The sequence below is a fragment of the Massilia sp. LMS1-1-1.1 genome (assembly GCF_040815535.1).
Classification (GTDB): Bacteria; Pseudomonadota; Gammaproteobacteria; order Burkholderiales; family Burkholderiaceae_D; genus Janthinobacterium; species Janthinobacterium aestuarii.
This window is the reverse complement of the sequence record NZ_JBFPNG010000023.1, coordinates 567,859-792,704: the sequence shown is the minus strand read 5'-3', so window position 1 is coordinate 792,704 and position 224,846 is coordinate 567,859. Positions and strand designations below refer to the sequence as shown.

Sequence of the window (224,846 nt, the reverse complement as noted above, 5' to 3'; positions counted from 1 at the left end):
CAGGCAAAAAAAACCGCCCGGCTAAAGCGGACGGTTTTTGATACGGCGCAAGGTGCTTAGAAATTCAGCGCCGATTCCACGCCGGCGCTGTGCGCCTGTTCATCCGCGTGGTACGAGCTGCGCACCATGGCGCCCACGGCGGCGTGGGTGAAGCCCATCTTGTACGCTTCCTCTTCGAACATCTTGAAGACGTCCGGGTGCACGTAGCGGCGCACGGGCAAGTGGCTGTTCGATGGCGCCAGGTACTGGCCGATGGTCAGCATGTCGATGTCGTGCTCGCGCATGTCGCGCATGACTTGCAGGATTTCCTCGTCCGTCTCGCCCAGGCCGACCATGATGCCGGACTTGGTTTTCACGTCCGGATACATGGCCTTGAAATCTTTCAGCAGCTTCAGCGAGTGCATGTAGTCGGAGCCGGGACGCGCTTCCTTGTACAGGCGCGGCGCCGTTTCCAGGTTGTGGTTCATGACGTCAGGCAAGCCATCCTTGAACAACAGCAACGCTTTTTCCAGGCGGCCGCGGAAGTCGGGTACCAGCACTTCGATGCGGGTATTCGGCGACAGGGCGCGCGTTTGCTGGATGCACTCGACGAAATGGCCGGCGCCGCCGTCGCGCAAGTCATCGCGGTCGACGGAGGTGATGACAACGTAGTTCAGGCGCAGCTTGGCGATGGTTTTCGACAAGTTGGCCGGCTCTTCCTTATCCAGCGGATCAGGACGGCCGTGGCCGACGTCGCAGAACGGGCAGCGGCGCGTGCACTTGTCGCCCATGATCATGAAGGTGGCCGTGCCCTTACCGAAGCACTCGCCGATGTTCGGGCAGCTGGCTTCTTCACACACCGTGACGAGTTTGTTTTCGCGCAGGATGTCCTTGATTTCATAGAAACGGGTCGAGGCCGACGCGGCCTTGACGCGGATCCAGTCCGGCTTTTTCAGGCGCTCGACTTGCTCGATCGGAATGATCTTGATCGGGATGCGCGACGTCTTGCTGGCGCCTTTTTGCTTTTCGCTCGGGTTGTAGGCGGGAGCGGCGGGGGCGGTGCTGGAAATGGTCTCAGAAGTCATGGCTGCAAGCCCTTAACGGGCATGTTGGTTTGTTTGCTCAGGCATCCGCTGCCTGAGGCGCGCCTGCGGCGCTGTTTGCTTCGCTTACATCGAGTAATACGGTCAATTCATGGGCCAGGGCCCGCTGCACTTCGGCCAGCGGCGCCACCACGCCCATGCTGCGCATGTCCACCGTCTTCAGACCGGAATAGCCGCAAGGGTTAATCCAGGAAAACGGTGCCAGGTCCATCGCCACGTTGAGCGATACGCCATGGTAGGTGCAGCCGTTGCCGCGCACTTTCAAGCCCAGCGCGGCGATCTTCGCACCCTTGTCTGGTCCGCCGGCAATATAGATGCCAGGCGCGCCATCGATGCGCTCGCCAGCAAGATTATACGCCGCCAGCACGTTGATGATGGCTTGCTCGATTTTATGCACGAACTGGCGCGCATACAGCTTGCCGCCCGGCTTGTTGCGGCGCAAGTCCATCAGCAGGTAAATCACCACCTGACCGGGACCGTGGAACGTCACTTCGCCGCCCCGGTCCGTCTGCACCACGGGAATCGCATCTGCGCCAGCCAGCAGATGGCCGCGGTCGGCCGCCAGGCCCAAGGTAAACACGGGCGGATGCTCGACGATCCACAGTTCGTCGCGCGTGTCCGTCGTGCGCGCATCGGTAAAGGTGCGCATGGCGGCAAAGGTGGGCTCGTAATCGACGCGGCCCAGCTCGCGGATCAGCGCCGTTTCGGTGCGGGTGGTGGTCATGACAGATTCTGTAATCAGCTGCCGGCGCCCTGCGGACGCTGCGGCGAAGCCGTGATTATAAGCCAGGCGGCCATTTCATTCCGGGGCGAACTCTGGCAACAGCAGCAATCTGCCCAATTTTTGTGCAGCGTGGCGTACCTGGGCCAGGCTCAAGGCCGTATAACCGAGCAGCACGGCCGGCGCCAGCCTGGCGCCATGGCAAAAATCGCCGAGCGGCTGCAGCGCCAGCCCTTCCTGCGCGGCGCGCGCGCAAAACACCCGTTCATCGCTGTCTGGCGGCAGCCACAGCACGCAATGGAAACCCGCCTGCTGTCCCGTGATGGTGTAGCGACCGGGGGCGATCTGCTCGAGGCAGGCCAGCAACAGGTCGCGCCGCTCCTTGTAGGCCAGCCGCGCCTGGCGCAAATGGCGCACGAAGGCGCCTTCCTCCATCCAGGCGGCCAGCGCCAGCTGTTCCGTCACACCCACGGAGCGGCCCGTCAACTGCACGATGCGCAGCAACTGCGGGCGCAGAGCGGGCGGCAGCACCATAAAGCCCACGCGCAGGCCGGCAAACAGGGTTTTATTAAAACTGCCACAGTAAATCACGCGCTGGTACTGGTCCAGCGCCTTCAGGGCCGCCAGCGGCGCGCTGTGGTAATTGAATTCGCTGTCGTAATCGTCTTCCACCACCCAGGCGCCATTGTCGTTCGCCCATTCCAGCAAGGCCAGGCGGCGCGTGACGGACATGGTCACGCCCAGCGGCGACTGGTGCGCCGGCGTCACGTAGGCGAGGCAGGCGTCCGCGTGCGCGGCCAGGGCGGCGCAATCGATGCCCTCGGCGTCGACGGCAATGCCCACGGGCACGGCGCCCGCGAGGGCGAACAGGGCGCGCGCGGCCGGATAGCCGGGATCTTCCAGGCAGACTTTATCGCCGTCGCGCACGATGCCGCGCGCCAGCAAGTCGATCGCGTGGCGGATGCCGGTCGTGACGACGATATCTTGCGGGTCGCAGCGGATGCCGCGGTATTTGGCGAGGAAGTCGGCGATCTGCTGGCGCAGCTGGGGCAGGCCGGCCGGCTCGGCGCTGCACAGCTGCTCCGGCGTGACGGCGGCCAGCGCCCGCGTGGCGCACTTGGACCAGGCGGCCATGGGAAACAGGCTGGCGTCGGCGCGCCGCGCAACAAACGGCAAGCCGTCGCGCACGCCCGTGTCCGAAGCGGGAGCCGGCGCCACAGCCAGCGTGGCCGGAGCGGCATCGCCAAATCCTGCCATCAAAAAACGTTCCGGCACCACGGCGCACACGCGCGTGCCGGAGCCGGGCACGCGGGTCACATACGCTTCCGCGTGCAGGCGGTCGAACACGGTTTCGATGGTGCCGCGTGACAACTCCCACCGTTCGGCCAGGGTACGGCTGGACGGCAAACGGCTGCCCGCCGGCAGCATCTTCGTCAGGATGGCCGAGCGCAGCGCTTCATACGCGCCATCCTGCTTGTTGACGCCTTCCTTGTCGAGCCAGCTGGTCGGGCGAGGCAAGTCCAGGGCGTGCGGTGATTTTCCTCGCGGCATGATAATCGTCCAAGTGGTCCAATGAGTTTTCTGATGAGTGGCACTTCGCATTACACCACAACCATCCTACTCTCACCGTTCCGGTGCGCCAGCGGGGCGCACGCTTGTATGGATCGAGTACAACAATGCAGAAACAAATCGCTGTATGGGCCTGGGGCGGCATCGTGCTGCTGCTGGTCTGCCTGTCGCGCATCAGCATCGACATCTATTTACCTTCGCTGCCAGCCATGGCCGATGCCCTGCATGCCAGCGATGCGCAGTTGCAATTGACCTTAAGCCTGTTCATGGCCGGCTCGGCCGCTTCGATGCTCGCTTGCGGGCCACTGGCCGACCGCTACGGACGCCGTCCCGTGCTGTTGGCCGGCACGGTCATTTATGTGCTCGCCAGCATCGTCTGCACCGTGACCAGCGACGTGCACGTGCTGATCGCCGCGCGCGTGCTGCAGGCGTTCGGCGGCTGCAGCGGCACCATCATCGGCCGGGTCATGGTGCGCGACCGCTTCGATCCCGCCACGCAGGCGCGCATGCTGGGGAGAATCTCGATGGTGATGGGCTTGTCGCCTATCCTCGCGCCGCTGGCCGGCAGCGTGCTCGACGCGGCATTCGGCTGGCGCGCCGTGTTTGGCGTGCTGTGCCTGCTGGGGGCGCTGTCGCTGGGGCTGATCGCCGCGTATGTGCCGGAAACCAGGCCAGCCAGCGTCGTACCACAAGGAAATACCCTGGCGCTGTACCGCCGCCTGCTGGGCGATGCGTATTTCCTGCGCTATGCGCTGGCCATCGGCTGCGTGTATTGCACGTATTTCCCGTTCATCGCGGAATCGTCCGTGCTGTTGCAAAGGGGCATGCATCTGTCGCCGCACGCATATGCGCTGATGTTCGCGCTGACGGTCAGCGGCTATATCGCGGGCTCGAGCCTGTTTCGCGCGCTGGGACCGCGCCTGGGCGCCGATTACATGCTGGGCGTGGCGGTGCTGATCAATGTGGCGGGCGCAGCCAGCCTGTTGCTGGCGGGTACGTTGGCGCCACAGCACGTGGCCTCGCTGGTGGCGCCCATGCTGCTGGTGATGGTGTCGGTGGGCATGGCGATTCCCGCCTGCCAGCTGGCCGTGCTGCAGCCGTATGGCGACCAGGCGGGCAGCGCCTCGGGCCTGTTCTTCTTCGTGCAGATGCTCATCACGGCCGCTTGCGGCGCCGTCATCGCCGCCATCACGGACGGCAGCGAAAAGCCGCTGCTGTGGGTGACGGCGGCCGCCAGCGCGGCCTTTGCCCTCGTGTGGCGGCTGACTAAGCCAGTTGCGGCAACGGCACCTGCGCCAGCCACTGCTGCACGCTAGCGCGCTGCCACTGGGCCAGCACATAGTCGCGCAGGGCAGGGGGTACGGGCTCGCCGCTCTTGATCAAACGCAACAGCATCAGGGCCAGATCCGTGTCGGCGATGCTCCAGGCGCCAGCCAGGTAGTCACCGTGCACGAGTTCGCCCGCGATCTGCAGCAGCTTGGCGGCCGCGGCCTGCGCCGCCGGCGACAGCGACGCATGGTCCGCGCGGGACGGGTGGAACACGACGGTGGAATCGCGCTCGTTGCGCAGCGCCAGCAGATCGCTGCGCAGCCACGCCTGCACTTGCCGCGCCCGCGCCCGCTGGCGTACGTCGCGCGGCAGCACGGATGGATAGTCGGGCGCGGCAAAGACGTCGTCGAGGTAATCAGCAATGGCGTTCGATTCCGTCACGATAAAGCCATCATGGTCGATAGCAGGCACGCGCTGCGTCAGGCTCAGGGTGCTGAACGGCGGCTGGCGCGCCGCGCCCGCGTCCAGGTCGACGTCCTGCACGGTGAAGGAAACCCGCTTTTCGCTCAGGGCGACAAAGGCGGACAGGGCGTACGGGCTGATGCGGTTGCGGTCGACATACAAAATGAGGGACATAGTGGGTTTCCTGTGGATAAGTGAACAGGATTCATCATAAAGCGCCGTGTAAAGCTAACAAAACGAGTTATATTCGTTGTTGTTGTTACTTTTATTCACATCAAACGCCATGTCCAGATTGCCTAATTTTTCAGCATTGCGCGCCTTCGAGGCGGCTGCCCGCCACGGCAATTTTTCGCGCGCGGCCGAGGAACTGCACCTGACGCACGGCGCCATCAGCCACCAGGTGCGCAAGCTGGAAGAGGAACTGGGCGTGCTGCTGTTCCTGCGCAACGGCCGCCATGTGACGGTCACGCCGCACGGACGGCAATTTGCGCTGGTGCTGGGCAAGGCTTTTACGGAGATCGCCACGGCGGCGCAAGCGCTGCGGCCCGCGCCCGCCAATACGCGGCTGACGATCACGGCGATTCCCTCGTTTGCGGCGCGCTGGCTGGCGCCGCGCCTCGGGCATTTCATCGAACGTCATCCCGGCATCGAAGTGCTGCTGCAAACGAGCGGCGCCTTGCAGGACCTGGAAGGCGAGGGCATCGACGTGGGCATCCGCTTCGGCCGCGGCCATTATCCGGGCTTGCTGGTGCAGCCGCTGATGGGTGACGTGTATTACCCCGTCTGCAGTCCCCATTACCGGGGTGGTAACTTGCCCGCAACGCCGGGCGAACTGGCGCACGCAACCTTGCTGCGCTCGCTCGAACCGTGGCGGCCATGGCTGCAAGCGGCCGGCTTGCCATTGGCCGAGCCCGTAGGCGGCGTACTGTACGAGGATTTGTCGATGCTGATACGCTCGGCCATCGATGGCGACGGCGTGGCGCTGGTGCGCCATGTGGTGGCGCTGCAGGAGGTGGCGGCGGGGCGGCTGGTGCGCCTGTTCGACATGGCCGTGCCCTGCGCCGACGCGTATTACCTGGTCAGCCCGCCCGCTGCGGCGCAGCGCGAGCCCGTGCGCGCCTTCCGTGCCTGGCTGGGCGAAGAAATCGCCGCCTTCCAGGCACGCGAAGCGCCCACCTTGCTTACATGACGATCTTGACCATCGGGTGGCCCGACAGCGCCGTGTACAGGGCGTCGAGCTGCTCGCGGCTGATGGCGCGCACGGTGACGGTCAGGCCCGTGTAATTGCCCTTGCCCGATGGGCGCTCTTCCATGCGGCCTGCGTGGAAGGTCGGATCGTGGCTGATGACCAGTTCCAGCATGGTCGGCGCGAAGTCGACATGCGTCGGGCCCATGATCTTGATGGGAAAGTCGCTCGGGTATTCGATCAGCGATTCGCTGGGAGGAATCGTCACTTCGGTCGGTGGGGTCGTTTGCATGGGAAATCCAATCAGTGCCGGTCAGAACAGGCAGCGCTTATCGCGCGGCGGCTGCATAAAAGCGTATTGTAGCCAACTTTGAGGGCGGCTGCGCCGGCCGCCATGGCGCAGACGGCAAGGCAAAAAAAAAGCCAGCTTTGTAAGCTGGCGAAAACTATTTCGTTTGGACAAAATAGCCGGAAAAGTCGATGCTGTCACTTGGAGGATAAGCAGTGGTCGTACTGTAGACAAACGACGGCGGCTTTACCTCCTGTATGTGACGAACTGCGCATTTCGCGGCTTGAACGTCGATACGGCGCGACAGACGGCACCGCCGTCAGCGCTCCACTTCCTGCATCCGGCCATTGCGGCCGGGACCGCCGCGCTCGTTGTGACGCTCATGGTTGCGCTCACGCGGCGGATTGGCGCGCTCGGCACCGCGCGCTTCCTGGGGCGGACGGGCGGCAGGGGCCGGCATCGGCGGCGGCGCGGGCCGCGGCTGGGCCACGGGCGGCGGGGCAGGCAAGACAGGCGGCGCCGTCTGCAGCACCTCGCGGCGGGGAGCACGCTCGGCGCGGTGCCAGTCGGCGCGGGGCCGCTCCTCGCCACGCCATCCGGGCCGGGCCACATGATCTTGCACGGGCGGCAAGGCCGGCATGGCTGGCATGGCCGGCATCAGGGGCTGCGGCGGCACCGGTGGCTGGGCCGGAACGGGCGGCCGGTTCGGCTGCAGGGGACGCGGCGCCATGTGCGTCAGGCCATCGTCCGTCTGCAAGCGGCCGGGACGGTTGACCCAGTCGCGCCGGGGCTCCCTCGGCTCGACGGGACGCTGCCAGTTGCCGGCCGGCGCAGGCGCCGTGCTCAACGGCAAGCTTTGCATGACGGGCGGCGGCATGGTGGTGCGGTTGCGGCGCGGCACGTCGACCGTGCGCGAGCCGCCAAAACGTTCACCGGGCAGCATCGTCATGCCTTCGCGCCGTTCGCGCTCGCCCGCCACGGGGCGGCGCCCTTCGGCCATCCGGTTAATGCGGCGTTCATACTCGGCGCTGGCGCGGTAGCCGGGCACGTAGCGCTCGTGCGGCGACAAAGGAAACCAGCCGACGCCGGGGCGCTGGCCATGCTGTGGCCCGTTATGTGGTCCATGATTACCGCCGACCCAGCCCACCAGCGCCGGCGCCCAGGGCACGCGGCCACGTTCGCGGCCCGGGGCCCAGCCCCAGCGGTGGCCCAGCAGCACCCAGCGGCCGTAGTGCGAGGGCGCATAACCCCACGGCGCATTGTCGACCCAGGTCCAGCCCCACGGCGCGATCCACGTCCAGCGTCCGTCGCTGTATGGCGCCCAGCCGGCCGGCACCGCGCTGGGCAGCCACAAGGGGCCGTATTGCGCGTCTTCCTGCCAGGCGCCATAGCGGTCCAGCTCTTCATAGCCGGTCGTATCGTCGGTGACATAGCGCAAGGCCGGCGCGGCGGCGGGCAAGGTTTCGGGCCAGTTGTCGAAGGCCATCCGCTGCAAGGCGCCCGTGCGCAGCTCCTCGTCCGTCAGCTCGGCGCGCTTGCCCGCACGCAAGGTCACGCTACCCGTCGCGCCATCCACGTCGGCCGCCCCGTCAAGCACGCTGACGACGCTGGTGCCGGGCTGGCGCCCCGCATCAATGCGCACCCAGCCCGGCTGGGTCAATATCACGCGCGCCTGGGCGGTGGTCAGCTCGAAGCCGCGCAGCGCGTCGGGATTGCGCACGCGCACGCTGACCGTGCCATAGCTGAGGTGCAATTTGAAACTGTCGTCATCGAGCTCGCTCACTTCCAGTTCGGAGTCGCCATCGAGGCGCACGGCGGCCGCGCCCACGCGAAATTCCGCCAGCGCGCCGCGCATGGTACTGAGCCGGTTATCCGTCGTGACGGGCCAGTTCAGCAGGGCGTTTTGCGCATCGCCATCGCCGGCGCGCACCAGCACCTGCCCTTCGACGGTGGAAATACGGCCCACGCGCGCGGGCGGGTCCTCGGCCAGCGCCAGCGAGCACGCCGACGACAGCAGCACGGCGCAGATGGTTTTCAGCAGGGGCAGGGTCGGACGCATGGCGCGCTCCAGGCAGGACGCAGATAAAAGGAAGACAACAGGTCGATTACAGTCCTATCGGGCAAGTACCGCAAGCGGGCTTACAAATGTTTGCATATTGACTTCGTTCAGGATGCCGCCTGGCCACCGCGCTTGACAAAGAACAGGGCGGCGCCCACGGCCATCAACAAGCCGCCAAAGAAACGGTTCTGCCTCTTCACGGCCTTGGCGTCGCGGAAAAAGCGCTGCATCGACGAAGCGAGGAAAGCGTAGCTGTGCATGACGATCTGATCGATCGTGCACATGGTGACGGCCAGGATCAGCAGTTGCGGCAGCAGCGGCGCAGCAGGGCTGATGAATTGCGGCAGCACCGCCACCATGAAAATGATGCCTTTCGGATTCGTCACGTTGGTGAGAAAACCCGTCAGCACGCGCCGGCGCCAGGACGGAACCACGGCGTCGGCATGCAGGTCGCCGGCCACCGCCACCTTGGCGCGCCATTGCGACAGGCCCAGGTAGATCAGGTACAGGGCACCCACCGTCTTGACGATATTGAACGCCACTTCGGAGGCCAGCAGCAAGGAGCCGACGCCGGCGCCAGCGATACCGAGCACCACCAGCAGCCCCAGTTGCAGGCCGAAAATCGTGGCGCTGGCCTTTTTCACCCCGTACGACAGGCCGTGCGACATCGACAGCACGGCGCCCGAGCCGGGCGAGACGGCGATGATGGAGGCGGCGATGACAAAGGTGATCCAGGTGGCGAAGTGCATGCGGTTTCCAAAAAAATGGTGGCGATCAACAATTTTAACCCGGTCAGTGCGGCCTTGCCGGCCCGCCCTGAGGTAAGATCGCAGTCATGCCTTACCTGGGCCATCCCTTGCCGTACAACCAAGAATAACATCATGAAAAACAACACTTTCCTCGCTCCACGATTCCCTGCCACCAAAGCGGGAGCGCGCTGAGATGGCCGGCTCCAGCCTGTTGGCCCTGCTCGACGACATCGCCAGCATCCTCGACGACGTTTCCCTGATGACCAAGGTGGCCGCCAAGAAGACGGCCGGCGTGCTCGGTGACGACCTGGCCCTGAACGCACAGCAAGTGGCCGGCGTGCGCGCCGAACGCGAATTGCCCGTCGTCTGGGCCGTCGCCGTCGGTTCGCTGAAGAACAAGGCCATCCTCGTGCCCGCCGCGCTGGCCATCAGTGCGTTTGCGCCGTGGGCCATCACGCCGCTCTTGATGGTGGGCGGCGCCTACCTGTGCTTCGAGGGCTTCGAAAAGATCGCCCACAAATACCTGCACCCGGACGACAGCCACAAGGCCGAGCTGGCCCAGGCGCTGCGCGACCCGCAGGTCGACCTCGTCGCGCTGGAAAAAGACAAGATCAAGGGCGCCATCCGCACCGACTTCATCTTATCGGCGGAAATCATCGTCATCGCGCTGGGCACGGTGGCCGCGGCCACCTTCGCCGAGCAGGTGGCCGTCGTCGTCGGCATCGCCCTTCTCATGACGGTCGGCGTGTACGGCCTGGTGGCCGGCATCGTCAAGCTCGATGACGCCGGCTTTTACCTGGCTGCGCGCAAGGGTGCGGGCGCGCTGATGGACGGCGTGCGCGGCTTTGGCCGCATGCTCGTGTCGGCGGCGCCGAAACTGATGAAATTTCTCTCCGTCGTGGGCACCCTGGCCATGTTCATGGTCGGCGGCGGCATCCTGACGCACGGCTGGCCGTGGGCCAGCGGCATGCTGCATCACGCGGAAGCTGCCGTCGGCGGCGTGGCCGGCATTGGCCCCGTGCTGGCAGCCGTCACGCCCAGCCTGATCAACGCAGTGGCCGGCCTCATCGCCGGTGGCCTGGTGCTGGCCGGCGTCACGGCCGTGTCGGCTTTGTTGCGCATGGTCAAGTCAAGCAAATAGGCTTTCTGGTCTGATGGGGCGGCAGGCGCATCCGTGCCTGCCGCCCCGGCCATGCCGGCGGCGCCGTCCGTCCATGGAGACCCTATGCAGACTTCCCCCATCCAACGTCCCAGCAGCGCCTTTATCGGCGCCTCCTGGGCGGCATTGCTGATCGGCGTCATCACCTATCTGTCCGGCCTGTGGAACGCCAGCATGGCGCTCAACGAGAAGGGCTATTACTTCACGATCCTCATGTACGGCCTGTTCGCCGCCATCTCGCTGCAAAAATCCGTGCGCGACCGCGCCGAGGGCATCGCCGTGACGGGCATCTATTTCGGCCTGTGCTGGATTTCCGTACTGCTGGCCTTGCTGCTGCTGACGGTCGGCCTGTGGAACGCCACCCTGCAGAACAGCGAGAAGGGTTTCTACGCGATGGCATTCCTGCTCAGTCTGTTTGCGGCCGTGGCCGTGCAAAAGAATGTGCGCGACGTGGCGCGTGCCTCGGCCGCGACGCCCGCCGAGATACCGGGAACTTAAACACCAGCCGCGTATCTATCCTTATATCCATCTCGGGAGAGGACGATGAGCGACCAGCAAAAACGTTTGCAGATGGCGCTGGAGGCGGCGCACATGGCGATCTGGGATTCGCGCCTCATCGATGGCCAGGTCATCGACGGCACGGTCAGCTGGTCGGCCAAGGGCGCCGCCTTGCTGGGCCTGGAAGAGCAGGCCCTGACGCAGCCATTTCGCACCTTTCTCGGCTTCGTCCATGTGGATGACCAGGGCAAGATACTCGAGGTGATGCAGGAAGCCGTGCGCCAGCGCAACGGTTACGCCCTGCAGTACCGCGTCGTCTGGCCCGATGGCAGCGAACGCTGGCTGGCGGCCAAGGCGCAAGTGTTCACGGATGCGGACGGCCAGCCCGACCGCACCCTGGGCATCATCTGGGATATCACCGAGCACATGCTGCGCGAACTGCTGATCGCCGAGCGCAAGGAACTGGCCGAAGTGACGCTCAGCTCCATCGGCGACGGCGTCATCACCACCGATCCGTACGGCAAGACGCGCTACCTGAACCGGGTGGCCGAGCAATTGACGGGCTGGAGCAACGAACTGGCACGCGGCATGGATATTTGCCAGACCCTGCCGCTGGCTGACGAACGTACGGGCGAAGCGCTCGAGCACGTGGCATACAAATGCCTGCAGCAGCGCCAGGCCATCGGCATTTCAGCGCACTCGCAGCTGGTCACGCGCGACGGGCGGCGCATCGCCGTGGAAGACTCGGCCGCGCCCATCTGGTCGCGCGACGGCGACATCCTCGGCGCCGTCGTCGTGTTCCGCGACGTCAGCCACGAGCGCAAGCTGAGCCAGCAACTGTCGTGGCACGCCACGCACGACACCCTGACGGGCCTGATCAACCGGCGCGAATTCGAACACCTGGTCGCTGGCGCCCTGCACACGGCCAAGCAGGATGGCCACGTGCATGCGCTGCTGTACCTGGACCTGGACCAGTTCAAGGTCATCAACGATACCTGCGGCCACGGCGCCGGCGACGTGCTGCTGCAACTGCTGGCGAAAATGCTGCAGGCACAAATGCGCGACAGCGACATCCTCGCGCGCCTGGGCGGCGACGAACTGGGCGTGCTGCTGCCGCACTGCCCGCTCGATCACGCACGCGTGATCGGCGAACAGCTGCGCCAGTCCATCCGCGATTTCCGTTTCGCCTGGGATAGCCGCAGTTTTGAGCTGGGCGTGAGCATCGGCATGGTCGAAATCAGCCAGGACAGCAAGTCCATGAGCGAGCTGCTGAGCGCCGCCGACCAGGCCTGCTACCTGGCCAAGGAGCAGGGCCGCAACCGCATCCACGTCTACCAGGAATCGGACGTCATGCTGGCGCAGCGACACGGCGAAATGCTGTGGATTTCGCGCCTGAACGAAGCGTTCGCCCACGATTATTTCCGCCTGTACGCCATGCCCATCGTGCACCTGCACGACAGCCAGGAACACCACGACGAAGTGCTCATCCGCATCCGCAACAGCCAGGGCGACCTGATCTTGCCGGGCGCCTTCATCCCCGCCGCCGAACGCTACGACATGATGCTGTCCATCGACCGCTGGGTCATCCGCGCCGTCTGCGCGCATATCGAGAGCGTACGCGACAGCCTGCCGCCGATCGAAGCGATGGCGGAAAGCCGGCGCCGCGCACCGGCCCTGTATTCCGTCAACCTGTCGGGCATGTCGCTGGCCGATGCCGGCTTGCACGACTACATCACCGAGCAGTTCGTGCAATTCGCCATCGCACCCGAGCAGCTCTGCTTTGAGATCACGGAAACGGCCGTCATCGCCAACCTGCCCAAGGCGCAAGTGTTCATGCGCCAGCTCAAGGCCATGGGCTGCCGCTTCTCGCTCGACGACTTCGGCAGCGGCTTTTCCTCGTTCGGCTACCTGAAGGCGCTGCCCGTCGACTATCTGAAGATCGACGGCGTCTTCGTGCGCGACATCGCCAGCAACGCCATCAACCGCGCCATGGTCAAGGCCATCAATGAAGTGGGCCACGTGATGGGCTTGAAAACAGTGGCCGAATACGTGGAAGACGAAGCCACCCTGGCCGTCATCCGCGAGCTGGGCATCGATTACGCGCAAGGCTACGCCGTGGGCAGCCTGCGCCCGCTGACGGCGGGCGTGGATTAGCCACCAACGGCAACCAGTAGCTTTAAAACAATGCTGCATTGCTATCGCTAAATGCGGGCAAGCACGACCAATCTGGAGGATTTTGATCTACATCAATAAATTTGCGCAGGCGACTCCTTACACTGATCTCCATTCTTGCAATCGTGCAAGTCTTACTCACCAATTAGCTATTCAACTGATCAGGAAGCCGCGACCATGCGACAAAATTTGCCAGTGACTAACCGTGAAGTCCTCGTCCTGGACGATCAGGCCATCGTGTCGAAAACGGATATGAACGGCAATATCGTGTATGTGAATCCGTACTTCAGCCAGGTCAGCGGCTTCAGCGAGGCAGAGCTGCTCGGCTCGCCCCAGAACATCGTGCGCCACCCGGACATGCCGGCCGAAGCGTTTGCCGACCTGTGGGCCTCGGTCCAGGCCGGCACGCCGTGGACGGGCCTGGTCAAGAACCGCTGCAAGAACGGCGACTTTTACTGGGTGCGCGCCAACGTCACGCCCATCCGCGAAGCGGGCAAGACCATCGGCTACATGTCCGTGCGCGTCAAGGCGGACAAAGATCAGGTGAAAGCGGCCGAGGAAGCCTACGCGGCCATCCGCAACAAGGAAGGCGGCAACATCGTCATCAAGCATGGCCAGATAGTGCGCCCGGGCCTGGCGCACCTGCTGCACAATCTGACGCACATGTCGCTCAACCTGCGCATCTGGGCCGCCACCTCCATCGTCAACTGCCTGCAGCTGCTGGTGTGCGTCATCAGCCTGTTCGCCAGCGGCGGCAAGATCACCAATTACGCCATCTTCGGCGCCACCCTGTTCGGTTTCCTGATCAACGTTTTCCTCTGGTACACCTTGCGCATGTCTGTGCTCAAGCCGCTGGGCAAGGCCCTGAACGGCGCGCGGGCGATTGCCGCCGGCGACCTGTCGGGCAGTTTCGAAACGGACAGCACGGATGAAATGGGGCAATTGCTGCGCGCGCTGCAACAGATGAACAGCAACCTGATCGCCACCATCCGCGACGTGCGCATCAACGTGGAAACGATGGCCGTGGCCACCAAGCAAATTGCCGTCGGCAATATGGACTTGTCGGGCCGCACGGAATCGCAGGCGGCCAGCCTGGAAGAGACGGCTTCGAGCATCGAGGAATTCTCGTCGACCGTGAAACAGAACGCGGACAATTCGGTGCAGGCGAACGAGCTGGCCGTGGCTGCCTCGAAAGTGGCCGTGCAGGGCGGCGAGATCGTCTCCGAAGTGATCACCACCATGGACGACATCAACACCTCGTCGAAGAAAATCGTCGACATCATCGGCTTGATCGAAGGCATCGCCTTCCAGACCAACATCCTGGCCCTGAACGCGGCCGTGGAAGCGGCGCGCGCCGGCGAGCAGGGCAGGGGCTTTGCCGTCGTGGCGGGCGAAGTGCGCAACCTGGCGCAGCGCTCGTCCGTGGCTGCCAAGGACATCAAGCAACTGATTGAAATTTCCGTCGGCAAGGTGGGCGCCGGCATGCTGCAGGTGAACCGCGCCGGTGCCACCATGGAACAGGTGGTCAGCTCCGTCAAGCAGGTGACGGCCATCATGCAGGAAATCTCGATCGCCTCGCGCGAACAGAGCATCGGCGTCGACCAGGTCAACCAGGCCATCGCCCACATGGACCAGGTGACGCAGCAGAACGCGGCCCTCGTGGAAGAAGCGGCCGCGGCCGCCACGCGCCTGGCGGAAGAAGCGGCCAGCCTGTCGCAAGCCGTGAGCCTGTTCAATTTCGGCAAGATGCCGCCACCGCGCCGCGTCGCCACGCCCGGCGGCAAGTCGGGCGCTGCGGGTGCAGCGAACGCCGGCAAGCCCGCCATGAAACGCCTGGCCGCCTAAACCTTTCAAGACTTCATACACATCATGCCTACACTACTCAGCAGTGCTTCCGCCGACCTGGACGCCGTCGTCGAATTCGACCCGGTCATCATCGGCAAGATGAGCCAGTCCGGCCCCCGCTACACGTCCTACCCGACCGCAGACCGTTTCAATGCCGACTTTGGCTATGGCAACTTCCTCGAAGCGCTGGCCGCCCTGCGCATGCGCGGCGGCCGCCGTCCGCTGTCGCTGTACGTGCACGTGCCGTTCTGCGACACCCTGTGCTACTACTGCGCCTGCAACAAGATCATCACGAAAGACCGCAGCAAGGCCGCCACCTATCTCAGCTATTTAAAGCAGGAAATCGCCATGCAGGGCAAGCTGTTTGCCGGCATGAACCAGATCGAGCAATTGCACTTCGGCGGCGGCACGCCCACTTACCTGAGCGAAAAGCAGATGGACGAACTGATGGCGCATTTGCGTCAGCATTTCGAATTCGCTTCCGATGAAGACGGCGAGTATTCGATCGAGATCGACCCGCGCACCGTCTCGCGCGAGCGCGTGTTCTCGCTGCGCGCGCAAGGTTTCAACCGCATCAGCCTGGGCGTGCAGGATTTCGACGCCGACGTACAGAAGGCCGTCAACCGCATCCAGCCGGAAGCGGAAACGGTGGCCATCATGCAGGCCGCGCGCGACGCCGGTTTCCGCTCGATCAGCATCGACCTGATCTATGGCTTGCCGAAACAAAACCTGGAAACGATGACGGAAACGCTGCGCAAGGTGATCAACGCCAGCCCCGACCGCATCGCCCTGTACCACTACGCGCACATGCCGCATCTGTTCAAGCCGCAGCGCCGCATCCTCGACGCCGACATGCCCGACAGCGCCACCAAGCTGGCCATGCTGGGCCTGTGCATCGCGCGCCTGACGGCCGCCGGCTACGTCTACATCGGCATGGACCATTTCGCCAAGCCCACGGACGACCTGGCCGTGGCGCAGCGCCAGGGCCGCTTGCACCGCAACTTCCAAGGATATTCCACGCGTGCGGAAGCGGACCTGATCGCCTGCGGCGTGTCGGCCATCAGCTCCGTCGGCGCCGTCTACAGCCAGAATGAAAAGACGCTCGACGCGTACTATGAAAAGCTCGACGAAGGCGTGCTGCCGATCGCGCGCGGCATCAAGCTCGACACGGACGATTTGTTGCGCCGTATCATCATCCAGATGCTGATGTGCAATTTCGAATTGTCGATCGCCAGCATCGAGCAAGCGCACCCCGTGAAATTCCGCAGCTATTTCGCCGCCGAGCTGGACAAGCTGCGCGAACTGGCGAGAGATGGCTTGCTCGTCATCGAGGAAGACTGGCTGACGGTGACGCCGAAAGGGCGCTTGTTGATCCGCAATATCTGCATGGTCTTCGACCGCTACCTGACCCTGGCGCGCGCGAATACGGCGCCCGACGCGGTGCAGCCGCTGCGCTACTCGAAAACGGTGTAGCGCCACGCGATGAACACCCTCAGCCTCGTGCCCATGTTCCTCGTCGGCCTGGCCGGCAGCGTGCACTGCATCGGCATGTGCGGCGGCATCGTGGGCGCCCTGTCGCTGGGCGCAAGCGCACCGGCGGCGCCTGCGCGCCCGGTCATCGCCATTGCCGTGGCACGGCCGGCATTGCAGACAACCTTGCAATCGAATGTGCTGCGCGTGCTGGCCTACAACGGCGGGCGCATCGGCAGCTACATGCTGGCCGGCGCCCTGGCCGGCAGCCTGGCGGGCGCGGGCATGCTGCACCTGGCGTCACTACAAGTGGCCGGCTACTGGCTGGCCAACCTGATGCTCGTTGCTTTGGGCCTGTACCTGATGGATGCCTGGCGCGGCCTGGCCCATCTGGAAGCGGCCGGCAACGTTGTCTGGCGCCGCGTGCGCCCCCTGCTCAAACCCTTGATGCCGATGGATACGCCGTTCAAGGCGCTGGCCGTGGGCGGGCTGTGGGGCTGGGTGCCGTGCGGCATGGTCTACAGCGCGCTGCTGACGGCCATGATGCAGGGTTCGGCCCTGAACGGCGCGGCCACGATGGCCGCCTTCGGCCTGGGCACCCTGCCCACTTTGCTGGGCATGGGTTTGCTGGGCACGCGCTTGCGCACGCAGATGCAGCGCCGTCCCGTGCGCATCGCCAGCGGCTTGCTGGTGCTGGGCTTTGGCTTGCTGGGCCTGCTGCGCGCCGCGAATGGCGTCTCGCTGGGCTGGCTCGACGCCCTGTGCGTCACGGGCCATCCATGAAAAGACGCATGAAAACAAACCTATGAATGCTGTTTTACAACCCTCCGCCTGCTTCCATTGCGGCTTGCCCGTGCCAAGCGGCTCGAGCTGGAACGTCACCATCGACGACGTGCCGCGCGCCATGTGCTGCCCCGGCTGCGAAGCGGTGGCGCAAACCATCGTCGACATCGGCCAGAGCGCCTACTACCGCGACCGCGACGAATATGCCGTCAATGCGGCCGATGCGACCATGGTACCGCCCGAACTGCGCCTGTACAGCAATGACGACGCGCAATTCGCGCGCGACGCCAGCAGCTGCGAAGCGACCTTGTCTGTCGAAGGCATCCGCTGCGCCGCCTGCGTCTGGCTGATCGAGCGCCAGCTGACGCGCCTGCCCGGCGTGCAGGCGGCCAGCCTGAACGTCGCCACCGAGCGCCTGTACGTGCGCTGGAGCCGCGCCCAGTGCGAGCCGGGCGACATCCTGCAAGCCGTGCGGCAAGTCGGCTACACGGCCTATCCGTATGACGCCGTGCGCCATGGCGAGCGCCTGCAAAAAGCCAGCAAGACCCTGGGCCGCCAGCTGTTCGTGGCCGGCCTGTCGATGATGCAGGTGATGATGTACGTGGCGCCCGCCTACCTGGCCGAGGATGGCACCTTGGACGACAATATGGCCAGCCTGATGCGCTGGGCCAGTTTGCTGCTGACCCTGCCCGCCATCTGTTACTCCGCCATGCCGTTCTTCCAGGGCGCCTGGGCCAGCTTGCGCGCGCGCACCCTGGGCATGGACGTGCCCGTCGCACTGGGCATCCTGGCGGCCTTCTTCGGCAGCGTGGTGGCGACCTTCACGGGCCGCGGCGAGGTGTATTACGACTCGGCCACGATGTTCATCTTCCTGCTGCTGTGCAGCCGCTATTTCGAGCTGCAGGCGCGCCGCAAGGCCGCTTCCGCGCTCGAGCGCCTGCAGCACGCCTTGCCTGCCTCCGCGTCCTTGATGGCGGGCTTTCCCGACAACCGCGCCACCACCCTGGTGCCGGCCGGCAGCCTGGCCGTGGGCGACATCATCCTGGTCAAGCCGGGCGAAGCGATCGCCGCCGACAGCGTCATCATCGAGGGGAGCAGTGCGCTGGACCTGTCGCTGCTGACGGGCGAAAGCGCGGCCCAGCGACGCAAGACAGGTGAACAGGTGCCGGGCGGGGCCATCAACGCCAGCGCGGCGCTGATTGTGCGCGTGCTGAAACCGGCGCGCGAAAGCACGCTTTCCGATTTATTGAAACTGATCGAGCGGGCCGGCAGCGGCAAGCCGCAGATCGCGCAGTGGGCCGACAAGGTCGCCGCCTGGTTCGTGCTGGGCCTGCTGCTGTTCGCCGTCGCCGTATTCGCCTTCTGGAGCTGGCATGACCCGTCGCAAGCGTGGCCCGTGGCGATTGCCGTGCTGGTTGTGTCGTGCCCGTGCGCACTGTCGCTTGCCACGCCAACGGCGCTGGCGGCCGCCACCGACAGCCTGCTGCGGCGCGGCGTCCTGATCGTCCAGCCGCATGTCTTGGAAACCCTGCACCGCGCCACCCACATCGTCTTCGACAAGACGGGCACCTTGACCCTGGGCCGGCCCGTGCTGCGGCAAATCGAAGGGCTCGGCAGCCTGAGCGAGGACGATTGCCTGCAGGTGGCCGCCGCGCTGGAAGCGGGCAGCGCCCATCCGCTGGCGCAGGCGATCCTGGCGGCAGCCGAAGGGTTGCCAGGACAGCAACCGCGCACGCATGCGGAACAGTTGCAGGAAGTGCAAGGCCAGGGCCTGGAAGGCATCGTCGATGGCGTGCGCTACCGCCTGGGCAACGCGGCCTTTGTCGCCGCCATCGCCGGGCCGCCGCTGGGCGACACGGCCGTCGGCATGCAGGGCATGACGCCGCTGTACCTTGGCACGCAGGGCCGCTGGCTGACGCGTTTCCTGCTCAGCGACGCGCTGCGCCCGGAAGCGCGCGACGTCGTCGCGTATTTCCACCGGCGCGGCAAGCAGGTCGTGCTGCTCAGCGGCGACCAGGAAGCGCTGACGCAAAGCGTGGCGACGGAACTGGGCATCAACACGGCCTGCGGCGAATGCCTGCCCGATGAAAAACTCGATTTCGTGCAGCAGTTGCAGGCAACGGGCGCCGTCGTGGCGATGGTGGGCGACGGCATCAACGACGCCGCCGTGCTGAGCGGCGCCGACGTGTCCTTCGCCATGGGGTCCGGCGCCGCCCTGGCGCAGGCGCATGCGGACACGGTGCTGCTGTCGAGCCAACTGGTGTCCGTGCTCGACACGGCGAAGACGGCTGCGCGCAGCATGCGCATCATCCGCGAGAACCTGGGCTGGGCCACCCTGTACAATCTGACGGCCATCCCGGCCGCCGCGCTGGGTTTCTTGAACCCCTGGCTGTCCGGCGTCGGCATGGCTGCCAGCTCGGCCGTCGTCATCGCCAACGCCCTGCGCCTGCGGAAAGCCTGAACATGGAAGCACTGTATCTCCTCATCCCCTTGAGCGTCGTGGTCGTCTTCATCGCCCTGTGGGTGTATTTCACGGCCTCGGACGGCGGCCAGTTCGACGATCTCGTCGGACCGGGCCTGCGCGTGCTGCAGGACGACGACACGCCGCCCCAGCCGGCGCCCGGCGAACCGCATCCCTGACCGCACCAGCCCGGCCGGCGCGTCTGCCCCCCAATCCGCCCTGATTGCAGGGATCTTGTATGGCTTTTTTGAGCGGAATTTGACCGAAATATCACTTTATTTCGATGCCAGTTCGCTACGCTTATTTCATCCGGGGAATTTTGATCCACATCAAAGTTTTTTCACGGTCAAACACTTACTCTCTGGCCACCATCATAAATAGTAATTCCAGGGAGAGTCTTTGTGGATCAATCGCTGAACTATAACTACAAGATCGTGAAGCAATTCGCGGTCGCTACTGTGGTATGGGGCATCATCGGCATGCTGGTTGGCGTTATCATCGCCGCTCAGCTGGCCTGGCCTGCCCTGAACCTCGACATACCATGGCTGACATACGGACGCCTGCGTCCGCTGCACACGAATGCGGTGATTTTCGCCTTCGGCATCTGCGGCCTGTTCGCTACCTCGTACTACGTCGTGCAACGCACCTGCCAGGTGCGCCTGTTTTCCGACAAACTGGCCGCCTTCACCTTCTGGGGCTGGCAAGCCGTGATCCTGTGCGCCGTCGTTACCCTGCCTATGGGCATGACACGCGGCAAGGAATACGCGGAACTGGAATGGCCTATCGCCATCCTCATCGCCGTCGTCTGGATCGCCTACGCCATCGTGTTCTTCGGCACGCTGATCAAGCGCAAGGTCAAGCACATCTACGTGGCCAACTGGTTCTTCGGCGCCTACATCCTGGCCGTGACGATTTTGCACGTGGTCAATGGCGCCGTCATGCCAGCCTCGTTCACCAAGTCGTATTCCGCCTATGCGGGCGTGCAGGACGCCATGATCCAGTGGTGGTACGGCCATAACGCGGTGGGTTTCATCCTGACCGCCGGCTACCTGGGCATGGTCTACTACTTCATCCCGAAACAGGCCGAGCGCCCCGTGTACTCGTACCGTTTGTCGATCGTCCACTTCTGGGCGCTGATCTTCACCTACATGTGGGCGGGCCCGCATCACCTGCACTACACGGCATTGCCTGACTGGACGCAATCGATCGGCATGGTCTTCTCGCTGGTCCTGCTGGCGCCAAGCTGGGGCGGCATGATCAACGGCATCATGACCCTGTCGGGCGCCTGGCACAAGCTGCGCACCGACCCGATCCTGAAATTCATGATCGTCTCGCTGTCGTTCTACGGCATCGCCACCTTCGAAGGTCCGATGATGTCGATCAAGACCATCAACTCGCTGTCGCACTACACCGACTGGACCGTTGCCCACGTGCATGCGGGCGCTCTGGGTTGGGTGGGCTTCATCACCATGGGTTCGATCTACTACCTGCTGCCGCGCCTGGCTGGCCGCACGCAGATGCACAGCACGCGCCTGGTCGACGTGCACTTCTGGGTGGCCACCATCGGCATCGTGCTGTACATCGCCGCCATGTGGATCGCCGGCGTGATGCAGGGCCTGATGTGGCGTGCGGTCAATCCGGACGGCACCCTGACCTACACCTTTGTCGAGAGCGTGAAAGCGACGTATCCGTACTACGTGGTGCGCGTGGCCGGTGGCCTGCTGTACCTGTCGGGTATGTGCATCATGGGCTACAACACCTGGATGACCTTGCGCGGCAGCAAACTCCCCGTCGCCCGCATTCCGGAACTGAACGCGGCGCACGCCTGATAGGAGCGAAAGCAAATGAAATTTTCACATGCATGGATTGAGAAAAACCCCTGGCTGCTGATCGCCTTGGTCACGGTGGTGATCAGCATCGGCGGCGCCGTCGAGATCGTCCCCCTGTTCTTCCAGAAGAGCACGACGGAACCGGTCGCCGGCCTGAAGCCGTATTCGCCGCTGCGCCTGGCGGGCCGCGACATTTACGTGCGCGAAGGCTGCTACAACTGCCACTCGCAGATGGTGCGTCCGCTGCGCGCGGAAACGGAACGCTATGGCCACTATTCGGTCGCCGGCGAGTTCGTCTATGACCGTCCGTTCCAGTGGGGTTCCAAGCGCACGGGGCCCGATCTGGCCCGCGTGGGCGCCCGCTACAGCGACGAATGGCACCGCACGCACTTGAACAACCCGCGCGACGTGGTGCCCGAGTCGAACATGCCGTCCTACCCCTGGCTGGCGAAGACCAAGCTGGTGCCTGACGAGATCGTGCCGAAGATGCGCGCCCTGAAACGCCTGGGCCAGCCGTACAGCGAGGAAGAAATCGCCGCCGGCCCCGCGCAGCTGCAGGACAAGACGGAAGAAGACGCCCTGGTCGCCTATCTGCAAGGCCTCGGTACATTAATCAAAACAAGGAATTAGCATGGCAATCGAAAACCTGTTTGACAGCGCCAGCAGCGTCATGACGGTGGTTTCCTTTACGACGTTCGTGGGCATCCTGTGGTGGACGTTCAGCCGCAGCAACAGCGACTTCGACGCGGCGGCACGCCTGCCGTTCGCCGACGAAGCGCTCGACTATCCGGCCGAGGCCGAGATGAACCTGGCGAAGGAGCATAACCATGGCTGACTTTACCAATGGCTTCTGGAATATCTACATCATCGTGCTGTCCCTGCTGGGCATCATCGGCTGCGGCGTGCTGCTGTACTCGCAGTCGAAAGTGAAAGTGGTCGCCGGCGCCCCCGCCGACGGCACCACGGGCCACGTCTGGGACGAGGACTTGAAGGAACTCAATACGCCGATGCCGCGCTGGTGGATGTGGCTGTTCTACATCACCATCGTCTTCGCGCTGGCCTACCTGTTCCTGTATCCGGGCCTGGGCAACTATGCCGGCAGCCTGGGCTGGAAATCGACGGGCCAGTACGAGGAAGAGCTGAAGAAGGCGGAAGCCGACTACGGTCCCCTGTTCAACAAGTACCTGAGCCAGGACTTGAAGACGGTGGCCGCCGACCCGCAGGCGCAAGCCATCGGCCAGCGCCTGTTCCTGACCTACTGCGCGCAATGCCACGGTTCGGATGCGCGCGGCAACAAGGGCTTCCCCAACCTGACGGACAAGGACTGGCTGTATGGCGGTGAACCCGACATCATCAAGACCACCATCCTGCACGGCCGCAATGGTCAGATGCCTCCGATGGGCGCCGCCCTCGGCTCCGAAAAAGATGTCGAGAACGTGGCCCATTATGTGCTGAGCCTGTCCGGTTCCACCTCGGATCCCGTCAAGTCCGTGCTGGGCAAGGCCAAGTTTGGCGCCTGCATGGCCTGTCACGGCGCCGATGCGAAGGGTAACCAGATGCTCGGTGCGCCGAATCTGACGGACAAGGTCTGGCTGTACGGCGGCAGCGCCGATACCATCATGGAAACCGTACGCAAGGGACGCAGCAACACCATGCCGGCCTTCAGCGATTTCCTCGGCGAATCCAAGGTACACGTGCTGTCGGCGTATGTCTGGAGCCTGTCGAATCCTCAGACGCCCGTGAAATGATGTAATGGAACCTCAAGTCATCAAGATGTATGCGGCCCGCGAGCAGATCTACCCTCGCGAGGCCAAAGGACGCTACGCTACCTGGCGATGGGTATGCGTATGGCTTACCCAGCTCGCGTTCTACGGCTTGCCGTGGTTGACCTGGAATGGCAGGCAAGCCCTGCTGTTCGACTTGACCACGCGCAAGTTCTACATTTTCGGCGTCGTGCTGTGGCCCCAGGATTTCATCTATCTGGCGGCCCTGCTGATCATCTGTGCGTATTTGTTGTTCCTCGTCACGGCCATTGCCGGACGGGTGTGGTGCGGGTTCTCTTGCCCGCAAACGGTATACACGGAAATTTTCCTGTGGGTCGAACGCCGCATCGAGGGCACGCGCAGCGCGCGCATGGCCCTCGACAAGCAGGGCCCGTCCGTGCGCAAGGCGTTCAAGAAGACGGCCAAGCACGTGGTGTGGGGCGCCATCGCCCTGTGGACGGGCTTTACCTTTGTCGGCTACTTCACGCCGATCAAGGAACTGGCGCAATCGGTGGTCACCTTGAATTTCGGTCCCTGGGAATGGTTCTGGGTCTTGTTCTACAGCCTGGCAACCTACGGCAACGCGGGCTGGCTGCGCGAGCAGGTGTGCAAATACATGTGCCCCTATGCGCGCTTCCAGAGCGCCATGTTCGACCAGGACACCCTGATCATCACCTACGATGCCAAGCGCGGCGAACCACGCGGCGCCATGAGCAAGAAGGCCGGCCACAACGACAAGCTGGGCGATTGCATCGACTGCACCCTGTGCGTGCAGGTGTGTCCGACCGGCATCGATATCCGCAACGGCCTGCAGTATGAATGCATCGGCTGCGCCGCCTGTGTCGATGCCTGCAACAGCGTGATGGACAAGGTCGAGCGGCCGCGTGGCCTGATACGCTACAGCACCGACCATGCGATGGAAAACAACTTCAATTCGAAGCAGATACGCCAGCGCGCCATGCGCCCGCGCGTCTTGATCTACACTTCCATCCTGGCCCTGATCATCATCGCCGTATGTACCTCGCTGGCCCTGCGCACGCCCCTGAAAATGGACGTGATCCGCGACCGCGGTTCGATGGGACGCGAAGTGGAAGACGGCATGATCGAAAACGTCTACCGCCTGCAGATCATGAACACGTCCGAGCAAAGCCAGCACTTTAAAATCAGCGCTTCCGGCTTGCCGGGCCTGACCTTGCTGACGCGCGAAGAAGTGACCTTGCAGCCGACGGAAACGCTGGGCTGGCCGATCCGCCTGCGCGTGCCGCACGGCGTGGGCGAGAAGGGGTCGAACAAGATTGCGATCGAATTGCAATCGCTGGACGACCCGTCGCTGCATGTGCGTGAAAGCGCGGTCTTCATCGTGCCGCGGTAATGTTGATTCGGGGTCGGACCCTCTGGGTCCGACCCCGGTATTTCGCCGTAGGGGTAGCATTCAATATGCGGTAGGTTTACTGTATTTTCAACCCAGAAGCAAAAGCTGGGGTCAGACCCAAAGGGTCTGACCCCAAGGAGAACAAAATGTCCGACAGTCTGAAACTGCAGCCTCCCGTTGCACCGTGGTACAAGCACCGCTGGCCATGGCTGCTGATGATCGGTCCCGGCCTGTCCGTGGTCGTCGGCAGCTTCATGGGCTATATCGCGTTTACGCAACCCGATGCGCTGGTGGTGGGCGATTATTACAAGCAGGGCAAGGCGATCAATCAGGATTTGAAGCGCGACACGATCGCCAGCGACCTGGCCATGGATACGAGCCTGTCGTACGACGTGGCGCAAGCGCGCCTGACCGGTTCCGTGCACAGCTTCGGCAAGGCTTATCAGGGACCGCTGCAGCTGCACCTGGCGCATGCGACCCTGCCGGAAAAGGATATCAAGCTGCTGGTGCAGCCCGATGCGGCCGGAAATTTCTCGGTGCCCCTGCCGATGCTCGAGCGCAGCCGCTGGCAAGTGCTGGTGGAAAACGACAAGCGCGAGTGGCGCCTGTCCGGCATCTGGACCTGGCCCGTGCAGCGCAGCATCGCGCTGCATGCGGATGAAGAGCTATAAAGCTTATTTGCAGACGTCCGTGCCTGCCGTAATGGCTTTCAGCTTAGCAGGCTGCAAGATCTCGATCTCGCGGTTCGACACGCGCAGCCAGCCTTCCTTCTTGAATTTCGACAATAAACGGCTGACGCTCTCGATGGTCAGGCCCAGGTAGTTGCCGATTTCCTCGCGCGACATGCGCAGCTGGAATTTGCTGCTCGAATAGCCGCGCGCCTCATAGCGCGACGCCAGGTTGACGATGAAGGCGGCAAAGCGCTGCGTCGCCTGCATATTGCCCAGCAACAGCATCACGCTTTGCTCGCGCGTGATTTCCTGGCTCATCATGCGGTGGAAATGCCGCAGCAGAGTCGGCATATTGCCCAGCAATTGTTCCAGGCTGGAAAACGGGATTTCACACACTTCGCTGTCTTCCAGCGCCACCGCATTACAGTGGTGGCGGTCGGCGCTGATGGCGTCCATGCCCAGCAGTTCGCCGGCCATCTGGAAACCCGTCACCTGCTCCTCGCCGCCCGGATTGATCTGGTAGGTCTTGAAGTGCCCCAGGCGGATCGCGTACAGGTTCTGGAACGAGTCGCCGATGCGGAACAGCGAGGCGCCGCGCACGATCTTGCGGCGGCGGCCGATGATCTGGTCCAGCCTGTCCATGTCGCCCATATCGAGGCCCATCGGCAGACACAATTGATGCATGCTGCAGGTCGAGCATCGCGCACGCAACGCTTCCACGTTCACTGTGGGCAAGGTTGGAGTGATTAGCGCTTCAGTCATGTCGGTACCTTTTAGAAAATGCAACAACAAGTTTACTGCATACCGGGTTGCCGTGTGCCAATTTCACCGCAATTTCGCTGAATAAACGACGTTCCGACTTTAATTATATGGCAACATCGTCAAAAGCCCATGCGGGTAGGGGCTTTTGTGCGGCGGCGCTTGCCAAGCTGGGGTATTGATAGGAAAATTCCTGACAGCATTATCTGCCGCCTGTGCCGCCCGGTACTGAAAAGGAAATCATGAAGCCTCTCGGCATCAAAGCAAAAGTCGCGCTGGCCACCAGCCTGACCTCGATCGCCATGATCGCGCTGGTCACCATGATACAGGTGCAGCACATGCGCGACGACTTCACCCGAGTACTGCTGAGCCAGCAGTCATCCCTGATCAGCCGCACCGCTGCCGAGCTCGACGACAAGCTGGGCATGCTGCTGCAGATCGTCACCCTGACGGCCAGGCAGCAGCCGCCGGAACTGATGGCCCAGCCGGCCCAATTGCGCGAATACTATTCGCGCCGCTCGATGCTGGTGCTGTTCGACGACGTGCTGGTGCTCGACGCGCAGGGCGCCGTCGTGGCCGACATGCCGGAAGTGGCGGGACGCACGGGCATCAACGTTGCCGAGCGCGAGTATTTCCAGACCGTGCTGCGCACGCGCCAGCCCATGATCACCGAACCGATGCTCGGCAAATCGAGCGGCATGCCCATCGTGCAGATGGTGGCGCCCGTGCTGGCCGCCGATGGCCAGGTGGCCGGCGTGGTGATCGGCGTGCTGCGCCTGTACAAGGACAACCTGCTGGGGCGTCTGCGCTCGGAAAAGATCGGCAAGAGCGGCTATTACTTCATCCTCACGCGCGGCGCCGTGCCGCGCTACGTGCTGCATCCCGATACCAGCCGTTTGCTGCAGCCGCGCCAGCCGAGCGCCAACCTGACGACGACCCAGCTGCTGAAGGAAGATGGCGAAGGCAGCATGGTCAGCACGAACAGCCGCGGCATCAAGGCCGTCAACAGCTTCAAGCGCCTGAAATCGGTGAACTGGCTGCTGGCCACCTCGCTGCCCGTCGCGGATGCCTTCGAACCGTTCGATGGCGTGCTGTACCGGCTGGTGCTGTGGAGCATCCTCGCTTCGCTGCTGGCCGCCGCCGTGCTGGGCTGGGTCACCGTGCGCCTGCTATCGCCGCTGGTGCGCCTGCGCAACACCCTGCTGGCCCTGCGCACCAGCGGCAGCCGTTTCACCCCCGTGCCGGTGCAGCAGCGCGACGAGATCGGCGAACTGACGGAAGCGTTCAACGGCCTGATGAGCGAGCGCGACCGCCTGCAGCAGGAACTCGAATCGCGCGCGGCGGAACTGGAGCAGGAACGCGACCGGGCCGAGGCGGCCAACCGCGCGAAGAGCGATTTCGTGGCCAACATGAGCCATGAAATCCGCACGCCCCTCAATGCCGTGCTGGGCATGGTGTATTTGCTGGGTAATACCAAGCTCGACACGGAACAGCGCAAGTATCTGACCATGGTGCGCGTGGCGGGCCAGTCGCTGCTGGGCATTCTCAACGACGTGCTCGACTATTCGAAGATCGAGGCGCGCCGCATGGAACTGTCGCCCGTCGAATTTGACCTCGACGAAGTCATGAATACCCTGGCCACGACGATGACGATGAATGCGGGCGAAAAGGAGCTGGAACTGGCCATCGCCGTCGAGCCCGACGTGCCGCGGCGCCTCGTGGGCGACGCCCAGCGCCTGCAGCAAATCCTCGTCAACCTGGCCGGCAACGCCATCAAGTTCACGGAGAGCGGCGAAGTGGTGGTGGCCGTCAGCCTGGCCGAGAGCAAGAGCGAGAGCGGCCGCGCCTGGCTGCGCTTCGAAGTGCGCGACACGGGCATCGGCATGACGGAACTGCAGCAACAGCAGCTGTTTGCCGCGTTTTCACAGGGCGACCAGAGCATCACGCGGCGCTTCGGCGGCACGGGCCTGGGCCTGGCCATCAGCAAGCAGCTGATCCACATGATGGGCGGCGACATCGCCGTCGCCAGCAGCGAAGGCAAGGGCAGCCGCTTCTGGTTCAGCGTGCCGTTCGAGATGCTGGCGCAGCCGGCCGAAACGCGGCGCACGCCAGCGCTGGGCCAGCTGCGCCTGCTGGTGGCCGACGATAACCGCACCACGCGCGAACTGATCGTCAAGCTGATCGAGGCGTGGGGCTGGCTGGCCGATGAAGTCGATTCCGGCTTTGCCGCCATCGAACTGTACCGCGAGCGCCTGGCGCAGCAGCAGCCGTACGACGTGGTGCTGGCCGACTGGCACATGCCCGTCATGGACGGCCTGGCCACGGCCAAGGCCATCCGCCAGGCGGCCAGCGGCCAGCGCCAGCCCATCGTGGTGATGGTCAACGCCTTCGCCCGCAACCACCTCGAGGAAATCTCCAGCGCGGCCGAGGCCGACGTCGTGCTGATGAAGCCGATCACGGGATCGAGCCTGTTCGATGCTCTGCATCAGGCGCTGATCACGAAGAACGACGGCGGCGAGCAGCGCATCCTGCACCAGCCGCTGGGCACGGAACTGGCCGGCGTGCATTTCCTGCTGGTGGAAGACAATCATTTGAACCAGGCCGTGGCGCGCGGCATCCTCGAACACATGGGCGCCACCCTCGACGTGGTGGGCGATGGCTTGCAAGCCGTGGAACGGCTGCGCACGGAAGCGCTGCGCTACGACATCGTGCTGATGGACATGCAGATGCCCGTCATGGACGGTTTCAGCGCCACCCACATCATCCGCACGGAACTGCGCCTGAGCCTGCCCGTGATCGCCATGACGGCCGGCGTGCTGGCGTCCGAGCGCGAGCGCTGCATGACGGCCGGCATCAGCGACTTCATCGCCAAGCCCGTCGTGGTGGAAGAGATGATGGAAGTCATCCTGCGCCACCTGCCCAAGCGCCCGCAAGTGCAGACGGCCGAGCCGGTGCGCGTCGCCGATGAGGAAGTGTTTTCCATGGCGCCGCTGATGCGCGTGATGGGACGCGACGCGAAGGGGCGCGGCGTGCTGCGGCGCATGGTCGAAGACGCGCTGAACAAGGGCATGACGCCCGTGCGCGACGCGGAAACGGCCTTGCAGGCAGGCCGCCACAGCGACGTGGCGCGCATCCTGCACAGCGTGCGCGGCTCCGTGGGCACCCTGGGCACGAAACGCCTGATCCGCGCCGCGTTCGCCACCGAGGAAGCGATCGACGCTGGCCGCCTGGACGAAGTCCCAGGCCTGCTGGCGCACACGGCGCAGGAGCTGGAACTGGCGCTGGCGGCGGCGGCGGATTGGTTGTCGCGGTTGAAGGATTAGGCCTGCAACGTAAAGCTGGGGTCAGACCCGCCGGGTCTGACCCCGGAACTTTGCTCAGCGCCGCCGTTTACGCCGGTACACCGAGGATCACACTAGATGCTTTAAACATCGCCGTCACGCTGCCGCCAAGTTCGATACCCAGGTCCGTGCTGCTCTGATTGGTGATGATGGCGGCGATCGTGCCGCCGCGCGGCAAGTCCAGCACCACTTCCGTGTTGACGGCGCCCGTCTGCACGCGCGTGACCGTGCCGGCCAGCTGGTTGCGGGCGGAAAAGCGCGCGCCTTCGCTGTCGGCCACGAGGATGATGGACGAAGCCTTGATCAGCGCAAACGCTTCGGCGCCAGGCACCAGGCCCAGGCTTGCGCTGCTGCCCTGCGTGACGATGGCCACGATGTGCTGGCCACCCGGCAATTCCAGGGTGACTTCATCGTTGACGGCGCCCTGTTTCAGTTCGGCCACCTTGCCCAGGAATTGATTGCGTGCCGTGGTTTTCATGGCCATTCTCCGTATGAGTAAAAGATCGTCGGCGATGCCTTCGGCCTGGCTGCCCAGCTGGCGCAGGTAGCGGGCATGCTCGCGTTCGATGATGCGGAAATTGTCGACCAGCTGGCGTCCCCGTTGCGTGAGCCGCGTGCCGCCGCCGCCCTTGCCACCCGTCAGGCGCTCGACCAGCGGTTCGCCGGCCAGGTTGTTCATCGCGTCGATGGCGTCCCAGGCTGCCTTGTAGCTCATCTTTACAAGCTTGGCCGCCTGCGTAATGGAACCGCATTCGGCGATGGCGCCCAGCAATTCCACCCTGCCGGCGCCGCCCAGGTTTTCTCCGCCCACCATCATCCATACCGAGCCTTGCAAGCCGATTTTATCCAATACGTTCACCCAATGCCATGTGGTCTTCCCTGTTATCGATCTGTCCGTCGCGCAAGTACAGCACGTGCTCGCCCAGGATGCGCGCATCTTCCGGATCGTGCGTGATCAGGATCATGGGCACGTCCAGGCGCTGTTGCCACTGGCTCAGTTCCAGCCGCATTTTGACACGCAGGGCCGGGTCGAGGGCGGCAAACGGCTCGTCGAGCAGCAGCGCGGACGGCTCGGCCACGAGCGCCCTCGCCAGCGCCACCCGCTGGCGCTGGCCTCCGGACAACTCGTCGGGGAACTGGTGCGCCAGTTCCTGCAAGTGGAAGGCGTCGAGCCAATGCTCGACCTTCTGCAATTTTTCGCGCGCGCGCGGATTGAACCATCCCCGGCTCAGGCCAAAGCCCACGTTCTGGCGCACCGTCAGGTGCGGGAACAGCGCGTAATCCTGGAACAGATAGGCGACGTTGCGCTGCTGCGGCGGCAAATTGATGCCGGCGGCCGAGTCGAACAAGGTGCGCCCGTTCAGGCGGATATGGCCTTCGTCCGGCGTGAAGAGGCCGGCAATGGCTTTCAGGGTCATGCTCTTGCCGGCGCCGGACGGGCCATACATGGCGATGCGCTGGCTGCCGGACGTGCATTGCACCTGCAGGTCGAAACGGCGTTTGCCGGAGCGCAAGGTGGCGCGGATGTCGAGGTCGAGTTGCATGGGCGTCATCCTCAGCGTCCTTTGTGCGCGACGCGCCCGGGCGCCAGGCGGCCAGCCGACAGCAGCACCACGATGCAGACCACCGAGATGATCACGACCAGCGTATTGGCCACGTCGTCCTGGCCCGCCTGCACGGCTTCATACACGGCTACCGACAGGGTCTGCGTCTTGCCGGGAATGCTGCCGGCCACCATCAGGGTGGCGCCAAACTCGCCCAGCGCGCGCACGAATCCCAGCAGCACGCCGGCGAGGATGCCGCGCCAGGCCAGCGGTAACGTGACGCGAAAGAAAATCGCCAGCTCGGAAATGCCCAGCACGCGGGCCGCCTGCTCGAGCTGGCCGTCGACGGCCTCGAAGGCGGCGCGCGCGGGCTTGAAGACGAGAGGGAAAGCGACCACGGTGGAAGCGATCACGGCGCCCTGCCACGTAAAGATGAGGTTGATGCCGAAGTTGTCCTGCAGCCAGATGCCCAGGGTGCCGCGCCGGCCCAGCAATACCAGCAGGTAATAGCCAAGCACGGTCGGCGGCATCACCATCGGCAGGGTCAACAGGGCGTCGAGCAGCTCGCGCCCGGGAAAACGCGTGCGCGCCAGCAGATAGCCCGTACCGATGCCGAGCAACAAGTTGAGCGCCGTGGCCCATGCCGCCACTTTGAGCGACAGGGCCAGCGCGGTCCAGGCGATATCCATGCGCGTTCGTTTGCTTTATGGCTTTTTAAAGCCGTACTTGGCCAGGATGGCTTGCGCCGGCGTCGTCTGCAAATAGCTGACGAAGCGCTTCGCTTCGGCCGCATTACCGCTGCCCTTGATGGTGGCGATCGGGTACAGCACGGGCGCGTCCAATGGCACGTCCAGCACCACGTTCACCTTGTCCTTCATGATGGCCGCGTCGGTGGCGTAGACAAAGCCCGCATCGACTTCGCCGCGCGCCACGTAGTCGAGCGACTGGCGCACGTTCTGCGTGCCGATGGCTTTCGGTTGCACGGCGTCCCACAGCTTCGCCTTCTTCAGCGCGCCTTCGGAATAGCGGCCGACGGGCACGCTGGCCGGATTGGCGATGGCCACGCGGGTCACGCCCTTGTGCGTCAGGTCAGCCAGGCTCTTGATGCCCAGCTTGCTATCGTGCGGCACGATCAGCACCAGGCTGTTGCCGACGAAGTCCATGCGCTCGGCCGGCAAGACGAGGCCCTGCTTTTGCGCCGCATCCATGGTTTCCTGGTCGGCCGAGGCAAACACGTCCACGGGCGCGCCTTTGACGATCTGCTGCAGCAGCACGCCCGAAGCGGCGAAGTTCAGGGATACCTTGCTGCCCGGATACTGCGCCTCGTAGCTTTGCGCCGCCTCCTTGAACGCATTCGTCAGGCTGGCCGCGGCCGACACCACCACTTCGCCGGCAAAGGCGGACGAGGCGGCGGTGGCGAAGAGGGCGGCGCCGAGCAGTGTGGCGAGGGAGGTGAGGCGCATGATCGTATCCTTGATGAGAAGAGAACCTGGTCCGTAATATACACCGATATATAGCGCTCTGCCATCGCACAGGTCAAGCCAGCGCAAGCTGCATTCCCTGATATACTGTATATAAACACAGTATATCGAGGTGAGCCATGGAATTGACGGACAAGCTGGAAATCCTGGCCGACGCGGCCAAGTACGATGCATCCTGCGCCAGCAGCGGCGCGCCCAGGCGCGATTCCATCGGCAAGGACGGCTTTGGCGCCACCTCGGGCATGGGGATTTGCCACAGCTACACGCCGGACGGGCGCTGCGTCTCGCTGCTGAAAGTGCTGCTGACGAATTACTGCCTGTACGATTGCCAGTACTGCGTCAACCGCCGCACGTCGAACGTGCCGCGCGCGCGCTTTACCGTGGCCGAAGTGGTGAAACTGACGAGCGACTTTTACCTGCGCAACTACATCGACGGCCTGTTCCTCAGTTCCGGCATCATCCAGTCGGCCGACTACACGATGGAGCAGCTGGTGCAGGTGGCGCGCGAGCTGCGCGAAGTGCACCAGTTCCGCGGCTACATCCATCTGAAAACCATTCCCGACGCCGATCCGGCCCTGATCGCGCAGGCGGGCCGCTATGCCGACCGGCTCAGCGTCAATATCGAACTGCCGACGCAGGACAGCGTGCAAAAGCTGGCGCCGGAAAAGAGCGTGCACACGATCAAGCTGGCGATGGGGTCGATACGCCGCAAGCTCGACGAGAAAGCGGAAGAACCGCGCGCGCCGCGTTTCGCGCCGGCCGGGCAAAGCACGCAAATGATCGTCGGCGCCGACGCCAGCGACGACCAGCAGATCCTCTCCACGGCCGAGACCCTGTACGGCAGTTATAAACTCAAGCGCGTGTACTACTCGGCCTTCAGCCCGATCCCCGACAGCCCGAAAAGCGTGCCGCTGGCGCCGCCGCCCATGCTGCGCGAACACAGGTTGTACCAGGCCGATTTCCTGCTGCGCAGCTATGGTTTCCAGGCCAGCGAACTGCTGCCCGCCACGGGCGGCAACCTGGCGCTCGATATCGACCCGAAACTGGCGTGGGCGCTGGCGCACCGCGAACATTTTCCGCTGGACTTGAACCGCGCGGCGCAGCACATGATCGCCCGCGTGCCCGGTATCGGCTTGCGCAGTGCCCAGCGCATCGTTGACCTGCGGCGGCTGCGGCAAGTGCGCTACGCCGACCTGTCGCGCCTGCGCTGCAGCATGAAGAAAATCGCTCCCTTCATCATCACGGCCGACTACTTTCCCGCGCGCGACACCACCGCCTCCGAACACCTGCGGCGCGCCATGGCGGAGGCGCCGCAGCAGATGAATCTGTGGCCGGAGCTGCAGGCCGCATGAGTACGGTGGTGCGGCTGGCGCAGTCGTTCGACGAGTGGCGCGCTGCAGCAAGGGAACTGATCGCGCTTGGCGTGCCACCTGCCGACGTTGCCTGGCAGTGTCAACACGGTGAGGGCGACCTGTTTTCCGCCACGCCGGATGCCACGGATACCAGCGCGCCACTGCTGCGCCTGCCCCGTCCACTGGTGGAATTGCTGGAAAGCGCCGCCTGCTTCAACGTGCCTGACCGCTGGGCCTTTTTGTACCAGGTGCTGTGGCGCTGGCAGCAGGGCCAGCACGACGTGATGTCGCCGGCCGACGCGGACGGCGCGCGCCTGCACGCCATGGTCAAGGCCGTGCACCGCGAAGAGCACGACATGCATGCGTATGTGCGCTTCCGCGAACGGCCAGAATGCGAGGGCGCGCCCCGTTTTGTCGCCTGGTTCGAACCCGTGCACGAGGTGCTGCCGCAGGTGGCGCGCCACTTCGCCCGCCGCATGGGAGCTACCAGCTGGATGATCGCCACGCCCGCCGCCAGCATGCTGTGGGATGGCACGACCTTGCACGCGGGCCCAGCACTGATGCAGGGCGCGGCCGATATCGACGATGCGGGCGAAGCCCTGTGGCTGACCTACTACCGCAGCATCTTCAATCCCGCGCGCGTGAATGCGGATTTGCTGCACAGCCATATCCCCTCGCGTTTCTGGAAAAATTTGCCGGAAGGGGCCATCGTGCCCGCCATGCTCAGCGGCGCCGCCAACGGCGAACGCCGCACGGGCCAGACGGCCAGCGTGGGCCAGCGCAGCGGCGCCACCATGATTCCGATTGCCGCCGAGCGCGCCCAGCCAGTGCGCGAAGTAGCGACAAGCCTGGACCAGTGCCGCCGCTGCGAACTGTGGAAAAGCGCCACGCAAGCCGTGCCCGGCATTGGCCCAGCACAGGCGCGCATCATGCTTGTGGGCGAGCAGCCGGGCGACCAGGAAGACCTGGCGGGACTGCCGTTTGTGGGCCCGGCCGGCGCGCTGCTCGAGCAAGCCATGCAAGAAGCGGGCATGGCGCGCGACAGCATCTACCTGACCAATGCCGTCAAACATTTCAAGTGGGAACCACGCGGCAAGCGCCGCCTGCACAAGACGCCCGCGCAACGCGAGGTCCTCGCCTGCCATGGCTGGCTGGAAGAAGAGATTGAGCGTGTCCAGCCACAGGTGATCGTGGCGCTGGGCAGCACGGCATTAAAATCCGTGCTGCAAGATGGCGCGGCAAGCATGACGCCGCTGATCGGCACGACGATCGAGCATGCGGGGCGCTCGGTGATTACCGTGTATCACCCGTCGTATGTGCTGCGCGCGCCGGATGCGGCCAGCAGGCGGCAGGCTTACGCGGTCATAGTGGCGGGGCTGCGGCAGGCGCTGCGGCTAGAGCAGGATAACCATCACAGCGTCGTGGCCGGCACATCCTGTCCCTCATCGCGCCGCGCATAACGCTGCGCGATCACGGCACAGATCATCAGCTGAATCTGGTGGAACAGCATCAGCGGCAAGATCACCATGCCCAGCGAACGCGTGGAAAACAGCACCTTGGCCATCGGCACGCCGCTGGCCAGGCTTTTCTTCGAGGCGCAAAAGACGATGGCGATTTCATCTTCCTTGTTGAAGCCCAGGCGGCGGCTGACAAAGGTGGAGATGCCCAGCACCAGCGCCAGCAGCAAGGTGCTGATCAGGCCCAGGGCGACCAGGGTTTCCACCGAGATCGTATGCCACAAGCCTTCGCTGACGGCTTCGCTGAAGGCCGTGTAGACCACCAGCAAGATCGAACCCTGGTCGACGTATTTCAGGGTGGCTTTGTGGCGGTCGACCCAGCGGCCGATCCAGCGGCGCAGGAACTGGCCGGCCAAAAATGGCAACAGCAGCTGCATGACGATGGACAGCACGGCATCGACCGACGACTTGCTTTCCGCGCCCTTGGCCACCAGCAAGCCCACGAGGATGGGGGCAAGGAAGATGCCGATGAAGTTCGAGGCCGAGGCGCTGCAGATGGCGGCTGGCACGTTGCCGCGCGCCATGGCCGTCATGGCGATCGAGGACTGCACGGTCGACGGCAGCGCGCACAGGAACAAAATGCCCATGTACAGGTCGGGCGTGAGGAAGGTCAGCGCCAGTGGGCGCAGGGCCAGGCCCAAGAGCGGAAACAGGACAAAGGTGCTGGCCAGCACCAGCAAGTGCAAGCGCCAGTGCATGGCGCCGGCCACCACGGCTTCGCGCGACAGCTTGGCGCCGTGCAGGAAGAACAGGGCGCCGATGGCGACCGTGGTGATGTTGCCGAAGACCACGGCCGTCTGGCCCGTGCAGGGCAGGAAGGTGGCCAGCGCCACGGTGACGAGCAGGGCGATGGTGAAATTATCGGGTTTCAGATTGCGCAGCAGGGCAGCGGGAGAAAAAGAAGACATGCGGTAGCCTGGTAACGGCGCAGCCTTGCACGCTGTGCCGGGGATGACAAACGGCGCCAGGAACGGCGCCAGTGCCAGCCATTCTACCTGCTTCCAGGCGGCTTGCCCGGAAGCAGCAATGCTCCTCTTCCGGCCCCTCCTTACACGATGCCGCTGCTGCTGGCGCCTGCCCTCGGTGGGCGCGCCACGCCGCGCTGCTCCCGGTAGCCGCTGCCGCGATAGCAGGCCACAGGGTCGATGGCGGCGCCCGAGCGCTGGCGCGCCATCGCCAGGATGGCGCTCACATCAGTGCGGAACGCCTGTTTCAGAGCCTGCGCCGAGGCGTGCACGTCGTTGGCTTCCTGGTGGTGGCGCAGGGCGGCGCGGTCGACCAGCGCGGACTGGATGAAGGCGCGCTGTACTTCGACGGCACTGCTCATCAGGCTTTCGATGGGGTCCGTCACATTGTGCGACTGGTCCAGCATGTAGGCGGGATGGAAGGCGGCGCCTTCGCGTTCGGCCGCGTCGGCCAGCTCGTTGAACACCAGGAACAGCTGGAAGGGGTTGATGCTGCCCGAATCGAGGTCGTCGTCGCCGTACTTGCTGTCATTGAAATGGAAGCCGCCCAGTTTGCCGAACTGCGCCAGGCGCGCGACGATCATTTCGATGTTCGTGTTCGGCGCATGGTGGCCCAGGTCGACCAGGCATTTGGCCTTCGGTCCCAGCGCGCTGGCGCAGGCAAAGCTGGTGCCCCAGTCGGCAATCGTGGTGGCATAGAAGGCCGGCTCGAACAGCTTGTGTTCGATAAATAGCTGCCAGTCGGCCGGCAGGGCGCCATAGATGTCGCGCATGCTGTCGAGGTAGCGCTCGAGCGCGCCGCGCAGATTGTGCTGTCCCGGAAAGTTGGCGCCATCGCCCACCCACACCGTCAGCGCTGTCGAGCCCAGCGCACGGCCCAGTTCGATGCATTCGATATTGTGCTCGACGGCCTGCGCGCGCACGGCCGCGCTGTGCGACGTCAGGCTGCCGTATTTGTACGACTGCGCCTGTCCGGCCTGGTCCTGGAAGGTATTCGAATTGACGGCGTCAAAGCCCAGGCCGTAAGCCTGGGCGGTCTCGCGCAGGGCGGCCGTGTCGCTGACCTTGTCCCACGGAAAATGCAGCGAGACGGCGGGCGTCGCTTGCGTCAGCTGGTTGATGACGGCGCAATCTTCGAGCTTTTCAAACACGTTGCGCGGTTCGCCCAGGCCGGGGAAACGGGCAAAGCGCGTGCCGCCCGTGCCGGTGCCCCAGCTGGGTACGGCCACGGCAAACGTCTGCGCCAGCGCCGTCAGTTTTTCAATGTCCTGGCCGCGGCGGGCCAGCACACCGCCCAGGGCCGCATAGTCGGCGTCCAGGTTCGCTTGCAGCTTGGCATTGTGGTCGGCCACCAGGCCGCTATCGATCATGGTATGCATCTTGTCTCCTTGTGCGCAGCGGCGCCATGGCCGGCTGCGTCGTTTTTTTAGATTAACGTGTAAATGCGGCCGCGTTGCCCGCGTCGACATTGATGATATTGCCCGTGCTCTTGGCAGCCTTGTCGCTGGAAAGGAAATACACGGCTTCGGCAATATCTTCCGGCAGCACGCTACGCTTGAGCATGCTGCGCTGGCGATAGAATTCCTCGATGTCGCCCGTCTCGATCTTGTTCGAGGCGGCCCGCTCTTCCTTCCACTTGCCATCCCAGATGCGCGAACCGCGAATGACGGCATCGGGATTGACCACGTTGACGCGGATGCCGTGCGGCGCCCCTTCGAGCGCGATGCAGCGGGCCAGATGGATTTCCGCCGCCTTGGCGGTGCAATAGGCCGAGGCGCCGCCCGACGCCACCAGGCCGTTCTTGCTGGCGACAAACACCATGCTGCCACCGAGCTTCTGCTGCTGCATGATGCGGAAAGCGGCGCGGCTGACGAGAAAGTAGCCGGTCACCAGGATCGACTGGTTGCGTTCCCACATCTCCAGGGTCGTTTCTTCCAGCGGCGCCGAGGAAGCGATGCCCGCGTTCGACACCAGCAGGTCGATGCCGCCAAAGCGCAGCGCGGCCGCGTTCAGGATGGCCTCGACGTCGTTTTCGGCCGTGATGTTTGCGCGCACCGTGGCGATATTGTCGCGTCCCGCCACCTTCAGCAGGCTCTGCTCGGCCTCTTCCAGCGCGGCGCCGTCGATATCGGTCAGCATCACGCACGCACCTTCCTGCAGCAGCTGGCGCGCCACGGCCTGGCCGATGCCGCCGCCGCCGCCCGTCACCAGGGCGATGCGCCCGGCCAGGCTTTTGGGTTTGGGCATGCGCTGCAGCTTGGCTTCTTCCAGCAGCCAGTATTCGATATCGAACGCTTCCTGTTCCGGCAAGCCCACATAGGTGTCGACGCCATTGGCGCCGCGCATCACATTGATGGCATTGACATAGAACTCGCCGGCGATGCGCGCCGTGGCCTTGTCCTTGGCGAACGACAACATGCCCACGCCGGGGATCAGATAAATGATGGGGTTGGCGTCGCGCACGGCGGGGCTGTTGTCGTGCTTGCAGCGCGTGTAATAGGCGAGGTAGTCGGCGCGGTAGGCGGCCAGTGCCTCGTCCAGGCCGGCGACCAAACGATCAAAATCAGGATAGGCCGGATCGAAGTCGATCACGAAGGGGCGGATCTTGGTACGCAGGAAGTGGTCGGGGCACGAGGTACCGAGCGCGGCCAGCGGCAGCAGGTCGGCGCTGCAAACGAATTCAAGCACGTTGGCGCTGTCGTCGAAGTGGCCCAGCTTGTACTCGTCCTGGCTGATCTTGCCGCGCAGCAGCGGCATCAAACGCTGCGCCAGGGCCGCGCGCTCGTGCGCCGGCAAGGGTGCGGACTTGGCGCCGCCGAACGCCGGCTGCGTCGTGTTGGCGGCCAGCCAGTCTTCCGCGCGCTTGATGATGGCCAAGGTGGTTTCATAGCAGGACTTGGCCGTATCGCCCCAGGTAAACAGGCCATGGCCTTCGAGGATGATGCCTTTCAAATGCGGCTGCGACTGCGACAGCGCTTCGAGTTTCAGGCCCAGGTCGTAGCCGGGTCGCTGCCATGGCAGCCAGCCCAGTTCGCCTTCGAAAATCTTGTGCGTCAGCGCCTGGCTGTTGGCGCAGGCGGCGATCGCGATCACGGCGTCCGGGTGCATGTGGTCGACATGCTTGCGCGCGATGTAGGCGTGCAGGGGCGTGTCGATGCTGGCCGCGCGCGGGTTCAGATTGAAAGTGCAATGGGGCAGGTAGGCGACCATTTCATCTTCCAGCGCCAGGCCACGGTAGCGGCCCTTCAGCGCGCGCAGCTTGTCCATGTACAGGGTGGAAAAGCCGTCGAGCTTGATGCTGCCCAGGTCGCCGCCGGAGCCTTTCACCCATAGCACCTCGACCTCGTCGCCGGTCAGGTGATCCGTCATGCGGATCTTGGCCGAGGTATTGCCGCCGCCGAAATTGGTGATGCGCATGTCGGAACCGAGCAGGTTGGAACGGTACAGCAAAAGCTCCGGTTCGCTCAAGGTCGCGGCGTGCGCATCGTCCCATAGCGAGGCCATGGGCGCAGGTGGTGTGGTATCCATCGTGGCGGTCATACAGTGTCTCCATTCTTGGTTGTGCGTGCGGATCGCCATGGCCGCATCTGTGTGCGGGACGCCATGACGGCAGCACTCAGTAGAAGCCAGCGTGCCAATCATGTCAATCAACAAGCAATCAAAAACGTGAGGGAAACGCAAATAATCACCAGGTTGATTGGAACTCCGATCACGCATTTGCGCGCTATGCAAATAATCACGATGTTGATTGATTGATTGTTGACATGCACTGCTCAACTGCTTAGGCTGGCTCACCGATAAAGAAGTCGTCCCCGGGCAGCTGGTACGGGAGAGGGCTCAAAAAGGAGACAACGTGGTTAATCACAAACGCCGCAAAGGCTTGCTGAAACTACTCGCCGAACATAGCGTGGCGAGCGTCGACCAATTGGTCGGCTGGCTCAATTCCTCGCCGGCGACGGTGCGGCGCGATATCGCCTGGCTGGCCGAGCGCAATTTGCTGACCCGCACCCGCGGCGGCGCCGAGAGCCTGCCGCAAAAAAAACAGCGCACGTTTGCGCTGTCGGGCGAAACCTTTCAAAACAACCTGGACCGCTGCGCCGCACAAAAGCGCGCCATCGCCCGCCACGCCTGCGGCCTGTGCGCCGATGGCGACACCATCATCATCAATGGCGGCACCACCACCTACCGAATGGTCGAGTTCCTGGTCGACAAGCGGCTGAAAATCCTCACCAATTCCTTCCTGATGGCCGAGCGCCTGCTGATGTCCAGCGAGAATGAAATCATCCTGCCCGGCGGCAAGGTGTATCGCGAGCAAAACGTCATCCTGAGTCCCTTCGACAACGACATCAGCCAGCATCATTACGCGGGAAAAATGTTCATGGGCGTATACGGCCTGTCGATGCTGGGCTTGATGGAAGCGGATCCCCTGCTGATCCAGGCCGAGAAACGCCTGATCAGCCAGGCCGAGGAGTTGATTGTCCTGGCCGACAGTTCCAAGTTTGCCAGGAAGGCAGGCCTGATCCTGTGCGGCCTGAACCGCGTGTCCTGCGTCATCACGGACACGGGCGCTTCGGACGCGGCCGTGCAGATGCTGGAGCAGTCGGGCGTCAAGGTACTGGCCGTGGCCCCCGAGGCGATGGCGGCGCCGCTGTCGCCGGCGGAGCAGGCGTGGCAAGAGCAATAGGCAATACCTAGTCAGTGGAAAAACAGAGGGCTGGAGACATGGTGTCTACCGCCCCGGCAGCAACAATAAAAAAGGAGACGCGGCATGAAATTGAACAAAATGATGGTGACGGCATTGAGCATGTGCATGATCGGCTGCCTGGCCGCCAGTGCCCAGGCGGCGGAAAAAATCAAGATCGCCATGGTCGTCAAGAGCCTGGGCAACGGCTTCTTCGACGCCGCCCACGAAGGGGCGAACGAGGCGGCCAAGCAGCTGGGCGACGTGGAAGTCATTTACACGGGCCCCACCACGGCGACGGCGGAAGGGCAGATCGAAATCATCAGCTCGCTGATCAGCCAGAAGGTCAGCGCCATCGTCATTTCCGCCAACGATGCCAATGCGCTCGTGCCGATCACCAGGAAAGCCATGCAGCGCGGCATCAAGGTCATTTCCTTCGACAGCGGCCTGGCCAAGGAGGGGCGTTTGATGCAGCTGAATCCGTCCAGCCCGGCCCTGATCGGCCAGAAGCAGATTGAAATGGCGGCCGACGCCATCGGCGGCACGGGCGAGATCGCCATCCTGTCGGCCACGGCGCAGGCGACGAATCAGAACATCTGGATCGGCGAAATGAAAAAGACGCTGGCCCAGCCTGCGTACGCCAAGATCAAGCTGGTGGCCACCGTGTATGGCGACGACCAGTCCGACAAGAGCTACCGCGAAGCGATCGGCCTGCTGCGCAGCAACCCGAACCTGAAAGCCATCATCGCGCCGACCACCGTGGGCATCAATGCGGCCGGCAAGGCCGTGGTCGACGAGAAACTGGTGGGCAAGGTGTATGTGACGGGCCTGGGCTTGCCGTCGGAAATGGCTGGCCACGTGAAGAGCGGCGCCGTGAAAAGCTTTGCCATCTGGAACCCGATCGACCTCGGCTACGCCGCCACGTATGCCGCCCATCAATTCGTCACCGGCAAGGCCAGCGGCAAGCCGGGCGAAAGCATCGCCGCCGGCCGCATGGGCAAGCTGACACTCGATGCGGGCGGCGAAGCGGCGCTGGCGCCGCCGTTCACCTACAACAAGGATAACGTCGACAAGTTCTCGAAGATATTCTGATTTGTTTGTGTACCGACGGCCGTAGGTCGGATCAGGCGCGAAGCGCCGTAATCCGGCATCACCGGTAAAGCCAACAATGTTGTCGGGTTACGCGCTGGCGCGCTAACCCGACCTGCGAATATCTCTCAAGTGTGAATGGCTATGTCACAGAATCCCCCTATTGCGCAGAACGCGGCGCCGGTGTTGCGCCTGCACGGCATCTGCAAGCACTTCCATGGCGTCACCGCGCTGAAAGACGTGGCGCTGACGGTACGCGCCGGTGAAGTCATGGCGCTGATCGGTGAAAACGGCGCCGGCAAGTCGACCCTGGTCAAGACCCTGACGGGCATTTATCAACCGGATGCGGGCAGCATGGAACTGGGCGGCAAGGCTGTGCTGTTTTCCAACCCGCAAGATGCGATGGATGCCGGCATTACCGCCGTGCACCAGGAAACCATGATGTTCGACGAACTGACGGTGGCCGAAAACATCTATATCGGGCGCCAGCCGCAAACGGGTTTTCCGCCGCGCATAGACTGGCCACGCATGGCGGCCGAGGCCGAGCAGATCTTCGCGCGCCTGGAAGTGCAGCTGCCGGTGCTGGCCAAGGTCAAGGAACTGAGCGTGGCGCAGCGCCACTTCGTGGAAATCGCGCGCGCCCTGTCGCAAGAGGCGCGCGTGGTGATCATGGACGAGCCCACCGCCTCGCTGTCGCAGCGTGAAATCCATGAGCTGTACCGCATCATCGCCCAGCTTCGCGCGGCGGGCACGGCGGTGATTTTCATTTCGCACAAATTCGATGAAATCTTTACCGTCGCCGACACCTATACGGTGCTGCGCGACGGCCATTTCGTCGCCGCCGGCGCACTGGCCGACATCAGCGAGCCGCAGCTCGTGTCGCTGATGGTCGGGCGCACCATTCAGCAAGTGTTTCCCAAGGTCGATGTCCCCCTGGGGCCAACCTTGCTGGAAGTGTCGCAACTGTGCCATGCGACGGAATTTCACGACGTCAGTTTCTCCGTGCGGCAAGGCGAAATCGTCGGCTTCTACGGCCTGGTCGGCGCGGGCCGCTCGGAAGTGATGCAAGCGCTGTTCGGCCTGACCGAGGGCGTGCGCGGCACGATCGCCATCGCCGGCGAGGAAGTGCGCATCGGCTGCGCCAGCGACGCCATCCGGCACGGCATCGCGTATGTGCCCGAAGACCGCCAGCACCAGGGCGCGCACCTGTCGATGTCCATCGTGCAAAACATCACCTTGCCGATTCTGGACAGCATCGGCTTTTTCCTGCGGCCACGGCGCGCGCAAGAGACGGCCATCGCGCGCCACCTGAGCGAGCAGCTGGAATTGAAAGCCAGCCACTTTACGCAGATGGTGTCGGAATTGTCGGGTGGCAATCAGCAAAAAGTCGTGCTGGCCAAATGGCTGGCCACCAAGCCCCGCGTGATCATTCTCGATGAACCTACCAAGGGCATCGATATCGGCTCCAAGGCGGCCGTGCACCGCTTCATCAGCGAGCTCGTCACGCAAGGCCTGTCCGTGATCCTCGTCTCGTCCGAACTGCCGGAAGTGCTGGGCATGGCGGACCGCATCGTGGTCATGCACCAGGGCCATATCCACCGCGTCTTTCCGCGCGCTCAGGCGACCCCGGAAAACGTCGTCGCCGCCGCGTCCGGCAGCGGCCATCCGATCGAGGAATTGACATGCGCTATCTGAAGCAACGTGAAATCCAGCTGGCACTGCTGATCGTGCTGCTGGTGCTGCTGGTGGGCCTGCGCTCGCCCGTTTTCCTGACTCCGGGCAGCCTGGCCAACCTGCTCACCGACAGCACCTTGCTGATCATGCTGGCGCTGACACAGATGTTCGTCATCATCACGCGCGGCATCGACCTGTCGGTGGCGTCCAATTTGGCGCTGTCGGGCATGCTGTCGGCCTTGCTGGCCGTGCAGTATCCGCACTTGCCGCTGCTACTGGTGGTGCTGGCGGCGCTGGGCATCGGCCTGCTGCTGGGCCTGATCAACGGTTACCTGATCGGCTACCTGGACCTGCCGCCCATCGTCGTGACCCTGGGCACCATGAGCGTGTACCGGGGCCTGGTATTCGTGCTGTCGGGCGGCGCCTGGGTATCGTCGCACCAGATGCCGGCCGCCTTCATCGACTTCCCGCTGGCGCGCCTGCTGGGCGTGACGCACCTCGTATGGATCGCGCTGGCGGCCATCCTGGCAACCTGTTTCCTGGCCCGCTACACGCGCTTCGGCCGCGACCTGTATGCGATCGGCAACCAGCCGCAGGCGGCCCGCTATGTCGGCATCGCCACGGCGCGCCGGCTGCTGTGGACGTATGGCCTGTCGGGCCTGATGGCAGGCCTGTGCGGCTATCTGTGGGTGGCGCGCTACGCCGTGGCGTATTCGGAAATCGCGTATGGCTTTGAATTTACCGTGATCGCCGCCTGCGTGATCGGCGGCATCAGCATCGCCGGCGGCGCCGGCACGGTGGGCGGCGCGGTGCTCGGCTCGCTGTTCCTGGCCGTCATCAACAATGCCTTGCCCATCGTCAAGGTCTCGCCCTTCTGGCAAAGCGCGCTGACAGGGATCGTGATCCTCACGGCCGTGCTGCTCAATGCGCGCGGCACCAGGAACATGGGCCGCCAGATCTTGCCGCTCACGCTGCAAGCCCCTTCGACCCGCAGGAGCGCCGCATGAACGCCACCTCACAGACCTTGCACGGCGAAGCGCCGGACAGCGCACCCGTGCGCTCGCGCTATACCATCCTCGACCGCAAGGCGCACCGCATCGGCCAGTATTTTGCCCATTGGGAAGCGTTATTGGCGCTGCTGCTGATCGCCGTGTTCGCGGCCAACAGCGTGCTGCTGCCGAATTTCCTCGACGCCTACAATCTGGCCGACAGCACCTTCAACTTCAGCGAGAAGGCCCTGATCGCGCTGCCGATGGCCTTGCTGATCATTTGCCGCGAGATCGACATTTCCGTCTCTGGCATCCTGGCGCTGTCCTCGGTGGCGATGGGGTTTGCGCATCACCACGGTGTGCCGCCGCAAGGCTTGCTGTTCGTCGCGCTGGCCATGGGCGCCCTCTGCGGCTGCCTGAACGGCGTGCTCGTCACGCGCTTCGCCCTGCCATCGATCGTCGTGACGATCGGCACCGTGGCCCTGTTCCGCGGCCTGGCCAGCGTGATCCTGGGCGACCAGGCCTACACCGGCTATCCGCCACTGCTGATCGACTGGGGGCAAGGCTATTTCTTCGACATCGTGCCGCGCCCCTTCGTCATCTTGCTGGTGTTTTGCGCGCTGTTTGCCGTGCTGCTGCATGCGACCAGCTGGGGCCGGCGCATCTTTGCCATCGGCTGCAATCCGGGCGCGGCGCGCTTTTCCGGCGTGGCCGTGGACCGCTACCGCTTCGCCCTGTTCGTGGCCACCGGCGCCATGGCGGGTCTGGCCGCCTGGCTGCTGACGGGACGCATCGGCAGCACGCGCCCGAACATCGCCATGGGCTGGGAACTCGAAGTGATCACCATGGTCATCCTCGGCGGCGTGAGCATCGCCGGCGGCAAGGGCAGCATCGGCGGCGTGCTGCTGGCCGTGCTGCTGCTGGGCATGGTCACGTATGGCCTGGCGCTGCTCAATATTCCTGGCGTCATCATGACGATTGTCGTCGGCATCTTGCTCTTGATCACGATTGCACTGCCGCGCCTGTTGAACCGCAAACACACCCGGAAATAAACCATGCAACAGATCGCTTTCAAGATGCAGCTCAAGCCTGGCCATGCCGCCGAATATCAACGCCGCCACGACGCCATCTGGCCCGAGCTGGCCAGCCTGCTGCAGGAGTCCGGCGTACGCGACTACAGCATCTTTCTCGATGAGGATACGGGCGCGCTGTTCGCCGTGCTGCGCCGGATGGAAGGCCACACGATGGAGGCGCTGCCGCAGCATCCCGTGATGCGCCGCTGGTGGGCGCACATGGCCGACCTGATGGAAACGCAGGCCGATGCGTCGCCCGTCGCCGTGCCTTTAACCCCCATGTTTCACCTCGCATAAGGACGGCCGTGACCATCGACGCCACCGTAGTACTCGATATCGGCAAGACCAATGCCAAGCTGACCCTGCTCGACGCCGCCGGCGCCATCCTGGCCGAAGAGCGCCGCCCGAACAGCATCATTCAAACAGGGCCGTATCCGCACCACGATACGGAGCGCTTGTGGGACTGGCTGCAAACGGGCCTGGCCGCCTTTGCGCGCCTGGCGCACGTCACCGCCATCGTGCCCGTCACGCACGGCGCCACGGCGGCGCTGGTCGACGATGCCGGCCTGGTGCTGCCCATCCTCGACTATGAATCGACCTTGCCCCAATCGCTGGCGGCCGAGTATGCCAGCTTGCGGCCGGCCTTTGCCGACAGTCTGTCGCCGCAATTGCCCTGCGGCCTGAACCTGGGCTTGCAACTGTTCTGGCTCGCCAGAACTTACCCACAGGAGTTTGCCCGCGCGCGCCATATCCTGACCTATCCGCAATACTGGGCCTGGCGGCTATCGGGCGTGGCCGCCAGCGAAGTGACCTCGCTCGGTTGCCATACGGATTTGTGGCAGCCGCAGCAAGGGGTCTATTCGTCGCTGGTGGAGACCATGGATTGGGCGCCGTTGTTTCCCCCACTGCAAGCGGCATGGACGGCGCTGGGACCGGTGCTGCCGCAGTGGCGCGAGAGCAATGGCTTGCTGCCCGATTGCCAGGTGCTGTGCGGCATCCATGACAGCAATGCCTCGCTGCTGCGTTATCTCGATGCGCAAGAGCAAGCCCAGCCGCGCACGGTCTTGTCGACCGGCACCTGGGCCATTGCCGCCGCCTTCGGCGCGCCCCTCGGCCGGCTCGATGAAACGGCCGACATGCTGGCCAATGTGCATGCGCTGGGCCAACCCGTGGCTTGCATGCGCTTCATGGGCGGGCGCGAATTTGCCGTGCTGGCGGGCAGCGAACCTCAAGTGTGCGGCGTGGACGATATCGCCCGCCTGGTCAAGCAGGGTACGCTGGCGCTGCCCTGTTTTGCCGAGTCCGGCGGCCCCTTCGTCGGGCAGGCGGGGCGCATCGCCGGGCCAGCCCCACGTACGGCCCAGGAACGCTATGCGCTGGCCACCCTGTATTGCGCGCTGATGAGCGACTATTGCCTCGATGCCCTCGATGCCCAAGGCGCCGTGACGGTGGAAGGCAGCTTCACGGACAACCCGCATTTCGCCGCCCTGCTGGCGGCCTTGCGGCCAGGGCAGGAAGTGAGCGTGTCGCAAGACGCCAGCGGCACGACGTGCGGCGGCTGGATGCTGCACCGCTGGGGCGAGGTGCCGGCGATGGGGGCGACGCTGGAGCCCATGATGGACGTGGCTGGTTTGACCGCGTACCGTGCGCGATGGAGGGCGATTTGCAGGTCGGATTAGGTCTACAGGATCGTCATCCGACGACACCACCAGCGCTGGCCAACAATGTTGTCGGATTACGCGCTGCGCGCTAATCCGACCTACGTAAATGTTTTCAACCAGGCAAAAAAATGCCCTGTCCGCAGACAGGGCAACCCGGAGTAAAGTACAGCGCGAGGGGATTAACCGGCGGCTTTGACTTTCAGCTCGTTCTTGATTTCTTTCACGCCGCTCACGGAAGCGACGATCTGCACGACGCGGTCACCCGCTTCGGCGCTCGGCACGTCGCCCGACAGGACGACCACACCTTGCTGGGTTGCTACCTTGACTGGCAGGGCGGCGGCTTGCGCATCGGCGCTCAGGGCGGCCTTGGCCGAGGAAGTGATGGTTTCATCAGGGACGGCTGCGGCAGCGTTGGCGGCCACGACGGTGTCAGCAGGAGCTTGTGCTTTTGGTGCGGAGTCAGCGGCATGCGAAGCGGTGATCGAGGCGCCCGACAGTACGACAGCGGCAACCAGGGTATTGAACAGTTTCGATGTTTGCATGGTAGTTCCTCTCAATGAAGTTAAAAGCTTCTTACTTGGATAAAGCAACACTTTGAAGCGTCACATCTACCCATACAGCAAGCGCCGTGCCAGCTTTTAAATTTCCTTGAAAATCAATGACTTACATTCCAACTTGATTTTTCCAGCCCGTTTTGCGGCGATCTGGCCGGAAAAACAGGGCTTTTTGTCGCCTGGCAGCGACAGCTTGTGGCAAGACCGTCAATGTTTTACGCCAAGCCCCTGATTTTTAACGCTTTATTTTTGTCGCTATTCAGCGACAGGGTCGCCATCGGCCCGGAACAGGGCCGGCGTCAGCTCATATTTCTGCAATAAGCGGTAGAACTCCGTGCGGTTGCGGTCAGCCAGGCGGGCCGCATCGGCCACGTTGCCGTCCGTCAGGCGCAGCAACTGAATCAGGTAGTCGCGCTCGAAGCGCTGCTTGGCTTCGTTGTAGCTGAGCGCTTCCAGCGACGGCACGCGCAGCGCACGCTGCACCAGGGACAAGGGCACCAGCGGCGCCGTGGCCAGCGCGCACACTTGCTCGACGACATTGACCAGCTGGCGCACGTTGCCGGGCCATGGCGCCGCCACCAGCGCAGTCAAGGCGTCGGGCGCGAAGCCGTTCAACGGTTTTTGATACTTGGCCGCCAGTTTCTGCAGGAAATGGTTCGCCAGCAGGGCGATGTCTTCGCGGCGCTCGGCCAGCGGCGGCAAGGTCAAGGTCACGACATTGAGCCGGTAATATAGGTCTTCGCGGAATTGCCCTTCGGTCATTGCCACGTCCAGGTCGCGGTGCGTGGCCGACAGCAAGCGCACGTCTACCGGACGCGTCTGGTCGGCGCCAACGGGGCGCACGGCCCGCTCCTGCAACACGCGCAGCAGTTTGACTTGCAGCGGCAGCGGCATGTCGCCGATCTCATCCAAAAACAGGGTGCCGCCATCGGCCGCCTGGAACAAGCCTTCGCGGTTGCCCACGGCGCCCGTAAACGAACCTTTCACGTGGCCAAACAATTCCGATTCCAGCAGCTGCTCGGGAATGGCGCCGCAGTTGACGGCGATGAACGGCGCCTTGGCGCGGCGGCTGGCGTTGTGCAGCGCGCGCGCCAGCAACTCCTTGCCCGTGCCGCTGGGACCGCGAATCAGGATGCTGGCATCGGACCCGGCCACCAGCTTGGCTTCGGCCAGCAGCTCGGCCATCTGCGAACTGCGACTGATCAGCTCGGCACGCCAGCTCTCGTCGCCGGACGCTTGCGCCGGCATGACGGTGGACAAGTTGATCGCATACGCTACTTTTTCCATCAGCAGCTTGCCATCGAACGGTTTCGTCAGGTAGGCAAACGCGCCGCGCGCTGTCGCGTCGACGGCGTCCGGGATGGTGCCGTGGGCCGTCAGCAGGATGACGGGCAGGGCCGAATGCTGGCGGCGGATTTCATCGAACAGGGCCAGGCCGTCGCGGCCCGGCAATTGCACGTCGGTAATGACCAGTGCCGGCAATTCCACGGCCAGGCGCGCCAGCGCCGCTTCCGCGCTGCCCACGGCCGTCACCCGGTAGTTACCCGCCTTGAGGCGGATGGTCAGCAGGCGCAGCAGGTCGGGATCATCGTCGACCAATAAGATGTGGGCGTGCTCGCTCATTTCGGCGCTCCCGCAGCAGGGCGCACGGACAGGCTGCGCTCGATGTTTTTCAGCGCCTCGAGTTTTTCATTGAGCAAGTCGATGCGGCGCTGGGCGTCGCGCAACTGCGTGTTGAGCTTGTCGATGCTCTCTTCCTGGCGGCGCAGTTCCGCATACTGGCTGCCCAGCAATTGCGCCAGCGGCGCCAGCAGTTGCGCATCCTTGCTCGTGGCCGTGGCCAGCGGTTCCAGCGAGGCTTGCGCGCGGGCCAGGTCGCCGGGGCCGCGCAAGGCCGCTTGCAGCATGGCACGACGTATGGTGTTGTGCGGCGCATGGTCGGCTTTCGCCAGGTCCAGCTGCGCTTTTACCAGTTCCGACGGCGTCATCAGGCGCAGGGCGCTTTGATACGCGAGCAGTTCGGTCAGCTGGGGATCGGCCACCACCACGACGCGCGGCGGCGTTTGCACGAGCACGGGCGTCTGGACGGGGGGCTTGGCGGCGCAAGCGCCCAACAGCAATGCGCAGGCGGCCATGGCGGCCAGGGAAATTCTCGTCATCATAAGGGCAGTTCTATCCGAAAATGCGCGCCGGCGGGGCGCGGTAAAAGAGTGACGCTGCCATCGTGGGCGGCGATATATTCGCGCACGATGGACAGGCCGATGCCATTGCCGTTGCGCGCGCCAGCCACCTGGCGCACTCCCTGGTAAAACGGTTCAAAAATACGCGCGGCATCCTCGGGCGCCACGCCGGCGCCCTCGTCGATGCAGTCGATGCGCACGCGGCCACCTTTGCAAGACAGGGCAAACCGCACGGTGCCGCCTTCCGGGCTGAAGCGTACGGCATTCGACAACAAATTGGCCAGGGCCGTCGCCAGCTTGTCGCGGTCGGCCTGCACGATCAGGGATACACCCTGCACTTCAACCGTCAAACGGCGCGCCAGCCATTGCAGGCGCTGGCCGGCCACCACATCTTGCAGCAAGACGAGCAAATCGACCTTGCTGTGCGCCAAGTGCTGGGCGTCAAAAGCGGCGGTATTGTAGCGCAGCAAGTCCTCGATTTGCGTTTGCAAGGACGCCGTGTTTTGCTGCAGGATGCCGGCGATTTCGCGCTGGCTATCGCTGAGCTTGCCTGCCACCTCGTCTTCCAGCAAGGCCACGCCTTCGCGCAGGGCCGCCAGCGGGGTTTTCAGCTCGTGGGAAATATGGCGCAGAAAACGTTCCTTGTCGGCATCGAGGTCGGCCAGGCGCTGGCGCAGCCAGTCCAGCTGCTGGCCCAGGCGGCGCGTGTCGGCGGGGCCGCCGACGACGATGGGTTGATCGTAGCGCTTGTCGCCGAGGCGCTCGATGGCCGTCTCGATGCGGCGCAGCGGACGCGACAGCAGGAAGCCGAAGCAGGTGGCCAGCACGGCCGCCAGCAGCACGGCGCCGCCCACCAGCACGCCCAGCAGGCGGCGCTGGCGTTCCAGCTCGGCCAGCAGGGCATCGTTGCGGCTGCCGATTTCCGTCTTGCTTTCGCGCGCCAGGCTGTCATTGATCTGCGTCATGCGGGCAAACGCGCGGTACACGACGGCGTGGCCATCGCGCTTGCGGCGCTTGCCTGCCTGTAAAACTTCCCACGCCGATTGCGCCTGCACCGTCCATTCGTCGGCCAGCTGGGGAGCGAACTCGGGCGTGGCACGGTTCAGCACTTGCAGCGCCGCCGTCGCTTCGTCGCGGGCCGCCGCGAAGCGCTCGCGGAACACGGGGTCGTCCAGCACGAGGAACTGGCGCGCGCTGCGCTCCATGGCCAGGGTGCGCTCGGACAGGCGCTGCGACTGTTCCGTCAGAGCAATCGCCTGCGCCGCCGTCTCACGCCCCAGCCGCGCCAGGTGTTCGAGGGTCAGCAAGGCTTGCACGGAGGTGGCCGTCAAAATGCCCGTCGTCAAAATGAAGGCGGCAAATAACAGTTGGCGAAAGGAAAGTCGGGACAAGGTAGGCGCCTTCGGTTCAGTCTGGAATGCAAAAGGCGCATGGTACGCTAAGCCTCCATTGCGGGGCGCCAGCTGTCAAAAATAGCCGATTTGGCAACCTTGTTGCTTTTGCGCCCGACAAGCAAGCGTCGGCGGCGGCGCGCAGATACTCCTAGTACAATAGGGAAAAACTTCATACAGGCATCAAAGTGGCCCCCAGCCCTGGCATTGCGCCACTTTGCCCCCACATGTGATGCAGCCCCACCGACACTCCGAATCACCTACCGCAGAGATCCCATACCGCATGAGCACATTTGAAAAAGTCAGCAGCAACTTCATTCCAGTCTTGCAGGCAACCATCGAGCAATATGTCGAGCCAGCAACGGGCATGCGCCATATCCACATGCATACCGAGCAGGCTGAGATGGTGTTCCTGGTGGCCTTTCCCACTGTGCCCGAAGTGAGCGACGGACGCGCCCACATCCTTGAACACCTGGCCTTGTGCGGCTCGTCGCGCTACCCGGTGCGCGACCCGTTCTTCTCGATGCTGCGCCGCTCGACGGCCACGTTCATGAATGCGATGACCTATGCGGACCGCACCGTGTACCCGTTCGCCAGCACCGACCGCAAGGATTTTTTCAACCTGCTCGACGTGTACCTCGATGCGGCCTTCTTCCCGAACCTCGATTACCTGAATTTCCGCCAGGAAGGCTGGCGCCATGCGTTCGAAGGCGACAAGCTCGTGTACCAGGGCATCGTCTTCAATGAAATGAAGGGCGCTTTCAACAGCCCCATGCGCGCGCTCGACAGCGGTATCGCCAGCGCCTTGCTCAAAGGCACGACGTATGAAGTGGAATCGGGCGGCGATCCGCTCGACATCCCCGAGCTGACGCATGACATGCTGAAAGCATTCCACGCCAGCCACTATCACCCTTCGCAAGCCGTGATCATGACCGCCGGCAATATCGAAGCGTCGGCCGTGCAGGAGCAAGTCGCCGAGCGCGTGCTGTCCAAGCTCAGCGGTTTCTCCGAACGCCGCCTGCCGCAGCTGGCGCCCGCGTGGGCCGCGCCGCAGGAAAACATCGTCAAAATTCCGTCGCAGGAAGCGCGCGACGATGAGTTCGGCCTGCAATTCGCCTGGCTGATGGGCGAGTCGAGCGACCCCATCGCCTACTACCACGCGCATCTGCTGTCGCACGGCTTGCTCGGCGAATCGTCGGCGCCCGTCATGCGCGCCATGGAATCGGCCGGCTATGGCCGTCCATCGGACATGAATGGCCGCGACGCGGGCATCCGCCAGATGGTGTTCCACATCGGCATGGAAGGTTTAACCAAAGAACAGATCGCCGACGCGCACCAGCGCATCTGGACGGCACTGGAAGAGACGGCGGAAGAAGGCATTCCTGCCGCCGTGCTGCACGCGGCCTTGCGCGACATCAAGTACAGCCAGCGCGAAATCAGCAGCGGCCGCATGCCTTACGGCCTGGGCCGCTTGCTGCACGCCTTGCCGCTGGCTATGTATGGCGGCGACGTGATGGACGCCTTCGACAATGCGGCGATTCTGGAAACGCTGGAACAGCAGATCGAAGACCCGGCCTTCTTCAAGCAACTGGTGCGCGAGCTGATTGCCAACCCGACCCGCTTGACGACGCACGTGGTGCCTGACAGCGCCTACTTCACGGCCCGCGCCGCCCAGGAAGACGCCAAGCTGGCGGCCCTGCAAGCGACGCTGACGGATGCCGAGCGCGAGCACATCGTGGCCGAGTCCGCCGCGCTGGAAGCACATCAGCAACTGCCATCGAATTCCGAAGTCTTGCCGCGCATTCGCCCTGGCGACGTCAGCGCCTTGCCACGTCCGGCCTTGCCGATTCCGGCCGCCGTCAATGGCGCCGTGGCGTTCAGCATTGCTTCCAACGGCATCAGCTATGCCAACGTGCTGTACGACGTGTCGAACTTGCCGGAAGCGTCGTGGCCATGGCTGCGTTTGTACACGGACCTGGCGCCGGAACTGGGCGTGGGCGACATGTCGTTCGACGACGCCAGCGCCTGGCGCCAGAGCATGGTGCCCTCGTTCCACATCGGCCTGGAAGCCATTCCCCGTCCGCAACAAGCGATGCGCGTGGAACTGTCGTTCTCGGCCAGCGGCTTGCGCGAAGAACACGCGGCGATTGCCGCCGTGCTGTCGGCCTGGATCGCCAAGCCACGCTTCGATGAAGAAGAGCGCCTGGCTTTCCTGATCGAAAGCCTGGTGCAAGACAAACTCTCCAGCCTGGCCGAATCGGGCAACCGCTACGCCATGCTGGCCTCGGCAGCACCGCTGTCGCCCACGCGCCGTTTCGACGACATCGTCGGCGGCCCGGCAGCCTTGCCGTTCTACCGCCGCTTGCAGCAGCTGAGCAAGACGTCCGCAGGCTTGCAGGAAATCGCGCGTGAACTCGACACCCTGCACGCGCACATCATCGCCCAGCAACCGACCGTGCTGTGCGCCGGCCTGGAGCAGGATGGCATCACCCTGGCCCGTTTGCTGGAATTGCCGGCAGCCAGTACAGATGCGGCCGCCCCGGCAGAAACCGTCGCACCTGCCGCTTTGCCGCTGGCCAATACGGCCCTGCATGCGACAAGCCAGATCAACCATTGCTTCGTTTCCTGGGCCGTGCCGGGTGTGCACAATCCGGACGCTTCCGCCTTGGCCGTCGCCGCCGAACTGATGACCAACCAGGTGCTGCATACGGCCCTGCGCGAAAAAGGCGGCGCGTATGGCGGCAGCGCCAGCTATGCGGCCGGCGCCGGCACCTTTACATTGAGCTCCTACCGCGATCCGCGCCTGGCCGGCACGTTCGCCGACTTCGGCACGACGCTCGATCAAATCCTCGACGGCGATTTCTCGCAGGAACAAGTGGAAGAAGCCATCATCTGCGTCATCAAGGGCCTCGACAAGCCGCATTCGCCGTACGCGGAAGCGCTGACGGCGTGGAACATGCAGCAGCGCGGCACGACGGAAGCCGTGCGCCAGCAGTTCCGCACCGGCGTGCTCAATTGCACCCTGGAGCAGATCAAGGCCGTCACGCGCACCTGGCTGAAAAACGGCCAGCCGAGCCGCGCCGCGTTTGCGGGCAATACGACGCAGGATCTGGCCGGGCTGGAAGTGGTGGATTTGCTGGCGCTGGCTTCCTAAGCTGGGCAGGCGGATCATGTCGGATTACGCGGCGTGCCGCCGCTAATCCGACACCGCCACGGGCCAACAATGTTGTCGGATTACGTGCGGCCCTGCCGCACTAATCCGACCTACGATGCTATTGGGGGACAGAATTAGATTCCATATACATCAATTCCCACTGGTGCCCATCGGGATCCTGGAAACTGTGCCCGTACATGAAGCCGAAATCCATCGGCTCCTTGTAGATGCTGCCGCCCGCCTGGACGGCCTTCGCCACCAGATCATCGACTTCACCGCGGCTCTCTGCCGACAAACACACGAGCACTTCCGTCGCCACCTTGGTGTCGCACAGCTGCTTGGGCGTAAATTGCTTGAATTTGTCGTGCGTCAACAGCATGACGAAAATGTCGTCGGCAACGATCATGCACGTCGCCGTTTCATCCGTGAAATGGGCATTGAAACTGAAGCCCAGCGCCGTGAAAAACGCGACGGAACGTTCCAGCGACTGGACGGGCAGATTGACAAATATTTTGCGGGCCATCATGTCTCCTTGTGGGTCGTATGAGTATGTGCTGCCCGCCGATTCTACACCGGCTATTCAGCCCTTCGCGCGCGCCACGGTCTTCGGCGCGTAGCCGAAATAGCGGCTGAACGCGGCGCTGAAATTGGCCGGGTGGCGATAGCCGGTTTGCCAGCCCGCCTGCGCCACCTGGCAACCATTTTCCAACAGTAATTTTGCCCGCTGCATGCGCAGCGCCAGCAGGGTGCGCTGGGGGCTGTCGTTGTAGCGGTAGCGCCATCCCTGCTTGAGCTTGAACAAGCTCAGCCCCGCTTGCGCGCACAGGTAATCGAGCGTGAGTTCCTGCGCCATCTGTTCCTGCATCAGCGCGTGCACGCGTTCCAGTTTGGCGATATCGGTCTCGGACCAGCGCGGCACGGCAGAGGGCGCCGGGCGCAGTGCCCGCAGCTGTTCCGCCAGCAGGCTGAGCACGCTGATATGCACGGCCAGCGGGTCCGTCGCGCGCAGCAGCGAGCGGGCGTGCAGGGCACAGGCCGCCGTCGTGGCCGCATGCGCCAGCTGGCGCGCGCCGCCGTCGGGCAGCAGGGACGCCAGACCTTCCGGCCAGTAGCGCGCCAGCGCTTCTTCACCCACCAGCACGCGCAATTGCGCCGCCCGCTGATTCGCCTCGAACCGGCGCTCGCCGCTCGTGTGGCGAAACGCCGTCACCGTCGTATGGCCGCCCCGGAAACGCAATTGTTCGCCATCGCGCGTGACGTAGGCGGACGCGCCTTCCAGGCCGATGGTAATCACCATGCCGCCCCCGTCGTCATGCTTCGATTGCTCGACGAGCGCCAGCCGTGGGCGGTAATCGGAATGCACGAGCAGCAAGCCCTGGTCGACCTGGCGCTGATCGGCGCGGCACTCGCCCATCCCCGGGTCCAGCTGGCGCCGCGTCCAGCCTGCCGCTTCCCTGTCCTGTTCCATCATCGCTCCTCCCTGTCCTTGCGCGCCGTCGCGCATACGAAATACGCCGTGCCGCATACAAATGCAAATGATAATTATTCTCATTGTTGCATAAAATAGCTTCCATGCCCATCTCGCCGAAAGGAAGCACCATGCCGTTCACGTCGCAACACACTTTGCAACCGTACTGGGACCTGGCCGTCGCGCCCGTGCAGGCGGACGGGCTGGCCGCCGCCCTGGAACTGGGCATTTTCGATGTACTGGCCACACCGCACACGCCGGCGCAGCTGGCCGACACCCTGTCGCTGCATGCGCCGCACACGGCGCTGCTGCTGGAACTACTCTGGAGCATGCAGCTGCTGGAGCGCGACGGGGCCGACGCAGATGCCCAGCGCTACCGCTGCACGGCCGCCACCTTGCAGTACTTCTGCCGCAATTCCGTGGCCTTTTGCGGCGACGCCTGGCTGTACCGGCTGCATGCGCTGCGCCACTTTGCGACGCAGCTCAGTACGCTGGTGCGCGACGGCGGCAAGGCGGCGCCGTACAACACGGCCAACGGGATCAACTGGGCCGCCGCCGCGCAGCAGCAAATTGGCCAGGAACAACGCGCCGTCACCATGCGCGCGGCCCTGTCCGTGATGCAGCGCATCGCCCCGTTTGCGGACGGCAACACGCCCTTGCGCCTGCTCGACGTGGGCGGCGGGCCGGGCTGGGTTGCCATTGCGCTGGCGCAAGCCCATGCGGGCTTGCACGGCTGCGTTTTCGACTGGCCGGAAACGGTGGCCGTGGCGGCCGCCAACATCGCCCATGCGCAACTATCCGACCGCCTGGAAACGGCGGGCGGCGACCTGGGCTGCGACGATATCGGCAGCGGCTACGACCTGATCTGGTGCTCGTCCGTGCTGCATTTCGTGCCCGACATGGCGGGTGCCTTGCGCAAGATGCAGGCGGCGTTAAAACCCGGTGGCGTACTCGTCTGCGTGCAGGCGGAAATCGCTCCGGCACCTAGCGATGCGGCGCGCGTGCTGCCGTATTACTTGCCGATGCGCATGCTGGGCCGCACGGTGACACGGCACGGTGAATTGGCGCAGCTGCTGCGCGACACGGGCTGGAAGCAAGTGGAGCAATACGGCGCCAGCGATTTTCCCATGGCGCCCATGCAAGTGCTGATTGCTCGTACCTAACAATTACCATTTAGTAATTATCTTTTTTATAGCAAAAAGGGATACAAATGCGCTAAGCTGTGCCAGCATTGATCGATGTCATCCGCAGCATTCTGCTGCCTCCACAGGGAATCCATCATGAGTCTACATATCGCAGGGAAAGTCGTTGTCATCACCGGCGCCAGCAGCGGCCTGGGCGAAGCCACGGCGCGCCATCTGGCCGCACTCGGTGCCAGCGTCGTGCTCGGTGCACGGCGCATGGATTTGCTCAATACCATCGCCGAGGAAATCACGGCGGCCGGTGGTCAGGCCGCCATCGCCCAGACCGACGTCACGGTGCCTGCCGACGTCAAGAATCTGATCGACACGGCCCTGGCCGTGTTCGGCAAAGTCGACGTGCTGATCAACAATGCGGGGCTGATGGCCATCGCCCCGATGAACGCCTTGCAAGTCGACGAGTGGAACAACATGATCGATATCAACATCAAGGGCGTGTTGAACGGCATCGCCGCCGTCCTGCCGCATTTCCAGGCGCAAAACAGCGGCCATTTCATCAATATCTCGTCGGTGGCCGGACAAAAAGTCTTCAGCCCGGGCGGCACCGTCTACAGCGGCACCAAGTTTGCCGTCAGCGCCATTTCGGAAGGCTTGCGCCATGAGCTGGCGGCCAGCGGCGGCACCATCCGGACCACCACCATCTTGCCGGGCGCCGTGGACACGCCATTGAGCGAGGGCAGCAGCCACGCCGAGAGCGCCAAGGCCGTCAAGGAGTTCTACGAGATTGCCATTCCCGCCGATGCCGTGGCGCGCGCCATCGCATATGCGATCGAACAGCCGGACGACGTGAGCATCAATGAAATCGTGCTGCGCCCGACGGCGCAGGCGTTCTAAGCCGCATCTTGCTGCAGCGACTCGATGATCAGGCTGGCCAGCCGCTCGACGGGCGGCCTGGACACGCTGGACGCACGCAGCAGTTCCAGCGACAGCGGGGGCAGGGCGGGCAAGCCTGCCGCCACGTGATCGAGCGCGCGCACGGTTGAGGGCAAGCCCAGGCCCGTGCGCACCGTCACGCCCAGCCCCGCTGCGGCCGCCGCCCACAGGCCGGCCAGGCTGGGACTGGTAAACGCCGTGCGCCAGGCGATGCCGGCCCGGTCCAGTGCCTGCGTGGCGCAACGCTGGAACAGGCATTCGCGGTCAAACGCAATGAGCGGCAAGGGCTCGCCCGATTCGGGCCGCCAGGCCAGGCTGGACGAGGCGATCCAGCGCATGGCCGGTTCCGCAATATGCTGGCGCTGCTGCTGCGGATACTCGGCCACGTCGGCGATGCACGGGCCGCCCCACAGCAGGGCCAGGTCGAGCTGGCCCATGGCCAGCCCTTCCATCAAGGCCGTGTTGCGCGCCACGTGCGCCTCGATGCGCACTTTCGGATGTGCGCGGGCAAAACGTCCCAGCACGTCGGGCAGCAAGGCTTCGCCAAAATCCTCCTGCAAACCCAGTCTGATCCAGCCTTCCAGTTCCGCGCCGCGCAAGGCGACGGCCGCCTCGTCATTGAGTTCCAGCAGGCGGCGCGCATAGCCGAGCAAGACTTCGCCGGCCGGCGTCAGCGCCAGCCCCCGTCCATCCTTGCGGAACAGGGGCATGCCCGCCTGCTCCTCGAGTTTTTTCAGCTGCGCGCTGACAGCCGAGGTGGAACGCCCCACCTTGTCCGCCGCGCGGGCAAAGCTGCCCAGCTCAATGCCAGCCACATAGCTGCGCAAGAAGGCGATGTCGAAATTCAGCAAGCTCATGGCATCAATACAATCGTCCGGTTTTATGGGATGGTTTAACGTAAATTATCTGATATTCAGAATGATCGTACTGCGCAACACTGTCAGGGTCAACCACTTTCATGTCCCTGCCATGAGCACCAATTGCCAAGCTATGCCTGTTCCTGTCCCCGCCACCACGCCCGCGGTGGGCGACGCCCACCGCTGGAAAGTACTGGCCGTCGGCGTGGCGGCCAATGCCAGCTTTTCCGCCGCCGCCAATGGCATGCCGACCACGGCCATCTGGCTGCGCAGCGGCTATCACCTAAGCAATACGGAACTGGGGGTGGCGCTGGGCGCCATGGGCCTGGGCGTGGCCATGACCGAATTGCCGTGGGGCATGGCCACCGACCGCTGGGGCGACCGCCCCGTGCTGCTGACCGGCTTGCTGGGCACCATGCTGGCACTGTTGACCTTGCTGCTGTGGATCACGCCCGCTGACGGCGCCGTGCCGCCCCTGTGGGCGCTGGCGGCCGGGCTGGCCATGGTCGGCGTGCTGGGCGGCAGCGTGAATGGCGCCAGCGGCCGCGCCGTGATGCGCTGGTTCGGCCCCGGCGAACGGGGCTTCGCCATGAGCATCCGCCAGACGGCCGTGCCGTTCGGCGGTGGCCTCGGCGCCCTCGTCCTGCCCAGCCTGGCTTCACGCTATGGCTTCATGCCCGTGTTTGGCGCCCTGGCCCTCGTATGCGCCCTGTCGGCGTTTTTTACGTGGCGCTGGATGCATGAGCCCGATTTCTCTGCCGAGGTCGCCAAGGGGCCGCACAACGCGCCCACGGGCCTGATGAAAGACCAGGCAACATCGCCCCTGAAAAACCGCAAGGTCTGGCGCATGGTGGCCGCCATCGGCTTGCTGTGCGTGCCACAGTTTGCCGTGCTCAGCTTTGCCACCGTGTTCCTGCACGATGACGGCCACCTGGGCCTGGCGGGAATCACGGCCGTGATGGTGGCCCTGCAGGTGGGCGCCATGGTGATGCGCATCTGGAGCGGGCGCCACACGGACCGCCACGCGAACCGGCCCGCTTTCCTGCGCGGCGCGGCCCTGGTGGCGCTGGCTTGCTTCATTTTGCTGGGATGCATCGCCTGGCTGGAGGCGCCGGGTTGGCTGTTGATGGCCGCCGTGGTGCTGGCCGGCATCGCCGTGTCCGCCTGGCATGGCGTGGCCTACACGGAGCTGGCCACGGAAGCGGGCGGCGCCAACGCGGGCACGGCGCTGGGCATGGCAAACACGGCCGTCTACGTGGGCTTGTTCCTCACGCCGATTGCCATCCCGCATTTGCTGGCGGCCAGCAACTGGCCCGTCGTGTGGTGGCTGGCGGGGCTGGTGGCGCTGCTGGCCCGCCCGCTGTTTCCAAAAGCCTAGGGCAGCGCCCGGATCCGGTAGACGCAGCGCATGGCATTGGCCAGCACGTGCTGCTCGCGCACGATGCTGGCGTTCGGTCCCACCACTTCCTGGAACAGCTGCAATTCGGAGCGGCAAAAGCCCTGGCAGGTGCGCGCGGCGGCGCAGATGGGGCAGTGGTCTTCGATCAGCAGCCAGTCGTCGCCGTCCGCTTCCACGCGCGCCATATAACCCTCTTCGTCGCGCACGGCCGCCAGCTGCTGCAGCCGCGTGAGCAAGTCCGGCGCCGAGCACGCCAGCGCATACGCGCTGCGGCTTTCCTCTTCGCGCTGCGTGATGAGTTTATCCAGGCCTGCCTCGCCGAACAGCTGGCGCACGGAACCGATCAGCTTGATCGTCAGCTGCGCATGCGTGTCGGGAAAGCGCGCATTGCCCGCTTCCGTCAAGACCCAGTTCTGGCGCGGCCGGCCGGCGCCCGCCTGCGCTTCCTGCCGTCCTTCAATCAAGCCCGCCACCACCAGCTTTTGCACTTGCTGGCGCGCCGCCTCGCCCGTCATGTCCAGGGTCTTGGCCAGGGTCGCCGTGGAGACGGGTCCCTTGGTCTTGATGAAATACAGGATGCGCTCCGTCGTTTGCGGTGCCTCGCTATTATCCAAACGTTTACTTGTGTAATTCATTTCGCTCAACTATCATGGGGCAAGTTAACCAACTAATTGCTTGCATAATAGGCCGGTAGCTCCCCGCTGTCGAGGAGTTTCCACGTCCGTATGCCGGCAAGACACTCTTTGGACGGGAATCCCATGCAGCTGCAGCACTCGATCTGGCTGTTTCACGCCATCCTCGCTACCGGCCTGGCCACCTGGCTGACCCTGGCCGCCATCAACAACCTGCACGCCTTCCACGGCTCCGTCTGGGCCATCGGCAACACCATGCGCATGGACCCGCTGCGCCAGGACCCGACCATCCAGACGCCGCTGCTGCGCCGCGCGCTCACGTCCTTGACCTTGCACCGGCTGTCGCTGGGCGTGGTGCTGGCCTTGCAACTGCTGGCCGCCATCGCCGCCTGGACGGGCGTGGCGCTGTTCTTCGGCGCCTCGCTGACGCAGGCGCTGCCCTGGCTGAACCTGGCCCTGTGCGCCATGGCCGCCTTTTTGCTGCTGATGCACCTGGGCGGCCTGTGGTTCGGCTACTGGATCGCACAGGAAGGCTTGCAGACGACGCACCTGGTGCTGCTGCTGTGGACCATCGGCCTGTTCTTTCTTTTCAACGCGCAGCGGACCTGATCAGCCTCCGCTGCGCCTCTTCTTCCCAGTTGTAAAGGACTTCATCATGAATACGAAAATCGTCGGCGCCTGCGCGCTGGCCATCACCCTGGCCGTCGCCGGTGCCGCCCTCTATCCGCGTGCCGACTCCCATGCGGCCGATGCCGCCGCCTCCCCCGCCACCAAGGTGGCGCTGGTGCCCGTCGTGCTGGGCACGCAGGAACGTTTTTTTGCGGGCGTGGGCGAGCTGGAAGCGGCGCGCCAGGTGCAGGTGGCGGCCGAGACGGGCGGGCGCATCACGCAGATCCGCTTCGCATCGGGACAGAATGTGGCGGCCGGCGCCGTGCTGGTCCAGCTCAATGACGCGCCGGAACAGGCGGCCCTGCTGCGCCAGCGCGCACAGCTGAAGAATGCGGAAAGCAGCCATGCGCGCACCGCGCAGATGGTCAAGGAAAAGGCGGCCACGCAGGAGCAGCTCGATAGTGCGCTGGCCGCGCGCGATGCGGCCCTGGGCGACGTGCGCCAGACGGAGGCGCTGATCGCGCAAAAGACCATCCGCGCGCCGTTCGCAGGGCAGCTGGGCATCCGCAAGGTCCACGCGGGGCAGTACCTGAACGCGGCCGACACGGTGGCCAGCCTGATCGACACGCAGTCGCTGATGGTGAACTTCGCCCTCGATGAACAGAGCAGCGCCAAGCTGGCGCCGGGCCAGGCCGTGCAAGTGCTGGTGGATGCCTATCCCGATGACATCTTCACGGCCAAGATCAATGCCATCGATCCGCTGATTGCCCGTTCGCGCATGGTGCAGGTGCAGGCGGCGCTCGCCAATCCGCGCGGCGCGCTCAGAGCGGGGATGTATGCGAACGTGCGCGTGGCGCGCGAGGCGGGCCAGCAGCTGACGGTGCCGGAAACGGCCGTGACCTACAGCGCGTATGGCGACACGGTCTTCGTCGCGCAGCAGGAAGGAAAACAGCCGCTCACCGTCAAGCGCGTGGGCGTGAAACTGGGCGAGCGGGCAAGGGGCCGGATCGCCATCCTCGACGGCTTGCGCGAGGGCCAGCGCGTGGTCGCTTCGGGCCAGCTGAAACTGGCCGACGGCATGGCCGTGCAAGCGGTCGCCAATACCCTGGACGAAGTAAAACGCGCCGCGCCCAAGGCCGGCTCGTAAAGGAAAGACATCACCATGAAATTTACCGATTTATTCGTACGCCGCCCCGTGCTGGCGCTGGTGATCAGCACATTGATTCTGATGCTGGGCGTGATCGCCATCCTGCAGCTGCCGATCCGTCAATACCCGATGCTCGAATCGTCGACCATCACGGTGAAAACCACGTATCCGGGCGCTTCGGCGGAACTGATGCAGGGCTTTGTCACGCAGCCGATCGCGCAAGCCGTATCGTCGGTGGAAGGCATCGATTACCTCACTTCGTCATCGGTGCAGGGCAGCAGCACGGTGACCGTGCGCATGGAACTGAACCGCGATTCCACGCAAGCGTTGACGGAAGTGATGGCCAAGGTCAACCAGGTGCGCTACAAGCTGCCCGAAGGCGCTTTTGACCCCGTCATCGAGCGCTCGGCCGGCGATTCCTCGGCCGTCGCCTATGTCGGCTTTGCCAGCGAGAGCGTGTCCGCGCCCGCGCTGACGGATTACCTGGCGCGCGTGGTGCAGCCGATGTTCGCCACCATCGACGGGGTGGCCAAGGTCGACGTGTATGGCGGCCAGCAACTGGCCATGCGTTTGTGGATCGACCCGGCGAAACTGGCGGCGCGCGGATTGACGGCGGCCGACGTGGCCGACGCCGTGCGGCGCAATAACTACCAGGCGGCACCCGGCAAAGTGAAGGGACAATTCGTCGTGTCTAACATCAGCGTCAACACGGATCTGACCAGCGTGGCGGAGTTCCGCGACATGGTCATACGCAAGGGCGGCGATGACAGCGCGTCACTCGTGCGTCTGAAAGACGTGGGCACGGTGGAACTGGGCGCGGCCGCCACGGAGACGAGCGGCATCATGGACGGCGTGCCGGCCGTGTACCTGGGCCTGTCGCCCACCCCGGGCGGCAACCCATTGGTGATCGTCGACGGCATCAAAAAACTGCTACCCGAAATCCAGAAAACCCTGCCACCCGGCGTGAAAGTCGAACTGGCGTTCGAGACGGCGCGCTTCATCCAGTCGTCCATCGACGAGGTGGCGCACACCCTGCTCGAAGCGCTGCTGATCGTCGTCATCGTCATCTACCTGTGCATGGGTTCCTTGCGCTCGGTGCTGATACCCGTCGTGACGATCCCGTTGTCGATGCTGGGCGCGGCGGCGCTGATGCTGGCCTTCGGCTTCAGCATTAATCTGCTCACCCTGCTGGCCATGGTGCTGGCCGTGGGCCTGGTGGTCGACGACGCCATCGTCGTGGTGGAAAACGTCCATCGGCATATCGAGGAAGGCAAGACGCCCGTGGCGGCCGCCCTCGTCGGCGCGCGCGAAGTGGCCGGCCCCGTGATCGCCATGACGATCACCCTGGCCGCCGTGTATGCCCCGATCGGCATGATGGGGGGACTCACGGGCGCGCTGTTCAAGGAATTCGCGCTCACGCTGGCCGGCGCCGTGGTGGTGTCGGGCGTGGTGGCCTTGACCTTGTCGCCCGTGATGAGCTCCTTGCTGCTGCAGCCCAAACAATCGGAAGGGCGCATGGCGCGCGCCGCCGAACATTTCTTCGAAGGCTTGACCAGCCGCTATGCGCGCCTGCTGGACCGCTCGCTGCACCACCGCTGGATCAGTGCCGGTTTCGCCGCGCTGGTGATGGTCAGTTTGCCGTTTTTGTACCTGCTGCCGCAGCGCGAGCTGGCGCCGGCGGAAGACCAGGCCAGCGTGCTGACGGCCATCAAGGCGCCGCAGCACGCCAACCTCGATTACGTGGAGCGCTTTTCGTACAAGCTCGATGCCATCTACAAAAATATCCCCGAGACGGACTCGCGCTGGATCATCAACGGCGGCGAAGGTCCGGCATCGAGCATCGGCGGCATCAACCTGACGCCGTGGGCCGAACGCACGCGCAATGCGGCCGTCATCCAGGCCGAATTGCAGCATGCCGTGGGTGACGTGGAAGGCACGAGCATCTTCGCCTTTCAACTGGCACCCTTGCCGGGATCGAGCGGCGGCTTGCCCGTGCAGATGGTCTTGCGCAGCGCGCAGGATTACGCCACCCTGTTCCGCACCATGGAAGACGTCAAGCAGCGCGCGCGCGCAAGCGGCCTGTTTGCCGTCGTCGACAGCGACCTCGATTACAACAACCCGGTGGTCAAAGTGCGCGTCGACCGTTCCAAGGCGAATAGTCTGGGCATCCGCATGCAGGACATCGGCGAGTCGCTGGCCGTGCTGGTGGGCGAAAACTACCTGAACCGTTTCGGCATGGATGGCCGCGCCTACGACGTCATCGCGCAAAGCCCGCGCGAACAGCGGCTCACGGCGCAAGCCCTGACGCAGCAGTACGTGCGCGCCGACGATGGCAGCCTGCTGCCCCTGTCCACCGTTGTCTCGGTCACGGAACAGATCGAGCCGAACATGCTGACGCAATTCAACCAGCAAAATGCGGCCACCTTCCAGGGCGTGCCGGCGCCGGGCGTGACCCTCGGCGACGCCGTCGCCTTCCTCGATGGCGTGGCCAAGACCCTGCCGCCGGGCTTCAGCTATGACTGGCAGTCCGATGCGCGCCAGTTCGCCACGGAAGGCAATGCCCTGCTGCTGGCGTTCCTGGCGGCCGTCGTCGTGATCTACCTGGTGCTGGCGGCGCAGTATGAAAGCCTGACGGACCCGTTGATCATTTTGATTACGGTGCCGCTGTCGATCTGCGGCGCGCTGATTCCGCTGGCCCTGGGCTACGCCACCGTCAACATCTACACGCAGATCGGTCTCGTGACCCTGATCGGCTTGATCAGCAAACACGGCATCCTGATGGTGGAATTTGCCAACGAATTGCAGGTGCATGAACGGCTGGATCGCATCACGGCCATCCGCAAGGCGGCGCAGATCCGCTTGCGCCCGATTTTGATGACGACGGCCGCCATGGTGGTGGGCCTGGTGCCGCTGCTGTTCGCCTCGGGCGCGGGCGCCAACAGCCGCTTCGGCCTCGGTGTGGTGATCGTCTCGGGCATGTTGATCGGCACCTTCTTTACCCTGTTCGTGCTGCCCACCGTGTACACCTTTTTGGCCCGCCGCCACACGGCCGACCATGCCACGCCGCGTGCGCGCGATTTGTCGCAGGCGCTGAAGGAATCCCCATGAAACATTACCGTTATCTTGTCGCCCTTTTCCCCGTGCTGGCCGGCTGCGCCGTCAGCCCCACCTATGTCACGCCGGGCACGCCCGCAATCCATTTGGCCAGTCCGCAGCAAGCGCTATTCGCACCCGGCGCGGGCGCCGTCAGCGAGGCCGCCTGGTGGACGTTTTTCGACGATGCGCGTCTGTCGCAGCTGATCGCCGGCGCGCTCGAACACAACCTCGATATCGCCCAGGCGCAGGCGAATCTGCTGGCAGCGCGCGCCGTTTTCGACGAACGCCGGCTCGATGAACTGCCTGCCGTCACGGGCCAGGCGGGCTGGCAGCGCCAAGTGCGGCAAGACACGCCAGACAGCCGCGCCACCAGCGCCAGCACGCGCGTAGGCTTCGACGCGCAATGGGAGATCGACCTGTTCGGCCGCCTCGCGCACATGAGCCGTTCGGCGCAGGCGCACACCGACGCGGCGCAGGCGGACTTGCGGCAGGTGCAGCTGACGATCGCCGCCGAAGTGGCGCGCAATTACTACGAGGCGCTGAGCTACCAGCAAAACCTGGCGCTGACGCAGGCGCAGGTGCACAGCTGGCGCGATACGGTGGCATTGACCGACGCGCGCATCCGCGCCGGCAGCGGCTTGCCGGAAGAGCGCCACAATGCGCTGGCCAACCTGGCGCGCAGCGAGGCGATGCTGCCGCCCTTGCAGGCGGGCTTGCGCCAGGCGCAGTACCGGCTCGATGTGCTGAGCGGACAAGCGCCAGGCGCCATCGCGCTGGCCACCACGCCGCGGCAACAGGCGCCGTTGGCGGGCCAGCTGCCGCTCGGCGACGTGAACCGCCTGATCAAGCAGCGTCCCGACGTGGTGCGCGCCGAGCGCTTGCTGGCCGCCTCCAGCGAAGACGTGGGCGCCGCCACGGCCGACCTGTATCCGCGCCTGAGCCTGGGCGGTTTCTTCGGCTTCTTTGCGCTGCGCGGCAGCGGCGTGTTCGACGGCGGTGCGCGCGCCTTCGAGGTGGCGCCATCGGTCAGCTATCCGGCCTTCCGTCTGGGCAGCGTCAAGGCACGCTTGCGCGGCACGCAAGCCGAAGCGCAGGGCGCGCTGGCGCGCTATGAGCAAACGATGTTGTTGGCGCAGGAAGACGTGGAAAACGCCGTCACGCAACTGGCGGAAAACCAGACGCGATTGGCGTCCCTGCTGCAGTCGGCGCGCCATGGCAACGCGGCCCTCGGCATCGCCAGCACGCGCTATCAGGGCGGTTCCGGCAGCTACCAGGCCGTGCTGGAAAACCAGCGCGCCTTGTACGATATCCGGCGCGAAGCGCTGCTGGCGGAAACGGCGTCCTACATCGATGCGATTGCCCTGTACAAGGCGCTGGGATGGGGGCAAACTATGTAGTATTTTCGATCAAAAGGAGAGACGATGTTCACGCAAGGCAGCTGGCTCAATGCACCGGAAAACTGGTCCGCCGACGGCGCGCAATTGCGCGTGACAACGGATGCCAGCACGGATTTCTGGCGCAAGACCTCGTATGGTTTTATCCGCGACAGCGGCCACTTTTTCGGCACTGAAGTCAAAGGCGATTTCACGGCGCAGCTGCATGTGTCGGCGCAGTACGCGTCGCTGTACGACCAGGCGGGCATGATGGTGCGCATCGATGCGGAAAACTGGATCAAGTGCGGCGTCGAATTTTCCGACGGCCAGCTCTTATTGAGCACTGTGCTGACGGTGGACACATCGGACTGGGCCGTCAGCCTGGCGCCCGCCATGCCGGACGGTTTCTGGCTGCGCGTGACGGTGGAAAAAGGCGCCATCCGCGTGCAGTATTCGACCGATGGCAAGCTGTGGCCGCTGCTGCGCCTGGCGCCATTTCCCGTGGCATCGCGCTACCTCGTCGGCCCCATGTGCTGCACGCCGGAACGCGCGGGGCTCGAAGTCGTGTTTTCGCAGTTTTCCACCGGTCCCGCACTGCAAAAGGATTTGCACGATCTCACTTAGAACGCCACTGCGCCTTGCTTAGCTGAGCGCCGTATCGAGCACCATCATCAGCAGAAAACCGAACACCAGCGCGATACTGGAAAAACCGCCATTGCCGCTGCGGTGCGCCTCGGGAATGGCGTCGTGCACGATGACGAACAACATGGCGCCGGCGGCCGCCGCCAGGCCCCATGGCAGCAGGGCGGACGAGAGGCCGATCAGGGCCAGGCCCGCCAGCGCCGCCACGGGTTCAACCAGGCCAGAGGCGGCGCCCATGGCTACAGACAGACGCCGGCCGTAGCCCACGCTGCGCAGCGCCAGCGCCACGACCAGGCCTTCGGGCACATCCTGGATGGCGATGCCGGCCGCCAGCGCATTGGCCTTGTCCAGGTCGATGCCCGCATAGCCGACGCCGATCGCCAGTCCCTCGGGCAGGTTGTGCAAGGTGACGGCAAACACAAAAATCCACACTCTTTTCAGGCTGCTGGCGGCGACGGGCGCGCCGTGCTGCACGCGTTCGCGCACGAGCAGGTTGAGCGCCACGATCAGCAGCATGCCCAGTCCCATGGCAAAGGCCACCAGCAGGCTGGCGTCCATGGGCGTTGCCACGCGCTGCCTGGCCGCCGCCAGCGCCGGTAGCACCAAAGAAAATGCGGTGGCCGCCAGCATCACGCCCGCGCCAAAACCGAGGAAGCAGTCGTAGCTGCGTTGCGAAAATTTGTGCGACAGCAGCACCGGCACGGTACCGAGTGCCGTGGCACCGGCCGCCATGGCGCCGCCGATCAGGGCCGGCGCCAGATGGGCATGGCGCAGCGTCAGCTGGGCTGCCAACGCGTACAACAGCAAGAGCAGCAGCGCGCCGCACAGGGCAAAGCCCAGTGCATGGGGCCAGGACCAATGCCTGGCCAGGGCCTGCAGCGCGCGCGGCGTGTTCACGCTGGTGGTGCCCGGCCAGCTGCGCTACAAGGGCATGGACGAGGTGCCGCCATCGCGCCCGTTGGGCCGCATCCCCAGCTCCGCGCCCGTCAGCGGGTCGGCATCGGGATTCGACGCCGTGCGCGCAGCCATTTGCTGCACGGTAGCCAGCTCGTCCTGCGGCAATTTCACTTCCGCCTCGCCCGTGCCGCCATCGACGGCCATCTGCTGGCGCGGGTCGGACACATACTGCCACTTGCCGCCCTGGTTCCACGGCCCACGTTCCTCGCCCGGCCCCTGCGACATATTGAAATACACGTCCGCATATTGCGGGTCGCCCGGCAGTTTGCCCGGCGGGAAATTGGGCTCGATCGAATACAGGGCTTTTTCAAACGACTTCTGGTGCGCCACTTCGCGCGTCATCAGGAAACCCAGCGCTTCCTTCACGCCCGGGTCGTCCGTCAGGTTGATCAGGCGCTCGTAGACGATCTTGGCGCGCGCCTCGGCGGCGATATTCGAGCGCAGGTCGGCCGTCGGTTCGCCGATGGTGTCGATGTAGGCGGCCGACCACGGCACGCCGGCCGAGTTGACCAGCGGTGCGCCGCCGCCGTACAGCACCTGCGTCACATGGCTGTCGTTGCCCGCGCCCGTGATATTGCGGTACAGCTCCGCCGCCTGGTCGACGCCCTCGGCCAGCCGGCCCTTGGCGCCCTTGTTGAGCATGACGACGATGTTGCCGATCACTTCCAGGTGGCTCAGTTCTTCCGTGGCGATATCGAACAGCATGTCCTTGCGGCCCGGATCGTCCTCGGACAAGGCTTGCGTAAAGTAGCGGCAGGCGGCGGCCAGCTCGCCCTGCGGGCCGCCGAATTGTTCCAGCATCAGGTTGGCCAGCCCGGGATTGGGCTGCTCCACCCTGACCGTGTATTGCAGTCGCTTGTTGTGTGCAAACATGGGGTTCTCCTCGTTCGCAGCACGCCGGCCTACTCGTGCTGATTCAGTGATCTGTGGATGTCCTTCGACTCGTTGCGGCCCGGCCGGTCGTCAGCCAGCTTGCCCGCTTCGCTTTGCGGCCGCTGCGCCGCGCCCTTGACATGGGCATTGCCATCGGGCTGCGTCAGGGTGCGCAGGTTTTCCTGCTCCACCGGGTCGGGCCCGCCCTGCGGCGTGATGACGTCGTTGGCCCAGTGGCCGCTGTTGGCATTGCCGCTGGCCAGCTTGCCGCCGCCCTGGTTCGCATACGCATCGCCCTTGGCCTTATCGGCGTCGGTCTTGTCCATGCGCGTGTTGCGCCCCTGGTCGGCGGGATGCTGCGGGGTGTTACCGTGTTCGTCCTGCATGCGCTTCTCCTCGGTTAGTGGATGAAGTTCCATGCTACTGGCGCGCAGCGGCCGGCAAGATAGGCGCGCGGCGGGCCGGCGTGTAGGAAAGTGACTCGCGAAACGCCGCGCGCAGCGCCTCAGCGCCGCCGCAGCCACAGCGCACCGGCGGCCAGGCCGATGCCGAAGGCGCCGTACACCAGCAGCAGCGAGGGCCGCGACAGCCGCATCTCGTAGCCGGGCTGCAAACGGTGCGGCGTCAGCTGGTAATCCGTGAAACAGGCCACGGCCGTGGCGCCAGCCGCCGCCGCGACGGTGGACGCCACGCGGCGCCGGTCGAGGATGCGCGCCGCATAGCGCTCGAACAGCACGCCCCAGAACATGGCGCTGCAATGGTGGATGACATAGCCGACCAGGGTGTGCCTGAGCGAGGCATCGTCGCGGCGCGCCGCCTCGTCGCCCCACAGCCAGTGGCTGACGGCGTTGACGGCAGCGAACACGCTGCCCGTTTCGCGCCGCCCGCACAGGGCCAGGGCGGCGGCGGACAGGAGGGAGGCAAGGCTGCCCGACAGGGCGCCATGACGCAGGGTGGCAGGCAAGGATGGCATGGTGGTCTCCTATGGTGAATGCGGCAATGAACTGAAACGCAAAAGGCGAATCCAACTCCCATCAGGAAAGGGCATCGATGCGCATACTGCTGACGGGGGCGAGCGGTTTCATTGGAACGCATGTTTCGACCGCGCTGCTGGCCGAAGGTTTCCAGCTCGCGTGCACAACACGCCGCGCGCCGCCGCACGCGCGCAGCGGCGAAGGGCAGCGTGTGCGCCTGATCGAGGCTGATTTTGCGCGCGACACGGCCAAGGCCGCGTGGCTGCCGCGCCTGGACGGCATCGACGTCGTCATCAACTGCGTCGGCATCATCGCCGAGCATGGCACGCAGACGTTTGCGGCCCTGCACACACAGACGCCGCGCGCCCTGTTCGCCGCCTGCGCCGAGAGCGAGGTGCAGCTGGTGATACAGCTGTCTGCCCTGGGCGCCGACGAAGGCGCCGTCTCGCCCTACCATCTGAGCAAGAAGGCGGCCGACGATTTTCTCGCCGGCCTGCCGCTGCGCGCCGTCATCGTGCAGCCTTCGCTCGTGTATGGCGACGACGGCGAGAGCGCGCGCCTGTTCCGCATGCTGGCCAGCCTGCCCGTGTATCCCCGCTTCGGCCGCGCGCCGCAGCCGGTGCAACCCGTGCACGTGGACGACTTAAGCGACCTGATCGTCGCGCTGGTGCGCGGCGCGGGCGCGCTGGGCGGACAGAAGACGCGCCGCGTGCCCGTCGTGGGGCCGCAGGCGCTGCCGTTTACGGCCTACCTGGCGGCCCTGCGCGCGGCCATGGGGCTGGGGCGGCTGCGCGTCATGCCGCTGCCCCGGTGGCTGATGCCGCCCGTGCTGCTGCTGGCCAGGCTGCTGGGCTTTGCCATGCCGGACCGCGCCACCCTGGGCATGCTCGAACGGGGCAATACCGCCGATGCGGGGCTCACGCGGCGTTTGCTGGGGCGCGCGCCGCGGCCCGTGGCGCAGTTCATCAGCGACGCGCGCGGCGCGGCCGTGCGCGCCCAGCTGGACTGGCTGCTGCCCGTGCTGCGCCTGTCGATTGCCATCGTATGGATCGCCACGGCCATCGTCTCGGCAGGCGTCTATCCGCTTGAAGACAGCTATGACCTGCTCGAGCGCAGCGGTGTGCCGCCAGCCTTGGCGCCGCCGCTGCTGGCCGGCGCCTGCCTGTTCGACCTGCTGCTCGGCATGGCCACCCTGGCGCTGCGCCCGCCGTGGCGGCGCTGGCTATGGCCGCTGCAGGCAGCCCTCATCGTGTTCTATACCGTCTGGATCGCCGTGTTCCTGCCGGAATTCCTCTGGCATCCCTACGGCCCCCTGACAAAAAACCTGCCCATGCTGGCGGCCCTGTGGCTGCTGTACCAACTGGAGGAACATCCATGGAATACCTGATCGTCAAATGGCTGCACATCGTCTCGTCGACTCTGCTGTTCGGCACCGGCATCGGCTCGGCCTTCTACCTGCTGTTCACGAGCCTGAGCCGCGACGTGCGCGCCATCGCCGTCGTCAGCCGCCACGTGGTGCGTGCCGACTGGCTGTTTACAGCCACGACGGTGGTGTTCCAGCCCCTGAGCGGCTTTTACCTGGCCCACCTGGCCGGTTATCCCTTGAGCAGCCGCTGGATCGTCTGGTCCGTGGTGCTGTACCTGGTCGCGGGCGCCTGCTGGCTGCCCGTCGTGTGGCTGCAGATGCGCATGCGCGACATGGCGCAGGCCAGCGCGCGCGACGACCAGGACTTGCCCGCGCTGTACTGGCGCTACCTGCGCATCTGGGCGGCGCTGGGCGTGCCCGCCTTCTTCGCCCTCATCGTCGTGTTTTACCTGATGACGGCCAAGCCGGCTTGAACACGCATCACCGGGTTTGCGTCAGTGTTTGCGGGCCTGCTTCTTGCCGCCGCCGGCCCCCTTGCCGGAACCGGCCTTCGTATGGCTGGCCGCATCCTTGCCGCGCTTGCCAACATCATTGTCGGTGCTGCTTTTGTCTTCCGTGGGGCCGGCCGATTGGCGGTTCTGGCCGGCCTGCGATTTTTGCTTGGTCATGACGCGCTCCTGATGAACGAGAGGACCCTGTCAGCCTAGCAGCCGCAGCGCCATTGTCCATCGGCGCGCCTGCCGCCACGCTGTAGGATCAATCCGCCCGCGCGGCCCACGTTTCATGCAGGTGGCGCCACAGCAAAGCGCCATCGGACGTTTTTTCATACACGACGGTGGACCAGCGCTCGGTGTTTTCCGCGCCCGGCAACGACTGGAATTCGCGGTAGGAGACGGTCGCACCGGCGGCGCTTTCCTGGATCAGCTGCAAGTCCGTGATGCGCATGGCAAGGCCCGGGCGGCTGCCGCCAGCGCCCTGGAAAAACCTGGTCAAGCCAAAGTGATCGAGCCGCATCCCGCCCGGCGCCACCATCGTAAAGTCGGGCGAAAACCGCGCCAGCAATTGCGCGCAGTTTTCCGCCGCCGCCTCGCCGGAAAGCCATGCGCGGATCAGCACATGCGTGGATAAAACGTCGTCAAAATAGGGGTTCGTTGCAGTCATTTTTTTGCTACTCCATGGTGATGTAAAAGGTCGAGAACGGCGCGGTTGTCGATGCGCAGGCACAGTGCCAAAGGCAGTAAGCACGAGGCGGCGGCCAGCGCAAAGCACCAGTGGAACACCTGCGCCGCACGCAGATGCTGGGCGGGGTCGTCGAGCGATGCGATACCCTGCACCGCCAGCAAGCCATTGAGTAATACGCTGAGCAGCGCCACGCCCAGGCAAAAGCCCAGCTGGCGGTTGATATTCCACACGGCGCTGGCCTGGCTCAGCTGCGCATCGGGCGTGCGCAAGAAGGCCGTGCTTTGCGCCGTGCTGCTGCACAAGCCGCCGCCAAAGCCCATCACGGCATACGCACCGGACAGCCAGAACAGCTGATCGGCCGCAGCCACACGCAGCAGCATCAGCATACCCGCCGCCTGCAACAGCGCACCAGCGATGAACAGCGGTTGCGGACCCACGCGGCGGTAGCTTTTGCCGGTCAGCGAAATGGCGGCAAACGAGGCCAGCGCCCACGGCAGCATCAGCGCGCCCGCCTTGGACGCCGACATGCCCAGTACGCCCTGCAGATACAGCATGGCCAGCAGGCTCACGCCCATGAAGACACCCGGCACCAGCAGATACATGAGCATGGCAATGCGCAGCAGCGGTTCGGCGGCCAGGCGCAGGTTGAGCAGCGGCGTCGATTTGCGCAACGCGCCGCGCACATAGCCCCAGGCGCAGGCTACGCCCAGCGCCAGCACGCCGGCGCCGGCCAGCAGCTCGTCCGGCGTGCCCAGCATGGTCAAACCCAGCAACAGCAGCAAAATCGCCGTGCTGCCCGCCAGCAGGCCGCCCACGTCGAGACGGGGCACGGCTGCGCGCGGCGGGTCGGGGCGCAGCCAGCAGGCGGCCAGCAGCAGCGCCAGCGCGGCAAACGGCACGTTCAAATAGAAAATCCAGCGCCACGACAGGCTGTCGACGATGACGCCGCCCAGCGCGGGCGACAGGGCGGGCGCCAGCAAGCCCACGAGCATGATGACGGAGGACAGTCCCGGACGCTCGGCAGGCTGGTACAGCTGGTAGGTCATGCTTTGCCCCAGCGGAATAAGCAAGCCGCCGCCCAGGCCCTGCACGCAGCGCCAGGCGATCAGCGCTTCGATCGATGGCGCCAGGCCGGCGCCGATGCTGGCGACTAAAAAAGTTAGCAACGATGCCATGAACACGGTTTTGCTGCCATAACAGGCAGCCAGCCAGGCGCTGGCCGGGATGACGATGGTCAGGCCGAGGATGTAGGCGGTGCTGATCCAGGCCAGCTGCGCCACCGAGGCGTGCAGGGCATGGCCGATGTCGGGATAGGCGACGCTGGTGATGAACATGTTGATCAGGTCGACGAAAAACCCCAGCAGATAGATGGCTGCCACCTTTTTGCGATAGTCCATGGTGCTCCAAATGGCAAACGGCCAGCTTAAGCTTTCATCGCCATTTGCGTAACGGGCCAGCCCCGACTACACTGTCAAATCCATTTTGACAAAGCCTTGCAAGCCGTATCTCTTCTCACTTCCATCCATGATCAGTCTTGACCGCCTCAGTATTTTTATCGCCATCGTCGACGCCGGTTCACTGACGGCGGCGGCCGCCGTGCTGGGCCAGAGCAAGGCTGTCGTCAGTTTTAATTTGAAACAGCTGGAGGCGGAGCTGGGCGTGTCGCTGCTCACGCGCAGCACGCGCAGCCTGGCGCTGACCGACGTGGGGCGGCGCTTTTATGAAGACTGCCAGCGCGTGCTCAGCGAAGCGCAGGGTGCCATCGAAACGGCGCGCCAGGGTCACCAGGGCTTGCGCGGCACCTTGCGCCTGACCACCACCGTCGAATACGGCAGCCGCACGGTAATCCCCGCGCTGATCGCCTTTGCCGCCGCCCACCCGCAGTTGCAGATCCAGCACTCGTCGTCATCCTCGCATGAAGACCTGATCTCGGGCGGCTATGACCTGGCCATCCGCATGGGTTCCCTCAACGATTCGAGCTACCGCGCCGCGCTGATCGAGCCATATGCGATCTGGCCCGTCGCCTCGCCCGCCTACCTGGCCAGCCTGCCAGCCAAGGGCATCGCCAGTCTGGACGAGCTGCAGCGCGCGCGCTGGCTGGCGCACAGCCGTCTGGCCGCGCCGCTGCGCTGGGATGTGCAGACACCCGGCGGCCCCGCCGCCTTCACGGCGCAGGACGACGCCGCCATCCATTCCGACTCCGCCTCGGCCCTGCTGGGCTTTGCGCTGGGTGGCTGCGGCGTGGCCCTGCTGCCGCAGTGGCAGGTGGAGGGGGACGTGCGCGCGGGACGCCTGCGCCGCCTGCTGCCCGACGTCGTCTTCCCGGAGCAGGGCGTGTATGCCGTGTATCCGAACACCCAGCATATCGCGGAAAAAGTACGCGCCTTTATCGACTTTTTGCGCGCCTTCGTAGGCATGCCGGACTGAGGTTTCACGTGGCGCCACGGCGCCCATATCACGTCGTCAATATTTGTTGAACACAACGATTTCCAAGAGGCAAACGGGCGCCACTTTCGTTTTTAGCGGCCTACACTGGCAGGACGTTGTTCACCGATTGGAGACCATCATGGCACATACATTGGCAGCAGTTTTCACCGCGCGCGATATGGCCGAGCGCGCCCGGCACGACCTGATCACGGCTGGCTTCCCCGGCGCCAGCATCCGCCTGCACGATGCGGGCAGTGACGACATGTCCGCCGCGGAAAACCTCCGCCGCGACGACAACGACAGCCTGCTCGACAGCGTCAAGCATTTCTTTACCGACCTGTTCGGCAGCCACGCCGACCGCCACATCTATGCGGAAGCCGTGCGGCGCGGGCATGTCGTGCTGACGCTGGAGGGAGCGAGCGACGCCGATATCCAGCGCGCCACCGACATCGTCGAACGCTACGCGCCGCTCGACATCGATGCGCACGCGGACCACTGGCGCGCCGGCGGCTGGCAAGGCGCGCCGCAAGACGCCAGTGCGATGCGCCAGGGCGCCAGCATGCAGTCCGATACGTCATCGCAGCAGGGCAGCATGAACGAGGCGCCAGGGTCGCAGCAGTTTGCCACCGACATGGCCCCGCCGCCGTCCAGCGCGGGCGCCAACGTGCGCCGCTATCCCAGCGCCGACAACCTGCCCGGCACCAATTACGACGACGAGCAGTACTACCGCAGCCACTGGAGCGCCACCTATGTCACCACCGGCGCGCGCTTCGAGGACTACGATCCCGCCTACCGCTATGGCCATTCGATGGCGAACAGCGACAGCTACCGGGGCCGCCCATGGGACGACGTGGAAGCGGACCTGCGTTCCACGTGGGAGCACACGTATCCGCAATCGGCGTGGGACAAGTTCAAGGCGGCCGTCAAGCATGGCTGGGAACGCGTGACGTCCTGACGCGCGGGGAGGGGGAATGCCCTCTCTCAGCGCCCCTCGTGCGTGAGCTTGAGGAAGTGGTTCAAGATGTGGAAATGGTCTTCGAAGAATTGCTCTTCCATGGCCGGCAGCGCGGCCACGGGCACCCATTGCGCCAGCGCCGCATCGTCGGCCGCCGTCACGGCCGGCAGCTGGCGCGTCTTCAAATCGAAGTAATGCGCATGCGTGATGGTGCGCCCGCGCTGACTGCGGCCCGGGTGGTCGAACACGGCCACGCCGACCAAGGCCTCGACGAGGGTGGGCGCCAGCACGCCCAGCTGGGTTTCCTCCGCCAGTTCGCGCAGGGCGCCCTGCAGCAGGCGTTCGCGCGGTTCCAGGAAGCCGCCGGGCAAGGCCCATAAATCCTTGCCCGGATAGCCGCCACGGCGCACGAGCAGCACGTGGCCGCCCGTCTGCACCAGCGCGTCGACGGTGGTGAAGATGGGCGGATAAGGCGCCGCGCGCCAGCGCGCTTTATATGCTTCGATGGCGCGGTATTCCTGCACCAGCGGCGCGTACCACGGCAGCAAGGTCCACGCTTTTACATACTGGCCGATGGCCGCCGGCAGCAGCTGCGCCACGGCGCTCAGCGACACGTCCACGTCTTCCGCCTCGAACAGCACGTTGCGGATGGCCGTCGCGCCGATGGGCGCGCCAGGGTCGATCTCCAGGTTCAACAGCTGCCAATGGGGGAAGTGGTGCAGGTAGTAACTGGTGGCGTCCTTGAAGCAGGCCACCAGCATCACGCGCTGCGCCTTCGGCACGGCGCCCGCCACAGCGTGCCGCACGGCGTCAGCCCACAGGCCATCATCGTAGTAGTCGCGCACGGCCACGTAATGCACGCGCGCACGCTGCGCCTCGGGCAAGGTCGCCGCGATCATGGCGGCCCGCTCCTGCCACGTAAACGGGTTCTTCGGGCTGCGCGCATGGAAGGCCGAGCCGAGCACCACCACCACTTGCGCGGCCGTCGTCAGGGCCTTTTGCAGCAAGCCCGCATGGCCATTGTGAAAAGGCTGGAAGCGGCCGATCAGGATGGCCGCGTCGGCAGGGTAGGATGGGGTCATGCGTCGTCTCCGGTGGGGTAGTGGGCGGCAATCGGCAATTGACGCCCGCTGCCAAAGGCGCGCGAACGCACGCGGATGATGGGTGCCGCCTGGCGCCGCTTGTATTCGTTGCGGGCGACCATGCCGAGGATGCGCGTCACCAGAATCCGTCCCTCATCCGTCTCGCGCAGCTGGTCGACCAGGGTCAACGCTTGCGCGCTTTCTGGCGCCGGCAGGCGGCGTCCTTCGATATGCCATTTGAGAATGTCATCGAGCACGGGATACGGCGGCAAGCTGTCGGTGTCGCGCTGGCCCGGCGCCAGTTCCGCCGACGGCGGCTTGTCCAACACGGCGACGGGGATCAGTTCGCGCCCGGCGCTGGCGTTGAGGTGGCGCGACAGGGCAAACACCTCCGTTTTATACAGGTCGCCGATCAGGCCCAGTCCCCCGTTCGTGTCGCCGTACAGGGTGCAGTAACCGACCGAGATTTCGCTCTTGTTGCCGGTGGTGAGCAGCAGGGCGCCAAACGCGTTCGAGTATTCCATCAGGATCGTGCCGCGCACGCGCGCCTGCAGGTTTTCCAGCGGCAGTCCCTGCAGCTTGCCGTCGAAGGCGGCTGCGTAGCCGGTTTCATATTGCGCCACGATGTCGCGGATCGGATGCGTGTAGAGGGGGATGCCCAGGTTGGCGCACAGGGCGACGGAATCGGTGACGGAGCCGGCGCTGGAAAACACGGATGGCATGGTGATGCCCACGACGTTGTCGGCACCCAGCGCCTCGACGGCCAGGGCCAGCGTCAGCGCCGAATCGATGCCGCCCGAGCAGCCGACGACGACTTGCGTAAAGCGGCAGCGGCGCGCGTAGTCGCGTAATCCCAGCACGATCTGGCGCCGCGCAAACTCCACGGCGGGGATGCCGTCCGGGTCGGGCACGGGAAACGCGGTACCGTCGGTACGCGTAAATCGGCCATCGGCAAAGCGCAGCAATGGAAAATCTTCGACGAAGCGGGCCGCTTCGAATTGCACGCCCTGGCTCGGCGACATGGCGAACGAGGCGCCGTCGAACACGAGCTGGTCCTGGCCGCCCACCTGGTTGACGAACAGCAGGGGCAAGTTCACGCGCGCGCAGGCGGCGCCAAACACGGCGTGGCGCTGGGCGCGCTTGCCGATGTCGGACGGGCTGGCGTTGATGCTGACGATGAGGTCGGGCTGCGCCGCGTGCAGGGCGTCGAAGGGGTTGACGGCGTAGGCGCGGCCATCGTCATTCCAGCCATCCTCGCAAATCATGAAGCCGACCTTGCAGCCGGCGATATCCAAGGTGCAGGCGCCGGGCGGGCCCGGCTCGAAATGGCGGCCCTCGTCGAAGATGCCGTAAGTGGGCAGCAGCTGCTTGTAGTATTCGGCGACGATGCGCCCGTCGCGCATCGCCAGCAAGGCGTTGTACAGGGGCTTGCCGACGCCGGAGTTGGGCCGCGCCGTGCCGATGACGGTGACCAGTGCCGGCCAGCGGGTGGACGCTTGCAGCACGGTGTCGAGCGCCTGCTGCATGCCGTGCAGGAAGGCGGCATCCTCGAACAGGTCGCCCGGGTAATACGCGCACAGCGACAGTTCGGGGCAGACGAGCAGGTCGGCGCCTTCCTCGCTGGCGCGCTGCATGCGCGCGAGGATGGCGGCGACATTGGCGTCGAAGTCGCCCACGGTGGGATTCATCTGGGCGAGGGCGATGGTCAGCATGGCGATCTTTCAGTTGGTTGCGCTTGAAACCACTATCCTGCCTGAAAATTTTTCTGAGCGTACTGATGCAACCGTGCAAGCCCGCCGATCCCGCTACAAGGTCTTGAGCCAGGCCCGCAAGCGCGTGCGCGCGTTCGCATATGGCGACGCCGTGTTGAACTGGATCATGCGTCCCATCGTGTAATGCGTGTACCAGGGCTGGCCATACAATTGGGCCTCATCATGGCTTTCGACCAGCGCCAGCAACTGGTTTTTCGCCTGCTCCAGGCGCTGCAGCAAGTCGTCCATGCCCAGTTCAGCATAGTCGGCATAGAAGCGCTGCGCCAGTTTTCCCAGAGCGTTCCACGTGAAACCTTCGGCGGGAAAGGCGATGTCCTCGATGCGTTTGCCGTCGCGCAGCTGCGCGTGCCAGTGCAAAACCAGCTCATTCCAGCCAACCAGGTAGGCGAGCAGATCGCATACGCTCATGCGCGTGCCCGCCACTTGTCCTTCCAGCACGGGCTCGCGCGATAGCGCCGGCGGCACGCGCGCCAGCTCCTGCACCAGCTTCGCATACGTGGTGGTAATCGCTTCGATCAGTTCCGACTTGCTGTTGGGGATCGCCATCACGCCGCCTTGACGACAGGCAAGCCAGCCGCCTGCCAATCGTCGTAGCCGCTGCCGAGACGGCGCGCGTGCAAGCCGTGCTGGCGCAGGGCCGCCACGGCCTGCACGGACAGCACGCAATACGGGCCACGGCAGTAGGCGGCGATCTCTGCGTGCGCGGGCAACTCGCCGAGCCTGCGCTGCAAGTCATCAAAAGGAATATTGACCGCACCGGGCAAGTGCCCGGCGGCAAACTCCTGCGCGGGCCGCACGTCGAGCACGGTGATGCTGGCTTCGCGCATGCGCTCGAGCAGCTCGTCGCCCGTGATCGCTTCCACATGGTCGCCGCGGCCCAGCGCCTGCAACTCGCTGCGCTGGTGCTGCGCGTACACGTCCAGCGCGGCCAGCAGTTGCACGATGGGGCCGCTGCCGAGCCGGTACAGCACGCGCTTGCCATCGCGCCGCGCCTGCACGAAACCGGCGCGCCGCAACTGCTGCAAATGCTGGGAGGTATTGGCCACGGACAAGCCCGTCAACTCCACCAGCTGCTCCACCGCATATTCGCCATGCGCGATCTGCTCGAGCAGGCGCAAACGCGGCGCGCTGCCTAAAATATGGGCAAACCCGGCGGAACCGGTGAGGAATTCGATATCGACATTTTTCATTGACACGATGCTAGCACCCTTATAACATTCAAGCAATAAATTGAATGTTAGGAGCGGCAATGCAAATACTCTGGCTCGATGCACTGGCAATCGGCGTGGGCGCGACGGCGGTGATGGATGTGTGGGCAGTGGCTTTGAAACGCTTCTGGTGCATCCCCTCGCTGAACTTTGCGATGGTGGGGCGCTGGCTCGGCCATTTGCCGCGCGGCACCGTGACGCACACCAATATTGCCCAGGCGGCGCCCGTGCGCGATGAAGCCATCCTGGGCTGGACGGCCCACTACGTGATCGGCGTGCTGTTTGCGGCCGTGCTGCTGGCGCTGGTGGGACCGGAGTGGGTGCAGCAGCCGACGTTCGCGCCGGCGCTGCTGGCGGGCCTCGTGAGCGTGGCCGCGCCATTTTGCATCTTGCAGCCGGGCATGGGCGCCGGTCTGGCCGCCAGCAAGACGCCGCATCCGCCCGCCGCTCGCCTGCGCAGCCTGATGGCCCACACGGCGTTCGGCGTCGGCCTGTACCTGGCGGCCCTGCTGTGGTCGACCGTGCGCTGACTTGTGCAGACTAGCTCGTCAGCGGCGGTACCGGTGCGGGCGCCGGCGCAACGGCTGACATGGCCGGCGCCTCGGGCTGTGCCGGCACGGTGCTCAGCACCATCGTGCTGGGCTTGGCGATGGCGATGTTCGCCTCGTCCAGGCGCTTGAGCAATTCGAACAGCAGCGCGCTGCGGATACCCGACGTCAGGCGTGGCGACGAGGCAAAGCCGGTGGCGTTGAACAACAACAGGCCATTGTCGATGCCGTCGAGCTGCACGCTGGGGGCCGGCGTGTCGAGCACGTCGGGATTGTCGACAAAGACGGACAGGATCAGCGCGCGCGCCGCCTGCGCATCCGTGCCCAGCGGCAGCGGCAGCTTGACCTGGACCAGGCCCAGCGGATTGGCCAGGGTCACGTTGCGCACCGTCTTGGTGATGAATTCCGAGTTCGGCACGATCACCGTGGAACGGTCGCCCAGCTGAATTTCCGTGGCGCGCACATTGATGCGGCGAATATCGCCTTCCACGCCACCGAGCGACACCCAGTCGCCCACTTTGACGGGACGTTCGGCCAGCAGGATCAAGCCGGAAACAAAGTTCTGCACCACGGCCTGCAAGCCAAAACCGATACCCACCGACAAGGCCGACGCCACCCACGCGATGCGCTCGAGGCCGATGCCGGCCGCCGACAGGGCCAGCGCCACGGCCAGCACGCCGCCGATATAGCCGAACAGGGTGATGAACGACACTTGCATGCCCGTATCGAGATTGGTGGTCGGCAAATAACTGTTTTGCAGCCAGCGCTTGAACAGGCCCAGCGCGATAAAGCCGACGACCAGCACCAGCAGCGCCTGGATCATGGCGGCCGGACGGATCGCCACTTCGCCGATGGCCAGGCCATCCTGCAGCTTGCCGACGCGCTGGAACAACTCGCCCGGACCTTCGCCAAATGGCGCCAAGAGCAGCATCAGGGCCAGCAGCACGACGATGGCGCGGCCGATGCCCGACAGCAGCACCGCCGCCTGGTCGCGCGCCTTGGGCGTGGCCAGCACAGGATGGGCGGCGTCCGGCGGCGGCGGCGTGGAGGCCAGCAGCATGCAGATGTCATCGACCAGCACCGTCAGCAAATACGTGCTGCACACCACGACAATGACCCAGGCGATTTGCTTGGCAATAAAACTGCCGAATGCCACATAGCCGATCAGCAAGCTGATGACGCTGGACGCCAGCGCCAGCCACAGCAGCACCGTGACGCAGCGCAGCCACAGCGGCGTGACCAGGGTGGCGGGATCGGCCTCGCGCAACTGGCGCCAGCAGCGCTCGGCGCGCATCAGGCCGTAGGCGATGGTCGTGCTCATCACGAGAGCGACGATGCAGTTGACGGCCACGGCCGTCGACAGGCCCGCATTGATGACGATGGTGACCCGTTCCGTCGCCCACACGAGCACGACGATGAAGGAAAACATCGATGGAAAATTGCGCATGCGGTGCGCCAGCGCATCGGGCAGAGGCAGCAGACGCCACGAGACGCGGCGCGGCGACAGCAGCGCGTGGCCGAGCCCTGCCGTAAAGCCGGCAAAACAGATGATGCCGATCAAGCTGCTGAGGAAAGTCGAGGTCTTTTCGGACAGGCCGCCCTCCCAGCGCAGCCCCATGGCCAGCAATTCGGCCACCAGGCCCGGCGTAGCCAATGCCAGCACCAGCACGGCCAGCGCATGCAAGGAGCGGCGCAAGCGGCCGTGCGGCACGCGCGTGGACGTCACCACCAGCAAATAACGCGAAATCCAGACGCTGGCGCCGATCACGGCCACGATGGCGGCCAGCAAGCCGCCCCAGGCCGACCACGGCGTGGCGCTTGCCGCATTCGCCAATTCCAGCTCCAGCGCCCGCAAGCGCTGCAGGTTCTGCGGCAATTCCGCATGCAACTGCTTCCAGAACGAGCCGGCCAGAATCGAGGCCGTGCGTTCGCCCAGGCGCGCCTGCAACTGCGCGCGGCGCACCGTCGACACCTGCTCCGACGCCTGCGTCGCTTCCACAGCCAGCAGGCGCGCCAGTTTCACCTGCGCATCGAGCGCGCTGCTGGTGCGGTCCAGCTGGCTGCGCTGCGCCGCCACGTCGGGAGCATCTTTCGTCCCCGCAGCCGGCGCCCCCAGCTCGGCCAGCCGCGCCTGCACGCTGGTGAGCGTGGGCGCCAGCGACTCGGCCACCTTGTCCGCCTCGGCGCTGGCCGCCAGCGCATCGGCGCGCATCTGCGACAAGGTCGCGTCATCGAGCTCCGCCTCGCCATCGAGCGCCTTCTGGATACCGGTGATCTGCTTGCGCAAGCCATCGAGACGCTGGTCGGCCGTGGCGGCATCGTCGACGGGCTGCGACCAGGCGGGCGGCGGGGCCAGCGAGCAGGCCAGCAACAACGCCAGCAGGAAGGGAAAGAAACGGAGACGGAAAGAAGTCATGCGGACCTAAGGCTGAAAATGGGAAAAATTGCCGAATCGGCGGCGACGCCGGTCATGGCCTGCCGCCCGGCGGGTGCCTGCCAATATAGCTGAAAACACGCGCAAGCCGCAGAACAGGCGGAACCGGCGTGCATCCAAGGGGGCGACTAGGCATATTGCCCTATGGAAATATCACATAAAAAGGTCTAGGATCGTCCTCCGCTTGGCGGCGCGGCCCCCAATCCGCAGCCGCCGACCTTTTGACCATTCCCTCCGTATTGAGACTGCCATGAAGTTTTTATCCAACCTGACCATCGGCACCCGCCTCGCCGTGGGCTTTGGCGCCATCGGCGCCATGCTGATCATCATCTCCTGCCTGGGCATTGCCATGCTGGGCAAGATCAACCAGGGCACCGGCCATATCGTGCATGACAGCATGCCGAAGATTGAGCTCGCCAACAGCGTATCGGCCAACATCAACGACATCGCCATTGCCTTGCGCAACATGATGCTCAGCGCCGATCCGGCCGACCAGCGCAAGCAAACGGACGCCATCCTGGCCGCGCGCCAGGCGGCGGCCGGCAATCTCGGCAAGCTCGCGAACATGCTCGATTCGGAGCGTGAACGCACGCTGATGGCCAAGATGAACGACGCCAACACGCGCTACGCGCAAGGGCAGGAGGCCTTGCTGGAACTGATCAGGAGCGGCACGCCGGACGACAGCAGCGCCTATCTGTACGGCCAACTGCGCCCCGTCTTGCTGGTCTACAAGCAATTGATTGCTGAACAGATCAGCTTGCAAAATACCCTGGCCAACACGGCGGGCGACAATGCCAATGCGACCTATGCCAACACGCGCACCTTGCTGATCGGCATGTCGCTGGCGGCGCTGGCCATCGCGGCGGCCTTGGCGTACGGCATCACGCGCTCGATCACCGGCCCCGTCACCACGGCGCTGCAGGTAGCCAACACGGTGGCCGCAGGTGATTTGCGCAGCCAGATCACGGTGCAGTCGCGCGATGAAATGGGACAACTGTTGCAGGCGCTCAAGCGCATGAACGACAACCTGGCGCAAACGGTGGGCACGGTGCGTGCCGGCACGGAAACGATCGCCTCGGCCTCGTCCGAAGTGGCGGCGGGCAGCCTGGACCTGTCTGCGCGAACGGAGCAGCAAGCCAGCTCGCTGGAAGAGACGGCCTCCTCCATGGAAGAACTGACCTCGACCGTCAAGCAGAATGCCGACAATGCGCGCCAGGCGCATGTGCTGGCCGACACGGCCTCCGGCGTGGCGCAGCGCGGCGGCGCCGTCATCGCGCAAGTGGTGGCGACCATGCGGCAAATCGACGCCTCGTCGAACAAGATCGCCGACATCATCGGCGTCATCGATGGCATCGCCTTCCAGACCAACATTCTGGCCTTGAACGCGGCCGTGGAAGCGGCACGCGCGGGCGAGCAGGGCCGTGGCTTCGCCGTCGTGGCCACGGAAGTGCGCAGCCTGGCGCACCGCTCGGCCGCCGCGGCCAAGGAAATCAAGACCCTGATCGACGACTCGACCCGGAGCGTGGCGGCCGGTAGCGAGCTCGTGCATCAAGCCGGCAACACCATGACCGACATGGTCGACAGCGTGCGCCGCGTTACCGACATCATGGAAGAAATCACCTCGGCCAGCGCGGAACAGACGGCCGGCATCGAGCAAATCAACCAGGCCATCAGCGAGATGGACAACGTCACCCAGCAAAACGCGGCCCTGGTGGAAGAATCGGCGGCAGCGGCGGCGGCCATGCAGGAGCAGGCGGCGACCCTGGCGCAGGTGGTGAGCGCATTTAAACTGGGCGGCGTGCCAGCGGCGACCTTGCCAACACCTGCCGCGCGGCCAGCGGCCGGCACGGCAATGCGCGTGGCCGTGACAGCGGCGCCGCAACGCGCCTGCGCACCGGCACAGTGGGAGGAATTCTAGAATGGCGCGACGACGGATCATATGAACATAAGATTGAATTTAATCGTATTAAATTCAGTTTTATGTTCACTTTAAAAATCAACTGCGGCGTTCATATTCTTCCAATTAAAGACCACAATCCGCCGGCCGCCGCGACATCACACGCGACGCCATGCTGCGCGATGTGACCCGTTTCGGCTTCGCCACGCGCCAACAGGCGGAAGATGATGTCGATGCCCTGCTGGCGCGCATCGAGAAAGCTTTTGCGCAGGTGGCGCCGCTGCTGAACGCAGCCTTGCGGGCACGGATGGGGGAGCGCTTGCGGACAATGCTGCTGCGCCTGGCTTAGGCGCAGGCGTAACTTCACCAGCCGGCTAGGAAAGCTCTCCCCGGATGATTGCCGCACCTGCGCTGAGCGCATTCAACTTGCCTCTTGCGACCTGGCGAGCCAGGGGCGCCATGCCGCAGTTGGTGCTCGGGTAGAGTTTGTCGGCATCGACAAAGCGCAGCGCTTTGCGCAGGGTGTTGGCGACTTCCTCCGGCGTTTCAATGGTATTGCTGGCCACGTCGATGGCCCCGACCATCACCTTCTTGCCACGAATGAGTTCAATCAGGTCGATGGGCACGCGCGAGTTGTGGCATTCGAGCGAGATGATGTCGATATTCGATTTCTGCAGCTTCGGGAAAGACTCTTCATATTGGCGCCACTCGGAGCCCAGCGTATTTTTCCAGTCCGTATTGGCCTTGATGCCATAGCCGTAGCAGATGTGGACAGCCGTTTCGCATTTGAGTCCTTCGATCGCCCTTTCCAGCGTGGCAATCCCCCAGTCATTGACCTCATCAAAGAAGACATTGAATGCAGGTTCGTCAAACTGGATGATGTCGACACCGGCCGCCTCCAGTTCCCTCGCTTCCTGATTGAGTATCTTGGCAAATTCCCAGGCCAGTTTTTCACGGCTCTTGTAGTGGCTGTCATACAGCGTATCGATCATCGTCATCGGGCCTGGCAGGGCCCATTTGATCGGCTGCGTGGTTTGCTGGCGTAAAAATTTGGCGTCTTCCACAAACACCGGCTTCGGGCGACTCACGGCGCCAACCACGGTCGGCACGCTCGCATCGTAGCGGTCACGAATCCTGACGGTCTCGCGTTTGTCAAAATCCACGCCGCTCAGATGCTCGATAAACGTGGTGACGAAATGCTGACGGGTTTGCTCGCCATCACTGACGATATCGATGCCTGCGTGCTGCTGTTCCTGCAGTGACAAACGCAGAGCATCCTGTTTGCCCTCGATCAATTCCTCGTCCTGTAATTTCCACGGCGACCACAGTTTTTCAGGCTGTGCCAGCCAGGAAGGTTTGGGCAAGCTGCCGGCAGTGGAAGTAGGCAATAATTTTTTCATGATAAATGCTTTCGTTTATTTTTTTAATCAGAGCGCGTAGTTCGCAGACCATTGTTCAAGAATATTCTTGTATGGCTTGATGAAGTGCTCTTCTGTGTATTTGCCTTGCTTGACCGCCAACTGGCTGCGCTCTTCCCGGTCATAGACAATTTGCGTCAACGAATAATCCTGGTTCTTCAGGCTGGGCTGATACAACTTCCCCGCTGCGGAATTGGCATTGTAAATTTCGGGCCGGTAGATCTTTTGGAACGTTTCCATCGTGCTGATGGTGCCGATCAGTTCAAGATTGCTGTAGTCGCCAAGCAGATCGCCGATAAAGTAGAAAGCCAGCGGTGCGGAGCTGTTGGGCGGCATGAAATAGCGCACCTGCATCCCCATCTTTTCGAAATATTCATCGGTCGAAGAGAACTCATTTTGTTGGTACTCGACGCCCAGGATGGGGTGCTGGTTTTCAGTGCGCTGATAAGTCTTGCTGCTCGAGGCGCTGATGCAGATAACGGGCGGCTTGCTGAAGTGCGCTTTATAGGTGTCTGACCTGACAAAGTGCTTGAACAGCTTGCCATGGAAATCGCCGAAATTGTCCGGCGTGCCAAACGTGGATTTATTATTGTTGTGCTCTGGCAGCAGCACGCTGAAGTCGTAATCGCGCACGTAGGAGGAGAAGTTATTCCCGGCGATGCCATCAATGCGCTCATTGGTTTTTTTATCGATGATGTTCGGCTTCAATATCTCGATCAGTGGAATATTGTCGCCTTCGGCATCGATATTCAACGCGACGGAAATGATTTCAAGCTCGACCGAGTAGCGGTCTGCCTTCGGGTTGTCCCAATGCGCCAGGTTGTTGAAGCGGCTGTCGATCATTTTCAAGGTATTGCGCAAGTTCTCCTGGCGACGCTCTCCTCTGGCCAGATTGGCAAAGTTGGTCGTCAGGCGCGTGCTGTCCGATGGGTGATAGTTTTCATCGAAAACAATGCTCTTGATGCTGAATACAAAATCTTTGCTCATGGTGATCTGTCCTGATTTCTGCGAAAAGGTGAATATATTGATTGACCGTGGTGATGCGTATCAGGCCGCGACCAGCTCTTCAGCGGTGGCGGATCTCGCATGGCGCGTCAAGCCGATCAAGGGCAATGCCCGTTGCACGGCCAAGGTGGCGCGCTGGATCAGGGCCTCGTCCTGCAGGCGGTAGTCGGTAAAGTCCTTGTCGGTCGCGTAGACGCCCAGCGGCAATGTGCGTGCCTGGAAGAAGCTGAACAGCGGCCGCAACTGGTGGTCGATCATCAGGGCATGGCGCTCGCTGCCGCCGGTAGCTGCCAGCAAAACGGGCTTGTCGATCAAGGCGTCCTGGTCAATGAAGTCGAAGAAGTGCTTGAACAGGCCCGTGTACGCGCCACGATAGACCGGTGTCGCCACCACCAGGATGTCCGCTTGCTCGACCGCCGCGAGTTCCCGCTCCACCGTCTCGGGCAGATGGGAGCGCCAGATTGCGCCGGCCAGCTGCGGCGCGAGCTGCCCCAGTTCGACCAGCCGTTGTTCGCACAGCACTTCCTCGGCGATCAAATCCATCAGGTGCTCGGCCAGGGCGGCAGCCTTGGAAGGGCGTTGCAGCCCGCCGGAAACGGCGACTAAGCGAAGTGGACGTGTCATGTTTGCTTTCATAGGGAGTGATGCGCGAGGGCGAAGAATGCCAACAGCAAGAGGATGGATGATAACGGGGGGGATCGATGAAGTATAATGGTCTTATTTCATACATCCATGAATATGGCTCATTCCAATGCTTGAACGTATCCACCTCAGCATCGTCCAGCAAGTCGAAAAGCAAGGGTCGTTGACGGCCGCCGCAGGCGTGCTGAACCTGACGCAGTCGGCCTTGAGCCACAGCATGAAGAAGCTGGAGCAGCAACTGGGCACCGACGTCTGGCTGCGCGAAGGGCGCAACCTGCGCCTGACGCAGGCCGGCCAGTACTTGCTGGCAGTGGCGAACCGGGTGCTGCCGCAACTGGACTTGGCCGAAGAGCGCCTGGGCCAGTTCGCGCAGGGCGAGCGCGGTGCGTTGCGCATCGGCATGGAATGCCATCCTTGCTACCAGTGGCTGCTCAAGGTAGTGTCTCCCTATCTGGCCGCGTGGCCCGACGTGGATGTCGACGTCAAGCAGAAGTTCCAGTTCGGCGGGATCGGCGCGCTCTTCGGCTACGAGATCGACTTGCTGGTCACGCCCGACCCGCTGTACAAGCCGGGGCTGACATTCGAACCCGTGTTCGACTACGAGCAGGTGCTCGTCGTGGCCAAGGGCCATGCCCTGGCGTCGGCAGCCTATGTGAAGCCGCAGCAGCTGACGCAGGAAGTGCTGATCAGCTACCCCGTGGACATCGAGCGCCTGGACATCTACAACCAGTTCCTGTTGCCTGCCGGTGTCACGCCCAAGCGCCACAAAGCCATCGAAACGACCGACATCATGTTGCAGATGGTGGCCAGCGGCCGCGGCGTAGCCGCCCTGCCGCGCTGGCTGGTCGAGGAATACGCGGCCAAGATGGACGTGGTGCCTGTGCGGCTGGGCGCGCGCGGCATCGCCAAGCAGATCTTCCTGGGCGCACGCGAGACGGACACCGCCATCGACTACGTCAAGGCCTTCATCGCCATGGCGCAAGGAAGCTAAGGTAAAACCCTTGATGCATCCCGCTCAGCCCTGGCCCGCCAACAACATCACGCACGCCTATTCGCTGGAAGCCAGTACGAAAGACATTGCTGCGCTGAGCGCGGCGGCGCCCCGGATATTGCCCGGGTCCACCATTTCCATTCCCTACCTGGCACGCGAGGACGACGACGCGCGGCTTGCCGCGGCGCGGGCCGTGCGCAGCCTCGGCTTTGAGCCCATGCCGCACTTGTCTGCGCGCCGTATCGCTTCGCTCGCCGGCTTGGAGTCCTTCGTCCAGCGCGCGGCCGCTGAAGCCGGCGTCGAGCGCTGCTTCGTCATCGCTGGCGATCCACCCACACCGATGGGGCCGTTTGCCGACAGTGCCGCGCTGATCGACACAGGTATTTTTGAGCGCGCGGGCATGAAAGTGATCGGCGTGGGTGGCCACCCGGAAGGCCATCCGGTGATGAGCAAGGCTGAACAGTGGGAGGTGCTTGAGCGCAAGTGCCATAGCATCGAGAAGCACGGCATGGCGCCCTTGATCGTCACACAGTTTGCGTTTGATGCCGACGTCGTGTTGACGTGGTTGCAAGCCCTGCGCGCGCGTGGCATAACCCATCCCGTGCACGTGGGCGTGCCGGGCCCCGCGAGCATCGCCGTGCTGGCGCGCTATGCCGCGGTGTGCGGTGTGGGCGCCTGCGCATCGATGTGGTCCAAATATGGCGTCTCGATCGGCAAGCTGTTCGGCACGGCAGGGCCCGATCTGTTTGTCGAGCGCCTGGCCGCCGGCCTGACAGCAGCACATGGCGAGGTCAGCCTGCATTTCTTTCCATTTGGCGGCATCGCACAGTCGGTGAAGTGGATAGAGCAGTACCGTTCTCGTACCGCCCCAGGCCCTTGAGCATCCTGTGCGACGACCGCCTCTCTGGCGGCGCCGCGCCACCAGAGCAATACACAATCCGCCCTGCTTACTCCACCGTCACCGACTTCGCCAGATTGCGTGGCTTGTCCACATCCGTGCCGCGCGCCAGCGCCGTGTGATACGCCAGCAATTGCAGTGCGACCACGTGCAGGATCGGCGACAGATCGCCGTAGTGCTCGGGCAGGCGGATGACGTGCAGGCCTTCGCCGGAGCTGATGCGCGAATCGACGTCGGCGAAGACATACAATTGGCCGCCGCGGGCGCGCACTTCCTGCATGTTCGATTTGAGCTTTTCGATCAGGGCGTCGTTTGGCGCGATGGTGACGACCGGCATTTCATTCGTCACCAGGGCCAGCGGGCCGTGCTTCAATTCACCGGCCGGATACGCTTCCGCGTGGATGTACGAGATTTCCTTCAGTTTCAACGCGCCTTCCAGGGCGATCGGGTAGTGCATGCCGCGACCGAGGAAGAGGGCGTTTTCCTTGCGCGCAAATTCTTCGGACCAGGCGATGATTTGCGGTTCCAGCGCCAGCACGGACGCGATGGCGACGGGCAGGTGGCGCATGGCTTTCAGGTGCGCCGCTTCCTGTTCTTCGGACAGGTGGCCATTGACTTGCGCCAGGCACAAGGTCAGCAGGAACAGACCGGCCAGCTGCGTCGTGAACGCTTTGGTGGATGCCACGCCGACTTCCACGCCGGCGCGCGTGATGTAGGCCAAGGCGCATTCGCGCACCATGGCGCTGGTGGCCACGTTGCAGATGGTCAAGGTGTGCTGCATGCCCAGGCTGCGCGCGTGTTTCAGGGCGGCCAGGGTATCGGCCGTTTCGCCGCTTTGCGAAATGGTCACCACCAGCGTGTTCGGGTGCGGCACGCTGTCGCGGTAGCGGTATTCGCTGGCCACTTCCACGCTGACGGGCACCTTGGCGATCGACTCGATCCAGTATTTCGCCGTCATGCCGGCGTACGAGCTGGTGCCGCAGGCCAAGATCAGCACGCGGTCGATCTGCTTGAAGATTTTATAGGCGTCGTCGCCGAACAGTTCCGGCATGATGCCCGTCACGCCTTCCAAGGTGTCGCCGATGGCGCGCGGCTGCTCGAAGATTTCCTTCTGCATGTAGTGGCGGTACGGGCCCAGCTCGGCCGCGCCCGTGTGCGCGTGCACGGTTTTCACTTCGCGCTCGACGGGCTTGCCATCGACGTCGACGATCCAGCAGCGTGACAGTTGCAGGTCGACCACATCGCCCTCTTCCAGGTAGATGATCTGGTCCGTCGTGCCGGCCAGCGCCATGGCGTCGGACGCGACAAAGTTTTCACCATTGCCCAGGCCGACGATCAGGGGCGAACCCTGGCGCGCGGCGACCACGCGGTGCGGTTCGTCGCGGCAGAACACGGCGATCGCATACGCGCCATCGAGGCGTTTCACGGCTTGCTGCACGGTTTCGAACAGGTCGCCGTTGTACATGTGCTCGACCAGGTGGGCGATCACTTCCGTGTCCGTCTGGCTCTGGAAGACGTAACCGAGGGCCGTCAGTTCGGCACGCAGTTCGTCGTGGTTTTCGATGATGCCGTTATGCACCAGCGCCACGCGGGCGTTCTCTTCCGTTGGGGAAAAGTGCGGGTGGGCATTGAACGAGACAGGGGCGCCATGCGTGGCCCAGCGCGTGTGGGCGATGCCCGTGAAACCGCTCAAGCCTTCTTCGCCGATCTGCTTTTCCAGCTCGGCCACGCGCGAGGTGGAGCGCGAACGCTGCAAACGGCCATCCGCATGCAGGGCGATGCCGCAGGAATCGTAGCCGCGGTATTCCAGGCGCTTCAAGCCTTCGACCAGGATGGGAGTGATATTACGTTGCGCTACTGCGCCGACGATGCCGCACATGGAAACCTCTGTCTAAAATTTAATCAATGCACGCATGCTAATGCAGAGTGCATGAAATATGCTTTCTAAATAAGTGTATATTTGACTGAATATTTCACCTCTATTTTGTGGTGAAATATTATTTCATTTAAACTCAATATATTCTCCAATTCTTCAATACCATGAGCGAAGACAACATTACCCTCGACGAAATCGATCGTCGCATCCTGAACGCCTTGCAAATTGATGCATCGCAAACCAACAGTGAACTGGCGCGCTCGGTGCACGTCTCGGCGCCCACCTGTTTGCGGCGGGTCAAGCATTTAAGGGAAAGCGGCGTCATCGAGCGGCAAGTGGCCATCGTCGCGCCGCAGCTGGTGGGCGCGCGCCTGACTGCCATCGTGGAAATCACGCTCGACGTGCAGGCGGCGGAGCGCATGGCGGAATTCGAGCAGCTCGTGGCGCAGGAAGCTGCTGTGCTGCAATGCTACCGCGTCTCGCCCGGGCCCGACTTCGTGCTGATGGTGCAGGTGGCCGACATGCCCGCCTACCACGCGCTGGCGCACCGCCTGTTTGCCGCACACGCGAATGTGCGCAACGTGAAAAGCTACTTTTCCACGTTCCGCAGCAAATTCGAGACGCGCATCGCGGTGTGAAGCAAGCGGACAGAACAGTTATCCCTGCTTATCCTCACTTTTCCGCATGCTTATACACAAGTTTATCCACAGTATAAAAATCACGGATTTTCACGGCTGCCACATCTGGCCTCGGAGGAGGCCCCTCAATAAATGTGTAGCTACTGCCGGGCAAAACTTATCCGGGCTTATCCATCGCTTGCCCACGCTTTAATCACAGCCTTTTGCACAGCTTTACCCACAGCCAGCATTGACGAATAACTCTTGAATATCCTTACAATACAATGACTTATAAGTTATTCATCACTTATCCGTAGATTACACACAAGCTTATCCACAGTCCAGGCAAGCAAAAATCCGGCGATGCTTTTTCAGTCTGCACGGACTGGCTTGTACGCTGGAGCGGCAAGCTGGGCCAAAAAACTTATCCCGTCTTTTCCACAGGTTCTTGACCGTTTATACGCAGCTTATACCGGGCTTATCCATCACTTGTCCGCATGCTTGTTCACATGTTTATCCACACACAACAATACGGAGAAAATACGGGATGGGGAAAATGGCAGGACTTATCCCGGGTTGTCAGCCAACTCTCCACAGGATTATCCACAGGTATAAAAAAACGCCGCCAGCCCGGACAGGCTGACGGCGTCATGCTTACCGAGGGCGGTGCGCTTACTTCTTGATTTTCACGGGACGCGTCCAGCCGTCGATGGTCACCTGGCGCGCGCGCGAAACGGTCAGCTTGCCGGCCGGCGCATCTTTCGACAAGGTCGTGCCGGCGCCCAGGGTGGCGCCCTTGCCGACGGTGACGGGCGCGATCAACTGGCTGTCGCTGCCAATGAAGGCGTCGTCTTCAATCACCGTGCGGAACTTGTTCACGCCGTCATAGTTGCAGGTAATCGTGCCGGCCCCGATGTTGACCTTCGAGCCGATGGTGGCGTCGCCGATGTAGGCCAGGTGATTCGCCTTGCTGTGCGCGGCGATCTGGCTGTTTTTCACTTCGACGAAGTTACCGATGTGCACGTCTTCCGCCAGGACCGTGCCCGGGCGCAGGCGCGCGTACGGGCCGATGATGGAGGCGGCGCCGACGATGGCGTCCTCGATATGGCAGAAGGGCTTGATGTGTGCGCCAGCCGCCACCGTGGCGTTGATGAAGACGTTGTTGGCGCCCACGCGCACGCCGTCGCCCAGTTCGACTCTGCCTTCGAACACGCAGCCGACGTCGATGGTGACATCGCGGCCGCAAATGAGTTCGCCGCGCACGTCGATGCGGGCCGGGTCAAACAGGGTCACGCCACGCTCGAGCAGCGCTTGCGCGATATTGTTCTGGTGGATGCGTTCCAGCTGGGCCAGCTGCACCTTGCTGTTGACGCCCGCCACTTCCCACACGGCAGCAGGCTGGGCCGAGGTGACGGCAACACCATCAGCGACGGCCTGGGCAACGATATCGGTCAGATAGTATTCCCCTTGCGCATTGTCATTCGACAAGGCGGACAGCCATTGCTTCAGGGCCACGGTGGGCGCGACCATGATGCCGCTGTTGATTTCCTGGATGGCGCGCTCTGCTGGCGTGGCATCTTTTTCCTCGACGATGCGCACGATGGCGCCGTTCTCGCGCACGATGCGGCCCAGGCCGAAGGGATCGTCCTGTTCCACGGTCAGGATGGCCAGCTTATCGTTGCCAGCCGCATCCACCAGTTGTTGCAGGGAAACAGCGCTGGTCAGCGGCACGTCGCCGTACAGGATCAGGGTCGGCACGCTGTCGTCCAGCAAAGGCAGCGCTTGCTGCACGGCATGGCCGGTGCCCAGCTGCTGCGCCTGTTCAGCGGCGTCGATCTGCACGGCATGGTTCACCTTGTAGCCGTCGAGCAACTTCAGCACCGCTGCGCCCCCATGCCCGTAAATCACGCATAATCGGGACGGCGCCAGGCCGCGCGCCGTGTCGATGACGTGCGACAACAATGGCTTGCCCGCCAACGGGTGCAATACCTTGGGCAGTGCCGACTGCATGCGTTTGCCCATACCGGCAGCGAGAATGACAACGTTCATAGACCGTCTTTTATAAGTTAAGAATATGAAAAAGTTTAACACGCAGGCCCCATTCTCCAGCCGCTTTCGTTACGCCGTGCTGGCCATGCTTTTCATTATTGTCGCAGGCTGCAGCGGCTTGCGCCTGGCCTACAACAATGGCGATACCGTGCTGTACTGGTGGCTGAACGCGTATGTCGACCTCGACCGCGACCAGAAAGGCTGGGTGCGCGAGGATATCGACAAGCTGTTCGACTGGCACCGCAAGACGCAATTGAAGGATTACGTGGAGATCCTGCGCACGGGCCAGAAGCAGTTGCAAGGCAATATCACGCAGGCGGACCTGATGGCCGATTACAGCGAGATCAAGCAGCGCACCCAGGCGCTGCTGCTGAAAGCGGCGCCCGAACTGGCCGACCTGGCGCGCTCGCTCAAGCCCGAGCAGATCGCACAGATGGAAAAGAAGTTCAAGTCGAACAATGATGATTACCGCAAGAAATATCTGAGCGGCGACCAGGAGAAGCGCCAGCAACTGCGCTACAAGAAAGCCATGGAGCAATTCGAACTGTGGTTCGGCAGCTTCAGCAGCGAGCAGGAAGCCATCATCCGCAAGGCGTCCGACGCGCGTCCGCTGAACAATGAGATCTGGCTCGACGAACGCATGCGGCGCCAGCAGAATGTGTTGAACCTGGTCAAGAAGGTTCACCAGGAAAAACTCGGCAAGGACGCCACCGTGGGCTTGATCACGACCCTGATCAAGGACAGTTTCGAGCGCCTCGAACATTCGGAGCGCAAGGCCTTCTTCGATGCCTACGAAAGCAGCACGGCGCAGATGGTCTTGACAGTGATCAAGATCGCCACGCCGGCGCAAAAGGCCCACGCCGTCAAGCGCATGCAGGGCTGGATCGACGATTTCAATTCCCTGGCCACACAACCCAAATAGCGGGGCAGCGCCAGCAGGGGGGAGGGGGCCATATGCTATAGTGGCCGCCATCGAATTGAAGAAATCCCCATGCAAAAGAAGATTAAAAAACCCGCCAAAGTCCCTGTCCACCACGCGCCGCCACCGAACCAGGTGCGCATCATCGGTGGCCAGTGGAAGCGCTCCGTGCTGCCTGTTTTGCAGGCACTCGGTTTGCGCCCGACACCGGACCGCGTGCGCGAAACCGTATTTAACTGGATCAATCACTTGCGCGACGGCGACTGGGCCAACGCCCAGGTGCTGGATCTGTTCGCCGGCAGCGGCGCGCTGGGTTTCGAAGCGGCCAGCCGCGGCGCCGCGTCCGTCACCATGGTCGACACGCACACGCCCGTGATTCGCCAGCTGGAAGAAAACAAGACGAAATTGCGCGCTGATAATGTCCAACTGCTGCGCGGCGACGCCCTGCTGACGGCGCAAGGCCTGGCAGCGCGCGGCCAGCGCTTCGATCTAATCTTCCTTGACCCGCCTTACCAGCTGGATTTCCTCGCGAAAGTACTGCCGCTGTGCGCCAATCTGCTCAAGGAAGGCGGCATCATATACGCGGAATCGGGCTTGCCGCTGGTCTTCGATGAAAACAGCGCGCTGGAAAAACCAGAATGGATGGCGCCATGGGAAGTCATCCGCGCCGACAAGGCGGGCACCGTTTATTATCATTTGCTAACTTACAACAAAATGCCGGCAACTGCCTGAATCTGCCTATAAATGAGGCAAAAAGGCTCCCTGGCCCGAGGCGCAGCACCAATTTCAGGCATAATGCGCGTCTATATTGGTGCATCGTCAGGGAGCCGCAATGGTTGTAGCCGTTTATCCAGGAACATTCGATCCGCTCACGCGTGGTCATGAAGATTTGGTGCGCCGCGCATCGGGTCTGTTTGACAAGCTGATCGTCGGTGTGGCCGACAGCAAGAACAAGCAACCGTTTTTCTCGCTCGACGAACGCCTGGAAATCGCCAACGAAGTGCTTGGCCACTATCCGAATGTGCAAGTGGAAAGCTTTTCCGGCTTGCTCAAGGATTTCGTGCGCAAGCATGAAGCGCGTGTCATCGTGCGCGGCTTGCGCGCCGTTTCCGACTTCGAATACGAATTCCAGATGGCGGGCATGAACCGCTACCTGCTGCCCGATGTCGAAACCATGTTCCTGACGCCGTCCGACCAGTACCAGTTCATTTCGGGCACCATCGTGCGCGAAATCGCGGCGCTGGGCGGCGACGTCTCCAAGTTTGTCTTCCCCTCGGTGAACCGCTGGCTGCAGAACAAGATTGCCGCCAACGCTGCCTCATCGCAATAAGTAAGAGTGAAATCATGGCATTACTGATCACCGACGAATGCATCAATTGCGACATTTGCGAGCCCGAGTGCCCGAATGACGCGATCTACATGGGCGCGGAAATCTACGAAATCGATCCCAACAAGTGCACCGAATGCGTGGGCCACTTTGACGAGCCGCAATGCCAGCAAGTGTGCCCCGTCAGCTGCATCCCCTTCAATCCCGCCTGGCGCGAAAGCCCGGAACAATTGATGGCCAAGTACGAACGCCTGCAGGCGGAACTGCCTGCCGCCAAAACCTAAGCTTTTCTCCCGCGCCCCCTTCTGCGTGGCGCCAGCTTCTGCCAACTGTTCTACACTGTGTGCTGACTTATCCACAGCCCATGGTTTCCACGGAGGTAGAAGATGCAAATAAGCACATCCCGTTTCGGCCGTTCCCTCGCTGCCGCCTGCCTGTACGCCGCCTTGGCACAAGCGGCGCTGGCCGTCGAGGTGGGCGGCGTCAAGCTGGACGACACGGTACAACTGGCCAGCCGCGAGTTGAAACTCAACGGCGCCGGCGTGCGCTACAAGGTCATCTTCAAGGTCTACACGATCGCGCTGTACCTGCCGGAAAAGAAAACCCAGCTGGCCGACATTTTGGTGCTGCCCGGACCGCGCCGTCTGGAAATCGTCATGCTGCGCGACATCACTTCCGACGAGCTGGGGCAAGCCTTCATGCAGGGCTTGAAGCGCAGTTCCGACCAGGCCGACCGCACACGCCTGCTGAGCCAGACGATGCAATTCGGCGCCATGTTCGAAATGGTGCCCGGCCTGAAAAAGGGCGACATTCTGACCGTGGACTGGCTGCCGGAAGAGGGAACCTTGTGCAAACTGAACGGCAAGCAGGTGGGCGACATGGTGCCGGACCTGGCCTTTTACAATGCGCTGCTGAAAATCTGGATCGGCGCCCATCCTGCCGACACTTTGCTGCGCGCGCATTTGTTGGGCGATATGGCTTAAAGCGGCTTGAACGAAAACGCGGGCGTAAAAAAAGCCGGCGCATGCCGGCTTGTCTTTCTGCAACAGCGAGCTTATGCGCGTGTCGACAGGGCGCGCAATTCGGCGGCGTTGCTTGGCGATACGCCATCCATCTTGCCCAGGGTGCGCTTCAAGGCTTGCGCTTCGCGCATCTGCTGGCGCGCCAGACGCTCTTCTCGGCTCAGCTTGGGACGCACCACCAGCATCATGGCGCGGGCAATCCCCACCAGCAAAGGCTTGAACAGCAGGGCGAACGCGCCCACGGCGACGATCACCAGCACGAGTTGCAGGGCGTTCAACAGAGAAATCTCCAGCACGGGTGCGGATACTGCGTACAGGGCGGAGGCGAAGGTAGACATAGTGTTCCAGTGCATTATAGAATTTGCCAGTACTATAGTGCAGTGCAACATATAAATCTAATTCCATTTCTTGATACCAATTATATGAATCGTGAATGGAAAACTGTAATATTTTTTAACGAGTGAAAATATTCGTGCCCGGCGCGGTTTACACTCCTAAGTAATCAATTTTAAGTAATCAATTCAACTTTTATCTTGGGCTTTCCATGAGTTTTCTGACGCTGGATCTGAACTTGCTGCGTGTTTTCGACGCCGTCATGACGGAACAAAACCTGACGCGCGCAGCCGGCCACCTGGCGATGACGCAGCCGGCGGTATCGAACGCCATCAAACGCCTGCGCGAGAGCCTCGGTGACGAGTTGCTGATCCGCACGGCCTACGGCGTGAAACCCACGCCCCGCGCCGAAGCCCTGTGGCCATCCGTGCGCTCGGCCCTGGCCAGCCTGGAAGCGGCCGTCACGCCGGAAACTTTCGACGTGTCGAAAACCCACGCCACCTTCCGCATGGCCATGGCCGATGCGACGGCCGCGTTCTGGCTGCCCTCGCTGATGCGCTCGATCGAACGGGAAGCACCGGGCGTCAACGTGCGCATGATGCCGCTGACGACGCGCGAACCGCGCCCGATGCTGCTGCGCGGCGATATCGACCTGGCCGTGGGCTTCTTTCCCGGCGTGGCAGCGCAATTGTCGAGCGAAACGGGTTCGCCCATCCGCCACGAGCGCCTGTATTCCGGCAAGTATGTGTGCGTGATGCGGCGCGGCCATCCGCTGGCCGACAAGGAATTGACTCTGGATAACTACTGCGCAGCCAACCATTTATTGGTGAGCTTTTCCGGCCGCGCACATGGCTTGATCGACGAAGCGCTGTCGCAGATCCACCGCGAACGGCGCATTCTGTTGACGGTCAACCAGTTCTTCACAGCAGGCAGAGTGGTCGCCAATTCCGACCTGATCACGGTCTTGCCGCGCCATTTGATCGCCTCGACGGGCATGACGGAGTCCCTGCTGTACAAAGATTTGCCATTGACCTTGCCGGCCGTCCACCTGGACATGCTGTGGCACGAGCGCGATGCCCGCAGCCCCGCCCACAAATGGCTGCGCAACCATCTGGAAAGCATGAACACGCCCACCCTGCGCACGGCCACGGCCGCCGGCGGCGGCGTGGCACCGAAGCCGCATATCGAGTAAGCGTCGCCTGCACAAGAAAAAACGCCTGATGATCTCTCATCAGGCGTTTTGCTATGCGTGGTTGCTGGAGCGATAACCGATGCGAAAACCGCCCCAGTGCTTGCCCTCGACGTGGATGGGCACGGACAAATCGTGCATGACCTCGCCTGTGTCGCGTTTATAGGTCTGCAGCAGGAAGGCCTTGGTGTTGCTGCCGCAGCGCTTGCCCGTGCGGTCGCTGAAGATGCGCTTGGTGCGGTTATTGACCATATCGGTGGCGTAGTCGCCCGTCAGCGGCTGGGAAAACTTCTTGTTGTGCGTCGGAAAATAGCCATTGTTGTCGACGGCGCCCGCATACGCCAGGTGGGGTAGGGCGGCCAGCACGCCTTCCTGCAGGTCGGGCAGCACCTTGTCCGTAAACGCGTCGAACTTCGTGTTGTGCTTGGGCGGATTGGTGTTCGGAATCGGGCGGTAGTGGCGGTCGAACAGGGCTTCGCGCGTGATGCGGCCCGACGCGATCGCTTGCTCGAACAGTTTGCCCACGTCGCGCGCGGCGCGCTGGGCCGCCTCGCGGATCTCGTCGTGCGGCGTGGCCACGCTCGATTCACCGAGGGCGCCGGCGATCACTTCGGCCCGCTCGGCCAGGGCCATGGCCGACTGCGTGGCGCGCGGCAATTCGGCATTCGTCGACAGCATGCTGTCGCGGATTTGCAGGATGGCGTCGGCGATCACTTGCGTCGTGTCGACGTGTTCGCGCGAGGCGCGGGCAATTTGCCCGATCTCGTCTTCCGACTCGCCCGACGATTGCTCGATATGGCTGAGTGAGGCGTGCACGCTTTCCACGTTGCGCGCCGCTTCCGTGACACCGGCCGCCAGCGAACTCATGCCGCGCGCGGCTTTTTCCGACTGTTCATTGATTTCGCGCACCATGACGCTGATTTCATCGGAAGCTTCCTTGGTGCGCTGCGCCAATTGCCGCACTTCACCGGCCACGACGGCAAAACCGCGGCCATGTTCGCCGGCACGGGCCGCTTCGATGGCGGCGTTCAGCGCCAGCAAGTTGGTGCGCGCGGAAATATCGGAAATGGCTTCCGTGAAGCCCGTGATGCGTTTGGATTTTTCCTGCAGGCTCAGCATGGTGCTGGACGCGCCTTGCGCTTCCTCGCGTGCCGTATTGATGCGGCGCAAGCCCTGGTCCACTTCGGCACGCGCCGCCACGCTTTCCACGCGCACGCCGGCCGCTACCTTGGCGGCCCGTTCCGCATTGGCGGCGATCTTTTCCGTCATCGCGGCATTTTGTACGGAACTGTCGGCAATGTCGCTGGCCGTGCGGACATCAAGTTCCACCTTCTGTTTGACGGAATCGACGAAATACGAGGTTTCAGCCGCACCGATCATGATGGCATCGATGGCATTGCCCACCGTGTCGGCGAACTGGTGCAAGCCCGGTTCGCCGCGTGGACGGCCGGCAAACGCCAGCAGCGCGGCGCCGATGGCGGCGGCCACGCAGGCAATCAAATAAGGATGGTCGCCGCCCGACAGCAGCAGCAGATAGGCCAGGCAACAGGCCACGGCCATTGCCAGGATCGTGAATACAAAGAAACGCACCAGCTGATGCTGCAACTGCTTCATTTGTCCCCCGCTGCGCGAACCCGTCACGTCCCTGGAGGGACGTGCTGTGGCCGTATGCGGATGGGCACGATTGCCCACCTTGCACCCTGAACACAACGTCTGCGCGTGTTTTCAGGCCGGCTACCGGATAGCAGAATTGTAGTTCTACCCTACAACATTTGTTCCGATAGCTCAATCAGAAAAACGGGGCGGCTACACCAGGGTCACTTAATTGGCAATTTGGTGGTGTTTTTGACCTCTTCCATGACGGCATAAGTGTGGGTTTCCCGCACACCTTTCTGCAACAGCGTCTTGCCCAGGAATTCGCGGTAGGCGGCCATGTCCTTGACGCGCGCCTTGACCAGGTAATCGAAACCGCCAGCGACCATATGACATTCCAGTACCTCTGGAATGATTTGTACGCTATGCTTGAAGGCGTCGAACACTTCCGGTGTCGTGCGATCGAGCACCACTTCGATGAACACCAGCAGCGACACGTCGAGCAGCTGCGGGTTCAACTGGGCCGTATAGCCCATGATGTAACCGGATTCGTGCAGCTTGCGCACGCGCTCCAGGCAGGCGGCCGGCGACAGGTTCACGCGCGCGGCCAGCTCCACATTGCTGATGCGTCCATCGCTCTGCAATTCCATCAGGATTTTCTTACTGATCTTGTCCAGCATTCCCATCACCCCCAAATTAATATTATTTGGTTAAATTGTCGCATCAAAAACTATCTATTGCTAGTCCCCTGTATTACCAGAATTAATCCATAAGAATCCCCTTTACAATCGAATCATCTTAACGTCCGACTTTCTGTATTTTTTTGCACCAAAAAAGAGCAAGAATTACGTCAGTTTTCGTCCCCTTTTTCCTTGTAAAGAGCACTTATGCACCCTGCAGGCCCCTCGGCTTTTACCCCGATTCCTTTTGCTGCGTTCCAGGCAGAAATCCTGCCCGAAGCGACTCCACAACGCGCCGCCATCACCGCTGCCTATAGGCGCGACGAGGTTTCCGCCGTGCAGTGGCTGTTGCAACAAGTGCGCCCCAGCAGCACCGAAACGACGGCCGAAGGACAAGCGCTGGCGCACCGCCTGGTCTCGAACGTGCGCCAAAAACGCACACGCGCGTCCGGCGTCGATGCACTGATGCACGAGTTCTCGCTATCGTCGGAAGAGGGTGTTGCATTAATGTGTCTGGCTGAAGCGCTGTTGCGTATACCCGACAGTCAGACGGCCGACCGTTTGATCGCCGACAAAATCAGCAAGGGTGACTGGAAGAAACACCTGGGCGAATCGCCGTCGCTGTTCGTCAACGCGGCCACCTGGGGTTTGCTGATTACGGGCAAACTGGTCAGTACCAGCAGCGAATCGGGCCTCGGTTCGGCCATGACCAAGCTCATCGCCAAAGGCGGCGAACCGCTGATCCGCAGAGGCGTCGACCTGGCCATGCGCATGCTGGGCAACCAGTTCGTGACGGGTCAAACCATCGAGGAAGCGCTGAAGAACAGCCGCGAGAATGAAACGCGCGGCTACCGTTACTCCTACGACATGCTGGGCGAGGCGGCCCTGACGCAGCAGGACGCGGCCAACTACTACGCCTCGTACGAAACGGCAATCCACGCCATCGGCAAGGCGTCGAACGGCCGCGGCATCCGCAACGGTCCCGGCATTTCCGTGAAACTGTCGGCCCTGCATGCGCGCTACAGCCGCGCCCAGCGTACCCGCGTCATGGAGGAATTGCTGCCGAAAGTCAAAGCGCTGCTGTTGCTGGCCAAACAGTACAACATCGGCTTCAACATCGATGCGGAAGAAACGGACCGCCTGGAATTGTCGCTCGACCTGATGGAAGCACTGGCTTTCGATGCGGACCTCGCCGGCTTCGACGGCATCGGCTACGTGGTGCAGGCGTATCAAAAACGCTGCCCGTTTGCCATCGATTTCCTGATCGACCTGGCGCACCGCAGCGGCCGCAAGTTCATGGTGCGCCTGGTGAAGGGCGCGTATTGGGATGCGGAAGTCAAACGCGCGCAAGTCGACGGCCAGGAAGGCTATCCCGTCTACACGCGCAAGGTCTACACGGACGTCTCTTACCTCGTGTGTGCGCAAAAACTGCTGGCCGCCAGCAGCCTGATCTATCCACAATTTGCCACGCACAACGCGCAAACCCTGTCGACCATTTATACCTGGGCGAAACGCGACGGCATCACCGACTACGAATTCCAATGTCTGCACGGCATGGGCGAAACCTTGTACGACCAGGTCGTCGGCCCCGAGAATCTCGACAAGCCGTGCCGCATCTACGCGCCCGTCGGTTCGCATGAAACCCTGCTGGCCTATTTGGTGCGGCGCCTGCTGGAAAACGGCGCCAACTCCTCCTTCGTCAACCAGATCGTCGACGAAAGCGTGGCCATCGATAGCCTGATCCGCGATCCGCTCGAGCAGGCGCGCCTGCAGGGCGGCTTGCCGCATCCGTCGATTCCGCTGCCGCTGGACATGTTTGGCAGCGAACGCAGGAACTCGGCCGGCCTGGACCTGTCGAATGAAGATACTTTGCGCACGCTGGCCACGGGCCTGGCGCAACAGCAGACATGGCAGGCAGCGCCGCTGATCGATGGCGCCGTCAGCCTGAATGGCCCCACGCACATGCTGCACAATCCGGCCCAGCACGACGATGTCGTGGGCAAGGTCATGGAAGCCGGTCCGGCCGACGTGGAAACGGCCCTGGCCAGCGCCAGCGCCTACGCCATGGATTGGCAAACAACAGAACCATCGATCCGCGCGCAAGCGTTGCTGCGCGCTGCCGACCTGTTCGAAGAACATCATATCGAGCTGATGGCCCTGGCCGTGCGCGAAGCGGGCAAGTCCCTGCCGAACGCGATCGCGGAAATCCGCGAAGCCGTCGACTTCCTGCGCTACTACGCGGCGCAGGTGGAACACGCGCCGAATACCCTGGCGCTCGGTCCCGTCACCTGCATCAGCCCGTGGAACTTCCCGCTGGCCATCTTTACGGGCCAGCTGGCCGCCGCCCTGGCCGCAGGCAACGTGGTGCTGGCCAAACCGGCCGAGCAAACGCCGCTGATCGCCCACCGCGCCGTGCAATTGCTGCACGCGGCAGGCGTACCGCGCGGTGCGCTGCAATTCTTGCCCGGCAGCGGCGAAGTCGTCGGCGCCGGCCTGTGCAATGACGCACGCGTGAAAGGCGTGATTTTCACGGGCTCGACGGAAGTGGCGCAACTGATCAACCGCAACCTGGCCGCGCGCGCCGTGGCCGAAGGCATCGACATTCCCCTGATCGCCGAAACGGGCGGCCAGAATGCCCTGATCGTCGATTCGTCCGCCTTGCCGGAGCAAGTGGTGCAGGATGTGATGTCGTCCGCCTTTGACAGTGCCGGCCAGCGCTGCTCTGCCTTGCGCGTGCTGTTCCTGCAAACGGAAATCGCCGACAAGACCATCCACATGCTCAAGGGCGCCATGCAGGAACTGCGCGTCGGCAATCCTGACCGCCTGGCGACCGATATCGGTCCCGTCATCGATGCGGAAGCGCAAGGTAACTTGCTGGCGCACATCAACAAGATGAAAACCATGGCCATCGACCATTATTCGCTCGATTTGCCGACCGTCAAAGGCACGTTCGTCGCCCCGACCGTGCTGGAAATCAAGTCGCTGACGCAATTGACGCAGGAAGTCTTCGGCCCCGTGCTGCACGTAATCCGCTACAAGCGCTCCGAGCTGCCGCAACTGGTGCAATCGATCAATGACAGCGGTTACGGCCTGACCCTGGGCATCCATACGCGCATCGATGAAACGATCGATTTCATTACCAAGCGCGCACACGTAGGCAATATTTATGTGAACCGCAACATCGTCGGTGCCGTCGTCGGCGTGCAGCCGTTCGGCGGCGAAGGCAAATCAGGCACCGGCCCCAAAGCGGGCGGCCCCCTGTACCTGAAACGCCTGCAGCGCAATGCGCCAGCCGGCGCGCAGCACCAGCGCCAGGCGCCGCCAGCGCTCGATGCGCTGACCGTGTGGGCAAAGATGCATGGCCACGACAAGGTCGAGCAACTGGCGCAGGAATACGCACGCACCACCTTGCTGGGCAGCACCACCGTCTTGCCAGGCCCGACAGGCGAGCGCAATACCCTGAGCTTTGCCGCGCGCGGCACGATTCTGTGCGCGGCCGCCACGTCCGGCACGCTGATGAACCAGCTGGCCGCCGTCCTGGCCACCGGTAACGAGGCCCTGGTGCTGGCACAATCGCCGGAGCTGATCCCGGGCGACTTGCCGGCCGCGCTGAAGGACCGCATCCAGATCATTACGAGCCTGGAGTCGGTCAAGCATGATTTCCAGATCGCCATGATCGAGCCTAGCCTCGATGCGCAGCTCAAACCGCTGCTGGCGGCACGGGAAGGGGCCCTGGTGGGCACCATCGCCACCACACAAGAGGGTGCCATCCCTCTGTGGCGTCTGGTCGCTGAGCGAGCGCTGTGCGTGAATACGACGGCGGCCGGTGGGAATGCCAGCCTGATGATGCTCAGTGTCTAACATTTAAGCAGGCAGTCAACGCAAAAGGGCAGAACCAGTGGTTCTGCCCTTTTTTTATGCACGCTGGATGAAAAATCAGCCAGCCAGACGCTGGCACAATTGCTGGATCACCGTAAACGCATACGGCGAAGCGACGGTTTGCACGAAACGCATGAAATCGACGGCCGCCTCTTCGTTGGCGTTGTCGGAAATAGTGCGCATAACGGTAAACGGCACGCCCAGTTCAAAACACACTTGCGCCACGGCGGCGCCTTCCATTTCGACGGCTAGCAGGTCGGGGATATCTACTTTGAGCTGGTTCAGATGCGCGGCGCTGCTGATGAACTGGTCGCCGCTGGCGATCAGGCCACGGTGCACTCGCGCGTGTTGCAAGCCAAATGCCGCGATATCGGCCGCCTTGAGCACGCTGGAAACATCGTCACGCAGGAAATCTTCCGCGGCGCCAGCCAGTTGCGTGCTCAGTTCCAGGTCCGTGGCAAAGCGCTGCAGGCCAGTCAATGGCACTTCAAAACGGGGAAACAAAGGGCGGGCGTCCATATCGTGCTGCAACAGCGATTCGGCCACGACGATATCGCCGACTTTCACGTGTTTATCCCCACTGCCGGCCACGCCGGTGAAGACGATGTGGGTAACTCCGTACTTTTCCACAAGGATAGAAGCTGTCATGGCAGCAGCAACCTTGCCCAGACGCGACAGGACGCACACAGCGTCGATATTCCACAGGGTTCCCAGGGTGTAGTCGCGCATGCCGTGCGAACGCCTCTGGGGGCTCTGCATGGCTTCTACCAGCCCCTGCTGTTCTTCGTGCAAGGCACTGATGATGCCTAAACGCATTTTTTGATGTGTATGCATGCTGTTTTTACAGGTTTTTTTGAATTGCAAAACGGTTTACATGGTGAAAACAGCCGTTTCAGCGACTTTTCCACCGTTCGCGTTTGTCTCTGTGTTTTAAATAAAGATGTATACATAAAAATAGTAGTGATAGTAAACGGCCATTTTTTTGTGGATAAGTCGGTATACCATCGAAAAATCATCGACTTAGCGCACAAAAAAGTAGGCGCACAAGCATTGTATCTACGGCGGACTTGTTTGGGATAAAAATTGGCGTGTGGACAAAGATCGACTTTCCCCACATCTCATCCTGTGGATATGCAGGCACTTATCCACACCGCCAAGCAAAAATCGTGGCTTTTCTTGCTGTAGTGGCATGTTTGACGTGTTTCGTCAGCATGGGATCTTGTCTGGCAATGAACGCTGAGTGACCAAGAGCGCTGTTCTTTCACGGAGGCTGGCATCGAGGTGATTCCTGGAAGACGGTTTGGCAGTGGGTCGTGATGTTGCCGTTGGCTTTTTTTTTGACGGCTTTGCGTGTTTTTTGGAAATATCCCCGCACTTCCGCTTTTTTTGTCGGTTTACAATAGATCTATATATAAAAATAGTAGTAATAGTAAACGCTTTTTTTTCTGTGGATAAGTCGCTTTTTTTCAACAGGATCAATTGTTTACAAGCAAAATAAAGCGTGCATAATCGCTGTATCACACGAGGAGCAAAATTGTATAAAATGCGGGCCTGTGCAAAAGTTCGTGTTTACGCACAAGTCATCCTGTGGATATCAAGTGACTTATCCACACTCGTTTCAAAATTTCCCTTTTTTCGACATCGAACCGCCTGCTGGCACTGTGCCTGCTCAGGTCTGTTGACGTTTCCATTTTGAAAAACGGTTTGGCAGTGCTGTGTGCGTGATGCCGGCCGTGCCGGTTTTCGTCGCGCAGTTGTTGGCGCGATTTTTTTTTGTCAGCCAAAGCTGCTGCCCGGCTTTTTTTTTGAAGACAGGCTTGTGGAGGTTCGCTAAGGCGTAGGGCAGGCAAAGCGTGCGTTGTCGGGTTTACCTTAACAAGTTCGTATACAAGAATAGTAATAGTAGTTAACGGCGGCATCTTCTGTGGATAAGTCCCGATTTATCCTTGTAAACAATCGCTTGGCGTGCGGATAAGCGCTGAGTAAGGGTTGTATCTGCCCGGGACGGTTTCTGGACAAAAAAAAGCCGCTGAAAAAATTTTCGTTTACACACATATCGTCCCTGTGGATATCCATACGGTTATCCACAGCTTGCCGCCCCTGATTTTGATGCTTTTTTACCTTGGCGTAACGCTTGTTCGTATCCCAGGCAACGATTAATGTCGCCCTGTCCCGGCACTGGTGGTAATCTCAAGGCGGCTCAGCAGCCATGCATGCATGAAGAAAGACAGACTCTGGTAGCGGAACGCGACGGGGAGACACGCCGCGCGACAGCTTGATGGCATACCGAAAGGAGCTTCATTGGAATCGGCAGGCGAATACGACTACATCATCGTGGGCGGCGGCACGGCAGGTTGCGTGTTGGCCAACCGGCTCACACGCGACAAGGACGCCAATGTTTTGCTCGTGGAAGCAGGCGGCAAGGACGATTACGTGTGGATCCACATCCCCGTCGGCTATCTGCATTGCATCGGCAATCCCCGCACGGACTGGCTGTATTCCACGCAGGCGGACGCGGGACTGGGCGGGCGCAGCCTGATCTATCCGCGCGGAAAAGTCCTGGGCGGCAGTTCTTCCATCAACGGCATGATCTATATGCGGGGCCAGGCCGGCGATTACGACCACTGGGCCGACCTGACGGACGACGCTTCCTGGCGCTGGGACAAGGTCTTGCCGCTATTTAAGCAAAGCGAGGATTATTACGGCGGCGTCTCGGAAAACCATGGCGTGGGCGGCGAGTGGAGAGTGGAAAAACAGCGGCTGTCATGGGATATCCTGAACGCGTTTCGCGATGCGGCGCAGCAGGTCGGCATCCCGAAAACCAGCGATTTCAATGGCGGCGATAATAGCGGCAGCGCGTATTTCGACGTCAACCAGCGCCGCGGCATCCGCTGGAATACCTCGAAAGCATTTTTGAAACCGGCATCGCGCCGCCCGAACCTGACCATCATGACGGGCTGCCACGTGGAACGACTGTTGATTGAGACTTCGGAGTCGGGGCCCCGTTGCACGGGCATCGTGTTTACGGGCGGCGGCACGCAGTGGCAGGCGACGGCCAAGCGGGAAACCTTGCTGACGGCGGGCGCCATCGGTTCGCCGCAATTGCTGCAATTGTCCGGCATCGGACCGGCCGCCTTGCTGCAGCAGCATGGGATTGTTCCCGTGGTCGATGCCGCCGGCGTGGGCGGCAATTTGCAGGACCACCTGCAGTTGCGCATGGTCTTTAAAGTGCAGGGCGTGAAAACCCTGAACATCATGGCGGGCAATATGCTGGGCAAGATGCAGATCGGCTTGCAATATGCGCTGTTTCAGAGCGGGCCCATGTCGATGGCGCCATCGCAGCTGGGGGCGTTCGCCAAGTCCGATCCGCAGCAAGCCACGCCGAACCTGCAATACCACGTGCAGCCCTTGTCGCTCGACAAATTCGGCGAACCCTTGCACGCGTTTCCCGCGTTTACGGCCAGCGTGTGCAATCTGCGTCCCACGTCGCGTGGTCACGTGCAGATCGCATCGGCCGACAGCTATGCGGCGCCAAAGATTATGCCCAATTACCTCAGTACGGAGCAGGACCGCGCCGTGGCGGCCGACGCCTTGCGCCTGACGCGGACCATCGCCGCCGCACCGGCCCTGAAAAAATTTGCGCCGCAAGAATACAAGCCTGGCGTGCAATTCCAGAGCCAGGAAGAACTGGCGCAGGCGGCCAGCCAGATCGGCACCACCATCTTCCACCCGGTGGGCACTTGCCGCATGGGACTGGCCAGCGATGCCTCGAGCGTGGTCGACAGCCAGTTGCGCGTGATCGGCGTGGCGGGCTTGCGCGTCGTTGATGCCTCGATCATGCCGTACATTACTTCTGGTAACACGAACTCGCCCACGGTGATGATCGCGGAAAAAGCGGCGCAAATGATACATGCGGCCTGGAAATAGCGGGGCAAACGTGCGAGTTTGCGCCATTCGGGCTGGCGAAAAATCCCCGTAGTTATACTGTATTGTGCGTTAAATTTAAGTTGTGTATTATAAAAATGACTAAGTAGTACAAAAAGTACAACTAGGAGACACGATGTCAAACGTAATCTTGGAAACAAGAAATTTGACCAAGGAATTCAAGGGTTTCACCGCTGTGAGCGACGTGAACCTGAAGGTAGAGCGCGGCCATATCCACGCCTTGATCGGTCCGAACGGCGCCGGCAAGACCACGTGTTTTAACTTGCTCACCAAATTCCTGGTCCCCACTTCCGGACAGATCCTGTTCAATGGGAAAGATATCACGGCCGCCAAACCGGCCCAGATCGCGCGCATGGGCGTGATCCGTTCCTTTCAGATTTCCGCCGTCTTCCCCCATTTGTCCGTGCTGCAGAATGTGCGCATCGGCTTGCAGCGCCAGCTCGGTACCTCGTTCCACTTCTGGCAAAGCGAACGGGCATTGAACCAGCTCAACGACCGCGCCATGTCCTTGCTGGCCGAGGTCGACCTGACGGAGTTTGCCGACACCATCACGGTCGACATGCCCTACGGGCGCAAGCGGGCGCTGGAAATTGCCACCACCCTGGCGATGGAACCGGAAATGATGCTGCTCGACGAACCGACGCAGGGCATGGGCCACGAAGACGTGCACCGCGTGACGGAACTGATTAAAAAAGTGTCGGCCGGCCGCACGATTTTGATGGTGGAACACAATATGAGCGTGGTCTCTGGCATCTGCGACAAAATTTCCGTGCTGCAGCGTGGCGCCATGCTGGCCGAAGGCAGTTACGCGGAAGTGTCGCGCAATCCGCAAGTGATGGAAGCGTATATGGGCACCACCCACGCGGAACTGGAAGGGGCGCATTGATGGCGACACAAGTGAATGGCGGCGCACCTGCGCTGGAAATTACGCAACTGCACACCTGGTATGGCGAATCGCACATCCTGCACGACGTGAACCTGAAAGTGGCGCAGGGCGAAGTGGTCACTTTGCTGGGCCGCAACGGCGCCGGCCGTACGACCACCTTGCGCGCCATCATGGGGCTGACGGGCGCCCGCACGGGCTCCATCAAAGTCAACGGCGTCGAAGCGATAGGTTTGGCCACGCACAAAATCGCCCACCTGGGCATCGGGTATTGTCCCGAAGAGCGCGGTATTTTTTCCTCGCTGTCGACCGAGGAAAACCTGCTGCTGCCGCCGACCCTGGCCAGCGGCGAGAAGGGCATGTCGGTGGAGGAAATCTACGCCATGTTCCCGAACTTGCAGGAACGCCGCCACAGCCAGGGAACGCGCCTGTCGGGCGGGGAACAGCAGATGCTGGCCGTGGCGCGCATCCTGCGCACGGGCGCGCGCCTGCTGCTGCTCGATGAAATTTCCGAAGGCCTGGCGCCCGTCATCGTGCAAGGGCTGGCGCGCATGATCACCACCCTGAAAGCGAAGGGCTACACCATTGTCATGGTGGAACAGAATTTCCGGTTTGCCGCGCCGCTGGCGGACCGGTTTTATGTGATGGAGCACGGTCAGATCGTCGAGACTTTTGCTGCATCCGAACTGGAGGCCAAGATGCCGGTATTGACCGAGCTGCTTGGCGTGTAGTCCCCATGTAGTGCGTTTTACTCGTCATCGACCAGCAATCGTCTGAATAGCAAACAATAATCCCAACGGAGACACTATGAAACGTAACGCTATCGCCATTGCCACCGCCACTCTTTGCGCATTGGGCTTTTCCGCCGCCGCGCACGCCCAGGTATCGGGCGACACCATCAAGATCGGTTTTATTTCCGACATGTCGGGCGTGTATTCCGACGTCGACGGCCTCGGCGGCGCGGAAGCCATCAAGATGGCGATCGCCGATGCCGGCGTGGTATTGGCCGGCAAGAAGGTGGAATTCATTTCCGCCGACCATCAAAACAAGGCCGACATCGCCGCTTCGAAGGCGCGCGAATGGTTCGACCAGCAGGGCGTCGACATGCTGATCGGCGGCACCAATTCCGGCGCCAGCCTGGCCATGGCCAAGGTGGCGGCGGAAAAGAAAAAAATCTTTATCGCCATCGGCGCCGGCTCCTCGCGCCTGACGAATGAAGAGTGCACGCCGTACACCGTGCATTACGCCTACGACACGGTGGCACTGGCGCGCGGCACAGGCGGCACCATCGTCAAGCAGGGCGGCAAGAACTGGTATTTCATGACGGCCGATTATGCGTTCGGCCACTCGCTGGAAAAAGATACGGCCGAAGTCGTCAAGGCGGCCGGCGGCAAGGTGCTGGGCAGCGTCAAGCATCCGCTGGGCGCTTCGGATTTCTCGTCCTTCCTGCTGCAGGCGCAATCGGCAAAACCGCAAATCCTCGGCCTGGCGAATGCCGGTGGCGACGCCATCAACAGCATCAAGGCGGCCAACGAGTTTGGTTTGACGAAGTCCATGAAACTGGCCGGCTTGCTGATCTTCATCAATGACATCCATTCGCTGGGCCTGAACCTGACGCAGGGCATGTACCTGACGGATGGCTGGTACTGGGACTTGAATGCGGACACGCGCGCCTGGTCGAAACGCTATTTCGCCAAGATGAAGAAAGAGCCATCGATGCTGCAGGCGGCCGACTATTCGGCAGCGGCGAACTACCTGAAAGCCGTCAAGGCGATCGGTACGGATGACACCGAGAAGGTCATGGCCTACCTGAAAAAGACCAAGATCAACGACATGTTCACGCAGAATGGCGAAGTACGTCCCGATGGCCGCATGGTGCACGATATGTATTTGATGGAAGTGAAGAAACCGTCCGAGTCGAAATATCCATGGGATTACTACAAGGTGGTCGCCACCGTGCCCGGTGCGCAAGCGTATGTGACCAAGGCCGAGTCGAAGTGTTCGCTGTGGAAGTAACGCTGTAGCAACCTCCACAGAGTGCCCGCCTGCGCGCGGGCGCTCTGTCCTGCATGCGCTTCGCCCGCAGGGTTCGCCTTGCGCCGCCGCACCCGTTTGCGGTGGCGCGTTTCCCTTGATACCACACTGCTATCTGGCGGTGCTTTTTATACTGTGATGCCATGGAAATTTTCGGCGTTCCAATACAAGCGATGATGAGCCAGCTGCTGCTGGGTCTTGTCAACGGCTCGTTCTATGCCATGTTGTCCCTCGGTCTGGCCGTCATCTTCGGCTTGCTTAACGTTATTAATTTCTCGCACGGCGCCATGTACATGATGGGCGCTTTCCTGGCCTGGATGGGCCTCAGCTATTTCGACATCAATTACTGGGCCATGCTCGTCATCGCCCCGATCCTCGTCGGCCTGGTCGGCATCCTGATCGAAAAGACCATGCTGCGCTGGCTGTATAAACTCGACCACCTGTATGGCTTGCTGCTGACCTTCGGCATCACCCTGATCATGGAAGGCGTGTTTCGCTCGTTCTATGGCGTCTCGGGCCAGCCGTATGCCGTGCCCGAAGCGCTGGCCGGCGCGACGGACTTGGGTTTCATGATCTTGCCGAACTACCGCGCCTGGGTCGTGATCGCTTCGCTCTCCGTGTGCCTGGCCACCTGGTTCGTCATCGAAAAAACCAAATTAGGGGCCTACCTGCGGGCCGGCACGGAAAACCCGAAACTGGTGGAAGCGTTCGGCATCAACGTGCCATTGATGGTGACGTTGACGTTCGGCTTCGGCGTGGCGCTGGCCGGTTTCGCCGGCGTGCTGGCGGCGCCGATCATCCAGGTTTCGCCGCTGATGGGCTCGAACCTGATCATCGTCGTGTTCGCCGTGGTGGTGATTGGCGGCATGGGTTCCATCATGGGCTCCATCCTGACGGGCCTGGGCCTGGGCGTGATCGAGGGCCTGACCCGCGTGTTCTACCCGGAAGGCTCGGCCACCGTGGTGTTCGTGGTGATGGTCATCGTGCTGCTGCTGCGTCCCGCCGGCCTGTTCGGCAAAGAAAAGTAATCCTCATCAGTCATGTATTGGAGCTACCACGATGAATAAGAATGTAGGCTACGCCATTGCCTTGCTGCTGGCGTTGGCGGCCCCGTTTTACGGCTATCCCGTCTTCCTGATGAAGTTGCTGTGCTTTGCCCTGTTTGCCTGCGCTTTCAACTTGCTGATCGGCTATACGGGCTTGTTGTCGTTCGGCCACGCGGCCTTCTTCGGCGGCGCCGGCTATGTCACCGGCTACGCGCTGCGCACCTGGGGCTGGCCAACGGAACTCGGTTTGCTGGCTGGTGTCGCCACGGGTGCCTTGCTGGGCCTGGTGATCGGTGGCCTGGCGATCCGCCGCCAAGGTATCTACTTTACGATGATCACCCTGGCGCTGGCGCAGATGGTGTACTTCCTGGCCTTGCGGCTGCCCTTTACGGGCGGCGAGGATGGCTTGCAGGGTGTTCCACGTGGAACCTTGCTGGGAACGATAGACCTGGGCAATGACACTGTCTTGTACTACGTCGTGCTGGCCATTTTTGTCGCCGGCTTCGCCCTGATCGTGCGCACCATCCACTCGCCGTTCGGCCAGGTGCTCAAGGCGATCAAGGAAAACGAACCGCGCGCCATCTCGCTCGGCTACGACGTCAACAAGTACAAGCTGATGGCCATCGTGTTGTCCGCTTCCTTGGCAGCACTGGCTGGCGCGACCAAGACCCTGGTGCTGGGCTTTGAAACCCTCACCGATGTCTATTGGGGCATGTCGGGCCTGGTCGTGCTGATGACCCTGGTGGGCGGCATGGGTACCTTGTCCGGCCCCATCCTCGGCGCCGTGCTGATCATTGCGCTGGAAAACAAGCTGGGCGATGTCGGTACCTATTTGGCCACGCACACGGGCATCGAGTGGTTCGGCACCCTGGGCGAATCGGTGGGCATGGTGACGGGCGTGATCTTCGTCATCTGCGTGCTGATGTTCCGGCGCGGCATCGTCGGCGAAGCCATCGCCCGCTTCGGCGGCAGGGCTGCCAAAGCCGCGGTCTGATTTTCAAGCAACGCCGGACGGATCGTCCGGCGTTTTTCATTGTGCGTCCACTGTTACTTCAACGGAGAGTACCACCATGCAAATGACGATCACGCGCGCGGGGAGCAGTCTGTGCACCGTGCTGGTGTTGGCAGCCTGCGGCAGCAACCATGCGCCGGAAGAACTGAACCAGATGCCCAGCTACCTGGGTACCATCACGCGGGCCGACTACGACGGCAAGACGAACGATCTGCTGACGGCTGGCCTGGGCAAGACGGGGCTGGCGGGAGCAACTCCCGCGTATGCGAACGTGGAACAGCCGACGCCGCTTGAACTGCGCCGCAATGCCATCTACGCCAATTACCGCGCCGTGCTCGACATTGCCGCCAACAGCGGCTACGGCACCCTGTACGGACCGAACGTGGATGCGTCCGGCAACGTGGGCACGGGCGAGGGCCTGGTCGCGGGCAGCGAATACATCGCCTATGCCGACGATGGCACGGGCAAGAAGAACGTCACCCTGATGGTGCAGGTGCCGGCCAGCTTCGATCCCGACCATGCCTGCATCGTCACCGGCACGTCGAGCGGCTCGCGCGGCATCTACGGCGCCATCGGCAGCTCCGGTGAATGGGGCTTGAAAAAAGGCTGCGCCGTGGCGTATGCGGACAAGGGTTCCGGCACGGGCTTGTATGTGTTTGAAGACGACAGCGTCAACCTGCAGAATGGCCTGCGCGCGGGCAGGGTGGCCGCCGGCAAGAACGCGCTCTTCGCGCCGGACCTGAGCGACGCCGAGCGGCTGACTTGGGCCACAGCCAACCCGAACCGCATCGCCTTCAAGCATGCGCACTCGCAGCAGAATCCGGAGAAGGATTGGGGCAAGGTCACCTTGCAGGCCGTCGAGATGGCGTATTACGTGTTGAACGAGCGTTATGGCGTGCTGGCCCGCGACGGCAGTTCGCGCGTCGTCCGGCTGACGCCGAAGAACACCATCACGATCGCCTCGAGCATTTCCAACGGCGCCGGCTCGGCCTTGCTGGCGGCGGAGCAGGATACCAGAGGCTTGATCAGCGGCGTGGCGGCCAGCGAGCCGCAAGTCCAACCGGCGGCATCGAGCGCCTACACTGTGCGCCAGGGCGGGGCGGTGGTGGCCAATCCCGGCCGTGCGCTGTTCGACTACGCCACCTATGCGGCCCTGTATCAGCCGTGCATCGCTTCCGTGGCCGGCAATGCGGGACGCTGCACGGCACTCGTCGCCAAGGGGCTATTGAATGGCGCCGACCTGGCGGCGCAGCAGGCGGACGCCAAGCAGCGCTTGCGCGCATATGGCTGGCTGGCCGACTCCGATCCGCTGCAGGCAGCGCATGCGGGCACGAACATCCTCGTGGCCGTCACGTATGCGTATGCCTACGGCAAATTCTCCGTGACCGATAAAGTGTGCGGTTTCACGTTTGCGCAGACGGATGGCAGCGGCAATCCGATCGCGTTCACGTCGGTGCAAAAGGCGGCCAGCTTTGCCGCGCAAAACGGCATCCTCGGCAATGTCGTGTACGAGAACAGCGTGGGCGGCGCCAAGGTGTACACGGCTGGCGTGTCGCCGTCAAACAACCTGGCGGACCAGTCGCTCGACGGCTTCCTGTGCCTGCGCAGCCTGGCTACGGGGCGCGACACCGTCAGCGGTGCCAACTTGCAAGGGACATTGGCCACGCAAAGCGTGCGCGTGCGGGCAGGCATGGCCGAGGTCGCGGCCAGCGGCAAATTGAATGGCAAACCAGCCATCATCGTGCACGGGCGCAGCGATACCCTGATTCCCGTCAATCACGCGTCGCGCGCTTACGTGGGACTGAACGCCGCCATGGAAGGGGGTAATAGCCAGCTGCGCTATATCGAGGTGACCAACGCCAACCATTTCGATTCCTTCAGCAGCGCCTTGCCGACCCTGATCGTGCCGCTGCACTTGTACCTGAACCGGGCGCTGGACGCCATGTATGCACACTTGAATGCCAAGCAAGCCTTGCCGCCATCACAGGTGGTGCGCACGGTGACGCGTGCCGATGCCTCGACCCTGATCACGAATGTCAACGTGCCAGCGATCGCCACGGCGCCGGCGCCTGGCAATGTCATCAGTGTGACAGGGACCGTCGTCGATATTCCCAACTAGGCTGTAGCGTCTGTGCAACTTGCGGCCACGTTTCACGTGGCCGTTTTTATTCCCAGGCCGACTCGGCGATGTGGCCGAGTCCCTGGAAGACGGGCTTGGAAAACCAGTAGCCCTGCATCAGGGAAATGCCGCAGCCGGAAAGAAAATCGCGCTCGGCGCGCGTCTCGATGCCTTCGGCCAGCACCCGGATACCGAGTTCACGGCACAGGCTGGCGATGGCCCGCACGATGGCCTGGCGCGGCGTGTGCGTATCGATGCCGCGCACCAGGTCCATGTCGATCTTGATGATGTCGGGCTGGTATTCGGCCAGCAAGTTCAAGCCCGCATAGCCGGCGCCGAAATCATCGATGGCCGTCTGGAAACCGAAACGCCGGTAGGCGCGGAAGATCTCGACCAGGTGCGGACGGTCTTGCACCCGTTCGCCTTCCGTCACTTCAAAGATGATTTTGTCGGTAGGGAAGTGATGGAGCTTGGCCGCTTCCAGGGTGCTGCGGATGCACACTTCAGGACGGTAGACGGCATTGGGCAGGAAGTTGATCGACAGAAAACCTTGCATGCCCAGCCTGGCGGCACCGGCCACGGCCTTGACGCGGCAAGCCTGGTCGAAGCGATAGCGGTTGTCGTCGTTGACTTGCGCCAGCACGCTGGCCGCGCTTTCGCCGTTGGGGCCGCGCACCAGCGCCTCGTGCGCATAGATGCTGCGCGTGGCCAGGTCGACGATGGGCTGATACGCATACTCGAAGGCAAACGGCAGCGGCGCGCTGTCGTGGCAGCCCGCGCAGGCACCGTATGGAAAGCTGGTGCTGTCAGGATGGATGGGGATGTCGGGAGGCGTCATGGCGGCAGTGTAGCAGGGCGGGCCGGTCCTATTCCGTCTGCTGCTTCACAGTGCGGCCGCATAGATGGCGCGCGCGTCGCCGCGGGTAACGGGCCGGGGATTGTTGCCCAGCAAGCGCGTCTGCAGCATGGCTTCATCGGCCAGGCGGTCCAGGTCACCGGCTGCGATGCCCACCTCGCGCAGGGTGCGCGCGATGCCCGTGGCCACGGCGATTTCCTGCATCGTATCGATCAGGACCACGGCCCGCGCCTCCTCGCTGCCCGCGATGCCGGGCTGCAGGATGGTGGCCAATTGCGCATACAGGGGCGCTGCGTGGGACAGATTAAAACGCAGCACGTGCGGCAGCACCAGCGCATTCGACAGGCCGTGTGGCACGTGGAACAGTCCCCCGATGGGATAGGCGAGCGCATGCACGGCGGCCACGGGCGCGTTGGCAAACGCCTGGCCGGCCAGCATGGCGCCCAGCAACATGGCTTGGCGCGCCGGCAAGTTGCTGCCATCGCGGCAGGCGGTGACCAGGTTGTTCGACAGCAGCGACAGCGCCTGTGTGGCCAGCATGTCGGACAAGGGATTTTTCAGCAGGCGGCTGGTGTACGCTTCGATCGCATGCACCATGGCATCGAGGCCGGTGGCGGCCGTCACGGCGGACGGCAAACCGAGGGTCAGGCTGGCGTCGAGGATGGCCAGGTCCGCATACAGTTGCGGCGCGACCACACCCATCTTGCTGGTGGCGCCCGTGGTGACGATGGCGATATGCGTCACTTCCGAGCCCGTGCCGGCCGTGGTCGGCAATTGCACGAGGGGCAGGCGCTGGCCGTGAACATTACCGATGCCATACAGTTGCGCCAGTTCCTGGTGGCCCGATGCTAGCACGGCGATCAGCTTGGCCACGTCCAGCGAGCTGCCGCCACCGAGGCCGATAATCAGTTCCACGTGAAACATCTGCGCCTGGGCCACGCCGGCCAGCACGACGGCTTCGGGCGGATCGGCTTGCACGTCGGAAAACACGTGGACCTCAATGCCGGCCGCCTGCAAGCTGTGCAAGGGAGCATCGGCCAGGCCCGTGCGCAAAAAGCCCGCATCGGTGACGAGCAGGGTGCGGCGCACGGTGGGGAAGTGATGGGCGATGTGCGTGCCCAGTTGGGCGGCGGCGCCCGGTTCAACGATCAGATGGGGCACGGTGCGGAACTGGAAGGCGGACATGCAGACTCCTGACAGGAAGGACAGAAGCCAAGCTTACTCCGCTTTTCGGCCCCGCGTCTGTTTCACGTGGAACCAGATCCGTCGCTTACTCCCAGTCCAGCGCGCCTTTTTTCCACTCGTACACTAGCCCGATGGTCAGCACGGAGAGAAAGCCCATGACGGCCCAGAAGCCGACCAGGCCCAGTTCGTTGACATTGGCCGCCCACGGCATCAGGAAGATGACTTCGATATCGAACAGGATGAACAGGATGGCGACCAGGTAGAAACGGACGTCGAACTTCATGCGCGCGTCGCCGAATGCTTCGAAGCCGCATTCGTACGGCGACAGTTTTTGTGCATCCGGTTTGTGCGGACCGAGCGCGCGCCCCAGCAGCATGGGCACGATACCAACGAGGATACCGATCAGAATGAACAGCAGAACGGGAAAATAGTTTTCGAGGAGCATGGGAATTCCTCTCAGTGACTGGACGACAGTTTCATCAGCACGATGCCGCATACGATGAGCACGGCGGCGCACACGCGCATGGTGTTGACTTGCTCGCCCAGAAAAACGATGCCGACGATAAAGGCGCCGACGGCGCCGATGCCCGTCCAGATCGTATAGGCCGTGCCCAGGGGCAGGGTGCGCATGGCCAGCGACAGCAAGCCGAAGCTGGCGATCATCATGACGATGGTAAGGACGGAGGGAGTGAGTTTGGTGAAACCCTCGGAGAGTTTCATCGAGTATGCCCACACGACTTCAAACATGCCGGCAATGAGTAACAGTATCCAGGCCATGGCGGCTCCTTATACAGAGCGGGCCGTCCCGGTGTGTTCCCATGATGGGGGAGGCCGTCCTCCTGGATGATCGTCACGATGGCCACAAGCGTGGCCACGGATGCGGACGATGCGGCAATTGTAGCAAACATTGCCGGATGCCGCAGCCCCAGCGCGGGCACTGTCCTGGCACCGCTGCGTGTTCCACGTGAAACAAAAATCGCCGCTGACTTGCCCTTGCTGAGTAAAAATTAAGCAAAAATTGGCCCGTGGAAGGTTGCGCTTGCAAAAAGACTCTATAATCGGAGCTCTCTTCCCGCATTTTTACTTGCACTGTTACCTATTTATCATGTTATTTCCTACAGAATTCGACGTCATCGTTGTCGGCGGTGGTCACGCCGGTACCGAGGCGGCCCTCGCTTCCGCCCGCATGGGGCAGAAGACGCTATTGCTCACGCATAATATTGAGACACTGGGCCAGATGTCGTGCAACCCCTCCATCGGCGGCATCGGCAAGGGCCATCTGGTCAAGGAAGTCGATGCCATGGGCGGCGCGATGGCGATTGCCACCGACGAATCCGGCATCCAGTTTCGCATCCTGAATTCCTCGAAAGGCCCGGCAGTTCGCGCCACGCGCGCCCAGGCCGACCGTATTTTGTACAAGGCCGCCATCCGCACGCGCCTGGAAAACCAGCCTAACCTGTGGCTGTTCCAGCAAGCGGTCGATGACCTGATCGTCGAAGGCGACCGGGTCGTCGGCGCCGTCACGCAGATCGGCCTGAAGTTTCTCGCGCGCGCCGTCGTGCTGACGGCCGGTACTTTCCTCGACGGCAAGATCCACGTGGGCTTGAATAATTATTCGGCTGGCCGCGCCGGCGACCCGCCCGCCATCTCGTTGTCGGCCCGCTTGAAAGAGCTGAAACTGCCGCAGGGCCGTTTGAAAACGGGCACGCCACCGCGCATCGATGGCCGCACGATCGACTTTTCCGTCATGCAGGAACAGGCGGGCGACCTCGATCCCGTACCCGTGTTCTCCGTGATGGGCAACACGGCCATGCACCCGCGCCAGGTGCCGTGCTGGGTCACGCACACGAATAGCCAGACGCACGACATCATCCGTGCCGGCCTCGATCGCAGCCCCATGTACACGGGTGTCATCGAGGGCGTGGGCCCCCGCTATTGCCCGTCGATCGAAGACAAGATCCACCGTTTCTCGGGCAAGGAATCGCACCAGATCTTCCTCGAGCCGGAAGGCTTGACGACGCATGAGTTCTATCCGAACGGCATTTCCACGAGCTTGCCGTTCGACGTGCAGATCGCTCTGGTGCAGTCGATGAAGGGCATGGAAAACGCCCACATCCTGCGTCCCGGCTACGCCATCGAGTACGATTATTTCGACCCGCGCGGCTTGAAAGCATCGCTGGAAACGAAGGCCGTCGCCGGCCTGTTCTTCGCCGGCCAGATCAATGGCACCACCGGCTACGAAGAAGCTGCCGCGCAAGGCATGCTGGCGGGCCTGAATGCGGCCTTGCTGACGCAGGACAAGGAAGCCTGGGTACCGGGCCGCTCCGAGGCCTACCTGGGCGTGCTGGTCGACGATCTGATCACCCAGGGCGTGCAGGAGCCGTACCGCATGTTCACCAGCCGTGCCGAGTACCGTTTGAGCCTGCGCGAAGACAATGCCGACATGCGCCTGACGGAAATCGGCCGCGCTTTGGGCTGCGTCGGCGACGCCCAATGGCAAGCGTTCGAGACCAAGCGCGAAGCGGTGGCGCTGGAATTGCAGCGCCTGCGTTCCACGTGGGTCAATCCGCGCATCCTGGCGGCCGCCGAATCGGAACGCATCGTGGGCCAGGCCATCGAACGCGAGTACTCGCTGGCGGATCTGCTGTGCCGCCCGAACGTCGCCTACGACACCCTGATGAGCATGACGGGCATGGAAGGCCAGGCCTTGGCCGGCCCCGGCGTGGAGGATGCGGCCGTGCGCGAACAGGTGGAAATCCAGCTCAAATATGCGGGCTACATCGAGCGCCAGAGCAAGGAAATCGAGCGCCACGAACACTATGAAAACCTGGCCTTGCCAGAAGGTTTCAATTACCTCGATATCGGCGCATTGTCGGTCGAAGTGCGGCAAAAACTCGACAAGCAGCGCCCGGAAACCCTGGGCCAGGCATCGCGCATTTCGGGCGTGACGCCGGCGGCCATTTCGCTGCTGCTGGTGCACCTGAAAAAGCGCGGCTTTGGCGCCGCGCACACCACCACTTTAAAGGACGAGGTTGTTGAATGAAGCAGTTTGACCGGGCCGCATTGGCCCCCATTTTGAATGAAGGCATCGCCGCGCTGGGGCTGGACCTGAGCGCGGATCAGACGGAAAAACTGCTCGATTACCTGGCCTTGCTGGCCAAATGGAATAGCGTATACAACCTGACGTCGGTGCGCGATCCTATGCAGATGCTGACCCTGCACGTGCTCGATTCGCTGGCCGCCGTGCCGGCGTTCGCTGACGCAAAGAATGTGCTCGACGTGGGCGCCGGTGGCGGCTTGCCGGGCATGGTCTTGGCCATCGCGCGGCCCGATATCAAGGTGTCGATGATCGATACCGTGCATAAAAAGACAGCTTTTTTGACGCAAGTGAAGGCCGAACTGGGCTTGAGCAACGTCACCGTGTACACGAAACGGGTGGAACAGCTGGAAGTGCAGCAGAAATTCGACGTGATCACCTCGCGCGCCTTTGCCGACCTGTCCGACTTCGTCAACTGGTCGAACCACGTACTGGCCGAGGGCGGGCAATACATCGCCTTGAAAGGGGTGGCACCGCCAGACGAGAGAGAGCGATTGCCGGCAGACTGGAAAGTGACGGAATTACGCGCAATCCAGGTACCAGGGCTAAATGCAGAGCGTCATCTGGTCTTTATAGCAAGAATTTAAAAGTTGAAAATAAATGATATAAACAGTTTATACGGTATAAATTATATAAACCATATAAACGATTTATATCGTATAAATGAAATAAACAGTATAAATCGTTTCGGCCAAATGCCGGGGCGCATGATGAAGTTTGCATCTCTTTACAACTAGAAGATACATGGCCAAAATTTTTTGTGTAGCAAATCAAAAGGGTGGTGTTGGTAAAACCACAACAAGTGTCAACCTGTCCGCCGGTCTGGCCAAGTTGAACCAGCGCGTGCTGCTGGTCGACCTCGACCCGCAGGGCAATGCGACCATGGGCGCCGGCATCAACAAGGCCGGCCTGAAGGCGTCGACCTATGAAGTCATGCTGGGCGAGTCCGATGTCAAGACGGCACGCCAGCGTTCGGAAGCGGGGCGCTTCGATGTCTTGCCGTCGAACCGCGAACTGGCCGGCGCGGAAGTGGAGATGGTCGAGCTCGACAACCGCGAACGCCGCCTCAAGGATGCGCTGGCCGAAGTGGACGGCGAATACGATTTCATATTAGTGGATTGCCCGCCGGCTTTATCGATGCTGACCCTGAACGGTCTGTGCGCCGCGCATGGTGTGATCATCCCGATGCAGTGCGAGTACTACGCGCTGGAAGGCTTGTCCGATCTGGTCAACACCATCAAGAAGGTGCATGCGAACCTGAACCCGGATCTGAAGATCATCGGCTTGCTGCGCGTAATGTTCGATCCACGCATGACATTATCACAACAAGTATCGGCCCAGCTGGAACAGCACTTCGGCGACAAGGTGTTCAATACCATCATCCCGCGCAACGTGCGCCTGGCCGAAGCGCCGTCGTACGGTTTGCCTGGCGTGACCTTCGATCCGAGCTCGAAAGGTGCCCAGGCGTATATCGCCTTCGGCGCCGAGATGGTCGAACGCATCAAACATATGTAAACAAGGGGCGAGCGTTCGCACAATATGGTGTGAGCGCTTACTCTGAAAACACGATTAGGACAGCATGGCTACGAAAAAATTAAAAGGACTGGGTCGCGGACTCGACGCCCTGTTGGGCGGCGGCGGTGGCGACTTCGCCAGTCCGGACACGAATCAACCGTCGAACTTGCCCGTGTCGCAAATGCAAGCGGGCAAATACCAGCCGCGCACGCGCATGGACGAAGGGGCATTGAATGAGCTGGCCGCCTCGATCAAGGCGCAAGGGCTGATGCAGCCGATCCTGGTGCGCCCGATCGGGCAAGACACCTTGAGCGGACTTGTCAAATATGAAATCATCGCCGGCGAACGCCGTTTCCGCGCTTCGCAACTGGCCGGCCTGACGGAAGTGCCGGTGCTGGTACGCGATGTGGACGACCTGGCCGCCGCGGCCATGGCGCTGATCGAGAATATCCAGCGCGAAGATCTCAATCCCCTGGAAGAAGCGCAGGGCATTCACCGCCTGATCGCGGACTTCAGTTTTACGCATGAGCAAGCGGCCACTGCGCTGGGACGCTCGCGCAGCGCCGTGTCGAACCTGTTGCGTTTGATGAACCTGGCCGCTCCCGTGCAAACCATGCTGATGGCCGGCGATATCGACATGGGCCATGCGCGCGCGCTGCTGGCCGTCGATGCGGCCAGCCAGATCACCCTGGCGAACCAGGTCGTGGCCAAGCGCCTGTCCGTGCGCGAAACGGAAAAGCTCGTTACCCGCACGGTCGAGGAAGCGGCCAACCCGGTCGAGCCGCGGCAAAAGGAAAAGTCCGGCGACATCGCGCGCCTGGAAGAAGAACTGTCCGATGCGCTGGCCACGCCCGTGGTGTTCAAGATGGGCAACAAGGGCCGTGGCCAATTGGTGATTGATTTTGCCGATCTTGACGTGCTCGATGGTTTGTTGACCCGCTTGCGTGGTTAAATAGCAAGCTGCAAAGACAGGGGCAATGCCGGTGTGAGCAATCCGGCCATGCTTTCCGGATGCAGCACGTGATTCCTTGATAACACGGCTGGGAGCGGCCAGACAAGCGGCTTTGCCATATAGTGGTGCAAATGGCGGCGAATAGTCGGTAAAGCGTCAGTTTCACGCAGCAATTGCCCTGCTGCGGTGCAGCAACGTTTGACTCTATAGATCAAAGCCAACTATAATCCCGTGTCTTTGCGTGTGTAGATTTTTCTGGGAACTTGGCAATTGAGTGATTCACAACAAAGTATTGCCAAGCCAGTCTACAAAGTAGTTGCCTTGCAGCTAGCAATCGCTATCAGTTTTGCCACGGTCACCCTGTTTTTCGGTGGCAGTGTCAGAGGCTGGTCCGCCGCATACGGCGGCGCTATCGCAGTCATCGGTAGCCTGGTGTATGCCCTGTTGGTGGTTCGCGGTTCTAGCGACGCCAATAAGGCATTCCGGGCGCATTTGCGCGCAGAAGTGGTGAAAATATTTATCACAGCGGTGCTGTTTATATTGGCACTGGTGTTGTTTCAGTCGGCCGCCTGGTTATGGCTGATCTTGGGTTTCGCGGTGGCAACCTTAGCATACTGGTTTTCATTGCTCGCTGTTTAATCATTGGTTTTGGGGCCTGTTGAGCTCTGAAACGACAAATCTAAATTCATTATGACCACAGAACACGCTATTGAAGCGGGCCATGCTGCCCCGGCCAACGCCACAGAATACATCAGTCACCATCTGGCCCACCTGAGAAGTGCCGACGGCATGATCAATCTGGATACGTTCTGGATTTCGGCCATTCTGGGCTTTGTTTTCCTGGCTGTTTTCTATATGGCGTCGCGCCGCGCGACGGCTGGTGTCCCTGGCAAGTTGCAAAACTTCGTCGAAATGGTCATGGAAATCGTCAATGACACTATTAATGGGGCCTTCCACGCGAAAAGCAAGGTCATCGCGCCGCTGGCCATCACTATTTTTGTGTGGGTCTGGTTGCTGAACGCGATGGACTTCCTGCCGGTTGACCTGTTGCCGAAGATTCTGAGCTGGTTTGGCGTGCATAAACTGCGCGCCGTGCCGACCGCCGACGTCAACCACACCTTCGCCATGTCGCTGTCGGTTGTGCTGTGCGTGATCGCCTTCTCGATCAAGGCCAAGGGCCTGGGCGGCTGGATCAAGGAACTGTTCACGGCACCGTTCCACGCGAGCGGCCTGATCGGCACGATCGCCCTGGCACCTGTCAATTTCTTGCTGCAAATGGTTGAGCTGGTTGCAAAACTGATCTCCCTGTCGCTGCGACTGTTCGGCAATATGTATGCCGGCGAACTGATTTTCATCTTGATCGCGTTGTTGCCTTGGTGGGCACAGTGGGCGTTGGGTGGTCCATGGGCAATTTTCCATATCTTGATTGTAACTTTGCAAGCTTTTGTGTTTATGGCGTTGACGGTTGTGTATCTGAGCCTTGCGGTTGAGAAACATTAATCATTAACTTTATATTTTGTTTTTTTAGTATCTTTCGTTTTTAAATTTAGGAGAATTTTATGCAAGCTCTGATCGCACAAGTACAAAGCATGACCGTTCTGGCAGCAGCAATCATCATCGGCCTGGCCGCAATCGGCACCGCTCTGGGCTTCGCTATCTTGGGTGGCAAATTCCTGGAAGCTTCGGCACGTCAACCAGAACTGATGCCACAACTGCAAACCAAACTGTTCGTTATCGCTGGTCTGCTGGATGCTATTTCGATGATCGGCGTTGGTGTTGCTCTGCTGTACACGTTCGCTAACCCGTTCCTGTCCGCTCTGACGGCTGTTGCTCAGTAATTCGCTCCAACCCTAGGAGAAACTTTTAGTTAGGAGCAAAGGTATGGACATCAATATGTCGCTCATCGGCCAGATGATCACCTTCGCGGTGTTGGTCTGGTTCTCGATGAAGTTCGTATTTCCAGCGCTGAACAATGCGCTGGATGAGCGTGCCAAACGAATCGCGGATGGATTGGCTGCGGCCGATCAAGGTCAAGCTTCGATGGCAGTCGCTGAAAAGCGTGCGCAAGAGGCATTGAACAGTGCACGTGAAGAAGCGTCGCAACGCGTTGCGGACGCTGAAAAGCGCGCGCAGCTGGTTGCTGAAGAGATCAAGCAAAATGCACAAGCTGAAGCTGCGCGTATCATTGCGCAAGCCCAGTCGGACGCCGAACAGCAACTGTCGAAAGCACGCGAACAATTGCGCGCTCAGGTGGCTGACCTGGCTGTCAAGGGTGCCGAGCAGATCTTGAAGCGTGAAGTTAACGCTACGGCTCACGCCGAAATGTTGCAGCGTCTTGCTGTCGAGCTGTAATCATGGCAGAACTCGCAACCGTCGCCCGTCCCTACGCGGAAGCTTTGTTCCGCGTAGCCCAAGCTGGTAAGGAGTCAAGCAACCTCGCGGCGTGGTCCGAGCTGGTGTCCGAACTGGCACAGATCGGTAGCCACCCCGAGGTACAGGCGTACGCGCGCAATCCGAAAGTTTCGGAAAGCGACGTCGCCGCCACCATCCTGTCGTTGTTGAAATCGCCGCTCAATGAGGAAGTGAAAAACTTCGTCACGATGTTGATCGAAAATGGCCGCATCAGCCTGCTGCCGGAAATCGGCGCGCAATTCCATGCCTTGAAAAATGGCCTGGAAGGTGCGGCTGACGCCGAGATCACGAGCGCTTTCGATCTGAGCGAAGGCCAAACGGCCGAGCTGGTCGCAACGCTGGAAAAGAAATTCAGTCGTAAGCTCAACCCTGCCGTCACAGTGGATCCATCGCTGCTCGGCGGCGTGCGCGTGGTCGTTGGCGACCAGGTGCTCGATACCTCGGTGCGCGCCAAGTTGCAGCAACTGCACGCTGCACTGGTGTCGTAAGACACGCGCTTCGGCAGGCCAGCTTAGACAGACCCTTACCCCTCGCGCAAGCTGAGAGAAACACTTTTAGGAGTTAGTATGCAACTCAACCCATCTGAAATCAGCGAGTTGATCAAGAGCCGGATCCAAGGTCTTGACGGCGGCGCTGAAGTGCGTAATCAAGGCACGGTTATTTCCGTCGCCGACGGTATCTGCCGCATCCACGGTTTGTCGGACGTGATGCAAGGCGAGATGCTGGAATTCCCAGGCAACACGTTTGGCCTGGCAATGAATCTGGAACGCGACTCCGTCGGTTCCGTGATTCTGGGTGCCTACGAGCACATCTCCGAAGGCGACACGGTGAAATGCACCGGCCGCATTCTGGAAGTGCCAGTCGGTCCTGAGCTGCTCGGCCGCGTTGTCAACGCGCTGGGCCAGCCGATCGACGGCAAAGGCGCCATCGAAACCAAACTGACGGCCGCGATTGAAAAAATCGCCCCAGGCGTGATCGCCCGTGAATCCGTTTCGCAACCAATGCAAACCGGCCTGAAGTCGATCGATGCGATGGTTCCAGTTGGCCGCGGCCAGCGCGAACTGATCATCGGCGACCGTCAAACCGGCAAGTCGGCTGTGGCGATTGATGCGATCATCAATCAAAAAGGCCAGGGCATGAAATGTATCTACGTCGCGATTGGCCAAAAAGCCTCGTCGATCAAGAACATCGTGCGCTCGCTGGAACAGCACGGCGCGATGGAATACACCATCGTTGTCGCCGCTTCCGCTTCGGAATCGGCCGCCATGCAATACATCTCGCCGTACTCCGGTTGCGCCATGGGCGAATACTTCCGTGACCGCGGTGAAGATGCACTGATCGTCTACGATGATCTGTCGAAACAAGCTGTTGCATACCGTCAAATCTCGCTGCTGCTGCGCCGTCCACCAGGTCGCGAAGCGTACCCAGGCGACGTGTTCTACCTGCACAGCCGCCTGCTGGAACGCGCAGCACGCGTGAACGCCGACTACGTCGAGAAGTTCACCGACGGCGCCGTTAAAGGCAAGACCGGTTCCCTGACGGCACTGCCGATCATTGAAACGCAAGCTGGCGACGTGTCCGCATTCGTTCCAACCAACGTGATTTCGATTACCGACGGTCAGATCTTCCTGGAAACCTCGCTGTTCAACGCCGGTATCCGTCCTGCAATTAACGCCGGTATTTCCGTATCGCGCGTCGGTGGCGCCGCTCAGACCAAGGTCATCAAAAACCTGTCCGGCGGTATCCGTACCGACTTGGCGCAGTACCGTGAACTGGCCGCGTTTGCGCAGTTCGCTTCGGACCTCGATGAATCGACCCGCAAGCAGCTGGACCGTGGTGCCCGCGTAACGGAATTGCTCAAGCAAGCCCAATACTCGCCACTGTCGATCTCGCTGATGGCCGTATCGCTGTTCTCGGTGAACAAAGGCTTCATGGACGACGTGCCAGTCAAGCAAGTGCTGTCGTTCGAAGCTGGTGTCCACGCTTACATGAAGACCAAGCAAGCTGCTCTGCTGGCCAAGATCGAAGAAACCAAGCAACTCGACAAAGACAGCGAAGCAACTCTGTCGGCGGCCATTGCTGATTTCAAGAAATCCGGCGCATATTAAGCGGCCAGGCGGCGCCCACCTCGAGTGAGGCGCCGCCCTACGCGCAGAAGGAGTAAGGACTCATGGCATCAAGCAAAGAGATACGAGGCAAGATCAAGAGCGTAGAGAATACGAAGAAGATCACCAAGGCGATGGAAATGGTCGCCGCGTCCAAAATGCGCAAGGCGCAAGACCGGATGCGGGCCGCCCGTCCCTACAGTGACAAGATTCGGAATATCGCCGCCAATCTGGCGAATGCCAATCCGGAATACACGCACCCGTTCCTGGCAGCTGCCCAGGGCACGCAAGCGAAGGCAGTGGGTTTCATCGTTGTGACGACCGACAAGGGTCTGTGCGGCGGCATGAATACCAACATCCTGCGCCAGGTGACGTCGAAGTCGCGCGAGCTGGAAGCAGCTGGCAACCGGGTTGAAGCAGTTGCCATCGGTAACAAGGGTTTGGGTTTTTTGAATCGCATCGGCGTCAAGATCGTCGCCTCTGCCATTCAGACCGGTGATACGCCCCACCTGGAAAAATTGATCGGACCTGTCAAGGTCATGCTCGAAGAGTTCCAGGCTGGCAAGCTCGACGCAGTGTACCTGTGCTACACCAAATTCATCAACACGATGAAGCAGGAACCAGTGGTCGAACAGTTGCTGCCATTGACGGCCGACAAGATGGTCGCCGACAAGAGCGCTCACTCGTGGGATTACATCTACGAGCCGGATGCACAAAGCATCATCGACGAATTGCTGGAGCGCTATGTAGAAGCGCTGGTGTACCAGGCTGTCGCGGAGAATCTGGCGTCCGAGCAATCGGCACGGATGGTCGCGATGAAAGCTGCAAGCGACAACGCGGGTAGTGTGATCGGCGAATTGAAGCTGATCTACAACAAGACCCGCCAAGCTGCGATTACCAAAGAACTCTCCGAAATCGTCGCCGGTGCGGCTGCGGTTTAAACGAATTTAACTATATTGAAGGAACGAACATGGCTGATGGCAAAATCGTTCAGTGTATCGGCGCTGTGGTGGACGTTGAGTTTCCCCGCAACGCGATGCCTAAGGTATTTGATGCCTTGAAGATGGCAGGCTCGGAACTGACCCTGGAAGTACAACAGCAGTTGGGCGACGGCATTGTCCGTACCATTGCACTCGGCTCGTCCGATGGCCTGCGTCGCGGCATGATGATCCAGAACACCGGCAAACCTATCATGGTGCCAGTCGGTAAAGCAACCCTGGGTCGCATCATGGACGTGCTGGGCAACCCGATCGACGAATGCGGCCCAGTGTCGCACGAGCAGATCGCGTCGATCCACCGCACGGCTCCCGCATACGACGAACTGTCGCCATCGCAAGAACTGCTGGAAACCGGCATCAAGGTGATCGACCTGGTTTGCCCGTTTGCAAAAGGCGGTAAAGTTGGTCTGTTCGGCGGCGCTGGCGTAGGCAAGACCGTGAACATGATGGAACTGATTAACAACATCGCCAAAGCGCACAGCGGCGTGTCCGTGTTCGCCGGTGTTGGTGAGCGTACCCGTGAAGGTAACGACTTCTACCACGAGATGGCTGACGCGAAAGTGGTCGATCTGGAAAATCCAGAGAATTCCAAAGTCGCGATGGTCTACGGTCAGATGAATGAACCGCCAGGTAACCGTCTGCGCGTTGCGCTGACCGGCCTGACGATCGCTGAATCGTTCCGTGATGAAGGCAAGGACGTTCTGTTCTTCGTCGACAACATCTACCGCTTTACGCTGGCTGGTACCGAAGTCTCGGCACTGCTGGGCCGTATGCCGTCGGCTGTGGGTTACCAACCGACCCTGGCTGAAGAAATGGGCCGTCTGCAAGAGCGTATTACGTCGACCAAGACCGGTTCGATCACCTCGATCCAGGCCGTCTACGTTCCAGCCGATGATTACACCGATCCGTCGCCTGCTACCACGTTTGCTCACTTGGATTCGACCGTTGCGCTGTCGCGTGACATCGCTTCCCTGGGTATCTACCCAGCCGTGGACCCACTGGATTCGACCTCGCGTCAGCTGGATCCGTTGATCGTTGGTCAAGAGCACTATGACACCGCGCGTGCCGTGCAAACGACCCTGCAACGCTACAAGGAATTGCGCGACATTATCGCGATTCTGGGTATGGACGAGCTGGCACCGGAAGACAAACTGCTGGTCGCCCGCGCACGTAAGATGCAGCGTTTCCTGTCGCAGCCTTTCCACGTCGCTGAAGTCTTTACCGGCGCGCCTGGTAAATACGTTTCGCTCAAAGACACGATCAAGGGCTTCAAAATGATCGCTTCGGGCGAACTCGATCACCTGCCGGAACAAGCGTTCTACATGGTCGGCACGATCGAAGAAGCAATCGAAAAAGCCAAGAAACTTAACTAAGTTAAGTCTGGGCCTAACCCCGCCCCTCAGAAGGCGGGGTTCTTCAACCCGATAGGACACACATGGCACACACAATTCACGTTGACGTGGTTTCCGCTGAAGAACTGATTTTTTCAGGCGAAGCAGAATTCGTCGCGTTGCCGGGTGAACAGGGCGAGCTGGGTATCTACCCACGCCACACGCCTTTGATTACCCGCATCCGTCCGGGCGCGGTCCGCATCAAGGTAGTCGGCCAGGCTGAAGAAGAGTTCGTCTTCGTTGCCGGCGGCCTGCTGGAAGTGCAACCGGATACCGTGACCGTCCTGGCCGATACCGCGATCCGCGGTCACGACCTCGACGAAGCGAAAGCGCTGGAAGCGAAGAAGTTGGCGGAAGAAAATATCCACAACAAGGATTCGGGCATCGACTACGCGCAAGCGCAAGCCGAGCTGGCCAGCGCGATTGCGCAGCTGGCAGCGATCCAGAAGCTGCGCAAGATGTAATCAATCTGCGCCGCGCAAGAAAGGCAGCCTTCGGGCTGCCTTTTTTTTCGACTCTGTCATCGGCAAGTAGGGGAATGCCGGAATTTTCCCTTGGCAGTGCTGTCTGACTCTGCATGTCAATCACGCACGGAGCAGATCATGCGGCCAGCTGAATGGACCACCTTGATTGCGCAGTTTGTTCGTTTGAGCAGACGCCAGCGGCAGGCAGGCATTGCCCTGCTGCATGGCAACGCGCCACACGACGCGACCGTTGCGCTGCTGGAAAATGTCGCGCAGCCGCGATTGGCCTGTCCCGCCTGCCATTCGGCGCACCTGCACCGGCATGGCCATGCGCACGGCTTGCAGCGCTACCGTTGCGTGCCCTGCGGCCGCACCTTCAATGCACTCACCGGCACACCCCTGGCGCGCTTGCGCCATAAATCGTTGTGGCTCGACTATGCCGATTGCCTGCTGGCATCGGATTCCGTGCGCAAGGCAGCGTCACAGCTAGGTGTGCACCGCAACACCACGTTTCGCTGGCGCCACCGGTTTCTATCGCTGGCAAAGACGGATCGGCCCCATGGCCTGCACGGCATCGCCGAGGCAGACGAGTTATATCTGCTGGAATCGGAAAAGGGATCCAGAAACATGACGCGTCCGCCCCGCCGCCGGGGCGGCCATGCTCATAAACGCGGCATATCGAACGAACAGGTTTGCATCCTGGTGGCGCGCGACCGTACGGGACAGACCCTCGATTTCGTCACGGGAAAAGGAGCGCTAACCAAGGCGCAGTTGCACCACTGTTTGTTGCCCGTCATCGACAAGGATGTGCTGCTGGTCACCGATGGTCATGCAGCCTATCGGGCTTTTGCTCGGGAAGCGGGGATCAGCCACCAGGCCGTCAACCTGCGCGCCGGCATCCGCGTGCAGGGCGCCGCCCACGTGCAGAACGTCAACGCCTATCACAGCCGTTTGCGACAATGGATGGGGCCGTTTCACGGCGTGGCGACGCGCTACCTGCCGAACTATCTGGGATGGCGCTGGATACTCGACGCCAGGCGTATCCGTTCACCGGAAACGCTGTTGAAAGCAACTTTGGGTGCATTCCCACATCTAATGGTGACATAGCCTTTTTTTCAGCAAACGAATTTCAGTAAAAATTAGCGGCGCTTGTCCTTGCCCCTTTCCAGTCCCGCCTTCAGTATCGTCTTCCACTTGGCGCGCGCGGCGATGCGTTCGAGCGGCGTTTCCTCGCTGCGGCGCGCGTCGCGCAGCAGCTTGTGATAATTGCGCAGGCGGTCCCCATCGACGGCGCCGCGCACGGCGCAACCGGGTTCGCTCGCATGCCGGCAATCGCGGAACTGGCACGTTGCCGCCAGCGCTGCGATGTCGTCAAACGTGGCCGCCAAGGTTTGCGCATCGGCATCGGCGCGCCAGCTGCGCAGGCCCGGCGTGTCGATGATGCAGGCGCCGCTGGCGCACAGATGCAGCGAGCGCGCCGTCGTCGTGTGACGGCCGCGCCCGTCGCCATGGCGCACGCCGTTGGTTGGTTGCTCCACCGCGCACAAGGTATTGGTCAGGCTGGACTTGCCGGCACCCGATGAACCGAGCAGCACCAGGGTCTGGCCGGCGCTCAACCACGGTTCCAGGATGGCCACGTCATACGCATGGCGCGTATCGATGGCAAACAGCGGCACGTGGGGCGGCAGACGGTGCTTGAGCTGCGCCAGCTTGCCCGGCACGTCGTCGGCCACGTCGGCCTTGCTCAGCACGACCACGGGCGCCACTTGCGCCGCCAGCACGATGGACAGATAGCGCTCGAGGCGGCGCGGATTGAAATCCTCGTCCAGTCCCATCACCAGCAGCGCCGTATCGACATTGCTGGCAAGCAGTTGGCGCCGGCCGTCATTGCCGCGCCGCGCGATTTGCGTGGCTGGGGATAAGTGCGCCGTTATCCACAGCGTGCCGTGACCATCGGCTTCGGCGGCGACCCAGTCGCCCACCGTGAGGATGGTGTCCAGCGTCTGCAGTTCGTGCAGCAGGCGCGGCAGGATCTGCGCCGGCTGTTCCAGGACACCGTCGTGCACGATGATGCTGTCGCGGTGCACGGCGCAAACGCGCATCAGCTGCGCGGCGGGGGAAGAGATGTCGAGCTGGGTGGCTGCGCTGGCGATGGACTGCTGCAGTCCGATAAGGCGTAGTTGTGCAAAATCGAATGCGATCATGGTAGCGTGATTCCAGATTCTGTCGTCCGCATGCGGACGTGTAGCCTGCGCGTGCAGGCACCGCCAGTCGCGATGACTGGCACGAAAGAAAGGGAAGTCGGCTACGCGATCAGCGTATGGGGAATTGCGGGCTAAAAATCTTAGCGGGGAAAAACGGTGATCAGGCAGCCGACAGCACGGCAGTATCCGAATGGCGCATGTTGCCTACTCCTGTTGTGTGATGGAAAACACCAGTGTGCCAGCGGCCTGCGCCGCCGTCAACAGAAGGTGTGGCTCAGCTGCACATGCCGTAAGCCTGGCGCTCGGGGAAATAGCGGTACGTAAACGTGCGCACCGGATAGCGCTTGCCGCCGACGAGCATGTCGGGCATCGACAGATCGAAGCGCTGCGGCAGCTGGCGCGGCAGTTGCAATCGCAGGCGCCATTGCGTTTCCTTGCTGTTGCCGACGGCGGAAAACATGATGGGCAGCTGCTCGATGACGTCGACGATCTCCGCCTTCTGGTTCATGCCGCGCTGGTAAATGGTGAGTATCTTGGCCTGCGCGAAGGGCGGCTGTTTCGGTTCTTCCAGCAGGAAGGACAGGCGCGTAAAACTGGCTTGCGTACCGACGGGCAAGGTAAAGATCAGCGCCAGCTCCGTGCCGCCTTCCTTCAGGGTGACGGGCGGCGTGGCGTAGATGCTGATACCGCGCGGCAGCTCGAAACGCGAGCCGTCCGTCCACGTCTTGCACTCGGGCGTGGTGGCCTGGTACAGGCTGGGCGCCGTGTAGTCATCGCAGGCGGAAACCAGCAGCAGCAGGGGCAGGGCAAGGAGGGCGGAACGGCGCATGGGAGTCACGGTTGGGGGAATGAGCCGACAGTGTAAGCGATCCCCACGCGATCCACCAGCGGCGCTAGGAATGCCCGGGTGGCGCGCGCCGCACGGATTGGAGCTGGCAATGCGCGGCCTGCAGCGCCTCCTTGATGATGTCGAGCGCCAGCTGCGGCCGCGCCGCGCCGCACATGAAGATATCGACGGCGGCAAAGCCGACCTCGGGCCAGGTATGCAGCGAGATATGCGACTCGGCCAGCAGCAGCACGCCCGTGACGCCCTGGCCCGGGCCAAAGCTGTGGAAATGGCCGTGCAGCACTTGCGCGCCGGACGCGATGGCGGCGTCGCGCAGCAGGCGCTCGAGCGCGGCGCAGTCGCGCAGAGGTTCCTGCGCGATGCCCGACAGGTCGGCCAGCAGATGCGTGCCCAGGGGCAGATGCGGTGTGGACGCCATGCTTATTTGTGGCTCCCGCCGCTGGAGCCGCCGCCATAGCTGCCGCCGCCGCTGCCCGTGCGCGAACTCCAGCTGCTGCCGCTGCTGCTGCCGGCCACCTTGAACATGCGCACCCAGTTGGCGGCCGTGACACTGAAGGTCACCATCAGGGCATAGATCACATATTTACTCATGGGGGATTCTTTGCATTCTTGTCGAGAAAAGCGGCGGGCAGGAACAACGCCAGGCAGCCCAGCAAACTCCACATCAAGGTGCTGGAGAACGAGATGAACATCGGGATCGCGTTCAATACCAGCACGATGACGATGAAGACCTTGGCGATGCCGCGGTGGCTCACCTGGATATTCCGCACCTGGTCGCCGCCATGGAAGGCGGCGCCAAACCAGGCGGCCATCTGGTCATAGGCGACGGGCACGGAGCGCGACCAGGTCATTTCCTCGCCGGTGATCTCGGCCGCCAGTTTGGTCTGTCCCTGTTCGAATTCATGCACATGCGTGCTGTCGCCGACGGCCACCTTCCAGTTGAAGGCGCCCGCCGCATACACGACCTGCGAGCCGTAGTCATACAGTTTGCGGTAGGTGGCGCCATCGAGCGTGCAGGTATCGGCGTCCAGCGACGCCCAGTTGGGCCAGTTCGGCAGCACGTTCGAGCGCGACCAGCCATCGTCCGTCTCCACCAGCCAGAAGAAGCCGGCGCGCGCGTTGTACAGCAGGTATTCGTTCCACTCGCTGCCTTCGTCGTCGGCGCGGCGCATCATGCCGATGACCGTGAAGTCCACATTGCTGATCTTCGCGCTGGCACCCAGTTCCAGGGAAATGTCGGCGTTGTCGTGCACCTGCTTGCCGATGGCCAGCACCTGCGCTTCCGGGCCGCTGGCGTCGAGCTGCGCGTGGCAGGCGGGGCACACGAGCTGCGCCGCTGCACCGGGCACATAGTGGATGCCGCTACCGCAGGAGGGGCAGTCGAGCGCATCGAGCTTGCCGCGGTATTTGCCGGCGCTTTTGGCGATGGCGTCATCGTCGCGCAGCAGCTGGCACTGCAATCCATCCAGGGTGACGGCAACGCCCTGGTAGACGACCGGTTGCGGGCCATCCGTGTAGTCGAGCGTGACAAAGCTGGCGTAGTTGCGGAAGTCCGCTACCTGGATGCGCCAGCCGGCGCCCACCTTGAACGGCAATTCGCCCTGGCCGGCGATGCATTCGGCGTTGCGGATCTCGGCCGCCGTGTACGGCTCGCCGCAGATCGTGTAGCGCTTGCCCGGCGCCAGCTCGCCAAAGACGGGCAGGGTATCTTGCGTGCTGCGCTCGCGTGTCAGGGTGTACAGGCCGGACGAGTCGCCCAGCCACGCCGTGCTGGCGTCATCGAACAGCAGATACCACTCGTTCCACGTGCCGGCGCTGTAGCGCTGCTGGATGCGCCCGACGACGGTGAAGTGGATGCCATCGTGCACGCCGGCCGTGCCGATCTGGATCGGCGTATAGTCTTCCAGGACGGCCGACATCTTGCCCACGTCCCTGACGGAATCGGCGTCCTTGAGGATGGTGCTGTGGCAGTACTCGCACACGGCGAGCACGGAAGCGTGCGAGCGGAAGCGGACTTCCGCGCCGCAGCTGGGACAGGAAACAGTTTGCATGCAGTCGCGCTTAGCCGATCAGTTTTTTCAGCAGTTCAGCCTTGGCGCCATCGTAGTCGGCCGGCGAAATGAGACCCTTGTCGAGCAGATCCTTGAGTTTTTCCAGGCGCGCCTCTATCGGTTCCTCCGCGGGGGCTGGCGGCGCCGCCGGCGCCGGCGGCTGCAGCGCACCGCCCATGCTTTGCGCCATCACCTGGCCGATCGACAGCCCGGCGCCCAGTCCCGCACCGATGCCGGCCATGCCGCCTTCGTTTTGCGCCGCCAGCGGGATCGCATTGGCCACCTGGAATTTGGTGTAGCCGCTCATCTTGTCGGCGCCCAGGCCGCCCTTCATGCCGGCCGAGATGCGTTCGTCCAGCGCCGCCTGCAATTCCTCGGGCAAGCTGATGCTGGCCACGTTGAATTCATCGAGGCCCACGCCATAGCGGGCAAACGCCTGCACCAGGCCATCCTTGACTTCCTGCGCCATCAGCGCCTGGTTGGCCGCCATGTCGAGGAAGGGGACGTTCGCGCCGCCCAGCGAGCTGGCCATGCTCGACATCAGAATGCCGCGCAATTGATCTTCCACCTCGTCGCGCGTGTAGACTTCGCGCGTGCCACTGATCTCGGTGAAGAAGGTGCGGGCGTCGGCGATGCGGTACGAGTACATGCCGAAGGCGCGCACGCGGATCATGTCGAAATCCTTGTCGCGGATGGTGATCGGCTGCGGCGTGCCCCACTTGCGGCCAGTCTGCACGCGCGTGCTGAAGTAATACACGTCCGACTTGAATGGCGAGTCGAACAGCTTGTCCCAGTTTTTCAGGTTGGTCAGCAGCGGCAAGGTCTGCGTCGTCAGCTTGTGCGTGCCGGGACCGAAGACGTCGGCGATCTTGCCTTCATTGACGAAGACGGCGACCTGCGATTCGCGCACATTCAGGATGGCGCCGTTCTGGATCTCGAAATCCTGCATGGGGAAGCGCCAGGCCAGCACGCCTTCCGTCTCTTCGTTCCACTGCAGTACGTCGATAAACTGCTTCTTGATAAAGCTGCCGAGGCTCATGATGAATGTCCTTGAAAAAGATAAAGCGGTGTCAGGAAATGCAGGCGGCGTTGATGGCGCCGATCGACAGGGCTATGGCGCCCAGCAGGCCGCCGAAAGCGCTGTTGTTCGATTCGATCTGGTCCTTCGACATGCGCAGCAAACGCGTGGTCACCACATAGGCGAGCAATTGCACCACCATGGCGCCGAAGGCCCAGGCAAAGAATTGCTGGTAGTCGGCCGTGTGCATCAGGGACGAGGCGATGGTGGCGGAAAAGCCCAGCAGCGCGCCGCCCAGCGACAGGGCCGCCGCCTGGTTGCCCTGGCGGATCAGCAGCACTTCGTTATACGGCGTGACGCGCGTGTAGATGATAAAAAAGGCAATCAGCAGCGCGGCGGCCAGTATAAGATGGATCAGATAGTTTAGGATGGCGGGCACGGCTTTCCTCGCAATGAGTATTTGATAACGTCAACGCATATTAGAACAAAAAAAAGTCCAATGAACAAAAAGATTCTGATTTTGTCCGTCTTCGTGGTCGCCTCCTGCGGCCTCGCGTATGAACTGATCGCTGGCGCCATGTCCAGCTACCTGCTCGGCGACTCCATCCTGCAGTTTTCCACCATCATCGGCTGCTACCTGTTTGCCATGGGCGTAGGTGCTCATTTTTCCAAGTACGTGAAGGACGACGACGTGCTCTCGCGCTTCGTCGACATCGAACTGGCCGTGGGCCTGATCGGCGGCCTGTCGGCCGCCATCCTGTTCATGACGTTTTCGTGGATGGCGGCGCCATTTCGCACCTTATTGTATGTGATGGTGTTCCTGATCGGCGCACTGGTCGGCATGGAAGTGCCGCTGGTGATGCGCGCCCTGAACACGCGCCAGACGGAATTTTCCGAACTGGTCAGCCGCGTGCTCACCTTCGACTACTTGGGCGCGCTGGCCGTTTCCCTGCTGTTCCCGCTGGTGCTGTCGCCGTATCTGGGCCTGGTGCGCACGGGCTTTTTGTTCGGCATGCTCAACGTGGGCGTGGGCCTGTGGAGCATCTATGTCTTCCGCGCGGAACTGAAGAACCTCACGGGGCGTTTGCTGCGCGCCTGCGCCGTGATGCTGCTGCTGATTGCCGGCTTTGCCATGTCCGACCGCATGGTGGCCTGGGGAGAACATGGCCTGTTCGGCGACCAGATCGTGTATTCCACCACCACGCCCTACCAGCGCCTGGTGATCACGCGCTGGAAGGACGATACGCGGCTGTACATCAACGGCAATTTGCAGTTTTCCTCGCGCGACGAGTACCGCTATCACGAGGCGCTCGTGCACCCGGTGCTGGAAGCGCTGCCTTGGGCGCGCCGCGTGCTGGTGCTGGGCGGCGGCGATGGTCTGGCCCTGCGTGAAATCCTCCGTTATCCCCATATCGAACACGTCACCGTGGTCGACCTCGACCCCGCCATGACGGCCGCGTTCACCACGCGCCCGGAACTGGCCAAGCTGAATAACGGCTCGTTCTCGGACAAGCGCGTCACCGTCGTCAATGCCGATGCCGCCGTCTGGCTGCGCAATAACGGCGACATGTTCGACGCGGCCATTGTCGATTTCCCCGATCCGTCCAGCTTCGCGCTCGGCAAACTGTATTCGGTGCCGTTTTACGACCTGGTGAAAAAGCACCTGGCCGTCAAGGGCTTGATGGTGGTGCAATCGACGTCGCCGTTCTTTGCCCCGCACGCCTACTGGACCATCAATTCGACTCTGCGCGAAGTGGGCATGCGCACCTGGCCCTACCACGCCTACGTGCCCTCGTTCGGCGAATGGGGTTTTATCCTCGCCTCGCCGCAGCTCGACTACACACCGCCGACGAAATACCGCCTGCCCATGCGCTACCTGAATGCGGACACCACGCGCGAAATGTTCATCTTCCCGCCCGACATGCAGCCGCTGCCGATGGCGCCGAATCGCCTCAACACCCAGTCGCTCGTGCATGAATTCGAGCAGGACTGGAATCGGGTGATCCGCTGATGCAGCGGCGTTCCTTCATGCTGTGGGCCGCCGGCGGCACGGCAGCGGCCGCCGCCGGCATCGGCAGCATCGCCGCCTACCTGCGCTGGCAGGAAATCACGCCCAGGGTGCTGTACCCGGGCCGCAGCGAGGGCCACTATTTGCGTGAGCTGCTGCGCGAGCGCAAGGCGCTGCCGCCACCTTCACGCACCTTGCATACCGACGTGGCCATCCTCGGCTCGGGCATCGCCGGCCTGACGGCCGCCTGGCGCCTGAACAAGCTGGGGCACAAGGATTTCCTCATGATCGACGGCCCGCAGCCGTATGGCAACGCGGCCGGCGGGCAGTTCGGCGACCTCGCTTATCCCACGGGCGGCCATTATTTGCCGCTGCCGTCGCCCGAATCGACGCATGTGCGCGAAATCCTGTTCGACCTGGGCATCATCGAGCGCGATCCGCAGGCGGAAAAGCCCACTTACGACGAGCGCTACATCCTGCACGCGCCGGAAGAGCGATTGCTGTTCAACGGCCACTGGCAGGATGGCTTCATTCCCACCGAAGGCGTCTCTGCCGAGGAACTGGCGCAGCACGAGCGCTTCTTTGCCGACGTGCGGCGCCTGCGCCAGGCGCATGGCAACGACGGCAAGCGCGTCTTCGTGTTCCCTACCGTGGAATCGTCGCAAGACCCGGCCTGGCAGGCGCTCGATACCATCACCTTGAAACAGTGGATGGAGCGCGAGGGATACACCTCGCCCACCTTGCACTGGTATTTGAATTACTGCTGCCGCGACGACTACGGCACGCGCTACGACCAGGTCTCGGCCTGGGCCGGCCTGCATTACTACTGCAGCCGCTGGGGCCAGGCGGCCAACGCGGGCAATGGCGCCTGGCTGACTTGGCCGGGCGGCATGCAGCCGGTCGCCACGGCCATGGAGCAGGCCTCAGGGGTCAAACGCCATGCGGGCACGGTGGTTTCCCTCACGACGACGGCCAGCGGCGTGGAGGCGCTGTGCCTGGAGCTGGTCGATGGCCAGCCGCGCACCTACCTGGTCAAGGCGCGCAAGGCCATCTGCGCCATGCCGCTGTATGTCGCGGCGCGCGTGGTGGACAACATCGCCGCCTATGGCTTCGACGCGAAGCGCGATACGCCCGCGTATGCGCCGTGGATGGTGGCCAATTTCCTGCTCAAGCGTTTTCCCGACGAACTGCCGCACGCACCGCTGTGCTGGGACAACGTGGTGTATCAGGAACCGGGCCTCGGCTATGTCGTCTCCACGCACCAGGATATCCGCGTGCGCCCGCCCGAGAAAACCGTCTTCAGCGCTTACGTGGCGTTATCCGACCGCACGCCGCAGCAAGCGCGCAAATGGCTCGATACGGCCACGCCCGAAGAATTGCTGGCGCTGGCCAGCGTCGATTTGAAGACGGCGTATGGACGTGATTTTGCCAATTGCGTCGAACGCGTCGACATCACCGTGCGCGGCCACGCCATGGCCGCACCGTTGCCCGGTTTTCGCAGCAATGCGGGGCTGAAAGCCTTGCGCGAACACGATGGCGCCATCCTGTTCGCGCATGCCGATCTGTCGGGCTTTTCCGTGTTCGAGGAAGCGGCGTGGTGGGGCGACCGTGCGGCGCGCTTAGCCGCCGCATAAAAAAGGCCGGCGCAAGCGCCGGCCAGAGCCCCCTAAGGCTCGAACCTGTACTTCCTTGTTCTTCTCATTTATTTTTATTAATGACGTCGATGAAGACGGCCGCCAGCAGCACCAGGCCCTTGATCACTTGCTGGTAATCGATGCCGATGCCCATGATGGACATGCCGTTGTTCATCACGCCCATGATGAAGGCGCCGATGACGGCTCCCATCACCTTGCCCACGCCGCCCGAGGCCGAGGCGCCGCCGATGAAGCAGGCGGCGATCACGTCCAGCTCGAAACCCGTACCGGCCTTCGGTGTGGCCGTATTCAGGCGCGCCGCGAAGATCAGACCGGCCAGCGCGGCCAGCATGCCCATGTTGACGAAGGTGTAGAAGCTGACCCGTTCCGTCTTGATGCCGGACAGGCGCGCCGCCTTCTCGTTGCCGCCCACGGCATACACGCGGCGGCCCAGCACGGTGCGGTTGGTAATGAAGGTGTAGGCGACGATGAGCAGCGACATGACGGCCAGCACGTTGGGAAAGCCGCGGTACGACGCCAGCAGATAGCTGAAATACACCATCACGGCGGCGAAGATGGCGTTTTTCAGCAGGAAGAAGGCGCGCGGCTCATTTTCCATGCCGTGCTTCAGTTGCTTGGCGCGGCTGCGCAGCGAGGTGATGATCAGCGCCGCGGCGGCGATCACGCCCAGCAGCAGTGAAAAACCGCGCAGGTTTTCGCCGCCGAACGGGTCGGGCAGGAAGCCCGAGCTGAGCATCTGGAAGCCTTCCGGGAAGGGGCCGACCGACTGGCCAGCGAGCAGCGCCAGGGTCAAGCCCTTGAAGACCAGCATGCCGGCCAGGGTGACGATGAAGGACGGGATTTTGAAGAAGGCGACGAAATAGCCTTGCGCGCCGCCGATGACGGCGCCGGCCAGCAGGCAGAGGATGCTGGCGGCGACAAAATTCATGTTGTAGTTGACGATCAGGACGGCCGCCAGCGCGCCGACGAAGCCGACCACCGAGCCGACGGACAAATCGATATGGCCGGCCACGATGACCATCAGCATGCCCAGCGCCATGATGACGATGTAGCTGTTTTGCAGCACCAGGTTGGTCAGGTTCAGCGGCTGCATCAGGGTGCCGTCGGTCATGTACTGGAAAAAGCCCATGATGACGATCAGCGAGAGCAGCATGCCGTAGTCGCGCATATTGTTCTTCAAAAAGCCGGCATAGCTTTTCGCTTGCGGCGCGGCCGCTGGCGCTGCTGCTGCCGGCGCGCCTGCTGTCAATTTATTGTCCATTGTTTTCTCCGTGTGTAACGATCGCGCGCATGATTCGCTCCTGCGATGCTTCTGCCGCGCTCAATTCCGCCGCAAAGCGGCCTTCGTTCATGACATAGATCCGGTCGCACATGCCCAGCAATTCCGGCATTTCCGACGAGATCATGATGATGCATTTGCCTTCCGCGGCCAGGTCGCTGATGATGCTGTAGATCTCGTACTTGGCGCCCACGTCGATGCCGCGGCTCGGTTCATCGAGGATCAGCACGTCGGGGCGCGAAAACAGCCACTTCGCCAGTACCACTTTCTGCTGGTTGCCGCCGGACAGATTGACCACCTTCTGCGCCACGCTCGAGCAACGTGTCTTGAGCTTGCGGCGGAAATCCTCGGCTACGCTGAATTCACGCTGCTCGTCGATCACCATGTGTTTGGAAATCGCATCGAGGTTGGCCAGGCTGGTGTTCTTCTGGATGTCTTCCTCGAGGATCAGGCCCAGGCCCTTGCGGTCTTCCGTCACATACGCGAGGCCGTGGGCGATCGCCTTGCCGATGGTGCTGACGTCGATCTCCTGGCCATTTTTGAGCACCGTGCCGCTGATGCGCTGGCCGTAGGCGCGGCCGAAAATGCTCATTGCCAGTTCCGTGCGCCCGGAGCCCATCAAGCCGGCGATGCCGATGATTTCTCCCTTTTTGGCGTGCATATTGATGCCCTTGATGACGGGACGGTCGGCATGCTCGGGATGGAAGACGCGCCAGTCGCGCACTTCGAAAATGGTCTCGCCTATCGTCGGCGTGCGCGGCGGATAGCGGTCCGCCATTTCGCGTCCGACCATTTTTTCGATGATGCGGTCTTCGCTGACGGGTTCCACGCGGCAGTCGAAACTGTCCACCGTGTTCCCGTCGCGCAGCACCGTGATGGCATCGGCGACTCTTGAAATTTCATTGAGCTTGTGCGAAATCAGGATCGAGGCGATGCCCTGGGCTTTCAGGCCAAGCAGCAGGTCGAGCAGGGCCGCGCTGTCGCTTTCGTTCAGGCTGGCCGTTGGCTCGTCGAGGATCAAGAGCTTGACGTCCTTGCACAGCGCCTTGGCGATCTCGATCAGTTGCTGCTTGCCCACGCCCAGGTTGGTGATCAGGGTGTCAGGTGATTCTTTCAAGCCGACTTTGTGCAGCAGTTCGCGCGTCTTGCTTTGCGCGTATTCCCAGTCGATGACGCCCATGCTGGACGGTTCGTTGCCGAGGAAGATATTCTCGGCGATCGACAACTGAGGCACCAGCGCCAGTTCCTGGTGGATGATGATGATGCCGATTTCTTCGCTGTCCTTGATGCCGCGGAAGTGCCGCGTCTGGCCCAGGTAATCGATGTCGCCCGTATAGCTGCCATGGCCGTAGACGCCACTGAGCACTTTCATCAGGGTCGATTTGCCGGCGCCGTTTTCGCCGACGATGGCGTGGATCTCGCCGCTGCGTACCCGCAGGTTGACATTGTCGAGCGCAACGACGCCCGGGAATGTTTTGCGTATCCCGCGCATTTCCAGGATAGTGTTCGTCATATAACCTCTCTGGCACGGCCGCGCTGGTCGGCATCGGTCGTGCGGCAGTCTTGTTCTTGATAGTGCGTGAAGCGAAAGGCCCGGCAGGGCCGGGCCTTCAGTACCTTGGATGCTTATTTCACTTGCGCTTCCGTGTAGTAGCCGCTGCCGGTGACGAGCACCTGCTTCCAGTTCGCCTTGTCGACGGTGACCGGTTTCAACAGGTAGGACGGCACGACTTTCACGCCGTTGTTATAGGTCTTCGTATCATTGACGGTCGGCGTCTTGCCGCTCATCATCGCGTCGACCATGTTGGCCGTGACCTTGGCCAGTTCGCGCGTGTCCTTGAACACGGTCGATGCCTGTTCGCCGCGGATGATCGATTTCACCGACGGGATTTCCGCATCCTGGCCCGTCACGACGGGGAAGGGCTGCTTCGGCGTGCCGTAACCGACGCCCTTGAGCGAGGACAGGATGCCGATGCTCAAGCCGTCATATGGCGACAGCACGGCGTCGACGCGCGCATTGCCGTAGTAGGCGCTGAGCAGGTTGTCCATGCGGGCTTGCGCCACGGCGCCATCCCAGCGCAGGGTGGCGACCTTTTCCATGCCCATCTGCTTCGAGCGCACCACCAGCTTGCCGCTGTCGATGTACGGTTTCAGCACCGACAGCGCGCCGTTGTAGAAGAAGTGCGCATTGTTGTCGTCGGCCGAGCCACCGAACAGTTCGATATTGAACGGGCCCTTGCCTTCCTTGAGTTTCAGCGCCGATTCGATATAGCCCGCTTGCAGCACGCCGACCTGGAAGTTGTCGAAGGTGGCGTAGTAATCGATGTTTTTCGTGCCGCGGATCAAACGGTCATACGAGATGACCTTGATGCCCTTGTCGGCCGCTTTTTGCAGCACGTTCGACAGGGTGGTGCCGTCGATGGCGGCGATCACCAGCACCTTGGCGCCCTTGGTGATCATGTTTTCCACCTGCGCCAGCTGGTTCGGGATATCGTCGTCGGCAAACTGCAAGTCCGTCTTGTAGCCGCGCTCCTTGAATACCTTGACCATGTTGTCGCCGTCGGCGATCCAGCGCATGGACGATTTGGTTGGCATCGAGATGCCGATCGCGCCCTTGTCTGCGGCGCTTGCCACGGGCATTACCGCCATGCCGGAGATGGCCAGCGCCAGGCTCGCGGTCAGCATTTTCATTGTTGTTTTCATTTCAGGTCTCCACCGTCTTCGATAGTTGAATGTGCCAGGGCCGTCGTCCAGTGGGCGGGCTCCGTGCGAATGGCCGATTGCAGGCCACGGCTGATACTAGTTTGTCCATCCATCCCTCACCAATCACTTTTTTCGCATTGGTGATATCCAAAACGATATCGATGGGTCAATTGATGCAATGCGCCATGGCACGCCTTTCCAACTGCTGACAGGGCGGAAACGGGGGCTGGATGGCGGCTTTTTTTGGTGCACTGCAATACCAATAATCATCATTCAATTTGGTGATTTTCGTAATTGCGGCGACACAGGGCGGCGCGCAGAATCGGTCCGAACTTGAACACCGGCCATCCCGTCACGACCTTTTGAAAGCTTGCCATGCAGCCGATTTCCCCCGCCTCTTTGTTGCCCGCCGACCTGGCGCAGGCCCTCCTTGTCGGCCGCATCTGGCGTGACGGCCCTTGCGTCGTCGCCGTGCGCGGCGGCGAGGTGGTCGACATCACGCAGACGGTGGCGACGGTGGCCGAGCTGTTCGAACGCAACGATGCGCTCGATATCGCCCGCCATGCACCCGGCATCGCGCTTGGCCCAGTGCAGGTGCTGCTGGAGCAGGCGCTGGCCGCACCGGCCGGCGAGCCATTGCTGCTGGCGCCGTGCGACCTGCAGGCCGTCAAGGCTTGCGGCGTGACTTTTGCCGTCAGCCTGCTCGAACGGGTGATCGAGGAACAGGCGGGCGGCGACGCGGCGCGCGCGGCGAGCCTGCGCGCCGCCCTGCAAATGACATTGGGCGGCGACCTGTCGGCCCTGAAACCGGGTTCGGACGCGGCGCAGCGCCTGAAACAGCAGTTGCAGCAGCGCGGTGCCTGGTCGCAATACATGGAAGTGGGCATCGGCCCCGATGCGGAAGTGTTTACCAAGGCGCAGCCGATGTCGTCGGTGGGCTGCGGTGCGCAGGTGGGCTTGCTGCCATCGTCCGCCTGGAACAACCCCGAGCCCGAGATCGTCCTGGCCGTCAACAGCCGTGGCGAGGTGCTGGGAGCGACCCTGGGCAACGACGTCAACCTGCGCGACATCGAAGGGCGCAGCGCCCTCTTGCTGGGCAAGGCCAAGGACAACAACGGCTCCTGCGCCATCGGCCCCTTCATCCGCCTGTTCGACGAGCACTTCACGCTCGACACCGTGCGCGAAGCGGAAGTGTCGCTGCTGATCGAAGGCGCGGACGACGGCTTTGCGCTCGAAGGCGCCAGCTTCATGCGCGAAATCAGCCGCGACCCGCTCGACCTCGTGCGCCAGACGGCAGGCCAGTACCACCAGTATCCGGACGGCTTCATGCTGTTCCTCGGGACCATGTTCTCGCCCGTGAAGGACCGCGGCGCGCAGGGCGGCGGCTTTACGCACCACCTGGGCGACCGGGTGACGATTGCCAGCGCTGCGCTGGGCGCGCTGGTCAACGAAGTGCAGCGCTGCGATGCGATTGCCCCCTGGACGTTCGGCGTGCGCGCGCTGTACCAGAACCTGGCCCAGCGCGGCTTGCTTTGATCCGATTATTTTAAAAAGAGAGACACCATGCAGCATGCAACTTACCCTAGCCTGGCCGGCAAGCGCGTCGTCATCACGGGCGGCGGCACCGGCATCGGCGTGGCCATCGTCGAGGCGTTCGCGCGCCAGGGCGCCCACGTCACCTTTCTCGATATCGCCCGCGAGGCGTCGCTGGCGCTGCAGGACAAGCTGGCCCACCTGCCGCAGCCGCCCGTTTTCCGCTATTGCGACCTGACGGACCTGGGCGCGCTGGCCGCCACCTTCGCCGAGATCGCACACAGCGCGGGCGCCACGGATATCCTCGTCAACAACGCGGCCAATGACGACCGCCACGAACTGCAGGACGTCACGCCCGCCTACTGGGACGAGCGCATGGCCGTGAACCTGCGCCACCAGTATTTCTGCGCCCAGGCCGTGGCGCCCGCCATGCGCGTCAAGGGCAGCGGCGTGATTCTCAACCTGGGGTCGATTTCCTGGCACCTGGCGCAAGCGCGCCTGTCGATCTACATGACGGCCAAGGCCGGCATCGAGGGCTTGACGCGCGGCCTGGCGCGCGACCTAGGCGTCGACGGCATCCGCGTCAACTGCATCATTCCTGGTGCCGTGCGCACGCCGCGCCAGGAAAAGCTGTGGCATACGCCGGAAGCGGAAGCCGTGATCCTGCAGGGCCAATGCCTGCAGCTGCGCGTGGAGCCGGAAGACGTGGCGGCGCTGGCGCTGTTCCTCGCGTCGGACAACGCGGCCAAGTGCGCGGGACGCGAATACTACGTTGACGCAGGCTGGTACGGCGCATGAGCACCGCAGGCAAACACCAGGCGCGGCGCTTCCGCTCGCAGGACTGGTTCGACAATCCCGACCACATCGACATGACCGCGCTGTACCTTGAGCGCTTCATGAACTATGGCATCACGGCCGAGGAGCTGCGTTCGGGCCGGCCCATCATCGGCATCGCGCAAAGCGGCAGCGATATCAGTCCCTGCAACCGCATCCATCTGGAGCTGGCGCAGCGCGTGCGCGACGGCATCCGCGACGCGGGTGGCATCCCGATGGAATTCCCGCTGCACCCGATCTTCGAGAACTGCCGCCGTCCCACGGCCGCGCTGGACCGCAACCTTGCGTATATGGGCCTGGTGGAGATTTTGCATGGCTACCCGATCGACGCCGTGGTGCTGACGACGGGCTGCGACAAGACGACGCCGGCGCAGCTGATGGCCGCCGCCACGGTCGACATTCCCGCCATCGTGCTGTCGGGCGGCCCCATGCTCGACGGCTGGATGGACGGCGAACTGGTGGGCTCCGGCGCCGCCATCTGGAAGGGCCGCCGCCAGCTGTCCGCCGGCTTGATCGACAACGACAAATTCCTGCAGATCGCGGCCGCCTCCGCGCCATCGGCCGGCCATTGCAACACCATGGGCACGGCATCGACCATGAATGCGCTGGCCGAAGCGCTGGGCATGTCGCTGACAGGCTGCTCGGCCATTCCCGCGCCATACCGCGAGCGGGGCCAGATCGCCTATGAAACGGGGCGCCGCATCGTCGCCATGGCGCATGAGGACGTGCGCCCGTCGAGCATTCTCACGCGCGAGGCGTTCCTGGACGCGATCATCGTCAACGCGGCCATCGGCGGCTCGACCAACGCCCAGCCGCACTTGATGGCCATGGCGCGCCATACGGGCGTGGAACTGCACTCGAGCGACTGGATGGAACATGGCTACGACGTGCCGCTGCTGTTGAACATGCAGCCGGCCGGAAAATACCTGGGCGAGCGCTTCCACCGCGCCGGCGGCGTGCCGGCCGTGATGTGGGAGTTGCAGCAGGCGGGCTTGCTGCATGCGGACCGGTTGACGGTCACGGGCCAGACGATGGCGGCGAACCTGGCCGGACGCGAAAGTACTGATCGCGAGATGATCCGCCCGTTTGCCGCGCCGCTGAAGGAAAAGGCCGGTTTCATGGCCTTGCAGGGCAACCTGTTCGACTTCGCCATCATGAAGACCAGCGTGATCTCTCCCGCTTTCCGCGAGCGCTACCTGTCGCGTCCTGGCAGCGAGGGCGTGTTCGAGGCGCGCGCCATCGTCTTCGATGGTTCAAGCGACTACCACGCGCGCATCAACGACCCGGCGCTCAATATCGACGACAGCTGCATGCTGGTCATGCGCGGCGCAGGTCCCGTGGGCTGGCCCGGTTCGGCCGAAGTGGTCAACATGCAGCCGCCCGACGCCTTGCTCAAGGCCGGCATTTTGAACCTGCCGACCCTGGGTGATGGGCGCCAGTCGGGCACGTCGGACAGTCCTTCGATCCTGAACGCGTCGCCGGAAAGCGCCGTGGGCGGCGGCCTGGCGCTGCTGCGCACGGGCGACATCATCCGCGTGGACTTGAACGGGGGCCAGTGTGACATGCTGGTCGATGCTGACGAACTGGCGCGCCGCGCGCAGGAATTGCCGCCGCCTGTCAACGACAGCGCCACGCCGTGGCAGGAAATCTACCGCGCCAGCGTGGGCCAGCTGGAAACGGGCGCCTGCATGGAGCTGGCCCTGAAATACCGCGCCGTGGGCCAGACCCTGCCACGTCACAACCATTGATGTAGGTCGGCTTAGCGCTCCGCGCGTAAGCCGACACCACCAAGACATAAAATTTTTCAGCAGTACCCGCAGTTAAAAAACGTTGTTAATAAAATCCACAAGGAGACACACAATGAACAAGATCATCAGTGCAGCCATCATGACCGCCATGCTGGCATTGAGCAGCAGCGCCGCCCTGGCCGATGCGAAAAACCCGAAAATCGGCTTCTCCATCGACGATTTGCGCGTGGAACGCTGGACGCGCGACCGCGATTTCTTCATCGCCGCCGCCGAGAAGCAGGGCGCCAAGGTCTTCGTGCAATCGGCCGACGCCAGCGAGCAGCGCCAGATTTCGCAGATCGAAAACCTGATCTCGCGCGGCGTGGACGTGCTGGTGATCGTGCCGTTCAACGCCACTGTCCTCAACAACACCGTCAAGGAAGCGAAAAAGGCCGGCATCAAGGTGCTGTCGTATGACCGCCTGATCCTGAACGCCGATATCGACGCGTACATTTCGTTCGACAACGAGAAAGTGGGCGAGATGCAGGCCGAAGGCGTGACCAAGCTGCAGCCGAAGGGCAATTACTACCTGCTGGGCGGCTCGCCGACCGACAACAACGCCAAGATGCTGCGCGAAGGCCAGATGAAGGTATTGAAACCGTTCATCGACAAGGGCGACATCAAGATCGTCGGCCAGCAGTGGGTGAAGGACTGGAGCGCCACCGAAGCGTTGTCCATCGTGGAAAACGCGCTGACGGCCAACGGCAACAAGATCGACGCCATCGTCGCCTCGAACGACGGCACGGCAGGCGGCGCCATCCAGGCCCTGGCTGCGCAAAAACTGGCCGGCAAGGTGCCGGTCTCGGGCCAGGACGCCGATCTGGCGGCCGTGAAACGCGTCATCGCCGGCACGCAGTCGATGACCGTCTACAAACCGTTGAAAACCATCGCTGCGGAAGCGGCCAAGCTGGCCGTGCAACTGGCGCGCAATGAAAAGCCGGCTTACAACTCGAGCTATGACAACGGCCTGAAAAAAGTCAGCACAGTGCTGCTGAAACCAACGCCGCTGACCAAGGCGAATGTGAACATTCTCGTCGATGACGGTTTCTATACCAAGGCGCAGCTGGGTAATTGATTACCGCTTGATGTCGGCTTATGCGCTGTGCGCTAAGCCGACCTGCGATTGCCCGCATCGGCCGTTATCCGACAATCGCCGGCTTCGGAAACGCCGATGGTGGTGTCGGCCGTCCGCATCGGCCGTAGGTCGGATTAGCGGCGCCATGGGTGCCGCGTAATCCGACATTTCCCCCGTATCCGCAACGAGAGTGAGCATGTCCGACTATCTGCTTGAAATGAAAGGCATCGTCAAACAGTTTGGCGGTGTCCGCGCGCTTGACGGCATCGACCTGCAGGTGCGGGCCGGCGAGTGCATCGGCTTGTGCGGCGAGAATGGCGCCGGCAAGTCGACCCTGATGAAGGTGTTGTCCGGCGTGTACCCGCATGGCACCTGGGATGGCGAGATCCTGTGGGATGGCCAGCCCCTGCGCGCGCAATCGATCCGCGACACGGAAGACGCGGGCATCATCATCATCCACCAGGAACTGATGCTGGTGCCGCAGCTGTCCGTGGCCGAGAATATCTTCATGGGCCGCGAGCTGACCCTGCCAGGCGGGCGCATGCACTACGCGGCCATGTACAAGCGCGCCGACGAGCTGCTGCGCGAACTGAAAATTCCCGAACTGAACGTGGCGCAGCCCGTGATGAATTACGGCGGCGGCCACCAGCAGCTGGTGGAAATCGCCAAGGCGCTCAACAAGAATGCGCGCCTGCTGATCCTCGACGAGCCGTCGTCGTCGCTGACGGCGTCGGAAATCGCCGTGCTGCTCGATATTCTGCGCGCGTTGAAGGCCAAGGGCGTCACCTGCATCTACATTTCGCACAAGCTCGATGAAGTGGCGGCCATCTGCGACACCATCGTCGTCATCCGCGACGGCAAGCATATCGCCACCACGCCGATGGCGCAGATGAACGTCGAGCGCATCATCGCGCAGATGGTGGGCCGTGAAATGAGCCAGCTGTATCCGCAGCGTGCGCAGCCGGTACCTATCGGCGAAGTGCTGTTCGAGGCGCGCCACGTGACGTGCATCGACGCCGACAACCCGCAGCGCAAGCGGGTCGACGATGTGTCATTCACCCTGCGCAAGGGCGAGATCCTCGGCATCGCCGGCCTGGTGGGAGCGGGGCGCACGGAGCTCGTCTCGGCCCTGTTCGGCGCCTACCAGGGGCCGTGCCAGGCCGAGGTGTGGCTCGATGGCCGCAAGATCGATACCCGTTCGCCGCAAAAGGCCATCGCCATGGGCCTGGCCATGGTGCCGGAAGACCGCAAGCATCACGGCATCGTGCCGGACCTCGACGTGGGGCAGAACATCACCCTGGCCGTGCTGGAGGAATTCACGCGCGCCACGCGCATCGACGGCGAGGCGGAATTGACGGCCGTGCGCGGCGAGATCGCGAAGCTGGAACTGAAGGCGGCCAGCCCGTCGCTGTCCATTACGAGCCTGTCGGGCGGCAACCAGCAAAAGGCCGTGCTGGCCAAGATGCTGCTGACGCGCCCGCGCGTGCTGATCCTCGACGAGCCCACGCGCGGCGTCGACGTGGGCGCCAAATATGAAATCTACAAATTGATGCTGGCGCTGGCCGACCAGGGCGTGGCCATCATCATGGTCTCGTCGGAACTGGCCGAAGTGCTGGGCGTGTCCGACCGCGTGCTGGTGATGGGCGAAGGCCGCCTGCGCGGCGACTTTATCAACGATGGCCTGAGCCAGGAAACCGTGCTGGCGGCCGCGCTCGACCAGCGCCCGGCGCCCGCCGCCAACACCGCAAACAAGGAAACCGCAGCATGAAACCGCACAGTATCAAACAGCTGTTCACCCAATACAAGATGCTGGCCCTGCTGATCGCCGTGGCGCTGATCTGGGCCTTCTTTTCGTGGAAGACGGAGGGCAGTTTCCTCACGCCGCGCAACCTGTCTAACCTGCTGCGCCAGATGTCCGTCACCGGCATCCTCGCCTGCGGCATGGTGCTGGTGATTATCGCTGGCGAGATCGATTTGTCGATCGGCTCCCTGCTGGGGCTGCTCGGCGGCATCGCCGCCGTGCTGGACGTCACGCAGCACTGGCCGCTGGCGCTGAACCTGGCGGCCGTACTCGGCTGCGGCCTGGTGATCGGTTTGCTCAATGGCTACCTGACGGCGTACCGGGGCATCCCCTCCTTCATCGTCGGGCTGGGCGGCATGCTCGCGTACCGCGGCATCCTGCTGGGCATCACGGGCGGCATCACGATCGCGCCCGTCTCCGAGCCGATGGTCTACCTGGGACAGGGCTACCTGCCCGCGGTGCCCGGCATCGTGCTGGGCATCGGCCTGTTCCTGCTGGCCGCCTTTTTGACGTGGCGCGCGCGCGCCAGCCGTGCGCAGCATGGCTTGCCGCAGACGGCGCCCTGGGCCGACGGCTTGCGCCTGGCCGTCATCGGCGCCGTGCTGTATGCCTTCGTGCAAACCCTGAACGGCTATGAAGGCATTCCGCTGCCCGTGCTGTTGCTGCTGGCCTTGCTGGGACTGTTCAGCTACATCACGAGCCAGACCGTGTTCGGCCGCCGCATCTACGCCGTCGGCAGCAATATGGAAGCGACGCGCCTGTCCGGCATCAACGTGAAAGCCGTCAAGCTGTGGATCTTCGGCATCATGGGCCTGATGTGCGCGCTGGCGGGCCTGATCAACACGGGCCGCCTGGCGGCCGGTTCGCCATCGGCCGGCACCTTCAGCGAACTCGACGCGATCGCTGCCTGTTTCATCGGCGGCACCTCGATGCGCGGCGGCTCGGGCACCGTGTACGGCGCCCTGATCGGCGCGCTGGTGATGGCCAGCCTCGATAACGGCATGTCCATGCTGGACGTGGACACCTACTGGCAGATGATCGTGAAAGGCAGTATCCTCACTTTGGCCGTGTGGGTCGATGTCAGCACGCGAGCAGGGCGTCGTTAGCCGTGAAACGATCTGGCACGGGAGGAGACACCATGAAGATGCCGACCGCGCACCGGATCGCGCTGCTGTTTAACGGGAATAAAATCTACGACCGCGACATCATCGCGGGCATCGCCGCCTATCTGAACACGACGCGCGTGTCGTGGGACCTGTTCCTGGAAGAGGATTTCCGCTGCCGCCTGCCCGGCATCGAACGCTGGCAGGGCGACGGCATCATCGCCGATTTTGACGATCCCGCCGTCTGCGAAGCGCTGGCGCACAGCCGCCTGCCCGTGGTGGCCGTGGGTGGCTCGTATGCACGCGCCGAGGATTACCCGGCCGGCATCCCGTATGTGGCGACCGATAATTTCAAGATCGTCAAGCTGGCCTATGAACACCTGGTGGAAGCGGGCCTGACGCGTTTCGCCTGTTTCAGCCTGCCCGAGGCCGACGTCAACCGCTGGGCGCAGGAGCGCGAAACGGCGTTTTGCGCCTTGATGGAGCGCGACCACATGCGCGCCGACGTGTACCGGGGCGTCGCCACCAGCGCGCCCTCGTGGGACGAAGCGGTGGAGCAGCAGATCGCCTGGCTCAACAGCCTGGAAAAACCCGTCGGCATCATCGCCGTCAGCGACGCGCGCGCGCGCCAGCTGCTGCAAGCGTGCATGCATGCGGGCATCGCCGTGCCGGAGCAAGTGGCCCTGATCGGCATCGACAACGACCCGCTGGCGCGCATGCTCACGCGCATTCCCTTGAGTTCCGTGATCCAGGGCACGGAGGAAATGGGCCGCACGGCCGCGCATCTGCTGCATCAGATGTTGAATGGCGCGCGTCTGTCCGGCACGCGCATCCTCGTGCCGCCGGCCGGCCTGAACGTGCTCGCTTCCACGCGCCACCAGCCTTTCCAGCATCCGCAGGTGATGCAGGCGCGCCACTTCATCCGCCAGTACGCCTGCCAGGGCATCAAGACGGAGCAGGTGGCCGATTACGTGGGCGTGTCGCGCTCCTCGCTCGAAGCGCACTTCCGCCACGAGCTGGGGCGCAGCGTGCACGATGAAATCCTCCATTTCAAGCTCGATGCGGCCAAGACCCTGCTGGCGCGCGGGCCGGGGCAGGTGGCCGAGGTGGCCGTGCGTTGCGGCTTTACCACGGTGCAGTACATGCATGCTGTCTTCAAGCGCGAACTCGGTTGCACACCGCGTGAATTCCAGCAGCGCAGCCGGCCGCCGCCAGCCCCCGGGCATGCGCCATGATGCATCTGCTGCGCAATGCGCGCGGCATGCGTGTGGCCATCGACGCGCACGATGCCAGCGTGCGGGCCTGGTGGGCGCCCGACCGCTATGGCCGCCTGGCCGACGTGCTGGGCGCCGCGCCCCCTGCGGCGCGCTCGTCCACGGTCTGGCAGTGCGCGCCGCCGGACGACGGCCACTTGCTGCTGCACCTGGCGCATGACGGCCTGTCGGTGCGCCTGGCCTACCGGCTTGACGAGGATGGCAGCTTGCACCTCGACTGCGTCGCCACGGCCGAGACGGTTTCCCGTTTTGCGCTGGCCGCGCCCCTGTTCAATCTGCAGGGCGGCCGCGCCGCCGTGGGTGACCATGTGCTGCGCCTGGCCGCCGACCGCTACTGGCCCGGCGGGCACTCTTGCAGCGCTCCGCTCGACGTGGCGGGCAGCGCGTTCGACTTCCGCCAGCCGGCGCCGCTCGCTACACGCCTGGCCTGGCCCGCGCTCGTGCACTTGCCGGGATTCCGGCATGACTTTTACTGGACGGGCAGCGGCCAGCTGCGCGAGGCGGCGCGGGTGGCCGACCCCGCTTCGGGACGGGTCCTGCGTTTTTACAGCACCCAGGACAGTTGCCATTTATATTCCGATGCGCGCTGTTTTTCCCTGCTGGCGCAGGGTGTGCAATTGCAACCGGGACAAGTGAGGCGCTTCAATCTTGCCTACCGTTTGGGCGTGCAGGATATCGATGCGTTTGACATATCCGAACCGGTATCAATGATGTCAAATAAGTGATTGGTCAGATATGCGGGGCAGTTCTACCATGGGGTAGTTTTTCCCTCATTCATTTTTGTCCTGACCGACGCTGCGAACCTGTCCATGAACATACTCACCATCGATGCCGGCACCACCAATACGCGTACCTTGCTGTGGCGCGCAGGCGCCGTCGTCGCCCAGGCGCAGCTGGAAACGGGCGTGCGCAATACCGCCATCGATGGCCATAACGGCGCGCTGAAACAGGCGCTGCGCGACACCATCGCCAGCGTGCTGGCCAGCGCCGGCATCGCGCCGTCCGAGGTGGATCTGGCGCTGGCCTCGGGCATGATCACTTCGCCCATGGGCGTGCGGGAAGTGCCGCATCTGCCGGCGCCCGCAGGCCTGGCCCAGCTGGCGCAAGGCATGCAGGCGGTGGACTTGCCCGACGTGCTGCCCCAGCCCCTGTGGCTGATTCCCGGCGTGCGCAACCAGCATGGCGCCGTCGGCCTGCATAACGTCGAGGCGATGGACATGATGCGCGGCGAAGAGACGGAAGTCGTCGCGCTGCTCGAGCGCCTGCAATTACGGGGCGCGGCGACCCTGATCATGCCCGGTTCGCATACCAAGCTGATCAGTGTTGACGAGCAGCGCCGCATCCTCGGCTGCAGCACCACCATCGCGGGCGAACTGCTGCAGGCGATCACGCAGCACACCCTGATCAAGCAATCGGTCGATGGCGGTTTTGCGCAGACTCTGGTGCCGAAAATGCTGCTGGCCGGCGCGGCGGCGGCGCAAAAAACGGGGCTGGCGCGCGCCTGCTTCAGCGTGCGCACCTTGGGCCAGTTCAGCGCCATCGAATGCAATGAGCGGGCCAATTTCCTGATGGGCGCCGTCCTCAGCGGCGACCTGCTGGCGCTGCGCAACAGCACCGCCATCCAGATGCGGCCCGATACGCCGCTCGTCATTACTGGCAAACCCATGCTGCGCCAGGCGCTCGGGCTGCTGATCGAAGAACACGGATTTTTTTATGGCAAGCGCATCATCGTCGACGACCAGCAGCAAGCTAATCTGGCCGGTCACGGTGCGCTGCTGATCGCCGCCGCGCGCGGCTTGATTTCCCCGCAGGAGACAGTATGAGCAGCAACAAGAACAAGCGCCCCTTGCGTTCGCAATCGTGGTTTGGTGGCGACGACAAGGACAGTTTTATTCACCGCAGCTGGATGAAGAACCAGGGCTATCCCAGCGATGCCTTCGATGGCCGTCCCGTCATCGGCATCTGCAATACCTGGTCCGAGCTGACGCCCTGCAATGGCCATTTCCGCGACCTGGCCGAGATGGTCAAGCGCGGCGTGCTCGAAGCGGGCGGCTTCCCCGTCGAATTTCCCGTGATGTCGCTGGGCGAGACGAATCTGCGCCCGACGGCCATGCTGTTCCGTAACCTGGCCAGCATGGATGTCGAGGAATCGATCCGCGCCAACCCGATCGACGGCGTGGTGCTGCTGACGGGCTGCGACAAGACCACCCCGGCCCTGCTGATGGGCGCGGCCAGCGTGGATTTGCCGACCATCGTGCTGTCGGGCGGCCCCATGCTGAACGGGAATTACCGTGGCAAGCCGATCGGCTCGGGCACCGACGTGTGGAAGTTTTCCGAGGACGTACGGGCCGGGCGCATGACCTCGGCCGAATTCAAGCAGGCTGAATCGTGCATGTCGCGTTCCGCCGGCCACTGCATGACCATGGGCACGGCCTCGACCATGGCCAGCATGGTCGAAGCGCTGGGCGTGACCTTGCCTGGCAACGCGGCAATTCCCGCCGTCGATGCGCGCCGCAAGCTGCAGGCGCAGCTGACGGGCCGGCGCATCGTCGACATGGTGCACGAAGACCTGAAACTGTCGCAGATCCTCACGCGCGAAGCGTTTGAAAACGCCATCATGGTCAACGGCGCCATCGGCGGCTCGACCAATGCCGTGATCCATTTGCTGGCCATCGCCGGGCGCATCGGCGTGGACATGCGCCTGGGCGACTGGGACCGCCTGGGCCGCGACATTCCCTGCCTGCTGAACCTGATGCCGTCGGGCCAGTACCTGATGGAAGATTTTTACTATGCGGGCGGCCTGCCCGTGATCATCCGCGACCTGCTGGGTAAATTGCATGGCGAGGCGCTCACCGTCACGGGCGCGACCATGGCCGTCAACGTGGCCGAAGCGGAAAATTTCAATCCCGAGGTGATCACGCCGCTGGCGCAGCCATTCAAGGATGAAGGCGGCATCGCCGTCCTGCATGGTAACCTGGCCCCGCGCGGCGCCGTCATCAAGCCATCGGCGGCATCGCCCGAGCTGATGCAGCACCGTGGCCGCGCCGTCGTCTTCAACAGCATCGAGCACTACAAAAAGCGCGTCGACGATCCCGCGCTCGATATCGATGCCAGCTGCGTGATGGTGCTGCAAAATTGCGGCCCGCAGGGCTATCCGGGCATGGCCGAAGTGGGCAATATGGGATTGCCGAAAAAACTGCTGGAGCAGGGCGTGCGCGACATGGTGCGCATCTCGGACGCCCGCATGAGCGGCACGGCCTACGGCACGGTGGTGCTGCACGTGGCGCCGGAAGCGGCCGTGGGCGGGCCGCTGGCCCTGGTGCGCGATGGTGACATGATCGAACTGGACGTGGCGGGACGCCGTTTGCACCTGGACGTCGACGAAGCGGAGCTGGCGCGCCGGCGCGCCGAGTGGAGCGCCCCGCCGCCGGCCATGAAGGGCGGTTATCAGTCGATGTATATCAAGCACGTGACGCAGGCTGACGAAGGCGCGGATCTGGACTTCCTCGTCGGTTGCCGCGGTTCGGCCGTTCCGCGCGAGTCACACTGAAGGGAAGGAATAAAAATGATGGGGACACAGGCGCAATTACTGGTCGATGCGCAAAACTTCCTGGGCGAGGGCGTGCGCTGGTGCGAACGCAGCGGCCGCGTTTTCTGGACGAATATCGAAGGCTGCCAGCTGCATGCGCTGGTGCTGGCCACGGGCGAGCGCCAGAGCTGGGCCATGCCCGAGCGCCTGGCGTGCTTCGCGCTGACGGACAGCGACGAGGTGCTGCTGCTGGGACTGGCCTCGGGGCTGGCCTGGTTTGACGCGCGCAGCGGGGCCGTCACGCGCTTGCACACGGTGGAGGGCGACTTGCCCATGACGCGCCTGAACGATGGCCGCTGCGACCGCCAGGGACGCTTTGTCTTCGGCACGCTCGATGAACGCCCGTGCCGCGATGCGATCGGCAGCTTTTACCGCCTCAACCTGGACTTGACCCTGGAGCGCCTGCCGCTACCGCAGATCGCCATCTCGAACAGCATCTGCTTCAGCGTCGACGGCACGGCCATGTATTTCTGCGACTCGATGAAGAGGGCGATCTACCGCTGGGACGATTACCTGGGGGGCGACGCGAGCCGGGTGCGCGTGTTTGCCGTACTCGATCCGGGGCCGGGCGCCGCCGATGGCGCCACCATCGATGCGGATGACTACCTGTGGAGCGCGCAGTGGGGCGCCGGCAGGGTCTTGCGCTTCGCGCCGGACGGCAGCGTCGAGCGCAAGATCAGCCTGCCCGTCTCGCAGCCCAGCTGCGTGAGCCTGGGCGGCCCGCACTACGACGAATTGTTCGTCACGACGGCGCAGGAGAATTTGACCCCGGCCCAGCTGGCGAGCGAACCTCTGGCCGGCGGATTGTTTCATGCGCGCCAGATGGGCGTGCGCGGTTTGCCGGAAGTGCGCTTTGGCGCCCTGCCGGCCTGACAGGAGAGAGCATATGCAAAAACACACGGTTTTCAATGGCATCCTCGAACGGGGCATGGTCGGCATCGTGCGCGCCGGCTCGCCCGATGCGGCGCTGCAGATCGCCGAGGCGTGCATCGCCGGCGGCATCACGGCGCTGGAAGTGGCGTTCACCACGCCCGACACCCTGGGCGTGCTGCGCACCTTGCGCGAACGCCATGGCCATGACGTGCTGCTGGGCGCGGGCACCGTGCTCGATACGGAGACGGCGCGCGCCGCCATCCTGGCCGGCGCCCAGTTCATCATTTCGCCCAGCGTCAACGTGGATACCATCGCGCTGTGCCAGCGCTACCAGGTGCTGTCCATGCCGGGCGCGATGACGCCGACGGAAATCGTCACGGCCCTGCAGGCGGGCGCCGACATCGTCAAGGTCTTCCCCGCCGAGATGTTCGGCCCCGCCTACATCAAGGCCCTGCGCGCGCCCCTGCCGCAAGCGCCATTGATGCCGACGGGCGGCGTGACGGTAGAGAACCTCAATGAATGGTTTGACAGTGGCGCCGTGGCCGTGGGCATCGGCAGCAGCCTCAGTGGCCCGGGCGCCACGGGCGATTACGCGGCCGTGACGGCGCGCGCGCAGGCTTTCGTGGCGAAGATGGCGGCCGTGCGCAAGGCGAAGTCTTCTGGCTAAGTAATCCTCAGGAAATTATTGTGAATTTATGACGAACAGAACCGGATGCTATGCAAGGCGCCTGCTGCGACGCAGTGCGAGCACTGCTAGCAGCGGGCAACACCGCAGAGCGCCGATTATGGAAGTCAGAAATCATAATAATTTATTGGGGGTTACTTAGCTCCCGGCGGGACGGGAATCTGCTACGCTAGGCGGGCAATGTCGCACGCTTCATAGACCAGAATATGTCCAACATCGCCCGCATCCTGCAAGACAGCCGCATCATCGCCATCGTCGGCATGTCCGACAAGCCCGAACGCGCCAGCCATGAAGTGGCCGACTACCTGCTGCGCCATGGCTACCGCGTGCTGCCCGTCAATCCGGCCCTGGCCGGGCGCGATGTGCTGGGGCAGCGCGCCTACGCCAATCTGACGGAGGCGGCCGCTGCCGTCGCGCCGGCGCGCATCGACATCGTCGACTGCTTCCGCAAATCCGAAGATATCCTGCCCATCGCCGAGGAGGCCATCGCCGTCAAGGCGGGCTGTCTGTGGCTGCAGCTCGACATCGTCAACGAGCAGGCGGCGCAGCTGGCGCGGGCGGCGGGCCTGGACGTGGTGATGGATCACTGCACAAAAATCGAGCACCGCAAGCTGGCGGTGGCGGCATGAAGGCGCGCACCCAATTTCGCGCCGGCAAGGGCTTCGAGCTGAACGAGGAATTCGCCGGCAAGCGCCTGCTGGGCGCCGCCACCAAGGCGGCGAACAAGAAACTGACGCCGGCCCAGTGCAAGGCCATGGACCGCGAGGAAACCGTGGCGCTGACGGCGCAGATCGCCGAATGCCAGAGCATGCTGTATGCGCAGCACAAAAAGAAGGTGCTGCTGGTCCTGCAGGGCATGGATACGTCGGGCAAGGATGGCACGGTCAAGGCCATCTTCAGCAACATCAACCCGATGGGTATCCGCGCCATCGCGTTCAAGGGCCCCACCGATATCGAACTGGCGCACGATTACCTGTGGCGCGTGCACCAGCACGTGCCCGTGAAGGGCGAAATCGCCATCTTCAACCGCAGCCATTACGAAGATGTGCTGATCACGCGTGTGCAGGACATGATCGACAAGGCCGAATGCCAGCGCCGCTACGCGCAGATCCGCGATTTCGAGCGCATGCTGAGCGAAACGGGCACCGTCATCCTGAAAATCTTCCTGCATATCTCGAAGGACGAGCAACGGGGACGGCTGCAGGAGCGGCTCGATGATCCCGACCGCCAGTGGAAGTTCGACCCCAACGATATCGCCCAGCGCAAGAAGTGGGATGGCTACCAGCGCGCCTATGAAACGGCGATCCGCGAGACGGATGCCGATCACGCGCCGTGGTATGTGGTGCCATCGAACTCCAAGACCCAGCGCAACCTGGTGGTCGCGTCCCTGCTGCTGGAAACCCTGCAGGGCATGAAGCTGGAATACCCGGCGCCGGACCCGAAACTGTCGTCTTTCAAGGTCGAGTAAATCCGTTCCGCGCCTGCGGAATCGGCCGCGCTGTGGCATAGTATCCCTCGTCGATAATTCAAACCAGACCGGAGATCCATATGCTGCAGTTGAAAGATCCTACCTTGTTGCGTCACCAGGCTTACGTGAATGGAGCCTGGGTCGATGCCGATGGTGGCCAGACGATTAACGTGAACAATCCCGCCACGGGCGAGCATATCGGCACGGTGCCCCTGATGGGCGCAGCCGAGACGCGCCGCGCCATCGAGGCGGCCAATGCCGCCTGGCCCGCCTGGCGCAAGAAGACGGCCAAGGAACGCGCGGCCGTGCTGCGCCGCTGGCATGACCTGATCCTGGAAAACGCCGACGACCTGGCGCTGATCATGACCACCGAGCAGGGCAAGCCCTTGCCGGAAGCGAAGGGTGAAGTGCAGTTCGGCGCCTCGTTCATCGAGTGGTTCGCCGAAGAAGGCAAGCGCGTCGCGGGCGATACCCTGCAATCGCCATGGCCGGACCGCCGCCTGGTTGTCACCAAGGAGCCGATCGGCGTGTGCGCCGCCATCACGCCGTGGAACTTCCCCGCCGCCATGATCACGCGCAAGGTCGGCCCGGCCCTGGCCGCCGGCTGCCCGATGGTATTGAAACCGGCGGAAGCGACGCCGTTTTCCGCGCTGGCGCTGGCCGTGCTGGCCGAGCGCGCGGGCGTGCCTGCGGGCGTGTTCAGCATCGTCACGGGTGCACCGAAAGACATCGGCGGCGAAATGACGTCGAACCCCATCGTGCGCAAGCTGACGTTTACGGGCTCGACCCAGGTGGGCCGTTTGCTGGCCGAGCAGTGCGCGCCGACGATCAAGAAACTGTCGCTGGAACTGGGCGGCAATGCGCCGTTCATCGTCTTCGACGACGCGGACCTGGACGCGGCCGTGGAAGGCGCCATCGCCTCGAAATACCGCAATGCGGGCCAGACCTGCGTCTGCGCCAACCGCCTGTACGTGCAGGACAGCGTGTATGACGCGTTTGCCGAGAAACTGGTCGCGGCCGTGGCCAAGCTGAAGGTGGGCAATGGCATCGAGGCCGGTGTCACGCAGGGCCCGCTGATCGACGCCAAGGCCGTGGCCAAGGTGGAAGAACACGTGGCCGATGCGCTGGGCAAGGGCGGCCGCCTGCTGGCTGGCGGCAAGCGCCATGCGCTGGGCAACGGCTTCTTCGAGCCGACCATCATCGCCGACGTGACGAACGACATGCGCGTGGCCACCGAGGAAACCTTCGGCCCGCTGGCACCCCTGTTCCGCTTCAAGACGGACGATGAAGTGATCGGCCTGGCCAACAACACGGAGTTCGGCCTGGCCGCCTACTTCTATTCGCGCGACATCGGCCGCATCTGGCGTGTGGCCGAAGGCCTGGAAACGGGCATGGTTGGCGTGAACACGGGCCTGATCTCGAACGAGATCGCGCCCTTCGGCGGCGTCAAGCAATCGGGCCTGGGCCGTGAAGGGTCGACCTACGGTATCGAAGACTATCTTGTCATCAAATACATCTGCATGGGCGGTATCTAGAATGCTTGATTAAATCTACTGCGCGGCGCGCTTTCCGGCCTGCGATGCTCGCTGTACTAAAGTACAGCTGCGCTTCTTAGCCAGAAATAGTTGCCGCTCGCTACGATTTTCTCAAGCATCCGTGACGTCCGTTATCGATGGCTGTTGCGAGCAGATCCTAACCGGTCCAGCATGCCCTTGACCGCCTCCATCTGCGTGCCGCTCTTGCGGTAGAAATCCGGGTCGATCGGATTGATGCTGGTGTAGCCCCAGAAATCCCAGCAGCCTTTCGGGTTGTACGGGTAGACGGGGCTCGGTTCGGCTTGCGGGTACAGCACGATGATCTTGTTGGCGTCCGCCACCTGGTTGTAGCCGGTGCTCGTATAGAAACGGTCGCCGATGGCCTGCGTCGTTTGCAGGCAGCCGTGGAATACCACGTGCACGCGGCAGCTCTCGCTGTTGCAGGCTTTCGGGATGTAGGCGTAGCCCGTATTGTTCATGCTCGAGTACGCGTTCTGGATGAAGCTGCGCTGGTTGAAGGCGATCAGCTTGCCCGTCAGGGTGGTCGACGACGGCTGCAGGTCCGGGTACAGGTGCAGCAGGATGTCGCGCGCCTGCGCATAGTCGCAGTCGTTGATGAACGGCGACTCCGTCACGGCGCAAGGCTTGTCCTGATTGCTGTCGGTGAGGATGGCGTGGCCCGCGCCTAGCGTGTCGACGAAGCGGATCTGCGCCGCCGGCGTACCGGCCAGTTGATAGAATTTCCCCACCTGCTCCACCACCGGCCGCGTCACGGTCTGGTCTTTCGTTCCGCTGAACAGATACACGCGCTGGCGTTTCAGGTTGGCCGTGTCGTCGATGAGACGCTCGCGCGCAAAATCGTTCGCCGCGCGCAGCAATTCGCTGGCGACAGGCGGCGCCACCTGCGCGCTGCCGGGATTCATGCAGGTGCTCAAGGCATTCGTCAGGTAGGGAATGTAGGGGAAGCGGCCCGGCTGGCCCGAACAGAAATACGGGCCGCCCGCGATGATGCCGGCGCCGGCCACCGTGGCCGAGTAGGCGACGGCAAACTGCGCCGCCATGAAGCCGCCCGAGGACAGGCCGGACACCGTGGTCTGGCTCAGGTCAGCCTGGTAGGCGGGCAGGGCGGGGGCGTCCCTGGTCGCGGCGGGCTTGGCGGGCTTGGCCGTCGTGGCGGCGTGCGCGCCGCCTGGCGCCAGGATGAGCAGGCTGGCGGCCAGCAGGGCGGTGGTTAGTGTGGTCAGGTGCGCGGTCAGGTGCGGGAAGGGCATGGCGACTCCACAAGGCAGGGAAAGGGACAGGAAGGCCGAGCATAGGTAAAAAAACTGTGCTCTGGGCAAGTACTGCACGGTCGTTGATGTCGCTCAAGCCATCGCTGTTGTTGTCCGTCTTGTACGCGCGCGCGGCGTTTGACATAGAATGGTTTTCTTCCGTTCAACCATGGTGCCCTTCATGTCCAAGACCCTTGCCCAGCTGTTTGCACTGACCACCCTTGCCGCCGGCGCCAGCCTTGCCGTGCCGGCCCATGCCGCCGACGCTGCCCCTGCTGCTGCCGCCGCGCCAGCCGCCTGCCCGGCCATCCTCAAGCAGACCTTCAACCGCCTGCAGGATGAGGCGCCGCAAAACCTGTGCCAGTACGCGGGCAAGGTCGTGCTGGTGGTCAATACGGCCAGTTATTGCGGTTTTACCAATCAATACGAAGGGCTCGAGGCGCTGTACGCCAAGTACGGCAGCAAGGGCTTGGTGGTGCTGGGCTTTCCGTCGAACGATTTTGGCAAGCAGGAGCCCGGTAACAGCAAGGAAATCGCCGATTTCTGCTACAACACCTATGGCGTGAAGTTTCCCATGTTTTCGAAGTCGGTCGTCTCCGGCCCTGCGCCGAATCCGCTGTACGTGGACCTGATCAAGCAGACGGGCAAGACCCCGGCCTGGAACTTCCACAAATACCTGATCGACCGCCACGGCAAAGTGGTGGAAAGCTTCCCCAGCAAGGTGACGCCGGACGACAAGAAACTCGTTGGCGCGGTGGAAAAAGCGCTGGCGCTGTAAGTTGCCGGCACACAAGCAGGCTTGAACACCTGCTTTTTTAATGCCGCGCTTGTCCTCTTGCCATCATTGTCCTAAGCTGGTTGTTCGCGTTTGTCACAACAAAGGAGAACATCATGGCGTATGTCGATGGATTTGTCGTGCCCGTACCGAAAGCCAAGCTCGATGCCTACCTGGCCATGTCGCGCAGTTGCGGCGCCGTTTGGCGAGAGTACGGCGCGCTGGAATTTCGCGAATGCGTGGGCGACGATGTCAAGCCGGGCAAGCTGACCTCGTTCCCGCAGGCGGTGGACTTGCAGGATGGCGAAGTGGTGGTGTTTTCCTGGATCGTGTATGAATCGCGCGCCAAACGCGATGAAATCAACGACAAGGTCATGAAAGACCCGCGCCTGGCCGAGATGATGGACCCGGAAAAATTGCCGTTCGATGGCAAGCGGATGATCTATGGCGGGTACGAAATGCGCGTTGACGTTTAAATCACGAGCTGCGCCGGCAACGCCCCGCGCAGCGCATTGCACACGACGATCGCTTCGGCCCGCGCCAGCATGGCGCGCGTGATGATGGTTTCCTGCGCTTTCCAGGCAGGATCGGCCAGCATGGCCGCGCGCTGCACGCCGGGCAGCAGGCCGCAGGACAGGGGCGGCGTGTGCCAGCGGCCGTCCAGCTGCACGAAGACATTGCTGCGCCCACCCTCCGTCAGCTCGCCCCGTTCATTAAAGAACAGCATGTCGAAGCCGCCTTGCGCCTCGGCCGCGCGCCAGGCCGCGTCATAGCGCGTGCGCACGCTGCTCTTGTGGCGCAGGAACAGGTCGCCGGCCGTCGTTGTATCGGGCGCCAACATGACGTTGACCGTCCCCGGCAAGGCGCTGAGCGCGCCGCTTTGCGTCGTCAACTGGCCATCCTGGCGCAGCGCCAGGCGCAGGCGGAAAGGGACATCGTCGGGGCGTGCCGCGCAGGCCGCCTGCAGCGCGGCGCGGGCAGCGTTGGCATCCCAGGAAAAACCGAAATAGGCGCTGGAGGCGGCTAGGCGCGCCAAGTGGCGCTCTTGCAGGCGGCAGCCATGGTTGCGGCTCGCGTGCAAGGTCTCGAACAGTTCGAAGTTGTTGCTCAGGCCCGTCAGGAAGCGGGCCTTGAGCTGGCATTCCGCAAATTCCTCGCGCGGGTCGCTGTCCAGGACGATGCCGGCGCCCACGCCCATTTCGCCGCGCCGGATGCCGTCAGGGCCCGCCGGCTGCAAGGCCAGGGTGCGGATCGGCACGGACATGCAGAAGTCGCCCACCGCGTGGGCAGCACCGGCGGCTGGCGGATCGAACCAGCCGATGGCGCCCGTGTAGATGCCGCGCGGCGCCGGTTCCAGTTCGGCGATGATTTCCATGGTGCGGCGTTTCGGTGCGCCCGTGATCGAGCCGCACGGATACAAGGCCTGGAAGATGTCGCTTAGCGTTGCGTCGTCGCGCAGGCGTGCCTGCACGGTGGACGTCATTTGCAGCACGCTGCTGTAGCGCGTCACCTCGAACAGGGCCGGCACCTTGACGGAGCCCGTGACGGCGATGCGGCCGATGTCGTTGCGCAGCAGGTCGACGATCATCAGGTTTTCCGCGCGGTTCTTCGGGTCCTTGGCCAGGGCGCTGGCGCGGCGCGCGTTTTCTGCCATTTGCTCAGGCGGGGCGGCCGGTGCCGTGCCTTTCATGGGACGCGCCGTCAGCTCGCCCTGCGCGTGGCGCACGAACAGCTCCGGCGACAGCGACAGTAGGGCGCCGCCATCGGGCAGCATCACCAGCGCGCCGTAGGGCACGGGCTGGCGCGCGCGCAGCCGCGCATACAGGGCCAGGGACGAGCCGAAGGCGTCGAAGCGCAAACGATACGTGTAGTTGACCTGATAGGTGTCGCCGGCCACGATGTAGTCGTGGATGCGGTGCAGTGCGCGCGTGAATTCGGCCTGATCCACGTTCGCGCGGATACCGGCCACGCCGGCCGGCGCGGCGTCCGCATCGACGCGCGCGTCCAGCCACTGCGCCACCTCGTCCTGCGACAGCTGCGTGCAATGCTCGAAGACGAGCACTTGCGCCAGCGGTGGCGCGTCAAGGCTGGCCGCGCGCGGCGGCATGGCCAGCAAGTGCGCGCCCAGTTCGTAGCTGCACACGCTGACGGCGTACTGGCCGCGTTGCAAGGCCTCTTGCAGCCCTTCGAGCAGGGCCGGCCACTGTTCCCCCTCGCTGCACCGCAAGACCGCCGCCAGGCCCGTGTACAGGCGCGAACCGGCGCCGGGTGTGCTGGCGTCGTCGAGCAGGGCGAAGCAGTCGGTATGCATGGGGACAGCCGCGGCGGTGACTTACCCCAGCAGCATGGCGATTTGCAGCGCCGCTTCCTGGGATGGATTGATCTTGAATCCGCTCTTGGCGTAGCGGTGCCAGCGTCCGATGACGAAGCTGACGATCAGGGTGGCGCGCGCCGCCACTTCGCTTTCCTTGCCATGGCCTTCGGCGGCGGCCACGCGCAAGGCCTGCTTGAGCGCCAGTTCCACGCGGTCGTAAAACTGGTTCATGCGCACTTGCAGGCGCTCGTCCTCATTGACCAGCGCATCACCGATCAGCACGCGCGTCATGCCCGGATTGCTGATGGCGAAATTGAGCAGCATGCCGATGATGTCGCGCGTCTGCGTCATGCCATCGCTGTGTTTTTCCGCGATCTGGTTGATCAGGCCGAAGACGCTCGACTCGATGAATTCGATCAGCCCTTCGAACATTTGCGCCTTGCTGGCGAAATGGCGGTACAGGGCCGCTTCCGATACGGTCAGTCTGGCCGCCAGTGCGGCGGTGGTGATCTTTTCGCCTTTCGGCTGCTCCAGCATTGCGGCGAGGGCCTGAAGAATTTGTAGCCTGCGTTGGCCCGGCGGTGTGCTTGCCATATTTTCTCTTGTCGTTAAAAAAAATGCTGCCTTGATGGGGAGGTCCGTCACCGCCGCTAGCGGTGCGGCTTCCAGTGTCAACCGGAAGCCCAGGAATCCCCTTCAACGCAGACGGTGAAGGCGGCGTGCCAAATGCCGGACAGATTTTACTTTGACATCGACGTAAGCGGGGCGATTTAACGCCTTGGGCAACTTTGCCACGCCGATCGGATCGGCCATTTTCAGGTATTGCGTGATCCAGGCCGTGCGCAGGCCCAGTTTTTTCGCACCCTTGAGGTTGGCCAGCGTGTCTTCCACCAGAATGCAGCGGCCGGGGCGGATGTGGTGCTTGCGCATCAGTTTGCGCAGCATCAGGGTCGATGGCTTGGGCCGCAGCTGGCGGTGCACATGCATCGCTTCGATGGCGACGTGGTGTGAAAAGTGCCGGCGCAAGCCCAGGTGGCGCATCACGTCGCTTGAATAGCGCAGCGGCGCGTTGGTGAGTAAAATTTTACGGCCAGGCAGGCGTTTGAGTAAAGCCCCCAGCCCCCGCTCGGCGCGTATCATCGCGCGCAAATCGTCGAAGGCATGCGTCTCGTGCAGAAAATGCGCGGCCTGCACCTGATGGTGCTTGACCATGCCCAGCAAGGTGGCGCCATAGCGGCGCCAGTAGGCCGCGCGCGCCGCATTGACGATGGCGTCGTCGGCCGGCGTCACGCCGTCGCCCAGTACGCGGGCAATATAGATATTCATATTGGCCGTGATGGTGGGGAAGATGGCGTGCGAGGCATTGTGCAGCGTGTTGTCGAGGTCAAACAGCCAGACCGGCGACGAGCGGTTAAGATGGGACACAGGCACAGGAGTCTTTGCTAGCGAGAGAAGATGAAAAATTCAACAATCAGGAAAACCATGCGACGCCAGATTATAGTGATGTTTTGCGGATTATTCTTGCTGCCGTTGCAGTCGGCCTTGGCGGAAGCGCCTTCCGTGGCGCAAAAACGGGGCGCGCTGTTCAAGGTGCAGGATGCCAGCCACACCCTGTTTTTGTTCGGTACCATCCACGTCGGCGCGCCCGACTTTTATCCGCTCGAGCCGACCGTGACGCAGGCATTAAACGGCGCCGGTGCGCTGGCGCTGGAGATCGATCCCGGCGCCGATCCGCGCAAGGCCGTCAGCGCCGTGCTGAAATACGGCATGGAGGCGCCGGGCAGCAAAGTACCTGCCGACTGCCGCCAGACCCTGGCGCCGCGTCTTGCGCCGCTGTTGCAAAAATACGGCATCGCGCCCGCAGCGGTGGCGCCGATGAAGCCGTGGATGCTGGCCAGCGTGCTGGCCATCGGCGAATTTTCCACGCTTGGCTACCGCTCCGATCTGGCCGTCGACAGTTATCTGTCGCAGCAAGCCAAGGCGCGCAAGATCCCCGTGGTGGAACTCGAATCGATGGAAGGCCAGATGGCGCTGTTCGGCGCCATGTCGCCGCTCGACCAGTGCCGCTTCCTGGAAGACGGCGTGGCGTCGATCGAAGGCCAGGAACAAAGCCAGGAAGCGCGCGAGATCGCCGATGCCTGGCGCAACGCCGACGCGGCCGCCTTCGACAAGCTGGCCACCAAAGCGGCAACAGACCCCTCGTTCGCCGCGCAGTTCGTGCAAAAGGTGTTGCTGGACGGTCGCAACCCGGCCCTGGCCGACGGCATCGCCAACTTGCTTGCGCGCGAAAAGTCCAGCCTGGCCGCCATCGGCGTGCTGCACTTGGTAGGCGAAAAGAGCGTGCCGAATTTACTGCGTAAACGCGGATTGAAGGTCGAGCGGGTGTATTGAGTTTTGACGACAGAAGGCAGAAGAGATAGCGCTAGCTCAGCCGCGCAAGACACGCGGCAGAGCAGATGGAAAAGTGTTCAGGGCAAGGCGGACTGACGAAGACAGTACGAATGTACGGCGAGGAAGGACAACGCCGCCATGGACAGTTTTACTATGAGGAGATGACGGCAGAGTAGATGAAAAGTGTTCAGGGCAAGGCGCCGAGCCGAAGACAGTACGCATGTACGGCGAGGCGAGGCAACGCAGCCATGGATATTTTTCAGATACGGGGATAAGTCGATGGTGCCCTTGACGTGGATCGAACACGTGGCCTCTCCCTTACCAAGGGAGTGCTCTACCACTGAGCTACAAGGGCATAAAAAATCGGCGCTGGGTGAATTGCGCCGAATTATTTTTTAGTGCGAACGGATCATAGTACCAAAAGCCTGCTCGGTCAACACTTCCAGCAATAATGAGTGTTCGATGCGGCCGTCGATGATGTGCACCGTGTTCACGCCGGACTTGGCGGCGTCGAGCGCGGACGAGATCTTCGGCAGCATGCCGCCCGAGATCGTGCCATCGGCGAACATCTCGTCGATTTCGCGCGCCGACAAGTCGGTCACCAGGTTGCCCTGCTTGTCCTGGACGCCGGCGATGTTGGTCATCATGATCAGCTTTTCCGCTTTCAGGATTTCCGCGATCTTGCCCGCCACGACATCGGCGTTGATGTTGTAGGCCTGGCCATCCTGGCCGAAACCGATCGGCGAAATGATGGGAATGAAGGCGTCGTCCTGCAGAGCCTTGACGACGGCCGGGTTGATCGCGTCGATCTCGCCGACGAAGCCGATGTCGAGGAATTCGCCCGGATGTTCGCGGTCCGGCATCTGCATCTTGCGCGCGCGGATCAAGCCGCCATCCTTGCCCGTCAGGCCCACGGCCTGGCCGCCGTAATGGTTGATCAGCATGACGATATCCTGCTGCACTTCGCCGCCCAGTACCCACTCCACCACTTCCATGGTTTCTTCATCGGTGATGCGCATGCCTTGCACGAAGGTGCCTTGCTTGCCGATTTTTTTCAGCGCGTTGTCGATCTGCGGTCCGCCGCCGTGCACCACGACCGGGTTCATGCCGACCAGCTTGAGGAGGATGACGTCGCGCGCGAAGCCGTGCTTCAGGCGTTCGTCCGTCATGGCATTGCCACCGTATTTGATAACGATGGTCTTGCCGTGGAAATTGCGGATGTAGGGGAGGGCCTCGGCCAGAATCTGCGCCTTGATTTGCGGCGACACCGCCGTCAAGTCGTCATTCATGTCCAGGTTCAAGTTAGCTAGTTGATTCATGGCGAGTCCGGAAAATAGATTTGTGCGATTTTACAGGGAAGAAGAAAATCTTGGAGGCATTATAGGGCGATCTTGTTGTATTTTCCCTGATGATCCTATAGTCTGGCCCGATATGTCCCCCAGCCAGCCCTTTTACTGCCCGTTACATCTGCGTCCCATCCCGGCGCGGCATGACACACACTTGCCAATTCACACACAGCCATGAGCCAGTGCAGCCTGTGCGGCGCCACTTTCCAGTGCGGCCAGCTTGACCCGGACGCCAAGCAACCGTGCTGGTGCGTGGCTCTGCCGCCCGCCATTCCCGTGCCCGGCAGCGCCGCGGGATGCTGGTGCCCCGCCTGCCTGCAAGCCCATATCGCCACCCTGACGCCGCCTGAAAAAGTCCCGACAGCGGCCAAATAAGCGCATCGGCATACTTTTTCCTTTGCAAAAGACCTTGCATTTTGTAGGGGAATAAGGTCAGACTTCGACTTTCAAGAATTTCTTATAGGAAAGTTATGCGCTTCAGGGATATCAGTATCGGCGTGCGCATCAATGCCGGTTATGCCATGTTGATCGTGCTGATGCTGGTCGTCATCGTCCTGTCCGGCAGCCGCATCTATGCCATCCGCGCCGAGACCGACGATATCCTGCAGCGCGACTGGGTCGCCGCCAAGGCCACCAGCAAGATCCACGGGCTGGCGCGCGAGGCGGCCACGCGCATCGGCAACCTGCCGAACCAGCACGAGCTGGCGCTGCGCCAGGCGAACCAGGCGCGCCTCGAAGCGATCAAGCAAGGCATCGACGAGCAGGTGCGCATCCTCGATGGCCTCGATGCGCGGCCCGAGGAACGGCGCCTGCTGGAACAGATGCACCTGGCACGCGCCGGCTACTATGTGTCGCTCAAGGCGATGTTCGAACTGGTCGAGCGCGGCGAGCATGCCCGCGCCGAGCAGGCCATGCAGACGCAGACCTTGCCGGTGCTGGAAAAAGTGCTGCTGTACGTGGGCCAGCTCGACGACTTGCAGCAGCAGCTGATCCGCGACAGCGCGGCCAGGATACGCAACGACATCGACACCTCGCTGCTGCTGATGGGCGGCATCGGCCTGGCGGCCTTGCTGACGGGTCTCGCCTTTGCCTGGTCGGCGCGCTCGATCACGCGTCCGCTGGGCGAGGCGGTGGCGATCGCCACGCGCGTGGCCAATGGCGATCTCAGCTCCGTCATCGAAGTGACGTCGCGCGACGAGACGGGTGAATTGCTGCAGGCGCTCAAGGACATGAGCACCAGCCTGGCCGTCGAGCAGGACCTGCGCCACGCCGTCGAGGTGGCAGAAGATGCAACCAAGATGAAGTCGGACTTCCTCGCCAATATGTCGCACGAAATCCGTACGCCGATGAACGGCATCATCGGCATGACCCACCTGGCGCTGCAGACGGAACTGACGTCGATCCAGCGCAACTACCTGGAGAAGGTGGAATCGGCTTCGAAGAACCTGCTGGCCATCATCGACGACATCCTCGATTTCTCGAAGATCGAGGCGGGCAAGATGGCCTTTGAAAAAGTCGATTTCTTCCTCGAGGACGTGCTGGCGCAGATCGCCGACCTGTCCGTGATGCGCGCGCAGGACAAGGGGCTCGAACTGCTGTTCGACGTCGCCCCCGACGTGCCGAACGCCCTGCAGGGCGATCCGCTGCGCCTGGGCCAGGTGCTGATCAACCTGACCAACAACGCCATCAAATTTACGGACAAGGGCGAGATCGTCGTCACTATCCGCCTGCAGCAGCTGGAAGAGCATGCGGCCGTGCTGCGCGTGGACGTGCGCGACACGGGTATCGGCCTCACGCCGCCCCAGCGCAGCAAATTGTTCCAGGCCTTTACGCAGGCCGACACGTCCACCACGCGCCACCATGGCGGCACGGGCCTGGGGCTGACCATCAGCAAGCGGCTGGTGGAAATGATGGAAGGCGAGATCGACCTGGTCAGCGAAGCGGGCGTGGGCAGCACCTTTTTCTTCACGGCCCGCTTCGGCCTGGCTGCCGTGCCGCGCGATAATTTGCTACTGCCACAGCAATTCCATGGCCTGCGCGTGCTGGTGGTTGACGACAACCCCAGCGCGCGTGAAATCTTCGTCAGCATGCTGACGGCGCTGGGCTTCGAGGCGCGTGCCGTGCTTGGCGGCGCGCTGGCCATCGGCGCCGTGGCGCAGGCGCGCGCCGAGGGGCGGCCGTACGGCCTGGTGCTGATGGACTGGAAAATGCCGGGCATGAACGGTCTCGATACCCTGGCCGGCATCCGCGCCGATGCCGCCGGCATCGATGCGACACCGGCCTGCATCATGGTCACGGCCTTCCATCGCGAAGCGCTGCTGGAGGCGGCGCGCCAGCGCGACTTGCCGCTCGACGGCGTATTGAACAAGCCGATCAGCGCCTCGACCCTGCTCGACCAGATTGCGTTCGTGTTTGGCGGCGTGACGGGGCAGAGCCGCAAGACGCAGCGCCAGAGCAGCTACCGCGACGACGAGCGCGCCTTGCGCGGCGCCTGGCTGCTGCTGGTCGAGGATAATGAAGTGAACCAGGAAGTGGCGCAGCATATCCTCAACGACGCCGGCATCCGCGTCGACATCGCCGGCAATGGCGCCATCGCGCTGGCGAAGATCGCGGAAAACGCCTATGACGGCGTGCTGATGGATTGCCAGATGCCGGTGATGGACGGCTACCAGGCGACGCGCAAGCTGCGCCAGGATCCCCGCTATTCGAATTTGCCCGTGATCGCCATGACGGCCAATGCCATGGTGGGCGACAAGGAAAAATGCCTGGACGCCGGCATGAACGATTTCATCGCCAAGCCGATCGACGTGGCGCAGCTGTTCGGCACCCTGGCGCGCTGGATTGCGCCGGCCACGCCGCAGGAAATGGCGGCGGTGGTGGCGCAGCCGGAAGCGGAGCTGCCCGTGATCGCCGGCCTGAAAATGGCGGAGGCCATGCGCCGCGTGGGCGGCAATGCCGCTTTGATGCGAAAATTGCTGGACCGCTTCGTGGAAACCCAATTCGACGCCATGCAGCGCATCGTTGCCGCCATCGAGAACAACCAGCTGGAAACGGCGATCCGCGAAGCGCATACCCTGAAGGGCCTGGCCGGTAATATCGGCGCCGGCGGCCTGGCCGACAGCGCCGCGCGGGTCGAGCACTTGCTCAGCCTGGGCTCGCACGACGGCTTGCCGCAGGCGCTGGCCGCCTGCACTTTGGCGCTCGACGAGCTGGTGCCGAAGATCGTGCTGGCCATGCAGTCGCGCGGCCATGCGGCCGAGGCGGGTGGCGCGGCGGTGGCGCACGTGGCGCCGGTGGACCGGGCGCACCTGGAAGCAGGCTTGCGCGAGCTGTCGCAGCTGCTGCAGCAGGACGATGCGCAGGCCGTCAAGCACCTCGACGGCATCGGCCCCGTGCTGGTCGCGGCGGGGCAGGCGGAACATGCGCGCCAGTTGAAGCGCATGCTGGGACAATACGATTTCGAAGGTGCGCTAGCGCAGCTGGGCGAAGTGGCCGATGCGCTGGAGCTGACACTGTGAGAAGGATAATGATGCAGAACGAAGGACGGGCATGAGAGCGCCGGCAAGCAAGCCAACCATCCTGGTGGTCGACGACACGCCAGACAATATCGATCTGCTGCGCGCGGTGCTGGAAGACGATTACCGCACCAAGATCGCCGTCAATGGCGAGCGCGCCCTGAAGATCGCCGCCGGCAGCGACCAGCCCGACCTGATCCTGCTCGATATCATGATGCCGGGCATGAGCGGCTACGACGTGTGCCGCGCGCTGAAGGCCGATCCCGCCACGGCCGGCATCCCCGTGATTTTCGTCACGGCCATGAGCGAAGTGGCGGACGAGCAGCTGGGCCTGGCCCTGGGCGCCGTCGACTACATCACCAAGCCGATCTCGGCGCCCATCGTGCTGGCGCGCATCAGGACACAGCTGGCGATGAAGCAGATGCAGGATTTCCTGCGCGACCAGAACCAGTACCTGGAAACGGAAGTGGAGCGCCGCGTGCAGGAAGTGGCGGCGCTGCAGGACGTCACCATCCACGCCATGGCCTCGCTGGCCGAGACGCGCGACAGCGAGACGGGCAACCATATCCGCCGCACCTCGCACTACCTGAAGGCGCTGGCCGAGAAGGTGCGCGGCTTGCCGCGTTTCCGCGATTTTTTGACGGACAAGAATATCGAACTGCTGTTCAAGACGGCGCCGCTGCACGACATCGGCAAGGTGGGCATCCCCGACCATATCCTGCTCAAGCCGGGACGTTTCGAGCCGCACGAAATGGCCATCATGAAGACGCACACCACCCTGGGACGCGACGCCATCCTGGCGGCCGAGCACGAGCTGGGCATCGAAGTCGATTTCCTCAAGTACGCGAAAGAGATCGCCTACAGCCACCATGAAAAATGGGATGGCAGCGGCTACCCGCAAGGGCTGGCTGGCGAAGATATCCCGATTTCGGCGCGCCTGATGGCGCTGGCCGACGTGTACGACGCCCTGATCAGCCGGCGTATCTACAAGCAGGGCATGGACCATGCGCAGGCCGTGCGGATCATCGTTGAAGGACGCGGTTCGCATTTCGACGCCGAGATCGTCGACGCCTTTTTGCAGATCCAGGACCAGTTCATCGCCATCTCCCACCGCTATGCCGACGGCGTATGCGAGATCGCCGACAAGCAGCGGCAGATCGCGCCCTACACCGACAACATCAGCTGACGGTCTTGAAGAAGCGCAGCATTTCGCGGCTCGCGTCCGGCCCTTTTCCATCCGTATAGCTGCCGTTATCGCTGCCGCCGGACCACGCATGGCCGGCGCCGTGGATGACCCAGTATTCGCCCAGCGGCGAGCCATCGGCCTGGCTGTGCGTGGTGCGCGTGTAGCGGTGGCCATTCGGCACGCTGCCGTCGATGGACGCGGCTTTCGCCGCCTTGCCGCCCGCCTGGCTGCGCACGCCCTGGGCGATCAGTTCATCGCCATTGCGCGGGTTGACGGTGGTGTCGCGGTCGCCGTGGAAGACGATGATGGGCACGCCGCCGGCCGGCGCCTTGCGTTGGGCGTTGGGCATGGCGCCGCCCTTCATGGCTGCCAGCGCCGACGGCAAGTCCTGCGCCGAGGCGAAAGGCAAGCCCGAATGCACGCCGACGGCGGCAAACAGGTCGGGATACAAAGTACCGACGATGACGGCCATGGCGCCGCCCGCCGACAGGCCGGCGACGAACACTTCGCGTTCATTCACAGGATATTCGTCGATCACTTGCCGGGCGATGCCGGCGATCAGCGATGGTTCGCCCTGGTCGCGCTGCTGGTCGATGGCGTTGAACCAGTTCCAGCAACGCGAACTGTTGGCACCCTGCGTTTGCGCCGGGTAGACGACAAAGCATTCCTTTTCTTCGGCCAGCGCATTCATCTGCGTGCCGGCGGCGAAGTCGTCGGGATTTTGCGTGCAGCCGTGCAGCATCACGATCAGCGGCATGGCCTGGCCGTGATAGCTGCTGGGGATATACAGTTTGTAGGAACGCGTGCCCGCATGGTTGCGGTACACGCCGTCGATGAACTGTGCACCTGCGGGTATCTCCACCGGCGTGGCGGCCGGCGCGTTGAAGCCGGGTGGGTGGAAGTTCGGCAGCTCGAAGCTGGGCATGTCGAAGCTGTGCTGGCCCAGGCCGGCCGGTACGCCCAGGCGCGACATGAAATCCTGCGCGAAGTCCTGCGCCACCTGTGCGGCCGTGGGTGGCGCGGCAGGCGTCTCTGGTGCGGCGGCAGCTTGCGGCTGCTCGGCTCTGGCTTGCGGCGCAGGTGGCGGATTAATGTCACGCATCGGCTGCGGTGGCGGCGTTTGCGTGGCGGCAGCCTGCGGCGCCAGGCCGGCGGCGGACAGCGCTTGCTGGATCGCTTCGGTGGCGGCGGCGGGACCGCTGCCCATCAGGTTGCGGGTTGCGGCGCGCATCTGCGCCAGCATGTTGAGAGGTAGTTTCATGACCATCCTTAACGGTGCCGCGTATCGGCCGGGTCATCGCCGCGAACCAATACGCTAGTGAATTCGCCCTGCGAGCGCCGTCTTGACGACGGTGCTGGCGTGCAGGGCACCTAATACGAAAATCGACTCGATGGTGGCCAGTGCCAGTTCCACGGAGACGTCGCTGGCGATGCTGGCCAGTCCCAGCACCTGTATCTGCAGGCGCTGGCCGGCTGCCTGGATCGCTTCCAGGTCGGCGCGCGAGTAATGCTGCATGCCCAATACCAGGCTTTTACGGGCGACGGTTTGTTTCACCACGTCGGCGTGCGTACCCAGTTGGTTGCGTATGGCCGTACGGATCAGATCCGTACGGTTGGAATAAAATCCCTCCTGGACCAGCAGATCGATCTGCCCCAGGTCGATCAAGCCGAGGTTGATCGTGATTTTCTCGGATTCCCCAATTTTGGGCTTGCTGTCTTGCTTGGCCATATCTCTCCATAAACTCCACGTGGCATCCATTTGCCATCTGTATGGATGGTAGTATAGTTGTGTAATATCTCAAGTCAAGCAGGATCTGGCCTGATCGTGTTGTAGGACGGGCACCCGCAGAGTGAGAATGCAGCGCAAAATAAATTTCCGGAAGATGCGTTTTTGATCATTTGTACTCTGGAAAATATATTCACAGAAACATTGCATGCCGATCCCGTCGACTCGCCGGTGCCGTTTCGCGGCATAATGAAGCCTCCACGTTTACCGATGCCGCTTCATGATGGTCGCTACCCCACCTCCGCCAGCCGTTCCGCTTCCCTTGCCGTCGCCGGTACCGTCGCCCTGCGTCAGCCTGTGCAAGATGAACCGCAACAGCGGCTTGTGCGAAGGCTGTTTGCGCACGCTCGACGAGATCATGGCCTGGAGCAAGGCCGACGACGACTTCAAGCGCGCCGTGTGGGCCGAATTGCCAGGACGCGAATCCCTGCTCGATTTCGAGTCCGACTACTGAGGAAGCCATGCCGCGATCGCCAGCGCTGTTCCCCGATGCCATGCAGGTATTCGAACGCGGCTGGCTGTCGTCGAACAACATCCTGTTCCTGGGCCGGGAGGACACGACCCTGATCGACAGCGGCTATGTCACGCATGCGCCGCAAACCCTGGCCCTGCTGCGCCATAGCCTTGCCGGCCGTCCCCTGGACCGCCTGTTCAACACCCATCTGCATTCCGACCATTGCGGCGGCAACGCGCTGCTGCAAGAGGAGTACGGCTGCCATACGGCCATTCCCGTGTCGGAAGCGGACAAGGTGCGCGCCTGGGATGTCGACGCCCTCAGCTTCCAGGCCACGGGCCAGCAATGTCCGCGCTTCGGCTTTGATGCCACCATCTCGCCCGGCGACACGTTGACCTTGGCCGACATGCGCTGGCAAGCGCTGGGCGCACCGGGCCACGATCCGCACTCGCTGATTTTTTACTGCGCCGACGAGGGCATCCTGATCTCTGCCGACGCCCTGTGGGAAAACGGCTTTGGCGTGATCTTCCCCGAACTCGATGGCGGCTCCGGTTTTCCTGAGGCGCGCGCCACCCTGGACCTGATCGCCAGCCTGGACGTGCGCGTGGTGATCCCCGGCCACGGGCGGCCGTTTCAGGATGCGGACGGCGCCCTGCAGCGCGCCTATTCGCGCCTCGATTACCTGGCGTCCGATCCCGTGCGCAATGCGCAGAACGCCGTAAAAGTGCTGCTGAAATTCCTGCTGCTGGAACGCCAGCGCATCGCCCTCGCCGAGATACCGGCTCTGCTGCGCGGCATGCCCGTCTTCGAAGAGGCCAACCGGCGCTTCCTGCGCCAGGAGGCGGCCGCGCTGGCCGAGTGGGCCGTTTCCCAGTTGATGCGGGCCACGGCCGCGCGCATCGAGGGTGAGTACTTGCTTAACGAGGGTTGAAACACAGTCGCGATAAATTCAGCACGATCGTACTTTTTCTGCACTATAATCAAGCTCAGTGTGTTTCTCATCCCGATCAACTTTCCAGCGAGTCCGCCATGGCATTGCCTGTTGCGTTGCAAAACCTCTCCTTACCCGTTATCGCTTCGCCGATGTTCATCGCCAGCGGCCCGGCCCTCGTCGCGGCGCAGTGCAAGGCCGGCATCGTCGGGTCCTTCCCGGCCCTGAACGCGCGTCCCGCCGAATTGCTCGACACGTGGCTTACGGAGCTGCAGGCCGAACTGGCCGCCTTCCAGGCCGCCAATCCGGACAAGAAAGTCGGGCCGATCGCCGTCAACCAGATCGTGCACCAGTCGAACGACCGCCTCGCGCATGACGTGGAAGTGTGCGTCAAACACCGGATCCCCATCATCATTTCCTCGCTGCGCGCGCCGCCCAAGGAAATGCTCGACGCCATCCACAGCTATGGCGGCATCGTGCTGCATGACGTGATTTCGATCCGCCACGCGAAAAAGGCGCTGGAAGCTGGTGTCGATGGCTTGATCCTGGTGGCCAGCGGCGCTGGCGGCCACGCGGGCACCCTGTCGCCATTCGCGCTGGTGGGCGAAGTGCGCAAATTCTTCGACGGTCCGCTGGCCCTGTCCGGCTCCATCGCCACGGGCGACGCCGTACTGGCCGCGCAAGCGATGGGCGCGGACTTTGCCTACATCGGCTCGCGCTGGCTGGCGACCAAGGAATCGAACGTCAGCGACGGCTACCGCGACGCCATCGTCGATTCCAGCGCGGCGGACATCGTCTACACGAACCTGTTTACTGGCGTGCACGGCAATTACCTGAAAAAATCGATCGAAGCGGCCGGACTCGATCCGGAAGCCTTGCCCGAAGCGGACAAGAGCGCGATGAATTTCGGCTCGGGCAGCGCCAAGGCCTGGCGCGACATCTGGGGCGCGGGCCAGGGCGTAGGCTTGATGAATGACGTGCCGAGCGTGGAAGAGATGGTGGCGCGCCTGAAAGCCGAATACGATGCGGCGCGCGCGCGGTTGAAGCTGTAATCGTTGTTGCGATGGTGGTGGTGTCGGATTACGCGGCGTGCCGCCGCTAATCCGACCTACGACCTATGATGGCGGTGTCGGATTACGCCACCGGGCACTGGTAGGTCGGATTAGCGCGCAGCGCGTAATCCGACAACACCTCCATCACTCCTGCTTCAAATCTTCAGGCTTGATGGCCCACAGCCCCGGCAGGTTGCGCCAGTAGCCATACGCATCCATACCGAAGCCGACGACGAAGCGGTTCGGGATCACCAGGCCGACGATGTCGGCTTGCACGGGCTTTTTCTTGCCGATGGCCTTGTCGGCGAACACGGCCAGGATGACTTCCGAAGCACCCATGTCCAGCAAGCGCTGCTTGACGTGCGCCAGGGTTTCGCCTTCGTCGAGAATATCATCGAGCACGATGACGGTGCGGCCCGCCACGTTCGAGCGGGGGATGACTTTCCACACCACTTCGCCACCCTTGTCGTCGTCGCCGTAGCGGCTTACGTGGATGTAGTCGAATTCGAGCGGAAAGCTCAGTTGCGGCAGCAGGCTGCCCGTAAACACGACGGCGCCGCCCATCACGCCCAGCACCAGCGGGAACTCTTTCGAGTCCTCGGCGTTGAAGCGCGTGTTGAGCACATCGGCCATGCGCGTGATCGACGCCTGCACGGCGTCTTGGTCGAACAGCAGTTCCGCGTTCTTGATCAGGTCACGGGCACGATTGTGATGAAATTCTTGCATGGACTCTTGCATGGCGATGAATGGGGCTGATGATGAATGCGGGTATTATCCCGCAAACGCCATCCGTGCGCTACGCCTAGCTGTAATCGCGCACGTCGTCGATTATTTTCCCATCTTGCGCCAGGCTGCCCACGGCCACCAGCACCACGTCGCCGCGCAGCTTGGTCAGTTCGCGGATCGAGCCGATGATGGCCTCGGTGCCGCTGGCGTCATGGGGATTATCGACTTCGCAATGCAAAGTCATTTCGTCGTTGGCCATGCGGCCAGACACCACCAGCCGCGCCTTCTTGATTTGCGGGTGGCGGCGCGTGATTTCATGCACCTGCGACGGATGCACGAACATGGCGCGCACCTTGGTGGTTTGATCGGCGCGTCCCATCCAGCCTTTGATGCGCGTATTCGTGCGCCCGCACGGCGACTCCGGCGTATTGACCAGCACGGCCGACAGATCGCCCGTGGCAAAGCGGATCAGCGGGTAGTCGGCATTGAAGACGGTGACGACGACTTCGCCCACTTCACCCGGCGCGACGGGAATGCCGCTGCCCGGATGGACGATTTCCAGCAGTATGTTTTCATCAACGACCATGCCCGGATTGAGTTTGCCATTGCTGGCCGTCTCATAGGCGATGCTGCCTATATCGGCCGAGGCATAGGTCTGGAACACGTGCGGCACGCCGTTCGCGGCAAACCAGCTGCGCAGGGATTCGGGCAAGGCTTCGGCGCCCATCACGGCCTTGGTGACGCTGCTGATGTCGGCGCCCATTTCGCGCGCTTTTTCGATGATCAGTTTTAAAAATGACGGCGTGCCGATATACGTATCCGGCTTCAGGTCGACCATCGCCTGCACCTGCATTTCCGTCTGGCCGATGCCGGCCGGGATGACGGTGCAGCCGATGCGCGCGGCGCCCCCTTCGACCATGAAGGCGGCCGGCGTGAAGTGATACGAAAAGCAGTTCTGCAGCAAGCCGCCGGCGCGCACGCCGGCCGCATACATGGGCCGCGCGAAGCGCCACCAGTCGGGGCCGCGGCCTTCCGGATCGAAGATGGGACCGGGCGAGACGAAGACGCGCGACAGGGCGTTTTTCGGCGTCGTGTTCAAGCCGCCGAACGGCAGCGCGCCGTGCTGCAATTGCTTGAGGTCGGACTTGCGCGTGACGGGCAGCTGCGCCAGCGCGGCGCGGCTGGTGATGTCGGCCGCGTTGACGCCATCGAGGATGCGGGCCCAGCCCGGCGCCTGTTGCGCGCGCGCGATCAGCTGCGGCAGGCCGGCCATCAATTCGCGTTCGCGCGCTTCGGGGGCGCGTGCTTCCAGACTGTCGAGCGTATCGGTCATGTTGCGGATTCTCCAATGTCACGTTGCATTTTTTTCGTCAGCCCCGCCAAAATCAGGCTGTATGAGCGGTGTAGCAGGGCGGCCATTTCGTCGTCGTCGAGGGCGTCGGGACTGGCGACCAGCACCCATTTGGCCCGCGCCAGGTAGGGCGCCGGGCGAAAACCGGGGCGGTCCGTCAGTTCCAGGAAGCGCTCCGCATCGACCTTGAAGCTCATGCCGCGCGTACTGTGCGCTTCCGCGCCGCATAGCGCGAACAGGCGGCCACCGACAGAAAACGCCAGCACGTTGCTCCACTTGATGTCTTCGGTCGCGCCGGGAAAGCCGCGGCACACTTGCTTCGCCCGTTCCAGGTCCATGACGGCAGCTCCGATATCAGGCCAGCCAGCGCTTGCGGCGGCGGTAGAACTTCATGTCGCGGAAGCTCTTGCGCCCGGCGCTGGACACGCCCAGGTAAAACTCTTTGACGTCTTCGTTGCTGGCCAGTTCCTGCGCTTGCCCTTCCATCACGACTCTGCCGTTTTCCAGGATGTAGCCGAAGTCGGCGTAGCGCAGCGCCACGTTGGTGTTCTGTTCGGCCAGCAGGAAAGAGACGTTTTCCTTGTGGTTCAAATCCTTCACGATGCCGAAGATCTCTTCGACGATCTGCGGCGCGATGCCCATCGAGGGCTCGTCCAATAAAATCATCGACGGCTTGGCCATCAGCGCGCGGCCGATGGCGCACATCTGCTGTTCGCCGCCCGAGGTGTAGCCGGCCTGGCTGCTGCGCCGCGTTTTCAGGCGCGGAAAATAGTGGTAGACCTTGTCCAGCGCGTCTTTCAGCTCGCCGCGCGACAGGCTGCGCGTATAGGCGCCCGTCAGCAGGTTTTCCTCGATGGTCAGGTGGCCGAAACAGTGGCGCCCTTCCATCACTTGCGACAGGCCCCGCTTGACCAGTTCATTCGGCGTCAATTGGTCCACGCGCTCGCCCTTGAACTGGACTTCGCCCTTGGTGACGTCGCCGCGTTCGCCGCGCAGCAGGGTCGAGATGGTTTTCAAGGTGGTCGACTTGCCGGCGCCGTTGGCGCCCAGGAGCGCCACGATCTTGCCCTGCGGGACTTGCAGCGACACGCCCTTCAGGACCAGGATCACGTGGTCGTAGATGACTTCGATGTTGTTGACCGACAGGTAGGGCGGCGCGGTGTCTGGTGTTTGCGTGGCAGTGGGTATCATGGCTGCTTCGTTTTCATGTGATGTTGGTGCTTGTCGGATTACGCTACGCTAATCCGACCTACGTGGATGCGGCGTAGGTCGGATTAGGCCGCAGGCCGTAATCCGACACCATCCCGAAAGCCGCTTACTTCATGCACGCCGGCGTGATCTTTTTCTCTTCGGCGTACTTGCCCGACGATTCCTCGACCAGCTTGCGCACCAGGGCCTTGTCGCCGACGATCCATTTCGGCGTAATGGCGGTCCACTTCTTGCCATCCCACTGCTGCACTTTCACGGCGCCCGAACCCTCATGGTCGTCGCAGCTGGTTTTCACGGTCGGGAACATGCCCAGCGCACCCACGGCCTTCTGGCGCGCATCGTCGACGTTCAGGTTTTCCAGGCCCCAGCGCATTTGCTCGCCCGTGATCGGTTTACCCTTGCCGAATTTTTCCTGCGCCACGCGGATCGCTTCCACCCACAGGATGCCGGCCGTCACGCCGCGCATGTGGTAGACGGAGCCGATGCGCGACTGGTCGGACAGGTTGCCCTTGCCGGAGGCGTAGAGTTTCTTGCGGATGTCGTCGAGCACGGGGTAGTTGCCCGGCGTATTGAAGGTCATCGCCGTGTAGCCCTTGGCTGCGTCGCCCGATGGAATCGTGTCTTCCTCGGAGCCGGCCCACCAGACGCCCAGCATTTTGTCGCGCGGGAAGCCGTTGCGCTGCGCCGTCTTGATGGCCACGGAGTTCATCACGCCCCAGCCCCACAGGATCACGTGGTCCGGCTTGGCCTGGCGGATTTGCAGCCATTGCGACTGCTGTTCGCTGCCCGGTGGCGCGACGGGAATTTTCACCAGCTCGAAGCCGTACTGTTTCGACAGCGCTTCAAGCACGGGCAGTGGCTCCTTGCCGAAGGCCGAATCGTGGTACAGGTGGACGATCTTTTTGCCTTTCAGCTTGTCCATGCCGCCATCCTTGTCGCCCAGGTACTTGATCATGGCGGCAGCCTGGCTCCAGTAGCTGGAGATCAGCGGATACACATACGGGAAGACCTTGCCGTTGGCGGCGTCCGAGCGGCCGTAGCCGATCATCGTCATGGGGATCTTGTCCTGTGCCACGCGGTCGAGGATGCCGTAGGCGACGCCCGTGGACAGGGTTTCGACCAGGGTGGCGCCGCCCTGCTTGGTTTTAAGGCGCTCATAGCATTCCACGCCGCGCGACGGGTTGTATTCGGTTTCGCATTCTTCCCAGCTGATTTTCACGCCATTGACGCCGCCGGCCTGGTTGACCAGGTTGAAGTAATCGATGATGCCGCCGTAGAAACCGGAGCCGCCGGCCGCGTAAGGACCCACGCGGTAGGACGGCAGGGCGATGTACTGTTCCTTGTCCTGCGCTTGCGCGCTGCCGGCCATGGTGAGTGCGGCACTGGCGATGGCGGCGGCCAGCATGAGCGATTTGATGTGTTTCATTGTGTGTCTCCTCTTGTTTTATTTGGTATTCAAGTGAACCGACATCGACTGCAAAAACTTAGTGTGGGAAGGGCCAGAGTCTCAGCTTTTCCTTCGCGATCTGCCACAGCCTGGCCAGGCCGTGCGGCTCGACGATCAGGAAGAAAATGATCAGCGCGCCGAACACCATCAGTTCCAGGTTCGAAGCCACGCTGGTCGGCAATGCCAGGCCATGCGCGATGGTGTTCAGGAAGACGGGCAGCAGCACGATGAAGGCAGCGCCGAGGAAGGAACCGAGAATCGAACCGACGCCGCCGATGATGATCATGAACAGGATGCGGAAGGACAGGTCCAGGTTGTACGCTTCCGGTTCCACCGTGCCCAGGTAGGCATACGCATACAGGGCGCCGGCCACGCCGCAGTAGAACGAGCTGACGGCAAATGCCAGCAGCTTGGTGCGCATCAGTCTGAAACCGATCACTTCGGCCGCCATGTCCATGTCGCGCACGGCCATCCACGAGCGGCCCACGTTCGAGCGGATCATGTTCTTGGCCAGCAGCGCCATGCCGGCGACAATCGCCAGCACCAGCAGGTATTTGCTTTGCGGCGTGTCGAACTGGTAGCCGAGGATGGTCATCTTCTGCACCGTGATCACGCCCGAGGAGCTGTAGTTGGTCAGATACGGAATCTTGGTCAGGCACCAGACGACAAAGAACTGCGTCGCCAGGGTGGAGGCGGCCAGGTAAAAGCCGCGAATGCGCAAGGACGGCAGGCCGAAGGCGATGCCCACCATGGCCGCGCACAGACCGCCGAGGATGAAGGACACGAGCAGCGGCAAGCCAGGCAGGCGGGCCATGAAGTTATACGAGGCAAAGGCGCCCACGGCCATGAAGGCGGCCGTGCCCAGCGACAGCTGGCCCGCGTAACCGGTCAGGATGTTCAGGCCCAGCGCCGCCAGGGCGAAGATCAGGAAGGGGATCAGGATCGCCGACAGCATGTAGGGCGAGGCGAAATACGGCAGGAGGAAGACGGCGACGAGCAGCGTGGCCGTCAGCGCCAGGCGGTCTTGCCTGATCGGGAAAATCTGGTTGTCAGCCTGGTAGCTGGTCTTGAATTGTCCTGCTTCACGGTAAATCATGGCGTGTCCTTTACTGGCTGTTGGGGTGTTTGTCGGATTACGCCTTCGGCTAATCCGACCTACGATGTGCTTGGGGCCTTATATTCGTCGGATGATCTTCTCGCCGAACAGGCCTTCCGGACGCACCAGCAGGAACAGCAGGGCCAGCACATACGGGAACCAGCCTTCGATGCCGCCGCCCACCATGGGGCCGAGGTAGACTTCGGCCAGCTTTTCCGACGCGCCGATGATCAGGCCACCGACGATGGCGCCCGGCACCGACGTAAAGCCGCCGAGGATCAGCACCGGCAGCGCTTTCAGGGCGATGAAGGTGAGGGCGAACTGCACCCCGTTGCGCGCGCCCCACAGCAAGCCGGCCACCATCGCCACCAGGCCCGCCACGCCCCACACGACGGCCCAGATGCGCTGCAGCGGGATACCCACGGCCAGCGCCGCCTGGTGGTCGTCGGCGACGGCGCGCAGGGCGCGGCCCACCTTGGTTTTCGAGAAGAGCAAGGCCAGGCAGATCACCAGCAGCGCGCAGATGCCGGCCGCCACCACGTCGAACTGCGAGATGATGATGTTGAAATGGTCCATCAGGAAGGGCATCGGCACGTCTTCGATGGGCAGGTCCAGCTTGTGCACCTGCGAGCCCCACATCAGCTGTGCCAGCCCTTCGATGAAGAAGGTCAGGCCGATGGTGGCCATGAACAGTGTGATTTCGGGCTGGTTGACGAGGGGGCGCAAGACGACTTTTTCAATCGCCATGCCCAGCACGATCATGGTCACCATCGTCAGCGGGATGGCCAGCCACAGCGACAGGCCAAACTTGTCCATGATGCCGACGCAGGTGAGGGCGGCGAAAAACACCATCGCGCCCTGCGCGAAGTTGAACACGCCCGACGCCTTGTAGATCAGGACGAAGCCGATCGCCACCAGCGCGTACATGACGCCCGACAGCAGGCCGCCGATCAGCACTTCAAAGAAAAAATTGATATTCATTGTTATTCCTCGTCTAGTGCGCCACGCCGAGATAGGCGTTGATGACATCCTGGTTGCTGCGCACCTCGTCGGGCGTGCCGTCGCCGATCTTCTTGCCGTAATCGAGCACCACCACGCGGTCGGAGATATCCATCACCACGCCCATGTCGTGCTCGATCAGCACGATGGTCGTGCCCAGCTGGTCGTTGACGTCGAGGATGAAGCGGCACATGTCCTGCTTTTCTTCCACGTTCATGCCGGCCATCGGTTCATCGAGCAGTAAAATTTCCGGTTCGGCCACCAGCGCGCGGCCCAGTTCCACCCGCTTTTGCAGGCCGTAGGGCAGGCGCCCCACGGGCGTCTTGCGGATGGCCTGGATTTCCAGGAAGTCGATGATTTCCTCGGCCTTCTTGCGGTGCTCGATTTCCTCGCGCCGCGCCGGGCCCCAGTACAGGGCTTGCAGCAGGAAATTCGACTTCATCTTGAGGTTACGCCCCGTCATGATGTTGTCTAGCACCGTCATGCCCTTGAACAGGGCGATGTTCTGGAAGGTGCGCGCGATGCCGGATTTGGCGGCCGCATAGCAGTCCATGCCGCGCCGGTGCTCGCCGCGGTAGATGATTTCGCCCTGCTGCGGGCGGTACACGCCATTGATCACGTTGAGCATCGAGCTTTTGCCCGCGCCGTTCGGGCCGATGATGGCGCGGATTTCATGCTGTTTCACGTCGAACGAGATGTCGGTCAGCGCTTTCACGCCGCCGAACGACAGCGAGATGTTCTTCAGGTCGAGGATCACGGGACCCGCCTTGCGGGCCGTGCCGAAATGGGCGTCGGGTTCGTTCATTTGCATCGTGCTGTGCTCCATCATGCGGCCAGGCCCTGGGGCCGGTACGTTTTGCTGTCCCAGATCTGCAGGTCGGCGCTGGTCGAACCGGTGCGGCCGTCCTCGAATTTCACCTGGGTCTCGATGTATTGCGTTGTCTTGCCTTCATACAGGGCAGAAATGAGCACCGCGTACTTTTCGGCGATGAATTTGCGGCGGACCTTGCGCGTGCGCGTCAGCTCGTCGTCGTCCGGGTCGAGTTCCTTGTGCAGCACGAGGAAGCGGTGCACCTGCGTGCGGTCCATCAGCGGGTCGGCTGCCAGTTCCGCGTTGACCTGCTCGATGCAGTCGCGGATCAAGCCATAGGTTTCGGCGCGCGCCGCCAGATCCGTGTAGCCGGAGTAGGCGATGCCGCGCCGCTCGGACCAGTTGCCCACCGCTTCGATGTCGATGTTGATGAAGGCGCACACCTGGTCGCGCGCATGGCCGAAGGCCACCACTTCCTTGATGAAGGGGAAGAACTTGAGCTTGTTTTCGATGTAGTTGGGCGCGAACATGGCGCCGCAATTCATCTTGCCCACGTCGGCCGCGCGGTCGATGATTTTCAGATGGCCTTCGCTGTCGAACACGCCCGCGTCACCGGTATGGAAGTAGCCGTGATCGTCGATCACTTCGGCCGTGGCGTCGGGACGCTTGAAGTAGCCGCTCATGGTGGCGGGCGACTTGACCAGCACCTCGCCATTGGGTGCCAGCTTGACTTCCACGCCGGGCGCGGGCAAGCCGACGCTGTCGAACTTGATATTGCCGTCCGGTTGCAGACACACGTAGGCGCAGGTTTCGGTCGAGCCGTACAGCTGCTTGAGGTTGACGCCGATGGAGCGGTAGAAGCGGAACAGGTCGGGGCCGATGGCGGCGCCGGCCGTGTAGGCGACGCGCACGCGCGACAGTCCCAGCACGTTTTTCAGGGGGCCGTAGACGAGCAGTTCGCCCAGCTTGTAGCTGATGCGGTCCGCCAGCGGAACGGGCTTGCCATCGAGGATCTGCGCGCCGCAGCGCTTGGCCACGTCCATGAAATGGCTGAACATGTGGCGCTTGATGCTGCTCGCGTCTTCCATGCGTATCATCACGCTGGTGAGCATGTTCTCGAACACGCGCGGCGGCGCAAAGTAGCAGGTGGGGCCGATTTCGCGCATGTCGATCATCACCGTGTCGCCCGATTCGGGGCAGTTGACGGTGAAGCCGGCCACCATGGCTTGCGCCAGCGAGAACAGGCAGTCGCCGACCCACGCCATGGGCAGGTAGGACAGGATGTCTTCATTGTCGGTGAGCTTGTCGAAGGCGACGCCGCCTTCGCCGGCTGCCAGCAGTGCCGTATGGCTCTGGCACACGCCCTTCGGCTTGCCCGTGGTGCCCGAGGTGTACAGGATCACGGCCGAGTCGCTGCCTTGGCCCGCTGCCACGGCGGCGTCGAAAAAGCCCGGATGTTCGCGGTCATAGGCCCGGCCCAGCGTCTGCAGGGCGGCAAAGGACGTCAGCTCCGGCTGGCGGTAATGGCGCATGCCGCGTTCATCGTCATAGGCGATGTGGGCGACGTGCGGATACAGGGCCTTGAGTTCGAGCAGCTTGTCGACCTGCTCCTGGTCTTCGACGATGGCGTAGCGGATTTCCGCATCCTGCAGCACGTAGGCCATGTCGGCGGCGGGCGCGTCCTGGTACAGTGGCACGGGCACGCCGCCCAGGCTTTGCGCGGCCAGCATGGCCCAGTACAGGCGGGGACGGTTGTCGCCGATGATGGCCAGGTTCATGCCGCGCTGGAAGCCGATGGCGGCCAGGCCACAGGCCAGCGCGCGCACTTCCTCGTTCACCTCGGACCAGGTCCAGGTTTGCCAGATGCCCAGGTATTTTTCGCGAAACGCGGGCTTGTCGGACCGTACTGTCCCGTGTTGCAATAAGCGCCGCGGAAAAGTCGGCATTGCTGCTGTGGTATTCGTTTGCACCAGTGTCTCCCTGTTGCTTGTCTCAGGCACCACCTCGTTGGATGGCGCTCTGTGTTTTTTATGTGTAAGGCGTTTGTGCAATGATAGTAGCTTGCGTTAGTTTGCCAAGTTGTCTTTTCGGGGACATTTACCCACTTTTCGATGGTGCATCGCACAATGATCAATCCTGATATCAGCCTCAAGGATGCCGTGCGCGCGGCCCACTGGGCGCAGCTGCTCGACCCCTTGCAAATGGCACGGGTCGAAGCCGATGTGTTCGAGACTTTCGTGCCGAAAGGCGGCTTTGTCTGCCGCAAGGGCGAGCCGGTGGACAACTGGATCGGCGTCATCAGCGGCATGGTCAAGATGAATAATTTTTCCGCCTCGGGCAAGGCCATGACGTTTACGGGCTTGTCACCGGGCAGCTGGTTTGGCGAAGGTTCGCTGCTCAAGCGCGAGATGCGCAAATACGACACCATCGCCGTGCGCGATACGCGCGTGGCGCGCCTGCCTGCCAGCACCTTCCACTGGCTGCTGGAAACGAGTCTGCCATTCACGCGCTTCCTGCTGATGCAGCTCAACGAGCGCCTGGGCCAGTTCATCGGCATGATGGAAAACGAGCGCCTGCTCGACCTGAACACGCGCGTGGCGCGCTGCCTGGCGTCGATGTTTCATTCGCATTTGTACCCGAGCGTGGACACCCTGGTGCAACTGTCGCAGGAAGAAATCGGCTTGCTGTCCGGTTCTTCGCGCCAGCGCGCCAACCAGGCCTTGCAGGTGCTGGAAAAAAAAGGTTTATTGCGCCTCGATTACGGCGGCATCCGCGTGCTGGACCTGGAAGGCTTGCGCCGCTACGAGGCCGATGATGGAGAATGAGGTGTCGATGGATGACGTACGGCACTTGACGGAGCAGCACTACCAGTCATTCCTGCAGGCGCGCCTGGCTGGCGCCAAGGCGCTGGCGCGGCTGGATGCTGCCATGCAGGCACGCCACGCCTTGCTGCCGATGCCGCTGACCTTGCGCGAACTGGCCTTGCTGCCGCAACTGTGCGATGCCTCCTTGCTGGCGCTGGCCCGTTCGCCGCACGGCGGGCACTGGAGCCGCGACGACATCGGCGACATGGATCCCGCGATGGCGCTGGCCGGCGACGCCGCGTATGCCGACTTTTCGCGTGCCATCCTGAAAGACGCGGCTGCGCACATCGCCGCCATCCATGCCGGCCAGCTGCCGTATGTGGCTGATGCGGCCTTTGCCACGGCCGATTCCGGCGTGCTGGCGCGCGCCGCGCGGGTGGCCTCCTACCGCGATGACGCATGGTTCGCGCCCGTCATCGCCACCTTGCTGCCGCAGGTGTGCGTGGCGCCGGGCACGGCGAAAAGCGCGCCGTCGCAGTCGCTGGCCATGGCGCTCGGCCATGGCGTGGAAACCATCCCCACCCAGGCAAGCCTGGCAGCCCTGCGCACGGCGCTGGAGCAGGTGCGCCATGCGGGCGTCCGTAAAAAACTCGAACGCAACCTGAAACCGGCGGAAAAGGCGTTGCGGGCACGCAGTGCTTTACCCGGCCTAATCGGGGTATCATAGGCACTTCCCAGCACCGCTCTTTTCGTCCCCATGCAGACACCTGACCAAGCCACTCCCGCCTCCCGTTTGTCGCAACTGCGCGCCGCCATGCGCGCGCAGCATATCGATGCGCTGATCGTGCCATCGGCCGACCCGCATTTGTCCGAGTACCTGCCGGCGCGCTGGCAGGGCCGCGAGTGGCTGTCGGGCTTTACGGGTTCCGTCGGCACCCTGGTCGTGACGCAGGATGTCGCCGGCGTGTGGACCGATGGCCGCTACTGGGAACAGGCGGAAGACGAGCTGGCCGGCAGCGGCATCGTCCTTAAAAAAATCCCGTCCGGCGCCAGCGTGCTGTATATCGACTGGCTGGGCGAGACCATGCAGCCGGGGCAGACGGTGGCCGTCGACGGCGCCGTGCTGGGCCTGGCCAATGCGCGATTGCTGCAGCAGGCGCTGGGTAAGGAAGTGACCCTGCGCACGGACACCGACGTGCTGCAAGCCGTCTGGCCCGATCGCCCGGCCATGCCGGCCGCGCCCGTGGTTGAGCATGCGGCCGCCTATCCGTCGCTGTCGCGCACGCAAAAACTGGCGGCCCTGCGCGCCGGCATGGCCGCCCACGGCGCCAGCCACCATGTGATTTCCACGCTCGACGACATCGCGTATCTGTTCAACCTGCGCGGCGCCGACGTCAGTTACAACCCCGTCTTCCTCGCGCATGCGCTGGTGGGGCCGGAGCGCGCCACCCTGTTCGTCGCCGACGGCAAAGTGCCGGCCGCCCTGCGCGCTACCTTGGAAAGCGAAGGCGTGGACGTGGCCGCGTATGACCGCACGGCGGCCGTGCTGGCCGCCTTGCCGGCCGGCACCACCTTGCTGCTCGATCCGCGCCGCATTACGTTCGGCACGCGCCAGGCCGTGGCCGAGGGCGTGCGGGTAGTGGAGTCCATCAACCCGACCACCCTGGCCAAGTCGCGCAAGACGGACGGCGAAGCGGCGCATGTGCGCGCCGCCATGGAGCAGGACGGTGCCGCCCTGTGCGAATTTTTCAGCTGGCTGGATGCCACCCTGGCCGACCCGCAGCGCGCGCCGTTGACGGAAATCGGCGTCGACGAACACCTGACGGCCGCCCGCGCCCGCCGCGCGCACTTTGTCAGCCCCAGCTTCGGCACCATCGCCGGCTTCAATGCGCATGGCGCCATCATGCATTACCACGCGCATGCGGATACGGCAGCGACCATCGAAGGCGACGGCTTGCTGCTGATCGACTCGGGCGGCCAGTATTGGGGCGGCACCACGGACATCACGCGCGTCGTCCCCGTCGGCAAGATCACGGCCGGGCACAAGCGCGATTTCACCCTGGTCTTGCGCAGCATGATCGCCCTGTCGTGCGCGCAGTTCCCGCGCGGCGTGAAGTCACCCATGCTCGACTCTATTGCCCGCGCACCCCTGTGGGCCGAAGGCATCGACTTTGGCCATGGCACGGGCCACGGCGTGGGCTTTTTCCTCAACGTGCATGAAGGACCGCAATCGATTTCGCAGTCCGCCATGCCGGAGCCGCAGACGGCGATGGAACCGGGCATGATCACGTCCATCGAACCGGGCATTTATCGCCCCGGCCAGTGGGGCATCCGCATCGAGAACCTGGTGCTCAACGTCGCGGCGGAAACGACGCAGTTCGGCGAATTCCTGCGTTTTGAGACCTTGACCCTGTGCCCGATCGATACGCGCTGCGTGGAACGCTCGCTGTTGCGCGACGACGAGGCGGCCTGGCTCAACGACTATCACGCCACCGTGCGTGCGCGCCTGGCGCCGCACCTGGCCGGCAGTGCGCTGGCGTGGCTGGAACAGCGCACGGGAGCCATCTGATGCGCTCGACCCGCGCCACGTCCGCCATCGAACGGCTCAAGGAACGCACCGGCAACCGCCTCTACACGATGGCGCGCACGGGCGATGAACTGTTTTTTCTTACCGAAGGCCCCGGCTTGCCGCCTTTGTGCCCGCCGTTGGAACTCGATGCCTTTGTCGCCTTCGTCAATGGCCTGGGACCGCAAAAGGCGCGCCGCGTCAGCAAGCTCGATGTGGCGTTTGAAAAGCAGCTGACGAAAAAGCCCCAGGATTAAATGCCGACTATCGACTTCCTGCGCGCCTACTGGTCGCCGGCTGAGCTGGCGACGAATGGCGTGATCCTGCTGAACCTGCTGGGCGCGCTGCTGCTGGGCTTGCTGGTGGGCTACGAGCGTTCGTATCACGGGCGCGCGGCGGGCATGCGCACCTACAGCCTGGTCTGCATGGCTTCGGCCGCGCTGACGGTGCTGGGCGGCTATCCCGAGTTCTGGTACGGCGGCCATGGCGCCATCGTCGGCAGCGATCCCACGCGCGTGATCCAGGGCATCGTCACGGGCGTGGGTTTTCTCGGCGCCGGCGTGATCATGCGCGAGGGTTTCAATATCAGCGGCCTGACGACGGCCGCCTCGATCTGGGCCTCGTCCGTGATCGGCATCATGGTCGGCATCGGCTTTTATCTGTCGGCCATGGGCCTGGCCTTCCTGTGCGCGATGGCGATGATTTTTCTGTCAAAATTGGAGAACTGGCTGCCGTCGCGCCATGCGGTGGCCATCACCATGCGCTTCAAGCAGGGGTTCATTCCCCGTGAAGATGCGCTGCGGCGCATGGCCGCCAAGCGCGGCTATGACATCGCCGGCGGCTCGCTGACCATTGGCAGCAACGACGGCATGCAGGAATGGCGCTTTGTCGCCATCGCGCATGGCAAGAATACGGGCGCCAGCCTGTCGGCCATGTCGGCCGAACTGGCCGCCTTCGAAGGCATCGCCGGCTTCCAGCTGTCGCATGCCCGCAATTGACATGGATGCCGAGAGGATGGACATGGATGCACAGGCCCAAGAGGTACTCGATTTCTGGTTCCTGCCGCCGGATAACCCAGACTATGGCCAATCGCGTGCGGAATGGTTCCGCAAGGATGACGGCTTTGACGCACAGATACGCGCGCGTTTCGGCGCGCTGATCGATGCCGCCATCGACGGCGGCTTGCGCGAATGGGATGCGACGCCGCATGGCGCGCTGGCGCGCCTCATCGTGCTCGACCAGTTCACGCGCAATGTGTATCGCGGCACGCCGCGCGCCTTTGCCGGCGACGCTCAGGCGCTGGCGCTGGCCATCGCCTTGACGCAAGCGGAGCAGGATGGACAACTGCCGCCGATGCTGCGCGCTTTTGCCTACCTGCCGTTCGAACACGCGGAAGACCTGGCCATGCAGGCGCGCGCCGTCGAGCTGTTCCAGCTGCTGTCGCAGGCGCAGCCCGGTTTTGACGGCATGCTCGACTACGCTGAGCGCCACCAGGAAGTGATCGCCCGCTTTGGCCGCTTCCCGCACCGTAACGCCATCCTCGGCCGCGCGTCCACGCCGCAAGAGCTGGAATTTTTGCGCCAGCCGGGATCGAGCTTTTAGAAAATCATCATGAACGTCACACTCAATATCATCGGCGCCGGCCACGTGGGCCGCGTGCTGGGCAGGCTGTTTGCGCAAACCGAGGGGACGCATGGCGGAAAAATCCTGGTGCAGGATGTGCTGACGCGGTCGATGGCCTCGGCGCAAGCGGCCGTGGCTTTCATCGGCGCCGGCACGCCCGTCGCCAGCTATGCGGCCTTGCGCCACGCCGACGTCACCATGCTGGCCGTCTCGGACGACCAGATCGGCCCGGCCTGCGCGGCGCTGGTGGCCGAAGGACGGCAGGCGGGCGCCATCGTGTTTCACTGCAGCGGCGCGCTGGCCTCGAACGTGCTGCTGGCGGCCACGCAGGCCGGCGCCTTTGTCGCCAGCGCCCACCCGATCCGCAGCTTTGCCGACCCGGCACAGGTGGCCGCCACCTTCGACGGCACGTTTTGCGGCGTGGAAGGCGATCCGCTGGCGCTGGCCTTCCTCACGCCGGCCTTGAATGCCATTGGCGCGCGCCCTGTGCCCATCGATCCGGCCGCCAAGACCCTGTATCACGCCGCTGCCGTCTTCGCCAGCAATTACCTGGTGACGGTGCTCGACGCGGCCTTGCGCGCCTACCAGGCGGCCGGCATTCCCGAGCCGGTGGCGCGCGAACTGGCGCAGCCTCTGGTGACGGAAGCGGTGGCCAATGTATTTCGCCTGGGCGCCGCGCCCGCGCTGTCCGGCCCCATCGCACGCGGTGATTCGGCCACCGTGCAACGCCAGCAGCTGGCCGTGCAAAGCTGGGATGCCGCGACGGGCGAGTTGTACCGGTCGCTGGTGGCGCCCACGCAGGATCTGGCCAGGCGCAAGCGCGGCGGATGACTCAGGCCGCGTGCACGCCATTGCGGCCGTGATGCTTGGCCTGGTACAAGGCGCTGTCGGCGCGTGAAAAGAAGGCCGATTCGCTCTCCTCCGGCCGGTACTCGGCTACGCCCAAACTGATCGTCACGGGTAGTTGCGGCGCGGGCAGGCCGAAATCGTGGCCTTCGATGGCGGCGCGCAGGTTTTCCGCCACTTCCGCCGCTTGCGCCAGGCTGCAGTTATTCAGCAGTACCAGGTATTCCTCGCCGCCCCAGCGCGTGATGACGTCGCTTTCGCGCACGGTGGCGCGCGCCACGTCGGCCACGCCACGGATGACCTTGTCACCCCACAGATGGCCGTGCGTATCGTTGACGCGCTTGAAGAAATCGATGTCGAAGAGGATGGCCGACATCGGCTGCTCGTTGCGTCTGGACAAGAGCATGGCGCGCTGGAACAGCAATTCCAGCGATTGGCGGTTCAAGAGCCCGGTCAGCGCATCCGTCGAGGCGATGCGCTCGATGCGGCGCTGGTAGCGGTTCACCGTCAGCAGGGTCAAGCCCAAGACCAGCAGGGTCACGCCAAAGCTGATGGCCAGGTTGAAGATGAACACGCGCTGCAGCGACTGGACTTCGTCGCTGACATTCTGCTCGACCACCAGGTACCAGCCCAGTTCGGGGATGAAACGCGAATTGACGAGGATTTCCGCGCGGCCCAACTGGTACGACAGATGCGTCGGTTCGCTCCGGTGGTTGATGATCTGCTCGGCAATGGCGCGCACGCCGGGCAGGCTGCGGATATTGCCGCGCCCGTTGCGCATGGTCTTGCCCGCCAACACCAGGGTACCGGCGGCATCGACAAAATAGATGTTGCGGTGGAAGCGCGCCTGGTAGCGGTCGATGATGTGGCTCATGGTGTCCAGGGTCAGGCCAATGCCGGTGGCGCCGATGAACTGGCCGTCGTAGTCAACCACGCGGTGGTTGATGAAGATGGTCATGCTGTCGCGGTTGGCCATGTCGATGTCGACATTCGTTTCATAATCGGTCTTGTCCATGGCGCGCACGCGGTAGTACCAGATGTCGCGCGTCGCCTGCGGGCTGACGGATTTCAAGGTGCCTTCCGCATAGTAATATTTACTGCTCTTGTCCGAGACGAGAAAGCTGGTGATGGCGCCGTACTTCTTCTTGACCTCGGCCAGGTAGCGCACGATCTGCTCCGGCTTGTTTTCGCCGGCCAGTATCCAGTCGCGCACGAAGGTGTCGTGCGCCATCAGCGAGGAAATGAAGACGGGGCGCAGCATGTCCTTCTGGATCTCCGAATAAATATTGTCGCCCGTCAGCGGCAAGGTCTGGTCGGCGATGCCGTGTTCGATGGCCTGGCGCGAGGCCAGGTAGCTGGCCAGGCTGGTCGCCATGAAGCCCGCCCCCAGGATCAGGGTCAGGAGGATGAGCAGGCGGTATTTGATCGACAGAAGACGCATGGAGACGGGGAGTGGCCGGCGGGAAGGCTATCGTGACGCAAGCCAAAAGTATGCAGCAGGGCGGATATTGGCGCAATGATAACTGGTTTTATTGATAATTTCCCCTGGCGAACGCGACAAGATAACCACGACTTACCAAATAAAAGTGCCGATTTGTCGACAAAGATGCCAATTAGCAATAAGATTTGACGAGGGGAATCATTGCGCACCGCCCCTGTCTTGCCGCCCGTTTCAGGCGCAGGATATTACGCGCAGGGAGTGTTGCATGTTATTTTTAAAGAGTACGTCCGTCAGCAAGGCCCCCGGCATCTACGAGGTCGACATCGCCGCCAAGCCGCCTGGCAAGACCTTCGGCATTTTTCTCGCCACCGATCCCGACCATCCACCGTCAGCCTTGCTGGGGCAATTGAAGGCGCTGGGCTTCGAGAACACCTATAGTTCGCCCTACCTGCACAAGGATGGAGGCAAAGTGCTGGACCTGCATTTCCAGAAGGATGGCACGGACATCTTCAAGGGCTGGAAGACCGAGGAGTGCACGCAGAACCTGGCGGCGATCACGGCGCTGTTCGAAGACCATGGCATCACCATCGCGCCACGGGTGATGTCGATGGCCGAAGCCTACGCTTAATCTGCCTCAACCGCGTCAACCCGCCTCCACGCCGATGTGATACAGCGCCCATGGGCAGCTGGCAAAACGTTCGGCCAGGGGCAGCGCCGCCACGGCCGCGATGCGGTCCGCATCGTGGATCGCCCATAGCGGCCCCAGCCCGCCCAGCGCCATCGCTTGCCCGTCCAGGTGGGTGGCGACAATAAAACGCTGGGCGCGCGCCTGCGCCATGGTCAGCGCCGCCGCATAGCCATCGACGGCGCGCAGCAGCAAGCGAATCTCACCTTCCTCGGGCGCGCCCGCCGCCTTCAATACATCGACCAGCAACGGCCCGCGCAAGGCATGCGCCTTGCCGTCGTATTCCAGGGTGGGGTGGATCGTGCGCGCCGGCAAGTTCGCCAGCGCCGCAAAGTCGAATGCCCGCGCCCGCTCAAAACTGATCTTTTGCTTGTGCATCATCTGGTCGCGCACGGCGTCGAACGGACCCCGGTTCGGCTTGTCGATGCTGCCCGTGACGGTCAGCAAGGCCGGACCGCGCAGGCCGGCGGGTGCCGCCCGGGCGATGGCGGGCAGGGCCGCGCCGGCCATGGCGGCGGCGAGAAACTGGCGTTTATGCATGCACTTCTCCTCTGACTGAAAATCGATAATGTTCTTAAGTCTATATTAAGTTCGCTCAACGGTGCGCATTTTACGGTTATTGTCAGTTTGGAATCTCGACTTACATCTTGTCACAGTTCTTACGGAATGGTGAAAGACGTAGCTTTTTTCGGCTGTTATTGTGTCCTCATCGCACTTCGCTGAACTGCGAATCCAGGCACCATTCACTAATTGAGAGAGAGAACATGATGAAGAAGAAAATCCTGTTTGCAATGATCGCTTCCGTTACCGCACTGACCGGCATGAGCGCCGCACATGCCGAAGGCGCCTATGTGGGTGCCGGCGTCACGGGCAACCGTTATAACTTCGATATTCCTGGCGCCACCAGCGCCGATAATCACAGCGGCTACAAGGCAGGCGCCAAGATCTTCGCCGGTTACGATTTCGATAAGACCTGGGCGGTCGAGGGCGGTTATGCCGATTTCGGCAGCAAGGATTACAGCTATGTCACCGGCGCCGGCAACGGTTCCGTGAAAAGCGATTCGCACGGCTACTACCTGGCCGGCAAGGCCACCATGCCCGTGACCGACAAGGTTGGCGTGTTCGGCAAGCTCGGCGTGGCCAAGGTCAAGAATAGCCTGAGCGGCACGGGCCTGTCGACCGGCATCAGCGGCAACGACAAGACGGGCGTGTACGCTTCCGTCGGGGCCCAGTACGCGATCAACGAGAAAGTCTCGCTGACGGCGGAAGTGGAACACTTCGGCAAGAGCGCCGACCAGGGCCGCAAGGCTACCGGCCTCGCTTTAGGTGCACGCTACAACTTCTAATCACCTGGAAGTTTGCTGAAAAAAAAGGCAGTTACCGCGAGGTAACTGCCTTTTTGCATGGCCAGACCGAAATTACGTGGTCAAAGGCTTGTAGCGGATGCGTTTTGGTTTCGCGCCTTCTTCACCCAGGCGTTTCTTCTTGTCGGCTTCGTACTCTTGATAGTTGCCGTCGAAGAAGGTGACTTGCGAGTTGCCTTCGAACGCCAGGATGTGCGTGGCGATACGGTCGAGGAACCAGCGGTCATGGGAAATGACCATGACGCTGCCGGCAAATTCCAGCAGGGCGTCTTCCAGCGCGCGCAAGGTTTCCACGTCCAGATCGTTCGACGGTTCATCGAGCAGCAGGACGTTGCCGCCCATTAAGAGGGTTTTCGCCAGGTGCAGACGGCCGCGTTCACCGCCGGACAGGTTGCCCACTTGCTTTTGCTGGTCCGAGCCCTTGAAGTTGAAGCGGCCCAGGTAGGCGCGCGACGGCATTTCGAAGCGGCCCACGGTCAGCATGTCGGCGCCGCCGGACACGTCTTCGAACACGGATTTGTTGTCAGCGAGACTATCGCGGTTCTGGTCGACGATGGACACGCGCGCCGTCTGGCCGATGGCCACTTCGCCGCTGTCCGGCGTTTCCTTGCCGGTGATCATCTTGAACAGGGTTGATTTACCGGCGCCGTTGGGGCCGATGATGCCGACGATGGCGCCTGGCGGCACGGTGAAGCTCAGGTTATCGATCAGCAGGCGGTCGCCGAACGCTTTCGACACGTTCTTGAACTCGATGACTTCATTGCCCAGGCGTTCGGCCACGGGAATGAAGATCTCCTGCGTTTCGTTGCGCTTCTGGTATTCGTGCTCGGACAGCTCGTTGAAGCGGGCCAGACGGGCTTTCGACTTGGCCTGGCGCGCTTTCGGGTTCTGGCGCGACCATTCCAATTCCTTCTGCAGCGCTTTCTGGCGCGCCGATTCCGTCGCCTCTTCCTGCTTCAAACGGGCTTGCTTCTGGTCCAGCCAGGTCGAGTAGTTACCCTTCCATGGAATGCCGTGGCCGCGGTCCAGCTCCAGGATCCACTCTGCCGCGTTGTCGAGGAAGTAGCGGTCATGGGTGATGGCCACCACGGTGCCGGGGAAGCGCAGCAGGAATTGTTCCAGCCAGTCGACCGATTCCGCATCCAGATGGTTGGTCGGTTCGTCGAGCAGCAGCATGTCGGGTTTCGACAGCAGCAGCTTGCACAGCGCCACGCGGCGCTTTTCACCACCGGACAGCACGCCGATGGTGGCGTCCCATGGCGGCAGGCGCAGCGCGTCGGCGGCCATTTCCAGCTGCAAATTCAGATTGCCGCCGTCGGAAGTCGAGATGATCGCTTCCAGGCGTGCCTGTTCCGTGGCCAGGGCGTCGAAATCGGCGTCTTCCTCTGCATACGCGGCGTACACGGCTTCCAGCTTGGCTTGCGCTTCAAATACTTCGCCCAGGCCCGATTCGACTTCCTGGCGCACGGTTTTTGCCGGGTCCAGCTGCGGTTCCTGCGGCAGGTAGCCGATGTTCAGGCCCGGCATCGGCACGGCTTCGCCCTGGATGTCGGTGTCGATGCCTGCCATGATTTTCAGCAGGGTCGATTTGCCGGAGCCGTTCAGGCCCAGCACGCCGATCTTCGCGCCTGGGAAGAAGGAGAGGGAAATATCTTTCAGAATCTGACGCTTGGGCGGGACGATTTTGCCCACGCGATTCATGGTGTAGACGTAATTTGCCATTAGAAATCTCGGGTGATATACAAAGACGGACAGGATACGGTAAACGCCCGCTTCCGGCCAGCGCTGTGCGCTGCCGGAACGGGCCGGTCAGGCGGCCACGCGCGCGCGGCGGCTGCTCCACAAGCCTTCGGCCGCATACAGGCCAAGCGCCGTCCAGATGACGAGGAAGCCCAGCATGCGCTCGGGCGTGAACGATTCATGGAAGACCCATACGCCGATCAGGAGCTGGCCCGTGGGGGCGATGTATTGCAATAGCCCCAGCACGGCCAGCGGCAGGCGGCGCGCGCCGGCGGCAAACAGCAGCAGGGGAATGGCCGTGATGGGGCCGGATGCCAGCAGCAGCGCGCGCGTGGCGGTGGAATCTGTATTGACGAAGCCGCTCTGGCCATGCCAGGCCAGCCACAGCATGTAGGCCAGCGCCAGGGGGAACAGAATCAATGTTTCGAACGACAGGCCTTCCAGCGCGCCCAGCGCGGCCGTCTTGCGCAGCAAGCCATAGCCGCCGAAGGTGGCCGCCAGCAGCAGGGCGATCCAAGGCACTTGCCCCGCCTGCCAGGTGAGCCAGGCCACGCCGCAGGCGGCCAGACCGATGGCCAGCCACTGCAGGCGGCGCAGGCGTTCGTGCAGCAGCAGAAAGCCCAGCATGACATTGATCAGGGGCGTAATGAAGTAGCCGAGGCTGGCGTCGACCACGTGACCATTGTTGACGGCCCAGATATAGATGAACCAGTTGGCCGAGAGCAAAAACGCACTGGCGACGAAGCTGGCCACGACCTTGGGCTGCGCTTTCAGGCTGCCCAGCCAGCTCCACTGCCGGCGCACGGTCAGCACGATACCGAGGAACAACAGCGACCAGACCATGCGGTGCGCGAGGATCTCCTGCGGCGCGATCTCGCCGATGGCATGAAAGTACAGGGGGAACAGGCCCCAGCACAGGAAGGCGAGGGAGGCGTACAACATGCCTGGATTCATGATGGGCTTCGCAGGAGAGTAGACAGTCTGTCATTATGGCTGAAAACATCGGGGGCTGCCCGGCGCCGCTGGCGAGGCGTAGAATGGCAACAAATCAATGGCCGCAAGCCCGCGCAGCAAGGCGGAGCGGCACAAAACCACGACTTTGGGGCAGCTGCGGAACCATGCAAAAATACTCTTGCTATTTGCTAATACCTATCATATTGTGCGATGCAACAAAACAAAAACGGGTGCAATCTTGACGTCGGAACATAAAAAAAGCGGCCTGGCTGGCCTGACCTTGGCGGCCGTCGGCATCGTTTACGGCGATATCGGTACCAGTCCGCTGTACACCCTGAAGACCGTCTTCGACCCGGCCCACGGCCTGATGCTGTCGCCCGAGAACTTGCTGGGCATCGTCTCGCTGATCTTCTGGGGCCTGACCCTGATCGTCTCGCTCAAGTACGTGACCCTGGTGCTGCGCGCCGATAACCGCGGCGAGGGCGGCATCATGGCCCTGATGGCACTGGTGCTGTCGTCCGTCAGCCGCCTGTCGCGCTGGCATTTCCCGCTGATGGTGATCGGCGTCTTCGGCGCCACCCTGTTCTATGGCGACAGCGTGATCACGCCGGCCATCTCCGTGCTGTCGGCCATCGAAGGCCTGGAAGTGGCCACGCCCGCCTTCAGTCCGTATGTCGTGCCGCTGACCATCGTCGTGCTGGTGGCGCTGTACTCGGTGCAATCGCACGGCACGGCCGGCATCGGCCGCTATTTTGCCCCCATCATGGTGCTGTGGTTTGCCGCGCTGGCCGGTATGGGCGTGGTCAACATCATCAAGTCGCCAGCCATCCTGGCTGCGCTCAATCCCCTGCACGCGGCGACTTTCCTGATGAATAACGGCTTCGTTGCCTTCGTTGCCCTGGGCGCCGTGGTGCTGGCGCTGACGGGCGCCGAGGCGCTGTACGCCGACATGGGCCACTTCGGCAAGAAGCCGATCCGCCTGGCCTGGTTCCTGATCGCCTTTCCCGCGCTGGCGCTGAACTACCTGGGCCAGGGCGGCTTGCTGCTCGCGCATCCGGAAGCCGTCACGAATCCGTTTTACCAGCAGCTGGGCGCGTGGAGCGTGTACCCGCTGGTGATCCTGTCGACCATGGCCACCGTGATCGCCTCGCAGGCGACCATTTCCGGCACCTTCTCGATGACCAAGCAGGCGATCGCGCTGGGCTTCTTGCCGCGCATGCGCGTGCGCCACACGTCGGAAAGCGAAATCGGGCAAATCTACATCCCCGCCGTGAACTGGCTGCAGCTGGCCGTGGTGCTGCTGGCCGTCGTCGGCTTCGGCTCGTCGGAAAACCTGGCCGCCGCCTACGGTATCGCCGTGACGGCCACCATGCTGTCGACCACGATCCTGACGTTCTTCGTCATCCGCTACCGCTGGAAGATGAACCTGGCCCTGTGCTGGGCCGCCACGGGCTTTTTCCTGATCATCGACGTCAACCTGGTGTCGGCGACTGCCCTGAAACTGTTCCATGGCGGCTGGTTCCCGCTGCTGCTGGGCTCGATTTTGTTCATCGTCATGCTGACCTGGAAGCGCGGCCGCCAGCTGGTGTTCCAGAACCTGGAAAAGCATGCGATCCCGCTCGACGATTTCCTTTCGTCGCTGTTCATCGCGCCGCCGCTGCGCGTGCCGGGCACGGCCATCTTCCTGCGCGGCGAAACGGATGGCGTGCCGCATGCGCTGCTGCATAACTTGCTCCACAACAAGGTGTTGCATGAGCGCGTCATTTTCCTCACCGTCTTCATGCATGAAGAGCCGTGGGTGGCGCCATCGGAGCGCGTGCGCGTGGTGGACCTGGGCCATCAGTGCTACCAGGTCAATGTGCATTACGGCTTCAAGGATGAACCGGACATTCCGTCCGCGCTGGCCCAGTGCGCGCAGCAGGGGCTGGATTTCGAGATGATGGAAACGTCGTTCTTCATCGCGCGCCAGACCATCATTTCGACGCCGGGCGCCGGCATGATGCCGTGGCGCGAGCACCTGTTCGTCACCATGTCGCGCAACGCGCGCACGGCGGCCGACTACTATCAGATCCCGAGCAACCGGGTGATCGAACTGGGCACGCAGGTGGAAATCTAGACGTGACAATGCGGCGGAATGGTTATTCTGGCAATGTTGTATTGTTGCGTAATCTTCCGCCGCGCTTACGTCTGCTTACAAATTGGCTGCGCGACTCCTGTTAAACTGCTGCTCGCACCGGTCCGCACCGTACGGGCCTCAGCCACACACCAATATTTAAAGGGAAACCATGAAATCGGTATTTCAAATGATCGCCACCCTCGCTTGTGCCGTGGCCCTGACCGCTTGCGGTGCTGCTGCCAACACCGAGAAGCCGGTCGTGCTCGACCCGAATACGCAAGTGAAAGAACTGACCATTACCAATCCGGTGGTCGGCACCGGTACGGCAGCGGCAGCGGGCGATACCCTGCTGGTGACTTACACGGGCTGGCTGTATGACGCAAGCAAGCCGGACAATAAGGGCGTGCAATTCGATGCGAACCAGACTGGCGCCGGTTTTAGTTTCCCTCTCGGTATCGGCCAGGTCATCCTGGGTTGGGACCGCGGCCTGGTCGGCATGCAGGTCGGCGGCACGCGCGTGCTGGCCATTCCGTATGACCTCGGTTATGGCAAGGCGGGCAGCCCGCCGAAGATTCCTGGCTATGCCGGCTTGCTGTTCGAGATCAAGCTGGTGAGCGTGACGAAAAAGTAAGCACGCGCAGGGCAGCAAACAAAAGGGCGATTCCACGGAATCGCCCTTTTTGCTTTGGCGGCCCTTTACGCCTCGGGCGGGGCCAGTTCCTGGAAGTAATACGTGGCGCCGCCCAGCTTGGCCGGCGCGTCATATTGCAGCACTTGCGTGCGGCGTAGCGCCACCGGTGCGCTGAAGGCGGGCCCGTCGTAGACGAAGGTGTGGAATTCGCCGTTTTCGCCGCAGGCGTCGACGCCGGGCGGCAGGTCGGCCAGGAAGGAAGCGTCGAACTCGCGTCCGCAAAATGCGCGCGGCAGGTGCTGGCCGTTGATGCACACGACGATGGCCTTGAAGCCGGCGGCGAGAAATTCGTCGACCAGCGCGCGGCGATCCCCGCCCCACAGGGGCAGGTGGGCCGTCAGGCCGGCGACCGCGCAGACTTTTTCTTCCCAGTCGCGGTGCGGCTGCAAGTCGATGTCGCCAAACAGCGCGTGATCGATGCCCTCGGCCTTTGCCGCGCGCAGCATGGCGATGAATTGCTCTTCGTAGCTGGCCCAGCTGGCGTGATAGCGCTGCAGGCGCGCGCCCAGGCTGGCCGCCTGCGCGGCGAGCAGCTCGGGCGGCACGCCGTGCGAGCGCGACTTGCGGCCATCTTCATCCATGGCCGTGATCAGCAGCGGCACGTCCATGCCGGCGTTGCGCGCGCGCCACAGGGCCAGGCAGGAATCCTTGCCGCCGCTCCAGGAAATCAGGGCCGTCGTCATTTCTCCACCGCGCGCAGCATGTCGACGTGCTGTATGCCGTCTTCGTCGTATGGCGCGCTGACGGTGACAAAGCCGAACGATTGATAGAAGCGCTCCAGGTACTGCTGCGCGCCGATGCGGATGGCGTGGCCGGGATGCTGGCGTTCGGCGCGCGCGATGCCTTCCGCCAGCAGATGCTTGCCGGCGCCCGTGGTGCGTGCCTCGGGCGCCGTCAGCACGCGGCCCAGCGACATTTCCACGTACTTGGCCCCCGGTGCCAGCACGCGCAGGTAGGCGGCCAGCTGGCGCTGGCCATCGACCGTTTGCCAGCCCAGCAAATGCATGGCTTGCTGGTCATGGCCGTCCAGGTCCGGGTAAATGCACTGCTGTTCGATGACGAACACGCGCTGGCGCAAGGCCAGCACCTGGTACAAATCGTGGGCGCCGAGTTCGTCGAACGTGTTCCATTGCCAGCTGATCATGGGTCATCCTTGATTGAGAGTGGCGTGATTTTACCGGCTTCACGCAGCCGGCGTGGGATAGCGCTGCGCATACCACTGCTTCAGGTGCTCGATGCAGCGCGTCACGCGGGGCGCCACCAGCTGGCGCGACGGATAGATGGCGAACAGCGCCAGGCTGGGCCGCTCGATGTCCGGAAACAGCTCGACCAGGGCGCCGCTGGCCAGTTCCTCGCGGCAGACAAAGGTGGGTAGGATGCCGATGCCCAGGCCGCGCAGGATCAGGCTGCGCATGAACAGCGTGTTGTTCGTGCGGACCCAGTTCGGCACTTCGATGTCGCTGTGCGGTCCCGCATGGCGCAGCGGCCAGCGGCTGCCGAACAGCGCGTGACTGTAGATGAAGCAGCGCTGGCGCGTCAGGTCCGTGGCTTCCCGCAAGGGACCGTGGCGTTCCAGGTAGGCGGGCGCGCAGCAGATGTGCAGGCGGTAGTCGTGGATATGGCGCGCCACGTAGCTCGAATCGTTGAGCGCGGTGGTGACGCGAAAGCCCAGGTCGTAGTTGGCGGCCGCCAGGTCGACATATTCATCCTTCAGGTCGACGTCCAGGCGCAGCGCGGGCCAGTCGGCCATGAAATCGGCCAGGCCCTCGGCCAGCTCGCCCACGCCCAAGGTCAGCGGCGCGTTGATGCGCAGGCGGCCCGTTACGTGCGCCGTCGAGTGTGCCACCATGTCTTCCGCCTGCGCCAGCTCGTCGAGCAGCTTGCGGCAGTGCTCAAGGTAGGCGGCGCCCGTTTCCGTCAGGGCCAGCTGGCGCGTGGTGCGCGTCATCAGGCGCCCGCCCAGTTCCTGCTCCAGCTGGCCGATGCGCCGGCTCACATATGACGCTGACAGGTCCAGTTCATCGGCGGCGCGGCGAAAGCTGCCCAGCTCGGCCACGCGGCGAAACAGCTGCATCGCCTGCAATTTATCCATTTCATTCCTATTCGGCGCTTCTATTCGGTCTTATTCTGCATCAGTGCTGTGCATTATTCATCATTTTTCCCAATTTTGATTCGGAATATGCTGGTGACCTCTCTACAGAAAGGCCACACCATGAAAAAATTACTGATCAGCAGCCTGTTGCTCGCCGCCTTTTCCACCGCTCAGGCGGCCGAGGTCCTCGTCGTGCTGTCGGACGCCAATCACCTCGAGCTGCGCGACGGCAAGGTCTTCCCGACGGGTTTTTATCTGAATGAATTGATGCAGCCCGTGAAGAAGCTGCTCGACGCGGGCCACACGGTGACGTTCGCCACGCCGCAGGGCAAGGCGCCCACCCTGGACGCGAGCTCGGATACGGTCGATTACTTTGGCGGCGACGCCGCCGCGCACGCGGCGCACAAGGCACTGCTGGACCAGCTGGCGCTGACGGTGCCGGGCCGCTCGCCCGTGATCAGCCTGAAGCGCGTGGAGCAGATCGGTTATGGCCACTACGCGGCCGTGCTGGTGCCGGGCGGCCACGCGCCGATGCAGGATCTGTTGAAGGATGCCAGCCTGGGCGCCTTGCTGCGCCAGTTCCACGCGGATGGCAAGCCGACGGCGCTGCTGTGCCATGGCCCCATCGCCTTGCTGTCGGCTTTGCCGCAGGCGGCAGCGTTTGCGGCCGCGCTGGAAGCGGGACGCACGCCGCCCAAGCCGGCGGACTGGATCTACAGCGGCTACCGCATGACGGTGATCAGCAATCAGGAAGAACTGGCGGCGCAAGGCGCGCTGAAGGGCGGGACGATGAAGTTCTATCCGCAGTCGGGCTTGCAGGCGGCCGGCGCGCGCTATGTGCAGAACCAGGCGCCGTGGACCAGCAACGTGGTGGTCGACCGCGAACTGATCACGGGAGAGAATCCCGCCTCGGCGCCGGCCCTGGCGGACAAGCTGCTGCAGGCGCTGCAGGTGTTGCGTTAACGAAAAATCCCCGGCGGCGTCAGGGCGCGGCCGGGGAGTGTCAGTACGTGCGGCCGGGATTAGACGATCGTCAAGGTGACGTCGATGTTGCCGCGCGTGGCGTTCGAGTACGGGCAGACGATGTGGGCGGCGGCGACCAGCGCTTCGGCGGCGGCGCGTTCCATGCCTGGCAGCGAGATTTTCAGTTCCACTTCGATGCCGAAGCCCGTTTCGATGGCGCCGATACCGACGTTGCCTTCGATGGACAGATCCGCTGGCACGGCGATCTTGTCGCGGCCGCCGACGAATTTCATGGCGCCGATGAAGCAGGCCGAGTAGCCGGCGGCGAACAGTTGTTCCGGGTTGGTGCCGACGGCGCCATTGCCGCCCAGTTCTTTTGGCGTGGTCAGCTTGACGTCCAGCACGTTGTCGGACGACACGGCACGGCCTTCGCGGCCTCCGGTGGCGGTGGCTTGAGCGCGGTACAGGACTTGTTTGATCGACATGATGGTTTCCTTTAGGTAGATAAATAGGTGGCTACTAAATAGTGTACTACTTGTTTCATGGGCTCTCGCCCCAGGATCTCCGTCTGCAGAAGCACTTGCCGGCGTCCATGTACATAATATATATCGCGTGCTATTTAATTGCAAGCGATTTTATTTTGAAGTGGCGCGGATTGATGCTTTATTTTGCAGCCTTTGTCGCCACTACTTGGCTTCCATCGCATAATGGCCACCGCCGCCGGGGCCGATGGTTATGCTTGGCCCACTTCAAACCCCAAGGAAAAATCATGACTAGCCTCTTCTTTATCCTGCGCATCACCGTGGCCACGATGCTCACCTACATCATCGCCACGGCGATCCTGGTCGAGAACTTCCTGCGCTATATCTTCGGGAATACGGAAGGCTTCTTTGTCATCGTCGGCGCGCTGCTGGCCAGCGCCGTCATCACGAATGCGTTTTCGCACGTGCGGCGCGTGCGCCTGATCGCCGGCGCCGTCAATGCCGGCACGCTGTCGAGCCGCCAGCGGCGCCAGATCGAGATCCCGTTCGAAGCGGGCGAAACGTTCGACATGATCGACGCGGCCATCCGCGAATTGCCGGGCAGCGAAGTGGTCGAAAGCGCGCGCGACAGCCTGCAAGTGCAGGCTAGAGTGCGCCGTGCCGCGCCCTACACGCACACGGGCTTGCCCCGCATGCGCGTGCTCGGTTTCCTCGAGCCGCGGCCGAACCAGATCCTAGCCACCGTCACGCCGAATGGCGAGGCGGGCAGCGTGACCCTGATCTGCGAACCGGCGCGCAATGCCTGGACCGACTGGTTCCTCGTTGACCATGGCAGCAACCTGGAAAACGCGGAAGCGGTGACGCGGGCGTTGACGCGCCGCGTGGCGCAGCGCCGGCGCGGCGAGCAGGCCGAGGCGCGCCAGACGGTGACGGAAAAGGAGCTCACGGTGGCCAAGCTGAGCCTGTTGCATGCGCAGGTCGAGCCGCACTTCCTGTACAACACCCTGGCCAGCGCGCAGCTGCTCACGCGCAGCGACCCCGTGCGCGCCGACGAAATGCTGGGCAATCTGATCCTGTACCTGCGCCATTCACTGCCGCGTACGGAGCAAGCCATGTCGACCCTGGGCACGGAGCTGGAACGGGCGCGCGCCTACCTCGATATTTTGAAAATCCGCATGGGCGGGCGTTTGAACCTGCAGATCGAAGTGCCGCAATACCTGCGCCAGGTGGAACTGCCGCCGATGATGCTGCAAACCCTGGTGGAAAACGCCATCAAGCATGGCCTGGAGCCGAAAAGCGGCGGCGGCACCATCTGGATCATGGCGCGCAGCGGCGACGGCACGGTGATCGTCACGGTGGCCGACGACGGCAAGGGTTTCAGCGACGACGGCGCCGGCACGGGCATCGGACTGCGCAATGTGCGCGAACGCTTGCGCCTGACCTACGGCAATGCCGCCGCGTTTGCCATCGTCGCCAATTTCCCCGATGGCGTGACAGCCACCATCACGGTGCCGGACAGCACGGCGCAAGGAGTGTCGTATGCATCAGCCTGAGATGACTTGCGTGATCGCCGAGGACGAAACCCTGCTGCGCGACGCGCTCGTGGCCCTGCTGACCGAAGAGTGGCCGGCACTGCGCATCGTCGCCGCCTGCGATGACGGCGGCACGGCGCTCGAGGCCATCGCCACGCACAAGCCCGACGTCGCCTTCCTCGATATCCGCATGCCGGGCCTGACGGGGCTGGAAGTGGCGGCCGGCGCGCTCGAAGCGAGTCCCGCCACGCAGGTGGTGTTCGTCACGGCCTACGACCAGTACGCGATCGATGCCTTCGACAAGGGCGCCGTCGATTATCTGTTGAAACCGATTGGACGCGAGCGCCTGCAAGCGACCCTGCAGCGTGTGCAGGCGCGGGCCGGCAAGGCCCGGGCGGGCGGCGGCGCGCTGGCCGGCCTGCTGCAGCAATTGAGTAGTGCTTTGCCGGCCGCCGCCAAGTCGCCGCCGCTGGTGTGGCTGACGGCCAGCAGCGGCAAGGATACGCGGCTGATCATGGTGGAAGACATCGCCTATTTTCAGTCCGACACCAAGTACACGGCCGTCATGACGGCGGACGGCGAAGCGCTGCTGCGCAAGCCGATCCGCGAACTGCTCGACGTGCTCGACCCGGCCATCTTCAAGCAGATCCACCGTTCCACCATCGTCAACATGAAGATGGTGGCCTCCGTGACGCGCGACGAGGTCGGGCGCGGCGCCTTGCGCCTGAAGACGCGGCCGGAAACGCTGGCCGTGAGCCAGCCGTTCATGGCGCTGTTCCGGAATATGTAGAGCTGCTAAAGCCGGGGTCAGACCCTCAACACCGCTAACGCCAGGCTCACCGTCAACGTGGACGGGGGTCTGACCCCAGAATTACTCCGCCGTTTCAAAACCTTCAAGCACATTGACGACATTGATGCCGATTTCCTTCACCGCATAGCCGCCTTCGAGGATGAAGGCGGTGGGCAGGTTCAGATGCGCGAGGCGTTCGCCCACGCGCAGGTAGTCGCCGCTTTGCAGGGCGAAGTGCGACAGCGGGTCGCCGGCGAAGGTGTCGACACCGAGCGAGACCACCAGCGCGTCGGGCGCGTACATATTGATGCGTAGGCAGGCCGTTTCCAGCGCCGCGAACCAGCTGGCCGTGGTGCTGCCGGCCGGCAGCGGCAGGTTCACGTTGTAGCCGAGCCCCGCGCCGCTGCCCGTCTCGTCGGCGTGGCCCAGATAAAACGGGTATTCGCTGCGCGGGTCGGCGTGGATGGAGGCGAACAGCACGTCATCGCGCTGGTAAAAGATGCTCTGGGTGCCGTTGCCGTGGTGGTAGTCGATATCGAGGATGGCGACCTTGCGCGCGCCGTCGTCGAGCAGGTGCTGTGCGGCCAGGGCCGCGTTATTGAGAAAACAGTAGCCGCCAAAAAAGTCGCTGCCCGCGTGGTGGCCTGGCGGGCGCGTGAGGGCGAACGTGGCGCGCTCGCCCAGGCGCAGCGCGTGGGCCGCGTTGACGGCGCAGTCGGCGCCCGTCTTGGCCGCCGTCCATGTGCCGGCCGTCAGCGGCGTGCCATTGTCCATCGAGTACAGGCCCAGCTTGGCCGTGAAATCGTCCGGTTCGATATCGCTGCGCAAGGTGCGCACGGGCCACACGGATGGCAAGGCGTCCTTGCCCACGTTGTCGGGGTCGAGCGCCAGCCAGTCGTGCCAGGCGTGGCGCAAAAAATGCAGGTAGCGGGGCGTGTGGATGCGCTCGAGCGACGTCAGCGGCACGCCATGCGGCGTGACGATGCGGCCCAGGTTGCGCCGCCCCAGCTCGGCCACCACCATGTCGGCCCGTTCGGGCGTCTCGAAGCAGGGCACCATGGCGCCGCGAAACATCTCGAAGCGGCCCCGGTGCTGGCCGTGCAATTCATTGTAGAAAGTCAGCATGGGGCGCCAGGCAGGAAGTCGGGCAGGATCAGGTGTGCGAGCACAGGGTGCTGGCGCGGTAGGCGGCGGCGAAATCGTCGAAGCTGCCGGCCGGTGCCGCTTCCATGGCGCGCTGCTCGGCCAGCGAGCTGGCGGCCATCGCGTCGAAATACGCACTTTGCTCGGGTGTGGGCGGATGCGCGCGGAAAAATGCCGCATGGCGTTCGCTTTGCTGCAGGCCGAAGGCGGCAAACGAGCCGCCGTTGGCGCGCAGCTCGGCCAAGACCTTCGCCGATGGCGTCGCATCGGGATTGGCCAGTTTGACGGCTTGCGCCGCCAGGCTGTCCGCGTGCTGCGTGTCGCCATGGCGCGCGTCGAGCAAGGCTGCCACCGGTGCGATACGCGCCAGCAATTCCTCGCCCCACGCCTGCAAGCCGATGTCCTCGCCATCGCGGCGCAGGCTCAAGCCCGGCTTGCGGCCTTCCTTGACGGTACGGGCGAAATTGTTCGTGTAGCAGGCGCTTTGCTCGGCCGAAATGGGACCGCTGTCGTCGAGCGCGCAGAACAGCAGGAAGGCGTCGAGGAAGCGGCCCGTTTCCAGGCTGATGCCGACCGGTTCGAACGGGTCGACGTCCATGCAGCGCACTTCGATGTATTGCACGCCGCGAAGGCACAGGGCCTGGATCGGGCGCTCGCCCGTGCGGATCACCCGTTTCGGGCGAATGGTCGAATAGTATTCATTTTCGATCTGCAGCACGTTGGTGGACAGCTGAATCCACTCGCCATCTTTTTTGGTTCCCAGCGCTTCGTACGGCGGATACGGATCGTTGACGGCGTGCGTGAGCGCGTTGACGTAGTCTTCCAGGCTGTTTTCGTGCGGGCGCAGGCCCGACTGGGCGTCGTTCTGGTAGCCGAGGTCGCTCATGCGCAGGCTGGTGGCGTACGGCAGGAACAGGGTGTCGTCGGACAAGGTGTCGAGTTTGTGCGCGCGGCCGCGCAGGAAACCGGCGGACAGGGCCGGCGAGGCGCCGAACAGGTACATCAGCAGCCAGCTGTAGCGGCGGAAATTGCGGATCGTTGCCAGATAGCTTTCCGACTGCACGTCTTTCGGCGTGGCTGCCGCCTGCGTGGCGCTGGCGCTGGTGTCCGGATTGCTGGCCAGCACTTGCCACAGCTGCTCGTCGAGCGAATAGTTGTAATGGATGCCGGCGATGCATTGCATGGCTTTGCCATAACGCAAGGCCAGGCCGCGGCGGTAGACGTGCTTAAGCATGCCCATGTTCGACGTGCCGTAGTTGGCGATCTCGATCTCCGCTTCGGGCGGCAGCTGGCACGGCATCGACTGGCTCCACAGCAACTCGTCGCCGAGGCGGCTGTAGGCGTGGCGGTGCACGGTGTCGAGCTTGTCGAGCGTGACGCCGATGTCGGCTTCGGCCGGGGTGATGAATTCGAGCAGCGCCTCGGCGTAGTCGGTGGTGATTTCAGGGTGCGTCAGCGCCGAGCCCAGAGCGGCGGGATGGGGCGTGGAAGCCAGATGGCCGGCGTGGTCGACGCGCAGGGTTTCACGTTCGATGCCGCGCAAGCCGCCCAGCAGCGCGCGGTTGGCATCTTCGGTCAGCAATGCCAGGCGGCGAGTCAACAGGTTGGGCAATTTGAGCTTCCTTTCTTGTGCAGCATATAAATAATTTGTGCTGAGATTAACCGAATTTTGGCAAATGCGTCGGCGCCGGCCCAAAAAACGCCGCGTCGCCAGCGTCCGTCCCGGGCAACGGGGACGGCGCTTCGGTCAGGAATTCGCTTGATAGTTTAACAAACTGCGGGGGGATCTGGCGCGCTGCCGGGTCAAGCTTTGCGCAGGTGGCGGCCGTCAGCCCAGGCGGGCGCCGCTGACCCGTTCGATGCCGGCCAGGTCGCGCCAGCTTTGCACTTTGCTGTAGCCGGCGTCGGCCAGCAAGCCGCGCACGGAAGCCGCCTGGTCGTAGCCGTGCTCCATCAGCAGCCAGGCGCCTGAGGCCAGGTGGCGCGCGGCGCCGGAAACGATGGTGCGCAGGGCCGACAAGCCGTCCGCGTGGTCGGTCAGCGCGCCCGTCGGCTCGAAGCGCAGATCGCCTTCGGCCAGGTGGCGGTCGCCGCTGGCGATGTAGGGGGGATTGGAGACGATCAGGTCGAATTTTTCCGTGCCCAGCGCTTCGAACCAGTCGCTGGCCATGAAGGTGATGTTGACGCCGTTGGCGCTGGCGTTGCGGCGCGCCACGGCCAGCGCCGCGCTGCTCACGTCCAGGGCCGTGACGACGGCGTCGGGCCGCGTGTGGGCGAGCGCGACGGCGATGGCGCCGCTGCCCGTGCCCATATCGAGCACCCGTCCGCCCGGTGGCAGGCGCTCGAGCGCCAGTTCCACCAGCACTTCCGTGTCGGGACGGGGAATCAGCACGGCGTCGTTCACTTCGAACGGCAGGCCGAAAAATTCGCGCTGGCCGACGATGTAGGCGATCGGCTCGCCCTGCAGGCGGCGCGCCAGCAAGCTGGACAGGCGCAGCGCTTCGTCCGCAGTAAGTACACGCTCCGATTGCGTGATCAGGCTCACGCGCGACAGGCCCAGCGCGTGGCCCAGCAAAATGCGGTTATCGAGCGGATCGAGCAGCGGACGGATTTGCAGGGCGCCGACAGTGCTGCCGGCGGGAATCAAGGTTTCTGGCATGGTGCTTTCAATTATTTCTGACGGCGCAGCAAGGTCCACAGCATGGCGATGGCGAAGATGGCGAACCAGGCGAAGGCCCATTGCGGGATCGACAGGCCGAAAAACGGCTCGCCGGCGCTTTCGCAGGCGCCGTACGATTCAAACATGAAGGGCATGAGTTCGGCCGTGAAGACCTTGTTCAGCGCCGTTTCCACCGGATCGATGCCGCACGAGAAGCCGGGGTTGGCCAGCACGTACAAATGCTTGGCGCCCACGCCCAGGCCGCCAAGGGCCGCCAGCAAGCCGACGCTGGCGCCGATTTTTGGCCGGTTGGCCACCGCGCCAGCCAGGCAGGCGATGCCGATGGCGAGGAACAAGTAGCGCTGGATCACGCACAGCGGGCACGGCGCCATGTTCATGGCATGCTGCAAATACATGGCCACGCCCAGCATCAGGAAACACAGGGCGGCGGTCAACAGGAGGACGGTGCGTGAATTTTTCATGGGCGACACGGTGAGGTGGATGGAATCGAGCAGGTCATTTTCGCACAAGGGCCGATTTTTATTGCTTAGCCGCTACTTAAAGCTGTCGGCTTACGCGCAGCGTAAGCCGACGCAACGGCGCCAGCGTTTAATCGCCCAGGGCAGCCAACAGTTCCGCTTGATGTTCCGCCGCCAGCGCATTCGTCAACTCCGTCAAATCCCCATCCATGATGAAGTCGAGCTTATATAACGTCAGATTGATGCGGTGGTCCGTCAGCCGGCCTTGCGGGAAATTATATGTGCGGATGCGCTCGCTGCGGTCGCCCGAGCCAATCAGGCTCTTGCGCGTGGCCGCTTCCTTCGATTGCTGTTCGCGCAGCTGCACGTCCTTGATGCGCGCGGCCAGCACTTTCATCGCTTGCGCCTTGTTCTTGTGCTGGCTGCGGTCATCCTGGCATTCGACCACGATACCGGTCGGCAAGTGGGTGATGCGCACGGCCGAATCCGTCTTGTTGATGTGCTGACCGCCGGCGCCCGAGGCGCGGTAGGTGTCGATGCGCAAGTCGGCCGGGTTGATGTTGACGTCTTCGACTTCATCGGCTTCCGGCATCACGGCCACCGTGCAGGCGGACGTGTGGATGCGCCCTTGCGTCTCCGTGGCCGGCACGCGCTGCACGCGGTGGCCGCCCGATTCGAATTTCAGCTTCGAATATGCGCCATTGCCCACCACGCGCACGATCACTTCGCGGTAGCCGCCCAGGTCGGAATCGGACGAGGACACGAGTTCCACCTGCCAGCGGTTGCGCTCGGCAAAGCGCGTGTACATGCGCAGCAGGTCGCCCGCGAACAGCGCCGATTCGTCGCCGCCCGTGCCGGCGCGAATTTCCAGGAAGATGTTGCGCTCGTCATTGACGTCCTTCGGCAGCAGCATGGTCTGCAGTTCGCGCTCGAGCCGCGCCATGGTGGTTTTCGCCGCCTCGATTTCTTCCTGGGCGAATTCCTTCATGTCCGGATCGCCGAGCATCTCTTGCGCCGCCGTAATATCGTTGCCCGCTTCCTGGTAGGAACGGTACAGGGCCACCAGCGGGCCCAGTTCGGCGTGCTCGCGCGTCATCTTGCGGTAGCTGTCCATGTTCGACGTGGCGTCCGGATGCATCAGCAGTTCGTCGAGTTCGACCAGGCGGTTCGCCAGTTGATCGAGTTTGGCCAGCATGGATGGTTTCATAGCGATTCGCGGTAAAAGAGTGTAGGGATGGTGCCGGTTCTGCAACTACGCGGCAGGCGGGCAGGGGTGGCCGCGCGCAGGCGGCCGGCGGGGCTGCGCTAACGGCGGGGGCGGAACAGTTTCGGCAGCAGGGTGACCAGCTGCTTGCGCTCGTCGCCTTGCGCGTGGTGCAGCGCCTGCTGCGGGCCGTGCAGGAACTTGGCCGTCAAGCCTTTCGACAGCGCTTCGAGGACGGCGTCGATGTCGGCGCCCTTGGCCAGCATCTTGCGCGCCCGTTCCACTTCCATCAGGCGCAACGATTCGCTGTTTTCATGCAAATGCTGGATGACGGGCACCATGGCGCGGTCGTCGACCCAGCTCATGAACGATTGCACGCGCGTCTCGATGATGGCTTCGGCTTGCGCCACGGCCGCTTGCCGGCTTTCCAGGCCCGTCTGCACGACCTTGCCCAGGTCGTCGACCGTGTACAGGAAAACGTCGTTCAAACGGCCCACTTCCGCTTCGATGTCGCGCGGCACGGCCAGGTCGACCATGAACATGGGCTTGTGGCGCCGTGCCTTGATGGCGCGCTCGACCAGGCCCAGTCCCAGCAGCGGCAACGATGACGCCGTGCACGAGATGACGATGTCGAACTGGTGCAGCTGCTCCGGCAAGTCCGCCAGGCGGATGGCCTTGCCGTTGAAGCGGTGAGCCAGCTCCTCGCCCCGTTCCATGGTGCGGTTGGCAATGGTGATGCTTTTCGGGTTTTGCGCCGCAAAGTGCGTGGCGCACAGTTCGATCATTTCGCCGGCGCCGATGAACAGCACGTTCTGCTCGGCGATCTTGTCGAAGATGCGCTGCGACAGGCGCACGGCGGCGGCCGCCATGGACACGCTGTGGGCGCCGATTTCCGTGCTGCTGCGCACTTCCTTGGCGACGGAAAAGCTGCGCTGGAACAACTGGTGCAGATACGTGCCCAGGCCGCCCGCCTCGTCGGCCGTGCGGATCGCATCCTTGATCTGGCCCAGAATCTGCGTTTCGCCCAGCACCATCGAATCGAGCCCGGAGGCGACGCGGAAGGTGTGGCGCACGGCATCGTGCTGCGGCAGCATATACAAGTGGGGGCGCAGCTCGCTGTAGTTGAGCTGGTGGTAGTCGGCCAGGAAATGCGCGCCCGCGTCGAGCGGATTGGGCACGTGGCTGGCCGCATACAGCTCGGTGCGGTTGCACGTCGACAGGATGGCCGCTTCGTCGTTGTCGCGCAGGTCGATGCGCTGGAACCAGGTACGCGCCGCCATCACCGCCGAACCCAAGTGCTCAGGCGCAAACGCCAGCTGTTCGCGAAGCGACACTGGGGCGGTGGTATGGTTGAGGCCGACGGCGAGCAGTTGCATTTCAGGGCTGTTGGGGTGACTTATGCCGACATTATAGCGCTTTGTGCCCGCGCTTTGAGCAGGTCAGCCGTTTGCCGCCGTTCAGCCGCCAAGTTTTTCCAGGCGATAACCGTAGCTGTAGACGGGCACGAGCCTGTAACCATGTTCCGGTTTCAACTGCAGCTTGTTGCGTACACGCGAGACGTGGGTATCCATGGTGCGCGAGGGCAGGGCCGTGTCGCGCTGCCACACGGCTTCGTGGATGTAGGCGCGCGACAGGGGACGGCCCAGGTTGCGGAAAAACAGCAGCGCCAGGGCAAATTCCTTGTGCGTCACGTCCAGCACTTCGCCATCGCGCAGCAGGCGGCCAGGGCGGGTTTCAAACGTGTAATGGCCGAACTGCAAGTACTCGGCGCCATTCTGGGCCGGGTAGGCCACGCGCAACAGCGCCTGGGTGCGCAAGGTCAGTTCGCTGCGCCGCAGGGGCTTGATCATGTAGTCGTCGGCACCGGCCGTCATGCCCGCCACCACGTCGTCTTCGCCGGAACTGTTGGTCATAAACAACACGGGCGCCTTCGGCGCCAGTTTTTCGCGGGCACGGCGCAAGACTTCCGCACCGTCCAGATCGCTCACATGCCAGTCGAGTATGAGCATGTCGCAACTGTCCTTGCGCAGTTGCCCCAGCATTTCCTTACCACTCTGAAACTCGTGGCAAGCGTGGCCGGCGGCGGTGAGCACCTGGCAGATCAGCTCTGCCTGGCTATGGTCGCTATCGAGTACGGCAATTCGCATAATTGGCTGGAGTGTGTAGCAACAAACAGACGGTCTGCTCTGCTTATCGTAATGTTAAGGAATGCTCAAGTGAAATATAACAGAGATTGCAACTGTGTCCAGTGAAATCGGAGGGCAGAGCCTTTACGTTACACTTGTTCATCTACCCCCTACTGTGGAGAAGCGGCCATGTCAGACAAGAGCACTACGGATTGGACACTGATACCGGCCAGTCGTGCGGAAATCGAGCAAGTGCGCGAGCGTTGCCGGCGCCTGGTGCAGCGGCGCGCGATGATGTCGGCGGGCGCCTCGGCCATTCCCATTCCCGGCGTCGACCTGATGTCCGACGTGGGCCTGTTTTCCATGCTGATCAACGATATCAACCACGAATTCGGCCTCACGCCCGAGCAGATCGAGCGCCTGAACCCGCAGTTCAAGATGATGGCCTACCGCGCGGCGGTGGGCATGGGCGGCATGCTGGTGGGAAAGCTAGTGTCGCGCGAACTGATCCTCCACCTGCTCAAGCGCAGTGGTGTCAAGATAGCCACCAAGCAGGTGGCGCGCTTCGTGCCGTTCGCCGGCCAGGCGGTGGCGGCAGCCATCGGCTACGCCGTGTTCCGCCAGATCGGCAACCAGCACGTGAACGCCTGCGCCGCGGTGGCGCAGGAATTGCTCACGGTGCGGCCGAGTTAAATTTATGCGTCCGGCAGCACCACGTTGACGTCGAGCACTTCCAGGTTGCCCTGGCGGTCCAGCGAAATCTTGATGTCGTCGGCGTTGACCTTGGTGTACTTGGAAATGACGGCGATCAATTCCTTGTGCAGGGCGGGCAGGAAGTCGGGACCATCGCGTCCGCTGCGTTCGCGGGCGATGATGATCTGCAGGCGTTCCTTGGCCGCGGTGGCCGTCTTCGGCTTGGGGGGGAAGAGGAAAGAAAGCAAGGCCATATCACTTCGCCCCAAAAATGCGCTGGAGTAATCCAGGCTTTTCATAGTTGGTAAAGCGCAACTCGACTTCTTCGCCGAGGAAACGCGAGACCACGTCTTCATAGGCTTGCGCCACGTCCGTGCCCGTGAAATGGATGGCCGGATTGCCCTGGTTCGAGGCGGCCAGCACTTGTTCCGATTCCGGAATGATGCCCACCAGCGGAATGCGCAGGATTTCCTGCACGTCCTGGTAAGACAGCATTTCATCCGATTCCACGCGTTTCGGCGAGTAGCGGGTGATCAGCAAATGTTCCTTGACCGGCTCGCCGCCCGTCTGCGCGCGGCGCGACTTGGCTTGCAGGATGCCGAGGATGCGGTCCGAATCGCGCACCGACGACACTTCCGGATTGGTGACGATGATGGCTTCGTCGGCGAACGTCAACGCCATCAGCGCGCCATGCTCGATGCCGGCCGGCGAATCGCAGATGATGAACTCGAAACCCATGTTGATCAGGTCGTTCAACACGCGTTCCACGCCTTCTTCCGACAAGGCATCCTTGTCGCGCGTTTGCGAGGCGGGCAGAATGAACAGGTTGTCGCAGTGCTTGTCCTTGATCAGGGCCTGGTTCAGGGTGGCCTCTTTATTGATCACATTGATCAGGTCGTAGACGACGCGGCGCTCGCAACCCATGATCAGGTCGAGGTTACGCAGGCCTACGTCGAAGTCGAGCACGGCTGTCTTGTGGCCGCGCATGGCCAGGCCAGTGGAAAAACTGGCGCTAGAGGTCGTCTTGCCGACACCGCCCTTGCCGGACGTCACAACAATAATTCTTGCCACAAATAATCCTTTTCAGATATCTCTTGAATTGTGCAGCTTAAGAGCGGTTCACGGGAGTGACCGGATTGACAGAGTGTATATCGATTCTGTCTCCAGCCAAACGAATTTGCGCGGGTCCGCGCGCCATTTCCGCAGGGAAACCATCCTCGAACGTGCGGTACACGCCGGCGATCGAGACCAGTTCCGGTTCCATTGCCAGCGCGAAGATGCGCGCCTGGGGATTGCCCGAGGCGCCGGCCAGCGCGCGGCCGTACAGCGAGGAGTACACGTGGATGCTGCCGTCGGCGATGATTTCGGCGCCATTGTTGACGACAGCGGTGATGATCAGGTCGCAGCCGCGTGCATAAATGCGCTGGCCGGCCCGCACGGGCGTGTCGATCACCATCACCTGGGCGTCGGCGCCCGACTGGGCCGCCGCCGTGGGCGTATCCTTGGGGCCATCCTTGGGCGGCGCATCGTCGCGCGTCTTGCCGCTGTCGAGGCTCAAGCCTTGCGCCAAGATGGCGTCATGCATGTCGGCCGGCGCATTGCGCACGGCCACGGCATTCAAACGGTATTTCTTCAGCAGGGCCACGAGGGCGGCCCAGTCGATGGGCACGCTGCCGGGCGGCAAGGCGGCCACGTCCAGCACGGCCAGGTCGTCCTCGAAAAAGTCGGCCACGCCTCCCGTCATGTCGCGCAAGGCGGCATCGAGGGCCTGCGTATCGGCGCTATGCATGATGGCGGAGACAGCAACGACGGTGGAAATCTTGATTTCGATAGGCTTCTGCGACGGGCTTTTGGACATAAACATTTATCAAAGTGAAACTGCGGCAGGCCAGATGTTCCGTACGGCAACAATGGGAGCAGTAAATTTCTTGCATTCTACTGCAAAAAAATCGGCGTCAGGGGCCTGGCGCATGCTATTCCGCAGGGCAACACCTACTTCATGTCAAAAAAAACGGACGGCGCCCCGGAAAACCGGCGCGCCGCCCTGAAAGCAGCCCTGCATGCGGCTTGGGTCGGCTTATGTCATGCAGCCGCGCGCATCTGCCGCGCCGCCGCGACCATATTCTTTAAAGCCGCTTCCGTTTCCACCCAGCCCCGCGTTTTGAGGCCGCAGTCCGGGTTGACCCATAAATGGGCCGCTGGAATCACGGCGCTGGCTTTTTGCAGCAATGCCACCATGTCGGGTGTCGAGGGGATGCGCGGCGAGTGGATGTCGTACACGCCGGGGCCGATTTCGTTCGGATATTGAAATTGGCCAAAGCCCGTCAGCAACTCCATGTCCGAGCGGCTCGTCTCTATCGTGATGACGTCGGCGTCCATGGCGGCGATCTGCGGCAGGATGTCGTTGAACTCGGCATAGCACATGTGGGTGTGGATCTGCGTCGCGTCGCTGACGACGGACGCGGCGATGCGGAAGGCGCGCGTGGCCCAGGCCAGGTAAGTATCCCACTGGCCGCGGCGCAGCGGCAAGCCTTCGCGGATGGCCGGCTCGTCGATCTGGATGATGCCGATGCCGGCCGCTTCCAGGTCGGCCACTTCGTCGCGGATGGCCAGGGCGATCTGCAGCGCCGTGGTGGCGCGCGGCTGGTCGTCGCGCACGAACGACCATTGCAAGATCGTTACCGGCCCCGTCAGCATGCCCTTCACCGGTTTATGCGTCAGGCTTTGCGCGTGCACCGTCCAGGCCACCGTCATGGCGGCCGGGCGCTGCACGTCGCCATAGATGACGGGCGGCTTGACGCAGCGCGAGCCGTACGATTGCACCCAGCCGTGACGCGTGAAGATAAAACCGTCCAGTTGCTCGCCGAAGTATTCGACCATGTCGTTGCGTTCCGCTTCGCCATGCACGAGCACGTCCAGGCCCAGCGCTTCCTGGCGGCCCACGGCGTGGGCGATTTCGGCGCGCATCTGCTGTTCGTAATCGGCGATGGCCAGTTCTCCCCGCTTGAAACTCGCGCGGGCGGCGCGGATGGCCGTCGTCTGCGGGAAGGAACCGATGGTTGTCGTCGGGAAGTCGGGCAACTGGAAACGCGCACGCTGCACGGCCTGGCGCAGCGGGAAGCTGGAATCGCGGCGGTCCACGGTGGGCGTCAGCGCTTGCAGGCGCTGCGTCACCGATGAACGGTGCACGCGGGCGCTGGCGCGGCGGCTGGCAATGGCCAGACGAGACACAGCTAGTGCGGCCTCATCGGGATGGCCCGTCAGCGCGTCCTTCAGCAGCGCAATTTCTGCCAGTTTTTCCGTGGCGAACGCCTGCCAGGTCCGGATTTCACCGTCGAGTTCCGTTTCCGCTTCCAGGCTGAACGGCACGTGCAGCAAGGAGCACGACGGCGCCAGCCACAGCTGGCCATTGCGCTTGGCCGCCAGCGGCTGCAGCACGACCAGGGCCGCGTCAAGGTCGGTGCGCCAGATGTTGCGCCCGTCGACGATGCCGATCGACAAGACTTTATGCGCGGGCAGCCAGTCCGTGACACTGATCAGTTCATGCGGCGCGCGGATGCCGTCCACGTGCAGGCCGGCCACGGGCAGGCGGCATGCCAGGCTGAGGTTTTCTTCCAGCGGCGAGAAATACGTGGCCAGCAGGATATTGATACCTACCTGGTTCAGCTGCCAGTAGGCGCTCTCGAAGGCGCTGCGCCACGTGGTGGGCAAGTCCAGGCCCAGGATCGGTTCGTCGACCTGCACCCACGCCACGCCTTGTTGTTTCAGACGGTCGAGCAGGGCGCCGTAGACGGGCAGCAATTGTTCCAGCAGGGACAGGCGGTCGAAGCCGTGTGTCTTTTCCTTGCCCAGCCACAGGAAGGTGAGGGGGCCGATCAGGGCCGCCTTGACCTGGTGGCCCAGCGCCTGCGCCTCGGCCACTTCCGCCAGCAGGCGCTCGCAAGCGAGAGAAAACCGGGTCTGCGGCGACAATTCGGGCACCAGGTAATGGTAATTGGTGTCAAACCACTTGGTCATTTCCAGCGCGGCAGTGCCTGCTGCGTGTGCAGGGTGCGCGTGGTCGCAGTCCGCGTGCTCCGCATGCGTGCCGGTCTCTGCACCGCGCGCCATCGTGAAATAGCGCGACAGCGGCGACTGCTCTGGCGCAAAGCTGAAACGGGGCGGTTCGCAGCCCAGCAGCTGGATATGGTTGGCCACCTGGTCGTAAAAGGCGAAGTCGCCCACGGTAACGTAGTCGAGCCCTGCATCGCGTTGCAGCGCCCAGTGGCGCGCGCGCAATTGCCGGCCCGTCGCTTCCAGCGCTGTTTCGGACAGCTCGCCGCGCCAGTGGCTTTCCAGCGCCAGTTTCAGTTCGCGCGCGGCGCCGATACGGGGAAAGCCAAGAATGTGGGTATGAATGGTCATGATGTCATCGAGATTTAATGTGAATGCGCTAGAGTGTGCGGCAACTTGGTCTATAATCAAAACGAAACATTTTGACGAATAACATGAAAATAATTCACGTACAGCAACCAATTTTCCGATGCTAGAAATCCGCCACCTGCGCACCCTGAGTGCCCTGCGTTCGTCCGGCAGCCTGGTGCGTGCCGCGCAGCTGCTCAACCTGACCCAGTCGGCCCTGTCGCACCAGATCCGTTTGCTCGAAGAGCGTTACAAGGCGCCCCTGTTCGAGCGCAAGTCGATGCCGATCGCGTTTACGGCCACCGGCAGCCGGCTGCTGGAGCTGGCCGACAAGCTGCTGCCCGAGATCGAGCTGGCCGAGCGCGACGTGGCGCGCCTGTCGCAGGGCGACCAGGGACAGTTACGCGTGGCGCTCGAATGCCATACCTGCTTCGATTGGCTCATGCCCGTGATGGATGCGTTCCGCCAGCGCTGGCCGGAAGTGGAAATCGATCTTGTCTCCGGCTTTCACAGCGAACCGGCGGACTTGCTGCGTTCGGGCGAGGCGGACCTGGTCATCGGTTCGCCATATGGCCCCGATTTCACCGTGTTTCCCCTGTTCCGCTTTGAAATGCTGGTGGTGATGGCGCAGAAGCACCGGCTGCAGGCGCAGCGCCGGCTGGCGGCGGCCGACTTTACGGGCGAGACCTTGATTACCTATCCCGTGCCGGAAGAGCGCATCGATCTGATCCGCGAAGTGCTCAAGCCCGCCGGCATCCAGTTTGAGCGCCGCACAGCCGAATTGACGGTCGCCGTGCTGCAGCTGGTGGCAAGCCGGCGCGGCATCGCCGCCTTGCCGAACTGGGCCATCAAGAATTACGTCGATTACGATTATGTGGTGGCGCGCCCGGTGGGCGAGCACGGCCTGTGGAGCGATTTGTACGTGTCCGTGCCCGAGCAGTTGCAGGACAAGGCATACGTGCGTGATTTCGTCAGCGTGATACGCGAGCAGTGCGCGGCCTCGCTCGATGGTATCAAGTTGTTGTCCTGATCAACGTTGAGTTGGAAACAAACCAACAGGAATGTTTGATAAATATCAAGGTTTAGCAATGAACCACCGCTTACAGTTGAGCACTGTGCGGCGCAACATGGCGCTGCCTACTCTTTGGGGAGGAACGACATGTTTTCATTTTCCGAACAATGGGCACTGGCTGGCAAGGCCGTGGTGGAAGCACAATTGGTCAGCGCGCAAGCG

General features: G+C 63.0%; 209 protein-coding genes and 1 tRNA gene (1 of these 210 running past the window's edge). 116 read left to right on the top strand and 94 right to left on the bottom strand.

Going from position 1 to position 224,846, the window contains the following annotated elements; translation table 11 throughout:
• Window positions 1-56: 56 nt before the first annotated feature.
• The 3 genes from lipA to pdxR all read right to left on the bottom strand — a co-directional run bounded on the left by lipA (window position 57) and on the right by pdxR (window position 3,354).
• Window positions 57-1,064 carry a lipoyl synthase gene (lipA, locus tag MRBLMS1_RS18585; RefSeq protein ID WP_034752483.1) on the bottom strand — a complete coding sequence of 336 codons (1,008 nt, stop codon included), beginning with the start codon at window positions 1,062-1,064 and terminating at the stop codon, window positions 57-59.
• 37 nt (window positions 1,065-1,101) lie between these two features.
• A complete protein-coding gene (gene lipB / locus MRBLMS1_RS18580) occupies window positions 1,102-1,806 on the bottom strand; it encodes a lipoyl(octanoyl) transferase LipB (RefSeq protein WP_034752485.1) in 705 nt (234 codons plus the stop codon).
• Window positions 1,807-1,881: 75 nt separating this feature from the next.
• A complete protein-coding gene (gene pdxR, locus MRBLMS1_RS18575) occupies window positions 1,882-3,354 on the bottom strand; it encodes a MocR-like pyridoxine biosynthesis transcription factor PdxR (RefSeq protein ID WP_485880955.1) in 1,473 nt (490 codons plus the stop codon).
• 125 nt (window positions 3,355-3,479) lie between these two features.
• Between pdxR and MRBLMS1_RS18570 the strand changes: the two genes are divergently transcribed.
• Complete coding sequence (locus MRBLMS1_RS18570) at window positions 3,480-4,688, top strand: multidrug effflux MFS transporter (RefSeq protein WP_485880953.1); 1,209 nt, start codon at window positions 3,480-3,482, stop codon at window positions 4,686-4,688.
• Here the strand turns inward: MRBLMS1_RS18570 and yfcF are convergent.
• Window positions 4,639-5,277, bottom strand: coding sequence for a glutathione transferase (gene yfcF, locus MRBLMS1_RS18565; protein WP_485880951.1), 639 nt, complete (start codon window positions 5,275-5,277; stop codon window positions 4,639-4,641). The two genes, MRBLMS1_RS18570 and yfcF, sit on opposite strands and share 50 nt — an antisense overlap.
• Window positions 5,278-5,386: 109 nt before the next feature.
• On the opposite strand from yfcF, the gene gcvA reads away from it, so the two are divergent.
• The gene (gcvA, locus tag MRBLMS1_RS18560) at window positions 5,387-6,292 is read left to right on the top strand and encodes a transcriptional regulator GcvA (protein ID WP_485880949.1); all 906 of its coding nucleotides are present in this window, start codon (window positions 5,387-5,389) and stop codon (window positions 6,290-6,292) included.
• Here gcvA and MRBLMS1_RS18555 read toward each other — a convergent pair.
• The 3 genes from MRBLMS1_RS18555 to MRBLMS1_RS18545 form a co-directional block, all read right to left on the bottom strand.
• A complete protein-coding gene (locus MRBLMS1_RS18555; protein ID WP_034752493.1) occupies window positions 6,285-6,581 on the bottom strand; it encodes a DUF493 family protein in 297 nt (98 codons plus the stop codon). The genes gcvA and MRBLMS1_RS18555 overlap by 8 nt on opposite strands.
• A gap of 316 nt (window positions 6,582-6,897) precedes the next feature.
• Window positions 6,898-8,637, bottom strand: coding sequence for a DUF6600 domain-containing protein (locus MRBLMS1_RS18550; RefSeq protein ID WP_485880946.1), 1,740 nt, complete (start codon window positions 8,635-8,637; stop codon window positions 6,898-6,900).
• Window positions 8,638-8,744: 107 nt separating this feature from the next.
• The gene (locus MRBLMS1_RS18545; RefSeq protein ID WP_128140662.1) at window positions 8,745-9,386 is read right to left on the bottom strand and encodes a LysE family transporter; all 642 of its coding nucleotides are present in this window, start codon (window positions 9,384-9,386) and stop codon (window positions 8,745-8,747) included.
• 193 nt (window positions 9,387-9,579) lie between these two features.
• On the opposite strand from MRBLMS1_RS18545, the gene MRBLMS1_RS18540 reads away from it, so the two are divergent.
• The 14 genes from MRBLMS1_RS18540 (at window position 9,580) to MRBLMS1_RS18475 (ending at window position 25,409) form a co-directional block, all read left to right on the top strand.
• Window positions 9,580-10,527, top strand: coding sequence for a DUF808 domain-containing protein (locus MRBLMS1_RS18540; protein WP_139092122.1), 948 nt, complete (start codon window positions 9,580-9,582; stop codon window positions 10,525-10,527).
• An 84-nt stretch (window positions 10,528-10,611) separates the two neighbouring features.
• On the top strand, window positions 10,612-11,043 hold the full coding sequence (gene yiaA, locus MRBLMS1_RS18535) for an inner membrane protein YiaA (RefSeq protein ID WP_128140664.1): 432 nt from the start codon (window positions 10,612-10,614) through the stop codon (window positions 11,041-11,043).
• A gap of 45 nt (window positions 11,044-11,088) precedes the next feature.
• On the top strand, window positions 11,089-13,197 hold the full coding sequence (locus tag MRBLMS1_RS18530) for an EAL domain-containing protein (protein ID WP_485880943.1): 2,109 nt from the start codon (window positions 11,089-11,091) through the stop codon (window positions 13,195-13,197).
• A gap of 195 nt (window positions 13,198-13,392) precedes the next feature.
• Window positions 13,393-15,060 (top strand): methyl-accepting chemotaxis protein, encoded by a 1,668-nt coding sequence (locus tag MRBLMS1_RS18525; protein ID WP_128140667.1) that lies wholly within the window; start codon window positions 13,393-13,395, stop codon window positions 15,058-15,060.
• 24 nt (window positions 15,061-15,084) lie between these two features.
• Window positions 15,085-16,533 (top strand): oxygen-independent coproporphyrinogen III oxidase, encoded by a 1,449-nt coding sequence (gene hemN, locus MRBLMS1_RS18520; protein ID WP_128140668.1) that lies wholly within the window; start codon window positions 15,085-15,087, stop codon window positions 16,531-16,533.
• 9 nt (window positions 16,534-16,542) lie between these two features.
• Window positions 16,543-17,313 carry a sulfite exporter TauE/SafE family protein gene (locus MRBLMS1_RS18515; protein ID WP_485880940.1) on the top strand — a complete coding sequence of 257 codons (771 nt, stop codon included), beginning with the start codon at window positions 16,543-16,545 and terminating at the stop codon, window positions 17,311-17,313.
• A gap of 22 nt (window positions 17,314-17,335) precedes the next feature.
• Window positions 17,336-19,774: a heavy metal translocating P-type ATPase gene (locus MRBLMS1_RS18510; RefSeq protein WP_485880938.1), complete on the top strand. Its 2,439-nt coding sequence runs from the start codon at window positions 17,336-17,338 to the stop codon at window positions 19,772-19,774.
• A 2-nt stretch (window positions 19,775-19,776) separates the two neighbouring features.
• Window positions 19,777-19,953 (top strand): cbb3-type cytochrome oxidase assembly protein CcoS, encoded by a 177-nt coding sequence (gene ccoS, locus MRBLMS1_RS18505; RefSeq protein WP_034752510.1) that lies wholly within the window; start codon window positions 19,777-19,779, stop codon window positions 19,951-19,953.
• Between the two features lie 222 nt (window positions 19,954-20,175).
• On the top strand, window positions 20,176-21,603 hold the full coding sequence (gene ccoN / locus MRBLMS1_RS18500; protein ID WP_034752511.1) for a cytochrome-c oxidase, cbb3-type subunit I: 1,428 nt from the start codon (window positions 20,176-20,178) through the stop codon (window positions 21,601-21,603).
• 15 nt (window positions 21,604-21,618) lie between these two features.
• Window positions 21,619-22,233, top strand: a complete 615-nt coding sequence (gene ccoO / locus MRBLMS1_RS18495) for a cytochrome-c oxidase, cbb3-type subunit II (protein ID WP_034752513.1) — start codon at window positions 21,619-21,621, stop codon at window positions 22,231-22,233.
• A 1-nt stretch (window position 22,234) separates the two neighbouring features.
• Window positions 22,235-22,438, top strand: coding sequence for a cbb3-type cytochrome oxidase subunit 3 (locus MRBLMS1_RS18490; RefSeq protein ID WP_128140672.1), 204 nt, complete (start codon window positions 22,235-22,237; stop codon window positions 22,436-22,438).
• The gene (gene ccoP, locus MRBLMS1_RS18485) at window positions 22,431-23,351 is read left to right on the top strand and encodes a cytochrome-c oxidase, cbb3-type subunit III (protein WP_034752517.1); all 921 of its coding nucleotides are present in this window, start codon (window positions 22,431-22,433) and stop codon (window positions 23,349-23,351) included. Before MRBLMS1_RS18490 ends, ccoP begins: the two co-directional genes overlap by 8 nt.
• 4 nt (window positions 23,352-23,355) lie before the next feature.
• Complete coding sequence (ccoG, locus tag MRBLMS1_RS18480; RefSeq protein WP_128140673.1) at window positions 23,356-24,738, top strand: cytochrome c oxidase accessory protein CcoG; 1,383 nt, start codon at window positions 23,356-23,358, stop codon at window positions 24,736-24,738.
• 146 nt (window positions 24,739-24,884) lie between these two features.
• Window positions 24,885-25,409, top strand: coding sequence for a FixH family protein (locus MRBLMS1_RS18475; RefSeq protein ID WP_485880933.1), 525 nt, complete (start codon window positions 24,885-24,887; stop codon window positions 25,407-25,409).
• 3 nt (window positions 25,410-25,412) lie between these two features.
• Here the strand turns inward: MRBLMS1_RS18475 and fnr are convergent, their stop codons facing one another.
• Complete coding sequence (gene fnr / locus MRBLMS1_RS18470) at window positions 25,413-26,171, bottom strand: fumarate/nitrate reduction transcriptional regulator Fnr (protein WP_128140675.1); 759 nt, start codon at window positions 26,169-26,171, stop codon at window positions 25,413-25,415.
• Between the two features lie 239 nt (window positions 26,172-26,410).
• On the opposite strand from fnr, the gene MRBLMS1_RS18465 reads away from it, so the two are divergent.
• A complete protein-coding gene (locus MRBLMS1_RS18465; protein WP_485880930.1) occupies window positions 26,411-29,491 on the top strand; it encodes a response regulator in 3,081 nt (1,026 codons plus the stop codon).
• A gap of 67 nt (window positions 29,492-29,558) precedes the next feature.
• On the opposite strand, the gene MRBLMS1_RS18460 is transcribed toward MRBLMS1_RS18465, so the two are convergent.
• The 4 genes from MRBLMS1_RS18460 to modA are packed head-to-tail and all read right to left on the bottom strand — an operon-like array spanning window position 29,559 to window position 32,516.
• Window positions 29,559-30,326: a TOBE domain-containing protein gene (locus tag MRBLMS1_RS18460; RefSeq protein ID WP_485881045.1), complete on the bottom strand. Its 768-nt coding sequence runs from the start codon at window positions 30,324-30,326 to the stop codon at window positions 29,559-29,561.
• A gap of 25 nt (window positions 30,327-30,351) precedes the next feature.
• On the bottom strand, window positions 30,352-31,053 hold the full coding sequence (locus tag MRBLMS1_RS18455; RefSeq protein ID WP_128140677.1) for a sulfate/molybdate ABC transporter ATP-binding protein: 702 nt from the start codon (window positions 31,051-31,053) through the stop codon (window positions 30,352-30,354).
• Between the two features lie 11 nt (window positions 31,054-31,064).
• Window positions 31,065-31,742, bottom strand: coding sequence for a molybdate ABC transporter permease subunit (modB, locus tag MRBLMS1_RS18450; RefSeq protein WP_128140678.1), 678 nt, complete (start codon window positions 31,740-31,742; stop codon window positions 31,065-31,067).
• 15 nt (window positions 31,743-31,757) lie between these two features.
• Window positions 31,758-32,516 (bottom strand): molybdate ABC transporter substrate-binding protein, encoded by a 759-nt coding sequence (gene modA / locus MRBLMS1_RS18445; protein WP_485880927.1) that lies wholly within the window; start codon window positions 32,514-32,516, stop codon window positions 31,758-31,760.
• 137 nt (window positions 32,517-32,653) lie between these two features.
• Between modA and MRBLMS1_RS18440 the strand changes: the two genes are divergently transcribed.
• Window positions 32,654-33,886 (top strand): putative DNA modification/repair radical SAM protein, encoded by a 1,233-nt coding sequence (locus MRBLMS1_RS18440; protein ID WP_485880925.1) that lies wholly within the window; start codon window positions 32,654-32,656, stop codon window positions 33,884-33,886.
• A complete protein-coding gene (locus MRBLMS1_RS18435) occupies window positions 33,883-35,346 on the top strand; it encodes a UdgX family uracil-DNA binding protein (protein WP_485880923.1) in 1,464 nt (487 codons plus the stop codon). Before MRBLMS1_RS18440 ends, MRBLMS1_RS18435 begins: the two co-directional genes overlap by 4 nt.
• On the opposite strand, the gene MRBLMS1_RS18430 is transcribed toward MRBLMS1_RS18435, so the two are convergent.
• The 3 genes from MRBLMS1_RS18430 to MRBLMS1_RS18420 all read right to left on the bottom strand — a co-directional run bounded on the left by MRBLMS1_RS18430 (window position 35,298) and on the right by MRBLMS1_RS18420 (window position 39,908).
• Window positions 35,298-36,311 (bottom strand): bile acid:sodium symporter family protein, encoded by a 1,014-nt coding sequence (locus MRBLMS1_RS18430; protein WP_051991317.1) that lies wholly within the window; start codon window positions 36,309-36,311, stop codon window positions 35,298-35,300. The two genes, MRBLMS1_RS18435 and MRBLMS1_RS18430, sit on opposite strands and share 49 nt — an antisense overlap.
• Window positions 36,312-36,451: 140 nt before the next feature.
• Window positions 36,452-37,747, bottom strand: a complete 1,296-nt coding sequence (gene rhaI / locus MRBLMS1_RS18425; protein ID WP_485880920.1) for an L-rhamnose catabolism isomerase — start codon at window positions 37,745-37,747, stop codon at window positions 36,452-36,454.
• A gap of 52 nt (window positions 37,748-37,799) precedes the next feature.
• Window positions 37,800-39,908, bottom strand: a complete 2,109-nt coding sequence (locus tag MRBLMS1_RS18420; RefSeq protein WP_485880918.1) for a bifunctional rhamnulose-1-phosphate aldolase/short-chain dehydrogenase — start codon at window positions 39,906-39,908, stop codon at window positions 37,800-37,802.
• A 313-nt stretch (window positions 39,909-40,221) separates the two neighbouring features.
• On the opposite strand from MRBLMS1_RS18420, the gene MRBLMS1_RS18415 reads away from it, so the two are divergent.
• From MRBLMS1_RS18415 to MRBLMS1_RS18385, 7 genes are all read left to right on the top strand, one after another.
• Entirely contained in the window at window positions 40,222-41,052 is an 831-nt protein-coding gene (locus MRBLMS1_RS18415; RefSeq protein WP_319991946.1) for a DeoR/GlpR family DNA-binding transcription regulator, read from the top strand.
• Between the two features lie 102 nt (window positions 41,053-41,154).
• Window positions 41,155-42,141 carry a rhamnose ABC transporter substrate-binding protein gene (rhaS, locus tag MRBLMS1_RS18410; RefSeq protein ID WP_485881043.1) on the top strand — a complete coding sequence of 329 codons (987 nt, stop codon included), beginning with the start codon at window positions 41,155-41,157 and terminating at the stop codon, window positions 42,139-42,141.
• A gap of 141 nt (window positions 42,142-42,282) precedes the next feature.
• Window positions 42,283-43,833 (top strand): sugar ABC transporter ATP-binding protein, encoded by a 1,551-nt coding sequence (locus MRBLMS1_RS18405; RefSeq protein WP_223279062.1) that lies wholly within the window; start codon window positions 42,283-42,285, stop codon window positions 43,831-43,833.
• Window positions 43,821-44,819 (top strand): ABC transporter permease, encoded by a 999-nt coding sequence (locus MRBLMS1_RS18400; protein ID WP_139092107.1) that lies wholly within the window; start codon window positions 43,821-43,823, stop codon window positions 44,817-44,819. Before MRBLMS1_RS18405 ends, MRBLMS1_RS18400 begins: the two co-directional genes overlap by 13 nt.
• Window positions 44,816-45,853: an ABC transporter permease gene (locus MRBLMS1_RS18395; protein ID WP_485880914.1), complete on the top strand. Its 1,038-nt coding sequence runs from the start codon at window positions 44,816-44,818 to the stop codon at window positions 45,851-45,853. The genes MRBLMS1_RS18400 and MRBLMS1_RS18395 overlap by 4 nt, the downstream gene beginning before the upstream one ends.
• 3 nt (window positions 45,854-45,856) lie before the next feature.
• A complete protein-coding gene (rhaM, locus tag MRBLMS1_RS18390) occupies window positions 45,857-46,171 on the top strand; it encodes an L-rhamnose mutarotase (RefSeq protein WP_456148105.1) in 315 nt (104 codons plus the stop codon).
• Between the two features lie 8 nt (window positions 46,172-46,179).
• Window positions 46,180-47,553, top strand: a complete 1,374-nt coding sequence (locus MRBLMS1_RS18385) for an FGGY-family carbohydrate kinase (RefSeq protein ID WP_485880911.1) — start codon at window positions 46,180-46,182, stop codon at window positions 47,551-47,553.
• A gap of 161 nt (window positions 47,554-47,714) precedes the next feature.
• Here MRBLMS1_RS18385 and MRBLMS1_RS18380 read toward each other — a convergent pair whose 3' ends face one another.
• The 4 genes from MRBLMS1_RS18380 to MRBLMS1_RS18365 form a co-directional block, all read right to left on the bottom strand.
• On the bottom strand, window positions 47,715-48,077 hold the full coding sequence (locus tag MRBLMS1_RS18380) for a BON domain-containing protein (protein WP_338680239.1): 363 nt from the start codon (window positions 48,075-48,077) through the stop codon (window positions 47,715-47,717).
• A 267-nt stretch (window positions 48,078-48,344) separates the two neighbouring features.
• A complete protein-coding gene (locus MRBLMS1_RS18375) occupies window positions 48,345-49,712 on the bottom strand; it encodes a sigma 54-interacting transcriptional regulator (RefSeq protein ID WP_070303182.1) in 1,368 nt (455 codons plus the stop codon).
• Window positions 49,709-50,251, bottom strand: coding sequence for a hypothetical protein (locus MRBLMS1_RS18370; RefSeq protein ID WP_223279060.1), 543 nt, complete (start codon window positions 50,249-50,251; stop codon window positions 49,709-49,711). The genes MRBLMS1_RS18375 and MRBLMS1_RS18370 overlap by 4 nt, the downstream gene beginning before the upstream one ends.
• Entirely contained in the window at window positions 50,248-51,660 is a 1,413-nt protein-coding gene (locus MRBLMS1_RS18365; protein WP_485880907.1) for a HAMP domain-containing sensor histidine kinase, read from the bottom strand. The genes MRBLMS1_RS18370 and MRBLMS1_RS18365 overlap by 4 nt, the downstream gene beginning before the upstream one ends.
• A 283-nt stretch (window positions 51,661-51,943) precedes the next feature.
• Between MRBLMS1_RS18365 and MRBLMS1_RS18360 the strand changes: the two genes are divergently transcribed.
• The gene (locus MRBLMS1_RS18360; protein ID WP_485880905.1) at window positions 51,944-54,814 is read left to right on the top strand and encodes an insulinase family protein; all 2,871 of its coding nucleotides are present in this window, start codon (window positions 51,944-51,946) and stop codon (window positions 54,812-54,814) included.
• A gap of 118 nt (window positions 54,815-54,932) precedes the next feature.
• Here the strand turns inward: MRBLMS1_RS18360 and MRBLMS1_RS18355 are convergent, their stop codons facing one another.
• Both MRBLMS1_RS18355 and MRBLMS1_RS18350 read right to left on the bottom strand, forming a co-directional pair.
• The gene (locus tag MRBLMS1_RS18355; RefSeq protein ID WP_456148110.1) at window positions 54,933-55,337 is read right to left on the bottom strand and encodes a VOC family protein; all 405 of its coding nucleotides are present in this window, start codon (window positions 55,335-55,337) and stop codon (window positions 54,933-54,935) included.
• Between the two features lie 57 nt (window positions 55,338-55,394).
• Window positions 55,395-56,285: a helix-turn-helix transcriptional regulator gene (locus MRBLMS1_RS18350; protein ID WP_485880903.1), complete on the bottom strand. Its 891-nt coding sequence runs from the start codon at window positions 56,283-56,285 to the stop codon at window positions 55,395-55,397.
• 128 nt (window positions 56,286-56,413) lie between these two features.
• Between MRBLMS1_RS18350 and MRBLMS1_RS18345 the strand changes: the two genes are divergently transcribed.
• Both MRBLMS1_RS18345 and MRBLMS1_RS18340 read left to right on the top strand, forming a co-directional pair.
• A complete protein-coding gene (locus MRBLMS1_RS18345; RefSeq protein WP_485880902.1) occupies window positions 56,414-57,445 on the top strand; it encodes a methyltransferase domain-containing protein in 1,032 nt (343 codons plus the stop codon).
• Window positions 57,446-57,562: 117 nt separating this feature from the next.
• Window positions 57,563-58,315 carry an SDR family oxidoreductase gene (locus tag MRBLMS1_RS18340; protein WP_139092099.1) on the top strand — a complete coding sequence of 251 codons (753 nt, stop codon included), beginning with the start codon at window positions 57,563-57,565 and terminating at the stop codon, window positions 58,313-58,315.
• Here the strand turns inward: MRBLMS1_RS18340 and MRBLMS1_RS18335 are convergent.
• Entirely contained in the window at window positions 58,312-59,211 is a 900-nt protein-coding gene (locus tag MRBLMS1_RS18335) for a LysR substrate-binding domain-containing protein (RefSeq protein WP_485880899.1), read from the bottom strand. The two genes, MRBLMS1_RS18340 and MRBLMS1_RS18335, sit on opposite strands and share 4 nt — an antisense overlap.
• A 112-nt stretch (window positions 59,212-59,323) precedes the next feature.
• Here MRBLMS1_RS18335 and MRBLMS1_RS18330 point away from each other — a divergent pair, with 112 nt between their 5' ends.
• Complete coding sequence (locus MRBLMS1_RS18330; protein WP_485880897.1) at window positions 59,324-60,589, top strand: MFS transporter; 1,266 nt, start codon at window positions 59,324-59,326, stop codon at window positions 60,587-60,589.
• On the opposite strand, the gene MRBLMS1_RS18325 is transcribed toward MRBLMS1_RS18330, so the two are convergent.
• Window positions 60,586-61,245 carry a helix-turn-helix transcriptional regulator gene (locus MRBLMS1_RS18325; RefSeq protein WP_485880895.1) on the bottom strand — a complete coding sequence of 220 codons (660 nt, stop codon included), beginning with the start codon at window positions 61,243-61,245 and terminating at the stop codon, window positions 60,586-60,588. The two genes, MRBLMS1_RS18330 and MRBLMS1_RS18325, sit on opposite strands and share 4 nt — an antisense overlap.
• Before the next feature lie 123 nt (window positions 61,246-61,368).
• Here MRBLMS1_RS18325 and MRBLMS1_RS18320 point away from each other — a divergent pair, with 123 nt between their 5' ends.
• The 5 genes from MRBLMS1_RS18320 to MRBLMS1_RS18300 are packed head-to-tail and all read left to right on the top strand — an operon-like array spanning window position 61,369 to window position 68,091.
• Entirely contained in the window at window positions 61,369-61,851 is a 483-nt protein-coding gene (locus tag MRBLMS1_RS18320) for a DUF2165 family protein (RefSeq protein ID WP_485880893.1), read from the top strand.
• Between the two features lie 46 nt (window positions 61,852-61,897).
• The gene (locus MRBLMS1_RS18315) at window positions 61,898-62,998 is read left to right on the top strand and encodes an efflux RND transporter periplasmic adaptor subunit (protein ID WP_485880891.1); all 1,101 of its coding nucleotides are present in this window, start codon (window positions 61,898-61,900) and stop codon (window positions 62,996-62,998) included.
• Between the two features lie 15 nt (window positions 62,999-63,013).
• Window positions 63,014-66,106 (top strand): MexW/MexI family multidrug efflux RND transporter permease subunit, encoded by a 3,093-nt coding sequence (locus tag MRBLMS1_RS18310; RefSeq protein WP_485880889.1) that lies wholly within the window; start codon window positions 63,014-63,016, stop codon window positions 66,104-66,106.
• Window positions 66,103-67,491, top strand: coding sequence for an efflux transporter outer membrane subunit (locus tag MRBLMS1_RS18305; RefSeq protein ID WP_485880887.1), 1,389 nt, complete (start codon window positions 66,103-66,105; stop codon window positions 67,489-67,491). The genes MRBLMS1_RS18310 and MRBLMS1_RS18305 overlap by 4 nt, the downstream gene beginning before the upstream one ends.
• A 24-nt stretch (window positions 67,492-67,515) precedes the next feature.
• Complete coding sequence (locus MRBLMS1_RS18300) at window positions 67,516-68,091, top strand: DUF1349 domain-containing protein (protein ID WP_485880885.1); 576 nt, start codon at window positions 67,516-67,518, stop codon at window positions 68,089-68,091.
• Window positions 68,092-68,109: 18 nt separating this feature from the next.
• On the opposite strand, the gene MRBLMS1_RS18295 is transcribed toward MRBLMS1_RS18300, so the two are convergent.
• From MRBLMS1_RS18295 to MRBLMS1_RS18280, 4 genes are all read right to left on the bottom strand, one after another.
• The gene (locus tag MRBLMS1_RS18295) at window positions 68,110-69,006 is read right to left on the bottom strand and encodes a ZIP family metal transporter (RefSeq protein ID WP_223279051.1); all 897 of its coding nucleotides are present in this window, start codon (window positions 69,004-69,006) and stop codon (window positions 68,110-68,112) included.
• 24 nt (window positions 69,007-69,030) lie between these two features.
• Window positions 69,031-69,939, bottom strand: a complete 909-nt coding sequence (locus MRBLMS1_RS18290) for a manganese catalase family protein (protein ID WP_485880882.1) — start codon at window positions 69,937-69,939, stop codon at window positions 69,031-69,033.
• Between the two features lie 29 nt (window positions 69,940-69,968).
• Window positions 69,969-70,325, bottom strand: coding sequence for a hypothetical protein (locus MRBLMS1_RS18285; protein WP_128140701.1), 357 nt, complete (start codon window positions 70,323-70,325; stop codon window positions 69,969-69,971).
• A gap of 119 nt (window positions 70,326-70,444) precedes the next feature.
• Window positions 70,445-70,912, bottom strand: coding sequence for a hypothetical protein (locus MRBLMS1_RS18280; RefSeq protein ID WP_128140702.1), 468 nt, complete (start codon window positions 70,910-70,912; stop codon window positions 70,445-70,447).
• A gap of 77 nt (window positions 70,913-70,989) precedes the next feature.
• Between MRBLMS1_RS18280 and MRBLMS1_RS18275 the strand changes: the two genes are divergently transcribed.
• The gene (locus MRBLMS1_RS18275; RefSeq protein WP_485880879.1) at window positions 70,990-72,300 is read left to right on the top strand and encodes an SDR family oxidoreductase; all 1,311 of its coding nucleotides are present in this window, start codon (window positions 70,990-70,992) and stop codon (window positions 72,298-72,300) included.
• Window positions 72,288-72,752 carry a DUF2269 family protein gene (locus MRBLMS1_RS18270; RefSeq protein ID WP_139092088.1) on the top strand — a complete coding sequence of 155 codons (465 nt, stop codon included), beginning with the start codon at window positions 72,288-72,290 and terminating at the stop codon, window positions 72,750-72,752. The genes MRBLMS1_RS18275 and MRBLMS1_RS18270 overlap by 13 nt, the downstream gene beginning before the upstream one ends.
• A gap of 21 nt (window positions 72,753-72,773) precedes the next feature.
• On the opposite strand, the gene MRBLMS1_RS18265 is transcribed toward MRBLMS1_RS18270, so the two are convergent.
• The 3 genes from MRBLMS1_RS18265 to MRBLMS1_RS18255 all read right to left on the bottom strand — a co-directional run bounded on the left by MRBLMS1_RS18265 (window position 72,774) and on the right by MRBLMS1_RS18255 (window position 74,858).
• Window positions 72,774-72,947 carry a hypothetical protein gene (locus tag MRBLMS1_RS18265; protein WP_485880876.1) on the bottom strand — a complete coding sequence of 58 codons (174 nt, stop codon included), beginning with the start codon at window positions 72,945-72,947 and terminating at the stop codon, window positions 72,774-72,776.
• 88 nt (window positions 72,948-73,035) lie between these two features.
• Window positions 73,036-73,440 carry a DUF4440 domain-containing protein gene (locus MRBLMS1_RS18260; protein ID WP_456148123.1) on the bottom strand — a complete coding sequence of 135 codons (405 nt, stop codon included), beginning with the start codon at window positions 73,438-73,440 and terminating at the stop codon, window positions 73,036-73,038.
• Complete coding sequence (locus MRBLMS1_RS18255) at window positions 73,437-74,858, bottom strand: MFS transporter (RefSeq protein ID WP_485880874.1); 1,422 nt, start codon at window positions 74,856-74,858, stop codon at window positions 73,437-73,439. The genes MRBLMS1_RS18260 and MRBLMS1_RS18255 overlap by 4 nt, the downstream gene beginning before the upstream one ends.
• A 127-nt stretch (window positions 74,859-74,985) precedes the next feature.
• Between MRBLMS1_RS18255 and MRBLMS1_RS18250 the strand changes: the two genes are divergently transcribed.
• Both MRBLMS1_RS18250 and MRBLMS1_RS18245 read left to right on the top strand, forming a co-directional pair.
• Window positions 74,986-75,888: a LysR family transcriptional regulator gene (locus MRBLMS1_RS18250; RefSeq protein ID WP_485880872.1), complete on the top strand. Its 903-nt coding sequence runs from the start codon at window positions 74,986-74,988 to the stop codon at window positions 75,886-75,888.
• 139 nt (window positions 75,889-76,027) lie between these two features.
• Complete coding sequence (locus tag MRBLMS1_RS18245) at window positions 76,028-76,843, top strand: hypothetical protein (RefSeq protein ID WP_485880870.1); 816 nt, start codon at window positions 76,028-76,030, stop codon at window positions 76,841-76,843.
• Window positions 76,844-76,869: 26 nt separating this feature from the next.
• Here MRBLMS1_RS18245 and MRBLMS1_RS18240 read toward each other — a convergent pair whose 3' ends face one another.
• The 4 genes from MRBLMS1_RS18240 to MRBLMS1_RS18225 all read right to left on the bottom strand — a co-directional run bounded on the left by MRBLMS1_RS18240 (window position 76,870) and on the right by MRBLMS1_RS18225 (window position 80,887).
• Entirely contained in the window at window positions 76,870-77,925 is a 1,056-nt protein-coding gene (locus tag MRBLMS1_RS18240) for a bifunctional nicotinamide-nucleotide adenylyltransferase/Nudix hydroxylase (protein ID WP_485880868.1), read from the bottom strand.
• Window positions 77,922-79,637 carry an NAD+ synthase gene (locus MRBLMS1_RS18235; protein WP_485880866.1) on the bottom strand — a complete coding sequence of 572 codons (1,716 nt, stop codon included), beginning with the start codon at window positions 79,635-79,637 and terminating at the stop codon, window positions 77,922-77,924. The genes MRBLMS1_RS18240 and MRBLMS1_RS18235 overlap by 4 nt, the downstream gene beginning before the upstream one ends.
• Before the next feature lie 93 nt (window positions 79,638-79,730).
• Window positions 79,731-80,243, bottom strand: a complete 513-nt coding sequence (locus tag MRBLMS1_RS18230; protein ID WP_485880864.1) for a ClbS/DfsB family four-helix bundle protein — start codon at window positions 80,241-80,243, stop codon at window positions 79,731-79,733.
• The gene (locus MRBLMS1_RS18225; RefSeq protein WP_456148128.1) at window positions 80,243-80,887 is read right to left on the bottom strand and encodes an ArsR/SmtB family transcription factor; all 645 of its coding nucleotides are present in this window, start codon (window positions 80,885-80,887) and stop codon (window positions 80,243-80,245) included. The genes MRBLMS1_RS18230 and MRBLMS1_RS18225 overlap by 1 nt, the downstream gene beginning before the upstream one ends.
• A gap of 59 nt (window positions 80,888-80,946) precedes the next feature.
• Between MRBLMS1_RS18225 and MRBLMS1_RS18220 the strand changes: the two genes are divergently transcribed.
• Window positions 80,947-81,435: a DUF2938 domain-containing protein gene (locus tag MRBLMS1_RS18220; RefSeq protein ID WP_485880861.1), complete on the top strand. Its 489-nt coding sequence runs from the start codon at window positions 80,947-80,949 to the stop codon at window positions 81,433-81,435.
• 10 nt (window positions 81,436-81,445) lie between these two features.
• On the opposite strand, the gene MRBLMS1_RS18215 is transcribed toward MRBLMS1_RS18220, so the two are convergent.
• The gene (locus tag MRBLMS1_RS18215) at window positions 81,446-83,869 is read right to left on the bottom strand and encodes a DUF3772 domain-containing protein (protein WP_485880859.1); all 2,424 of its coding nucleotides are present in this window, start codon (window positions 83,867-83,869) and stop codon (window positions 81,446-81,448) included.
• Between the two features lie 268 nt (window positions 83,870-84,137).
• On the opposite strand from MRBLMS1_RS18215, the gene MRBLMS1_RS18210 reads away from it, so the two are divergent.
• Both MRBLMS1_RS18210 and MRBLMS1_RS18205 read left to right on the top strand, forming a co-directional pair.
• Window positions 84,138-85,805, top strand: a complete 1,668-nt coding sequence (locus MRBLMS1_RS18210; protein ID WP_485880857.1) for a methyl-accepting chemotaxis protein — start codon at window positions 84,138-84,140, stop codon at window positions 85,803-85,805.
• A 151-nt stretch (window positions 85,806-85,956) separates the two neighbouring features.
• Window positions 85,957-86,133 (top strand): hypothetical protein, encoded by a 177-nt coding sequence (locus tag MRBLMS1_RS18205; protein WP_485880855.1) that lies wholly within the window; start codon window positions 85,957-85,959, stop codon window positions 86,131-86,133.
• A gap of 25 nt (window positions 86,134-86,158) precedes the next feature.
• Here MRBLMS1_RS18205 and MRBLMS1_RS18200 read toward each other — a convergent pair whose 3' ends face one another.
• From MRBLMS1_RS18200 to msuE, 3 genes are read right to left on the bottom strand one after another with little or no spacing between them, the layout of a single operon-like run.
• Window positions 86,159-87,184, bottom strand: coding sequence for a methionine synthase (locus MRBLMS1_RS18200; protein ID WP_485880853.1), 1,026 nt, complete (start codon window positions 87,182-87,184; stop codon window positions 86,159-86,161).
• Between the two features lie 27 nt (window positions 87,185-87,211).
• Window positions 87,212-88,189 carry a DUF1852 domain-containing protein gene (locus MRBLMS1_RS18195; protein WP_331778182.1) on the bottom strand — a complete coding sequence of 326 codons (978 nt, stop codon included), beginning with the start codon at window positions 88,187-88,189 and terminating at the stop codon, window positions 87,212-87,214.
• Window positions 88,190-88,249: 60 nt separating this feature from the next.
• Window positions 88,250-88,831, bottom strand: a complete 582-nt coding sequence (gene msuE / locus MRBLMS1_RS18190) for an FMN reductase (RefSeq protein WP_485880850.1) — start codon at window positions 88,829-88,831, stop codon at window positions 88,250-88,252.
• Between the two features lie 127 nt (window positions 88,832-88,958).
• Here msuE and MRBLMS1_RS18185 point away from each other — a divergent pair, with 127 nt between their 5' ends.
• Both MRBLMS1_RS18185 and MRBLMS1_RS18180 read left to right on the top strand, forming a co-directional pair.
• Window positions 88,959-89,840: a LysR family transcriptional regulator gene (locus tag MRBLMS1_RS18185; RefSeq protein ID WP_485880848.1), complete on the top strand. Its 882-nt coding sequence runs from the start codon at window positions 88,959-88,961 to the stop codon at window positions 89,838-89,840.
• Window positions 89,841-89,853: 13 nt separating this feature from the next.
• Window positions 89,854-90,720 (top strand): methylenetetrahydrofolate reductase, encoded by an 867-nt coding sequence (locus MRBLMS1_RS18180; protein WP_485881040.1) that lies wholly within the window; start codon window positions 89,854-89,856, stop codon window positions 90,718-90,720.
• 67 nt (window positions 90,721-90,787) lie between these two features.
• Here the strand turns inward: MRBLMS1_RS18180 and glmS are convergent, their stop codons facing one another.
• The gene (gene glmS, locus MRBLMS1_RS18175; protein WP_128140719.1) at window positions 90,788-92,617 is read right to left on the bottom strand and encodes a glutamine--fructose-6-phosphate transaminase (isomerizing); all 1,830 of its coding nucleotides are present in this window, start codon (window positions 92,615-92,617) and stop codon (window positions 90,788-90,790) included.
• Between the two features lie 161 nt (window positions 92,618-92,778).
• Between glmS and MRBLMS1_RS18170 the strand changes: the two genes are divergently transcribed.
• Window positions 92,779-93,252 (top strand): Lrp/AsnC family transcriptional regulator, encoded by a 474-nt coding sequence (locus tag MRBLMS1_RS18170; RefSeq protein ID WP_338680277.1) that lies wholly within the window; start codon window positions 92,779-92,781, stop codon window positions 93,250-93,252.
• 651 nt (window positions 93,253-93,903) lie between these two features.
• Here the strand turns inward: MRBLMS1_RS18170 and glmU are convergent.
• Window positions 93,904-95,280: a bifunctional UDP-N-acetylglucosamine diphosphorylase/glucosamine-1-phosphate N-acetyltransferase GlmU gene (gene glmU / locus MRBLMS1_RS18165; protein ID WP_485880845.1), complete on the bottom strand. Its 1,377-nt coding sequence runs from the start codon at window positions 95,278-95,280 to the stop codon at window positions 93,904-93,906.
• 25 nt (window positions 95,281-95,305) lie between these two features.
• Between glmU and MRBLMS1_RS18160 the strand changes: the two genes are divergently transcribed.
• The 5 genes from MRBLMS1_RS18160 (at window position 95,306) to MRBLMS1_RS18140 (ending at window position 98,509) form a co-directional block, all read left to right on the top strand.
• The gene (locus MRBLMS1_RS18160; protein WP_034752628.1) at window positions 95,306-96,202 is read left to right on the top strand and encodes a DUF6279 family lipoprotein; all 897 of its coding nucleotides are present in this window, start codon (window positions 95,306-95,308) and stop codon (window positions 96,200-96,202) included.
• A gap of 69 nt (window positions 96,203-96,271) precedes the next feature.
• The gene (gene rsmD / locus MRBLMS1_RS18155) at window positions 96,272-96,931 is read left to right on the top strand and encodes a 16S rRNA (guanine(966)-N(2))-methyltransferase RsmD (protein ID WP_485880843.1); all 660 of its coding nucleotides are present in this window, start codon (window positions 96,272-96,274) and stop codon (window positions 96,929-96,931) included.
• Between the two features lie 100 nt (window positions 96,932-97,031).
• Window positions 97,032-97,529 carry a pantetheine-phosphate adenylyltransferase gene (gene coaD, locus MRBLMS1_RS18150; RefSeq protein ID WP_034752633.1) on the top strand — a complete coding sequence of 166 codons (498 nt, stop codon included), beginning with the start codon at window positions 97,032-97,034 and terminating at the stop codon, window positions 97,527-97,529.
• 14 nt (window positions 97,530-97,543) lie between these two features.
• Window positions 97,544-97,810, top strand: a complete 267-nt coding sequence (locus tag MRBLMS1_RS18145) for a YfhL family 4Fe-4S dicluster ferredoxin (RefSeq protein WP_034752637.1) — start codon at window positions 97,544-97,546, stop codon at window positions 97,808-97,810.
• A 102-nt stretch (window positions 97,811-97,912) separates the two neighbouring features.
• Window positions 97,913-98,509, top strand: a complete 597-nt coding sequence (locus MRBLMS1_RS18140; RefSeq protein ID WP_485880840.1) for a chalcone isomerase family protein — start codon at window positions 97,913-97,915, stop codon at window positions 98,507-98,509.
• Between the two features lie 71 nt (window positions 98,510-98,580).
• On the opposite strand, the gene MRBLMS1_RS18135 is transcribed toward MRBLMS1_RS18140, so the two are convergent.
• The gene (locus MRBLMS1_RS18135; RefSeq protein WP_034752641.1) at window positions 98,581-98,886 is read right to left on the bottom strand and encodes a hypothetical protein; all 306 of its coding nucleotides are present in this window, start codon (window positions 98,884-98,886) and stop codon (window positions 98,581-98,583) included.
• Between the two features lie 206 nt (window positions 98,887-99,092).
• On the opposite strand from MRBLMS1_RS18135, the gene MRBLMS1_RS18130 reads away from it, so the two are divergent.
• Entirely contained in the window at window positions 99,093-100,073 is a 981-nt protein-coding gene (locus MRBLMS1_RS18130) for a LysR family transcriptional regulator (RefSeq protein ID WP_034752642.1), read from the top strand.
• Between the two features lie 51 nt (window positions 100,074-100,124).
• Here the strand turns inward: MRBLMS1_RS18130 and MRBLMS1_RS18125 are convergent, their stop codons facing one another.
• Both MRBLMS1_RS18125 and MRBLMS1_RS18120 read right to left on the bottom strand, forming a co-directional pair.
• Window positions 100,125-101,684 (bottom strand): methyl-accepting chemotaxis protein, encoded by a 1,560-nt coding sequence (locus MRBLMS1_RS18125; RefSeq protein ID WP_485880837.1) that lies wholly within the window; start codon window positions 101,682-101,684, stop codon window positions 100,125-100,127.
• 203 nt (window positions 101,685-101,887) lie between these two features.
• Entirely contained in the window at window positions 101,888-102,343 is a 456-nt protein-coding gene (locus MRBLMS1_RS18120; protein ID WP_010393827.1) for an Lrp/AsnC ligand binding domain-containing protein, read from the bottom strand.
• Window positions 102,344-102,550: 207 nt separating this feature from the next.
• On the opposite strand from MRBLMS1_RS18120, the gene putA reads away from it, so the two are divergent.
• The gene (gene putA / locus MRBLMS1_RS18115; RefSeq protein ID WP_485880834.1) at window positions 102,551-106,204 is read left to right on the top strand and encodes a trifunctional transcriptional regulator/proline dehydrogenase/L-glutamate gamma-semialdehyde dehydrogenase; all 3,654 of its coding nucleotides are present in this window, start codon (window positions 102,551-102,553) and stop codon (window positions 106,202-106,204) included.
• A gap of 75 nt (window positions 106,205-106,279) precedes the next feature.
• Here the strand turns inward: putA and MRBLMS1_RS18110 are convergent, their stop codons facing one another.
• Entirely contained in the window at window positions 106,280-107,038 is a 759-nt protein-coding gene (locus MRBLMS1_RS18110; protein WP_128140933.1) for a 5'-methylthioadenosine/adenosylhomocysteine nucleosidase, read from the bottom strand.
• A gap of 1,485 nt (window positions 107,039-108,523) precedes the next feature.
• Between MRBLMS1_RS18110 and MRBLMS1_RS18105 the strand changes: the two genes are divergently transcribed.
• From MRBLMS1_RS18105 to MRBLMS1_RS18075, 7 genes are all read left to right on the top strand, one after another.
• Complete coding sequence (locus MRBLMS1_RS18105) at window positions 108,524-110,149, top strand: GMC family oxidoreductase (protein ID WP_485880832.1); 1,626 nt, start codon at window positions 108,524-108,526, stop codon at window positions 110,147-110,149.
• Between the two features lie 133 nt (window positions 110,150-110,282).
• Window positions 110,283-111,053 carry an ABC transporter ATP-binding protein gene (locus MRBLMS1_RS18100; protein WP_485880830.1) on the top strand — a complete coding sequence of 257 codons (771 nt, stop codon included), beginning with the start codon at window positions 110,283-110,285 and terminating at the stop codon, window positions 111,051-111,053.
• Window positions 111,053-111,781 (top strand): ABC transporter ATP-binding protein, encoded by a 729-nt coding sequence (locus MRBLMS1_RS18095; protein WP_034752656.1) that lies wholly within the window; start codon window positions 111,053-111,055, stop codon window positions 111,779-111,781. Before MRBLMS1_RS18100 ends, MRBLMS1_RS18095 begins: the two co-directional genes overlap by 1 nt.
• Window positions 111,782-111,857: 76 nt before the next feature.
• Window positions 111,858-113,066 carry an ABC transporter substrate-binding protein gene (locus MRBLMS1_RS18090; RefSeq protein WP_072456017.1) on the top strand — a complete coding sequence of 403 codons (1,209 nt, stop codon included), beginning with the start codon at window positions 111,858-111,860 and terminating at the stop codon, window positions 113,064-113,066.
• 161 nt (window positions 113,067-113,227) lie between these two features.
• Window positions 113,228-114,112, top strand: a complete 885-nt coding sequence (locus MRBLMS1_RS18085) for a branched-chain amino acid ABC transporter permease (protein WP_034752662.1) — start codon at window positions 113,228-113,230, stop codon at window positions 114,110-114,112.
• A 31-nt stretch (window positions 114,113-114,143) separates the two neighbouring features.
• Entirely contained in the window at window positions 114,144-115,124 is a 981-nt protein-coding gene (locus MRBLMS1_RS18080) for a branched-chain amino acid ABC transporter permease (protein WP_034752665.1), read from the top strand.
• Window positions 115,125-115,206: 82 nt separating this feature from the next.
• Window positions 115,207-117,261, top strand: a complete 2,055-nt coding sequence (locus MRBLMS1_RS18075) for a 3-hydroxybutyrate oligomer hydrolase family protein (RefSeq protein WP_485881038.1) — start codon at window positions 115,207-115,209, stop codon at window positions 117,259-117,261.
• A gap of 46 nt (window positions 117,262-117,307) precedes the next feature.
• Here MRBLMS1_RS18075 and MRBLMS1_RS18070 read toward each other — a convergent pair whose 3' ends face one another.
• From MRBLMS1_RS18070 to sugE, 4 genes are all read right to left on the bottom strand, one after another.
• Entirely contained in the window at window positions 117,308-118,099 is a 792-nt protein-coding gene (locus tag MRBLMS1_RS18070) for an EAL domain-containing protein (RefSeq protein WP_139092062.1), read from the bottom strand.
• Window positions 118,100-118,144: 45 nt separating this feature from the next.
• Entirely contained in the window at window positions 118,145-119,302 is a 1,158-nt protein-coding gene (locus MRBLMS1_RS18065; RefSeq protein WP_485880825.1) for an iron-containing alcohol dehydrogenase, read from the bottom strand.
• An 85-nt stretch (window positions 119,303-119,387) separates the two neighbouring features.
• Window positions 119,388-119,747: an NADH-quinone oxidoreductase subunit A gene (locus tag MRBLMS1_RS18060; RefSeq protein WP_219328592.1), complete on the bottom strand. Its 360-nt coding sequence runs from the start codon at window positions 119,745-119,747 to the stop codon at window positions 119,388-119,390.
• A gap of 11 nt (window positions 119,748-119,758) precedes the next feature.
• Window positions 119,759-120,079, bottom strand: a complete 321-nt coding sequence (sugE, locus tag MRBLMS1_RS18055) for a quaternary ammonium compound efflux SMR transporter SugE (RefSeq protein ID WP_128140729.1) — start codon at window positions 120,077-120,079, stop codon at window positions 119,759-119,761.
• A gap of 328 nt (window positions 120,080-120,407) precedes the next feature.
• Between sugE and mnmG the strand changes: the two genes are divergently transcribed.
• The 14 genes from mnmG to MRBLMS1_RS17985 all read left to right on the top strand — a co-directional run bounded on the left by mnmG (window position 120,408) and on the right by MRBLMS1_RS17985 (window position 133,343).
• Window positions 120,408-122,345, top strand: a complete 1,938-nt coding sequence (mnmG, locus tag MRBLMS1_RS18050; protein WP_072456009.1) for a tRNA uridine-5-carboxymethylaminomethyl(34) synthesis enzyme MnmG — start codon at window positions 120,408-120,410, stop codon at window positions 122,343-122,345.
• Window positions 122,342-122,986 (top strand): 16S rRNA (guanine(527)-N(7))-methyltransferase RsmG, encoded by a 645-nt coding sequence (gene rsmG, locus MRBLMS1_RS18045; RefSeq protein ID WP_219328589.1) that lies wholly within the window; start codon window positions 122,342-122,344, stop codon window positions 122,984-122,986. The genes mnmG and rsmG overlap by 4 nt, the downstream gene beginning before the upstream one ends.
• Before the next feature lie 157 nt (window positions 122,987-123,143).
• Window positions 123,144-123,914, top strand: a complete 771-nt coding sequence (locus tag MRBLMS1_RS18040; protein WP_034752687.1) for a ParA family protein — start codon at window positions 123,144-123,146, stop codon at window positions 123,912-123,914.
• A 64-nt stretch (window positions 123,915-123,978) separates the two neighbouring features.
• Window positions 123,979-124,866 (top strand): ParB/RepB/Spo0J family partition protein, encoded by an 888-nt coding sequence (locus MRBLMS1_RS18035; RefSeq protein WP_034752690.1) that lies wholly within the window; start codon window positions 123,979-123,981, stop codon window positions 124,864-124,866.
• Between the two features lie 270 nt (window positions 124,867-125,136).
• Window positions 125,137-125,505 (top strand): ATP synthase subunit I, encoded by a 369-nt coding sequence (locus MRBLMS1_RS18030; protein WP_034752692.1) that lies wholly within the window; start codon window positions 125,137-125,139, stop codon window positions 125,503-125,505.
• A gap of 51 nt (window positions 125,506-125,556) precedes the next feature.
• Window positions 125,557-126,366, top strand: coding sequence for a F0F1 ATP synthase subunit A (gene atpB / locus MRBLMS1_RS18025; protein ID WP_046681851.1), 810 nt, complete (start codon window positions 125,557-125,559; stop codon window positions 126,364-126,366).
• 59 nt (window positions 126,367-126,425) lie between these two features.
• Window positions 126,426-126,704, top strand: a complete 279-nt coding sequence (gene atpE / locus MRBLMS1_RS18020; RefSeq protein ID WP_034752695.1) for a F0F1 ATP synthase subunit C — start codon at window positions 126,426-126,428, stop codon at window positions 126,702-126,704.
• Between the two features lie 43 nt (window positions 126,705-126,747).
• Window positions 126,748-127,218 carry a F0F1 ATP synthase subunit B gene (locus MRBLMS1_RS18015; protein ID WP_034752697.1) on the top strand — a complete coding sequence of 157 codons (471 nt, stop codon included), beginning with the start codon at window positions 126,748-126,750 and terminating at the stop codon, window positions 127,216-127,218.
• Window positions 127,219-127,220: 2 nt separating this feature from the next.
• Window positions 127,221-127,766, top strand: coding sequence for a F0F1 ATP synthase subunit delta (locus tag MRBLMS1_RS18010; RefSeq protein WP_034752699.1), 546 nt, complete (start codon window positions 127,221-127,223; stop codon window positions 127,764-127,766).
• Between the two features lie 78 nt (window positions 127,767-127,844).
• Window positions 127,845-129,386 carry a F0F1 ATP synthase subunit alpha gene (gene atpA / locus MRBLMS1_RS18005; RefSeq protein WP_034752701.1) on the top strand — a complete coding sequence of 514 codons (1,542 nt, stop codon included), beginning with the start codon at window positions 127,845-127,847 and terminating at the stop codon, window positions 129,384-129,386.
• 62 nt (window positions 129,387-129,448) lie between these two features.
• Window positions 129,449-130,324, top strand: coding sequence for a F0F1 ATP synthase subunit gamma (atpG, locus tag MRBLMS1_RS18000; protein ID WP_102293016.1), 876 nt, complete (start codon window positions 129,449-129,451; stop codon window positions 130,322-130,324).
• A 29-nt stretch (window positions 130,325-130,353) separates the two neighbouring features.
• Window positions 130,354-131,754 carry a F0F1 ATP synthase subunit beta gene (gene atpD, locus MRBLMS1_RS17995; protein WP_034752705.1) on the top strand — a complete coding sequence of 467 codons (1,401 nt, stop codon included), beginning with the start codon at window positions 130,354-130,356 and terminating at the stop codon, window positions 131,752-131,754.
• A gap of 62 nt (window positions 131,755-131,816) precedes the next feature.
• Complete coding sequence (locus MRBLMS1_RS17990; protein WP_034752707.1) at window positions 131,817-132,236, top strand: F0F1 ATP synthase subunit epsilon; 420 nt, start codon at window positions 131,817-131,819, stop codon at window positions 132,234-132,236.
• Between the two features lie 138 nt (window positions 132,237-132,374).
• Window positions 132,375-133,343, top strand: a complete 969-nt coding sequence (locus MRBLMS1_RS17985) for an IS1595 family transposase (protein ID WP_485880815.1) — start codon at window positions 132,375-132,377, stop codon at window positions 133,341-133,343.
• Between the two features lie 32 nt (window positions 133,344-133,375).
• Here the strand turns inward: MRBLMS1_RS17985 and rsgA are convergent, their stop codons facing one another.
• The 7 genes from rsgA to MRBLMS1_RS17950 all read right to left on the bottom strand — a co-directional run bounded on the left by rsgA (window position 133,376) and on the right by MRBLMS1_RS17950 (window position 138,795).
• Window positions 133,376-134,440: a ribosome small subunit-dependent GTPase A gene (gene rsgA / locus MRBLMS1_RS17980; RefSeq protein ID WP_485880813.1), complete on the bottom strand. Its 1,065-nt coding sequence runs from the start codon at window positions 134,438-134,440 to the stop codon at window positions 133,376-133,378.
• Between the two features lie 274 nt (window positions 134,441-134,714).
• The gene (locus tag MRBLMS1_RS17975) at window positions 134,715-135,269 is read right to left on the bottom strand and encodes a hypothetical protein (protein ID WP_485880811.1); all 555 of its coding nucleotides are present in this window, start codon (window positions 135,267-135,269) and stop codon (window positions 134,715-134,717) included.
• Between the two features lie 64 nt (window positions 135,270-135,333).
• Window positions 135,334-135,705 carry an adenosylmethionine decarboxylase gene (gene speD, locus MRBLMS1_RS17970; protein WP_485880809.1) on the bottom strand — a complete coding sequence of 124 codons (372 nt, stop codon included), beginning with the start codon at window positions 135,703-135,705 and terminating at the stop codon, window positions 135,334-135,336.
• A 2-nt stretch (window positions 135,706-135,707) separates the two neighbouring features.
• Window positions 135,708-135,878, bottom strand: a complete 171-nt coding sequence (locus tag MRBLMS1_RS17965; protein WP_157814714.1) for a hypothetical protein — start codon at window positions 135,876-135,878, stop codon at window positions 135,708-135,710.
• The gene (locus tag MRBLMS1_RS17960; RefSeq protein ID WP_485880806.1) at window positions 135,875-137,338 is read right to left on the bottom strand and encodes a DUF4178 domain-containing protein; all 1,464 of its coding nucleotides are present in this window, start codon (window positions 137,336-137,338) and stop codon (window positions 135,875-135,877) included. The genes MRBLMS1_RS17965 and MRBLMS1_RS17960 overlap by 4 nt, the downstream gene beginning before the upstream one ends.
• Window positions 137,339-137,348: 10 nt before the next feature.
• Window positions 137,349-138,377 carry an SPFH domain-containing protein gene (locus MRBLMS1_RS17955; protein ID WP_485880804.1) on the bottom strand — a complete coding sequence of 343 codons (1,029 nt, stop codon included), beginning with the start codon at window positions 138,375-138,377 and terminating at the stop codon, window positions 137,349-137,351.
• Between the two features lie 31 nt (window positions 138,378-138,408).
• Complete coding sequence (locus tag MRBLMS1_RS17950) at window positions 138,409-138,795, bottom strand: DUF350 domain-containing protein (protein ID WP_070303236.1); 387 nt, start codon at window positions 138,793-138,795, stop codon at window positions 138,409-138,411.
• A gap of 60 nt (window positions 138,796-138,855) precedes the next feature.
• Here MRBLMS1_RS17950 and MRBLMS1_RS17945 point away from each other — a divergent pair, with 60 nt between their 5' ends.
• Together MRBLMS1_RS17945 and MRBLMS1_RS17940 are read left to right on the top strand one after the other, a co-directional pair.
• Window positions 138,856-140,367 carry a polyamine aminopropyltransferase gene (locus tag MRBLMS1_RS17945; RefSeq protein ID WP_485880802.1) on the top strand — a complete coding sequence of 504 codons (1,512 nt, stop codon included), beginning with the start codon at window positions 138,856-138,858 and terminating at the stop codon, window positions 140,365-140,367.
• The gene (locus MRBLMS1_RS17940) at window positions 140,367-141,998 is read left to right on the top strand and encodes an NAD(P)-binding protein (RefSeq protein WP_485880800.1); all 1,632 of its coding nucleotides are present in this window, start codon (window positions 140,367-140,369) and stop codon (window positions 141,996-141,998) included. Before MRBLMS1_RS17945 ends, MRBLMS1_RS17940 begins: the two co-directional genes overlap by 1 nt.
• 64 nt (window positions 141,999-142,062) lie before the next feature.
• Here MRBLMS1_RS17940 and mmsB read toward each other — a convergent pair whose 3' ends face one another.
• From mmsB to chvE, 3 genes are all read right to left on the bottom strand, one after another.
• Window positions 142,063-143,280 (bottom strand): multiple monosaccharide ABC transporter permease, encoded by a 1,218-nt coding sequence (gene mmsB / locus MRBLMS1_RS17935; protein WP_485880798.1) that lies wholly within the window; start codon window positions 143,278-143,280, stop codon window positions 142,063-142,065.
• On the bottom strand, window positions 143,270-144,811 hold the full coding sequence (mmsA, locus tag MRBLMS1_RS17930; protein WP_436482186.1) for a multiple monosaccharide ABC transporter ATP-binding protein: 1,542 nt from the start codon (window positions 144,809-144,811) through the stop codon (window positions 143,270-143,272). The genes mmsB and mmsA overlap by 11 nt, the downstream gene beginning before the upstream one ends.
• 113 nt (window positions 144,812-144,924) lie before the next feature.
• The gene (gene chvE, locus MRBLMS1_RS17925; protein WP_223278970.1) at window positions 144,925-145,947 is read right to left on the bottom strand and encodes a multiple monosaccharide ABC transporter substrate-binding protein; all 1,023 of its coding nucleotides are present in this window, start codon (window positions 145,945-145,947) and stop codon (window positions 144,925-144,927) included.
• A gap of 429 nt (window positions 145,948-146,376) precedes the next feature.
• On the opposite strand from chvE, the gene MRBLMS1_RS17920 reads away from it, so the two are divergent.
• The 15 genes from MRBLMS1_RS17920 (at window position 146,377) to gabD (ending at window position 163,558) form a co-directional block, all read left to right on the top strand.
• Window positions 146,377-147,537 (top strand): fumarylacetoacetate hydrolase family protein, encoded by a 1,161-nt coding sequence (locus MRBLMS1_RS17920; RefSeq protein WP_485880795.1) that lies wholly within the window; start codon window positions 146,377-146,379, stop codon window positions 147,535-147,537.
• A 27-nt stretch (window positions 147,538-147,564) separates the two neighbouring features.
• Window positions 147,565-148,332: a D-xylose 1-dehydrogenase gene (gene xylB, locus MRBLMS1_RS17915; protein ID WP_485880793.1), complete on the top strand. Its 768-nt coding sequence runs from the start codon at window positions 147,565-147,567 to the stop codon at window positions 148,330-148,332.
• On the top strand, window positions 148,329-150,116 hold the full coding sequence (locus tag MRBLMS1_RS17910; RefSeq protein ID WP_485880791.1) for an IlvD/Edd family dehydratase: 1,788 nt from the start codon (window positions 148,329-148,331) through the stop codon (window positions 150,114-150,116). Before xylB ends, MRBLMS1_RS17910 begins: the two co-directional genes overlap by 4 nt.
• Window positions 150,117-150,255: 139 nt before the next feature.
• Complete coding sequence (xylF, locus tag MRBLMS1_RS17905; protein ID WP_099377905.1) at window positions 150,256-151,230, top strand: D-xylose ABC transporter substrate-binding protein; 975 nt, start codon at window positions 150,256-150,258, stop codon at window positions 151,228-151,230.
• 196 nt (window positions 151,231-151,426) lie between these two features.
• Window positions 151,427-152,998 (top strand): D-xylose ABC transporter ATP-binding protein, encoded by a 1,572-nt coding sequence (xylG, locus tag MRBLMS1_RS17900; protein WP_485880789.1) that lies wholly within the window; start codon window positions 151,427-151,429, stop codon window positions 152,996-152,998.
• Entirely contained in the window at window positions 152,995-154,137 is a 1,143-nt protein-coding gene (locus MRBLMS1_RS17895) for a sugar ABC transporter permease (RefSeq protein ID WP_034783811.1), read from the top strand. The genes xylG and MRBLMS1_RS17895 overlap by 4 nt, the downstream gene beginning before the upstream one ends.
• 32 nt (window positions 154,138-154,169) lie before the next feature.
• Window positions 154,170-155,369, top strand: a complete 1,200-nt coding sequence (locus tag MRBLMS1_RS17890; protein ID WP_485880786.1) for a XylR family transcriptional regulator — start codon at window positions 154,170-154,172, stop codon at window positions 155,367-155,369.
• A complete protein-coding gene (locus MRBLMS1_RS17885; RefSeq protein ID WP_485880784.1) occupies window positions 155,366-156,133 on the top strand; it encodes an aldose epimerase family protein in 768 nt (255 codons plus the stop codon). The genes MRBLMS1_RS17890 and MRBLMS1_RS17885 overlap by 4 nt, the downstream gene beginning before the upstream one ends.
• Window positions 156,134-156,217: 84 nt before the next feature.
• On the top strand, window positions 156,218-157,231 hold the full coding sequence (locus tag MRBLMS1_RS17880; RefSeq protein WP_485880782.1) for a 2-dehydro-3-deoxygalactonokinase: 1,014 nt from the start codon (window positions 156,218-156,220) through the stop codon (window positions 157,229-157,231).
• Window positions 157,228-158,958, top strand: coding sequence for an L-arabinonate dehydratase (araD, locus tag MRBLMS1_RS17875; protein ID WP_058049351.1), 1,731 nt, complete (start codon window positions 157,228-157,230; stop codon window positions 158,956-158,958). Before MRBLMS1_RS17880 ends, araD begins: the two co-directional genes overlap by 4 nt.
• A 15-nt stretch (window positions 158,959-158,973) precedes the next feature.
• On the top strand, window positions 158,974-159,870 hold the full coding sequence (locus tag MRBLMS1_RS17870; RefSeq protein WP_374106849.1) for an SMP-30/gluconolactonase/LRE family protein: 897 nt from the start codon (window positions 158,974-158,976) through the stop codon (window positions 159,868-159,870).
• A 13-nt stretch (window positions 159,871-159,883) separates the two neighbouring features.
• Window positions 159,884-160,537 carry a bifunctional 2-keto-4-hydroxyglutarate aldolase/2-keto-3-deoxy-6-phosphogluconate aldolase gene (locus MRBLMS1_RS17865; RefSeq protein WP_485880779.1) on the top strand — a complete coding sequence of 218 codons (654 nt, stop codon included), beginning with the start codon at window positions 159,884-159,886 and terminating at the stop codon, window positions 160,535-160,537.
• Window positions 160,538-160,761: 224 nt separating this feature from the next.
• Window positions 160,762-161,184, top strand: coding sequence for a CoA-binding protein (locus MRBLMS1_RS17860; RefSeq protein WP_456148164.1), 423 nt, complete (start codon window positions 160,762-160,764; stop codon window positions 161,182-161,184).
• On the top strand, window positions 161,181-162,023 hold the full coding sequence (locus MRBLMS1_RS17855) for a PPK2 family polyphosphate kinase (RefSeq protein ID WP_456148165.1): 843 nt from the start codon (window positions 161,181-161,183) through the stop codon (window positions 162,021-162,023). Before MRBLMS1_RS17860 ends, MRBLMS1_RS17855 begins: the two co-directional genes overlap by 4 nt.
• Before the next feature lie 80 nt (window positions 162,024-162,103).
• The gene (gene gabD / locus MRBLMS1_RS17850) at window positions 162,104-163,558 is read left to right on the top strand and encodes an NADP-dependent succinate-semialdehyde dehydrogenase (RefSeq protein ID WP_485880777.1); all 1,455 of its coding nucleotides are present in this window, start codon (window positions 162,104-162,106) and stop codon (window positions 163,556-163,558) included.
• Window positions 163,559-163,689: 131 nt separating this feature from the next.
• On the opposite strand, the gene MRBLMS1_RS17845 is transcribed toward gabD, so the two are convergent.
• The gene (locus tag MRBLMS1_RS17845; RefSeq protein WP_485880775.1) at window positions 163,690-164,829 is read right to left on the bottom strand and encodes an extracellular catalytic domain type 2 short-chain-length polyhydroxyalkanoate depolymerase; all 1,140 of its coding nucleotides are present in this window, start codon (window positions 164,827-164,829) and stop codon (window positions 163,690-163,692) included.
• A gap of 181 nt (window positions 164,830-165,010) precedes the next feature.
• Between MRBLMS1_RS17845 and MRBLMS1_RS17840 the strand changes: the two genes are divergently transcribed.
• Window positions 165,011-165,607, top strand: coding sequence for a glutathione peroxidase (locus MRBLMS1_RS17840; RefSeq protein WP_485880773.1), 597 nt, complete (start codon window positions 165,011-165,013; stop codon window positions 165,605-165,607).
• A gap of 113 nt (window positions 165,608-165,720) precedes the next feature.
• Complete coding sequence (locus MRBLMS1_RS17835) at window positions 165,721-166,080, top strand: DUF1428 domain-containing protein (protein WP_485880771.1); 360 nt, start codon at window positions 165,721-165,723, stop codon at window positions 166,078-166,080.
• Here MRBLMS1_RS17835 and pabB read toward each other — a convergent pair.
• From pabB to MRBLMS1_RS17820, 3 genes are all read right to left on the bottom strand, one after another.
• Window positions 166,077-167,915 (bottom strand): aminodeoxychorismate synthase component I, encoded by a 1,839-nt coding sequence (pabB, locus tag MRBLMS1_RS17830; RefSeq protein WP_485880769.1) that lies wholly within the window; start codon window positions 167,913-167,915, stop codon window positions 166,077-166,079. The genes MRBLMS1_RS17835 and pabB overlap by 4 nt on opposite strands.
• A 21-nt stretch (window positions 167,916-167,936) precedes the next feature.
• Entirely contained in the window at window positions 167,937-168,512 is a 576-nt protein-coding gene (slmA, locus tag MRBLMS1_RS17825) for a nucleoid occlusion factor SlmA (protein WP_034752791.1), read from the bottom strand.
• Window positions 168,513-168,614: 102 nt separating this feature from the next.
• A complete protein-coding gene (locus MRBLMS1_RS17820; RefSeq protein ID WP_128140757.1) occupies window positions 168,615-169,349 on the bottom strand; it encodes an HAD-IA family hydrolase in 735 nt (244 codons plus the stop codon).
• A 90-nt stretch (window positions 169,350-169,439) separates the two neighbouring features.
• Between MRBLMS1_RS17820 and MRBLMS1_RS17815 the strand changes: the two genes are divergently transcribed.
• Entirely contained in the window at window positions 169,440-170,309 is an 870-nt protein-coding gene (locus MRBLMS1_RS17815; RefSeq protein WP_485880766.1) for a TraB/GumN family protein, read from the top strand.
• Between the two features lie 280 nt (window positions 170,310-170,589).
• On the opposite strand, the gene MRBLMS1_RS17810 is transcribed toward MRBLMS1_RS17815, so the two are convergent.
• Both MRBLMS1_RS17810 and argB read right to left on the bottom strand, forming a co-directional pair.
• Window positions 170,590-170,664: transfer RNA gene (locus tag MRBLMS1_RS17810), tRNA-Thr, on the bottom strand.
• 40 nt (window positions 170,665-170,704) lie between these two features.
• Complete coding sequence (gene argB / locus MRBLMS1_RS17805) at window positions 170,705-171,598, bottom strand: acetylglutamate kinase (protein ID WP_010393729.1); 894 nt, start codon at window positions 171,596-171,598, stop codon at window positions 170,705-170,707.
• Window positions 171,599-171,829: 231 nt separating this feature from the next.
• On the opposite strand from argB, the gene MRBLMS1_RS17800 reads away from it, so the two are divergent.
• The 3 genes from MRBLMS1_RS17800 (at window position 171,830) to MRBLMS1_RS17790 (ending at window position 176,356) form a co-directional block, all read left to right on the top strand.
• Entirely contained in the window at window positions 171,830-172,030 is a 201-nt protein-coding gene (locus MRBLMS1_RS17800; protein WP_485880764.1) for a cysteine-rich CWC family protein, read from the top strand.
• Window positions 172,031-172,125: 95 nt separating this feature from the next.
• On the top strand, window positions 172,126-175,173 hold the full coding sequence (locus tag MRBLMS1_RS17795; RefSeq protein ID WP_485880762.1) for a response regulator: 3,048 nt from the start codon (window positions 172,126-172,128) through the stop codon (window positions 175,171-175,173).
• A 31-nt stretch (window positions 175,174-175,204) separates the two neighbouring features.
• Window positions 175,205-176,356 carry a response regulator gene (locus MRBLMS1_RS17790; protein WP_456148171.1) on the top strand — a complete coding sequence of 384 codons (1,152 nt, stop codon included), beginning with the start codon at window positions 175,205-175,207 and terminating at the stop codon, window positions 176,354-176,356.
• Here MRBLMS1_RS17790 and MRBLMS1_RS17785 read toward each other — a convergent pair.
• Both MRBLMS1_RS17785 and MRBLMS1_RS17780 read right to left on the bottom strand, forming a co-directional pair.
• Entirely contained in the window at window positions 176,349-177,617 is a 1,269-nt protein-coding gene (locus MRBLMS1_RS17785; RefSeq protein WP_485880760.1) for an extracellular catalytic domain type 1 short-chain-length polyhydroxyalkanoate depolymerase, read from the bottom strand. The two genes, MRBLMS1_RS17790 and MRBLMS1_RS17785, sit on opposite strands and share 8 nt — an antisense overlap.
• Before the next feature lie 54 nt (window positions 177,618-177,671).
• Window positions 177,672-178,085 (bottom strand): CopG family transcriptional regulator, encoded by a 414-nt coding sequence (locus MRBLMS1_RS17780; protein ID WP_034752801.1) that lies wholly within the window; start codon window positions 178,083-178,085, stop codon window positions 177,672-177,674.
• A gap of 277 nt (window positions 178,086-178,362) precedes the next feature.
• Between MRBLMS1_RS17780 and MRBLMS1_RS17775 the strand changes: the two genes are divergently transcribed.
• The 3 genes from MRBLMS1_RS17775 to MRBLMS1_RS17765 all read left to right on the top strand — a co-directional run bounded on the left by MRBLMS1_RS17775 (window position 178,363) and on the right by MRBLMS1_RS17765 (window position 180,579).
• Window positions 178,363-178,596: a DUF1289 domain-containing protein gene (locus MRBLMS1_RS17775; protein WP_485880757.1), complete on the top strand. Its 234-nt coding sequence runs from the start codon at window positions 178,363-178,365 to the stop codon at window positions 178,594-178,596.
• 7 nt (window positions 178,597-178,603) lie between these two features.
• On the top strand, window positions 178,604-179,527 hold the full coding sequence (locus tag MRBLMS1_RS17770; RefSeq protein WP_485880755.1) for an MBL fold metallo-hydrolase: 924 nt from the start codon (window positions 178,604-178,606) through the stop codon (window positions 179,525-179,527).
• A gap of 98 nt (window positions 179,528-179,625) precedes the next feature.
• Complete coding sequence (locus MRBLMS1_RS17765; RefSeq protein WP_485880753.1) at window positions 179,626-180,579, top strand: NAD(P)H-dependent flavin oxidoreductase; 954 nt, start codon at window positions 179,626-179,628, stop codon at window positions 180,577-180,579.
• 144 nt (window positions 180,580-180,723) lie between these two features.
• Here the strand turns inward: MRBLMS1_RS17765 and MRBLMS1_RS17760 are convergent, their stop codons facing one another.
• From MRBLMS1_RS17760 to MRBLMS1_RS17720, 9 genes are all read right to left on the bottom strand, one after another.
• Window positions 180,724-181,305: a hypoxanthine-guanine phosphoribosyltransferase gene (locus tag MRBLMS1_RS17760; protein WP_058049341.1), complete on the bottom strand. Its 582-nt coding sequence runs from the start codon at window positions 181,303-181,305 to the stop codon at window positions 180,724-180,726.
• Between the two features lie 76 nt (window positions 181,306-181,381).
• Window positions 181,382-182,638, bottom strand: coding sequence for a phenylacetate--CoA ligase family protein (locus MRBLMS1_RS17755; RefSeq protein ID WP_485880751.1), 1,257 nt, complete (start codon window positions 182,636-182,638; stop codon window positions 181,382-181,384).
• A complete protein-coding gene (locus MRBLMS1_RS17750) occupies window positions 182,635-182,994 on the bottom strand; it encodes an MmcQ/YjbR family DNA-binding protein (protein ID WP_485880749.1) in 360 nt (119 codons plus the stop codon). The genes MRBLMS1_RS17755 and MRBLMS1_RS17750 overlap by 4 nt, the downstream gene beginning before the upstream one ends.
• Before the next feature lie 16 nt (window positions 182,995-183,010).
• A complete protein-coding gene (locus MRBLMS1_RS17745; RefSeq protein ID WP_485880747.1) occupies window positions 183,011-183,847 on the bottom strand; it encodes an ABC transporter ATP-binding protein in 837 nt (278 codons plus the stop codon).
• 124 nt (window positions 183,848-183,971) lie between these two features.
• Window positions 183,972-185,291, bottom strand: coding sequence for an ABC transporter substrate-binding protein (locus tag MRBLMS1_RS17740; RefSeq protein ID WP_034752814.1), 1,320 nt, complete (start codon window positions 185,289-185,291; stop codon window positions 183,972-183,974).
• Between the two features lie 58 nt (window positions 185,292-185,349).
• On the bottom strand, window positions 185,350-186,408 hold the full coding sequence (locus MRBLMS1_RS17735) for a branched-chain amino acid ABC transporter permease (protein ID WP_034752817.1): 1,059 nt from the start codon (window positions 186,406-186,408) through the stop codon (window positions 185,350-185,352).
• Window positions 186,409-186,486: 78 nt separating this feature from the next.
• Complete coding sequence (locus MRBLMS1_RS17730; protein WP_175444594.1) at window positions 186,487-187,383, bottom strand: branched-chain amino acid ABC transporter permease; 897 nt, start codon at window positions 187,381-187,383, stop codon at window positions 186,487-186,489.
• Between the two features lie 19 nt (window positions 187,384-187,402).
• Complete coding sequence (locus MRBLMS1_RS17725) at window positions 187,403-188,218, bottom strand: ABC transporter ATP-binding protein (protein ID WP_034753577.1); 816 nt, start codon at window positions 188,216-188,218, stop codon at window positions 187,403-187,405.
• A gap of 14 nt (window positions 188,219-188,232) precedes the next feature.
• Window positions 188,233-190,164, bottom strand: a complete 1,932-nt coding sequence (locus MRBLMS1_RS17720; protein ID WP_485880744.1) for an AMP-binding protein — start codon at window positions 190,162-190,164, stop codon at window positions 188,233-188,235.
• 180 nt (window positions 190,165-190,344) lie between these two features.
• On the opposite strand from MRBLMS1_RS17720, the gene MRBLMS1_RS17715 reads away from it, so the two are divergent.
• From MRBLMS1_RS17715 to MRBLMS1_RS17685, 7 genes are read left to right on the top strand one after another with little or no spacing between them, the layout of a single operon-like run.
• A complete protein-coding gene (locus tag MRBLMS1_RS17715; protein WP_485880742.1) occupies window positions 190,345-191,043 on the top strand; it encodes a Crp/Fnr family transcriptional regulator in 699 nt (232 codons plus the stop codon).
• The gene (locus MRBLMS1_RS17710) at window positions 191,030-191,749 is read left to right on the top strand and encodes a hypothetical protein (RefSeq protein ID WP_485880740.1); all 720 of its coding nucleotides are present in this window, start codon (window positions 191,030-191,032) and stop codon (window positions 191,747-191,749) included. The genes MRBLMS1_RS17715 and MRBLMS1_RS17710 overlap by 14 nt, the downstream gene beginning before the upstream one ends.
• A 30-nt stretch (window positions 191,750-191,779) precedes the next feature.
• On the top strand, window positions 191,780-193,591 hold the full coding sequence (locus MRBLMS1_RS17705; RefSeq protein ID WP_485880738.1) for an aminopeptidase P family protein: 1,812 nt from the start codon (window positions 191,780-191,782) through the stop codon (window positions 193,589-193,591).
• Window positions 193,591-193,845, top strand: a complete 255-nt coding sequence (locus MRBLMS1_RS17700; RefSeq protein WP_046681889.1) for a hypothetical protein — start codon at window positions 193,591-193,593, stop codon at window positions 193,843-193,845. Before MRBLMS1_RS17705 ends, MRBLMS1_RS17700 begins: the two co-directional genes overlap by 1 nt.
• Window positions 193,846-194,586, top strand: a complete 741-nt coding sequence (locus MRBLMS1_RS17695) for an MgtC/SapB family protein (protein WP_092713279.1) — start codon at window positions 193,846-193,848, stop codon at window positions 194,584-194,586.
• Window positions 194,587-194,602: 16 nt separating this feature from the next.
• Window positions 194,603-195,190: a DUF924 family protein gene (locus MRBLMS1_RS17690; protein WP_485881034.1), complete on the top strand. Its 588-nt coding sequence runs from the start codon at window positions 194,603-194,605 to the stop codon at window positions 195,188-195,190.
• A gap of 9 nt (window positions 195,191-195,199) precedes the next feature.
• Window positions 195,200-196,042, top strand: coding sequence for a Rossmann-like and DUF2520 domain-containing protein (locus tag MRBLMS1_RS17685; protein ID WP_485880735.1), 843 nt, complete (start codon window positions 195,200-195,202; stop codon window positions 196,040-196,042).
• 1 nt (window position 196,043) lies between these two features.
• Here MRBLMS1_RS17685 and MRBLMS1_RS17680 read toward each other — a convergent pair whose 3' ends face one another.
• A complete protein-coding gene (locus MRBLMS1_RS17680; protein WP_485880733.1) occupies window positions 196,044-197,498 on the bottom strand; it encodes a sensor domain-containing diguanylate cyclase in 1,455 nt (484 codons plus the stop codon).
• A 265-nt stretch (window positions 197,499-197,763) separates the two neighbouring features.
• Here MRBLMS1_RS17680 and MRBLMS1_RS17675 point away from each other — a divergent pair, with 265 nt between their 5' ends.
• A complete protein-coding gene (locus MRBLMS1_RS17675) occupies window positions 197,764-198,126 on the top strand; it encodes a hypothetical protein (protein ID WP_485880731.1) in 363 nt (120 codons plus the stop codon).
• A gap of 15 nt (window positions 198,127-198,141) precedes the next feature.
• Here the strand turns inward: MRBLMS1_RS17675 and MRBLMS1_RS17670 are convergent, their stop codons facing one another.
• A complete protein-coding gene (locus MRBLMS1_RS17670) occupies window positions 198,142-198,723 on the bottom strand; it encodes a putative pterin-binding protein (RefSeq protein ID WP_485880729.1) in 582 nt (193 codons plus the stop codon).
• A 224-nt stretch (window positions 198,724-198,947) separates the two neighbouring features.
• Here MRBLMS1_RS17670 and MRBLMS1_RS17665 point away from each other — a divergent pair, with 224 nt between their 5' ends.
• On the top strand, window positions 198,948-199,529 hold the full coding sequence (locus MRBLMS1_RS17665; protein WP_034752848.1) for a porin family protein: 582 nt from the start codon (window positions 198,948-198,950) through the stop codon (window positions 199,527-199,529).
• 72 nt (window positions 199,530-199,601) lie between these two features.
• On the opposite strand, the gene ettA is transcribed toward MRBLMS1_RS17665, so the two are convergent.
• Both ettA and rarD read right to left on the bottom strand, forming a co-directional pair.
• The gene (ettA, locus tag MRBLMS1_RS17660) at window positions 199,602-201,269 is read right to left on the bottom strand and encodes an energy-dependent translational throttle protein EttA (RefSeq protein WP_034752850.1); all 1,668 of its coding nucleotides are present in this window, start codon (window positions 201,267-201,269) and stop codon (window positions 199,602-199,604) included.
• Window positions 201,270-201,356: 87 nt separating this feature from the next.
• Window positions 201,357-202,241, bottom strand: a complete 885-nt coding sequence (gene rarD / locus MRBLMS1_RS17655) for an EamA family transporter RarD (RefSeq protein WP_139091333.1) — start codon at window positions 202,239-202,241, stop codon at window positions 201,357-201,359.
• Between the two features lie 238 nt (window positions 202,242-202,479).
• On the opposite strand from rarD, the gene MRBLMS1_RS17650 reads away from it, so the two are divergent.
• Window positions 202,480-204,357 carry a potassium transporter Kup gene (locus tag MRBLMS1_RS17650; RefSeq protein WP_139091334.1) on the top strand — a complete coding sequence of 626 codons (1,878 nt, stop codon included), beginning with the start codon at window positions 202,480-202,482 and terminating at the stop codon, window positions 204,355-204,357.
• 169 nt (window positions 204,358-204,526) lie between these two features.
• The gene (locus MRBLMS1_RS17645) at window positions 204,527-204,988 is read left to right on the top strand and encodes an FKBP-type peptidyl-prolyl cis-trans isomerase (protein ID WP_485880725.1); all 462 of its coding nucleotides are present in this window, start codon (window positions 204,527-204,529) and stop codon (window positions 204,986-204,988) included.
• A gap of 65 nt (window positions 204,989-205,053) precedes the next feature.
• Here the strand turns inward: MRBLMS1_RS17645 and MRBLMS1_RS17640 are convergent, their stop codons facing one another.
• From MRBLMS1_RS17640 to MRBLMS1_RS17630, 3 genes are read right to left on the bottom strand one after another with little or no spacing between them, the layout of a single operon-like run.
• Complete coding sequence (locus tag MRBLMS1_RS17640) at window positions 205,054-205,731, bottom strand: Dph6-related ATP pyrophosphatase (RefSeq protein ID WP_128140774.1); 678 nt, start codon at window positions 205,729-205,731, stop codon at window positions 205,054-205,056.
• Entirely contained in the window at window positions 205,728-206,192 is a 465-nt protein-coding gene (locus MRBLMS1_RS17635) for a GNAT family N-acetyltransferase (protein ID WP_485880723.1), read from the bottom strand. The genes MRBLMS1_RS17640 and MRBLMS1_RS17635 overlap by 4 nt, the downstream gene beginning before the upstream one ends.
• A 39-nt stretch (window positions 206,193-206,231) precedes the next feature.
• Entirely contained in the window at window positions 206,232-207,140 is a 909-nt protein-coding gene (locus MRBLMS1_RS17630) for a LysR family transcriptional regulator (protein WP_070304446.1), read from the bottom strand.
• A gap of 120 nt (window positions 207,141-207,260) precedes the next feature.
• Here MRBLMS1_RS17630 and MRBLMS1_RS17625 point away from each other — a divergent pair, with 120 nt between their 5' ends.
• A complete protein-coding gene (locus tag MRBLMS1_RS17625) occupies window positions 207,261-208,103 on the top strand; it encodes a type 1 glutamine amidotransferase domain-containing protein (protein ID WP_485880720.1) in 843 nt (280 codons plus the stop codon).
• 59 nt (window positions 208,104-208,162) lie between these two features.
• Here MRBLMS1_RS17625 and MRBLMS1_RS17620 read toward each other — a convergent pair whose 3' ends face one another.
• Entirely contained in the window at window positions 208,163-208,588 is a 426-nt protein-coding gene (locus MRBLMS1_RS17620) for an organic hydroperoxide resistance protein (RefSeq protein ID WP_034752862.1), read from the bottom strand.
• Window positions 208,589-208,872: 284 nt separating this feature from the next.
• On the opposite strand from MRBLMS1_RS17620, the gene MRBLMS1_RS17615 reads away from it, so the two are divergent.
• Window positions 208,873-210,138: a histidine kinase gene (locus tag MRBLMS1_RS17615; protein ID WP_128140777.1), complete on the top strand. Its 1,266-nt coding sequence runs from the start codon at window positions 208,873-208,875 to the stop codon at window positions 210,136-210,138.
• Complete coding sequence (locus MRBLMS1_RS17610; RefSeq protein ID WP_485880717.1) at window positions 210,125-210,907, top strand: LytR/AlgR family response regulator transcription factor; 783 nt, start codon at window positions 210,125-210,127, stop codon at window positions 210,905-210,907. The genes MRBLMS1_RS17615 and MRBLMS1_RS17610 overlap by 14 nt, the downstream gene beginning before the upstream one ends.
• 81 nt (window positions 210,908-210,988) lie before the next feature.
• On the opposite strand, the gene MRBLMS1_RS17605 is transcribed toward MRBLMS1_RS17610, so the two are convergent.
• From MRBLMS1_RS17605 to MRBLMS1_RS17575, 7 genes are all read right to left on the bottom strand, one after another.
• Window positions 210,989-212,032 carry a histone deacetylase family protein gene (locus MRBLMS1_RS17605; protein WP_485880715.1) on the bottom strand — a complete coding sequence of 348 codons (1,044 nt, stop codon included), beginning with the start codon at window positions 212,030-212,032 and terminating at the stop codon, window positions 210,989-210,991.
• Window positions 212,033-212,060: 28 nt separating this feature from the next.
• Entirely contained in the window at window positions 212,061-213,662 is a 1,602-nt protein-coding gene (gene gshA, locus MRBLMS1_RS17600) for a glutamate--cysteine ligase (RefSeq protein WP_485880713.1), read from the bottom strand.
• 216 nt (window positions 213,663-213,878) lie between these two features.
• On the bottom strand, window positions 213,879-214,709 hold the full coding sequence (gene prmC, locus MRBLMS1_RS17595; RefSeq protein WP_485880711.1) for a peptide chain release factor N(5)-glutamine methyltransferase: 831 nt from the start codon (window positions 214,707-214,709) through the stop codon (window positions 213,879-213,881).
• Window positions 214,710-214,720: 11 nt separating this feature from the next.
• Window positions 214,721-215,191: a disulfide bond formation protein B gene (locus tag MRBLMS1_RS17590; RefSeq protein WP_034753580.1), complete on the bottom strand. Its 471-nt coding sequence runs from the start codon at window positions 215,189-215,191 to the stop codon at window positions 214,721-214,723.
• A gap of 127 nt (window positions 215,192-215,318) precedes the next feature.
• Window positions 215,319-216,395 carry a peptide chain release factor 1 gene (gene prfA, locus MRBLMS1_RS17585; RefSeq protein ID WP_485880709.1) on the bottom strand — a complete coding sequence of 359 codons (1,077 nt, stop codon included), beginning with the start codon at window positions 216,393-216,395 and terminating at the stop codon, window positions 215,319-215,321.
• Window positions 216,396-216,493: 98 nt separating this feature from the next.
• Window positions 216,494-217,768, bottom strand: a complete 1,275-nt coding sequence (gene hemA / locus MRBLMS1_RS17580; RefSeq protein ID WP_034752880.1) for a glutamyl-tRNA reductase — start codon at window positions 217,766-217,768, stop codon at window positions 216,494-216,496.
• An 81-nt stretch (window positions 217,769-217,849) separates the two neighbouring features.
• Window positions 217,850-218,539, bottom strand: coding sequence for a response regulator transcription factor (locus MRBLMS1_RS17575; protein ID WP_046681910.1), 690 nt, complete (start codon window positions 218,537-218,539; stop codon window positions 217,850-217,852).
• 168 nt (window positions 218,540-218,707) lie between these two features.
• On the opposite strand from MRBLMS1_RS17575, the gene MRBLMS1_RS17570 reads away from it, so the two are divergent.
• Window positions 218,708-219,211, top strand: a complete 504-nt coding sequence (locus tag MRBLMS1_RS17570; protein WP_128140784.1) for a hypothetical protein — start codon at window positions 218,708-218,710, stop codon at window positions 219,209-219,211.
• Window positions 219,212-219,213: 2 nt separating this feature from the next.
• On the opposite strand, the gene minE is transcribed toward MRBLMS1_RS17570, so the two are convergent.
• The 4 genes from minE to metE form a co-directional block, all read right to left on the bottom strand.
• Window positions 219,214-219,465: a cell division topological specificity factor MinE gene (minE, locus tag MRBLMS1_RS17565; RefSeq protein WP_034752886.1), complete on the bottom strand. Its 252-nt coding sequence runs from the start codon at window positions 219,463-219,465 to the stop codon at window positions 219,214-219,216.
• 1 nt (window position 219,466) lies between these two features.
• The gene (minD, locus tag MRBLMS1_RS17560) at window positions 219,467-220,282 is read right to left on the bottom strand and encodes a septum site-determining protein MinD (RefSeq protein WP_034752889.1); all 816 of its coding nucleotides are present in this window, start codon (window positions 220,280-220,282) and stop codon (window positions 219,467-219,469) included.
• Between the two features lie 37 nt (window positions 220,283-220,319).
• Window positions 220,320-221,069, bottom strand: coding sequence for a septum site-determining protein MinC (minC, locus tag MRBLMS1_RS17555; RefSeq protein WP_086137425.1), 750 nt, complete (start codon window positions 221,067-221,069; stop codon window positions 220,320-220,322).
• A 224-nt stretch (window positions 221,070-221,293) separates the two neighbouring features.
• Window positions 221,294-223,615 carry a 5-methyltetrahydropteroyltriglutamate--homocysteine S-methyltransferase gene (gene metE, locus MRBLMS1_RS17550; RefSeq protein ID WP_485880704.1) on the bottom strand — a complete coding sequence of 774 codons (2,322 nt, stop codon included), beginning with the start codon at window positions 223,613-223,615 and terminating at the stop codon, window positions 221,294-221,296.
• A gap of 118 nt (window positions 223,616-223,733) precedes the next feature.
• Here metE and MRBLMS1_RS17545 point away from each other — a divergent pair, with 118 nt between their 5' ends.
• Together MRBLMS1_RS17545 and MRBLMS1_RS17540 are read left to right on the top strand one after the other, a co-directional pair.
• A complete protein-coding gene (locus MRBLMS1_RS17545) occupies window positions 223,734-224,642 on the top strand; it encodes a LysR family transcriptional regulator (protein ID WP_139091345.1) in 909 nt (302 codons plus the stop codon).
• Window positions 224,643-224,771: 129 nt separating this feature from the next.
• A protein-coding gene (locus tag MRBLMS1_RS17540; RefSeq protein ID WP_128140787.1) for a phasin family protein crosses the window boundary here: on the top strand, window positions 224,772-224,846 show its start. Its footprint extends 411 nt past the window's final position; the window shows 75 of its 486 coding nt (coding positions 1-75); the start codon lies at window positions 224,772-224,774; its stop codon lies beyond the right edge, outside the window.

Bases quoted from the DNA above. Each gene is read 5' to 3' on its own strand.
- MRBLMS1_RS18370 (WP_223279060.1), bottom strand. From the start codon at position 50,251: ATGATGACGAGAATTTCCCTGGCCGCCATGGCCGCCTGCGCATTGCTG.
- MRBLMS1_RS17640 (WP_128140774.1), bottom strand. From the start codon at position 205,731: ATGACGACGGCCCTGATTTCCTGGAGCGGCGGCAAGGATTCCTGCCTG.
- msuE (WP_485880850.1), bottom strand. From the start codon at position 88,831: ATGACACGTCCACTTCGCTTAGTCGCCGTTTCCGGCGGGCTGCAACGC.
- MRBLMS1_RS18465 (WP_485880930.1), top strand. From the start codon at position 26,411: ATGAAGCCTCTCGGCATCAAAGCAAAAGTCGCGCTGGCCACCAGCCTG.
- MRBLMS1_RS18225 (WP_456148128.1), bottom strand. From the start codon at position 80,887: ATGAAAAATGTCGATATCGAATTCCTCACCGGTTCCGCCGGGTTTGCC.
- rhaS (WP_485881043.1), top strand. From the start codon at position 41,155: ATGGTGACGGCATTGAGCATGTGCATGATCGGCTGCCTGGCCGCCAGT.
- MRBLMS1_RS17785 (WP_485880760.1), bottom strand. From the start codon at position 177,617: ATGAAACTACCTCTCAACATGCTGGCGCAGATGCGCGCCGCAACCCGC.
- MRBLMS1_RS18375 (WP_070303182.1), bottom strand. From the start codon at position 49,712: ATGAGCGAGCACGCCCACATCTTATTGGTCGACGATGATCCCGACCTG.
- MRBLMS1_RS18405 (WP_223279062.1), top strand. From the start codon at position 42,283: ATGTCACAGAATCCCCCTATTGCGCAGAACGCGGCGCCGGTGTTGCGC.
- modA (WP_485880927.1), bottom strand. From the start codon at position 32,516: ATGCGCCTCACCTCCCTCGCCACACTGCTCGGCGCCGCCCTCTTCGCC.
- MRBLMS1_RS18440 (WP_485880925.1), top strand. From the start codon at position 32,654: ATGGAATTGACGGACAAGCTGGAAATCCTGGCCGACGCGGCCAAGTAC.
- MRBLMS1_RS17780 (WP_034752801.1), bottom strand. From the start codon at position 178,085: ATGGCCAAGCAAGACAGCAAGCCCAAAATTGGGGAATCCGAGAAAATC.
- MRBLMS1_RS17620 (WP_034752862.1), bottom strand. From the start codon at position 208,588: ATGTCGATCAAACAAGTCCTGTACCGCGCTCAAGCCACCGCCACCGGA.
- MRBLMS1_RS18290 (WP_485880882.1), bottom strand. From the start codon at position 69,939: ATGTTTGCACACAACAAGCGACTGCAATACACGGTCAGGGTGGAGCAG.
- MRBLMS1_RS18080 (WP_034752665.1), top strand. From the start codon at position 114,144: ATGAATAAGAATGTAGGCTACGCCATTGCCTTGCTGCTGGCGTTGGCG.
- MRBLMS1_RS18260 (WP_456148123.1), bottom strand. From the start codon at position 73,440: ATGACTGCAACGAACCCCTATTTTGACGACGTTTTATCCACGCATGTG.
- MRBLMS1_RS18130 (WP_034752642.1), top strand. From the start codon at position 99,093: ATGAGTTTTCTGACGCTGGATCTGAACTTGCTGCGTGTTTTCGACGCC.
- MRBLMS1_RS18395 (WP_485880914.1), top strand. From the start codon at position 44,816: ATGAACGCCACCTCACAGACCTTGCACGGCGAAGCGCCGGACAGCGCA.
- MRBLMS1_RS18545 (WP_128140662.1), bottom strand. From the start codon at position 9,386: ATGCACTTCGCCACCTGGATCACCTTTGTCATCGCCGCCTCCATCATC.
- xylG (WP_485880789.1), top strand. From the start codon at position 151,427: ATGTCCGACTATCTGCTTGAAATGAAAGGCATCGTCAAACAGTTTGGC.
- MRBLMS1_RS17910 (WP_485880791.1), top strand. From the start codon at position 148,329: ATGAGCACCGCAGGCAAACACCAGGCGCGGCGCTTCCGCTCGCAGGAC.
- MRBLMS1_RS17625 (WP_485880720.1), top strand. From the start codon at position 207,261: ATGAAAAAATTACTGATCAGCAGCCTGTTGCTCGCCGCCTTTTCCACC.
- MRBLMS1_RS18095 (WP_034752656.1), top strand. From the start codon at position 111,053: ATGGCGACACAAGTGAATGGCGGCGCACCTGCGCTGGAAATTACGCAA.
- minE (WP_034752886.1), bottom strand. From the start codon at position 219,465: ATGGCCTTGCTTTCTTTCCTCTTCCCCCCCAAGCCGAAGACGGCCACC.
- MRBLMS1_RS18325 (WP_485880895.1), bottom strand. From the start codon at position 61,245: ATGAATTACACAAGTAAACGTTTGGATAATAGCGAGGCACCGCAAACG.
- MRBLMS1_RS17880 (WP_485880782.1), top strand. From the start codon at position 156,218: ATGAACATACTCACCATCGATGCCGGCACCACCAATACGCGTACCTTG.
- MRBLMS1_RS17630 (WP_070304446.1), bottom strand. From the start codon at position 207,140: ATGGATAAATTGCAGGCGATGCAGCTGTTTCGCCGCGTGGCCGAGCTG.
- MRBLMS1_RS17775 (WP_485880757.1), top strand. From the start codon at position 178,363: ATGATGGTCGCTACCCCACCTCCGCCAGCCGTTCCGCTTCCCTTGCCG.
- fnr (WP_128140675.1), bottom strand. From the start codon at position 26,171: ATGACTGAAGCGCTAATCACTCCAACCTTGCCCACAGTGAACGTGGAA.
- slmA (WP_034752791.1), bottom strand. From the start codon at position 168,512: ATGGCAAGCACACCGCCGGGCCAACGCAGGCTACAAATTCTTCAGGCC.
- MRBLMS1_RS18180 (WP_485881040.1), top strand. From the start codon at position 89,854: ATGCATCCCGCTCAGCCCTGGCCCGCCAACAACATCACGCACGCCTAT.
- MRBLMS1_RS18200 (WP_485880853.1), bottom strand. From the start codon at position 87,184: ATGAAAAAATTATTGCCTACTTCCACTGCCGGCAGCTTGCCCAAACCT.
- MRBLMS1_RS18510 (WP_485880938.1), top strand. From the start codon at position 17,336: ATGAATGCTGTTTTACAACCCTCCGCCTGCTTCCATTGCGGCTTGCCC.
- mmsA (WP_436482186.1), bottom strand. From the start codon at position 144,811: ATGACGAACACTATCCTGGAAATGCGCGGGATACGCAAAACATTCCCG.
- MRBLMS1_RS17895 (WP_034783811.1), top strand. From the start codon at position 152,995: ATGAAACCGCACAGTATCAAACAGCTGTTCACCCAATACAAGATGCTG.
- MRBLMS1_RS18070 (WP_139092062.1), bottom strand. From the start codon at position 118,099: ATGACGCCTCCCGACATCCCCATCCATCCTGACAGCACCAGCTTTCCA.
- yfcF (WP_485880951.1), bottom strand. From the start codon at position 5,277: ATGTCCCTCATTTTGTATGTCGACCGCAACCGCATCAGCCCGTACGCC.
- MRBLMS1_RS18245 (WP_485880870.1), top strand. From the start codon at position 76,028: ATGGCACATACATTGGCAGCAGTTTTCACCGCGCGCGATATGGCCGAG.
- atpB (WP_046681851.1), top strand. From the start codon at position 125,557: ATGACCACAGAACACGCTATTGAAGCGGGCCATGCTGCCCCGGCCAAC.
- xylF (WP_099377905.1), top strand. From the start codon at position 150,256: ATGACCGCCATGCTGGCATTGAGCAGCAGCGCCGCCCTGGCCGATGCG.
- ccoG (WP_128140673.1), top strand. From the start codon at position 23,356: ATGGAACCTCAAGTCATCAAGATGTATGCGGCCCGCGAGCAGATCTAC.
- mnmG (WP_072456009.1), top strand. From the start codon at position 120,408: ATGTTATTTCCTACAGAATTCGACGTCATCGTTGTCGGCGGTGGTCAC.
- MRBLMS1_RS17690 (WP_485881034.1), top strand. From the start codon at position 194,603: ATGGACATGGATGCACAGGCCCAAGAGGTACTCGATTTCTGGTTCCTG.
- MRBLMS1_RS18120 (WP_010393827.1), bottom strand. From the start codon at position 102,343: ATGCTGGACAAGATCAGTAAGAAAATCCTGATGGAATTGCAGAGCGAT.
- MRBLMS1_RS17570 (WP_128140784.1), top strand. From the start codon at position 218,708: ATGTCAGACAAGAGCACTACGGATTGGACACTGATACCGGCCAGTCGT.
- MRBLMS1_RS18320 (WP_485880893.1), top strand. From the start codon at position 61,369: ATGCAGCTGCAGCACTCGATCTGGCTGTTTCACGCCATCCTCGCTACC.
- MRBLMS1_RS18490 (WP_128140672.1), top strand. From the start codon at position 22,235: ATGGCAATCGAAAACCTGTTTGACAGCGCCAGCAGCGTCATGACGGTG.
- MRBLMS1_RS18140 (WP_485880840.1), top strand. From the start codon at position 97,913: ATGCAAATAAGCACATCCCGTTTCGGCCGTTCCCTCGCTGCCGCCTGC.
- MRBLMS1_RS18265 (WP_485880876.1), bottom strand. From the start codon at position 72,947: ATGACCAAGCAAAAATCGCAGGCCGGCCAGAACCGCCAATCGGCCGGC.
- ccoO (WP_034752513.1), top strand. From the start codon at position 21,619: ATGAAATTTTCACATGCATGGATTGAGAAAAACCCCTGGCTGCTGATC.
- atpG (WP_102293016.1), top strand. From the start codon at position 129,449: ATGGCATCAAGCAAAGAGATACGAGGCAAGATCAAGAGCGTAGAGAAT.
- MRBLMS1_RS18335 (WP_485880899.1), bottom strand. From the start codon at position 59,211: ATGAGCTTGCTGAATTTCGACATCGCCTTCTTGCGCAGCTATGTGGCT.
- mmsB (WP_485880798.1), bottom strand. From the start codon at position 143,280: ATGGACAATAAATTGACAGCAGGCGCGCCGGCAGCAGCAGCGCCAGCG.
- MRBLMS1_RS18355 (WP_456148110.1), bottom strand. From the start codon at position 55,337: ATGGCCCGCAAAATATTTGTCAATCTGCCCGTCCAGTCGCTGGAACGT.
- MRBLMS1_RS18540 (WP_139092122.1), top strand. From the start codon at position 9,580: ATGGCCGGCTCCAGCCTGTTGGCCCTGCTCGACGACATCGCCAGCATC.
- MRBLMS1_RS17940 (WP_485880800.1), top strand. From the start codon at position 140,367: ATGCAGCGGCGTTCCTTCATGCTGTGGGCCGCCGGCGGCACGGCAGCG.
- MRBLMS1_RS17615 (WP_128140777.1), top strand. From the start codon at position 208,873: ATGACTAGCCTCTTCTTTATCCTGCGCATCACCGTGGCCACGATGCTC.
- hemA (WP_034752880.1), bottom strand. From the start codon at position 217,768: ATGCAACTGCTCGCCGTCGGCCTCAACCATACCACCGCCCCAGTGTCG.
- atpD (WP_034752705.1), top strand. From the start codon at position 130,354: ATGGCTGATGGCAAAATCGTTCAGTGTATCGGCGCTGTGGTGGACGTT.
- MRBLMS1_RS18160 (WP_034752628.1), top strand. From the start codon at position 95,306: ATGAAAAAGTTTAACACGCAGGCCCCATTCTCCAGCCGCTTTCGTTAC.
- rsgA (WP_485880813.1), bottom strand. From the start codon at position 134,440: ATGATCGCATTCGATTTTGCACAACTACGCCTTATCGGACTGCAGCAG.
- MRBLMS1_RS17720 (WP_485880744.1), bottom strand. From the start codon at position 190,164: ATGCCGACTTTTCCGCGGCGCTTATTGCAACACGGGACAGTACGGTCC.
- MRBLMS1_RS18110 (WP_128140933.1), bottom strand. From the start codon at position 107,038: ATGCGTTTAGGCATCATCAGTGCCTTGCACGAAGAACAGCAGGGGCTG.
- hemN (WP_128140668.1), top strand. From the start codon at position 15,085: ATGCCTACACTACTCAGCAGTGCTTCCGCCGACCTGGACGCCGTCGTC.
- MRBLMS1_RS18010 (WP_034752699.1), top strand. From the start codon at position 127,221: ATGGCAGAACTCGCAACCGTCGCCCGTCCCTACGCGGAAGCTTTGTTC.
- MRBLMS1_RS17845 (WP_485880775.1), bottom strand. From the start codon at position 164,829: ATGCCCTTCCCGCACCTGACCGCGCACCTGACCACACTAACCACCGCC.
- gabD (WP_485880777.1), top strand. From the start codon at position 162,104: ATGCTGCAGTTGAAAGATCCTACCTTGTTGCGTCACCAGGCTTACGTG.
- MRBLMS1_RS18420 (WP_485880918.1), bottom strand. From the start codon at position 39,908: ATGACCGCCACGATGGATACCACACCACCTGCGCCCATGGCCTCGCTA.
- MRBLMS1_RS18210 (WP_485880857.1), top strand. From the start codon at position 84,138: ATGAAGTTTTTATCCAACCTGACCATCGGCACCCGCCTCGCCGTGGGC.
- chvE (WP_223278970.1), bottom strand. From the start codon at position 145,947: ATGGCGGTAATGCCCGTGGCAAGCGCCGCAGACAAGGGCGCGATCGGC.
- argB (WP_010393729.1), bottom strand. From the start codon at position 171,598: ATGAATGACGACTTGACGGCGGTGTCGCCGCAAATCAAGGCGCAGATT.
- atpA (WP_034752701.1), top strand. From the start codon at position 127,845: ATGCAACTCAACCCATCTGAAATCAGCGAGTTGATCAAGAGCCGGATC.
- MRBLMS1_RS18525 (WP_128140667.1), top strand. From the start codon at position 13,393: ATGCGACAAAATTTGCCAGTGACTAACCGTGAAGTCCTCGTCCTGGAC.
- rarD (WP_139091333.1), bottom strand. From the start codon at position 202,241: ATGAATCCAGGCATGTTGTACGCCTCCCTCGCCTTCCTGTGCTGGGGC.
- MRBLMS1_RS17740 (WP_034752814.1), bottom strand. From the start codon at position 185,291: ATGAAACACATCAAATCGCTCATGCTGGCCGCCGCCATCGCCAGTGCC.
- MRBLMS1_RS18310 (WP_485880889.1), top strand. From the start codon at position 63,014: ATGAAATTTACCGATTTATTCGTACGCCGCCCCGTGCTGGCGCTGGTG.
- metE (WP_485880704.1), bottom strand. From the start codon at position 223,615: ATGACCATTCATACCCACATTCTTGGCTTTCCCCGTATCGGCGCCGCG.
- MRBLMS1_RS18060 (WP_219328592.1), bottom strand. From the start codon at position 119,747: ATGCTCCTCGAAAACTATTTTCCCGTTCTGCTGTTCATTCTGATCGGT.
- MRBLMS1_RS18515 (WP_485880940.1), top strand. From the start codon at position 16,543: ATGAACACCCTCAGCCTCGTGCCCATGTTCCTCGTCGGCCTGGCCGGC.
- MRBLMS1_RS17725 (WP_034753577.1), bottom strand. From the start codon at position 188,218: ATGCAAATGAACGAACCCGACGCCCATTTCGGCACGGCCCGCAAGGCG.
- MRBLMS1_RS18345 (WP_485880902.1), top strand. From the start codon at position 56,414: ATGCCGTTCACGTCGCAACACACTTTGCAACCGTACTGGGACCTGGCC.
- MRBLMS1_RS18280 (WP_128140702.1), bottom strand. From the start codon at position 70,912: ATGCCATCCTTGCCTGCCACCCTGCGTCATGGCGCCCTGTCGGGCAGC.
- glmU (WP_485880845.1), bottom strand. From the start codon at position 95,280: ATGAACGTTGTCATTCTCGCTGCCGGTATGGGCAAACGCATGCAGTCG.
- MRBLMS1_RS18530 (WP_485880943.1), top strand. From the start codon at position 11,089: ATGAGCGACCAGCAAAAACGTTTGCAGATGGCGCTGGAGGCGGCGCAC.
- MRBLMS1_RS17965 (WP_157814714.1), bottom strand. From the start codon at position 135,878: ATGAGTAAATATGTGATCTATGCCCTGATGGTGACCTTCAGTGTCACG.
- rsmG (WP_219328589.1), top strand. From the start codon at position 122,342: ATGAAGCAGTTTGACCGGGCCGCATTGGCCCCCATTTTGAATGAAGGC.
- MRBLMS1_RS18145 (WP_034752637.1), top strand. From the start codon at position 97,544: ATGGCATTACTGATCACCGACGAATGCATCAATTGCGACATTTGCGAG.
- putA (WP_485880834.1), top strand. From the start codon at position 102,551: ATGCACCCTGCAGGCCCCTCGGCTTTTACCCCGATTCCTTTTGCTGCG.
- MRBLMS1_RS17985 (WP_485880815.1), top strand. From the start codon at position 132,375: ATGCGGCCAGCTGAATGGACCACCTTGATTGCGCAGTTTGTTCGTTTG.
- MRBLMS1_RS17575 (WP_046681910.1), bottom strand. From the start codon at position 218,539: ATGCGAATTGCCGTACTCGATAGCGACCATAGCCAGGCAGAGCTGATC.
- araD (WP_058049351.1), top strand. From the start codon at position 157,228: ATGAGCAGCAACAAGAACAAGCGCCCCTTGCGTTCGCAATCGTGGTTT.
- MRBLMS1_RS18360 (WP_485880905.1), top strand. From the start codon at position 51,944: ATGAGCACATTTGAAAAAGTCAGCAGCAACTTCATTCCAGTCTTGCAG.
- MRBLMS1_RS17770 (WP_485880755.1), top strand. From the start codon at position 178,604: ATGCCGCGATCGCCAGCGCTGTTCCCCGATGCCATGCAGGTATTCGAA.
- minC (WP_086137425.1), bottom strand. From the start codon at position 221,069: ATGTCCAAAAGCCCGTCGCAGAAGCCTATCGAAATCAAGATTTCCACC.
- MRBLMS1_RS17735 (WP_034752817.1), bottom strand. From the start codon at position 186,408: ATGATTTACCGTGAAGCAGGACAATTCAAGACCAGCTACCAGGCTGAC.
- MRBLMS1_RS17590 (WP_034753580.1), bottom strand. From the start codon at position 215,191: ATGAAAAATTCACGCACCGTCCTCCTGTTGACCGCCGCCCTGTGTTTC.
- MRBLMS1_RS17795 (WP_485880762.1), top strand. From the start codon at position 172,126: ATGCGCTTCAGGGATATCAGTATCGGCGTGCGCATCAATGCCGGTTAT.
- MRBLMS1_RS18135 (WP_034752641.1), bottom strand. From the start codon at position 98,886: ATGTCTACCTTCGCCTCCGCCCTGTACGCAGTATCCGCACCCGTGCTG.
- MRBLMS1_RS18340 (WP_139092099.1), top strand. From the start codon at position 57,563: ATGAGTCTACATATCGCAGGGAAAGTCGTTGTCATCACCGGCGCCAGC.
- MRBLMS1_RS18270 (WP_139092088.1), top strand. From the start codon at position 72,288: ATGGAATACCTGATCGTCAAATGGCTGCACATCGTCTCGTCGACTCTG.
- modB (WP_128140678.1), bottom strand. From the start codon at position 31,742: ATGGATATCGCCTGGACCGCGCTGGCCCTGTCGCTCAAAGTGGCGGCA.
- rsmD (WP_485880843.1), top strand. From the start codon at position 96,272: ATGCAAAAGAAGATTAAAAAACCCGCCAAAGTCCCTGTCCACCACGCG.
- MRBLMS1_RS17680 (WP_485880733.1), bottom strand. From the start codon at position 197,498: ATGCGTCTTCTGTCGATCAAATACCGCCTGCTCATCCTCCTGACCCTG.
- MRBLMS1_RS17890 (WP_485880786.1), top strand. From the start codon at position 154,170: ATGAAGATGCCGACCGCGCACCGGATCGCGCTGCTGTTTAACGGGAAT.
- MRBLMS1_RS17745 (WP_485880747.1), bottom strand. From the start codon at position 183,847: ATGATACCCACTGCCACGCAAACACCAGACACCGCGCCGCCCTACCTG.
- MRBLMS1_RS17755 (WP_485880751.1), bottom strand. From the start codon at position 182,638: ATGACCGATACGCTCGACAGTCTGGAAGCACGCGCCCCCGAAGCGCGC.
- MRBLMS1_RS18435 (WP_485880923.1), top strand. From the start codon at position 33,883: ATGAGTACGGTGGTGCGGCTGGCGCAGTCGTTCGACGAGTGGCGCGCT.
- MRBLMS1_RS18460 (WP_485881045.1), bottom strand. From the start codon at position 30,326: ATGATGGTGGGCGGAGAAAACCTGGGCGGCGCCGGCAGGGTGGAATTG.
- MRBLMS1_RS17685 (WP_485880735.1), top strand. From the start codon at position 195,200: ATGAACGTCACACTCAATATCATCGGCGCCGGCCACGTGGGCCGCGTG.
- prmC (WP_485880711.1), bottom strand. From the start codon at position 214,709: ATGCCAGAAACCTTGATTCCCGCCGGCAGCACTGTCGGCGCCCTGCAA.
- MRBLMS1_RS17715 (WP_485880742.1), top strand. From the start codon at position 190,345: ATGATCAATCCTGATATCAGCCTCAAGGATGCCGTGCGCGCGGCCCAC.
- MRBLMS1_RS18090 (WP_072456017.1), top strand. From the start codon at position 111,858: ATGAAACGTAACGCTATCGCCATTGCCACCGCCACTCTTTGCGCATTG.
- MRBLMS1_RS18240 (WP_485880868.1), bottom strand. From the start codon at position 77,925: ATGACCCCATCCTACCCTGCCGACGCGGCCATCCTGATCGGCCGCTTC.
- MRBLMS1_RS18350 (WP_485880903.1), bottom strand. From the start codon at position 56,285: ATGATGGAACAGGACAGGGAAGCGGCAGGCTGGACGCGGCGCCAGCTG.
- MRBLMS1_RS18035 (WP_034752690.1), top strand. From the start codon at position 123,979: ATGGCTACGAAAAAATTAAAAGGACTGGGTCGCGGACTCGACGCCCTG.
- lipB (WP_034752485.1), bottom strand. From the start codon at position 1,806: ATGACCACCACCCGCACCGAAACGGCGCTGATCCGCGAGCTGGGCCGC.
- MRBLMS1_RS17760 (WP_058049341.1), bottom strand. From the start codon at position 181,305: ATGCAAGAATTTCATCACAATCGTGCCCGTGACCTGATCAAGAACGCG.
- MRBLMS1_RS17710 (WP_485880740.1), top strand. From the start codon at position 191,030: ATGATGGAGAATGAGGTGTCGATGGATGACGTACGGCACTTGACGGAG.
- lipA (WP_034752483.1), bottom strand. From the start codon at position 1,064: ATGACTTCTGAGACCATTTCCAGCACCGCCCCCGCCGCTCCCGCCTAC.
- MRBLMS1_RS17855 (WP_456148165.1), top strand. From the start codon at position 161,181: ATGAAGGCGCGCACCCAATTTCGCGCCGGCAAGGGCTTCGAGCTGAAC.
- prfA (WP_485880709.1), bottom strand. From the start codon at position 216,395: ATGAAACCATCCATGCTGGCCAAACTCGATCAACTGGCGAACCGCCTG.
- rhaI (WP_485880920.1), bottom strand. From the start codon at position 37,747: ATGCATACCATGATCGATAGCGGCCTGGTGGCCGACCACAATGCCAAG.
- MRBLMS1_RS18380 (WP_338680239.1), bottom strand. From the start codon at position 48,077: ATGCAAACATCGAAACTGTTCAATACCCTGGTTGCCGCTGTCGTACTG.
- MRBLMS1_RS17975 (WP_485880811.1), bottom strand. From the start codon at position 135,269: ATGCGCCGTTCCGCCCTCCTTGCCCTGCCCCTGCTGCTGCTGGTTTCC.
- MRBLMS1_RS18015 (WP_034752697.1), top strand. From the start codon at position 126,748: ATGGACATCAATATGTCGCTCATCGGCCAGATGATCACCTTCGCGGTG.
- MRBLMS1_RS17835 (WP_485880771.1), top strand. From the start codon at position 165,721: ATGGCGTATGTCGATGGATTTGTCGTGCCCGTACCGAAAGCCAAGCTC.
- MRBLMS1_RS18185 (WP_485880848.1), top strand. From the start codon at position 88,959: ATGCTTGAACGTATCCACCTCAGCATCGTCCAGCAAGTCGAAAAGCAA.
- MRBLMS1_RS18315 (WP_485880891.1), top strand. From the start codon at position 61,898: ATGAATACGAAAATCGTCGGCGCCTGCGCGCTGGCCATCACCCTGGCC.
- coaD (WP_034752633.1), top strand. From the start codon at position 97,032: ATGGTTGTAGCCGTTTATCCAGGAACATTCGATCCGCTCACGCGTGGT.
- MRBLMS1_RS18455 (WP_128140677.1), bottom strand. From the start codon at position 31,053: ATGCAACTCGACCTCGACATCCGCGCCACCTTGCGCTCCGGCAAACGC.
- MRBLMS1_RS17545 (WP_139091345.1), top strand. From the start codon at position 223,734: ATGCTAGAAATCCGCCACCTGCGCACCCTGAGTGCCCTGCGTTCGTCC.
- MRBLMS1_RS18285 (WP_128140701.1), bottom strand. From the start codon at position 70,325: ATGCAGGACGAACACGGTAACACCCCGCAGCATCCCGCCGACCAGGGG.
- MRBLMS1_RS18330 (WP_485880897.1), top strand. From the start codon at position 59,324: ATGAGCACCAATTGCCAAGCTATGCCTGTTCCTGTCCCCGCCACCACG.
- yiaA (WP_128140664.1), top strand. From the start codon at position 10,612: ATGCAGACTTCCCCCATCCAACGTCCCAGCAGCGCCTTTATCGGCGCC.
- MRBLMS1_RS17990 (WP_034752707.1), top strand. From the start codon at position 131,817: ATGGCACACACAATTCACGTTGACGTGGTTTCCGCTGAAGAACTGATT.
- MRBLMS1_RS17790 (WP_456148171.1), top strand. From the start codon at position 175,205: ATGAGAGCGCCGGCAAGCAAGCCAACCATCCTGGTGGTCGACGACACG.
- MRBLMS1_RS18475 (WP_485880933.1), top strand. From the start codon at position 24,885: ATGTCCGACAGTCTGAAACTGCAGCCTCCCGTTGCACCGTGGTACAAG.
- MRBLMS1_RS17885 (WP_485880784.1), top strand. From the start codon at position 155,366: ATGATGCATCTGCTGCGCAATGCGCGCGGCATGCGTGTGGCCATCGAC.
- MRBLMS1_RS18230 (WP_485880864.1), bottom strand. From the start codon at position 80,243: ATGGCGATCCCCAACAGCAAGTCGGAACTGATCGAAGCGATTACCACC.
- MRBLMS1_RS17700 (WP_046681889.1), top strand. From the start codon at position 193,591: ATGCGCTCGACCCGCGCCACGTCCGCCATCGAACGGCTCAAGGAACGC.
- ccoS (WP_034752510.1), top strand. From the start codon at position 19,777: ATGGAAGCACTGTATCTCCTCATCCCCTTGAGCGTCGTGGTCGTCTTC.
- xylB (WP_485880793.1), top strand. From the start codon at position 147,565: ATGCAGCATGCAACTTACCCTAGCCTGGCCGGCAAGCGCGTCGTCATC.
- MRBLMS1_RS17695 (WP_092713279.1), top strand. From the start codon at position 193,846: ATGCCGACTATCGACTTCCTGCGCGCCTACTGGTCGCCGGCTGAGCTG.
- MRBLMS1_RS18205 (WP_485880855.1), top strand. From the start codon at position 85,957: ATGCTGCGCGATGTGACCCGTTTCGGCTTCGCCACGCGCCAACAGGCG.
- sugE (WP_128140729.1), bottom strand. From the start codon at position 120,079: ATGGCCTGGATACTGTTACTCATTGCCGGCATGTTTGAAGTCGTGTGG.
- MRBLMS1_RS17675 (WP_485880731.1), top strand. From the start codon at position 197,764: ATGTTATTTTTAAAGAGTACGTCCGTCAGCAAGGCCCCCGGCATCTAC.
- MRBLMS1_RS18430 (WP_051991317.1), bottom strand. From the start codon at position 36,311: ATGTCTTCTTTTTCTCCCGCTGCCCTGCTGCGCAATCTGAAACCCGAT.
- MRBLMS1_RS18215 (WP_485880859.1), bottom strand. From the start codon at position 83,869: ATGACTTCTTTCCGTCTCCGTTTCTTTCCCTTCCTGCTGGCGTTGTTG.
- MRBLMS1_RS17750 (WP_485880749.1), bottom strand. From the start codon at position 182,994: ATGGACCTGGAACGGGCGAAGCAAGTGTGCCGCGGCTTTCCCGGCGCG.
- MRBLMS1_RS18125 (WP_485880837.1), bottom strand. From the start codon at position 101,684: ATGAAGCAGTTGCAGCATCAGCTGGTGCGTTTCTTTGTATTCACGATC.
- MRBLMS1_RS18305 (WP_485880887.1), top strand. From the start codon at position 66,103: ATGAAACATTACCGTTATCTTGTCGCCCTTTTCCCCGTGCTGGCCGGC.
- MRBLMS1_RS17610 (WP_485880717.1), top strand. From the start codon at position 210,125: ATGCATCAGCCTGAGATGACTTGCGTGATCGCCGAGGACGAAACCCTG.
- ccoP (WP_034752517.1), top strand. From the start codon at position 22,431: ATGGCTGACTTTACCAATGGCTTCTGGAATATCTACATCATCGTGCTG.
- MRBLMS1_RS18300 (WP_485880885.1), top strand. From the start codon at position 67,516: ATGTTCACGCAAGGCAGCTGGCTCAATGCACCGGAAAACTGGTCCGCC.
- speD (WP_485880809.1), bottom strand. From the start codon at position 135,705: ATGGCGTCCACACCGCATCTGCCCCTGGGCACGCATCTGCTGGCCGAC.
- MRBLMS1_RS18170 (WP_338680277.1), top strand. From the start codon at position 92,779: ATGAGCGAAGACAACATTACCCTCGACGAAATCGATCGTCGCATCCTG.
- MRBLMS1_RS17765 (WP_485880753.1), top strand. From the start codon at position 179,626: ATGGCATTGCCTGTTGCGTTGCAAAACCTCTCCTTACCCGTTATCGCT.
- MRBLMS1_RS17865 (WP_485880779.1), top strand. From the start codon at position 159,884: ATGCAAAAACACACGGTTTTCAATGGCATCCTCGAACGGGGCATGGTC.
- glmS (WP_128140719.1), bottom strand. From the start codon at position 92,617: ATGTGCGGCATCGTCGGCGCAGTAGCGCAACGTAATATCACTCCCATC.
- pdxR (WP_485880955.1), bottom strand. From the start codon at position 3,354: ATGCCGCGAGGAAAATCACCGCACGCCCTGGACTTGCCTCGCCCGACC.
- MRBLMS1_RS18255 (WP_485880874.1), bottom strand. From the start codon at position 74,858: ATGGACTATCGCAAAAAGGTGGCAGCCATCTATCTGCTGGGGTTTTTC.
- MRBLMS1_RS17960 (WP_485880806.1), bottom strand. From the start codon at position 137,338: ATGCAAACTGTTTCCTGTCCCAGCTGCGGCGCGGAAGTCCGCTTCCGC.
- MRBLMS1_RS18555 (WP_034752493.1), bottom strand. From the start codon at position 6,581: ATGCAAACGACCCCACCGACCGAAGTGACGATTCCTCCCAGCGAATCG.
- MRBLMS1_RS17840 (WP_485880773.1), top strand. From the start codon at position 165,011: ATGTCCAAGACCCTTGCCCAGCTGTTTGCACTGACCACCCTTGCCGCC.
- MRBLMS1_RS18275 (WP_485880879.1), top strand. From the start codon at position 70,990: ATGCGCATACTGCTGACGGGGGCGAGCGGTTTCATTGGAACGCATGTT.
- MRBLMS1_RS17635 (WP_485880723.1), bottom strand. From the start codon at position 206,192: ATGATCAGCTGGCAATGGAACACGTTCGACGAACTCGGCGCCCACGAT.
- rhaM (WP_456148105.1), top strand. From the start codon at position 45,857: ATGCAACAGATCGCTTTCAAGATGCAGCTCAAGCCTGGCCATGCCGCC.
- MRBLMS1_RS18250 (WP_485880872.1), top strand. From the start codon at position 74,986: ATGATCAGTCTTGACCGCCTCAGTATTTTTATCGCCATCGTCGACGCC.
- MRBLMS1_RS18075 (WP_485881038.1), top strand. From the start codon at position 115,207: ATGACGATCACGCGCGCGGGGAGCAGTCTGTGCACCGTGCTGGTGTTG.
- MRBLMS1_RS17605 (WP_485880715.1), bottom strand. From the start codon at position 212,032: ATGCTGACTTTCTACAATGAATTGCACGGCCAGCACCGGGGCCGCTTC.
- MRBLMS1_RS18040 (WP_034752687.1), top strand. From the start codon at position 123,144: ATGGCCAAAATTTTTTGTGTAGCAAATCAAAAGGGTGGTGTTGGTAAA.
- MRBLMS1_RS18570 (WP_485880953.1), top strand. From the start codon at position 3,480: ATGCAGAAACAAATCGCTGTATGGGCCTGGGGCGGCATCGTGCTGCTG.
- MRBLMS1_RS18195 (WP_331778182.1), bottom strand. From the start codon at position 88,189: ATGAGCAAAGATTTTGTATTCAGCATCAAGAGCATTGTTTTCGATGAA.
- MRBLMS1_RS17945 (WP_485880802.1), top strand. From the start codon at position 138,856: ATGAACAAAAAGATTCTGATTTTGTCCGTCTTCGTGGTCGCCTCCTGC.
- MRBLMS1_RS18100 (WP_485880830.1), top strand. From the start codon at position 110,283: ATGTCAAACGTAATCTTGGAAACAAGAAATTTGACCAAGGAATTCAAG.
- MRBLMS1_RS17705 (WP_485880738.1), top strand. From the start codon at position 191,780: ATGCAGACACCTGACCAAGCCACTCCCGCCTCCCGTTTGTCGCAACTG.
- MRBLMS1_RS18065 (WP_485880825.1), bottom strand. From the start codon at position 119,302: ATGTCCGCCTTCCAGTTCCGCACCGTGCCCCATCTGATCGTTGAACCG.
- MRBLMS1_RS17645 (WP_485880725.1), top strand. From the start codon at position 204,527: ATGAAATCGGTATTTCAAATGATCGCCACCCTCGCTTGTGCCGTGGCC.
- MRBLMS1_RS17955 (WP_485880804.1), bottom strand. From the start codon at position 138,377: ATGAGCCTCGGCAGCTTTATCAAGAAGCAGTTTATCGACGTACTGCAG.
- MRBLMS1_RS17870 (WP_374106849.1), top strand. From the start codon at position 158,974: ATGATGGGGACACAGGCGCAATTACTGGTCGATGCGCAAAACTTCCTG.
- MRBLMS1_RS17670 (WP_485880729.1), bottom strand. From the start codon at position 198,723: ATGCATAAACGCCAGTTTCTCGCCGCCGCCATGGCCGGCGCGGCCCTG.
- gcvA (WP_485880949.1), top strand. From the start codon at position 5,387: ATGTCCAGATTGCCTAATTTTTCAGCATTGCGCGCCTTCGAGGCGGCT.
- MRBLMS1_RS17920 (WP_485880795.1), top strand. From the start codon at position 146,377: ATGCAGCCGATTTCCCCCGCCTCTTTGTTGCCCGCCGACCTGGCGCAG.
- MRBLMS1_RS18550 (WP_485880946.1), bottom strand. From the start codon at position 8,637: ATGCGTCCGACCCTGCCCCTGCTGAAAACCATCTGCGCCGTGCTGCTG.
- pabB (WP_485880769.1), bottom strand. From the start codon at position 167,915: ATGCATACCGACTGCTTCGCCCTGCTCGACGACGCCAGCACACCCGGC.
- MRBLMS1_RS17800 (WP_485880764.1), top strand. From the start codon at position 171,830: ATGAGCCAGTGCAGCCTGTGCGGCGCCACTTTCCAGTGCGGCCAGCTT.
- MRBLMS1_RS18220 (WP_485880861.1), top strand. From the start codon at position 80,947: ATGCAAATACTCTGGCTCGATGCACTGGCAATCGGCGTGGGCGCGACG.
- MRBLMS1_RS18085 (WP_034752662.1), top strand. From the start codon at position 113,228: ATGGAAATTTTCGGCGTTCCAATACAAGCGATGATGAGCCAGCTGCTG.
- MRBLMS1_RS18235 (WP_485880866.1), bottom strand. From the start codon at position 79,637: ATGCTGACCATCGCCCTCGCCCAGATGAATCCCACCGTGGGCGACTTC.
- ettA (WP_034752850.1), bottom strand. From the start codon at position 201,269: ATGGCAAATTACGTCTACACCATGAATCGCGTGGGCAAAATCGTCCCG.
- atpE (WP_034752695.1), top strand. From the start codon at position 126,426: ATGCAAGCTCTGATCGCACAAGTACAAAGCATGACCGTTCTGGCAGCA.
- MRBLMS1_RS17860 (WP_456148164.1), top strand. From the start codon at position 160,762: ATGTCCAACATCGCCCGCATCCTGCAAGACAGCCGCATCATCGCCATC.
- MRBLMS1_RS18400 (WP_139092107.1), top strand. From the start codon at position 43,821: ATGCGCTATCTGAAGCAACGTGAAATCCAGCTGGCACTGCTGATCGTG.
- MRBLMS1_RS17665 (WP_034752848.1), top strand. From the start codon at position 198,948: ATGATGAAGAAGAAAATCCTGTTTGCAATGATCGCTTCCGTTACCGCA.